The organism is Pseudoalteromonas peptidolytica (genome assembly GCF_012641745.1).
Taxonomy (GTDB): Bacteria; Pseudomonadota; Gammaproteobacteria; order Enterobacterales; family Alteromonadaceae; genus Pseudoalteromonas; species Pseudoalteromonas peptidolytica.
In genome coordinates this window covers 1-192540 of sequence record NZ_WEHZ01000006.1, presented here as the reverse complement: position 1 = coordinate 192540, position 192540 = coordinate 1, and the positions used below count along the sequence as shown (strand labels likewise).

Annotated in this window: 148 protein-coding genes, 4 tRNA genes and 3 pseudogenes; 49 read left to right on the top strand and 106 right to left on the bottom strand. The window is 41.9% G+C overall.

What is annotated here, in order from left to right:
* Positions 1-131: 131 nt before the first annotated feature.
* The 4 genes and pseudogenes from F9Y84_RS06080 to F9Y84_RS06065 all read right to left on the bottom strand — a co-directional run.
* Positions 132-278: pseudogene (locus F9Y84_RS06080) on the bottom strand (patatin-like phospholipase family protein); the annotation flags it as partial.
* A 155-nt stretch (positions 279-433) separates the two neighbouring features.
* Positions 434-3550, bottom strand: a complete 3117-nt coding sequence (locus tag F9Y84_RS06075) for an efflux RND transporter permease subunit (RefSeq protein ID WP_147391287.1) — start codon at positions 3548-3550, stop codon at positions 434-436.
* Between the two features lie 8 nt (positions 3551-3558).
* Entirely contained in the window at positions 3559-4596 is a 1038-nt protein-coding gene (locus tag F9Y84_RS06070) for an efflux RND transporter periplasmic adaptor subunit (protein ID WP_147391288.1), read from the bottom strand.
* Between the two features lie 417 nt (positions 4597-5013).
* Positions 5014-7050, bottom strand: a complete 2037-nt coding sequence (locus F9Y84_RS06065; protein WP_147391289.1) for a bifunctional 2',3'-cyclic-nucleotide 2'-phosphodiesterase/3'-nucleotidase — start codon at positions 7048-7050, stop codon at positions 5014-5016.
* A gap of 805 nt (positions 7051-7855) precedes the next feature.
* On the opposite strand from F9Y84_RS06065, the gene F9Y84_RS06060 reads away from it, so the two are divergent.
* A complete protein-coding gene (locus F9Y84_RS06060) occupies positions 7856-9655 on the top strand; it encodes a motility associated factor glycosyltransferase family protein (protein WP_147391459.1) in 1800 nt (599 codons plus the stop codon).
* The gene (locus F9Y84_RS22385; RefSeq protein WP_168756746.1) at positions 9655-10512 is read left to right on the top strand and encodes a hypothetical protein; all 858 of its coding nucleotides are present in this window, start codon (positions 9655-9657) and stop codon (positions 10510-10512) included. The genes F9Y84_RS06060 and F9Y84_RS22385 overlap by 1 nt, the downstream gene beginning before the upstream one ends.
* Before the next feature lie 56 nt (positions 10513-10568).
* Here the strand turns inward: F9Y84_RS22385 and pyrF are convergent, their stop codons facing one another.
* The 9 genes from pyrF to gyrA all read right to left on the bottom strand — a co-directional run bounded on the left by pyrF (position 10569) and on the right by gyrA (position 21064).
* Positions 10569-11279, bottom strand: a complete 711-nt coding sequence (gene pyrF, locus F9Y84_RS06050) for an orotidine-5'-phosphate decarboxylase (protein WP_147390632.1) — start codon at positions 11277-11279, stop codon at positions 10569-10571.
* A gap of 28 nt (positions 11280-11307) precedes the next feature.
* Positions 11308-12444 carry a lipopolysaccharide assembly protein LapB gene (locus tag F9Y84_RS06045; RefSeq protein WP_147390633.1) on the bottom strand — a complete coding sequence of 379 codons (1137 nt, stop codon included), beginning with the start codon at positions 12442-12444 and terminating at the stop codon, positions 11308-11310.
* 2 nt (positions 12445-12446) lie between these two features.
* A complete protein-coding gene (locus F9Y84_RS06040; protein ID WP_125253921.1) occupies positions 12447-12710 on the bottom strand; it encodes a lipopolysaccharide assembly protein LapA domain-containing protein in 264 nt (87 codons plus the stop codon).
* 17 nt (positions 12711-12727) lie between these two features.
* Positions 12728-13018, bottom strand: coding sequence for an integration host factor subunit beta (gene ihfB / locus F9Y84_RS06035; protein WP_010377033.1), 291 nt, complete (start codon positions 13016-13018; stop codon positions 12728-12730).
* Between the two features lie 62 nt (positions 13019-13080).
* Entirely contained in the window at positions 13081-14748 is a 1668-nt protein-coding gene (gene rpsA / locus F9Y84_RS06030; RefSeq protein ID WP_125253920.1) for a 30S ribosomal protein S1, read from the bottom strand.
* A 97-nt stretch (positions 14749-14845) separates the two neighbouring features.
* Entirely contained in the window at positions 14846-15562 is a 717-nt protein-coding gene (gene cmk / locus F9Y84_RS06025; protein WP_128730591.1) for a (d)CMP kinase, read from the bottom strand.
* Between the two features lie 249 nt (positions 15563-15811).
* The gene (gene aroA / locus F9Y84_RS06020; protein WP_147390634.1) at positions 15812-17092 is read right to left on the bottom strand and encodes a 3-phosphoshikimate 1-carboxyvinyltransferase; all 1281 of its coding nucleotides are present in this window, start codon (positions 17090-17092) and stop codon (positions 15812-15814) included.
* Positions 17092-18174: a 3-phosphoserine/phosphohydroxythreonine transaminase gene (gene serC, locus F9Y84_RS06015; RefSeq protein WP_147390635.1), complete on the bottom strand. Its 1083-nt coding sequence runs from the start codon at positions 18172-18174 to the stop codon at positions 17092-17094. The genes aroA and serC overlap by 1 nt, the downstream gene beginning before the upstream one ends.
* A 217-nt stretch (positions 18175-18391) precedes the next feature.
* On the bottom strand, positions 18392-21064 hold the full coding sequence (gyrA, locus tag F9Y84_RS06010; protein WP_147390636.1) for a DNA gyrase subunit A: 2673 nt from the start codon (positions 21062-21064) through the stop codon (positions 18392-18394).
* Between the two features lie 262 nt (positions 21065-21326).
* Here gyrA and ubiG point away from each other — a divergent pair, with 262 nt between their 5' ends.
* The 5 genes from ubiG to yfaE all read left to right on the top strand — a co-directional run bounded on the left by ubiG (position 21327) and on the right by yfaE (position 26781).
* The gene (ubiG, locus tag F9Y84_RS06005) at positions 21327-22037 is read left to right on the top strand and encodes a bifunctional 2-polyprenyl-6-hydroxyphenol methylase/3-demethylubiquinol 3-O-methyltransferase UbiG (RefSeq protein WP_125253915.1); all 711 of its coding nucleotides are present in this window, start codon (positions 21327-21329) and stop codon (positions 22035-22037) included.
* The gene (locus tag F9Y84_RS06000; RefSeq protein ID WP_147390637.1) at positions 22034-22681 is read left to right on the top strand and encodes an HAD family hydrolase; all 648 of its coding nucleotides are present in this window, start codon (positions 22034-22036) and stop codon (positions 22679-22681) included. The genes ubiG and F9Y84_RS06000 overlap by 4 nt, the downstream gene beginning before the upstream one ends.
* Before the next feature lie 355 nt (positions 22682-23036).
* Positions 23037-25322, top strand: a complete 2286-nt coding sequence (gene nrdA, locus F9Y84_RS05995; protein WP_125253947.1) for a class 1a ribonucleoside-diphosphate reductase subunit alpha — start codon at positions 23037-23039, stop codon at positions 25320-25322.
* Between the two features lie 53 nt (positions 25323-25375).
* Positions 25376-26506, top strand: coding sequence for a class Ia ribonucleoside-diphosphate reductase subunit beta (gene nrdB / locus F9Y84_RS05990; protein WP_128730586.1), 1131 nt, complete (start codon positions 25376-25378; stop codon positions 26504-26506).
* A complete protein-coding gene (gene yfaE / locus F9Y84_RS05985; RefSeq protein ID WP_147390638.1) occupies positions 26506-26781 on the top strand; it encodes a class I ribonucleotide reductase maintenance protein YfaE in 276 nt (91 codons plus the stop codon). Before nrdB ends, yfaE begins: the two co-directional genes overlap by 1 nt.
* Before the next feature lie 15 nt (positions 26782-26796).
* On the opposite strand, the gene F9Y84_RS05980 is transcribed toward yfaE, so the two are convergent.
* Complete coding sequence (locus F9Y84_RS05980; RefSeq protein ID WP_225740698.1) at positions 26797-27324, bottom strand: YaeQ family protein; 528 nt, start codon at positions 27322-27324, stop codon at positions 26797-26799.
* 171 nt (positions 27325-27495) lie between these two features.
* On the opposite strand from F9Y84_RS05980, the gene F9Y84_RS05975 reads away from it, so the two are divergent.
* The gene (locus F9Y84_RS05975; RefSeq protein ID WP_147390639.1) at positions 27496-30015 is read left to right on the top strand and encodes a TonB-dependent receptor; all 2520 of its coding nucleotides are present in this window, start codon (positions 27496-27498) and stop codon (positions 30013-30015) included.
* 303 nt (positions 30016-30318) lie between these two features.
* Here the strand turns inward: F9Y84_RS05975 and upp are convergent, their stop codons facing one another.
* The 4 genes from upp to F9Y84_RS05955 form a co-directional block, all read right to left on the bottom strand.
* Positions 30319-30951: a uracil phosphoribosyltransferase gene (gene upp / locus F9Y84_RS05970; RefSeq protein ID WP_147390041.1), complete on the bottom strand. Its 633-nt coding sequence runs from the start codon at positions 30949-30951 to the stop codon at positions 30319-30321.
* Between the two features lie 11 nt (positions 30952-30962).
* Positions 30963-31511 carry an NAD(P)H nitroreductase gene (locus tag F9Y84_RS05965; RefSeq protein WP_125253952.1) on the bottom strand — a complete coding sequence of 183 codons (549 nt, stop codon included), beginning with the start codon at positions 31509-31511 and terminating at the stop codon, positions 30963-30965.
* Between the two features lie 118 nt (positions 31512-31629).
* Positions 31630-32337 (bottom strand): HvfX family Cu-binding RiPP maturation protein, encoded by a 708-nt coding sequence (locus F9Y84_RS05960; RefSeq protein ID WP_147390042.1) that lies wholly within the window; start codon positions 32335-32337, stop codon positions 31630-31632.
* 68 nt (positions 32338-32405) lie between these two features.
* Positions 32406-34367 carry an FAD-dependent oxidoreductase gene (locus F9Y84_RS05955; RefSeq protein ID WP_147390043.1) on the bottom strand — a complete coding sequence of 654 codons (1962 nt, stop codon included), beginning with the start codon at positions 34365-34367 and terminating at the stop codon, positions 32406-32408.
* A gap of 212 nt (positions 34368-34579) precedes the next feature.
* Between F9Y84_RS05955 and sppA the strand changes: the two genes are divergently transcribed.
* Together sppA and ansA are read left to right on the top strand one after the other, a co-directional pair.
* Positions 34580-36460, top strand: a complete 1881-nt coding sequence (gene sppA / locus F9Y84_RS05950) for a signal peptide peptidase SppA (protein WP_147390044.1) — start codon at positions 34580-34582, stop codon at positions 36458-36460.
* Between the two features lie 70 nt (positions 36461-36530).
* Positions 36531-37541, top strand: coding sequence for an asparaginase (gene ansA / locus F9Y84_RS05945; protein ID WP_147390045.1), 1011 nt, complete (start codon positions 36531-36533; stop codon positions 37539-37541).
* A gap of 75 nt (positions 37542-37616) precedes the next feature.
* Here ansA and gndA read toward each other — a convergent pair whose 3' ends face one another.
* Positions 37617-38990, bottom strand: coding sequence for an NADP-dependent phosphogluconate dehydrogenase (gndA, locus tag F9Y84_RS05940; protein ID WP_128732818.1), 1374 nt, complete (start codon positions 38988-38990; stop codon positions 37617-37619).
* Between the two features lie 445 nt (positions 38991-39435).
* Between gndA and pyk the strand changes: the two genes are divergently transcribed.
* Positions 39436-40869 (top strand): pyruvate kinase, encoded by a 1434-nt coding sequence (gene pyk / locus F9Y84_RS05935; protein ID WP_128732817.1) that lies wholly within the window; start codon positions 39436-39438, stop codon positions 40867-40869.
* A 298-nt stretch (positions 40870-41167) separates the two neighbouring features.
* On the opposite strand, the gene F9Y84_RS05930 is transcribed toward pyk, so the two are convergent.
* The 6 genes from F9Y84_RS05930 to F9Y84_RS05905 all read right to left on the bottom strand — a co-directional run bounded on the left by F9Y84_RS05930 (position 41168) and on the right by F9Y84_RS05905 (position 48151).
* The gene (locus F9Y84_RS05930) at positions 41168-41992 is read right to left on the bottom strand and encodes a LytR/AlgR family response regulator transcription factor (RefSeq protein WP_125253959.1); all 825 of its coding nucleotides are present in this window, start codon (positions 41990-41992) and stop codon (positions 41168-41170) included.
* Complete coding sequence (locus F9Y84_RS05925) at positions 41992-43062, bottom strand: sensor histidine kinase (RefSeq protein WP_128732816.1); 1071 nt, start codon at positions 43060-43062, stop codon at positions 41992-41994. The genes F9Y84_RS05930 and F9Y84_RS05925 overlap by 1 nt, the downstream gene beginning before the upstream one ends.
* A gap of 298 nt (positions 43063-43360) precedes the next feature.
* Positions 43361-44917, bottom strand: coding sequence for a SulP family inorganic anion transporter (locus F9Y84_RS05920; RefSeq protein ID WP_147390046.1), 1557 nt, complete (start codon positions 44915-44917; stop codon positions 43361-43363).
* Between the two features lie 231 nt (positions 44918-45148).
* The gene (locus tag F9Y84_RS05915) at positions 45149-45580 is read right to left on the bottom strand and encodes an Lrp/AsnC family transcriptional regulator (RefSeq protein ID WP_208723412.1); all 432 of its coding nucleotides are present in this window, start codon (positions 45578-45580) and stop codon (positions 45149-45151) included.
* A gap of 139 nt (positions 45581-45719) precedes the next feature.
* Positions 45720-46361, bottom strand: coding sequence for an MBL fold metallo-hydrolase (locus F9Y84_RS05910; protein ID WP_147390047.1), 642 nt, complete (start codon positions 46359-46361; stop codon positions 45720-45722).
* A 2-nt stretch (positions 46362-46363) separates the two neighbouring features.
* The gene (locus tag F9Y84_RS05905) at positions 46364-48151 is read right to left on the bottom strand and encodes a M14 family metallopeptidase (protein WP_192503259.1); all 1788 of its coding nucleotides are present in this window, start codon (positions 48149-48151) and stop codon (positions 46364-46366) included.
* 126 nt (positions 48152-48277) lie between these two features.
* On the opposite strand from F9Y84_RS05905, the gene F9Y84_RS05900 reads away from it, so the two are divergent.
* Complete coding sequence (locus F9Y84_RS05900) at positions 48278-49111, top strand: SDR family oxidoreductase (protein WP_147390049.1); 834 nt, start codon at positions 48278-48280, stop codon at positions 49109-49111.
* Positions 49112-49206: 95 nt separating this feature from the next.
* Here the strand turns inward: F9Y84_RS05900 and rplT are convergent, their stop codons facing one another.
* The 4 genes from rplT to thrS form a co-directional block, all read right to left on the bottom strand.
* The gene (gene rplT, locus F9Y84_RS05895; protein ID WP_010376973.1) at positions 49207-49566 is read right to left on the bottom strand and encodes a 50S ribosomal protein L20; all 360 of its coding nucleotides are present in this window, start codon (positions 49564-49566) and stop codon (positions 49207-49209) included.
* A 15-nt stretch (positions 49567-49581) separates the two neighbouring features.
* Positions 49582-49782 carry a 50S ribosomal protein L35 gene (gene rpmI, locus F9Y84_RS05890; RefSeq protein WP_010604868.1) on the bottom strand — a complete coding sequence of 67 codons (201 nt, stop codon included), beginning with the start codon at positions 49780-49782 and terminating at the stop codon, positions 49582-49584.
* A gap of 180 nt (positions 49783-49962) precedes the next feature.
* Positions 49963-50526 (bottom strand): translation initiation factor IF-3, encoded by a 564-nt coding sequence (infC, locus tag F9Y84_RS05885; protein ID WP_125253974.1) that lies wholly within the window; start codon positions 50524-50526, stop codon positions 49963-49965.
* Between the two features lie 56 nt (positions 50527-50582).
* Positions 50583-52493, bottom strand: a complete 1911-nt coding sequence (thrS, locus tag F9Y84_RS05880) for a threonine--tRNA ligase (RefSeq protein WP_128731720.1) — start codon at positions 52491-52493, stop codon at positions 50583-50585.
* A gap of 235 nt (positions 52494-52728) precedes the next feature.
* Between thrS and F9Y84_RS05875 the strand changes: the two genes are divergently transcribed.
* The 3 genes from F9Y84_RS05875 to F9Y84_RS05865 all read left to right on the top strand — a co-directional run bounded on the left by F9Y84_RS05875 (position 52729) and on the right by F9Y84_RS05865 (position 56414).
* Complete coding sequence (locus F9Y84_RS05875) at positions 52729-53718, top strand: endonuclease/exonuclease/phosphatase family protein (protein WP_128731719.1); 990 nt, start codon at positions 52729-52731, stop codon at positions 53716-53718.
* A gap of 34 nt (positions 53719-53752) precedes the next feature.
* Complete coding sequence (locus F9Y84_RS05870) at positions 53753-54199, top strand: DUF3010 family protein (protein ID WP_147390050.1); 447 nt, start codon at positions 53753-53755, stop codon at positions 54197-54199.
* Positions 54200-54569: 370 nt separating this feature from the next.
* Positions 54570-56414: an ABC transporter ATP-binding protein gene (locus tag F9Y84_RS05865; protein WP_147390051.1), complete on the top strand. Its 1845-nt coding sequence runs from the start codon at positions 54570-54572 to the stop codon at positions 56412-56414.
* On the opposite strand, the gene F9Y84_RS05860 is transcribed toward F9Y84_RS05865, so the two are convergent.
* Positions 56398-57000: a TetR/AcrR family transcriptional regulator gene (locus F9Y84_RS05860; protein WP_128731716.1), complete on the bottom strand. Its 603-nt coding sequence runs from the start codon at positions 56998-57000 to the stop codon at positions 56398-56400. The two genes, F9Y84_RS05865 and F9Y84_RS05860, sit on opposite strands and share 17 nt — an antisense overlap.
* Before the next feature lie 604 nt (positions 57001-57604).
* On the opposite strand from F9Y84_RS05860, the gene F9Y84_RS05855 reads away from it, so the two are divergent.
* From F9Y84_RS05855 to F9Y84_RS05835, 5 genes and pseudogenes are all read left to right on the top strand, one after another.
* Entirely contained in the window at positions 57605-58780 is a 1176-nt protein-coding gene (locus F9Y84_RS05855; RefSeq protein ID WP_147390052.1) for an efflux RND transporter periplasmic adaptor subunit, read from the top strand.
* 4 nt (positions 58781-58784) lie between these two features.
* The gene (locus F9Y84_RS05850) at positions 58785-61958 is read left to right on the top strand and encodes an efflux RND transporter permease subunit (protein ID WP_147390053.1); all 3174 of its coding nucleotides are present in this window, start codon (positions 58785-58787) and stop codon (positions 61956-61958) included.
* 406 nt (positions 61959-62364) lie between these two features.
* Positions 62365-64074, top strand: a complete 1710-nt coding sequence (locus tag F9Y84_RS05845) for an AMP-binding protein (protein ID WP_147391411.1) — start codon at positions 62365-62367, stop codon at positions 64072-64074.
* Between the two features lie 517 nt (positions 64075-64591).
* On the top strand, positions 64592-66523 hold the full coding sequence (locus F9Y84_RS05840; RefSeq protein WP_147391412.1) for a S41 family peptidase: 1932 nt from the start codon (positions 64592-64594) through the stop codon (positions 66521-66523).
* Between the two features lie 417 nt (positions 66524-66940).
* A pseudogene (locus F9Y84_RS05835) lies at positions 66941-68387 on the top strand (catalase).
* Positions 68388-68444: 57 nt separating this feature from the next.
* Here the strand turns inward: F9Y84_RS05835 and F9Y84_RS05830 are convergent.
* The 12 genes from F9Y84_RS05830 to F9Y84_RS05775 all read right to left on the bottom strand — a co-directional run bounded on the left by F9Y84_RS05830 (position 68445) and on the right by F9Y84_RS05775 (position 84246).
* Positions 68445-68885 (bottom strand): hypothetical protein, encoded by a 441-nt coding sequence (locus F9Y84_RS05830; RefSeq protein WP_176031776.1) that lies wholly within the window; start codon positions 68883-68885, stop codon positions 68445-68447.
* 350 nt (positions 68886-69235) lie between these two features.
* The gene (locus F9Y84_RS05825; protein ID WP_147391152.1) at positions 69236-70573 is read right to left on the bottom strand and encodes a sensor histidine kinase; all 1338 of its coding nucleotides are present in this window, start codon (positions 70571-70573) and stop codon (positions 69236-69238) included.
* Complete coding sequence (locus F9Y84_RS05820) at positions 70570-71889, bottom strand: sigma-54-dependent transcriptional regulator (RefSeq protein WP_147391153.1); 1320 nt, start codon at positions 71887-71889, stop codon at positions 70570-70572. The genes F9Y84_RS05825 and F9Y84_RS05820 overlap by 4 nt, the downstream gene beginning before the upstream one ends.
* A gap of 61 nt (positions 71890-71950) precedes the next feature.
* A complete protein-coding gene (locus F9Y84_RS05815; RefSeq protein ID WP_128731363.1) occupies positions 71951-73171 on the bottom strand; it encodes an ABC transporter permease in 1221 nt (406 codons plus the stop codon).
* A 2-nt stretch (positions 73172-73173) separates the two neighbouring features.
* Entirely contained in the window at positions 73174-74535 is a 1362-nt protein-coding gene (locus F9Y84_RS05810) for an ABC transporter permease (protein WP_147391154.1), read from the bottom strand.
* Positions 74536-74544: 9 nt separating this feature from the next.
* On the bottom strand, positions 74545-75240 hold the full coding sequence (locus tag F9Y84_RS05805; protein ID WP_128731361.1) for an ABC transporter ATP-binding protein: 696 nt from the start codon (positions 75238-75240) through the stop codon (positions 74545-74547).
* A 39-nt stretch (positions 75241-75279) separates the two neighbouring features.
* Positions 75280-76548 (bottom strand): efflux RND transporter periplasmic adaptor subunit, encoded by a 1269-nt coding sequence (locus tag F9Y84_RS05800; RefSeq protein WP_128731360.1) that lies wholly within the window; start codon positions 76546-76548, stop codon positions 75280-75282.
* Between the two features lie 835 nt (positions 76549-77383).
* Positions 77384-79279, bottom strand: coding sequence for a propionyl-CoA synthetase (locus tag F9Y84_RS05795; protein ID WP_147389632.1), 1896 nt, complete (start codon positions 79277-79279; stop codon positions 77384-77386).
* 222 nt (positions 79280-79501) lie between these two features.
* On the bottom strand, positions 79502-80167 hold the full coding sequence (locus F9Y84_RS05790; RefSeq protein WP_128731358.1) for a GntR family transcriptional regulator: 666 nt from the start codon (positions 80165-80167) through the stop codon (positions 79502-79504).
* A 629-nt stretch (positions 80168-80796) separates the two neighbouring features.
* The gene (locus F9Y84_RS05785; protein WP_147389634.1) at positions 80797-82293 is read right to left on the bottom strand and encodes an aldehyde dehydrogenase (NADP(+)); all 1497 of its coding nucleotides are present in this window, start codon (positions 82291-82293) and stop codon (positions 80797-80799) included.
* Between the two features lie 32 nt (positions 82294-82325).
* On the bottom strand, positions 82326-83327 hold the full coding sequence (locus tag F9Y84_RS05780) for a 4-hydroxyproline epimerase (protein ID WP_125252754.1): 1002 nt from the start codon (positions 83325-83327) through the stop codon (positions 82326-82328).
* 4 nt (positions 83328-83331) lie between these two features.
* A complete protein-coding gene (locus F9Y84_RS05775) occupies positions 83332-84246 on the bottom strand; it encodes a dihydrodipicolinate synthase family protein (RefSeq protein WP_147389635.1) in 915 nt (304 codons plus the stop codon).
* Between the two features lie 226 nt (positions 84247-84472).
* Here F9Y84_RS05775 and F9Y84_RS05770 point away from each other — a divergent pair, with 226 nt between their 5' ends.
* From F9Y84_RS05770 to F9Y84_RS05760, 3 genes are all read left to right on the top strand, one after another.
* Complete coding sequence (locus F9Y84_RS05770) at positions 84473-85708, top strand: NAD(P)/FAD-dependent oxidoreductase (protein ID WP_147389636.1); 1236 nt, start codon at positions 84473-84475, stop codon at positions 85706-85708.
* A 16-nt stretch (positions 85709-85724) separates the two neighbouring features.
* Positions 85725-86936: a M24 family metallopeptidase gene (locus F9Y84_RS05765; protein ID WP_147389637.1), complete on the top strand. Its 1212-nt coding sequence runs from the start codon at positions 85725-85727 to the stop codon at positions 86934-86936.
* Between the two features lie 115 nt (positions 86937-87051).
* Positions 87052-87363: an antibiotic biosynthesis monooxygenase family protein gene (locus tag F9Y84_RS05760; RefSeq protein ID WP_125252750.1), complete on the top strand. Its 312-nt coding sequence runs from the start codon at positions 87052-87054 to the stop codon at positions 87361-87363.
* 224 nt (positions 87364-87587) lie between these two features.
* On the opposite strand, the gene sucD is transcribed toward F9Y84_RS05760, so the two are convergent.
* The 8 genes from sucD to sdhC all read right to left on the bottom strand — a co-directional run bounded on the left by sucD (position 87588) and on the right by sdhC (position 97420).
* Positions 87588-88460: a succinate--CoA ligase subunit alpha gene (sucD, locus tag F9Y84_RS05755; protein ID WP_099641555.1), complete on the bottom strand. Its 873-nt coding sequence runs from the start codon at positions 88458-88460 to the stop codon at positions 87588-87590.
* Positions 88460-89626, bottom strand: coding sequence for an ADP-forming succinate--CoA ligase subunit beta (sucC, locus tag F9Y84_RS05750; RefSeq protein ID WP_010371452.1), 1167 nt, complete (start codon positions 89624-89626; stop codon positions 88460-88462). The genes sucD and sucC overlap by 1 nt, the downstream gene beginning before the upstream one ends.
* 173 nt (positions 89627-89799) lie before the next feature.
* Positions 89800-91293, bottom strand: coding sequence for a 2-oxoglutarate dehydrogenase complex dihydrolipoyllysine-residue succinyltransferase (gene odhB / locus F9Y84_RS05745; protein ID WP_128731350.1), 1494 nt, complete (start codon positions 91291-91293; stop codon positions 89800-89802).
* Between the two features lie 10 nt (positions 91294-91303).
* Complete coding sequence (gene sucA, locus F9Y84_RS05740) at positions 91304-94117, bottom strand: 2-oxoglutarate dehydrogenase E1 component (RefSeq protein ID WP_147389638.1); 2814 nt, start codon at positions 94115-94117, stop codon at positions 91304-91306.
* Positions 94118-94201: 84 nt separating this feature from the next.
* Positions 94202-94921: a succinate dehydrogenase iron-sulfur subunit gene (locus F9Y84_RS05735; protein WP_125252747.1), complete on the bottom strand. Its 720-nt coding sequence runs from the start codon at positions 94919-94921 to the stop codon at positions 94202-94204.
* Positions 94922-94931: 10 nt separating this feature from the next.
* Complete coding sequence (gene sdhA / locus F9Y84_RS05730; RefSeq protein WP_125252746.1) at positions 94932-96704, bottom strand: succinate dehydrogenase flavoprotein subunit; 1773 nt, start codon at positions 96702-96704, stop codon at positions 94932-94934.
* On the bottom strand, positions 96705-97052 hold the full coding sequence (gene sdhD / locus F9Y84_RS05725; RefSeq protein WP_128731348.1) for a succinate dehydrogenase, hydrophobic membrane anchor protein: 348 nt from the start codon (positions 97050-97052) through the stop codon (positions 96705-96707). It abuts the gene before it with no gap.
* A complete protein-coding gene (gene sdhC, locus F9Y84_RS05720) occupies positions 97043-97420 on the bottom strand; it encodes a succinate dehydrogenase, cytochrome b556 subunit (protein WP_125252744.1) in 378 nt (125 codons plus the stop codon). The genes sdhD and sdhC overlap by 10 nt, the downstream gene beginning before the upstream one ends.
* A 417-nt stretch (positions 97421-97837) precedes the next feature.
* Between sdhC and F9Y84_RS05715 the strand changes: the two genes are divergently transcribed.
* From F9Y84_RS05715 to F9Y84_RS05705, 3 genes are all read left to right on the top strand, one after another.
* On the top strand, positions 97838-99124 hold the full coding sequence (locus F9Y84_RS05715) for a citrate synthase (RefSeq protein ID WP_147389639.1): 1287 nt from the start codon (positions 97838-97840) through the stop codon (positions 99122-99124).
* 102 nt (positions 99125-99226) lie between these two features.
* Entirely contained in the window at positions 99227-100441 is a 1215-nt protein-coding gene (locus F9Y84_RS05710; protein WP_147389640.1) for an aminotransferase class V-fold PLP-dependent enzyme, read from the top strand.
* Positions 100442-100444: 3 nt separating this feature from the next.
* Positions 100445-100852: a SufE family protein gene (locus F9Y84_RS05705; protein WP_125252741.1), complete on the top strand. Its 408-nt coding sequence runs from the start codon at positions 100445-100447 to the stop codon at positions 100850-100852.
* A 61-nt stretch (positions 100853-100913) separates the two neighbouring features.
* Here F9Y84_RS05705 and tcdA read toward each other — a convergent pair whose 3' ends face one another.
* The 7 genes from tcdA to F9Y84_RS05670 form a co-directional block, all read right to left on the bottom strand.
* Positions 100914-101711, bottom strand: coding sequence for a tRNA cyclic N6-threonylcarbamoyladenosine(37) synthase TcdA (gene tcdA / locus F9Y84_RS05700; protein WP_125252740.1), 798 nt, complete (start codon positions 101709-101711; stop codon positions 100914-100916).
* A 1-nt stretch (position 101712) separates the two neighbouring features.
* Positions 101713-102378: a pseudouridine synthase gene (locus F9Y84_RS05695; RefSeq protein ID WP_147389641.1), complete on the bottom strand. Its 666-nt coding sequence runs from the start codon at positions 102376-102378 to the stop codon at positions 101713-101715.
* Positions 102371-103126, bottom strand: coding sequence for a 3-deoxy-manno-octulosonate cytidylyltransferase (gene kdsB / locus F9Y84_RS05690; RefSeq protein WP_125252738.1), 756 nt, complete (start codon positions 103124-103126; stop codon positions 102371-102373). The genes F9Y84_RS05695 and kdsB overlap by 8 nt, the downstream gene beginning before the upstream one ends.
* Positions 103114-103311, bottom strand: a complete 198-nt coding sequence (locus F9Y84_RS05685) for a Trm112 family protein (protein WP_125252737.1) — start codon at positions 103309-103311, stop codon at positions 103114-103116. The genes kdsB and F9Y84_RS05685 overlap by 13 nt, the downstream gene beginning before the upstream one ends.
* Positions 103301-104284: a tetraacyldisaccharide 4'-kinase gene (gene lpxK, locus F9Y84_RS05680; protein WP_147389642.1), complete on the bottom strand. Its 984-nt coding sequence runs from the start codon at positions 104282-104284 to the stop codon at positions 103301-103303. Before lpxK ends, F9Y84_RS05685 begins: the two co-directional genes overlap by 11 nt.
* Positions 104285-106024 (bottom strand): lipid A export permease/ATP-binding protein MsbA, encoded by a 1740-nt coding sequence (msbA, locus tag F9Y84_RS05675; RefSeq protein WP_147389643.1) that lies wholly within the window; start codon positions 106022-106024, stop codon positions 104285-104287.
* 62 nt (positions 106025-106086) lie between these two features.
* Positions 106087-108312 carry a DNA internalization-related competence protein ComEC/Rec2 gene (locus tag F9Y84_RS05670; RefSeq protein WP_225740717.1) on the bottom strand — a complete coding sequence of 742 codons (2226 nt, stop codon included), beginning with the start codon at positions 108310-108312 and terminating at the stop codon, positions 106087-106089.
* On the opposite strand from F9Y84_RS05670, the gene F9Y84_RS05665 reads away from it, so the two are divergent.
* Positions 108313-108822 (top strand): DUF2062 domain-containing protein, encoded by a 510-nt coding sequence (locus tag F9Y84_RS05665; RefSeq protein WP_125252734.1) that lies wholly within the window; start codon positions 108313-108315, stop codon positions 108820-108822. It abuts the gene before it with no gap.
* A gap of 152 nt (positions 108823-108974) precedes the next feature.
* Here F9Y84_RS05665 and F9Y84_RS05660 read toward each other — a convergent pair whose 3' ends face one another.
* The 22 genes from F9Y84_RS05660 to F9Y84_RS05555 all read right to left on the bottom strand — a co-directional run bounded on the left by F9Y84_RS05660 (position 108975) and on the right by F9Y84_RS05555 (position 139065).
* Positions 108975-110696, bottom strand: a complete 1722-nt coding sequence (locus F9Y84_RS05660; protein WP_147389644.1) for a DUF3466 family protein — start codon at positions 110694-110696, stop codon at positions 108975-108977.
* An 8-nt stretch (positions 110697-110704) separates the two neighbouring features.
* Positions 110705-112621, bottom strand: a complete 1917-nt coding sequence (gene uup, locus F9Y84_RS05655) for an ATP-binding cassette ATPase Uup (protein WP_125252732.1) — start codon at positions 112619-112621, stop codon at positions 110705-110707.
* Between the two features lies 1 nt (position 112622).
* A complete protein-coding gene (locus tag F9Y84_RS05650) occupies positions 112623-112853 on the bottom strand; it encodes a glutaredoxin family protein (protein ID WP_128731339.1) in 231 nt (76 codons plus the stop codon).
* Positions 112846-114957 carry a bifunctional 23S rRNA (guanine(2069)-N(7))-methyltransferase RlmK/23S rRNA (guanine(2445)-N(2))-methyltransferase RlmL gene (gene rlmKL, locus F9Y84_RS05645; protein WP_147389645.1) on the bottom strand — a complete coding sequence of 704 codons (2112 nt, stop codon included), beginning with the start codon at positions 114955-114957 and terminating at the stop codon, positions 112846-112848. The genes F9Y84_RS05650 and rlmKL overlap by 8 nt, the downstream gene beginning before the upstream one ends.
* Positions 114958-115123: 166 nt before the next feature.
* Positions 115124-115513, bottom strand: coding sequence for a TFIIB-type zinc ribbon-containing protein (locus F9Y84_RS05640; protein WP_128731337.1), 390 nt, complete (start codon positions 115511-115513; stop codon positions 115124-115126).
* Positions 115514-115902: 389 nt separating this feature from the next.
* Positions 115903-116430: a cell division protein ZapC domain-containing protein gene (locus F9Y84_RS05635; protein WP_147390422.1), complete on the bottom strand. Its 528-nt coding sequence runs from the start codon at positions 116428-116430 to the stop codon at positions 115903-115905.
* Positions 116431-116552: 122 nt separating this feature from the next.
* Positions 116553-117563: a quinone-dependent dihydroorotate dehydrogenase gene (gene pyrD / locus F9Y84_RS05630; RefSeq protein WP_147390423.1), complete on the bottom strand. Its 1011-nt coding sequence runs from the start codon at positions 117561-117563 to the stop codon at positions 116553-116555.
* A 136-nt stretch (positions 117564-117699) separates the two neighbouring features.
* Entirely contained in the window at positions 117700-122538 is a 4839-nt protein-coding gene (locus F9Y84_RS05625) for an NAD-glutamate dehydrogenase (protein ID WP_147390424.1), read from the bottom strand.
* A 211-nt stretch (positions 122539-122749) separates the two neighbouring features.
* A complete protein-coding gene (locus F9Y84_RS05620; RefSeq protein ID WP_147390425.1) occupies positions 122750-125071 on the bottom strand; it encodes an efflux RND transporter permease subunit in 2322 nt (773 codons plus the stop codon).
* Complete coding sequence (locus F9Y84_RS05615; protein ID WP_244297335.1) at positions 125071-126075, bottom strand: WD40/YVTN/BNR-like repeat-containing protein; 1005 nt, start codon at positions 126073-126075, stop codon at positions 125071-125073. The genes F9Y84_RS05620 and F9Y84_RS05615 overlap by 1 nt, the downstream gene beginning before the upstream one ends.
* A 76-nt stretch (positions 126076-126151) precedes the next feature.
* On the bottom strand, positions 126152-127519 hold the full coding sequence (locus F9Y84_RS05610) for a DUF1329 domain-containing protein (protein WP_125252724.1): 1368 nt from the start codon (positions 127517-127519) through the stop codon (positions 126152-126154).
* Positions 127520-127530: 11 nt separating this feature from the next.
* Positions 127531-129630, bottom strand: coding sequence for a DUF1302 domain-containing protein (locus tag F9Y84_RS05605; protein ID WP_128731331.1), 2100 nt, complete (start codon positions 129628-129630; stop codon positions 127531-127533).
* Positions 129631-129879: 249 nt separating this feature from the next.
* Positions 129880-130101, bottom strand: coding sequence for a DUF2835 domain-containing protein (locus F9Y84_RS05600; protein WP_125252722.1), 222 nt, complete (start codon positions 130099-130101; stop codon positions 129880-129882).
* Positions 130102-132687: an aminopeptidase N gene (gene pepN / locus F9Y84_RS05595; RefSeq protein WP_147390426.1), complete on the bottom strand. Its 2586-nt coding sequence runs from the start codon at positions 132685-132687 to the stop codon at positions 130102-130104. It abuts the gene before it with no gap.
* 155 nt (positions 132688-132842) lie between these two features.
* Positions 132843-134306 carry a Na+/H+ antiporter NhaC gene (gene nhaC, locus F9Y84_RS05590; protein ID WP_128731329.1) on the bottom strand — a complete coding sequence of 488 codons (1464 nt, stop codon included), beginning with the start codon at positions 134304-134306 and terminating at the stop codon, positions 132843-132845.
* Positions 134307-134717: 411 nt separating this feature from the next.
* Positions 134718-136748, bottom strand: coding sequence for a carboxy terminal-processing peptidase (gene prc, locus F9Y84_RS05585; RefSeq protein WP_128731328.1), 2031 nt, complete (start codon positions 136746-136748; stop codon positions 134718-134720).
* Between the two features lie 10 nt (positions 136749-136758).
* Positions 136759-137409 (bottom strand): RNA chaperone ProQ, encoded by a 651-nt coding sequence (proQ, locus tag F9Y84_RS05580; RefSeq protein ID WP_128731327.1) that lies wholly within the window; start codon positions 137407-137409, stop codon positions 136759-136761.
* Between the two features lie 15 nt (positions 137410-137424).
* Positions 137425-137703 carry a hypothetical protein gene (locus F9Y84_RS05575; RefSeq protein WP_125252717.1) on the bottom strand — a complete coding sequence of 93 codons (279 nt, stop codon included), beginning with the start codon at positions 137701-137703 and terminating at the stop codon, positions 137425-137427.
* Positions 137703-138161 carry a GAF domain-containing protein gene (locus F9Y84_RS05570; protein ID WP_125252716.1) on the bottom strand — a complete coding sequence of 153 codons (459 nt, stop codon included), beginning with the start codon at positions 138159-138161 and terminating at the stop codon, positions 137703-137705. The genes F9Y84_RS05575 and F9Y84_RS05570 overlap by 1 nt, the downstream gene beginning before the upstream one ends.
* Positions 138162-138282: 121 nt before the next feature.
* Positions 138283-138660 (bottom strand): hypothetical protein, encoded by a 378-nt coding sequence (locus F9Y84_RS05565; protein ID WP_128731326.1) that lies wholly within the window; start codon positions 138658-138660, stop codon positions 138283-138285.
* 181 nt (positions 138661-138841) lie between these two features.
* A tRNA-Ser gene (locus tag F9Y84_RS05560) sits at positions 138842-138932 on the bottom strand.
* Between the two features lie 42 nt (positions 138933-138974).
* A tRNA-Ser gene (locus F9Y84_RS05555) sits at positions 138975-139065 on the bottom strand.
* 295 nt (positions 139066-139360) lie between these two features.
* Here F9Y84_RS05555 and F9Y84_RS05550 point away from each other — a divergent pair.
* The 5 genes from F9Y84_RS05550 to F9Y84_RS05530 are packed head-to-tail and all read left to right on the top strand — an operon-like array spanning position 139361 to position 141376.
* Entirely contained in the window at positions 139361-140026 is a 666-nt protein-coding gene (locus F9Y84_RS05550; protein WP_128731325.1) for a Bax inhibitor-1/YccA family protein, read from the top strand.
* Between the two features lie 54 nt (positions 140027-140080).
* Positions 140081-140434 (top strand): sulfurtransferase complex subunit TusD, encoded by a 354-nt coding sequence (gene tusD, locus F9Y84_RS05545; RefSeq protein ID WP_128731324.1) that lies wholly within the window; start codon positions 140081-140083, stop codon positions 140432-140434.
* Positions 140431-140790, top strand: coding sequence for a DsrE family protein (locus F9Y84_RS05540; protein ID WP_147389887.1), 360 nt, complete (start codon positions 140431-140433; stop codon positions 140788-140790). The genes tusD and F9Y84_RS05540 overlap by 4 nt, the downstream gene beginning before the upstream one ends.
* Positions 140787-141041, top strand: a complete 255-nt coding sequence (locus tag F9Y84_RS05535; protein ID WP_128731322.1) for a DsrH/TusB family sulfur metabolism protein — start codon at positions 140787-140789, stop codon at positions 141039-141041. Before F9Y84_RS05540 ends, F9Y84_RS05535 begins: the two co-directional genes overlap by 4 nt.
* A 5-nt stretch (positions 141042-141046) precedes the next feature.
* On the top strand, positions 141047-141376 hold the full coding sequence (locus tag F9Y84_RS05530) for a TusE/DsrC/DsvC family sulfur relay protein (RefSeq protein WP_045989037.1): 330 nt from the start codon (positions 141047-141049) through the stop codon (positions 141374-141376).
* A gap of 68 nt (positions 141377-141444) precedes the next feature.
* Here the strand turns inward: F9Y84_RS05530 and F9Y84_RS05525 are convergent, their stop codons facing one another.
* The 3 genes from F9Y84_RS05525 to F9Y84_RS05515 all read right to left on the bottom strand — a co-directional run bounded on the left by F9Y84_RS05525 (position 141445) and on the right by F9Y84_RS05515 (position 143479).
* Entirely contained in the window at positions 141445-141798 is a 354-nt protein-coding gene (locus F9Y84_RS05525; RefSeq protein WP_128731320.1) for a hypothetical protein, read from the bottom strand.
* 35 nt (positions 141799-141833) lie between these two features.
* Positions 141834-142535, bottom strand: coding sequence for a hypothetical protein (locus tag F9Y84_RS05520; protein ID WP_147389888.1), 702 nt, complete (start codon positions 142533-142535; stop codon positions 141834-141836).
* Positions 142536-143185: 650 nt separating this feature from the next.
* Positions 143186-143479 carry a hypothetical protein gene (locus F9Y84_RS05515; protein ID WP_147389889.1) on the bottom strand — a complete coding sequence of 98 codons (294 nt, stop codon included), beginning with the start codon at positions 143477-143479 and terminating at the stop codon, positions 143186-143188.
* 268 nt (positions 143480-143747) lie between these two features.
* On the opposite strand from F9Y84_RS05515, the pseudogene F9Y84_RS22610 reads away from it, so the two are divergent.
* A pseudogene (locus F9Y84_RS22610) lies at positions 143748-143853 on the top strand (IS30 family transposase); the annotation flags it as partial.
* Between the two features lie 142 nt (positions 143854-143995).
* On the opposite strand, the gene F9Y84_RS05510 reads toward F9Y84_RS22610, so the two are convergent.
* Together F9Y84_RS05510 and F9Y84_RS05505 are read right to left on the bottom strand one after the other, a co-directional pair.
* Positions 143996-145225, bottom strand: a complete 1230-nt coding sequence (locus tag F9Y84_RS05510; protein WP_128731317.1) for an amidohydrolase family protein — start codon at positions 145223-145225, stop codon at positions 143996-143998.
* A 12-nt stretch (positions 145226-145237) separates the two neighbouring features.
* On the bottom strand, positions 145238-146620 hold the full coding sequence (locus F9Y84_RS05505) for an amidohydrolase (RefSeq protein ID WP_147389906.1): 1383 nt from the start codon (positions 146618-146620) through the stop codon (positions 145238-145240).
* Between the two features lie 446 nt (positions 146621-147066).
* Between F9Y84_RS05505 and F9Y84_RS05500 the strand changes: the two genes are divergently transcribed.
* Complete coding sequence (locus tag F9Y84_RS05500) at positions 147067-147411, top strand: DUF3718 domain-containing protein (RefSeq protein WP_128731315.1); 345 nt, start codon at positions 147067-147069, stop codon at positions 147409-147411.
* 118 nt (positions 147412-147529) lie between these two features.
* Here the strand turns inward: F9Y84_RS05500 and F9Y84_RS05495 are convergent, their stop codons facing one another.
* Positions 147530-148222 (bottom strand): DUF445 domain-containing protein, encoded by a 693-nt coding sequence (locus F9Y84_RS05495; RefSeq protein ID WP_147389890.1) that lies wholly within the window; start codon positions 148220-148222, stop codon positions 147530-147532.
* A 125-nt stretch (positions 148223-148347) separates the two neighbouring features.
* On the opposite strand from F9Y84_RS05495, the gene F9Y84_RS05490 reads away from it, so the two are divergent.
* Together F9Y84_RS05490 and F9Y84_RS05485 are read left to right on the top strand one after the other, a co-directional pair.
* Positions 148348-149202, top strand: coding sequence for a fructosamine kinase family protein (locus F9Y84_RS05490; RefSeq protein WP_147389891.1), 855 nt, complete (start codon positions 148348-148350; stop codon positions 149200-149202).
* A 70-nt stretch (positions 149203-149272) separates the two neighbouring features.
* Positions 149273-149476 carry a CPXCG motif-containing cysteine-rich protein gene (locus F9Y84_RS05485; RefSeq protein ID WP_125252704.1) on the top strand — a complete coding sequence of 68 codons (204 nt, stop codon included), beginning with the start codon at positions 149273-149275 and terminating at the stop codon, positions 149474-149476.
* Between the two features lie 296 nt (positions 149477-149772).
* Here F9Y84_RS05485 and F9Y84_RS05480 read toward each other — a convergent pair whose 3' ends face one another.
* Positions 149773-150420 carry a riboflavin synthase subunit alpha gene (locus F9Y84_RS05480; RefSeq protein WP_147389892.1) on the bottom strand — a complete coding sequence of 216 codons (648 nt, stop codon included), beginning with the start codon at positions 150418-150420 and terminating at the stop codon, positions 149773-149775.
* A gap of 226 nt (positions 150421-150646) precedes the next feature.
* Here F9Y84_RS05480 and F9Y84_RS05475 point away from each other — a divergent pair, with 226 nt between their 5' ends.
* The 5 genes from F9Y84_RS05475 (at position 150647) to opgC (ending at position 154538) form a co-directional block, all read left to right on the top strand.
* A complete protein-coding gene (locus F9Y84_RS05475; protein ID WP_147389893.1) occupies positions 150647-152005 on the top strand; it encodes an MATE family efflux transporter in 1359 nt (452 codons plus the stop codon).
* Positions 151980-152975, top strand: coding sequence for a DUF3080 family protein (locus tag F9Y84_RS05470; RefSeq protein WP_147389894.1), 996 nt, complete (start codon positions 151980-151982; stop codon positions 152973-152975). Before F9Y84_RS05475 ends, F9Y84_RS05470 begins: the two co-directional genes overlap by 26 nt.
* Before the next feature lie 107 nt (positions 152976-153082).
* A tRNA-Val gene (locus tag F9Y84_RS05465) sits at positions 153083-153159 on the top strand.
* 20 nt (positions 153160-153179) lie between these two features.
* A tRNA-Val gene (locus F9Y84_RS05460) sits at positions 153180-153256 on the top strand.
* 178 nt (positions 153257-153434) lie between these two features.
* Positions 153435-154538 carry an OpgC domain-containing protein gene (opgC, locus tag F9Y84_RS05455; RefSeq protein ID WP_147389895.1) on the top strand — a complete coding sequence of 368 codons (1104 nt, stop codon included), beginning with the start codon at positions 153435-153437 and terminating at the stop codon, positions 154536-154538.
* Between the two features lie 40 nt (positions 154539-154578).
* On the opposite strand, the gene F9Y84_RS05450 is transcribed toward opgC, so the two are convergent.
* Positions 154579-155571 (bottom strand): NAD(P)H-quinone oxidoreductase, encoded by a 993-nt coding sequence (locus F9Y84_RS05450; protein WP_147389896.1) that lies wholly within the window; start codon positions 155569-155571, stop codon positions 154579-154581.
* The gene (locus tag F9Y84_RS05445) at positions 155553-155933 is read right to left on the bottom strand and encodes a hypothetical protein (protein WP_128731565.1); all 381 of its coding nucleotides are present in this window, start codon (positions 155931-155933) and stop codon (positions 155553-155555) included. The genes F9Y84_RS05450 and F9Y84_RS05445 overlap by 19 nt, the downstream gene beginning before the upstream one ends.
* 123 nt (positions 155934-156056) lie before the next feature.
* Here F9Y84_RS05445 and F9Y84_RS05440 point away from each other — a divergent pair, with 123 nt between their 5' ends.
* On the top strand, positions 156057-156893 hold the full coding sequence (locus F9Y84_RS05440; protein ID WP_147389897.1) for a hypothetical protein: 837 nt from the start codon (positions 156057-156059) through the stop codon (positions 156891-156893).
* A 5-nt stretch (positions 156894-156898) separates the two neighbouring features.
* Here the strand turns inward: F9Y84_RS05440 and F9Y84_RS05435 are convergent, their stop codons facing one another.
* The 5 genes from F9Y84_RS05435 to F9Y84_RS05415 form a co-directional block, all read right to left on the bottom strand.
* Positions 156899-159592 carry an ATP-binding protein gene (locus tag F9Y84_RS05435; protein ID WP_373865582.1) on the bottom strand — a complete coding sequence of 898 codons (2694 nt, stop codon included), beginning with the start codon at positions 159590-159592 and terminating at the stop codon, positions 156899-156901.
* 88 nt (positions 159593-159680) lie between these two features.
* Entirely contained in the window at positions 159681-161918 is a 2238-nt protein-coding gene (locus tag F9Y84_RS05430) for a TonB-dependent receptor (RefSeq protein WP_147389898.1), read from the bottom strand.
* A 291-nt stretch (positions 161919-162209) separates the two neighbouring features.
* Positions 162210-164450 carry an NAD(P)-binding protein gene (locus F9Y84_RS05425; RefSeq protein ID WP_147389899.1) on the bottom strand — a complete coding sequence of 747 codons (2241 nt, stop codon included), beginning with the start codon at positions 164448-164450 and terminating at the stop codon, positions 162210-162212.
* A 100-nt stretch (positions 164451-164550) separates the two neighbouring features.
* On the bottom strand, positions 164551-165528 hold the full coding sequence (locus F9Y84_RS05420) for an acetoacetate decarboxylase family protein (protein ID WP_147389900.1): 978 nt from the start codon (positions 165526-165528) through the stop codon (positions 164551-164553).
* A gap of 134 nt (positions 165529-165662) precedes the next feature.
* Positions 165663-166250, bottom strand: coding sequence for a dienelactone hydrolase family protein (locus tag F9Y84_RS05415; protein WP_147389901.1), 588 nt, complete (start codon positions 166248-166250; stop codon positions 165663-165665).
* Between the two features lie 510 nt (positions 166251-166760).
* On the opposite strand from F9Y84_RS05415, the gene F9Y84_RS05410 reads away from it, so the two are divergent.
* Complete coding sequence (locus tag F9Y84_RS05410) at positions 166761-167546, top strand: transporter substrate-binding domain-containing protein (RefSeq protein ID WP_147389902.1); 786 nt, start codon at positions 166761-166763, stop codon at positions 167544-167546.
* 78 nt (positions 167547-167624) lie between these two features.
* Here the strand turns inward: F9Y84_RS05410 and F9Y84_RS05405 are convergent, their stop codons facing one another.
* The 4 genes from F9Y84_RS05405 to F9Y84_RS05390 all read right to left on the bottom strand — a co-directional run bounded on the left by F9Y84_RS05405 (position 167625) and on the right by F9Y84_RS05390 (position 172130).
* Complete coding sequence (locus F9Y84_RS05405; protein ID WP_125252691.1) at positions 167625-168197, bottom strand: YceI family protein; 573 nt, start codon at positions 168195-168197, stop codon at positions 167625-167627.
* A 3-nt stretch (positions 168198-168200) separates the two neighbouring features.
* Entirely contained in the window at positions 168201-168776 is a 576-nt protein-coding gene (locus tag F9Y84_RS05400; RefSeq protein ID WP_147389903.1) for a cytochrome b, read from the bottom strand.
* Positions 168777-169178: 402 nt separating this feature from the next.
* Positions 169179-170561, bottom strand: coding sequence for a cytochrome c oxidase accessory protein CcoG (ccoG, locus tag F9Y84_RS05395; protein WP_128731559.1), 1383 nt, complete (start codon positions 170559-170561; stop codon positions 169179-169181).
* A 141-nt stretch (positions 170562-170702) separates the two neighbouring features.
* Positions 170703-172130 carry a sigma-54 interaction domain-containing protein gene (locus F9Y84_RS05390; RefSeq protein WP_147389904.1) on the bottom strand — a complete coding sequence of 476 codons (1428 nt, stop codon included), beginning with the start codon at positions 172128-172130 and terminating at the stop codon, positions 170703-170705.
* Positions 172131-172280: 150 nt separating this feature from the next.
* Between F9Y84_RS05390 and rsmF the strand changes: the two genes are divergently transcribed.
* Positions 172281-173720, top strand: coding sequence for a 16S rRNA (cytosine(1407)-C(5))-methyltransferase RsmF (rsmF, locus tag F9Y84_RS05385; protein WP_147389905.1), 1440 nt, complete (start codon positions 172281-172283; stop codon positions 173718-173720).
* A 478-nt stretch (positions 173721-174198) separates the two neighbouring features.
* Here rsmF and F9Y84_RS05380 read toward each other — a convergent pair whose 3' ends face one another.
* Positions 174199-174447: a YkgJ family cysteine cluster protein gene (locus F9Y84_RS05380; protein WP_128732645.1), complete on the bottom strand. Its 249-nt coding sequence runs from the start codon at positions 174445-174447 to the stop codon at positions 174199-174201.
* A gap of 236 nt (positions 174448-174683) precedes the next feature.
* On the opposite strand from F9Y84_RS05380, the gene F9Y84_RS05375 reads away from it, so the two are divergent.
* Both F9Y84_RS05375 and F9Y84_RS05370 read left to right on the top strand, forming a co-directional pair.
* On the top strand, positions 174684-175859 hold the full coding sequence (locus F9Y84_RS05375; protein WP_147390686.1) for an efflux RND transporter periplasmic adaptor subunit: 1176 nt from the start codon (positions 174684-174686) through the stop codon (positions 175857-175859).
* Positions 175860-175865: 6 nt separating this feature from the next.
* Positions 175866-179027: an efflux RND transporter permease subunit gene (locus F9Y84_RS05370; RefSeq protein WP_167508291.1), complete on the top strand. Its 3162-nt coding sequence runs from the start codon at positions 175866-175868 to the stop codon at positions 179025-179027.
* 320 nt (positions 179028-179347) lie between these two features.
* Here the strand turns inward: F9Y84_RS05370 and F9Y84_RS05365 are convergent, their stop codons facing one another.
* Together F9Y84_RS05365 and F9Y84_RS05360 are read right to left on the bottom strand one after the other, a co-directional pair.
* Positions 179348-180562 (bottom strand): pyridoxal phosphate-dependent aminotransferase, encoded by a 1215-nt coding sequence (locus F9Y84_RS05365; RefSeq protein ID WP_125252679.1) that lies wholly within the window; start codon positions 180560-180562, stop codon positions 179348-179350.
* A 351-nt stretch (positions 180563-180913) separates the two neighbouring features.
* On the bottom strand, positions 180914-181258 hold the full coding sequence (locus F9Y84_RS05360; RefSeq protein ID WP_125252678.1) for an Hpt domain-containing protein: 345 nt from the start codon (positions 181256-181258) through the stop codon (positions 180914-180916).
* Positions 181259-181346: 88 nt separating this feature from the next.
* On the opposite strand from F9Y84_RS05360, the gene F9Y84_RS05355 reads away from it, so the two are divergent.
* Both F9Y84_RS05355 and F9Y84_RS05350 read left to right on the top strand, forming a co-directional pair.
* Entirely contained in the window at positions 181347-181967 is a 621-nt protein-coding gene (locus F9Y84_RS05355; protein ID WP_247652029.1) for a tRNA-uridine aminocarboxypropyltransferase, read from the top strand.
* A gap of 7 nt (positions 181968-181974) precedes the next feature.
* A complete protein-coding gene (locus tag F9Y84_RS05350; RefSeq protein WP_147390688.1) occupies positions 181975-182775 on the top strand; it encodes a CLCA_X family protein in 801 nt (266 codons plus the stop codon).
* Here the strand turns inward: F9Y84_RS05350 and F9Y84_RS05345 are convergent.
* The 3 genes from F9Y84_RS05345 to apbC all read right to left on the bottom strand — a co-directional run bounded on the left by F9Y84_RS05345 (position 182735) and on the right by apbC (position 187584).
* Positions 182735-185200 carry an EAL domain-containing protein gene (locus tag F9Y84_RS05345; RefSeq protein WP_147390689.1) on the bottom strand — a complete coding sequence of 822 codons (2466 nt, stop codon included), beginning with the start codon at positions 185198-185200 and terminating at the stop codon, positions 182735-182737. The two genes, F9Y84_RS05350 and F9Y84_RS05345, sit on opposite strands and share 41 nt — an antisense overlap.
* Before the next feature lie 693 nt (positions 185201-185893).
* Complete coding sequence (dcd, locus tag F9Y84_RS05340; protein WP_147390691.1) at positions 185894-186478, bottom strand: dCTP deaminase; 585 nt, start codon at positions 186476-186478, stop codon at positions 185894-185896.
* 2 nt (positions 186479-186480) lie between these two features.
* Positions 186481-187584 carry an iron-sulfur cluster carrier protein ApbC gene (gene apbC, locus F9Y84_RS05335; protein ID WP_147390692.1) on the bottom strand — a complete coding sequence of 368 codons (1104 nt, stop codon included), beginning with the start codon at positions 187582-187584 and terminating at the stop codon, positions 186481-186483.
* A 202-nt stretch (positions 187585-187786) separates the two neighbouring features.
* Between apbC and metG the strand changes: the two genes are divergently transcribed.
* On the top strand, positions 187787-189823 hold the full coding sequence (gene metG / locus F9Y84_RS05330; RefSeq protein ID WP_147390693.1) for a methionine--tRNA ligase: 2037 nt from the start codon (positions 187787-187789) through the stop codon (positions 189821-189823).
* A gap of 68 nt (positions 189824-189891) precedes the next feature.
* On the opposite strand, the gene F9Y84_RS05325 is transcribed toward metG, so the two are convergent.
* The 3 genes from F9Y84_RS05325 to F9Y84_RS05315 form a co-directional block, all read right to left on the bottom strand.
* The gene (locus F9Y84_RS05325; RefSeq protein ID WP_147390694.1) at positions 189892-190503 is read right to left on the bottom strand and encodes a LysE family translocator; all 612 of its coding nucleotides are present in this window, start codon (positions 190501-190503) and stop codon (positions 189892-189894) included.
* A 93-nt stretch (positions 190504-190596) separates the two neighbouring features.
* Positions 190597-191397, bottom strand: a complete 801-nt coding sequence (locus F9Y84_RS22520) for a helix-turn-helix transcriptional regulator (protein WP_128732195.1) — start codon at positions 191395-191397, stop codon at positions 190597-190599.
* A 43-nt stretch (positions 191398-191440) separates the two neighbouring features.
* On the bottom strand, positions 191441-192067 hold the full coding sequence (locus F9Y84_RS05315) for a LysE family translocator (protein ID WP_128732196.1): 627 nt from the start codon (positions 192065-192067) through the stop codon (positions 191441-191443).
* Between the last annotated feature and the right edge of the window lie 473 nt (positions 192068-192540).

Sequence of the window (192540 nt, the reverse complement as noted above, 5' to 3'; positions counted from 1 at the left end):
CATCGGTTTCTTTGAGCACAGCTATGATCTGAGATTCTGTAAAACGTGACTTTTTCATCGTTGTCTCCTGTTTGTGGTATTACAGAAAACTCTAATTAAACATGTCTCATGTTAAGGGAAGTGGACACAGCAAGATTCTGTGCCCCTGCAGATACTCCCACTTTTAAATCAAACGGCGTAAACTTTTTTTCAAGAAAAGCATCAAGCACTCCCGCAGTAAAAATACCTTTTTGACCTCCACCCTCAGCAATAATTGCAGAGCGTATATTATTTGCCATAGTGTGCTCTTTTGTTATGTAAAACTATGCTTCACTCTATTTACTGAGGACAAAACCCTATAAATTCAAGTTTTCATTCGGTAATAAAAATGCCCTGCTGAGCATCAAAGTTCAAGCAAGGCATTTATGGTACTCTCCGAGTGACTAGGATGAGATTAGAGTTTGGTTACTGAACTCTCTAATGGCCTTTTCAAAAAGGTGACCAATAACGCTGGTAAAATGGTGAGTGTTACGATAGTTGCCATAGCAATACCGCAAAGCACTATCATGCCCACTCCCCGATAAAGTTCAGAGCCTTCTCCTGGAATAAAGACCAAGGGTGCAAGACCACATAGCGTCGTCATTGTCGACATGACAATCGGTTTTAATCGTGTTTGCAGTGCCGAGATCACAGCTTCATAAACACTCATTGAGGTGTTTTCCAGATTTCTACGACTTTGATCAACGATTAGTATTGGGTTATTTACCACAGTTCCAAGCAAGATTAAAAAGCCAAGCATAGTGATCATGTCAAAAGGCTGATGAAAAGCTCCTGTAACACTTCCAATACCATTGATAGCAATCAAACCCAGTAAACCGCCAGCCATACCGAGGGGGACTGTTGCCATAATAAATAATGGATAACCCCAGTGTTTAAAAATAGCGACCAACAATAAATAACAAAGTGCCAATGCAACGATAAAATTACTACCTAACGCTTCTTTTGTTTTGTCCAGTTGGTCGGCTGCCCCACCAATACTCACATTGACACCGGGCAACAGATCGCCTTGTCTCTGAAGCTGTGGTAACAACTCGGTTCTAACCAACTCCTGTGCTTGCTCAAGCGCCACATTTCTTGGTGGAATGATATAAACAGTCACCGTTCTGCGACCATCAACTCGGCGCAAACTATCGCTGTCAGCTTTTTCTTGCAGATCCGCTAAGGAGCTTAATGGGATTAGGCCAGCTTTAGTGACAACGGGCGACTGCGCAAGTTGTGACAGGCTTTGCTGATTTCCTGCCTCTGAAAACAAGAAAACATCCACTTTATCGTCGCCTAAAATAAGCTCATCGACATAAGCACCATCACTCAAGGCCGCTACCGTGTAGCCCAATTCATCTGCACTCATACCGACCTCAGCGAGCCGCTGCCACCTAGGTTGAATTTCAATGAGAGGTTGGTCAAGAGTCAGTGAAGAAGGTGCCGAATCTATCTGAGGGTTATCAAACACCTCTCCTGCCAATCGGTAAACCGCATCTGCAGCGCGATAAAGTGCTGTTTGATCTGTGCCGCTAATGTCCAAGGCAACAGCTCTAGAACCACCATCATTACTTGAAATGATAGATCCTCTAGAAGAAAATGCACGCATGCCTGGATAGCTTCTAAATTTACTCGTGATCGCATCCATCATCTCGTCAATGTATTCGCCATTATACGGCTCGCTTAATAGCCAAATACTGCCAACACCGACGGACATTGAATAATATTTAAGAGGTGGTAACTGTGTTTTCCCCGCAACAAAATCACTATCGTCATTTTCCAGATGCTTGTTCAAGTACGGGAGTATTTCGTCACCAATCTTCTGCATATGGCTAAGGTTATACCCTGGCGGCGCTATCATCATCGAAAACGCTTTGGGCTCTTCACCTTCTGGTAGATACTCAGCTTTTGGCATAAATAGCCATGCACCACCTAGCAGTAACACACTCCCCAAAACAATACACCCAACACGAGCAGAACTGCTTGATAGCAGAACTGGAACAACTTTTGGCAACGTCAGTGTTGATAGCATGCCGCTGGTAATATTCTTGCACGCGAAATTCGCATTTGCAGCAGGCACGACGAATAACGCAACTAGCATAGAAGCGATGATCGCAGCGGAAATTGCAATAGCGACATCTGAATATAACTGCCCTGCTTCTTGCTGAATAAATAAAATCGGCGCGAACACAAGCACGGTAGTCAGTGTTGACGCCAGTACGGCTGGCCACACTTCTTGTACGCCAGAGATAGCCGCTTGCAACTTATCTAGCCCACGACGTCTGGCTTGCTCTATATTTTCAAGCACAACGATAGTGTTATCAACCGTCATCCCAATAGCAAACGCGACTCCAGCTAAAGAAATAACATTAATCGTCCTATCAAAAAGTAGTAATCCCAAAAACGCTGCAATAGTACAAATAGGTACGCCCATTACACCAATGAGTGTAGAGCGTGGGCTTTTTAAAAACCAAAACATCACCAAAGTGGCGAGGAGCGCGCCTAAAATAAGGTTGGTCCATACGTTTTCAACAGATCCTTTGACATAACGAACGTCGTCACTGAGCAACGTTAGCTGTAAACCATTGTGTGAGAGCATGTCACGATTGATACGCGCCACTACCTGCATCATTTCTTCTTTTATCGCCATCACGTTAGAGCCACTTTCTCGTCTAACCGAGAGCATTAATGCTCGTTCGCCGTTGTTATATGCAACATCTCTGACCTCGTAGTGGTCAAGCTTGACTTCAGCAATATCTTTTAGTTTGATAGTCGTATTCTGGCGTTGACTAACTACCAATTCCTCCAGTGCTTGTGCAGATTGAAAACGACCGACCATCCGCAGTAAATAGCGACGTTTGCCACTGTCTATATCCCCAGCTGACGCATCTTGGTTGCGACTTCTTATCGCATTTCTAACATCAACCAAACTAATTCCGCGACTTGCTAGTTTTTGTTGGTCGACCAAGATTTGCACCTGATAAAGTGCACCACCACGGACGTTAACTTGAGAAACACCGGAAACTCTTTCCATCTCTGGACGAATAAAGTCTTCGGCATAATCACGCAGCATATCAATATCGATGTTGAGCGGATTACCTGATTGTGGCTTTAAGTTAAAGAACATAAACGCATTGCTCGAAAATGAGCTGCTATACAACACTGGTTGATCAACATTTTCAGGATAATTTGGCACTTGAGACAATGCGTTACTGACATTTATCAGTGCTTCATTTACATCAACACCAAAAGGAAACTCTAATTCAATCTCGGCTTCACCAGTACTTGCATAACTCGACATCCGCTTGAGATTGGCAAGGGAGCGTAGGTATCGCTCTTGCTCTATTAATATTTCCTTCTCTACGTCTTGAGGTGTTGCCCCGGGCCAATTTGTAACAACAGAGATTGTTCTTACTTCCAGATCAGGGATCATTTGTACGGGGATCTTAAATGCAGCAACAATACCTAATATTGAACAGATTAATACCGTCACGGCAACGAGAATGGCATGCTTTACACTCGCTTTTAACATGACTACTCCTATAGCCTCGGCACGATATTTAACAGCTGATCGGCTTGTAACAACTCATTGCCTTCCACTACCACTTGCTCACCAACCTGCAAGCCTGAAGTCACTTCAATATATCCGTTTAATCTACTACCTACTTTTATGTGTTGGCGCTTTGCTTTACCGTTATCTACAACGAATACGCTGAAGCCACCATCAGGGTGACGCAGTACTGCATCATTTGGAATAACGACACTTTGTAGTGCATCGACCAGAGGCAGTTGCGCTGTCGCTGAAGCGCCGACTCGCAGCCCGCTATCTGTTGCTACAACCAGTCGAAGTAGAAAAGTCCGGCTAGCTTGGTCGACTACAGGAAGCTTAGCTAATACTTTTGCTTGATGTACCAAAGAAGTATCACCAGCGACATTGAAATTAACTGCGCTGCCAACTTTAACCAGTTGGAAATACTCCTGAGGTACTTGTAAATCAAGCCAAAGTGTTGCTTCGCTTACCAATTCAAAGACGGTTTGGCCTCGGGTTACCCACTCACCTAAGTCAACCGTACGTTTTGCAATAACACCGGAAAAAGGTGCGCGTAATTGGTGTCTATTTAACAATTCTTGTTGATATGTAATATTTGCTCGCGCTTCTAATAACGAGGCCTCTGCTAATTTCAGTCTAGTGTTTCGCTCTGCAAGCTCTGTTTGTGCAAACAATTTTTGTTTTGATAAGGATTTGGCTTCGTTTACGAGCCTTAATGCGTTATTTCGTTCAACTTGAGCTCGCTCTAGAGCCGCTTCTAAACTTTTAAGCTCCGCGTTTATCAATGCGGCATCTAAACCTAGCAGGACAGTTTGTGCAGTAACTATATCACCGGTTTCAGCTAAAATAGTTGTCACCACGCCATCCGTTAAGCTTGATACCTCAGCATGCTGGGCGGCGCTGATCGATCCTGTTAAAGATAATGTTCGTTGAAGTTTCTGTTGTTTCACTTCTGCCACTACCACATTGGCAGCATCAGCAAATAAATAGAAAGGCAACAGGAATAAAATTAAGCAAACGCTTTTCATATTACATTGTTCCAAAATTATTTGACCATAACCCTTTGAGTTCACACTCGAAGAATACAAGCAGATTGACAAACTGTTCCGTCCAATACGTAAAGTTGCCAAAACGAGGACACATTAACACAAATAGCAATCATTACCATCCAAACATGTTAAATGGAATAAAAAGGTAGTTGATATGATGTTAAAGGTAGCAATCAAAAAGCGACTAGCAATAATCTCTTAAATATAAAGTTGTGCATAGACAAAGTTTGATTGCATATATCTTGGTTGAAACTGACCTGAAGAGCGTTAAAAATCGATTGTGAACGATAGTCCCTGACTAGTGAGCTAGGAAACGCGTTTAAACAGCAGGCAATCTACTCATTTCATAGTGAACGAAGCCGCCGAAGAATAAATAATCGGCGGCTTTTATAAAAGTTACAGTGGTTGTGTTAAATCTAACTGATACAGCGCAAATCCATTTTCGTTGGTTTTTCCGGTAGGGAGAATATGAATAAACTGCTGGCTATATAACTCTGCATCAGTGCTCGCTGAGCTAAAAAACTCAATATGTGCGCCAACCACAGGAGAAAATGACCAGTTCATATCAGCGGATGGATCTAAACCCTTTGCACCATTTTTTTCACTGACATACGTAATATAATCTGCAACGACCTGACGGTTCTCATTTGGTGAATCCACCACTATTTTATCAGCTGATACGTTTGGAAAGTTACCGCCGCCCGAAGTGCGATAGTTATTTGTTGCCACTAAGAAAATTTGCTCATCTGTTACTAGCTCGCCTTGATATTTAAGTGCTTTGATCCGATTACCGTTAGAGACCTTGTCACCATTTGCTGCGTAACGCGCAGGCTCGGTAACATCAATCTGATAAGTTACGCCATCTAACACGTCGTAATTATAAGAAGGAAAATCGGGGTTGATCAACGCCTGAACCCCCTCAGTGTTTGCTGTGATCTGGTTAAATTGTCCAGCAGACATTTCAAGCCATTCACGAACTTCAGCACCCGACAGCTTCAGTACTTTGAGCACATTTGGATAAATATACATATCAGCTACGTTACGATAAGCAATGTCTCCGGCAGGAATAGCGGTGAAATCATCGGGCCCACCTCGACCTGCGCGAAATGGCGCACCAGCGGAGAGAATAGGCAGACCTTCCAACTCCGTACCTTGAACGATTTTTGCGGTATACCATGCTTGTGAATCAGTAACGATCTGGATAGATGGATCGTCATTAACCAAGGCGAAATAGCTATTAACGGTATTGGTAATTTTTGCGAATGGTTCATTGACCCAAGTCCGCGTTTCATTATGCTCATGACGAATCGCGGCTTCAATAGTTGCATCGCTCTCTACCAAAGAAACAGTATTACGATTATCATCAGTCTCGTAAATTGGCCTGAGCATTGACTGAGAATCAACCACAACCCATTCTCCTGAATTAAACCGAACATCTAAGTCGATAATACCTAAATGATTTCCCCAAAACCCCGGCATCACCGCTGCAACACCATTAATCGTACCCTTTTCGTTATCAATACCATAAGCTTGTAAATCGCCGTAGCCAGCCCCGGGAAAATTGGCGTGTGCATGGCCGAACATAATGGCATCAATACCTTCAACTTTCGACAGCGCATAAGAGGCATTCTCAGCCATTGGTTTATCAGCGCTTACATCTAACCCTGAATGTGGAATAGCAACAATGATATCCGCACCCTCAGCTTTCATTTTGGGTATATAATATTCCGCCATTTTTATAATATCTTTGGCTATCACCTTACCTTCAAGGTTGGCCTTATCCCACTGCATAATTTGCGGTGGCACAAACCCAATAAACCCAACGTTAATCACTTGCTCCTTACCAAGTTCATCAAGAAACCGTTTTTCTTTAACAATGTAAGGGGTAAAAAAAGGGACGTCATTTGATTCGTCTTCGTCGCCATCAACTTTAAACACATTGGCACTAATATAAGGAAAATTGGCATCATTAATTGCCTCTTCCAAAAACTCTAGGCCGAAATTAAATTCGTGGTTACCAATATTTGCAACGTCATACGTTAATGTATTCATCGCTTTGTAAACAGGATGAACGTCTCCTTCCTTTAAGTCTTTTATCTTAGCTATATAATCACCAAGTGGGCTGCCTTGGATTAAATCGCCATTATCAACAAGCATGGCGTTTTTCACTTCGCTTCTAGCATGGTGGATCAAAGCTGCAGTTTTAACTAGTCCAACTTTGTCATCTTGCTTGTCAGAAAAGTAATTGTAGTTCAGCATGTTTGCATGTAGATCCGTAGTCTCTAATAAGCGTAGAGAAACCAAAGTGCCCTCTTTGGGAAGATCAGCTACCTTAGGTATATTTATTTCAACGTCATTATCAGAGTCTGAGCAACCAGTTATTATACTTGCCACACCTAAAAGCAGTGCTATTGGGAGTCGTGTTGTATTCATAAGTCCTTTCTTAGCGTTATCTGCATACTCACGTATGCTTAAGTGAATTTTATACCAACTTTCTTAATTAAGTGGTCTACTTTGAGGCCAGAAAATCTTGTCGATAACACCGCTTCCGCGTCCTGCTCACGCCGAGGTACCTACGTCCTGTAGGCAAGGCAAAAATTTTGCTATTTAGTTGTTCTAAATAAGAAATTTTTAACGTGGTTAGCGTCAGATTTACTCCTTCAAATTGAGCAAGTATTAAGTCAAATTGGTATTAGTATTGCCTATCAATATCAAGCCATTGCATTTTGCATGGCGGATGTCACTATACGAGGTAAAAAAGTCAGAGAAGCTAAAAATTTGTGGCAGTTAAATGCAACAAATATGACGTTATTAAATCTATTAGTTGATGATGAAAAGAGCCTATGTATGACAGAGATTTATAAGCTGTTGGACAATTTATCCAACTGACTACATTTGCACACTAAACTGAGTTAATGTTAATTTGGGACTGGTGAAAGAATAATCGTTTTACTCTATTTCAACCTTGTGTAGTAGCAAAAGCAAGCTAGAGTTATTCGCAAACTTTGAGTGTATATAATTTATTTAATTAGCTTGATGTCATAATATTTCGATAAATATTTCGTAAATTTCAGGATAAGTGTCGATAAGTTACCCTTCTCAACTTTTTCAGGAATTGATGAATTTCACTGTAGCTTAGAAGGTAACCGTTATTGATAGTAATATGAATACTTTAAATAAAAGCAATAAAATTATAAAATCGCGGCAGAGTTGAAAGTTCAAATGGAATAGAAAGTATATGGAATTCACTGAAGGCAGTAATCTTAAATTCAAAGTATCTTCCTGTCTTGATGAAAATGCATTACAGCAAATCGAGACAACGTTTTATGGCGGCGATGCAAAAACCGCATGTAAGCAGCAGGTCGAATTATTTTTTAAACAACCCACACACCTTTCCTTAAGCTTTTCCAGAAATAGTAACCAGTTTTCGCATCAGCGGTTTATAAAAAAATCTTATGATGTGGCAAAAAAGCTTGGCTTTAGGGCAAATTCAATCCCCAACAGAAGTACCTTAATAGTGCTGGGGTTGGGTGCTGGTTACCATATACCACTGTTACTTGAGAAGTTAAATTACGTAGATGTAATTGTTATCGAAAATAACAAAGAGTTAGCAACTATTGCGAACAACAATATAGATCTCAGTTTTATACGCGAAACATGTATAAAAAGAGGTGGGAACTTAAAAGTTCTACAGTGTCAAAACTACTCATCATTTCTATTTCAGGTAAAACAGTACTTAACCGAGCGGCATTGTGGAATACTTGCTGACATTAGCTTGTATCGGCACTATAACAACGGTCTTTTTGACGAAATATATGAACACTTCACAGAGTGGAGAAATTCTCTTGTAAGCATGTGGGGATATGCCGAAGATGAAATCATAGGTATAAGACACACGTTAGCAAATAATGATAGCTTAAGAGTGTTTAAAAAATCGGACTTCTCTTGCTTTTCTGACACAACAGCATTAATTGTTGGAAACGGCCCATCATTAGACTTAGTCATCCAAGATATAAAAAGCTTTAAAGGCCTAATCGTTTCCTGTGGTACCTCTTTAGCTAGCTTACTAAAAAATAATATCACTCCGCATATACATGTAGAAATGGAAAGAACTGAAAGTAATCACACGTTGAAAGAGCGTTATCTAAGTGATCCGGCATTAAAAAATACAGTTTTGCTGACATTAAACACTGTTTCACCAAAAACATTATCTTTATTTAAAAATAAACTTGTTTTTTTCAAAGCTAACGATTCAGCATCAGAAATAATAAAGCTAAGCAATAATGTTGATCTTTTGTATCACTGTAATCCAACGGTAACAAATGCAGCTGCCGCAGCGCTAATCTACATGGGAGTTGAGAAAATTATATTGTCTGGATGTGACTACGGGTTTATTGATGAAAAAGAACATCATAGTATACATTCTCAATACTACAATGAGAGTGACCGCCTAAGTAAATCCAAATTTAAAGGTAGCTTTTATGTAAAAGGAAATAATACCGATAAAGTACTTACGACAAGGATATTTAATGAATCAAAAAAAGCATTGGAGTCTTTATTCAAAGCAAATAAAAAAGTTAAAGTTTACAACATAGGTATTGGCGCAAAAATAGATGGTGCGTTGCCTACTCAGAAACTCCCATGCGATGCCGCTAAATATAATAATGAATATTTTTTAAATACACTTTCTACATTTAAAGCTATCAACTCTACTCGTGAAGTTATAAACATAAACCTCATATCTATGATTGAAATAATAGATAAACTAAATATAAAGATAGAATCTTCTTTTACCTATGAGGACGTTGTTAACGGACTTTCAAAAACTATCAGAGAGTTAGAGGAAAATACCTATGATAGAGCTGCAATGATCCTTCTATCAGGAAGTCTTAAATATATTTTGTTTTCAATACAAAACCACACAAATCACATATCAAAAAATAGTGAGGATATATATATAAAAGAAGTAAAGGAAGATCTTATAAGAGCTATCAAAGAAATAAAGCAAGAAATTATAAATTTAAGTAAGGATAGATAATGAAATTCAACATCTTAGCAGTGTTACCCCTATCAGTTGTTTTGGTAAACACTACTCAATCAGTAGCTTCTGCTGCGGACAATATCAGAGAAACCACGCAACATAGTGCTGCATATCAACTAGGCTCTGAATATAGCGCCGATATATTTAGCACAGGTGACTCATTTGGTGCAGGTGACTCATTTGGTACCGGTGACTCATTTGGTACCGGTGACTCATTTGGTACTGGTGACTCATTTGGTACCGGTGATTCATTTGGTACTGGCGATTCATTTGGTACCGGTGATTCATTTGGTACTGGCGATTCATTTGGTACTGGCGATTCATTTGGTACTGGCGATTCATTTGGTACTGGCGATTCATTTGGTACTGGCGATTCATTTGGTACTGGCGATTCATTTGGTACTGGCGATTCATTTGGTACTGGTGACTCGTTTGGTACTGGTGATTCAGCTGGTAGTTCAACGTTTCCATATTCTAGTGCTGAAATAACCAAAGGCGTATTAGTTATTGAATATGAGCAATATGGATTTAAATCCCCTCTTTATGACATCTGTGTAAGAACAAATAAAAACTTAGTTATAGCTAGAGCGACTGAACAAACAGAGATTTATAGAGGTGCAGACTTTATTGTTAGAGGCAATTACAAAGTTAAGAAAAATATTTTAACTTTGAAGCTCGGTGCTACTGATACTCATAAATTAGAGAAGTTCGTTTTTAAAGCAAGCGATGATCCAAATTATACCTTTATGGGTGATTGGTACATCAATAAAAATAATAAGACAAGAGTATACGCGCAATATCTCTCTGAAGATTATTACTATGCTTATGGCTGTGACTTAAAGCTAGGACAATAAAAAAAGCCAACGCTCATGGAGCGTTGGCTTTTTCTTCGTTGTATAACAGTATTTTGTTATGAAGCTACAATACTATCGTTAACCGCTTTTAGTGCTGCTGCTGGATCTTTAGCTTGTGTGATAGGACGACCGATAACGAGATAGTCACTCCCTGCTTGCACAGCTTTTTGTGGTGTCATAATGCGTTTTTGGTCACCAGCATCAGTTCCTGCTGGTCGGATCCCTGGAGTGATAAGTTTAAACTCTTCACCAAGCTCACGTTTTAACAATTCGGCTTCTTGTGCAGAACAAACGACTCCATCAAGACCTGACTCCTTTGCAAGTTTTGCTAAATATAGCACTTGCTCTTGCGGAGTCTTTTCAATTCCAAGTTTAAGCAATTGGCCCTGATCCATACTGGTTAAGACTGTAACGGCAATAAGTAGCGGTGCTTTATCACCGTAGACTGTTAAGGCTTCTTTCGCCTTTGACATCATTTCATGACCACCACTTGCATGAACATTCACCATCCATACCCCTAGCTCAGCAGCAGCTGCTACTGCTTTTGCGACTGTATTGGGAATATCGTGAAACTTTAGGTCCAAGAATACATCAAAGTCCATGTCTACAAGTTTTTTTACAAACTGTGGGCCAAAATAGGTAAACATTTCTTTACCCACTTTCAATCGGCATTCGTCAGGTGAAAGTTGAGAAACAAATGATAATGCAGTGTCTTCATTATTATAATCAAGCGCAATCAAAACCTTTTTAAAATCTTGTGTCGACATAGTTACCCTATTTGGCCAAATCAAAAATTTAATAACCGTCTAATCCACGGCTTGGAGCAAGAGACTCCCAGTGTTTACATGAGGGACATAACCAATACATCGTATGGCTTGTAAACCCACAATGACCACATTGATAATTTGGTTTAGTCGCAATATAAGACTTAACCAGTTTATCAATTTCTTGCAATACGTGATCAATTTTAGCATCTTTACCACTTAAAAGTTGTAGCAAATAACTAAAGCCTCTAATTGATGGTTCACGCTTTAAACTATCAGTTAGAAACTCTACGGCCTCTGAGATTTTCCCTTGTCTTACCATACCTTGGCAAAACTTTATTCTAATCAATACCCCACCTTTCTCTAATAACTCAGATATCAACTCAAAGAACTGTTCGTGAATGTTTAATTTAACATAACAAGATTCAAGCTCTTCTAACACTAGAGGAGCCATAAATACAAACTGACTTACAAGTTTACGCCAATAATATATACACTTAACATAGTCATCGTGTTTATACGCATCTTTTCCCATTTCATAAAGAGGTCTAACCGTTTCATGGGCAAGAGAGGTCGCCTTTTCAAATAAGCTTGGATTATTTTCGAGAACGGCAGCTTCACAGTAAAAATTTGCAATCGTTGCACAATGGGAATTTTTTTTGAATAACTCAGAATGCGCCTCATACATATGCATTCCTTTACGCCAGTCTCTAGTTTGAGAGTAGAGGTTTAAAATCGGATCAAGCGCCTCTTTAAAACCCAATTTTACTAGAATAACTAAGTGCTCCTCGGCACTATCTAATAAACCTGCCAATATGTAATCTTGAGCAAGTTCTAAACGGCATGATTTAACAACTTCTTCATCAAGATTTGGCTGTTTAAGTAACAGTTCATGAATTTTGATTGCTCTATCTAGCTCTCCTCGCTTCCTAAATAAAGATGCAAGGGTAAGATAATGATCTACTGAATCTGCAGAGACTTCTAAAAGTTTGGTAAGATGTTCAAGACCTTGATCTTCCTCTCTATCTAATAGGAACTTCAGGCCTTTACTATATTCTGAGGTGATCTGCCTGCTTTGTTCTAGAGCTTGATTTTTAGCACTATTTTTACCCATAACATAACCGTATGCAGCGGCCACAGGTAGTAATAAAAACAGCAGCTCGATCATGACTAGCGTTCGGTTGCTTGGCTAAGCTTACTATTACTTTTTTTTAGGCGATGGTTCTGCCATTTAAGCTTAGATAAAACCGGTGCGGTTACCAATAAGCCAATCATTATTCCAAACGCTAAACAAATGCTCATTAAGGTTGCGAGTGGTAACTCTGCACTTGCAATTACAAAATTGACACCAACTACTTGTGGATTTTGTGTTCCAACTAAAAATGCAATCAGTATGGCAACAACAGCTAATCCCTTTTTCAATACTGCAACCAAGTTTTGCTCCGTTAGACTTAATTATTTAAGCTTTCGTTTACTCTATCGCGCAGTTCTTTGCCTGGCTTAAAGTGCGGGACATATTTACCGTCTAATTCAACTGTTTCGCCAGTCTTAGGATTACGACCAGTACGAGGTGAACGGAAATGAAGCGAGAAACTACCAAAACCGCGGATCTCTATGCGTTCCGAGTCTGATAATGAGCCAGCCATTTGTTCAAGGATTTCTTTTACCGCATTTTCTACATCTTTAACAGGAACATGAGCGTGCTGCAGTGCAAGTTGTTCTATCAATTCAGACTTTGTCATAATGTTTCCTTTAAGGGTATAAGGAAGGGCTAAGCGCCCTTCCTAGTGTAAAGACTTATTAATTAGTCTTTTTGAGCATTTTTGAAAGCTGCAGCCATTGCGTTTTCGAACGCAGGCTCTTCTTTCTTAAGCTTCTCTAGAGCTTCTTTTTCTTCAGCTTCGAAGATAGCTTTAACTGATAGGCTGATAGTACGATTCTTACGATCAACACCTACAAATTTAGCTTCGATTTCGTCACCTTCAGAAACAGCAGCAGTTGCGTCTTCAACACGCTCCTGTGCGATGTCAGCTACACGGATGTAACCTTCAACGCCTTCACCTAGCTCTACAGTTGCGCCTTTAGCGTCAACTTCAGTCACTTTACCTTTAACAATAGCACCTTTTTTGTTGGCGTCTAGGTAGTTAGTGAATGGATCAGCATCGATTTGCTTAACGCCTAGAGAGATACGCTCACGCTCTGGGTCAACTTGTAAAACGATAGCTGTGATTTCGTCACCTTTCTTGTACTCACGTACAGCTTCTTCGCCTGGAGTATTCCAAGAGATGTCAGATAGGTGTACAAGACCGTCAATACCACCGTCAAGACCGATGAAGATACCAAAGTCAGTGATTGACTTGATCTTACCAGAAACTTGGTCGCCTTTATTGTTAAGACGAGCAAATTCTTGCCAAGGGTTAGCTTTACACTGCTTAAGACCAAGAGAAATACGACGACGCTCTTCGTCAATTTCAAGAACCATAACTTCAACAGTATCACCTAGTGAAACTACTTTTGAAGGGTGGATGTTCTTGTTAGTCCAGTCCATTTCTGAAACGTGTACTAGACCTTCAACGCCTTCTTCGATTTCAACGAAACAGCCGTAGTCAGTTAGGTTAGTTACGCGACCAGTAAGCTTTGCACCTTCTGGGTAACGACCAGCGATAGCAGCCCATGGATCTTCGCCAAGTTGCTTAAGACCTAGAGAAACACGAGTCTTCTCTTTGTCGAACTTAAGTACTTTAACGTTGATTTCGTCACCTACGTTCACGATCTCTGAAGGGTGCTTAACACGCTTCCAAGCCATGTCAGTGATGTGTAGAAGACCGTCAACACCGCCTAAGTCTACGAATGCACCGTAGTCAGTAAGGTTCTTAACGATACCTTTAACTTCTTGACCTTCAACAAGGTTTTGAAGTAGTTCTTCACGCTCTTGAGAGTTTTCAGACTCGATAACAGCACGACGTGAAACAACAACGTTGTTGCGTTTTTGGTCTAGCTTGATTACTTTGAACTCTAGCTCTTTACCTTCAAGGTGAGCGGTGTCGCGAACTGGACGTACATCAACAAGTGAACCAGGTAGGAATGCACGGATTGAATCAACTTCAACTGTGAAACCGCCTTTAACTTTACCGTTGATAACACCAGTAACAGTCTCTTGCTCTTCACAAGCTTTCTCAAGACGGATCCAAGCTTCGTGACGCTTAGCTTTTTCACGAGAAAGGATAGTCTCACCGAAACCGTCTTCGATTGCATCTAGTGCTACGTCTACTTCGTCGCCTACTGCAACTTCTAGTTCACCAGCAGCATTTTTGAATTGCTCTGCAGGGATTGCACTTTCAGACTTAAGGCCAGCGTCAACAAGAACAACGTTGTTCTCGATAGCGATTACTGTACCTTTAACGATTGAGCCTTGCTCAACTTCAAAACCCTGTAGGCTTTCTTCAAATAACTGCGCAAAATTTTCTGACATACTAAATACGTCTCTATAAAGTTAAATTACCAATTAGCAACCATGCTGCATGGGGTTGTTAAATAAACACTAGCTTCCTGCCTGTGTCATTAAAAAATTACTTCGGCAAGCAACTTTTAGGAAGCTTACCTGCCACAATGGCGTCTTGGATAAAAGACATAACCTGTTCGAACACTTGCTCAGCGTTATGCTCTGTTGTGTCAACAACAATAGCATCACTGGCAGGCACTAATGGGGCAACCTTGCGATTCATATCGCGATCATCGCGAGCTTTAATGTCTTCCAACAGACCACTTAGTGTAACATCATGGCCTTTTTCATTCAACTCAACAAATCGTCTACGAGCACGTTCTTCTGCGCTTGCCGTTAAATAAATTTTGAGCTCTGCGTCAGGGAACACAACCGTTCCCATATCACGTCCATCTGCTATCAAACCTACTTCGCTTCTAAAAGCACGTTGACGACGCAGTAAAGCTTCTCTCACGCGAGGAAGTGCCGCAATTTTTGATGCTGCCGCACCAACTTCTTCATTGCGAATGGTGTTTGTGACGTCTTCACCTTCAAGTACAATTTTGCTTTTTTTAGTTTCTTTATCTATTGAAAATTGTACATCCAAATTGGCAGCGAGTGGGACTAACCCCTCTTCGTTGTCTGTAGCAATTTGGTGGTGTAGTGCAGCCAAAGAAAGTACGCGATAAATCGCACCACTGTCCAACACTTCCCAATTTAATGTTTCAGCTAACAAGCGACAAACAGTTCCTTTGCCTGAACCACTTGGGCCGTCTACGGTGATAACTGGCATAGCTGCCTGCATTTAGACCTCCTAAAAATGCTCACCTGAATTTGACGGCGCACAGTATACGTCAATTTGCTGAATATATCCTTATTTACCTGTCATTTTTTGTTATATGTCAAATTATTAGTGCCATTAAATACCGTAAGACATAAGCTTTTGGCATAAAACCAACCATCAAATTTATACAAATAATTGTTAGAACGGGTTACTTTTTAGCTGAGGTAAACTGAAAGTTGATGCCGAAGAGACTCGGCATCAAGGTAGATCTCAGTACTGGCTAATACTTTCTAGTACTGAAAAATAAGTGGGAAAAGTCTTGGCTGTACACTTAGGGTCGTTAATAGTGATAGATTGCCCTCCTACCGCAACCATAGAGAAACACATCGCGATACGATGATCGTTATATGTGTCCACATCTGTAAAATTAAAATTAACAGGAGGAGTCACTTCGATATAATCATGCCCTTCAACTACGTGCGCACCAACCTTTTTTAGTTCAGTCGCCATTGCAGCCAACCTATCCGTTTCTTTAACACGCCAGTTGTAAATATTTCGAATCGCCGTTTTGCCACTGGCAAATAACGCTACCGTTGCAAGTGTCATTGCCGCATCAGGGATTGCATTGGCATCAATGTCTACACCATTTAACTGACCCTTACGAACCACAATGCGTTCATCATACCACTCGATATGCGCACCAGCCTGTTCCATCACTTTGGCAAAACCAATGTCCCCTTGCACACTTTGTTTACCCACTCCATTGATCTCAATTTCACCACCTGCAATGGCAGCGGCAGCAATAAAATAGGACGCCGAGGACGCATCTCCTTCAACCATGAGTGTACCTGGAGACCGATACTGTTGACCGGCCTTCACAACAAAGTACTGATAATCGTGGTTTTCTACATGAACCCCAAAGTGAGCCATCACGCCAATGGTAATATCAATATAAGGCTTAGATACAAGTTCACCTTTAATCCTGATCTTAGTATCGCCACTGAAAAGTGGCGCTGCCATCAGCAGTGCTGTTAGAAATTGACTTGAAATACTGCCGTCAATTTCAACTTCACCACCGGTAAGTTGCTTACCGACAATCTTTAGCGGTGGATAATCTTTGTTTTTGAGATATTGAATATCTGCACCAAGCGTTTGCATGGCATCAACAAGATGGCCAATTGGGCGCTCTTCCATTCGCGGCTCACCAATCAGTTCATAATCACCGGGTATAGCAGCAAGCACAGCAGTTAATGGCCGATACGCCGTACCAGCATTGCCTAAAAATAACGGCTCAACGGGGGAAATAAAGTTACCACCATTTCCTTTGACAAGTGCCACCGTGTTGTCGTCTTCTAGTGTCACTTCAACGCCTAATTGAGACAGTGCACCTAACATATGGCGGATGTCATCGCTATCCAATAAGTTCGTCACTTTTGTCGTGCCTTCGCACAATGCCGCAAGCAACAAAATACGATTTGATAAGCTTTTAGAGCCAGGTAACGTGACACTGCCACTAACTTTGGTTATAGGCTTAAGCGTTAACTGTTCCATCAACCATTCTCCTTGGCAAACTTGTCCATAAATGCAACTAAGGCTTTTATCCCTTCAATTGGCATTGCATTATAAATACTTGCACGCATGCCACCTACAAAACGATGGCCCTCTAGGGCTATTAAGCCGTTTTGCTCAGCTTCAGCTAAAAATTTGTCGTTGAGACTTTCATCATTTAGCCAAAATGGTACATTCATTAGCGAACGGCAATGTTTAGCCACTTTGTTTGAGTAGAAATCTGAGCTATCAATGTAATCGTAAAGTACAGCAGCTTTCGCAGTATTATGCGCTTCCATTGCTTTCACGCCACCGATACTTTCTAAGTGCTTGAATACTTCAAAAGCAAGATACCAAGCAAATGTAGGTGGTGTGTTGTACATACTTTGCTGATCAGCTTCAGTAGCGTAGTCTAGAATTGCAGGCCTAGGCAAGCCCTCTCGTTTTAGTAATGTTTTACGAACAATTGCAATACTTAACCCTGAAGGGCCAATGTTTTTCTGCGCACCTGCGTAAATCAGATCAAAATCATCCACATTGATTTCGCGTGAAAGGATGTTGGAGGACATATCAGCAACAATTGGTGCTGTAGGATGCTTAGGTACTTCAAATATTTCGATGCCGTCTATAGTTTCATTTGGGCAATAATGAATAAATGACGCTTCCTCCGGTAATTTCCACTTAGATACAGGCAAAATGTCAAACTGACCATTTTCGTCGGCTCGGATATTAACTGCGTGTGTTTGAGTAAACTTCGCGCCCTCTTTTGTCGCGCCGGTTGACCAAATACCATTTTCAACATACACGCCAGGCAAACCATCCACATGCAAATTCAATGGTACTGCTGAAAAGTGACCACGGCCGCCACCGTGCATAAATAACACTTCAAACTCATCAGAGATGTTCATTAAACGACGTAGGCTGGCCTCGCACTGCTTCGCCATCTCCAAATAAGGCGCAGAGCGATGGCTGACTTCCATCACCGATACGCCTAAATTTTGCCAATCTAAAAACTCTTTTTGCGCTTTTTTCATCACTTCAACAGGTAACATCGCAGGACCCGCGCAAAAATTATAAACCGTCATATTTTTCCTCATTCCTAATAAACTAGCCCATCCAAATTATCGATGAATTGTTATCATATTTTTTGAATGAACAGTGAGTTGCCCAAGCAAAAGCCGGATAGTTCGTAGCCTTAATTTATCAGGGTTCGAGCTATTGTCATAGAGGGGGAGATTGAAAAAACTGACATAAAGAAAAAAAGCGACCGAAGTCGCTTTTTATATTAAAGATAAGGTTGTGTTATTCCTCGGTGTCCGAATCAACCGCTGGGGTTGCTTCACCTTCAGCTTCAACAATTTCACCTTCTGGCAAGTCTTCTACTTCAATTTCTTCAATCCGTTGAAGACCGACCACTTTTTCTTCTTCCATCGTACGAATTAGGATAACACCTTGAGTGTTTCTTCCTACCGTCGATACTTCGTTTACACGTGTTCTTACTAGTGTGCCACGATTTGAAATCAACATGATTTCATCGTTATCATCAACTTGAACAGCGCCAACCACCGAACCATTTCTTTCAGTCACTTTGATAGACACAACACCTTGTGTCGCGCGACTCTTCGCTGGATACTCTTCAAGTGGAGTACGCTTACCGTAACCGTTTTCAGTCACGGTCAAGATTGCACCCTCTCCTTGCGGTACAATTAGCGATACAACTTTCACATCGTCTGGCATCTTGATACCACGAACACCTGTAGCTGTACGACCCATAGGACGTAAGGCTAGCAACTCTTCACCTGTTTCAGGGTCACGCTTCACTTCACCCGTTTCCGAGTCACGTTGTTTCTCATTGAAGCGGACAACTTTACCATGCTCTGTAAACAGCATGATGTCGTTTTCACCAGTAGTGATATTTGCACCGATCAAGCTATCACCTTCATTTAGATTGATGGCGATGATACCACTTGCACGTTGACGGCTGTATGCTGTTAACGGAGTCTTTTTAACGACACCGCTGGCTGTCGCCATCACGATGAATTTATCTTCTTCATATTCACGCACAGGTAAAATTGTCGTGATGCGTTCATCGGCTTCTAATGGTAATAAGTTGACGATTGGTTTGCCGCGCGCAGCGCGAGACGCAAGTGGCAATTGGTAAACTTTCAACCAATATAAACGGCCAGCGGTTGAGAAACACAAGATTGTATCATGCGTATTTGCCACCAGTAGACGCTCGATGAAGTCTTCATCCTTCATCTTAGTTGCAGAGCGCCCTTTACCACCACGGCGCTGCGCCTCGTAATCACTAAGAGGCTGGTACTTCACGTAGCCTTCGTGAGAAAGTGTAACCACGACGTCTTCTTCGTTGATCAAATCTTCAAGGCTGATGTCATGTGCAGCCGCGGTGATCTCTGTGCGACGCTCATCACCATACGTATCTTTGATTTCAACTAGTTCATCGCGGATAACTTCCATCAAGCGTTCTGGAGAAGATAGGATGTACAGAAGTTCAGCAATGATGTCGAGTAGCTCTTTATACTCAGCTAAAATTTTCTCATGTTCAAGACCGGTTAGCTTGTGTAGCCTTAAGTCAAGAATGGCTTGCGCCTGTTGTTCAGACAAGTAATATTGACCATCGCGGATCCCTAGCTCTTCAGCTAACCAATCTGGACGTGCAACATTCTCTTCTCCAGTGCGCTCAAGCATTGCTTTCACGTTACCGAGGTCCCACCCACGCGCCGTTAATGCTGCTTTCGCCTCAGCTGGTGTTGGTGAGCGACGGATCAGCTCAATAATTGGGTCAATGTTTGCAAGTGCAATTGCTAAACCTTCAAGCGTGTGTGCTCTGTCTCTGGCCTTACGAAGATCAAATACAGTACGACGAGTTACTACTTCACGACGGTGAATAATAAACGCATCGAGCATTTCTTTGAGGTTAAAACATTTAGGCTGGTTGTTGTCTAGCGCAACCATATTGATACCAAACACAGTTTGTAACTGCGTTTGTGCATATAAGTTGTTTAGTACAACCTCACCGACTTCACCGCGCTTAATTTCAATAACAATACGCATACCGTCTTTATCTGACTCGTCGCGCAGCGCACTGATCCCTTCTACTTTTTTGTCTTTTACAAGCTCAGCGATCTTCTCTATTAATCTCGCTTTGTTTACTTGATACGGAATTTCGTGAACGATGATAGTTTCTTTGTTTGTTTTTTCATCGACTTCGATTTCCGCTTTGGCGCGGATATAAATCTTACCACGACCTGTTTTATAAGCTTGTTCGATGCCTTTTTTACCACTGATAATAGCAGCAGTTGGGAAATCTGGACCTGGTATATAGTCAATCAATTCTTCAATGGTAATGTCTGGGTTTTGGATAACAGCCAAACAGCCATTGATCACCTCAGTTAAATTATGAGGTGGAATATTGGTTGCCATACCAACTGCGATACCAGAAGAACCGTTAACCAATAGGTTGGGTATTTTTGTTGGTAAAACATCAGGTATTTGTTCTGTACCATCATAGTTTGGCACATAATCCACGGTTTCTTTTTCAAGATCTGCAAGTAACTCATGTGCAACTTTCGCCATACGCACTTCCGTATAACGCATTGCAGCAGCAGAGTCACCATCAACAGAACCAAAGTTACCTTGTCCATCTACTAGCATATAGCGCAGAGAGAAAGGTTGAGCCATACGTACAATTGTATCGTACACAGCACTATCACCGTGCGGGTGATATTTACCGATAACATCACCAACTACACGAGCTGATTTCTTATAAGGTTTATTCCAGTCATTTTTCAATTCATTCATCGCGAATAATACACGGCGGTGAACTGGTTTTAGGCCATCACGTACATCAGGTAATGCACGGCCTACAATAACGCTCATCGCATAATCTAGATATGAATTTTTTAATTCATCTTCGATATTGACTGGCAGGATTTCATTGGCGAGATCAGACATTTGACTCCACTTTCCTTCAGTGTCCACCCCTTTTATGTCACACTATTACGTGTGTAGCGCTGTTTGCTGAATATCAAATGGCTTGTTAATTGAAATGCAAAATCAAAGCACTTATTAAAAACCGAATTGCTTCAGCGTATCAGCAAGGGTGTTGTTTATTATAAAATTCGTTAGCCATGCTATCACACTTTTTAGCGTTTTACAGGTGCTATTTTTATCAAATCCCTTTTATAATGCGCTCAATTCGACGAGGAAGTTTTTTATGACCGAACATCAAAATGTAGACCCTAATGAAATAGCAAAATTTGAAGAAATCGCCGAACGCTGGTGGGACAAAGAAGGAGAATTTAAGCCGCTTCATAATGTTAACCCCTTGCGATTAGACTTTATTAACGATAAATGTGGCGGTTTATTTGCTAAAGATGTACTAGATGTTGGCTGCGGTGGCGGAATACTAACGGAAAGTATGGCGAAGATGGGGGCACATGCAACTGGTATTGATATGGGTCAAGAGCCACTAAATGTTGCCAAACTACACGCACTAGAAGCCAATATTCAGGTGAACTACCAAAAAGTGCCAGTTGAAGATTTTGCCCAGCAGCGTGCTGGTACATTTGATGTAGTTACCTGTATGGAGATGCTTGAACACGTACCCGATCCAGAGTCTATCATCCGCGCAGTTGCAAAATTAGTGAAACCTGGTGGACATGCGTTCTTTTCTACCTTAAACAAAACCACTAAAGCTTATTTGCTAGCTATTGTTGCCGCTGAAAAGTTACTGAAGATTGTGCCAGAAGGCACTCACGAACATGACAAATTTATTCGTCCTTCTACTTTAATAAATTGGGCCGAGAGTTATGGCTTAAAAGTAAGAGCAGCAAGCGGTATTCACTACAATCCGATTGGACAGACATTCACTTTAACTAAAGACGTTTCCGTCAACTACGTACTTCATTTTGAGAAGCTAGTATGATTAACGCTGTTTTATTTGACCTAGATGGCACACTGCTCGACACGAGTGAAGACTTGGGTGCTGCGCTAAATCACGTTTTAGCAATGAATAATATGGCTGTGGTTGAAAAAGCCATTTACAGCAGTGCCATATCTGACGGGGTCGCGGCAATGCTAAAAGTGGGGTTTGGCGACACCTTGCATCAATTTGATGTTAATCAACTACGCCAATCTGTACTCGACTATTATGCGGATAACCTTGCCAAACACTCTCATTGTTTTGCAAATATTGGGGCGTTATTGGATAGCCTTCGAAAGCAAAACATAAAGGTAGGGATCATGACCAATAAACCTGAGTTTTTGACGCTACCGTTATTAAAGCAAATACCAGAACTGGCAATGATAGATATTGTGGTTTGTGGCGATACGCTTTCAGTCGCAAAACCACACCCAGAGCCGCTCTTATTGGTTGCCTCAAAATTGGGGGTTGATCCCAGTCAATGTATGTATGTAGGTGATGCAGAGCGTGACATTATTGCTGCAAAATCTGCAAAAATGAAAAGTGCTGTTGCGATGTGGGGATTCATCCCTTCTGAACAAGTTGCTAAGTCTTGGAATGCGGATCTATATCTTACTAACCCGTTGGATGCAATATCGCATATCTAGTGCTATAATTTTTTCAAAGCACAAGATATTGTGCTTTAACGATTATAGAAACGAATTTGTGTAGAAAAAAATCACTTAAACTTTTTTTTTATTTTTACTAAAAAGCACCATCTTTAAGTTGATTTTTCTTTGTGAGCAGATAAGCGGATTGTCGAAGGTGAGTGGGCACTAACATAAATAAATTATCCCAAACTTATCCACAATTCTCCTAAAGTTGTTCTCTTGCAAATTCGCACTAACCCCACTATCTTGTGATCCCTAGCCGCTATAGCACCATATATAGTGGTGGTTTGCTAAACAATTTTTAATTCGTGCGATATCTAAAGCGCGTTCCTAAGGAATACAGGCACATAACATGAACCAACAGCTATCTGTATGCAAAAGAAACGGTCGCAAAGAGCCGTTAGATCTAGACAAGATCCATCGTGTCATTACATGGGCCGCAGAAGGCCTAGATAACGTCTCAGTTTCTCAGGTTGAGTTAAAGTCACACATTCAGTTTTATGACGGTATTCGCACTGGTGATATCCACGAAACGATTATAAAGGCTGCAGCGGATCTTATTTCAAAAGAATCTCCGGACTACCAATACCTTGCAGCTCGACTTGCTATTTTTCACCTACGCAAAAAAGCATATGGATGCTTTGAGCCGCCTCACCTATATCAGCATGTGGTAAAGCTTGTTGAAGACAAACGATATGATCAACACTTGTTGACTGATTACACTGAGGCTGAGTTCAACGAACTAAACGATTATATTGACCATAATCGCGACATGAATTTCAGCTATGCGGCCGTTAAGCAGCTGGAAGGTAAGTACCTCGTACAAAACCGTGTTACAGGTGAAATCTACGAAAGCGCACAGTTTTTGTATGTGTTAGTTGCTGCAAGCTTATTCGCAAATTATCCAAAAGAAACACGCTTAGATTACATCAAGCGCTTTTATGATGCCGTCTCTACGTTCAAAATTTCACTACCAACGCCTATTATGGCTGGTGTTCGTACGCCTACACGCCAGTTTAGTTCATGCGTATTAATTGAATGTGCTGACAGCTTAGATTCAATTAACGCTACTTCATCTGCAATAGTAAAGTACGTAAGCCAACGAGCAGGTATTGGTATCAATGCAGGACGTATCCGAGCGCTAGGTAGCCCAATTAGAAATGGTGAAGCATACCACACAGGATGTATTCCATTTTATAAGCATTTTCAGACTGCAGTTAAAAGCTGTTCTCAAGGCGGTGTACGTGGTGGTGCGGCTACCCTATTCTACCCACTTTGGCATTTAGAGATTGAAAACCTACTTGTACTTAAGAACAACCGCGGTGTTGAAGAAAACCGTGTCCGTCATTTAGATTACGGTGTGCAGTTCAATAAAACCATGTACAGCCGACTGATTAAAGATGACTATATTACCCTGTTTAGTCCATCAGACGTACCTGGGCTCTACGATGCTTTCTTTGAAGATCAGCAAGAATTCGAAGCGCTTTATACAAAATACGAGCAGGATGAATCTATTCGTAAAAAGCGCATCAAAGCAATTGAGCTTTTCTCAATGTTTGCACAAGAGCGCGCAAGTACAGGTCGTATTTACCTACAGAATGTTGACCACTGTAATACTCACAGCCCGTTTGACTCTAAAGTAGCACCAATTCGTCAGTCAAACCTGTGTCTTGAAATTGCATTGCCAACAAAACCGTTGAGTCATGTTAATGACCCTGAAGGCGAAATTGCACTGTGCACGCTTTCTGCATTTAACCTAGGTGCGATCAAATCTTTAGATGAATTAGAGGAGCTTGCTGAGCTGGCAGTTCGTGCGCTTGATAACCTGTTGGATTATCAAGATTACCCAGTACCTGCTGCTTACAACGCAACTATGGGTCGTCGTACTCTAGGCATCGGCGTTATCAACTTTGCTTATTACTTAGCAAAAAATGGTGTGAAGTACTCTGATGGTAGCGCGAATGGTTTAACCCATAAAACATTTGAAGCAATTCAATATTATCTGATGAAAGCCTCGAATGAACTTGCCAAAGAGCGTGGTGCTTGTCCTAAGTTCAACGAGACAACTTACTCACAAGGTATTATGCCTACTGATACGTACAAACGAGATCTAGACAAAGTTTGTGCTGAGCCATTGCACCTTGACTGGGACGCGCTCAGAGAAAGCATCAAAAAGCATGGTATGCGTAACTCTACATTGTCTGCTTTAATGCCTTCTGAAACTTCGTCTCAGATTTCAAACGCTACCAATGGTATCGAGCCACCACGCGGTCACATCAGCGTGAAAGCAAGTAAAGATGGTATCTTGAAGCAAGTAGTACCTGAATATGAAAGACTGAAAGACAGTTACGAGTTACTGTGGGATATTCCTTCAAACGATGGCTACTTGACATTAGTAGGCATCATGCAGAAATTCATCGATCAGACCATTTCTGCAAACACGAATTATGATCCAAGTAAGTTTGAAGCGGGTAAAGTACCTATGAAGCTACTTTTAAAAGACTTACTAACTGCATACAAACTTGGTGTTAAAACCCTTTACTACCATAACACCCGTGATGGTGCGTCAGATGCTCAGGACGAACTAAAACCTGAAGTAGAAGATGATGGCTGTGAAGGCGGCGCTTGTAAGATATAACGTTCTATGCGGGTGTGCTTCACCCGCTTTTTTAGGTATTGAGTAACACATTTATGGCATATTCAACGTTTAGCAGAAATCATAACGATCAACTAAAAGAGCCGATGTTTTTCGGACAGACAGTTAACGTATCTCGCTACGACCAGCAAAAGTACCCGATTTTCGAAAAGCTCATTGAAAAGCAACTTTCTTTCTTTTGGCGTCCTGAAGAGGTTGATGTAAGTAAAGACAGACTTGATTTTCAGGCTCTTCCTGAGCATGAAAGACACATTTTCCTTAGCAATCTTAAATATCAGACGTTGTTAGACAGTGTTCAAGGTCGCTCGCCAAATGTTGCGCTGTTACCCATCGTTTCTATCCCTGAGCTAGAAACGTGGATAGAGACATGGGCTTTCAGTGAAACGATACATAGCCGCTCTTACACGCACATTATTCGTAACGTTACACAAAACCCTGAGATTATATTCGACGATATTGTTGGCAATGACAAAATCGTTGAACGTGCAGATGCGGTTACCAAGTATTATGATGAACTCATTGAAAAAGTTAGCCTGTATAACCAGTATGGTGAAGGCAAGCATGAGATAAATGGTAAAACGGTTGTCATCAATCTGTTCGAGCTTAAAAAGCTACTATACCTTTGCATCATGTCCGTTAACATCCTAGAAGCAATACGTTTTTATGTCAGCTTTGCATGTTCATTTGCCTTTGCAGAGCGTGAGTTAATGGAAGGTAATGCCAAAATCATCAAATTAATTGCGCGCGACGAAGCCCTTCACCTTTCAGGTACTCAGCATATTTTAAATATTATGCAAGAAGGTAAAGACGATCCTGAGATGTCCATTGTTGCGGCCCAATGTCGCGAAGAAGCAATCAAGATGTTTGTAGAGGCCGCTGAACAGGAAAAAGAATGGGCCGAGTACTTATTTAAAGACGGCTCTATGATCGGTCTGAATAAAGATATCTTGTGTCAATATGTCGAGTACATAACCAATATTCGTATGACCGCTGTTGGTTTACCTTCAAAGTTTGAGACCAAGTCAAACCCGATCCCTTGGATCAACGCTTGGTTAGTATCAGATAACGTACAGGTTGCACCACAAGAAGCAGAAATAAGCTCTTATCTAGTTGGTCAGATTGATTCAGAAGTAGACGCTGCTGACTTTGGCGATTTCGATTTGTAATGGTTGAAAAGCCAATATACCTCATTCAGGTTAATAATATTGAGGAGCCACTGAAATATGTGGCTTCTTCATGTTCAATATTAGAGACTTTAGAAAACGCCAATATCCAAGTTTCTTACCAATGTCGAGAAGGGTTTTGTGGCGCTTGCCGTGCAAAATTGCTAAATGGAAGCACGCAATATTCCAATGAACCATTAGCGTTTGTCCGCGAAGGCGATATCCTGTTATGTTGCAGTAAACCGCTCAGTGACATCACAATTGAATTGCCAGAGTAATATAATTTACTGCGATTACATTAATTTTGTCACCGGTGTTCGAATGTAGTGTTCGCCATCTGTGACGCTTACCGCATTGGTCTCAAATATTACATCCCAATGCAAGCTTCGAGTCAACATATCGCTAAGCTCATCAATAAATCGCTCAGGAATATTAAATACAGAGAGTGAGTCAATAAATTCAAGCTGTGATTTGCGTGCATCAAACCACTGCTGACCTTCTAGGCAGAAAATAACAACCTTAGGAAATAGTTTTTCATACTTAGTAATTTCAGCTACTTCAAAATTGCCAATAAAAAGTGCAACTTCAACGTCATTATTATCGTTAACTATCCAGACATCGGGCCAGTTTTTTCTTTCCTGTTTACTCCATTTCACCGGTTTGTTAAACGACAACGCACAGATCCCAATAAGTTTAATAGCAAAGTGTTTACAGCTCTCTTTTGACAACATGGCTGCTGTAAATGCTTCTTCATGATGACTGTGATGAAATAAATCAGCAACTTTAATTCTTGCTTTGAATACAAATGGTTTGTTCATCATGGCATGCCTAGTTATGCGCATCTACTAACTATAGTACCTATATTAATTTCAACAATAACTAAGTTATAGTATAACGTTATTGATCCACCTAAACTGTAGTGTTATATTATAACTCTATTGCCTAAAGGGCTCACTCGTTCAGTAAATAATCTAACTCGTGGTAAAATAAATATGTTTAAGCAGTCTCTTATCGCCAGCGCGTTATTCTCGTTACTAGGCACTTCTCAGGCCTACGCAGGACAATTAACCGGAAAAGTCGTTGATGCCAACAATCAGCCTCTAAGTAATGCGACCGTTCACCTCCATGGTAAAAGTAAAACCGTCAAATCTGACAAAAATGGGCAATTTACAATTGAAGTAGACTCTGATGCTCAATTACACATTACAAAACCAAACTATTTAGACAACCGCGTTAATATCACTGAACAACAAGGGTTTGTACGTGTACAACTTGAGCCAACATCAGTTGAGAGTATCGTTGTTTATTCATCGGCATTACACAAAAATAGTATGGAGATGACCTCTCCTGTTAGTGTATTAAGTGGTGATGAATTAAAAAACCGTGCTAAGCCCACACTAGGGGAAACATTAAAAGGTCAACCGGGTATTAACGCCAGTTACTTTGGCCCAGTTAGCTCAAGCCCAATTATTAGAGGCTTAGATGGACCTCGTGTCAAAATCACGCAAAATGGCCTAGACAGCAGCGATGCTTCAAGAGTCGGCCCTGATCACGCAAATACCAATGACTCACTGGCAGCGCAACAAATAGAAGTACTCAGAGGACCTGCAACATTGCTTTACGGTTCTGGTGCTATTGGTGGCGTAGTTAACGTTGTAGATAATCGTATTCCTACAGATGTCATAGATAGCTTGCAAGGTGCTGCGGATTACAGCCATGACACCAATTCGAATACCAACACATTTGCCGTATTACTTGAGTCAGGGTTTGATGGTTTTAATTTCCACTTTGATGGTGTTAAGCGCAAAGGCGGCGATTATGAAACGCCTAATTTTGCACAACCGCACGACGATCATGAGTCACATGATGAACACGAACACGAACACGAACACGAACACGAACACGAACACGAAAGTGAATCACATGAAGTCGAATATGCGAATAAAGTAGATAACACTTTCATCGATTCAGAGCAATTTAACTTTGGTACAAGTTACGTTGGCGATCACCTCACTCTTGGTTTGTCTTACGGCCGTATTGATACTGACTATGGGATCCCTGCACACTCGCATGTTGGCCATGACCACGCTCATGATGACCACGATCACGAAGCGCATGATGATCATGACCACGAAGCACATGATGATCATGAGAGTGAAGAGAGCCATGCAGAAGAATCTGTCTTTGCCCGAGTTAAGCAAGATCGTTGGCAAGGTCTTATCAATTATGCGGTACACAGCGATTGGCTAGAATCAATAGGGTTACGTGTAGGCTACACTGATTATGAACATGCTGAGATCGAACATGGTAATATCGGCACAGTATTTGAAAATGATACTACAGAGTTGCGTTTAACTGCTGAGCACCGCTTGGGTGAGTGGCATGGCACCGTAGGCTATCATTTTTCTGACAGTGATTATTCAGCAAATGGTGATGAAGCATTTACGCCTTCAACTCAAACTAAAACTCACGCTTTCTATATTCTTGAAGAACGCCGTTTCGGTGATTTTACATTAGAACTTGGTGCAAGAGTCGAAGATTATCAGCTTTCTAGCAAAGGTGATTCATTAGAAGATGACCATGACCATGACCATGACCATGACCATGACCATGACCATGACCATGACCATGACCATCATGATAGTGAGATAGAAACTGGATTCATAGCTTATGATCTTGATATGACAAACTTGAGTGTTTCTGTCGGCGGTGTATATGACTATACAGCAGGTAGCAATGTTGCTGTTTCATTATCACGCTCAGAGCGTGCACCTTTAACAGCCGAGCTACTTTCAAATGGTATTCATATCGCTACAAGCACTTATGAGCTTGGCTTAGGCTATGAACTTGAGGGCGATCATTTACATTTTGAACCACAAGATATTGAACAGGAAACATCAACTAATCTAGATGTTAGTTTCAGAAAGTTTTCTGGTGATTTTGGCTATACGGTTAATTTCTTCTACAACGATATAGAAAACTTCTATTATCAAGCACTGACTGATTACATTTTTACTGCTGAACATGGGCTAGAAATCGCAGATCACGCTCATGATGACGCAATCCCAGTATTTAAATTTGAAAGTAGCAATGCAAAGTTATATGGCCTTGAGTTTGATGCTCACTATAAGCTTAATCGCTTCGCCCGAGTCAAAGTTTTTGGTGATTCAATCACAGCTAAATTAGATAATGACGAATACTTACCTCGTATTCCTAGTAATAAACTAGGTGTGGATTACGAGCACCGTTATGAAAATTTAACGGCAAACTTTACCGTTACTCATTATTTTGACCAAGACAATGTTGCCCGTTATGAGAGCGAAACTAAAGGCTATACTATGGTTGATGTCTCGTTAAATTATGACTTTGAGTTGATGGGCAATGATATGGTTGGTTATCTGAACCTAGACAACCTAACAGATGAATTGGGTTATGTGCATAGCTCATTTATCAAAGAGCAGGCACCATTGCCTGGTCGTAATATTAAGTTTGGGATCAGAGGCTACTTTTAACAGTTCCTTTCTTTTATAGAAACCAAAAAGCTACCTTCTCGGGTAGCTTTTTTATTAGCTAATCACGTGCCTTACTGCTCAATCATTCAAGAATTTGAAACTACTCCCTCACGTTGAGCAAGTATTAACGTATGTTGATGTTATACCAATTTGCTTAATTAAGTGGTCTATTTTGAGGCGAGAAAATCTTGTCGATAACTAGGCAAAAATTTTGCTATTTAGTTGTTCTAAATGAGAAATTTTTAACGTTGTTAGCGTCAGATTTCCACCTTCAAATTGAGCAAGTATTAAGTCAAATTGGTATTATGCTCTAGTACCAAAAATTTTATCACCAGCATCACCAAGCCCAGGAACAATATACCCCTTTTCATCAAGGTGGCTGTCTAGCGATGCGGTATATATTTCAACATCTGGATGTGCTGCCTCAACTAATTTTACGCCCTCAGGTGCAGCAACAAGCACAATCGCTCGGATTTCCTTGCACCCTGCTTTCTTAAGCATATCTATTGTGGCGACTAAAGATCCACCTGTTGCTAACATTGGGTCTATCACTAGTGAGAGTCTAGCATCTATATTACCCACCAATTTTTCAAAATATGGTACTGGCTCTAATGTCTCTTCATTTCTTTGCAAGCCGACAACACTTACCTTAGCAGCTGGAATAAGTTGTAATATGCCATCAAGCATACCAAGACCAGCTCGCAAAATAGGTACTAGTGTAATCTTTTTGCCAGCAAGACGCTTCACAGTCAACTGTTTGCCGTCCCAAGCAGAGACTATCTCATCACCGAGTGTTAAATCTTTAGTTGCTTCATAAGTCAGTAAGTTTCCAACTTCTGATACAATCTCACGAAAATTCTTGGTAGATACTCCCTGCTCTCGAAGTAACCCAAGTTTATGTTGAACCAACGGGTGGTCAATTACATGTAATGCCATTGGGGGATCCCTTATAAACTACTGAAAAAGTCTTCTGGCTTGTGTCTAACTGGCTTTGTACATAACACTGTTGGCGTACCTAAGTATAAATAGCCAACAATCTCATCTTTTTCATCCAGTCCTAGTTGCTTTTTAACTTCCACACTCTGCGCAAAATAACCGGTTCTCCATACACCCGATAAACCTTGTGCAAAAGCAGCTTGCTGCATCGCTAACACACTACAACCTGCGCTTTGGATCTGTTCAATACGAGGAACTTTAGGGTGTTCTTGATAAGGTGAAACAGCAATAATAAGCATAGGAGCACGCTGAGGTAGCGCCTTCGCCCTATCTATGACTCTTTGTTCTTGCTGCTCCTTTATAGCTGCTTGATAATAAATATCACCCAGCTTTTCACGACCTTGCTCTTCGACCACAATAAACCTAAACGGCGTAAGGCCACCATGATCTGGTACCTTCAAAGCAGCTTTTTTAATTATCTCTAGTTGCTCAGGGTTTGGTCCTGGATAAGAAAGATTGCTATCTGATTGACGTGTCAAAAGTAATTCTATTGCGTCCATTAGTTCGTTCCGTATTGTACCTTCAAAATCGGTATCATTAATATGCGCTTAGTCTACCATTTCAAAGCGCCTGCGACTATGCAGCACGCTTAAGTTTACAGTGCTTTGTTTTATATGATCATCGATACTGTATACTTTTTGATTGGCTGCTCATTAGCAGTTTCAACCAACAGTCGATACTGACGTAACGTCCTCCCCCCATAAAAAATAGCGACAGTAACAACACAAAATAGGTAGCGGCAAATTCGATGCCATTGTTCAATATGACTATGTTTCCTTTTTCGTATAGGTAATCCGGCCGCCCATGATCTGCAACCAACCCTTTGATTATGTCTAACCTCTGTTTTACCTCTAGGCTATTATCTAAACTATTTTTTGCCTGCTCAACACCCAACCAGTGTACAACCTTAGCAGCACTGGTATCAGGGTTTGATGGCGCAACTGAAAACCAGCCATTATCAAGGTGCACAGTTACTGCTGCAACCACCATAGTTATCATTAGCGGGATCGTGACTAAACGGGTTAATAAACCAACCAAAATCAGCCAACCACCTAAAAATTCAGTCCAAGCAGCCATAAATGCTAATAAGTCAGGAACAGGCAGCCCCAACCCCCATTCACTATTACCAAACCACTCTACTACACCAGGGTCTGGAAGCAGTTTTTGGTAAAGTTCGATGTCTTGGTGCTTAAAGTTTAGTTTATTGTACCCAGCGATAATCATCACTGGTGCGAGGAGTAATCGGATGAGTAAAGGGGCAAGCCCTGAGAAGTGTTCCAACGTTAGTTTAGTGTTGTTATAAAACTTTAGCAGGTTTACAAGCATAAGATAGGCAGTCCATAGTTGATAGTTACAATATCAGTATAGACCGCCTAATTCTTAGGGTTATTACATTAAATTTTTCTCGCGACCTGAAGAGCTTCAGCTATCGCTCGTTTTGCATCGATTGCAGCAGCAAGTTTCGCTCCACCAATAACATGATGGTTTTCTGGCAATGTTTCTTTATCAAACAATGTATCGTTGGATACTTGGCCGATACATGCAATAACAGTATCAACGTCAAGTATCTGCTCATCGTCTGCGACTTTGATAGTCAGCCCTTGACCATCAAAACGAATGTACTCACTTTGTGCAATTTGTTTAACGTTATGGTGCTTTGCAACCGCTCTGTGGATCCAACCTGTGGTTTTGCCTAAATCTTTACCAAAGCGACCAGCTGAACGCTTTAACATATAAATTGTTTTTTGCTCTTGGGATGGTTTAGGATCGCATTCGATACCCCACTGTGCCTTAAAGTCTGAAATAGATTGCTCTCGCGGTTCTGTCAGATAGGCAACCATATCAAAACCAATACCACCCGCACCTAAAATCGCGATTTTATCACCGAGTTCTACTTCTCCTTTAATCACTTCATCATAGGCAAACACGCGACGCCCATCAGCACATTCGATTTTGGACATTCGTGGACTTACACCAGTTGCAAAAACGACATCATCAAAAGCATCTGCCATAGACAATTCATAAGATGTGTTTAGACAAAGCTCTACTCCAAGGCGGTTAATTTCGCTCACATAGTATTTTAGCGTGTGTTGAAAGTCTTCTTTTCCAGGTATACGCATCGCTAGGTTAAATTGTCCACCTAGTTCGCTTCCCCTATCAATGAGCTTAACTTGGTGTCCCTTTTTAGCCAAATAATAACTCACTGATAATCCAGCGGGGCCAGCTCCCACCACTAATACCTTTTTCTTTGTAGTTGCTTCTTCTAACGGGTAATCCAGCTCAAACCCTGCTTGAGGATTAACTAAACAAGTAGCCCGTTGCCCTTTAAATACATGATCTAAGCAGCCTTGGTTACAACCGATACAAATATTAATTTGCTCTTCACGTTGTGCTTGGTACTTATTGAAAAACTCAGGATCAGCAAGCAATGGACGCGCCATAGAAATAAGATCAGCGTCGCCTTTAGCTAAAATATCATTTGCTAGTGTCGGGGTATTTATTCGATTGACGGCCACAACGGGTATATCAACAACCTGTTTTAACCTATTTGACGCTTCTCGATACGCGCCTGGTGGTACCATTGAAGCAATTGTAGGAACTCTAGCTTCATGCCAACCAATTCCAGTATTAAGAATATCAACACCGGCGGACACTAGCGCTTTTGCCTGAAGCGTAACTTCTTCTGCTGTCGAACCATTTGGGATTAGATCCATCACTGACAAACGAAATACGATAATAAACTTATCGCTCACCTTCGCCCTCACCGCTTTTACGATGTCAGTCGCCAAACGCATTCTATTTTCTAGACTACCACCGTATTCGTCAGTACGTTTATTGGTGTGATTCGCCATGAATTCGTTAATTAAATACCCTTCAGAGCCCATGATTTCGACACCATCATATCCGGCCTTCTCAGCTAGCTTTGCTGACTGTGCAAAATCTTCAATGGTACTTTTAATAGCGCCCAAGCTCATCGCTTTTGGCGTATAAGGATTTATTGGTGCTTTGATTGCACTTGGTGCTGTATTAAAAGGGTGGTAAGCGTATCTTCCTGCATGCAGTAGTTGTAAGCAAATTTTTCCACCATGTTGGTGAACCACGTTGGTGTATGCTTTATGCTTTATCACATCATACCGCGAGTTAAAAGAAGACGAAATGGGCGTCAATTTACCGCGTAAATTTGGACTATAGCCACCAGTGATAATTAACCCCACCCCTCCTTTTGCACGTGCTTCATAGAACGCAGCTAAGCGCTTTCGATTGTGCCAACCTTCTTCAAGCCCGGTGTGCATCGATCCCATCACCAAGCGATTTCGCAAACTTGTATGTTTAAGTTTTAGTTCTTTTTCTAACATTTGCCGCCCCACAAAACTGGTCTTACCTGTGAACATTAACGTTTTTTTATTATTTGGCAAGTCTTAAACAGAAAGAAATTAACGAACCTAGACTCATTGCTGATATTTCACGCATGAAAATACTTAGTTACGTTTTTCTATTATCTATGAAACCGACTCTGATATATGATAAATAAATAGTGTTTTATTGATGTTAAGCATAAGGGATCGATTTGAAACTGATAGCGAATATTTTTAAAGGCATATGGGCCACCTTGAACTTTTCTAGACGATTGATTTTAAATCTGTTGTTCTTATTCATTCTGATTGCCATTGTGATTAATATTATATCCGGTGAAGACCAAGTCCAAGTGGAAGATAAAAGTGTCTTACGCTTAGATCTAAATGGCATCATTGTAGAGCAACTAACCTATGTCGACCCGTTTGAAGCGGCAATGAGCGGCAAGTTTGGTGACTCAGAGCAACCTGGTGAGATTTTACTTGATGATATAATTGACGTAGTCAACAAGGCAACGCAAGACCAACAAATATATGCAATGTACCTAGACTTACAACGCATGCACAGCGCACATTTAGATAAACTCCGCGACATTAGAGATGCGCTGGTAAAATTTAAAGCTGCAGGCAAAAAGATCTATGCTCACGGTGCATATTACACTCAAGCACAATATTATTTAGCCTCTATTGCTGATCAAGTAACCTTACACCCATACGGTGGCGTCAACATCACCGGTTTTGGCATGTACCCTCTTTATTTCAAAGAAGCCCTAGATAAGCTAAAAGTGACTCAGCATATTTTCCGTGTTGGTACCTATAAATCTGCCGTTGAGCCTTTCATCCGCAGTGATATGTCACCAGAAGCAAAACAATCTAACCTTGGTTGGATAACACCACTTTGGAGTCAATACAAATCAGAAGTGGCTGAGAACCGAGGTTTCGATGTCACAAATTTTGATGAAACATTCGCTGCATTGACGGATAAAATGGAAGCTGCACAAGGCGACTCTGCTAAATATGCAATTGATAACCAATGGGTGGATGAACTGGTTACAGATCAACAGTTCGTACAAAAGTTGATTGATGAAGTGGGGTTAGAAGCTAAAGGCAAATCGTTCAAGCAAGTGTCCTTTGAACAGTATCTGTCAACACTGCCACCAAAAGAATTTGCTGAAAATCCATTTACAGAAAAAGTTGCAGTGATCGTTGCTAAAGGTCAAATATCCGATGGTAAACGTAAGGCTGGTGCCATAGGCGGAGATTCAACAGCTGCACTGCTCAAAAGAGCGCGTCTAAACGATAAAGTAAAAGCGGTTGTTTTAAGGATAGATTCTGGCGGCGGCAGTATGTTTGCTTCAGAAACGATTCGTAATGAAGTGTTAGCATTAAAAGCGGCAGGTAAACCCGTTGTCGCATCTATGGGCTCAGTCGCGGCTTCAGGTGGCTATTGGATTGCGGCCTCAGCGAATGAAATTTGGGCCTCGCCGAGCACAATTACTGGGTCAATTGGCGTTTTTGGCATGATAATGACTTTCGAAAACGCGGCTAATTCACTTGGTATTTATTCAGATGGTGTAGCAACGACAGAGCTAAAAGGTCAATCACCATTTAGAGGAATTGAAAGTAATTATAAACATCTTATTCAAATGGGCGTTGAAGATGCCTATGACAAGTTTATCTCTATGGTTGCAACTGAACGAAACCTTGAGAAATCAGCGGTTGATGAAGTAGCGCAAGGCCGTGTATGGCTGGCAACTCAAGCGCTAAATTTTGGTCTCATTGACAAGTTAGGCAATAAGAATGATGCCATTAACGCAGCAGCCAGTCTTGCAAACTTGGAGATGTATGATGTTATCACCATAGAACAAGCGCTAACTGAGCAGGAAAAGCTAGTGCAACAGTTATTTGGTGCTGCGATAGTACAAAATGCAGTTGAGGCCATTATGCCTGAGCAATCGATATTTGCAAAAACAGCGTTAAACACACTAGATGATATAAGTCATACACTAGAAGCTCAGAGCAAAGTACTCGGTCAATTAAATGACCCAAATCATGTCTATACCCTGTGTTTATTATGTAATGTATCGGCTGAATAACCCTGAATAAGACTGCAATTGCGGATACACAATTGCTATAATAAGCCCAGATTTTATTCTGGGCTTATTTATGAAAAGAAAAAAAATATACATTGCTTATACCGGCGGTACTATTGGTATGAAGCAATCGAGTCGTGGTTATGTTCCTGTTGCCGGCTACCTTACCGATACGGTGAAGAATAACGCTGAGTTTACACGCGATGAGATGCCACTTTTTGATATTCACGAATACAGTCCTTTAATTGACTCATCTGATATGTCTCCCCATCATTGGCAACTAATTGCTGATGATATCCAATCAAAATATCAGGATTACGATGGCTTTGTCGTACTACATGGCACAGACACAATGGCGTATACCGCTTCAGCGCTGTCTTTCATGTTTGAGAATCTGACCAAGCCTGTGATTGTAACCGGCTCACAAATACCACTATCTCAACTTCGTTCAGATGGTCAAGTGAACCTGCTAAATGCCATGTACTTAGCGGCTAATTATCCCATTGCGGAAGTTAGCTTATTTTTCAATAATAAGTTGTATCGTGGTAACCGAGCAATAAAAGCTCATGCTGACGGGTTTGATGCCTTTGCGTCTCCAAACTTATCACCTTTAGCGCAAGCGGGGATCAACATACAGCTACTAGAAGGAAAGCTCAGCCCTTATGTTGAGCAAAGTTTGCAAGTAACCCAGATTTCCCCACAACCTATCGCTGTGATGCACCTTTATCCCGGAATTTCAACTGAGATCCTTAAGAACCTCATGAAAGGTCAAATGAAGGCATTGATATTATTGAGCTTTGGTGTTGGAAATGCGCCACAAGACGAGCACTTTTTAAGTGAGCTTAAGGCAATAAGTGACAGCGGAGGGGTGATCATTAATCTAACTCAGTGTATCCAAGGTAAAGTAAATATGGGCGGCTACGCTACTGGAAACGCTTTACTCAATTGTGGAGTGATCAGTGGTTATGATATGACTTTGGAAGCGTGCTTAACAAAACTACATTATCTATTCAGCCAAAAGCTTGAAATAGAAACTATCCGCCACTTTATGCAAGATAGCCTTCGTGGTGAACTCACTAGGTAAAGAAAGATAGAAGAAAAGAAAAGTAAAAAGCCGCAAGTGGATACTGCGGCTTTGTCATTTCTAGTGTCGACGTGACTATCTTACTTTTGCATCAATCTCGACAAGATCAGTGAGGTGACACGTTTCACCACTGTGCGTCTTAATGCCATGTTCACCAAAGTAATCACGTTGTGCTTGTACTAAGTGACCATTGCTTGGAGTGCTCAACGTCGCAATGTATGTTTGCGTCGCAGCAAGCACAGGGAAAGATAAACCTGTTGCAATCGCTTTACCGGTAGTGCGACGAAGTGCCAGTGCTGGCTCCTCTAATGAATCGATAAACTCAACACCCTGAGCAACATCATCTAGGTAGTCGGCACGAATGATACAACCGGCGCGCCAGGTTTGAAGTGTCTTATTTAAGTCGACTTTCCATTGGTGAGCTCGTGACGCACCTTTAATTAATGCAAGGCCTTGACGATAGCATAGCAAGCTCGCGAAATAGAATGCTTGTTTCAATTCGTCTAAATCAACTTCAACCGACTCGGTAGATTTGGCAGCATACGTCATTTCTTTGGCCGCTGGCGTATCTATCGTATTAGTTAAATGGCGAGCTTGCACCGCAGCGACCAAAGATGGGACGGCAATCCCTAATTCTAACGCATTCTGTGCTGTCCAAAGGCCAGTACCTTTAGCACCTACTTTGTTATCTATAAGGTCAACTAGTGACTCACCCTGTTCTGTTTCGAGGCTGAGAATATGACTCGAAATAGCGAGTAGGTAGCTATTTAGGTTACCCTCTGACCATGACTCAAAAATTTCAGCGACTTCTTTCGGTGAGCGGCCAGTACCATGACGAAGTAGTTGATACACTTCAGCAATCAGCTGCATTAACGCATATTCAATGCCGTTATGTACCATTTTTACAAAATGGCCACTTGCAGATTGACCCACGCGAGCAAAACATGACTCGTTATTGTAGCTTGCCGCAACTTTCTCAAACCAAGGTTCGATACGTTCCCATCCGCCTTCAGAGCCACTCGCCATCATCGCAGGACCGTGACGCGCCCCTTCAGCTCCGCCAGAGATCCCCATGGTGGCAAACTCAAATTTATTTTGATATTTCAACTTACGAGCAATACCATCTTTGTAGTTACTATTACCACAATCCACAATGATATCTTCTTTCTCAACCCCGGCTTCAACCAAGTCGCTACAAACTTTATCTACTAATTCACCTGCTGGAACCAGTAATAAAATCGAGCGAGGAGTCTCAAGCCTTCTGATCATATCACCGAGATCAGACACTATGTGTAAGCGCTCCGCCATACCTAACGACTGTGCGCAACTTAATAATTCCGCACCTACTTCGGGGTTCTTGTCATATGCGACTAAGGTCATCCCCTTCTCTATTAGATTTAGCGCGAGGTTTTTACCCATCACACCCAAACCAACTAATGCAACCTGCATTTAGTTTCCTCCTCGGTAACATCAAAACTTTATGCGTTCGTGTATGTGCATTATACCTTAGCAACCATGATTGACCAGCGAGACACACTATTCGCTGGCTACTTATCAGTTACAAAAATATGACAGCTAACACAATTCACTGTATAGCAATATAGTGACAGCGGCGCGTATTCACCACTATTTGTGATTAATCGCAAATATTCTCTTATCATTAAAAGGTAAAATATTCGAGATTGACGCCTACTGACACCGGTGTCATAATGATGACATATAGATCATATAACTTAATGAGAGTGTTAAAAAGGGTATTTGCATAATTCTTTATGCTCAAGTTAGTTAAATAATGGTTTCACAATGTGTGATGTGTAAAAAGACAGCAAGTTTAATTTATTTTTAACACATTCATAAGTTTTTGCTTACCTTGATAAGCTTACAGGAGAATCTGATGCTTAGACGCACTAAAATCGTTGCAACTCTGGGGCCCGCAACTGATAGAGATAATAATTTAGAAAAAATAATTCGTGCCGGCACCAACGTAGTCAGACTAAACTTTTCACACGGCGTTGCTCAGGATCACAAAAACAGAGCTGAAGCGGTACGCGAAATATCTCAACGCTTAGGTGTGAATGTCGCTATCCTAGCTGATTTGCAAGGACCTAAAATCCGTGTTTCAACCTTCAAAGAAGGTAAAGTATTTTTAGAAGTGGGTGCAAAGTTTACTCTAGACGCAAAAATGGAACCTGGACAGGGTCATGTTGAAGCTGTTGGTATAGATTACAAAGAGCTACCAAATGATGTAAAGCAAGGTGATTTGTTATTGTTAAACGATGGTCTGATCCAACTGGTTGTTGAGCAAGTGCAAGGTCACTTAGTCCATACCAGCGTCAAAGTAGGTGGTGTGCTATCTAATAATAAGGGTATTAACCGTTTAGGTGGTGGGTTAACGGCACCGGCATTCACGGATAAAGACAAAGAAGATTTAATCACGGCAACGGAAATCGGTGTTGACTACATTGCAGTATCTTTCCCTCGAAGCGGTGATGACATGCGTTATGTCAGAAGCTTAGCTGAAAAAGCAGGCTCTAATGCGCAATTGTTAGCAAAAATAGAGCGTGCAGAAGCTGTTGAAACTGTTGAAGCAATTGATGACATTGTGCTTGCTTCTGATGCGGTGATGGTCGCACGTGGCGACTTAGGGGTCGAAATTGGCGACGCTGCGCTTGTGGGTAAACAGAAACAAATTATCAGCCGTGCTCGTTCATTAAACCGTACTGTCATTACAGCAACACAAATGATGGAATCGATGATTGACAACCCAATGCCAACCCGTGCTGAGGTGATGGACGTAGCAAATGCTGTATTGGACGGCACAGACGCGGTTATGCTCTCTGCAGAAACAGCTGCGGGAGATTACCCAGAGCAAACAGTTGCAGCGATGGCTCGCGTTTGTTTAGGCGCTGAGTCGCAACCACAAATTCACATTTCTAAACACCGTCTAGATAGTCGCTTTGCAGACACTTGCGAAACCATTGCGCTTTCGGCCATGTATGCAGCTAACCACTTAGACTCAGTAAAAGCCATTGTTGCATTAACGGAATCCGGCAATACTGCGAAATTAATGTCACGTATTAGTTCCGGTTTACCAATTTATGCCCTGTCTCGCCATCAATCCACACTCGGTCAAGCCTCGTTGTATCGTGGCGTTTATCCGGTAAGGTTTGACTCTACCCAATGTTCTGATGATAGTGCGGTTAGAGAAGCACTAGACACTCTTGTTGCAGCAGGATCTTTAGAAAAAGGCGACACAGTTATCATTACCCATGGCGATAAAATGGAAACTATCGGTGCAAGTAATACACTAAAAATTATTACAGTATAAAAACCACAACGAACTGGGTAGCCACGCTACCTAGTTCTGTTATTTCGCCCGTGTGAGTGCGCGTAAAAGCTGTATCGATAATAAAATGAGGAAACAGCGCTAATCACTTGGCGTTATTTTATACCATTCTCTTGTTGTAACACTTTAATAAAACCAAACTGCCTAATGTGAGGCAGAACGTTTAGCTTAAAACCGAGCAAAGCTTTGTTATCAACAAGTTGCTCTAAATAAGACATTTTATCGCTTGTAGCGCCACAATAGCTTCTTCTAACTGAGCAAGTATTAAGATTAATTGGTATTAGCTTGCTAATGCTGCCTTCACTTTATCTCTGTAGCTTCTGCTTACTTTTAGCTCTTGACCATTTTCAAGCACCAACAAGTATTCACCACTGCTCTGGGTTACTAGCTTACTAATTTGTTTAGTGTTTACGATAGCAGAGCGATGCACGCGTACGAATAATGTTGGGTCCAATTCTTGCTCTAAATCCTTCATTGTTTTTCGTAAGATGTGTGTTTGACCATCACTACAATGTAGGCACATGTAATCTCCAGCAGCATCCACCCACTGAATTGAGCCGGTAGAAACACGAATGATCTCTCCTTGCTCTTTTACCGCAAGTGACTCAGGGAACTTTTTATCTTCGATTGTATCCCCTGTCGCTAACTTCTTTAGGATTTCTTCACAATTGTTACCTGTGATCCCTGCAACAAAGCTGGCTAGCTTTTTCTTATGCGCATTGTCTTGTTGTGTTTTTAAATAGCTTTGCACTTTTTCCACCGCCTGTTTTAATCTGTTGTCATCAACGGGTTTTAAAATGTAATCTAACGCATGGATCTCAAATGCTTTGACAGCATATTGATCAAACGCAGTTACAAAAACGATAGCAGGCAATGGTTTGACACTTTCACTCAAGGCTCTCGCTACTTCAAAGCCATTCATGTTTGGCATTTGAATATCAAGAAAGACTAGATCTATGTCCTCAGACTTACATAAATCAATAGCCTGTTGGCCACTGCCACATAATTCTACAATTTCAATTTCAGGAAAATCTCTTAACCTTACCGCCAAGCCTTTTCTGGCTAGCGGTTCATCATCTACGATTAATGTTCTAATTTTGTTCATTACTTCTTCGCCCTTTCGTATGGCACGCGAATGTTTACCTTTAAACCCGAAGGCTCATTGTTTGACAGCACAAACGAGTAATTGTTTTCATATAATGTTTTTAGGCGATCTTTGGTATTCGCTAAACCCACTCCTTGTGCACTTTTCAACTGCCCATCTTCCAACTCTGCGCCTGGACCGTTATCACCTACTTCCAAGAGTAGCTCATTGGCAAAAACCTGTGCTTTAATCTCAATTTTGCCGCCATGTTCAATATGTGCAATAGCATACTTGATGCTGTTCTCAATCAATGGCTGTAAAATTAAACTTGGCACTAGCGCTTGTTCTGCCTCTTCTGTTACATCTAACTCAATTGACAACCTTTCATCAAAGCGTACTTTCTCAATTTCAAGGTATAACGTTAACGCATGTAACTCTTGCTCTAGTGGTACTTTTTTGATCGGATCTGTATTTAAGGTGTGTCTCAAAAAGTCACTAAGCCTTGATACCATTTGATTTGCATCTTTATTCTCTTCAACGAGAATAAGTGTTGAGATTGCGTTGAGTGTATTGAAGAGGAAGTGAGGATTAAGCTGATACCGAAGCATTTTTAGTTGTGCTTCATGAGCCATCGTATTGGCTTTTAGTGCCTTTTGTCTCTCACTTTGTAATAATTGATAGTACTTTATACCGAAGTATAGTCCGCTCCAGCATAAAACGATATAGACGGAGTCTAGACCTTGCTGCAAATAATAAAACCATTCATCGGGTCGATAACCATGACGGTATATTTCCCAATGATTGAATTTTTGCACCACAGCCCAGAGCGTTCCGGTTAAATATGATGCAGTAAATACGACCAAGATTAAGACAACTGGAGAGGCGTTCCATATCTTACGATATAAATAACGCAGTGGTACTGTCATCAAACAACCGGCATAAGCATTTAATGCAATAACAAATACATAGATGTCGCGCATTTCAAATACTTTCGAGCCAATGTAATTCACCAGCGCATAACCCAACCAGCCGGCTATTTGTAATACCCAGAAAAACCTCTGCCTGTTATCAACCAGTGATTGCCACTTCAAAATGATTATACCTCTTCTATCTTAACTGGATTATATCTCAGCTCGTTGCATTTATTCACTGCTGATGGTCTCAGTTTTTACACGACCTACCGCAAATAAAAAAAGACACCGCAGTGTCTTTTTTAAGATAAATTATAATGACTTATTTAATTTAACCGCTCTGTTTTGGAACACCAAAAAAGTGCTATTAGGTTGTTATGAATAAGAAATATAACAACCCCTTAGCTTCAATCTATGTTCCCTCAGGTTAAGCAGTTCTACACAAATTGCTATAAATGCCTTGTCTTGTAGACTGTATTTACGCCAGCTTATCTGAAGCGACTTTATATGTTGGATCGGCTTGACCATCTAATTCGACTAAGTCTTTAGCCTTTTCGAGTAACACTTTGCAGTCTTGGCTCAAGTGGCGCAGATGAAGTGTTTTTCCAGCTTTTTTGTAGCGTTCTGCTAACGCATCTATCGCTTCAATCGCGCTGTGATCAGCAACTCGGCTATATTTAAATTCTACAATAATGTCGTCGGGGTCATTATTTATATCAAATAATTCAGCAAAGTTTTTTACAGAGCCAAAGAATAGTGGTCCGTGTAATTCATAAACCTTTGAGCCATTTTCATCAATATAATTATTGGTGTAGATATGTTTTGCATGTTCCCAAGCAAACACCAATGCCGATACAATTACACCGACACAAACTGCAATCGCGAGATCTGTGATCACAGTCACACCAGATACCAATACAATCACAAAAGCATCTGATTTGGGGATCTTTCTGATCAGTCTAAAGCTAGACCATTCAAACGTACCTAGAACAACCATAAACATCACACCAACTAGTGCGGCTAATGGGATCATTTCTATTAAGCTAGCAGCAAATAGAATAAAGACCAATAGTAGAAGCGCAGCTGTTATTCCCGACAAACGACTACGGCCACCAGAATTAATGTTGATCATTGACTGGCCTATCATCGCACAGCCGCCCATCGCACCAAATACGCCACAGGTAACATTTGCTGCACCTTGACCGATACACTCACGATTACTATGGCCACGTGTTTCTGTGATCTCATCAATCAAAGTGAGCGTCAACAGCGACTCTATCAAGCCAATTGCTGCCAATACTAACGCATAAGGGAATATGATTTTAAGTGTTTCAAGTGTCCATGGTACATCAGGAATATGAAAAGCAGGGAAACCACCTGCGATAGTCGCATCAGAGTTGCCAGACATGTCTTTAAGATAGTCAAGTACATTCCTCGCATCTAGGTCCAGGCCTATTACGATTCCAGTTACTACAAGGATAGCGGCAAGGCTTGAAGGTACTGCTGTCGTCAACTTAGGGAGAAAATGAATGATAGCCATTGTAAGCGCAACTAGGCCACACATAATATAGAGCGCTTCGCCCTGCATCCACGTCAAGTTACCTTGCTCATCAAGCACCTTGAACTGCCCAAGTTGTGCTAAGAAAATCACAATTGCCAGGCCATTTACAAAGCCGAGCATAACTGGGTGAGGCACCATGCGAATAAACTTGCCGAGTTTAAATATACCGGCCAATATTTGCAAAAAGCCCATCAATAAGACTGTCGCAAACAGATATTCAACACCATGCTCTATCACCAAGCTAACCATAACGACTGCAAGTGCACCAGTTGCACCAGAGATCATACCCGGTCTACCACCGAAGATTGAGGTAATAAGACCTACAATGAATGCCGCATATAAGCCAACCAAAGGGTCTACTTGCGCAACAAAAGCGAAGGCTACAGCTTCTGGCACCAACGCCAGTGCAACTGTAAGTCCTGATAGTACATCGTTTTTAGCAGAGCTAGGCGCTTTGCTGATCAGATTAAACATCTATTTCCTCTGGTCTGAATTGACAATGAACACAAAGGCTGCGGATTCTAGCAAAAAGCAGCAATTTAAACAAATAGCAGACATCTAGCATTTAAAGCAGATTGGTTTGTATGCAATAAATTCTAGTATAGAACAGTGACAGCAGGATGTTAGAAATGCACTATTTCAGCTAAAAGGCAGGCCAGTAATCGTCTGCTCACTATCATTTAACAAGCAGACGATGATGCTGTACTAAAGTGGTAAAGAGGTACTGCGTTTTACGCAAGTCATGGTTACATTTGAATGTACCTCTTGAACAAACTCAAGGTTAAGTAAATTGTCTCGAACAAACTGCTCATAACCTTCAATTCCCTTAGATATAATACGCAGCATGAAGTCCATCGTGCCTGCCATTGAATAACACTCTGTCACTTCGTCGTAGCTCAATATAAGTTTTTCAAACTCAGCGAGGTTATTTCTGCCATGGTTCGACAAGCGAACGTGTGCATAAACCAGCATATCAAATCCGAGCTTTTTCTCGTCTAACAGTGCGACTTTACCTTTGATGTAACCATCTTGCTCCAATTTGGCGATACGTCGCCAGCAAGGAGATTGAGAAAGCCCTACTTTATCTGCAATTTCGGCGGTCGAAAGACTCGCATCTTGTTGTAACAATGCCAAGATTTGGCGATCTACTTAGTTTAATGACATATCTATTCTAGTTTAATTAGCACATTAGCTTACAAAGCCAATGTTGATTATTATTCCCTGACGTATAGTAGACTAACTTATTGTATATGAATACTACTTAGCGCCTACTATTCTACCCAAATCGGCCACTCATAAAGGGGTTTGTAGCCTTTTCATACCCTATCGTGGTATTTTCACCGTGCCCTGAATGCACAACGACTTCGTTAGGTAACGAAAATAACTTACTCTCAATGGAGTGCTTCAGCTTTGCTGCGTCCCCTTTAGGAAAGTCAGTTCGCCCTACTGAACCTTTGAACAAAACATCACCTACCAACACCTGCTGTGAGACAGGTTCATAAAAAACAACATGTCCAGGCGTGTGACCAGGGCAATGCCTAACTTCTAACTTTAGCTTCCCTACCTCAACTGTATCACCATCATTTAGCCATGATGAGGGTAAAAATGCAGCGTGGTTTTCAAAACCAAACATTTGTGATTGCATTGGTAATGCTTCAAGCCAAAATAGGTCATCTTTATGAGGGCCTATGATTTCAATATCATAATACTCCCCCAGTTTCGTACTTGCCCCCACATGATCTAGATGCGCGTGGGTGAGCAAAATCATCTTCGGTTTAAGCCCCTCTTCAGTCAAGCGCGCGATGATCTTTTCCGGCTCGCCACCTGGGTCGACAATTGCGGCGATTCTGCTTGTCGGGCAAACTAATACACGGCAATTTTGCATAAACGGCGTAACAGGTATTGTTAATACTTGCATTGTTAATTTGCTCCAAATGCCATCAAAACAGGATACTTCAAATAAGCGCTGTCATAAAATGGTGTCCGAGCGTACAGCCACTCCATTCTCGCTTTAGAGTCGTTGGCAAACTTTTTGTCTTCACGAATTTTTTTATCAAATGCTAATGCCATTGCTGGATTTTGTTTTAGCATCTTTCTGGCAAACGGTTCAAGCGCATAATTTTCAACATATTCTGTACGTTGAAAAATCGTATTAAACTCACCCCAAGCAAAGAAAGAGTCCGGGGCTTTAGGGTGCAGTAAGTGAGTTGCCAACTCTCCCGAAGGTCGCGCTGTTTCAACTTTATACCAGCCACTTACATCCACTTTTTCTGGCAATACGTTAAAGTTAAATGATGCCTCTACTCTAAAGCGACCTTCAAAAGGCACACTGTCGAACTGATAGTCACTTACCGCTGCCTGACTGACATTTTCAACTACTGACGATGCTGGCAATTTAATGACTTCAACACCATGAAGCTCTAGCTTTTCAACGACTTCGGGATACGCTGGTGGTATATAAAACTGCTCTGGAACATTAACTATCGTTTTTACTTCTTTTTGCCAATAAATCGGTAATTTCTCATAGTCGACTGGCGTACCAAGGTATTTTGCTTCTACATGCCCAGAAAGTGCACTTTCGAATTGCTTGTATTCGATACCTTTAAATTGAATGAAATCAGGAGTTTTAGCGTAGCTACGCTCAACCACTAATTTTTTGGGCAAAAACTCAGCTTCTTTTTTCACAGCTTCTCGTAATATATCTATATTGTTGGCCAGTCCATCAATGACGCCATCCATAAATACATACGTCCCTAAAACACGCTGTTTATACGGTTTTAAAGAGTGATTTTCCACAAGTATTGTTGGTAGCCCTTTTAAGTCGCCCCAACCATTTGAGAATCTTGGTGTTGCTACCCAACCTGCTAAACCCTGCTTAAAATCACGCTTGTCCATGACAAACACCAAAGGTCCGGGAATATGCCCCTGTTTGCGAAGTGCTTTATCTATTTCAGGAGAGAGTTGATTTTCCAATACTTGGGCAATTGCTGGAGATTCACTGGCAAAGCTTGGATTAAAACCATAGGTCACATCATACTGGTAATCCGCACCGTCAGTAACATGAACATCAATGTATAGGTCTGGCTTATACTCATTGATCACAGACATGATCGCTCTAATACCAGGAGTATCTAGCTTTGTATAATCACGGTTGAGATTAAGATTTTTACCATTCGTCCTAAATCCCATCACCGCTGGGCCGCGCTGATTAATACGGTTATATTCGCTGCGACGCTCATGACCATCGACATTTAAAATCGGCACAACTAGTAAGTTGACTTTCGCTAAAATGTCGCGACGTTTCCCTGTGGCAATATCACGCAGCAACATAAACATGGCATCTTTACCATCAATTTCACCGGCATGAATACCCGCTTGAACTAAAATAGTCGGTTTATCGCTATTAATGACTTTAGATTTGCCACCACCTTGCTCAGTGGCAACAATCATCTTGATAGCGCGATGACTATCACTAGTACCTATAGTTTCAAGCTTAAACTGTGTTGGATTGGCCGCGACTAGACGGTCAACAAACGCCATTGTATCTTCATAATTTGGGGAATCGGTACCATCACTAAGTTCGAAATCAGTCGTCAATGGGCCTTGTTGTTGTAATAGTTGTTCACTGTTACCCTGCCACTCCATTAGCGGTGGCAAATGACTATTCATACCTAGCATTGCAGTAAGCATAATAATGCTGGAACTCATCATAATTCTCTATTCCTCTGCTTTTATCCGTCAATTATATCAATATTTTATCTATCGGCTTACAATGTGCGGTGATTCAACAAAAATTTGCAGTTAATCGCAGATAACTATCACTTTAGGGAACAAATGAGCGTACAAAAATCAATTTTAATCACTGGTTGTTCTACCGGGATTGGTTATTACTGTGCATTGCAGTTGTCAAAAGCCGGATATCAGGTCATCGCATCAGTCAGAAATGCAAAAGACCTGAATAAGTTTGAAGGTACAGGTGTTCATTGCATCGTATTAGATCTAGCTTGTGAGCAAAGTATCAAAGATGGATTTCATCAGGCACTTACAATCGTCAATGGGCAATTGGACGCATTATTTAATAATGGCGCCTACGGTCAACCTGGTGCGGTCGAAGATTTGCCTACAGATATATTAAGAAGGCAGTTTGAAGTTAACTTTTTTGGTTGGCACACACTAACATGCTTGGCTGTCGCGCAGATGCGAAAGCAAGGTTCAGGCCGAATAGTTCACAATTCTTCAGTGCTTGGCCTTGTTGCATTACCCTATCGCGGAGCCTATAACGCTAGTAAATTTGCACTGGAAGGGTTAACCGACACATTGCGCATGGAACTCGCCAACACCAATATCCAAGTCAGTTTAATCGAGCCAGGTCCAATCGTATCAAAGTTTAGAGAAAACGCGAAACGCGCATTTTTAACTAACATCAATCATCAACATAGCGCACATCACAACGAGTATCAGGCGCAGCTTAATCGCTTAGGCGCTGAAGACGCACCACAGAAATTTACCTTAGGGCCTGAAGCGGTTTATAAAGCCCTGCATCACGCATTGAGTGCTAAAACTGCGAAGCCAAGGTATTACGTAACGTTCCCTACATACTTGATGGGGTATCTAAAACGAATATTGAGCAGTCGCATGCTAGATAAAATATTGATGAAAAACCGTTAAGGGCTGAGTAATTTATGAGTATAAAACTAAAAAAGGAGCCAACGGCTCCTTTTTAATACAAGATCTAGTCCTAAGACTAAGTCATGCTCTGCTTATTAAGCAGCTAGACCGTCTTTTGCTTTAGCAACTAGTGCTGCGAAAGCTACTTGGTCGTATACTGCGATATCAGCTAGGATCTTACGATCGATTTCAATCGATGACTTTTTAAGGCCATTGATGAAACGGCTGTAAGAAAGACCATTTTGACGTGCAGCTGCGTTGATACGTGCAATCCATAGTTGACGGAAAGTACGTTTCTTAGCACGACGGTCACGGTAAGCATATTGACCAGCTTTTGTTACCGCTTGGAAAGCTACGCGGTAAACGCGTGAACGCGCTCCGTAGTAACCTTTAGCTTGCTTTAATACTTTTTTGTGACGTGCACGTGCAACTACGCCGCGTTTAACTCTTGCCATTTCTGATATCCTCTATTAAGCGAATGGTAACATACGATCGATTAGGCCTAGGTCATTCTTATGAACCATAGACTTAGCACGAAGGTGTAGTTTACGCTTTGAAGACTTCTTAGTCAGAATGTGACGAAGATGCGACTGTTTACGCTTGTAACCGCCTGAAGCAGTCTTTTTGAAGCGCTTTGCAGCACCTCTGTGTGATTTTAGCTTATAAGCCATTTGCAATAACTCCGAATGATATTGCTTAACACTATGTAAGTAGGCGGAGATAAACTCACTTGTAGGCCTAGCTTACTACCTAAAACCGGTGAAGGATCAAGTCCTTACTTTAAAACCGGATAACGCAGGTGGCCGAAGCACTTGAAACCTGCGTTAAATTCGATGCGTATTATGCCGAGATTAAGACTTTTTAGCAATAGGTGCCATCATCATTATCATTTGACGGCCTTCTACTTTCTTCGGGAAAGACTCTACTGAAGCAATCTCTTCCAACTCTGTCTTGATACGATTTAACAGGTCGATACCAATTTCTTGGTGCGCCATCTCACGACCACGGAAGCGAATTGTGACTTTAGCTTTGTCGCCACCTTCCAAAAACTTGCGAAGGCTACGTAGCTTAACTTGGTAATCACCAACATCAGTACCAGGACGGAATTTAACTTCCTTAACCTGAATTTGCTTTTGCTTTTTCTTTTGTTCTTTTTGGATTTTTGCTTTTTCAAAAAGGAACTTACCGTAGTCCATCACTTTACAAACTGGTGGCTCTGCATTTGGGCTGATCTCTACTAGATCTAAGCCTGCTTCATCCGCCATGTTTTGTGCGTCTCTAGTTGAGACAATGCCAGCCTGCTCGCCTTCAGCGTCAATTAAGCGAACCTCTTTCGCTGTAATCTCTTCGTTAATACGATTTTTCTGAGCGTTATTTTGCCCTTTTTTGCCGCCTCTAATGGTACGTTCCTCCAAAAAATTCAAAAGTAGTTGCGTGTACCAGAAAAAGTGAAGTACACGCAAGTTTATATTTATAGTCGATTTTTAATCTCTTCGCTAACTTTCGCGATGAAATCGTCAATCGAGAATTTACCTAAGTCTTCACCAGTGCGAGTTCGAACAGCAACTTCTTGTTGCTCAACTTCTTTGTCACCCACAACTAACAAATAAGGTATACGTTTTAAAGTATGCTCGCGGATTTTAAAACCAATTTTCTCATTTCTCAAGTCAGCGCAAGCTCTTATTCCAAGTTTATTTAACTTTTGTACAACTTCGTGAACATAATCGGCTTGTTTATCCGTAATATTCATGATCACAACTTGCTTAGGCGCAAGCCAAGTTGGGAATTGACCCGCATATTCTTCTGTTAAAATGCCGATAAAGCGCTCTAACGAACCAAGAATTGCACGGTGGATCATAACTGGCGTTTTACGCTCGTTATTTTCCGCAACATAAGTAGCCCCTAAACGCCCTGGTAATGCAAAGTCTAGTTGTACTGTACCACATTGCCATGCACGTTCTAAACAGTCATACAAAGTAAACTCAATCTTTGGACCGTAGAATGCACCTTCACCTGGTAAATATTCAAACTCGATGTCGTTTGCTTTCAACGCATCTGCCAATGCAGCCTCTGCTTTATCCCACATCTCATCTTCGCCGATGCGTTTCTCAGGGCGTGTAGATAATTTAACAACGATCTTTTCAAAGCCAAAGGTTGAGTAAGTATCATACACCATTTTGATACAAGCTGATACTTCGTCCATGATCTGTTCTTCTGTACAGAATACGTGCGCATCGTCTTGTGTAAATCCACGAACACGCATCAAACCATGTAGTGCACCCGACGGCTCATTACGGTGACAACAACCAAACTCAGCCATACGCAGTGGTAGATCACGGTAAGATTTTAAGCCTTGGTTGAAGATTTGAACGTGGCCTGGGCAGTTCATCGGCTTAATAGCATATTCACGCTTTTCAGACTCCGTAGTGAACATCGCATCTGAATACTTGTCCCAGTGACCTGACTTTTCCCACAAACCACGATCCATCATCAGTGGACCTTTTACTTCTTCGTACTGGTACTCGCGTAACTTTTCGCGTACAAAGTCTTCAAGCTCACGGTAAATGCTCCAGCCATCATTATGCCAAAACACCATGCCTGGTGCTTCTTCTTGCCAGTGCCATAAATCTAGTGCTTTACCAATTTTACGGTGGTCGCGCTTTTCAGCTTCTTCTAAACGCTTAAGGTAAGCTTTTAATTGCTTTTTATCTGCCCATGCAGTGCCGTAAATACGTTGCAACATTTTGTTTTCTGAGTTGCCACGCCAGTATGCGCCTGCCACCTTCATAATCTTGAAGTGATGACAGAATTTCATATTTGGTACGTGAGGACCACGACACATATCAACATATTCTTCGTGGTGGTATAAACCTGGCCTATCATCTTTAGCGATATTCTCGTCTAAGATTTCCATCTTGTAGGTTTCACCACGTGCTTCGAATGCGTCGCGGGCTTCTTGCCAGCTTACCTTTTTCTTCACTACATCGTAGTTGGTCTTAGCAAGTTCCAACATACGCTTTTCAATCGCTTCAAGGTCTTCTTGCGTCAATGAGTGGTCAAGATCAACATCGTAGTAAAAGCCATTGTCGATAGTCGGACCGATCGCCATTTTTGCTTCAGGGAACAATTGTTTAACCGCGTGACCAATTAAGTGCGCGCAAGAGTGGCGAATAATCTCAAGGCCATCGTCGTCTTTAGCGGTGATAATCTCAAGCGCAGCATCATTTTCAATGATGTCACACGCATCAACACGCACACCATTGACGCGACCAGCGATAGTTGCTTTTGCAAGTCCTGGACCGATGTCTTGAGCGACGTCTAGAGTAGTTACTGGGTTTTCAAAAATACGCTGACTGCCGTCAGGGAGAGTAATAACTGGCATGATAAATCCTATTTACAGTGGTGACACCTACAATGCGCCACATGTATTTAATTAATTTTAAATGTAAAGTGTGCCTATCAACGCTTTTACGAATAAGCATTGTCTTGCGCGACTTATCGCGGCTCATTCAAGGTCTTTCGTATGAGAGACACTATTCTCGCGTGTAACTTGGCTAAGTGCAAGCCTAGGGCTAAAATTAATCTATTAATTTACAAAAACTATTTCGGGATACTCTGTGGCCAAAAAGCGATATCGATTTGCAACCTTTAATCTATTGAATTTTACAGCACCACCTTTTTCGTTTTATCAACTTCATGAGCATTATAACGACACGCAATGGCAAACTAAGACCCAGTTCATCACCGGTCTTATTCAACATATCAATCCTGATGTGATTGTATTTCAAGAAGTGTTCACACCCGACGCATTACAGATAATTTGTGAAGATTTAGGGTTAGTTCACTTCGCCACGGTAGACTCACCCAGTCCAGACCACGTTTACCCAAATGTTCTATTTAAACCTGTCGTCGCTATCGCCTCTAAGTTACCTATAAAGTCTTTCGCTCCGCTTGAGCCTTGCCCTGAATTACTTGAATACCTAAATAACCAACATCAGTTCAAGTTCAACCGTACGCCAATAAAATGTAAATTTGATATTCCCGGATTTGGGTTACTCGCATGTTATGCCATACATCTAAAGTCACAACGTGTTCACTCCATGGCGCACATGTTGGGAGAATCACATCAAGATGACCCTCTATTGACGCTATTACATGAAACTGTAGGCACAATGCAATCACAAATATCTCGGTCACTAGAAGCCTCTATTATTTATTACGATGCCTTGAAAACACAACGCGAAAAACAGGCAGCCACATTAGTAATGGGAGATTTTAATGATGCGTTAGAAAACCCTGCCCTGTCTTTTATGACTCAAGCTTTTCCGCCGTTGGCAAATAGCAGTTTTGATAGCGTTGGATTATTTGACAGTTTTTTTTACGCTGATAACAGCAACGGCAAAAAACCGCCTAGCCACTACTATCGCGGGGAAGGCAATGTGCTGGACTACATTTTATGCTCCAAAGAGTTTAATCCCAATCGCGCGGAACAAAAAGTAACCTCGCTGAACTACTATAGTTATGATGCTCATCTAGATCCGAGGCGTATAGATGAAGATATTTGTTATTCTGACCATGCAGCAATAGCAATAGAAATAACACTGTGAGATAATTCAATTTTTGCATAATCTGGACACGAAAATGAGAACACTTGGGGTTGAAATTTCTGGCAGCGAAGCGCTTCTTTGTTTGCTAACTAAAGAAGATGATGTTTTTGATATCAGAGATATTCGTCAGCGACGCTTTACTTTGGGCAACCAAGGAGCTGACCTTGAGGAAATGCGCAAATTTCAATTCGACTTTGCAAAACTAATACAAGATTATGGCGTAGACTCTGTTGCCATTCGCCAGCGTCCGCACAAAGGTAAATTCGCAGGTAGCGCCACAGGGTTTAAGATGGAAGCCGCTATCCAACTTATCTCTGATGTAGATGTGCAACTCCTCGCTGGAAACGAAGTAAAAGAGCAACTAAAAAGAAACCCTGTTCCTGTGGACTTTGAAGATACTGGATTAAAAAAGTTCCAAGAGCAGGCTTTTACTAATGCATACGTTTATATCCTTCGTAAAACATACGCAAAAGATGAATAGCTAAAACGATAAAGGTCAGTACGCTGACCTTTATACCCTATTGCGTTACCAACATTTCTCGACAGACCAGACACCTTCATTGCAACTCTCTTCCTAATTAATTCAAGATAGCTAAACTCTGTGCTCGACTGCTAAATAGTATTTTTAGGACACTTGTAATAATGAATGCTTGCAACACAACGGAGTCACAGCAATTTGCTTCACACACTAACCGGTTTTGAGTTTGTAACACGATAAGTCAACTAGCTCCTTGTCCCAATATCAAATGAATAAATCACAAGCTATTTGTGCAAATTTAGCACCAATCTGTGACTCGCGCATGGCGCACTATCAAGGTAGACTAGCTACTGAACAAATTTAGGGATTATTCATGTATCGAGTTTTTGAACGCTTTACCAACCCATTTCCAGAACAAGAGGTCGGTCAGCCGCCACAAGGTTTACTGGCATTTTGTCGCTTTTATACCCAAGGTATGGGATGGCCGCTTTTCTTTATGTCACTTAGTGCTGCGATATTAGCAGTGTTGGAGGTTACACTCTTTGGTTTTATGGGTGACTTAGTTGATTGGTTATCCAGTTATACGCCAGAAACGTTATTCGCTGAAAAACAAACCGAATTGATCAGAATGTCTTTGGTCACCTTAGTTGCTTTACCGTTGATCGTTTTCTTCCATAGCGCAATTTTGCACCAAAGTTTACTGGGTAATTACCCGATGGCGATCCGCTGGCAAGCACACCGCTATTTGCTAAAGCAGTCCATGACATTTTACCAAGACGAGTTTGCTGGGCGTATTGCGACTAAAGTAATGCAAACAGCACTAGCTGTGCGAGAGTCCGTCATGAAGCTACTTGATGTACTGGTATACATATTGGTTTATTTCACTGCTATGCTTGCGCTCGTTGCCAGTAGTGATATGCGTTTGATGATCCCACTTATAGTATGGCTTGGATGCTATATAGGCTTTCAGTTCTATTTTGTACCTAAGCTAAAACAAGTCTCTAGCGAACAAGCTGATGCGCGCTCAGAAATGACAGGCCGAATTGTTGACAGCTACACCAACATCTCGACAGTCAAGCTATTTTCTTACACTAAACGTGAGGAAGAGTATGCTAAAGATAGTATGGATGTATTCATCCAGCCTGTTTATAAACAAATGCGTTTAGCAACTAGCCTTAATGTAAGTATTCAGACGTTAAACTACCTTCTCGTTTTTTCGGTTGCTGCGTTGTCTATTTATCTTTGGTCTTTTAATGCCATTAGCGCTGGTGCAATTGCCATAACTGTTGGCCTAGCGCTGCGGTTAAACGGTATGGCACAGTGGATAATGTGGGAAATTAGCGGCCTATTTGAAAATATAGGTACCGTTGCAGATGGCATGAATACTCTCTCTAGACCACTTGAAATTGTCGATCAAAAGACCGCTGCACCATTGGCTTTTAAAGCAGGAAAAATAGATTTTTGTAACACAACTTTTGCTTATAAACGAAAAGATGCTGCACGTCAGCATAATGTTATTGAAAATCTTAACCTCAATATTAAACCTGGGGAGAAAATAGGTGTTGTTGGACGCTCAGGTGCTGGTAAGTCTACACTCGTCAACCTATTACTAAGATTTTATGATACTGATAATGGTAGCATTAACATTGACGAGCAGAATATCGCAGAGGTTAAGCAAGAGAGTTTGAGGCGTTATATCGCCATGGTGACACAAGACACGTCACTGTTGCACCGCAGCGTGCGAGACAATATTCTTTACGGTCGCCCAGATGCCTCAGAAGCAGAATTAATCGCAGCAACAAAAGAAGCTCAAGCGTACGACTTTATTCAAGATTTAGAAGATAGTCATGGAAATACAGGTTTTGATGCTCAAGTCGGTGAACGTGGCGTCAAATTATCAGGAGGCCAGCGACAGCGTATCGCTATTGCCAGAGTGTTATTAAAAAATGCGCCTATTTTGATATTAGATGAAGCAACATCGGCGTTAGACTCAGAGGTTGAACAGGCAATTCAAGAAAGCTTAGATGCACTGATGGAAGGCAAAACCGTAATCGCCATAGCTCATCGTCTTTCCACCATAGCGCAAATGGATAGACTAATAGTAATGGACGAAGGCAAGATTGTTGAAGAAGGCAGCCATCAATCCTTGCTAGCCTTGGGTGGCATTTATGCCAAACTTTGGTCCCACCAAACAGGCGGCTTTATTGGCGTTGAGTAACACCGTTACAAAATAATGCCACCGCCTTTTCAACTAATATGTCAAGCTCTGCTTCAGGAAGTGGAGCTTGCCATTTAATCGCCCGCTCCCAGTACCCAAGCTTTTTGAGCGCTCCCCAGAAGTACGCGGCCGCAAGATCTGCATCAAAATCCCCTAAACAGCCTGCATTTGCTGCATCCTCAAACCACTGGATCATTTCAGCTTCACAATGGCTAAATTTGCCATTCAAATTCTGAGCTTGTTCAAAGCTGCGCATAGATTCAATCATCACTATTCGAGATAAGCGCATGTAATCTTCATCATTTAACAACGTCATCGCGCTTTTTGCGAGGTGCTGTAGTTGCACAGAAAAATCATAATTCGGAATAAACTGTATTGCCGTTATAGGTTTTATCCGTTCAATCAACAATTCGACAACAGCATCAAACAATTCATCTTTTGTTGAATAATGTTTATACAGTGTTCGTTTGGATACTTCAGCTGATTGGCTGATCGACTCCATCGTGGTTGCTTGTAAACCTTTTTGCGCAAATTCTTCAATCGCTGCGCATAAAATTGACTGCTGTTTTGGTGAAAGTTGCGTCATCTACTTATTCTGTCTTTAATTAATAGTGGGAAAAGCGAGCCATCTACATAACCTAACGTTTGGATAAGCAAAAGGTCATCACTTAGGATGCCAGTATCTCATGGTTTATTTTGTTAGCCTGTGCATTTTTGACTACTGAATTTTACGAATTATCAATACCAGATAAAACGTAAATGGTAACAGTTGACCTAAAAACTCGCTCAAGCACCGCCCACACCAATGGGCAAAGGTTATTTAGCTGCTAAATCACATGGTAAGTTGTATACCAAGTAAGGCTGATATAGAGATAAGCCCTCTTTGTAATAAATCAACATTCCCTTTATTTTAATCAAAAAAGTCGTTAATAAAAAGTACACATGATCGTATACCTAAACAAAAGAAAAGTACACGGAGTCGTTTACCTTTTATTTCTTTAAGTATACACTAGCGTTTACTTGCTTAATTGTCGTTCAAAGTGCCTTAACTTTGGTGTGGTTGAGACATGGAATTGCGTCAGTTGCCTATGTGATTATAGACAACTGTTTGTTATTAAAGGCAAATTGCAAGATATTCCCAGTAAACCCGCTGGGCAGCATAAAATGATAATATAGGAATTGGAGTGTTCATGTATCCAACATCAATACGTAGTCGTGCAAAACACCTATCTTTTTTAATGCTCACGCTTGGCGCTTTGTCCGCGTGTTCAGAAGCACCAAAACAAGGAGGTGGCCATGCAATGCCTCCTGCAAAAGTGAGCGTGCAGCAAGTTACCACCCAATCGGTTCCATTTGATATCGAGTTACCTGCAACGCTTGCCGGTGATAAGGAAGTAGAGATCCGTTCTCGTGTTTCAGGGATCATCGAGTCGAGAAATTTTGAAGAAGGCCAGTTTGTAAAATCTGGGCAATCGCTATTTACCATAGAGCTTAAGCCTTTTGAGTTAGCCGTAGAAAAATCAAAAGCAGCACTGCAAGCAGCAAAAGCAAACGTAGAGCAAACTAAACGCGAACGTGACAGACTTGAGCGACTAAAAAACGAGCGTTCAGTATCCAAACGCGACTTTGATAACTCTGTTTCAGCATATGATGTTGCGATTGCAAACCTTGAGTCTGCCAAAGTGGCATTAAGAGAAGCTGAGCTGGACTTAGAATACGCAAAAGTTGAGGCTCCGGTTTCGGGTATTGTTGGACGAGAGCTGATGTCTGAGGGCAGTTATGTTTCAGGACCTAGCGTATTGTTAACAGAGCTAACTGATACTAGCACTATCCGCGCTCGTTTTGGCTTTTCAGAGCGCGAGCAATTAGCGATGCGAAAAGACGTGGAAAGTGGCTTATTGTCTTTACCAGAACACAATGAGTTTGATACCACAATTATTCTTCAAGATGGGTCGTTATACGCTCAAGTGGGTAAAGTAAACTTTAGCGATGTTCGCGTAAATCGTTTTACTGGCACCAGTGAACTGCAAGCTCGCATCCCAAACGAAAACGGTGAACTAAGACCGGGGCAATTTGTACGAGTCAAGTTATCTGGAGCCGTACGAAACAATGCGATTGTGTTGCCACAACGTGCTGTATTGGATAACGGCACAGGTAAGTTTGTATACATTGCAACTAAGAACAAACAAGGTACGACCGTTGCCCTACCCGCACCAGTTAAAGTTGGTGAATGGGTTAAACTTAACAACGAAAATATGTGGGTGATCCGTGAGGGTCTGCAAACAGGTCAACCTGTGATTGTCGAGGGGATGGCTAGAATTTTCTTCCCCGGTATGCCGGTATCTGTGAGCGAGCAAGGAGAATAACCTGATGTTCTCCAAATATTTCATAAATAGGCCTATTTTTGCCTTTGTTATTTCAATTGTGATAGTACTAGCAGGTCTGGCAGCAATGCGCAGCTTACCAGTCGCTCAGTACCCTGAAATTGCCCCACCTCAAGTCGAGGTTCGAGCAGTGTACCCTGGAGCCTCCGCTGATGTGTTAGAGCAAACTGTCGCGACCCCTATCGAAAATGCCATAACGGGTGTCGAGGGCATGATGTATATGACATCGACAAGCACCAACTCTGGCGTCACAACAATTGCGGTGACATTCGAGATTGGCACAGATGTCGACCAGGCTGCGGTAGACGTAAACAATCGTGTAAAGCAGGTTGAAGCTCGACTACCTGAAGAAACGAGACGTCAAGGCGTGGTTGTTCAGAAAACCTCTTCTAACTTCTTACAAGTTCATGCGTTTTATTCGCCAGATGGAACTCGAGATAGTCTTTGGACGTCAAACTACGTCACGATGAATATCCTCGACCGTGTTAAGCGAATTCCTGGAACGACCAACGTACAGATCTTTGGTGCTAAAGATTATGCCATGCGTATTTGGTTGCGCCCAGATATTATGAGTCAGCTTGAAGTTACAGCGGATGAAGTTGCCAGTGCAATTAGAGAGCAAAACTCTCAGTACGCGGCAGGTAGTATTGGTGCAACTCCAACCTCTCAAGACGCGCAGTCTTTGGTATACAGTGTTACCGCAAAAGGTCGATTATCTACCGCAGAAGAGTTCGAGAATATCATTGTTCGTGCAAATCCTGACGGCTCAACACTTCGCCTTAAAGATGTTGCACGCGTGGAACTAGGCTCAAAAGACTATAACTTCCAAGGTACTATCAACGCTAAAGAGGCTGTATTACTCGGTGTGTTCTTACAACCAGGTGCAAACGCACTAGATGTAGCAAAGGCTGTAGAAGCGGAAATTGAACAGATCAAACCTCAATTCCCTACCGGTCTTGCTCACGTTAACTCTTATGACACCACAAGATTTGTAGAAGTTTCAATTCGAGAGGTGTTAAAAACACTAGGTGAAGCAATGATCTTGGTATTCTTAGTGGTCTACCTATTCTTGCAAAACTGGCGTGCAACGCTAATTCCAACACTTGCGGTACCAGTATCTTTACTTGGTACATTTGCAGGTCTCTATATGCTTGGTTATTCAATTAACACATTAACCCTGTTTGGCATGGTACTGTCTATTGGTATTGTGGTAGACGATGCCATCGTAGTACTTGAAAACGTTGAGCGTATTATGCACGAGCAAGGCTTACAGGCTAGAGAGGCCGCGGTTAAAGCCATGCAGGAAGTAAGTGGCCCTGTCGTTGCGATTGTGCTGGTGCTATGTTCAGTGTTTGTACCTATCGCCTTTTTAGGTGGCTTAACAGGTGAACTATTCCGCCAATTTGCGATCACGATTTCGATCTCAGTTAGCTTGTCTGGTGTGGTTGCACTGACGATGACGCCTGCGCTTTGTGTGTTGCTGCTTAAGCACGAGCACAAACAAGATGCCAAGTTCTTCCTGTGGTTCAATGACTGGTTCCATCGTGTAACCGGACGCTATGTTGGTGCGGTTAGCTTTATGGTTCGCCGTGGTTTTGTTGGCCTAACATTGATGGCAGCCATGATTGGTGCAACGGTATTTTTGTGGCAAAAAACACCAAGCTCTTTAGTACCTGACGAAGATCAAGGTTACTACATGATTGCTGTATTTTTACCTGATGGCTCTTCACTAGAGCGCACCGCTAAAGTAGCCAATGAAGTCATCGCAGCTGCGAAATCAAACCCAGCTAACGAAAACGTTGTGGCGTTTACGGGAATGGACTTCATCGGCGGAGGTTTCAAAAATAGCGCCGCGACGATGTTTGTGACACAAACACATTGGGATGAGCGAGACGTGTCAGCGAAAGAACTTGTTGGTGAGCTATTTATGAAGACCGCACACATCAACGAAGCATTGGTACTTGCTTTTAATCCACCTCCTATCTTTGGATTGGGTACTACAGGTGGGTTTGAAGTCTTCTTGCAAAATAAAGGCGGCTCTGATCCTGCTAAATTAAAGCAAGGCATGCAGATGATCATGGCTGAAGCCCAGAAGAGTCCAATCCTTACAGGTATTCAAACGCTATGGCGTCCTGATGCGCCGCAGTTGAAAGTGCATATGGATCGTGAACAAGCCCGTGCCATGGGAGTTAATATCAATTCAGCGTTTAACGCTCTGGCAGCTAATTTGGGTAATTACTACGTTAACGATTTCAATAAATTTGGTCGTGCATGGCAAGTTATTATGTCTGCAGAAGCCGAGTTTAGAATGACACCGGAAGATGTTGGACGCATATATGTGAAAAACAATCGTGGCGAAATGGTTCCTATCTCTGCCTTTACAGATATTGAATACAGCCGAGGTCCTGAAACCATGAACCGTTATAATAATTTATCAGCGGTGAAGTTAATGGGTGAAGCCGCGCCAGGTTACAGTTCAGGACAAGCTATTGCTGAATTTGAGCGTATCGCTAATGCAGTACTCCCCCCAGATATGACTTACGAATGGACAGGCTCTGCGTTCCAAGAGAAGCAAAACTCTGGTACCACTGGTATTGCCCTAGGTATGGCTGTGATCATGGTATTTTTGATCCTCGCAGCACTTTATGAGCGTTGGTCATTACCGGTCTCTGTGATACTAGCACTACCATTTGGCACCTTTGGCGCACTAGTATCGATTTGGATTGCAGGACTCACCAACGATGTCTACTTCCAAATTGGTTTGGTGACGCTACTTGGCCTTGCCAGTAAAAATGCTATCTTAATCGTTGAATACGCATTGATGAAATATCAAGAAGGATGGAGTCCTGCCACTGCAGCACTAGAAGCCGCTAGACTACGTTTTAGACCCATCATTATGACTTCACTTGCGTTTATCCTTGGTGTTGTTCCTTTGGTGATGAGCTCAGGCGCAGGTGCAGGAGCAAGACACAGTGTTGGCACAGGGGTTATGGGTGGGATGCTCTCTGCGACTTTCCTCGCGGTATTTTTCTTACCATTATTCTTCTATTGGTTAATGGCAAGGCGACTATCAGAAAAACGCTCCAAACAAGCGCTTTCAGATGAGATTGCCAAACACCACAAAGAAGAGCATGTAGAAACAGATGAAGGGCTGGTGTAACCCGCCTTAATCGCAAGCCAAAGTAAAACGCCTGAATCTCTCAGGCGTTTTTTATACTAAATAATCTGAGCTTCGGATAATTATACCAATTTGCTTAATTAAGTGATCTATTTTGAGGCGAGAAAATCTTGTCGATAACTCCGCTACCTCGCCCTACTATCCCCAAACCTCTCAGACTAGACAAGGAAAAACTAAGTTGCGCTTTAGCAACAATGAGTTGGAATATTCCTTATCCAAACCTCTGGTTAAATAACAAGCTTATTATTATTTTACTCCCATGCTTTATTACTATCCATTAGTCGTAAATCCATGCTTTTCATCCAATTAAACTTGATTTTGTCGACAATTACGTTATCACTGAATGTACATAACGATAATAATTACCGATCAACAGCAAGGACAAGTCATGACTACAGAGAGTAAAGAATTAGATAACTACAAGCTTACAAAAAGTTACTTTACAGGATCTCAAACAACACCATTAACCAATCTGACGACAGGACAGTACTTCGACAGCATTGTCGACAATCATTCACAAAGAGAAGCGATTGTTGTTTCTCATCAATCAATTCGTCTGACTTACCGCCAGTATCTCGATAAAATCAATCAATTGGCCGCAAGCCTATTGGCAGTTGGCATACAACCTGGAGATAGAGTTGGTATTTGGTCTCCCAATAACCTTGAATGGAGCTTGGTACAATTTGCAACAGCCAAAATTGGCGCCATTATGGTTTGCATAAACCCCGCCTACCGACCAAGCGAGCTTGAGTATGTACTCAATAATGTAGAGTGCAAGATGCTGGTGATGGCAAAATCGTTTAAGCATAGCCATTATGTCGATATGATAAGAGAGCTAGCTCCAGAATCTTATGACTGCATGTTTGGTGAGCTAATCTCCAAACGTCTACCATCTTTGAAACAAATTGTACTGATTGATGAGGGTAGTGAACCTGGGCTCATCAACTTTTCGACTCTGCTAGAGATGGCAAGTGACGTCCACTATTTAGAAGCAAGCGCTATCGCAGCCAACTTAAATGCAGATCAGGCAATCAATATTCAGTTTACTTCTGGCACCACAGGAAACCCAAAAGGCGCCACACTGACACATCGAAACATTCTTAATAATGGACTACTGGTTGCTAATGCCATGAAACTCACAGAGCAAGATAAGCTTTGCATTCCTGTCCCACTTTATCATTGCTTTGGCATGGTACTTGGCAACTTAGTATGTTTAAGTAAAGGCGCTTGCGCAGTATTTCCAAACGATAGCTTCGACCCGTTAAAAACACTTCAGGTTGTCGAGCAGGAGCAGTGTACTGCGCTTCATGGTGTACCAACGATGTTTATTGCCCAATTAGAGCATCCTAATTTTAGCGAATTTAATTTGTCTTCCCTGCGCACAGGCGTGATGGCAGGCTCAACTTGCCCCGAAAAAGTAATGCGCCAAGTACAAACACAAATGCACATGACTGACGTGCTAATTGGCTATGGCCAAACTGAGTGCAGCCCCATTAATAACATTACCGAAATTGACTCTCCCATCGACAAGCGCGTCCAAACTGTCGGTCGGGCCATGCCGCACACCGAAGTTAAAATTATTGATGAACTTGGACATATCGCCCCCATTGGGACGCCCGGAGAGGTATGTGCGAGAGGCTACTGTGTAATGCAAGAATATTGGCAAGACCCTGAAAAAACTGCTGCGACTATTGACGCTGATGGCTGGCTACATTCCGGCGATTTAGCGGTTATGGATGACCAAGGGTTTGTGAGTATTGTCGGCCGCATCAAAGATATGATTATTCGCGGCGGCGAAAATATCTACCCTCGCGAAATTGAAGAGGTAATGTATCACCATCCAGACATTCAGGACGCTGCTGTATTTGGTATTCAAGATGATAGATATGGTGAAGAGGTATGTGCCTGGGTGCAACTCAAGCCCGGCCACTACATTTCTGAAGATAATATTCGTGAATTTTTAAAAGAAAAGCTCGCTTACTTTAAAATACCAAAGCATATTAGATTGGTAGATGCTTATCCCATGACAGTAACAGGGAAGCTACAGAAATTTAAAATGCGAGATCAGATGGAGCAAGAACTACACCAAACCGCATAGTCAAAGCGTGGAATATTCAACACCTCCTCATGCTAACTGCGCAGTGCTTTTAAATAACCACCTTTAGCGCAGCTAGCCTCCAAATAGCGGTTATACCAATTCGCTTACTTAATTTAGCTTTCTATGCTGAGGCAAGGCAGCTTGGCGATAGCTCCCCTTTGCTATCGCCAAGATACCGATATTCGTATAGGCAGCAAAGCGGAAAATTTAGCTTATCCTCACCTAGCACTTTTAGGCTGAGTAAGGAAATCATTTAGCCTAATATTTAAAACCATGAGTTAGCTAATTTCTTTTCTGTACAGCAAGTAAGTTACTTGATACGTAGCGAGCCAATCCCCCTGCCAAGGAACCATTACGTTATTCCATCAACTTTCAGACAAAAAGCGAATAATCAGAAATAACACCTAATACCAAACAGTAAAAACCATAAATTATTATCATTTTATTTAAACTATATCGACATTTGTACCCAAAAGATATAAAACAGTCTTGCTAATACATACAGGAAAATAACAATATGTTTAAATTATCAACAGTAGCCAGCGTTTTGGCATTGAGCTTTACATCGGGTGCAATAGCACAAATTTCTTACCTTGAAGACACGCGTAACCAGATCAGCGTTCAAGATTATAGTTATGAGCAAAAAGCATTAGTCGCTGAGCAAGCAAAACTGCTACTTGACGGTTTATACGTAAATAAATATGCCAAGAACCTGTACTATGGTCTCTCTCCAGCAGGCCACTTAGATCCAGTGGTCGCAATTGATGAGTTAATTAACAACATGGGGAACTTGAGCTCTACTCAATTCCACCAGCAGCTGCAACAAATCTTCTTGTCGCAGCGAGATTTTCATTTGGACTATAACTACCCAGCGCCAATGAAAAACTTTATTTCGTTTGTACCGGTTCACTTTGCCCAAACAGTCAGCGCAGACGGTAGTAAAGAAGTACGCGTAAACCGCATTTGGCAAAATTACACCGTACTTGCGCCAGAAATTGCCTCTGTATCTTTAGGTGATAAGGTTGTCGCTTACAATGGCCAGCCTATTAATGAAGCGGTAAACAATAATTTATTTAAAGGTGGCGGTGCCAACCCTGACGGCGGATTTGTTGGGGCTGTCAATACGTTAACTATCAAATCACATAACAAACACTTCCCACCACAACAAGATGCGTTAACGATTACACTTGAGTCCTATGAAACAGGTGAAACATACTCCATTAACGTGCCTTGGTTAGTATTTAATTCAAAACCCAGCGCGCCTGCCACAGCTGAGGATGAAGCGGCACAATTTACTCAAAGTATTAACTATGAATTTGCGACATTTAAAGAATTGGAAGCAGCAGCACAAGATGATACCTTTACGTTAGCTGCAAATGGTACCGCAGAGCCGACCGTGACGTGGAATAAAGTACAGGTTGACGGAGAGTCAGTAGGCTACATAAAACTCGCATCATTCTCACCTACAAACGGTGTTAACACTGCGCTCGTCGCTATTATTGATCTTTTAGATAATAAACTTAACGATACCAAAGCGCTTATCATTGATGTTCGAGGTAACCCAGGTGGTAACATTGTATACAACGACTACTTGTTGCAGTTGTTTACACCAAAACGCGTAACGCCTTCACACGTACGTTTTATTAATACAGATGAGAATCACCATATTCTGAATAACTCGCTATTTGGCACCTTTCTTAGCGACAATTGGCGCCAAGTGTTAGCTGATGTTAAAGGTACGACTGAGCAGTATTCAGCTGCCACTTCATTTATCACCAAAGACGCTGCCAACCAAATTGGCCAAGCATACTATGGTAATGTTGGCATTTGGGCCAATGCCAACACTTATTCAGCAGGTGATATGTTTACATGTGGTATGCAGGATAACGGCATCGCGACGGTATTTGGCCAACATGAACGCACAGGTGCTGGTGGCGCGAACGTGCTTGAACACAATGTATTTGTACAATACGTTGGTGCGCCATACCAAGCACTTCCTTATGAGCAAAGTATGCGAGTCTCATGGCGTCAATCTGTACGTCAAGGTCATCATATTAATGCACTCATTGAAGACTATGGCTGTGTCGCAGATGAACTCGTTAGCTATAACGTTGAAGACATCTTTGACGGCGACACGCAAGACTTCAACACTATCGCCCGCAAGTTGCTTGCAAAACCAACCGCTCAGGCAACAGTCGTATTTGAGTCTGATAGATTCGCACCAATTGCGCAGACGAATGGCCTGTATAGTTTTGACGTAACAAATACTGAATATGTAGATGTGTATATTGACGGCACAAAAGTAAAACGTATTCCTGCATTTGCTTATGGCGCACAAGCTAAAACACTGAGTTACACATTACCAGCTGATGTAACCAGCGGCACTGTGCAGTTTGTTGGATTAGATAGTGGTAAAACACGTCTATGGAATTCAACAAGGTTTTTCTAAGCTTTTATACCAATTTGCTTAACTAAGTGGTCTATTTTGAGGCGAGAAAATCTTGTCGATAACGAGGCAAAAATTTTGCTATTTAGTTGTTCTAAATGAGAAATTTTTAACGCTGTTAGCGTCAGATTTACTCCTTCAAATTGAGCAAGTATTAAGTCAAATTGGTATTAGTTAACATTCATTCCTAAACTCGCAGCGGGTAACCCGCTGCATTTCAGACAACTATACAGTATCTTACCCGTATGCAAATCCCACTTCCCTTAACTGGGAAAATAACTTTCACTATGAAAATTTTTCTCTGTAAATTCCTCCATAACGATTAAATTAGAAATATAAGCCAATGATAAGTATAAATTTTTAACCTGGCTTAGTTTTTGCTCCCTTCAGCGCTATATTTTACATACAAGGAAACGAGCAATGACGAAATGTTCATTAACGACCACCGCAGGTAATCCAATCGCCGATAATCAAAATAGTTTGACCGCAGGCCCTCAAGGTCCACTGCTGGTTGAGGATTACCAGTTGATCGAAAAACTGGCGTATCAAAATAGAGAGCGGATTCCAGAGCGTACCGTTCACGCTAAGGGATGGGGTGCATTTGGAACATTTACAGTAACAAACAACATAAGCCAGTATACCAAGGCAAAACTGTTTGCTGAGGTTGGCAAGCAAACCGATATTCTGATGCGCTTTTCAACGGTAGCTGGCGAAAAAGGGGTTGCGGATGCTGAGCGTGACGTAAGAGGTTTCTCGATAAAGTTTTACACTGAAGAAGGTAATTGGGGTTTAGTTGGCAATAATACCCCCGTCTTTTTTGTCCGTGATCCGTATAAATTCCCAGATTTTATTCACACCCAAAAACGTCACCCAAAAACTCACCTGCGCTCTAACACCGCGCAATGGGACTTTTGGTCTCTGTCACCGGAAAGCCTGCATCAAGTATTAATTTTAATGTCTGATCGTGGCTTGCCAACGGATGTGAGACACATGAATGGCTATGGCTCTCACACCTTTAGTTTGATCAATGAAGAGAACCAAAGAGTTTGGGTAAAGTTCCATATGAAAACCCAGCAAGGCCACCAGTATCATACTGATGAAGAGTCTAAAACGGTAATTGGCGAAAGCAGGGAGAGTTTTCAAGAGGACTTGCTAGCGGCGATAGAACGCGGAAATTATCCGAAATGGGATATGAAAATTCAGGTGATGACTGAAGCGCAAGCAAAACAGTTCCAACACAATCCGTTTGATCTAACCAAAGTATGGCCACATGGCGACTTTCCCCTCATCGATGTTGGTACACTCGAATTAAATCGCATACCAGACAATTATTTTGCTGATATAGAACAAGCCGCATTTAGTCCGTCTAATGTAGTATCTGGAATTGGATTTTCTCCGGATAAAATGTTTGTTGCAAGCACGCATTTTCTCTTATGCTGATGCGCACCGCTACCGACTCGGTACCCATTATGAGGCATTGCCTGTTAATCGCCCAAAATGCCCGGTGCATCATTACCACAAAGACGGTGCAATGCGGTTCTTTAACAATGAACCCGGTGGCAACGAAGATGCTTACTACGAGCCTAACTCAATGGGAGGCCCAAAAGAGAGTCCAGAGTATAAACGCCCAGCTCTTGAACTTGAGGGAATGGCAGATAGATACGACCACCGCGAAGATAATGATGACTTTTCACAGCCTCGTGCTTTATATTGCCTATTTGATGATGCCCAAAAGCAGCGCTTGTACGGCAACATAGTGCGCGCGATGGCGGGTGTACCTGAACATATCATAGAACGCCAACTTGGGTTATTTAAATCTGTTCACGAAGAACTTGAAGCCGGTGTTAGAACAGCACTGGATCAATAAGGTTAGCTCCCCAATCTGAATAAAAGCTAGCACCTGAAGTGCTGGCTTTTAAAACGGCTAAATTTTTGACCAAGCTTTTTTGGTTCCAAGCGCAAAAGCGCCGCCTATGACCAAGCAAATGGAGGAGCTCACCCACCAAAATGTCATGCTGTTATCAGGGATAGTTGGCATGATAAAAACAAAGCCAACTCCTCTTATTAAGAAAATTAAACTTATTACACATAAAGCGGTTTTCATCAAAGGTAATTGCCGGACCAATTTTGCCCCTGAAAACGCATAGCATGACCAGAGCAGTAAAATTGTAGCGATAACGGCAGTGATAAGGTGAGGATAAATAAGCCCTTCCTCGGCCATAGTAGCCATTTCTTCGCCGGCACCAAAAAATCGATACCAAGATGCACCGAAGATAATGCAGCCAATGTGCGCCACTGCGGCAATCGCTGTACACACGCCGGCAAAGAGTAAAAAGTAGTTATTGGTTTGAGTTTGCGCGTTCAAGTTTATATCCCTATATGGTCAATTTGCTTGAGTATCGCTGCTCTGCCTTTGCCTGTCGATAGATATGCGCTCAACAGGAGTTATTTGTAGGTCGTGATTTACCACGACAAAGATTTCCGCCGCTTAGGGTGCGGCATTACAACCTAAAAGATCGCGGGGTGAACCCGCTCCTACCAGATATGAGCTTAACAGAAAGTGAGGCCAACAGGCTAAACCTGTGAAGCTTGTTATTTGTAGGTCTTGATTTATCCGAGCAAAAAGATTTTCGTGGCATAGGGTGCGGTATTACAACCTAAAAGATCGCGGGGTGAACCCGCTCCTACCAGATATGGGTAAGTGTCATTACAAAGCTATGCTTTTGGTGCGACGAGTGGTAAATCAAACTGCACCATTAAGCCACCTTTTTTGCGATTAAATAGCTTAAGTTGTCCACCGTGGGCAATGGCGACTTCATTACAAATACTCAGCCCTATACCTGTACCACTTGGTTTTGTGGAGAAAAATGGCAGTACTGCATTTGCAAGCTTTTCTTCTTCCATTCCCGCCCCTCTATCCACGACTACAACAATGAGTCGTTGATAATCAACCAGCAGCTTCACGCCTATTTCATCTATCTTAGACCCTGATTCATGCGCATTTTTAACTAAATTAATCAACACCTGCTCTACCTGTATAGGATCGAAAAAGGCACTTTCTACAGGGAGTGGAGCCAGCAAAGTAAAGTCATAAAGTTTGCTAACGGTATCAAGTAAAGGCTGCAAGGGTTGCTCTGTAATATTTGGCGCAGGTAATCTTGCAAATTCGCTATATTTAGCCACAAATTCACTGAGGTTTTCCGTGCGGCGGTTAATCGTCGAGAGCATGTCGGGCAATAGTTGAATAAGGGCGTGGTTTTGCTCTTTGGCGCTGCGCTCTACAATTGTATTTGCCGAGTTGGTCAACGAAGAAATGGGCGCTAATGAATTATTAAGCTCATGACTTATCAGCCGAATGGCGTTTTTCCATAGCCCCACTTCTTGACGGCTCATTTCGCTGGATAAGTTTTGACACATTAACAATACATGTGGCTGGTGGTTGAGCGTTATGCTCTGCCTTGAAAAGTAATAGCTTTGCTTTTCATCATTGGCTTGAAAAGTCACAAATCCGGATTCTTTTTGTAGCAAAATAGTTTGCAGCTTTGGGTCTGCATTTGCAATGGCATGATGAAGCACTAGGCCGCTTAACGACTTATTGTTATTAAGTAATTTTCCGGCTTTGTCGTTAGCGTATATGACTTGGTCAAATTGGTTGAGCAACAAAATAGATACCGGGGACACTTGTAAAATCGTATCGAGTAACAACTCTCGTTGGCTTGTGGCGTGGCGCTGCTTTTTTAGTGTTGTCGATAAACGATTATATTCTAGAATTAAGTCAGCCATTTCTATGCTGTCAAAATGGGTAATTTGAATTGAGAAATCTTGATCTTTAAAGCTACGAAGCCCACTTGTCAAACAATCGATTATTCGCTGCTGGCGTCCAATACAATATTGAACGCTTAATAGTCCCACAAGCGCTGCACTAAGGAGCCCAGCTGACAGCGATAATGTGATAGGCCACAATAAAGCCGAAGCAAAGCCAACAACACTTGCAAATACTAACAATGAGATAAAAACGCATGCAGACACTGCTGCTTGAAGAGATACCGTCATTTTAAACCAAACTTCTCCATTCTGCGGTATAGTGCCTGTCTGCTTAGCCCAAGCTTTCTTGCAGCTTTACTAACAACGCCATCCGCACTGTCTAACGCTGCTTGAATATCTGCTTGTGTGTACTCAAGTACAGTTCCATGCTGCGGCGTTTGAATCGCCAAATGCGCGCATTCAATTTCTTGTCCTGAGCTCAGCAGCACTGCGCGACCTATGGTGTTTTCTAGCTCTCGGACGTTACCCGGCCAAGAATGATGCTTTAACTGCTTCATTGCCGCGTTGCTTATTGTTTTATTGCTAGGTAAAAAGTGTTCTACCAACTCGGCTATATCTTCTTTACGTTCAGACAATGGCGGCAGCTTCAGCTCTATCATGTTAATTCGGTAATACAAGTCTTCTCTAAAAGCACCTGCACGGATAGCTTCTGGTAAATTACTATTGGTAGCACTTATTACCCTTACATTGACCTTTTTTGTCACCGTACTGCCAACACGTTCAAACTCACCGCTTTGCAATACTCGCAGTAATTTTTGTTGACCAGCCAAAGACAAGTTACCTATCTCATCCAAAAATAGGGTTCCGCCATCAGCCGCTTCAAAGCGCCCAGCTCTGGCTTTTTGTGCGCCTGTATACGCACCACTTTCAACCCCAAATAATTCGGCCTCAATCAGGTCAGCTGGAATAGCTCCAGCATTTACCTTAATAAAGGGCTTATGTTTATAGCTGCTATTGGCTTGCACGATTTCTGCAATTTTTTCTTTACCTGCCCCGTTTGGTCCTGTGATCAATATTGGTGCATCAGAATGGGCAACCTGAGTTGCCATTTCGAGCAAGCTCAACATGGCAGGATCGGCAACCACCACACCACACAAATCATATTGTGCCTTTAATTTTTGCACTCGCGCATTACGCTGATTTGCCGCGCTACTCACCTGCTCTTGCAATTCACGCATTTCGAGCAAATTTTTCACTGAGGTGATCAACTTATGGTCTTTCCAAGGTTTAGCTAGGTAGTCTGCCGCACCATCTTTAATAAGCTCTACCGCCATTTCTAGGTTTGTCCACGCGGTAAGTAAGATGATAGGCAAGTCAGGCTCTATATCTCGAATCGCTTTATACAGCGCTTTGCCTTCGTCGCCACTTGTGGTATCCCGCGTAAAGTTCATGTCTTGAATGACCAAGTCGAATTGCTTACTGCGCACCATCTCTAACCCTTGCTGCGGAGAAGTGACACCTTCACACTGAATATCGTTGAGCAACAGAAGGACTTTAATGGCTTGAATTACATCTGGATTATCGTCAATTACCAATACACTCATGAACGCTTTTTGATCCTAATTTATAGATTTAGCCCCATACGGGGCTTTGTTGTTTTTATTATTAACTCGATTTGGTTACTTGAGCCGGTGACACTTTAGCCGCCTCTTTGGCTGGCACGTACACCGCAAGGGTGCTTACAAGCCAAGTGAAAATAGCAACCCCGACTAATAACGGGATCTCCACCACACTTTGCACGCGAACGTTGTGCATCAAAAAATAGTAAAGCAAAATCGAGAGGCCAAAGCCTAGCACTAAACCGATAAAGACTAAAATTGTATTTTCTTTTATTAAAGACCACATTACTTGACCTTTAGAAGCTCCCAGAGCACGCAGTATGCCGTGATCTTTTTTACGTAAGCTAACAGAAAAGCTAACGAGTGCAACGATGCCAAGTGCTGTTACCACACAAGCAATCAGGCTGATCCCTGCCATGGTGAGCGCAAAGGTGCTCCGGCCATCCCATAAACGTTTTTTAGCTCTGCCTACAAACTCGACTCGGTCAACCATTCGCCCATCTGTATGATAGAGTGCGGTTTCGACGTCTTCGAGCACCCGCTCAGACACTCCAGCTTCGACTCTGACTAAGTAATTTACCCGCTGACGATTGCCCCAAATAACTTCAGGAACAATTCCGGAATGATATGGCTGTTGGCTATACGTTGCACCTTCTCCCAGCATTTTGCCTTTATATACACCAATAACTTGATGCGCGATGCGCTGCCTTGAAATGTACACGGATTGACCGAGCGCAGAGCTATCACCAAATAACGACTTAGCTAGCTCTTCACTTATCATCATAACCCCTGCATTTTTGGTTGTTTCATCTCCTTTAATATATTCACTGGCATAAAATTTACGCCCCTCAACAAGCTCAAGTCCAAGTACATCTGCGCCTTTTTCATCAAGACCAAAATAACCAAATACACGGTAGTCAGTTTCTGGTTGGGTGTCTTTAAAAATAGTCCATCCTGGGCCTAAGCTATTCAATACCAACTCTCGACCAGCATAAGACGCTGCAATAACACCAGGCACTTTTTCAATCGCTTGAATGTCCTTTTCTATTAGGGCTGGGACATCGGTTGAGGTATCAAATACCCGCGTCGTGACATTGAGTATTTGACGCTCTTCAAGCTTTGATGGGATCAACCAATTTTGTAATGTTGCGTAGCTAATAAATGCGGTATTGCTGACAATCATCACTGTGATAGCTATTTGTAAAATAATTAATAACGCAATACTTTTTTGCTTTAGAATTAAGCTTAGAATGTGTTTAATCGCCATGTTTATCCCCTTAATTCCGATGCTGGTGATACGCGGCTACTGCGGTACACCGGATATAGTCCAGACAGTCCGACTGCCAAGAAAATACCTAGCGTTGTCACAAGCGCCAATTCACTATCGAACTGATAGATTTGCCTTACTTGCTCTGCTATGGCCATATAGTCAGTTTGGTACATGCGTAAATGGAACATCAATTCAAGACCTGCGAACGCCAATATAAACCCAAGGACAATGGCAGCTAGGGTTAACATTAAAATCTCTAAAAAGTGAATGATCATGATCACGCTTTGGTTGGCACCAAGTGCCCTATATAGGGAAATAAGTTTGCGATTAGCTTGAAATTTAGCCAGCAGAATACCAACGGTATTGACTAGACAAATACCAAATAATAAGTAAGAAAAAGTCAGGTAAATAGCTTCCCATGCCATAAAGCGCTGGATCAAAATATACAACTCGCCCATGCTATAAAAGTCGGTAAGGTTTTTATGTTGAAAACGACCAAGCGCTTGCTGCTGCTTAATATAATTATTCAACCATGTTTTTAATTCGGCCAACTGCACCAATTCTACGTCATTGTGGTATTGAAACCACACCGTCAAATAACCACATTCTGCACTTTTCAGCATATCGATACTGCCACTACGAGGGCTGATTGTTGTGTATAAGTCGTCGGTTCTACACGTTACCTGTCCCGTTCTCGGAAAGTTTTGCGCATAAGCATAATTTAGAGGGATAAATACGTCGTGATTATAATTATTACTAAAACTTAAATCTTGAAAGCGACGTTTATAGCGCGTTAGGTCGACTACACCAGCAACTCGTATTTGCTCTCCCTGAACCTGAATAAACTGCCCTACAGAGTCTACTCCACCAAATAAGTGATCGTTGGCATGTTTGCTGATAACAGCGATTGCTTCGCCACTTTTCTCGCTTTGCGCATTCCACGCGGTACCATAGATAAACGGCACATCAAGCACATTAAACATCCCACTATCTGTACCTGACGCCTCAACACTTATTGGCCTAACTGAATTATCTGCAAGCCCCACGATAAATTCAGTGGTATAGTTAAACGATACATATTCATACGGTAAATTCGCTTGTTGAAGGGCCTGAGCATCTTGATACGTCCAACGAGGAAACTGCCTAAAGTCGTTTACGTCTTCATCGACGTCAAAATAGTTGAGGCCAGCTGTGTATAAGCTATCCCCCTTGTAGCCAATTACCTCACTACTGCTTTGTTTCACAATAGCAGACATCGTTAACATTAATGTGATCCCAACTGCTAGGTTGATCACCATCAGTGCACTGAGCTTGGGCTTTTGTTTTAACCCTTGCCAAGCTAACATTACTAATTCTTTCATTGCCTGCTCCTACACTGCCAGATCAGTTAGTTGAGATTTAGTGATGTCAGTGAGTTCGCCATCAAGAATTTGAATGTTACGACCTGCTCGTCTTGCCAGCTCATTGTCATGCGTTACCATAATCAATGTAGTACCCGCTTGGTTTACTTCTTGTAATAAGTCCATCACTTGCCTTGCCATTAAGCTGTCTAAATTACCCGTTGGCTCATCTGCTAACAAGAACCGAGGTTTTCCAGCTAATGCTCTGGCAATGGCAACACGCTGCTGCTGCCCACCACTTAGCTGTGCCGGGTAGTGTTTCATGCGGCTTGCAAGTCCAACAAGCTCAAGTGCTTCTTCAATGCGCTTTTTGCGCTCACTGGCTTTTATTCCTCTGAAAATAAGAGGAACTTCAACGTTATCATATAAAGATAAGTCGCTGATAAGATTAAAGCCTTGAAAGATAAAACCAATTTTTTCATTTCTTAGCTGTGACAGCTTTTTATCGTTAAGATTGGCAACGTTTTCACCATCTAAATAGTAGTCTCCACGTTCAAAGCGCTCTAACAAACCGGCAATATTCAAAAAAGTCGTTTTGCCTGAACCTGACGGACCGGTAACGGCAATAAATTCCCCCTCATCTATGCTCAAATTCACATTGCTCAGCGCATGGGTCTCAATCAGATCAGTGCGGTAAATTTTGCTTACTTCATTCATTTTTAACATTACTTATTCCTTCTCATTCTTATTTTATGCGCGGCTGACTTACTTACCGAGTAACACTCGCGCTTTGTTATTGAACGGCTCTAAACTTGAGATCACGATTTCTTGCCCCTCACTCAAGCCATCGATAACCTCAACTTCAGAAATACTTTTGACACCAAGCTGAATGGATGTTTGATCTGCCTGCTCACCGACAACTGTGTATGTAAAACGCCCAGCGCCTGTTTCAACAAATGCACCTCTTTTTACTTTGAGTACGTCTTGCTTTTGCGACAGAATAATTCTGGTTGATACCTTTTGATTTTGACGAAGACCACTTGGCTGCTCGTCAAATCGCACCCGTGCACTCACGCGGCCAGCTTCAATTTCAGGGGAAATTGCAACTAGCTTAGCGCTGTATTGATATTGATTAATGAATACCTCAGCGGCCATGCCTGCACCTAGGTTTTCTGCATAAATTTCAGGAATTTGTGCTTCCACTTCAAGCTCTGAAAGGTCAACCAATGATATGAGCGCCGCATCTTGCTGCACGAACTGTTTTTGCTGCACATGTACCGTACCAACAATCCCCGACAGCGGCGAAACAATATTAAGTGCAGCAACCTGACGCTGCACTTCTTCTAGAATATGTTGTTGTCGAGTTAGACTGAGTTCGCTACTTTTGAGCTCAAACGCGAGCCGCTCTTGCTCCAGTTTTAAAGACTCAATGGCATGCTGCTCTTGCAATTGTGCGCGCTTTAGCTCGACCATGGACTGCTCAAGCTCTAGCTTTGAGATGATTTGCTTTTCGATACTTTGTTTTGATCGCGCCATTTCCCGCTCAGCGGCTTCCAGTTCTACTTTCGCCATTTCCATGCGTTGTTTGGTATCGAGTAGCTGCTGCTTGATTGAGATCCGCTGGCGCTCAACTTCTGTTTGAAGCCGTTCAAACGTCGCTTCCTCTTGAAGTAGACGATTATCCAACTCAGGACTGTCAATGCTGAGTAAAATTTGTCCTGCAACTATGGTATCACCTGGTTTAACGTTGAGTGTTACCGTGCCTGATGCAATAGCGTATAAATCAGGGTTATTCGCAGCGAGCGTACGCCCCTCAACACGAATATCTTCGCTGATATCACCTCTTACGACTGTGGCAAGACGTATTTGCTCCCGCGACACCGCCTGCTCGGCAGATAAAATCGTGTTAATGCTTGGCCAAGCACTGGTTAATCCACCTAAGGTGATCCCAAGGGTAAGTAAAGCGATAACTGGCTTTTTTATGGTTCTTTTTTTGGCGACTTGTTTGTCTTGCGCACTTGTATCTTTAATCATGCTACCTCCATGCGGACAAGTTGGTGTCCGCTAATATGATGAGTAATTAATAACAAGTAACGTGCCAGAATTTATATTATTGTTTTATATAGATTTTATTAATTTTAACGATGTAAATTAGAGAAGTTGGACGGACACCGGACAGTTTGCGGACAGCGGTTGGTTATGTTGGGTTGTTGTGATGATGGATTTTTGAGAGAGCTGTATTAAAGATCTCGGGATAAACCCGCTCCTACTCAACGTCGGTAACCCTTTAGCACAAAGTTCACTCTGTTAGCTCAGCAGCATAGGCGACCATGACTTAACGTGATATTAGGTTAAAACGATAACCGTACTCAAAAGATCGCGGGGTGAACCCGATCCTACTTAACGTCGGTAACCCTTTAAACAAAGTTCACTCTGTTAACTCAGCAGCATAGGCGACCATGACTTAACGTGATATTAGGTTAAAACGATAACCGTACTCAAAAGATCGCGGGGTGAACCCGCTCCTACTTAACGTCGGTAACCCTTTAGCACAAAGTTCACTCTGTTAGCTCAGCAGCATAGGCGACCATGACTTAACGTGATATTAGGTTAAAACGATAACCGTACTCAAAAGATCGCGGGGTGAACCCGATCCTACTTAACGTCGGTAACCCTTTAAACAAAGTTCACTCTGTTAACTCAGCAGCATAGGCGACCATGACTTAACGTGATATTAGATTTGAATGATAACTGTATTAAAGATCGCGGGGTGACCCCGCTCCTTCCTGAGGTATATTTTATCGCGGGATAAACCAGCCACATTAAATATTAAATGTTTGGCATTGGAGTAACCCGCTGACATACAAAGCTATTGGTACTGACTCTCGCCCCACAGCTGTTTTAATTCTTCAATAATGACTGGGTCATCAATGGTAGACGGTACGATAATATCTTCTCCATCCACCAGCTGGCGTAAGTTCTTTCTAAGTATTTTACCCGAACGGGTTTTGGGTAAACGCTCAACGACTCTAATAGTTTTAAGACAGGCAATCGCGCCGATTTTTTCTCGGATCAAGACTCTTATTTCCTCTGTAATGGCCGCTTCAGTGGTGTTTACACCATCTTTTAATACCACCATAGCAATAGGCACTTGGCCTTTTAACTCATCTTTACCGGCAAATACGGCGCATTCTGCAATAGCATTATGGCCTGCAACAATTTCTTCCATTTCACCAGTTGACAGTCTATGTCCGGCTACGTTTATTACGTCATCGGTACGGCCCATAATAAACAGATAGCCGCCTTCATCAAAATAGCCGCCGTCACCAGAGAGATAATAACCGGGGTATTGAGACAAATAACTGCCTTTAAAGCGCGTCGTATTATTCCAAATAGTGGTTAAACAACCTGGGGGAAGGGGCAATTTAACTGCAACAACGCCTTGTTGATTGGGCTCACATGTACTGCCGTCGACATCGAGGATCTCAACTTGATAGCCAGGTATGGGAACCGTGGCACTGCCCGCTTTTGTGGGCATCAGCTCAATTCCAACGGGATTAGATGCGATAGCCCAACCCGTTTCTGTTTGCCACCAGTGGTCAATTACCGGCAGCTTTGTGCTGGACTGTAACCAGTCGTAGGTGGCAGGGTCGAGTCGCTCACCTGCCAAAAATAAGGTTTTTAAACTGCTGGTGTTGTAGTTAGCCAATAGCGCCGCGCTCGGATCTTCTTTTTTAATGGCACGAAATGCCGTGGGCGCACTAAAGAGCGCTGCCACTTGATATTCTTCAACCACTCGCCAAAACGCCCCAGCATCCGGGGTTTTAATCGGTTTACCTTCGTATAACACGCTGGTGCAACCATAAATCAGTGGCCCATAGACAATATAAGAATGCCCCACAACCCAGCCAATGTCGGATGCTGCCCAAAATACTTCACCGGGCTCCATGCCGTAAACGGTTTTCATGCTATAGTTTAATGCCACAGCGTGACCCCCCTGCTCTCGCACTACTCCTTTGGGTGTACCTGTGGTGCCAGAGGTATATAAAATATAGAGCGGATGTATACTTGGTAAAGGCACAGCTTCAAAGGATTCTGGCGTATTTGCCACCATAGTCCAATCTAGGTCTCTTGGCGAAGACATCTGTGCTTGGTATGCTTCACGCTGTAGCACAATGCAATGTTCCACTTGATGCTTTGCCAACGACAAAGCTTCATCCAGCATAGGTTTGTATTCAATAGTGCGACCTATTTCAATTCCACAAGAAGCACTGATCACTAGCTTTGGTTTAGCATCATCTATTCTCACCGCAAGCTCATGAGGTGCAAAACCGCCAAACACCACGGAATGAATAGCACCCACGCGCGCACAAGCAAGCATGGCAACGACAGCCTCTGGCACCATGGGCATATAAATTACCACCCTATCCCCTACACTTACACCAAGTTGATTTAAGCCAGCTGCAAAATGGCTCACTTGAGAGAGCAACTCGCCATAGCTAATTTTGCGTTTGGTATTCGTCACTGGCGAGTCATAAATTAATGCGGTTTGCTCGCCTCGGCCTTGATGTACATGATGGTCAAGTGCCAAATAACTGGTATTCATCAAACCATCACTAAACCAATGACTTAGCCCCTCTTGGTCTTGGTTATGTCCGATTTTTGGTGGCGTATGCCAATCAAGCCGTGCCGCTTCGTTGAGCCAAAATGCCTCTGGGTCTTGGGAAAATGTGTGGTATGCCTGCTGATAGGTTGTTGTTGTCATAATAGGTTACTCAGTTTTGCTAGAACAGAGTAAAGATAGATAAAAAGCCGCCAAGTTTTGATGAGACTTTAGTCTTGCGAGGATGATGTGGATCAATGTTGGGGGCGTTAAATATGATTATGTCCGTGCAATACATGTAATCACAGCATCCTGAACAACAGTCATGGTAGTAAATATGACTACGGTTCAGAAATCCACTGAGATTTATACAACCAAATTTACCTATTGCTCGCTTTCAAGCTTTAGCAGCAGCGCTTTAATATCATCTTTTGCGCCAGTGATATGCTTTTTCAAAAAGTCACAGGCCCCTTTGGTATTTTTATCGCGGCACAGCTCTAATAGCTGGCGATGTTCCTCGGGCGCAGTTTTAATGCCACCGGCAAGAAGGATGTGCATGCGCACGTAGCGCTCAGAGTTTTTGCTGTACACATCCACCAACTCGCGAGTTTGTGGGCGCTGTGCTTTGCTGTAGAGTTTACTGTGAAATTCGGCGTTGAGTTTGCCCGTTGCCAGCTGTGTATCACCAGCGGCAGTGGCTTCTTCAAGTTCAGCTAAGATGGCTTCGGCTTCTAATAGGTCGCGCGCGGTTAACTTTTCGATTGAGTGACGTAATAGCTCGGCTTCTAACAATGCGCGTAAGTCAAATATTTCATCAATTTGTTCGGCACTTAAACGCGTGACTGTCGCACCTTTGTGCGCTTCAAAGTTAACTAAGCCTTCAGCTTCTAGTTGCAGAAGGGCTTCTCTAACTGGGATACGACTGACATTTAACTCATCCGCCAGTGCGGCTTGCCTTAGCGGCTCGCCCGCTTTGATTTCGCCAGTGAGGATTTTTTCACGAATTGCTTCAGCAACTAATTGAGTTCGAGTTTTATGTACAATCGCCATAATCTTTAGTAATTATTGTTTTATGAACCCATTATAAACGTATCTGAATGCAAATTGCATGTTTGTCTTAATTAATTACAGGGTCATGTATTGAGTTATCAGTGTCTGCGCAAAATTAGGTTTATGTTTATTGTACCGAGTTTCGCTTTATGGGTTACCTGTAAACGAACAAATATATTTGCTCTTCGTCATTAAGTCGAACCCAGCAATATCGCATTAGGAACGACCCGTATAACGATGACTTTATTAGTGAACACAAGTCTCTAGTGCGTAGTCGAAGCTTCCCCCAGCGTCTAAGCAGTTGTCAACCGCAATAAAATTACTGGTCAGGACAAAAAATACAACAGTACCGACTAGCGCTATGACCCCTAAAACCAGCGCTAGCTTGAACTTGTGCTTATTTGAGTTGATTGGTGAATTAGGCTTTTTATCTGTGTCTTTACAAACCATGGATACTATGACTGTTCCGATTATTGTTATGAAAAGCGCTAACTTATCACTCTATACATATCCACTCAAGCAAAAAACTCTTAAGTACCAACCTACAGCTCAACCTCGCTATAAGCATGAACACCGCCTTAAGTACAATACAGTAAAAAGCCCATAGCGGTACTATGGGCTTGGTTTGCTTAACTTTGTATACAAATTGGTCTTACGAATCGTTTGAGCGCTTCTAACCCTACCGATGTTGAGCGTACATCGGTTGATGACGGAAACGGCCCACCATGGTTCATGGTGGCACACACTTCAACGCCTGTTGGCATTTGCCCATAAATCAGTCGACCTACACGGTATTGTAGCGCTTCCATGATGTCTTTAGCTTGATGTAGGTCAGACTCAGTGCCGTGAATGCTGGCGGTGAGCTGTCCATCTAAGTCTGCGATTAAGTCTTCAAGCTGCGCTAAGTTGTCATAGCTCACCACTAAAGCACTTGGCCCAAAGACTTCTTCTTTAAGCCTTGCATCGGTTGCAAAGCTTTCGCTATCCGTCAGGAACAAGTGAGCGCTGGCGTGAAACGGCTGTGCTTGCTCACCAGCGCTCAACAACGTTACTTGAGGGTGTGCTTTTAGCGCCGCGATGCTGTTTTGATAAGCTTTTAAAATGCCCGGAGTCAATAAGGTATCAGAAGGCGCTCCACTAACACTTTGCTTAGCCGTCTCGATAAATGCTTGCGAACTACTACTTGGCACCAACCAAATACCGGGGCTAGTACAAAATTGACCATTACCCATAAGTAAAGACTGGACAAATTGTGCACCAAGCTCTGCGCCTTGTGCCTGAACTTTTTCAGGTAAAACAATTTGCGGGTTCACGCTGCCAAGCTCAGCGTAAAGCGGAATAGGTTCATGGCGCTTCGCGATGGTGTCTTGCAATGCTTTTGCAACACCAAAGGAGCCTGTAAACCCAACCGCTTTGATAGGCTTAGCTTCCACCAACCAATGCGCGACATCATACACTTTGGCTTGCAGCATTGAAAACACCCTGCTTGGCATATCACACTTACTTATTGCTGTGGCGATGGCCTTAGTCATTAGCTCACACGTTGCCGGATGTGCTGGGTGACCTTTATATACCACAGGGCAGCCAGCGGCTAACGCAGCTGCGGTATCGCCTCCGAGCGTAGAAAAGGCATACGGGAAGTTTGACGCACCAAACACCGCAACAGTGCCAATTGGAATATGCTTAAGCTGTGTTTTTGGCTTAGGCAGCGGAGTGCGATTTGGGTCCGCTTGCTCTTCTTTATCTAAACTGAGCTCTGCTAGGTTATCTCTCAGCGCTGCGGCAAATGCGTTTAATTGGTTGACCGTGCGGCCACGCTCGCCCTCAAGCCTTGCTCGTGGCAGGTTAGTTTCAGCCATCGTGGTAGTTATTAGTTCATCACCTAAGGCGAGAATTTCTTGTGCTATGGTCTCTAGAAACTCTGCACGAGCAGTCATCGACGTTTTACGATAAGCCTTAAAAGCCTGCTCTGCTGCATTAACGGCTTCCTCTACTTGTGCTTCACTGGCGTTAAAAAATGCTTGCGTTAACGATTCATTGGTTGCAGGACAAAACGCATAAAATGTTGTTGCATTTTGCGCAGCTTGCCACGCACCGTTAATGTAGCTCTTTCCTGATAAATTCATTGTTAGCTCCTGTTTTCTTTCAGTCTTAATGGCTAGAGCACCTGAAAACCAAATGCGTAAGGATCTTCGTCATCTACTGTAATGCAGTTACTCCCCGTTTGACGTGCCCAACCTTGAATACTTGGTTGAATAGCCACTTTTCCCGCGACCTCAGTTGTGCCTTCGACCTTACCGATAAATTGACTGCCTATGATGCTCTCGTGAACAAAGGTATCACCCTCTTTTAGCAGCCCCTTTGCATATAGCTGCGCCATTCTTGCACTTGTGCCTGTGCCACAAGGTGACCTATCAAGTGCTTTATCGCCATAAAATACCGCGTTTGCTGCATGACTATCTGAATGCTGTGGCTTGCCTGTCCATAACACATGGGAGGCACCGCACACGGTAGAGTCTTCAGGGTGGATAGGGTTTATTTGCGCATTAACTGCCGCGCGCACTTTAGGGCTCCATGCCAGTAATTCAGCGGCGCAACTTTGATCCACGCCAGCAAATAGACTTTGAGGCTCAACAATTATGTAAAAGTTACCGCCGTAAGCGATATCAACAGTAAGCTCTCCTAGCCCATCAACGTGGACAGGCACCGCTTGATACGCCAAAAATGCCGGTACATTATAGAGCCTTACCCAAGTCACTTTACCTGCATTCATTTCATAATAGGCATTCACGCGCCCCGCTGGAGTATCAAGTTTGAGTACACCCTGTTCTTTTGGAGTAATAAGGCCGCTTTCAAGGCCAAAAGTGACTGTCCCGATAGTGCCATGTCCGCACATCGGCAGACACCCAGAGGTTTCGATAAATAGGATTGCCACATCCCCATCAGCAGTGGTCGGTGGATATAAAAAGGCACCCGACATCATGTCATGGCCTCTGGGCTCAAACATCAGTGCGCGCCTTATCCAATCGTAGTCACGTAAAAAATGTTGGCGCTTTTCACTCATGCTCTCACCCAAAAGCGTTGGATGACCGCTTGTGACCAAGCGCACAGGGTTGCCACAGGTATGGCCATCAATACAATAATAGGTGCCCAAAATCATACGCTTAGTCCAAGTTAAATTGGCTTAAGTCAATTCGATTTGCCATTGCTTCATCGAACAAGCGACTTACATAGGCTTTTTCTTCTTGAGTAAGAGGTAATCTTGGCGAGCGAGTTACTTCACTACCTCGTCCAGCTAGCTGCTCGGCATATTTAATGCACTGCACCAGTGTTGGGATTGTATCTAAGCGTAACAAAGGTAAAAACCAACGCCACAGAGCGCGCGCTTCCTCAAAACGACCTTGCTCAGCAAGCCTATAAATAGCCACTGACTCGCGTGGGAATACATTAGTCAATCCCGAGATCCAACCCGTTGCACCAAGCATCAGGCTTTCCAGTGCGATGTCATCAACACCACCAAATACCACGTAGCGATCGCCAAATGCGCTAAACAGCTCGCTAATACGACGGGTATCTTCCGTTGCTTCTTTTACAGAAACAATATTGGACTCTTCAGCTAAGGTTTTCATGCCTTCGATTGACACGTCGACACCATAGGTCACTGGATTGTTGTAAATCATAATAGGTAACGCGGTGCTGCGCGCCACCTGTTGGTAATGATGAATAGCTTCACGCTCGGTTGAACGGTAGACCATTCCCGGCAATACCATCAGCCCATCTATGCCAAGCGCTTCTGCATCCTTGGCAAACTCAATAGCCAGTGCTGTTGTGGTCTCAGCCACACCACTAAGTAGTGGCACTCTATCACCTACCACTTCTGTTGCAGCTTTTAAGACTTGGCGTTTCTCGTCAGCCGTGAGTGAGCAATTTTCACCTACGGTGCCTAATACTATGATGCCATGAACCCCTTCGTTAATCAGGTTATCTATCATCGCTTTTGTGGTATCAAAGTTGATGCTTTCATCATCATGGAATTGAGTGGTTACCGCTGGATATACACCCTGCCAATTTACCTTCATGGTTCTCGCCTTTCATTAAGTTGTTTAGTTATTGTGCTTGCCATCATAGGTATATTGTATACAATAATCAATATTCAACTTGAGATTTTTTAGCCATCCACTCAAATGATTGGCTTAACTCTCTGTAGTCTTATGATTTATATGTAATAAATTTTTCTTCTTGGTATTTAAACGAGGCCTGATTGATGGCTATGTAGAAATACAATTTAAGATGGTGAGGTAAATCGTGGAAAATAATAATAACATTGCAGTAATAGGTGCTGGGATTATTGGGATCACCACAGCGCTGCAATTAACTCGACGAGGCCACGCTGTTACCTTGATCGATAAAAACCAACCCGCAGAGGGTTGCTCTATGGGCAACGCGGGGCATTTTGCCACAGAGCAAATATTTCCCATGGCAGATGCAGATATACTCACAAAGGTGCCTAGCATGTTAGTCAATCCGCTTGGGCCTTTGCGAATTGAGACTACTTCTTTGCTCAAAAATATTCCTTGGTTTGTACGATTCTTAAAGCAAATGAAAAGTAGCTGCTTCCATAAAGGTACAATCGCACTTAGAAGTTTAAATGAACGCGCACTCCCCGCATATCAACGTTTGCTTGGTGATAAGTATCATACACTTATATCTAGCAACGGCAGTTTACTGGTATTTGAAGGTGACGAAAGCGTAGCGCGTCAAAGCTATCACAAATACGCCGAGCAGGACATTTCAGTGAGCTTACTTACCGGTGATCAAGCCCGAGAAATGGAGCCGAGCCTATCAAATACTATTACCTCAGCACTGTATTTTGATAAAGTCGCGCATAGCACAGATCCCTACGCCCTCTGTTTGACGTTATATGAGCAGTTTATGCAGCTAGGCGGTACGTTCAAGCAAGGCTCAATCGATAATATTACCCACACAGGGCATGGCTATACACTTCACTCCAAAAGCCACAAGATAACCTTTAACAAAGTAGTCGTGGCAACAGGTGCTGCAAGTAAAACGCTCTGTGCGTCTTTAGGTTACTCACTGCCCATGATTGCCGAGCGTGGTTATCACAATATGTTGGCAGTGAATAACACGCTTACCAGACCCGTCGCATCAAGTGAACGAGGGTTCATTATGACGCCAATGACAACAGGGTTAAGACTTGCCGGTACAGTAGAATTTGCCACACTGGAGAGTAAACCCAACTACAGCCGTGCTCACGCGTTATTACATCATGCACGCATACTGTTAAACTCATCGCTGCCACAGGAAAATGATAACTTGTGGGTTGGTTTCCGCCCTTCACTCCCAGATTATTTACCCGTCATCGGACAAGCGCCTAATCATCACAACCTTTATTTTGCACTAGGTCATCAACACCTAGGACTGACCCAAGCCGCAATTTCAAGTGAATGTATCGCAGATCTTATTGACAACAAGCCCAACGACATCGATCTTACTCCTTTTAGTATTGCTCGATTTAATTAAACAAGGAGCACAAAAAATGAAAGGTATTGCATACCAAAGTGCGCAGCAAGCGCTAGATAACTTAGAAGATATGACCAAAAGCGTAGCACCGATTGGCGAAAGCGAGTATTTAGCAAGAATAGAAAAAGCTCAACACTATATGCAGCAAAACAACATTGATGCACTCTATTTAAATGCAGGTACAAATTTAAAGTACTTTACCGGTTTACAATGGTACGCCAGTGAACGTTTGGTCGGTGCTATTTTACCCGCCACCGGACAAGTCCAGTTTATCGTCCCATTTTTTGAAATTGGTTCTATTAAAGATTATTGGCTGATTGAAGGCCCTATCCATGCTTGGCAAGAAGAAGAATCTCCTTACGAGCTTGTCGCAAACGTACTTAACACACTCAATATTGATAGCACAGGTACACTCGCCATTGACGAAAGCACTGCGTTTTTTGTTGCTGATGGGATCAGACTCGCGGCTCCAGAGCTTTCGCTTATTAATGCAAAGGCAGTAACCGCACATTGCAGAATGCATAAATCGGCAAATGAAATTGCCCTTATTCAACGCGCAATGGACATGACACTTGCCGTACATAAAGCGACGGCATCTATGCTGTATGAAGGGATCACCACAACCGAAGTGGAAGCCTTTGTTAATGAAGCGCACAAAAAAGTGGGCGCACCGGGCAATTATTTTTGTATTGTGTTATTCGGTGTCGCGTCCTCATTCCCACATGGCGTGAAAAATCCGCAAACGTTGAAAAAAGGCGATGTGGTTCTCGTCGACACTGGCTGTAAGTTACACGGCTATCTTAGTGATATCACCCGTACTTATGTTTTTGGCGACCCCAGTGAAAAACAAAAATCCGTTTGGCAAATCGAGAAGCAAGCACAACTTGCAGCATTTAGCGCAGCCAAAATTGGTGCGAGCTGCGGCGCTGTTGATAAGGCCGCAAGAGAATATATTGCCAGCAATGGGTTGGGTCCTGACTATCAACTACCTGGTTGCCCACATCGCACTGGACATGGTATCGGCTTAGATATCCATGAATGGCCTTATTTAGTCAAAGACAACCCAGAGCCGCTTGCCGCTGGAATGTGCTTTTCAAATGAGCCTATGCTGGTTATTCCTGACGAATTTGGCATTCGCTTGGAAGACCATTTCTATATGACCGACGATGGCCCACGTTGGTTTACTGAACCTGCCCACAGCATAGACAACCCTTTTGGGGTCGAATAGCATTAGCAATAAATGATGAGTTGTTCTGATGAGTAACTCATTATTTATCATGATTGATTTGAGCACAGCTTAATTGGTATAAACTTCACACCTACAATTTACTGCGCCACAACTTATGATAGCAACGACTCCACCGCCACCCTATTACGCCGTAATTTTTACCAATATAAAAAATGAAGACGACGAGGGCTACGCCCAAACCGCGTCGAGAATGGTCGAGCTTGCTATGCTTCAACGCGGATTTTTAGGATTAGAATCAGCGCGTGAAGAAATTGGGATCACGGTTTCTTATTGGCGAGACCTGGAGTCAATCAAAGCATGGAAAGCGAATGCTGAGCACATTGAAGCGCAAAAAAGCGGTAATAATAAATGGTATCAAAGCTATACCACCCGTATCGCTAAAGTGGAAAGAGAATACAGCTTGTAACGGCACAGTAACGATGAGCTTGATACATGCTCAATTTTAAGGCGTGAACCTGACGCAAACAGCGTTAAAAATTGCTTATTTACAGCAACCAAATAACCTCAGCTCCGGGTAATTAATACCTTGCCTACATGGAGTTCACTTAATTGAGCGAATTAGTAATATAAGCCATCATCGAGATCAAAAAAAGGCTCCATAAGGAGCCTTTTTAAAACGATGGTATTAACTTACCAACCCGCTTTCTCTTTTAGTGCAGAACCGATTTCTGCAAGAGAGCGAACGGTCTTAACACCCGCAGCTTCAAGTGCTGCGAATTTCTCGTCAGCTGTGCCTTTACCACCTGCGATAATTGCACCAGCGTGACCCATACGCTTACCTGGAGGCGCTGTAACACCAGCAATGTAAGAAACTACTGGCTTAGTTACGTTGTGCTTGATGTACTCAGCCGCTTCTTCTTCAGCTGTACCGCCGATCTCACCGATCATCACGATAGCTTCAGTTTGCGGATCGTTTTGGAACATCTCAAGTACGTCGATGAAGTTAGTACCTGGAATTGGATCGCCACCGATACCAACACAAGTAGATTGACCGAAGCCAGCGTCAGTAGTTTGCTTAACTGCTTCATAAGTCAAAGTACCAGAACGTGACACGATACCTACTTTACCAGGCATGTGGATGTGGCCAGGCATGATACCAATCTTAGTTTCACCCGGAGTGATAACACCTGGGCAGTTAGGACCAATCATGCGAACGCCAGTTTCTTCTAGCTTCACTTTAACATCAACCATATCTAGCGTAGGGATGCCTTCAGTGATACATACGATTAGCTCGATACCTGCGTCGATCGCTTCAAGGATAGCGTCTTTACAGAAAGCAGCTGGTACGTAGATAACAGATGCAGTTGCACCAGTTGACTCTACCGCCTCACGTACTGTGTTAAATACAGGTAGACCTAGGTGAGTTGTACCGCCTTTACCAGGAGAAACACCACCAACCATTTGCGTACCGTACTGGATAGCTTGCTCAGAGTGGAAAGTACCCTGACCACCAGTGAAACCTTGACAGATTACTTTAGTATCTTTGTTAATTAGTACAGACATTATTTGCCCTCCGCAGCAGCAACTACTTTCTCAGCAGCGTCAGTTAGTGACTCAGCTGCAATGATGTCAAGGCCTGAGTTAGCTAGTACTTCACGACCAGCTTCAGCGTTAGTACCTTCTAGACGTACAACTACTGGTACGTTTACGCCAACTTCTTTAACCGCACCAATGATACCTTCAGCGATCATGTCACAACGTACGATACCACCGAAGATGTTTACTAGTACTGCTTTAACATTGTCATCAGAAAGGATGATCTTAAACGCTTCAGATACACGCTCTTTAGTCGCGCCACCACCAACATCTAGGAAGTTAGCTGGCTTACCGCCGTGTAGGTTTACGATGTCCATAGTACCCATCGCAAGGCCTGCACCGTTAACCATACAACCAACGTTACCGTCTAGTGCAACGTAGTTAAGCTCAAAGCTTGCCGCGTGTGCTTCACGTGCGTCTTCTTGTGAAGGATCGTGGAACTCACGGATTTTAGGCTGGCGGAATAACGCGTTACCGTCAACACCAATTTTGCCGTCTAGGCAGTGTAGGTTACCAGCGTCTGTGATTACTAGAGGGTTGATCTCTAGAAGTGCAAAGTCGTGGTTGATAAACATTTGCGCTAGACCCATAAAGATCTTAGTGAACTGCTTAACTTGAGTTGGGTTCAAACCTAGTTTGAACGCTAGCTCACGACCTTGATAAGCTTGAGGACCTACAAGTGGGTCAATCTCAGCTTTATGAATTAGTTCAGGCGTTTCTTCTGCAACTTGTTCAATTTCTACACCACCTTCGGTTGATGCCATGAACACGATCTTACGTGAGCCACGGTCAACAACAGCACCTAGGTATAGTTCATTTGCAATATCAGTGCAGCTTTCTACTAAGATTTTAGCAACTGGCTGACCTTTCTCGTCTGTTTGGTAAGTAACTAGGTTTTTACCTAACCAGTTTTCAGCGAATGCGCGGATTTCGTCTTTGCTGTCTGCAAGTTTAACACCGCCAGCTTTACCACGGCCGCCTGCGTGTACTTGACACTTAACAACCCACTTGTCTCCACCGATTTTACCAGCAGCTTCTACTGCTTCTTGAGGTGTATCACAAGCAAAGCCTTCTGATACAGGTAAACCATATTCGGCAAAAAGTTGTTTTGCCTGATACTCATGCAAATTCATGATGCTTTATCCAATTTTTTATACTAAAAAAGCTGAATATTTATGCAAATAGTCAGCTATCCCAAATTGCGCACATAGTATAGATCCCAAGGCTTCTGATGAAAACCCCACTTAGACCAAAGGCGCAAAAAAAAAGCTGTATGCGAGCATACAGCTTATTCTTTAAACAAATATTATACGTCTAGCAGTAGACGTGTTGGATCTTCAAGCAACTCTTTAATTGTCACTAGGAAGCCAACTGACTCTTTACCATCGATTTGACGGTGGTCATAAGAAAGCGCTAGGTACATCATAGGTAAGATTTCAACCTTACCATTTACTGCCATAGGACGCTCTTGGATTTTGTGCATACCCAAGATTGAAGACTGTGGTAAGTTGATGATAGGTGTAGAAAGTAGTGAACCAAACACACCACCGTTGGTGATTGTGAAGTTACCGCCAGTCATATCATCAACTGTTAGTTTTCCGTCACGACCTTTGATAGCCAGTTCGCGAATGTTCTTTTCGATTTCAGCAACTGATAGCTTATCGCAGTCACGTAGTACTGGTGTAACTAGACCACGAGGCGTAGATACCGCGATACTGATATCGAAGTAGTTGTGGTAAACGATATCATCACCGTCGATAGATGCGTTCACTTCAGGGAAACGTTTCAGTGCTTCAGTTACCGCTTTCACGTAGAAAGACATGAAACCTAAACGGATACCGTGACGCTTCTCAAACACTTCTTGGTATTGTTTACGAAGATCCATGATTGGTTTCATGTTTACTTCGTTAAACGTTGTCAACATTGCTGTTGAGTTTTTCGCTTCTAGTAGACGGTTAGCAATTGTCTTACGAAGACGTGTCATCGGTACACGTTTTTGTGTACGCTCGCCAACAGGGGCAGCAGGTGCTGATGCAGCTGGCTTAGACTCTGCTTTTGCTGGCGCTTTAAGGAAGGCGTCAACGTCTTCTTTTGTGATACGACCGCCTTTGCCAGAACCTTTGATCTTAGAAGCGTCAAGGCCTTTTTCTGCGATAAGGCGACGAACAGATGGTGTTAGTACATCTGAGTTTTCGTCAGAAGATGCTGCTGGTGCTTCTTCTTTTTTCTCGCTAGATGCTGCCGCTGGTGCGCCACCGGCTACAATTTTACCGATCACTTGTTCAGCAAGTACGGTATCGCCTTCAGCGTGAATATGTTCACCCATCACACCGTCTTCAGGTGCAACAACTTCAAGAACCACTTTATCTGTTTCAATATCAACTAAGTTTTGGTCGCGGCTAACCGCTTCACCTGGTTGAACGTGCCAAGTTGCGATAGTAGCATCTGCTACTGACTCAGGAAGTACAGGTACTTTAATGTCCACTTCTTTACCTTCTGATGCTGGCGCCGACTGAGGCGCTGCTGTTTTTTCATTTGATTGTGCAGGCGCTGCTGCTTCATCAGCAGCACCTAATTGTGCAATAACCTGTTCGCCAAGAACGGTTGCGCCTTCTTCTTCTGAAATTGCAACGATAACACCATCTTCAGGTGCTACGACTTCTAAAACGACTTTATCTGTTTCGATGTCAACTAAGTTTTGATCACGAGTCACTTTATCGCCAACGCTTACATGCCATGTAGCAACCGTTGCATCAGCAACAGACTCAGGAAGAACAGGAACCTTAATTTCGGTTGTCATCTCTTATTCCTTATTTCTTGATTGTTAAAGCGTCAGCAATTAACGCGTTTTGTTCTTTAGTATGTGTAGACATGTATCCACATGCTGGAGCAGCTGAGGCCTTGCGACCTGCGTAAGTTAAATTAGCGCCAGATGGAATAGCTTCCCAGAAATGATGCTGTGAACAATACCACGCACCTTGGTTTTGTGGCTCTTCTTGACACCAAACAAAATCTTTCACGTGCTGGTAGCGAGCCATGATCTCGTCCATTTCTTTGTGGGGGAACGGATATAGCTGTTCAACACGAACAATAGCAACGTTGTTCAACTCTTGCTTACGACGTTCTTGTAAAAGTTCGTAGTACACTTTACCGCTACAGAATACGACACGCTCAACATTTTCTGGATTGATATCATCAATCTCGTCGATCATGTTGTTGAACACGCCTTCTGAAAGCTCTTCTAACGTAGACACAGCTAACGGATGGCGTAGTAGTGATTTAGGTGTCATCACAATCAAAGGACGACGCAATGGACGTACCGATTGGCGGCGCAACATTGCATAAACTTGTGCTGGTGTTGACGGCACACATACTTGCATATTGTGGTCAGCACATAGCTGTAAATAACGCTCTAGACGTGATGAACTGTGCTCTGGGCCTTGACCTTCATAACCATGAGGTAGAAGTAGTGTTAGACCGCATAAACGTCCCCACTTTTGCTCACCTGAGCTTAAGAACTGGTCGAATACAACTTGAGCGCCATTTGCAAAGTCACCGAACTGTGCTTCCCACAGTACCAATGACGTTGGTTCTGCTGTGGCATAACCATATTCAAATGCAAGTACCGCTTCTTCAGAAAGCACCGAGTCATAAACCTCAAATACGCCCTGACCTTCACGTACGTTTTGTAGCGGAAGATAAGTAGCGGCATCTTGTTGGTTATGCACGACAGCATGACGGTGGAAAAATGTACCACGACCAGAGTCTTGACCCGTTAAACGAACATCAGTACCTTCGTCAACTAACGTTGCATAGGCTAACGTCTCTGCCATACCCCAATCTAATAGCTTTTCGCCCTTCGCCATTAATTTACGATCGTCGTATATCTTTTTCACACGCGATTGTGCTTTATGCGTTTCTGGGTAATTGGCAATCTTTTCGCCGAGTGCTTTGAGTTTTTCTAATTCAACTTTTGGCTCATATGGCGCGTCCCAGTCATGACCGACATATTTAGACCAATCCGAAGAATGCTTAGTTTCTTTTTGAATTTCTTCTACTACACACACGCCTTTATCTAAGCCGTTACGGTAGTCTTCAGAAATTTGTTTTGCATCTTCTTCAGAGAACACACCTTCACGTACAAGCTGCTCAGCATATAGCTGGCGAGGTACTGGGTGCTTTTTGATCTTTTGATACATCAGCGGCTGTGTTGCATTTGGCTCGTCCGCTTCATTGTGACCGTGACGACGGTAACATACTAAGTCAATCACTACGTCGCGCTTGAACTTGTTACGGAAATCAAGTGCCACTTGTGTAACGAATGCAACCGCTTCTGGGTCGTCAGCGTTAACATGGAAGATAGGTGCTTGAACCATCTTCGCAATGTCAGTACAGTATTCTGTTGAACGTGTATCTTCACGCTTTGACGTCGTGAAGCCAACTTGGTTGTTCACAACAATACGAATTGAACCACCGACACCGTATGCACGCGTTTGCGACAAGTTGAAAGTTTCTTGAACAACACCTTGTCCAGCGATCGCTGAATCACCATGGATCGTAATAGGTAAAGCCTTTGATCCGCTTTGGCAATTTAATCGGTCAAGACGAGCTCGTACAGACCCCATAACAACAGGGTTCACAATCTCAAGGTGAGATGGGTTAAACGCCAATGCCATGTGGACATTGCCGCCTTTTGTACCAAAGTCTGACGAGAAGCCCATGTGGTATTTAACATCACCAGAACCTGCATGTTCACCGTATTTACCAGCAAACTCATCAAATAGTTCTTGTGGGTTTTTACCCAATACGTTAACCAATACGTTAAGACGACCACGGTGTGCCATACCAATAACAGCTTCTTGCTGACCGCTCTCACCTGCACGGTGAATTAATTCTTTCAGCATAGGTACTAAAGAATCACCACCTTCTAAAGAGAAACGTTTTGCACCTGGAAATTTTGCACCCAAGTATTTCTCTAAACCATCAGCGGCAGTAAGGCCTTTGTAGATTCTTAATTTGGTTTCTTTGTCGAATTGTGGCTTAGCGAAGGTCGATTCTAAACGCTGCTGTAACCAACGTTTTTCTTCGGTAGACGTGATGTGCATGTACTCTGCACCGACAGAGCCACAGTATGTCGCTTTTAGTGCAGCGTACAAGTCTTTTAGCTTCATCGTCTCTTTGCCACATGCAAAAGAGCCGACGTTAAATTCTTTTTCTAGATCTGCGTCAGTTAAATCATGAAAAGCGGGGTCTAAATCGCGAACGCGTTCTCGCTCCCAAATCCCAAGTGGATCTAGGTTCGCGTTTTGGTGACCCCTAAAACGAAATGCATTTATTAACTGCAGAACTTTAACTTGCTTGGCGTCAGCAGAACCCTCTGTTGATACCACGACTTCTCTGTGTTTGTTTTTTGCAAGTTCCGCAAATTGCGCTCTTACTTCGGAATGTTTTGTATCAACATCCACACCATCAACTTTAGGTAGTTGATCAAACACCTCTCGCCATTCTTCTGGCACTGAAGCTGCATCATCTAGATACGCCTCATATAGATCTTCTACGTACGCAACGTTGCCGCCGTACAAATGCGAAGATTCTAGCCATGCCTTCATCACACCTTCGTGCATCTATTAGCCCTTTTATCTAGCGCAGAAACTCAAACGAAAACAAGATGGCAAGCGATCGCTTGCCATCTTAGCTAGTAGTATGTGTTATACCGAGCGGTTTAACAACATTGATTTAATTTGTCCAATTGCCTTAGTTGGATTAAGACCTTTAGGACATACGCTAACACAGTTCATAATACTGTGACAGCGGAATACGCTGAACGCGTCATCAAGATCTGCAAGGCGCTCTTCTGTTGCTGTATCACGACTATCAGCCAAGAAACGATAAGCATGTAAAAGACCCGCAGGACCGATGAACTTGTCTGGGTTCCACCAGAAAGAAGGACAAGACGTTGAACAACATGCACAAAGAATACATTCATACAAGCCATCTAGTTTTTCGCGGTCTTCAATAGACTGAAGACGTTCTTCACCACCAGTTGGCTTGTCGTTGATCAAGAAAGGCTTAACCTTCTCGTATTGCGTATAGAACTGACTCATATCAATTACTAGGTCACGAATTACTGGTAACCCCGGTAATGGACGAATAACGATCTTACCCTTACCGCCTTTCTGCACTGCAGAAATTGGGGTAATACAGGCGAGGCCGTTCTTACCGTTCATGTTTACACCGTCAGAGCCACAAACGCCCTCACGACATGAACGACGGAAAGATAAAGTTGGATCTTGCTCTTTTAACTGCATCAGAGCATCCAACACCATCATGTCACGACCTTCCTCTACTTCTAGAGTGTAGTCTTGCATACGTGGTGCTGAATCTTCATCAGGGTTATAACGATAAACTGATAATTCTAAAGTAGCCATCGCTGAACTCCTAGTATGTACGTGCTTTTGGTGGGAACGCTTCACGAGTCGTAGGCGCAAAGTTAACCTTACGCTTAGTCATCGAATCAGATTCCGGATGATGAACTGAGTGGCACAACCAATTTTCATCATCACGCTCTGGGAAGTCAAAGCGAGAGTGAGCACCACGACTTTCAGTACGGAAATTAGCAGCTACTGCTGTTGAGTATGCTGTTTCCATCAAGTTATCAAGCTCTAAGCATTCGATACGCTGCGTGTTGAACTCTGATGACTTATCATCAAGGCGTGCAAACTTAAGACGCTCGCGGATTTCTTTAAGCTCTTTAAGTCCTTCTGCCATTGCGTCGCCTTCTCTGAATACTGAGAAGTTAAGCTGCATACACTCTTGCAAGTCTTTCTTAATTTGTACTGGGTCTTCACCTTTACCGACCTCAGACGACTCCCAGCGATTGAAACGTGCAAACGCATTATCAACGTCATCTTTAGACGCATCACCTGTAGACTCAAAGTCATTCAAGTAAGTACCTAAGAAGTTACCAGCTGCACGACCAAATACAACGAGGTCAAGTAGTGAGTTACCACCTAGGCGGTTTGCACCATGTACAGATACACATGCAATTTCACCTACTGCGAATAAACCTTCTACAATACGCTCATCGCCATTTTCACTTACGCTAAGCACCTGACCATTAACGTTTGTCGGTACACCACCCATCATATAGTGACAAGTTGGAATAACCGGAATAGGTTCTTTCGCTGGATCAACGTGTGCAAATGTCTTAGATAAGTCACAAACACCAGGAAGACGAAGGTTAAGCATTTCCTCACCTAGGTGATCAAGCTTAAGCTTAATGTGCGTACCCCATGGGCCTTCACAACCACGACCTTCACGAATTTCAGTCATCATTGCACGTGCAACTACGTCACGACCAGCAAGGTCTTTGGCGTTAGGCGCGTAACGCTCCATGAAGCGTTCACCGTCTTTATTCAGAAGGTAACCACCTTCACCACGACAACCTTCAGTCACTAGTGTACCAGCGCCAGCAATACCGGTCGGGTGGAACTGCCACATTTCCATGTCTTGCATTGAAATGCCAGCACGAACAGCCATACCTACGCCGTCGCCCGTGTTGATGTGTGCGTTAGTAGTCGATGCGTAGATACGACCTGCACCGCCCGTTGCCAACACAACCGCTTTAGACTTGAAATAAACGACTTCGCCGCTCTCAATGTCAATTGCGGTAACACCGACTACGTCGCCTTTATCATTTTTAACTAAATCAAGCGCGTACCACTCTGAGAACACGTTGGTTTTGTTTTTAACGTTTTGCTGATATAAGCAATGTAGCAGTGCGTGACCAGTACGGTCGGCCGCAGCCGCTGTACGTGCAGCCTGTTCACCACCGAAATTCTTAGACTGACCACCGAAAGGACGCTGATATACGCGACCATTTTCAAACCGAGAGAAAGGTAAACCCATATTTTCTAACTCAGTGATAGCTTCAGGACCCGTTTTAGTCATGTATTCGATGGCATCTTGGTCACCAATGTAGTCTGACCCTTTCACCGTATCGTACATGTGCCATTCCCAGTTGTCCTCATGCGAGTTACCTAGCGCAACAGTGATACCACCTTGTGCAGACACTGTGTGAGAACGAGTTGGGAAAACTTTTGAAATAAGAGCACAAGTTTTACCTGATTCTGAAATAGCAAGTGCCGCGCGCATACCCGCACCACCAGCACCAACTACAACTGCGTCAAATTCGCGTACGTTATATTTCACTTAAACACCCCACAGAACAAACAGGCCAATAGCTACGTAAGCTAGTGCCATAAGGTTTAATACAAAGCTAAGGATAGAGCGGGTTGTTGAGTTCTTAACATAGTCAGTTAAAACCTGCCATAAACCAATACGTGTATGTACCATCATACATACTAGCGTGATCATGGTTGCTGCTTTCACAGCCAAGTTTGAGAACAACCCTGACCATGCTTCATAAGTAAGTTCAGGTGTGATTAACAGATAGCCTACGATGAATACCGCATAAGCTAGGATAATTAACGCAGTCGCGCGCAATGATACGTAGTCTTGTACGCCATCACGCTTCAATGTCGCTTGATTTAAGACCATATCCATACTCCAGCTAAAATTGCTACGATAACCCAAAGTGCTAATGCAATCTTCGCGCTATTGTTGCCTGATTCTAATTCTTCCCAATGTCCCATATCCTGAATCATGTGACGGATACCACCGATAATGTGGTAAGACAATACAGTTAGGGTGCCCCATGCGATGAATTTCGCAATAAAGCCAGACATCAGTTCTTTTACAAACTCGAAGCCTTCAGGAGAAGAAAGAGATTCAGACCAAGCCCAAATCACAAAGGTTAAAGCGAAGAAAAACGCAACACCGGTTACACGATGAAGGATCGACGCTTTAGCCGTTGGTGGCATAGATATAGTCGTAAGATCTAGATTTACAGGTCTTTGCTTTTTCACAGTTACTTGCCCATCTTTGCCCACAAAGGAGCTCATCTACTTGTTTTTATGAAACCCACCTACATATTGCAAATGTAGATGGCACACTCTAGATAAACCAATTAGGACACCAAAAAGTTCACTGGAGTGTAAAAAATTGATGTAAAAATAGGTTTACCCACAGACGATACGGTATAAAACCGTTGACAGTATATAAGGCTACGCGGCCTTTTACAATTCTTGTTTAGATAGAGACGCTTGCGAATTAGCGAATGGTCTAATATTTAATCGCAATAGAATATTTATTATACATTTATGCATAAATCACATAAAAATTGACTTTTAGCCTAGGTTATAAGTTAGAATGATCTGAATTTGCTTAACATTAGTATCACAACATAACAATCAGAATATTGTTATTAAATAGGAGACAAATAGATGGCAGATAAAAAAGCCACAGTCCATATTGATGGTCACGATCCGATTGAGTTACCAATTTACGAAGGTACAGCTGGTCAAGACGTAGTTGACGTTCGTTCATTAGGCGCTCACGGGCTATTTACGTATGACCCAGGATTTATGTCGACTGCCTCTTGTGACTCGTCTATCACTTACATTGACGGTGCCAAAGGAGTACTGCTTCACCGCGGTTACCCTATTGAGCAACTTGCTGAAAATTCTAACTATATTGAACTTTGCTACTTACTACTTAACGGTGAGTTACCAAGCGAAGCACAACTAGCAGAGTTCTCAGATGAGATCACTCGCAACACCATGATGCACGAGAAAATTGCTGCGTTTTTCCAAGGCTTCCGTGTAGACGCTCACCCAATGGCTATGCTGTGTGGTGTTGTTGGTGCATTATCATCGTTTTATCATTCAGACCTTGATATTTCTGATGAAGATCAACGCATGCGTTGTGCGGTTAAGTTGGTTGCAAAACTGCCAACTATCGCTGCCATGGCATACAAATACAACGTTGGTCAGCCGTTCGTGTATCCGCGCAACGACTTAAGCTACGCTGAAAACTTCCTGCACATGATGTTCTCTGTGCCAGCGGAAGATTACAACGTAAGTCCGGTACTTGCTAAAGCAATGGACCGTATTTTCATGCTTCACGCGGATCATGAACAAAACGCGTCAACGTCGACAGTACGTTTAGCAGGTTCTTCAGGTGCAAACCCATACGCATGTATTGCAGCTGGTATTGCATCACTTTGGGGCCCTGCACACGGCGGCGCAAACGAAGCTTGCTTAACGATGCTTGAAGAAATCGGCTCTGTTGACCGTATTGACGAGTATGTTGCTAAAGCAAAAGACAAGAACGATCCGTTCCGTCTAATGGGCTTTGGTCACCGCGTTTATAAAAACTTTGACCCACGTGCAACAGTAATGCGTCAAACGTGTCATGAAGTGCTTAAAGAGCTTAACATTCAAGATCCATTGCTTGACGTGGCAATGAAACTTGAACAAATTGCATTGGAAGACCCGTACTTCATCGAGAAGAAACTATACCCTAACGTAGACTTCTACTCAGGTATCATTCTTAAGGCAATTGGTATTCCAACAAGTATGTTCACTGTTATCTTCGCGATGTCTCGTACTGTCGGTTGGATTTCACATTGGAACGAAATGCTTTCTCAGCCAGGTCATAAGATTGGTCGTCCACGTCAGCTTTACAAAGGCTACACAGCACGCGACTATAAATCAAAAAGCGACAGATAATACTGACGTTTTATTGCAAAAGGCCGCTTAATGCGGCCTTTTTTGTTTAACTATGAACAGTTATTAGCTAAAATCTCGCTGCCAAATTAACTCAGGTACGTTATGACTGATATACATTCTCTGCGCGACGACTTCCCTATTTTAGACAAATCACTAAATGGGCAGCCGCTTTGCTACCTCGACTCAGCTGCAACTGCACAAAAACCGAACAAAGTTATTGATGTCATCAAAACTTTTTATCAAGCTGAGAATTCAAATGTACACAGAGGTTTACATACACTGAGTAAAAACGCGACAAATCGATATGAAGCCGCACGTGAAACTATCGCCAAATTTTTAAATGTTTCTGCAAAAGAAATTGTCTGGACCAGTGGTGCCACAGAATCACTAAACTTTTTGGCTCATGGCCTCAGCCAAGCATTAAATGAAAACAGTAAAATAGCGATCAGCCCATTTGAGCATCATGCTAACATCGTGCCTTGGCAAGAAGCATGTAAGCGTACCGGCGCACAGTTGTTAGTGTTGCCTATGCTTGAAAATGGTGTGCTTGATGAAGCGGGTGCTATCTCGCTATTGCAAACACATAAACCAGATATCTTATCGATAGGACATGTTTCTAATGCGCTTGGTAATATACACCCCATCGAATCTCTTATAAAAGCTTGTAAAACGCTTGGTACGAAGACAGTCATAGATGGCGCACAGTCTTTTATGCACTTGCGGCCTGATTTGGTAGCATTGGATTGCGACTTTTATGTTTTTTCTGCTCACAAGGCGTTGGGGCCTACAGGTGTTGGAGGATTATATGGTCGATATAATTTGCTCAATACCCTGCCCGTATATAAAACGGGAGGAGAAATGATCCAAGAGGTAACGTTTGCACACTCCACTTATCGTGATGCTCCTGGTAAATTTGAACCTGGCACGCCTAATATCTCTGGCGTCATAGGATTGGCCGCTGCGGTTGATTACTTGAACAACATTAGCCCGTCGGCACTTCAGCGCTACGAACGAGCCCTCTATCAGTCCCTTTTACAACAGTTAAACCAAATTAAAGGCGTAACCGTGTATGGTGACACGCAGAACAACGTGGGGATTGTCAGTTTTAATTACAAAAATGAGCATCACTATGACCTTGCTACACTACTCAACACCTATGGTGTCGCCGTCAGAAGCGGACATCATTGTGCTCAACCGTTGATGAACATGCTTAATGTCAATGGAACAGTGCGAGCAAGTTTAGCATTTTACAATAACGAAGCTGATGTCGAGCATTTTATTAATGCCTTAAAAGCCACAATTGAATTACTAGATTAAACGATGAATATTGAAAATATCACAAAAAAGTTATCAGAAAGTCATGGCTGGCAAGCCAAGTACCGAGAAATAATGCTTTTTGGTAAACAACTTCCTGAACTTCCAGAGGCACTAAAAGTTGGATCTGCATTAGTATCGGGCTGTGACAGTAAAGTGTGGTTATACGTCGACTTAGACGAAAGTGCACAACAGCTTGTGCTTATTGCAGATTCAGATACACGTATCGTGAAAGGATTACTTGCAATTATCATCGCAGCATATGCAGGGAAAACACCGGAACAGGCAAGCCAATTTAGTGCTTATACGCTTTTTGAGTCCTTAGGATTAATCAGCCATTTAAGCCCTTCAAGAGGCAATGGTATACGGGCGATTGTCGACCAGATCCAGATGCAAGCAAATAGGTTAGCGTAATACTAACCTGAGCTGCGGACAGTTAACAACATAAGCGTTCAAGGTGCTCATATGAGCACACTTACTTGCTACTTCTGCTTTGCTTATCTAGATACTTTCGTATCGCTTTAGAGGCCGCAAAGAAACCGAAACTCCCCGTTACCATCGTGGCTGAGCCAAACCCTGTGGCACAGTCCATATTTTTTCCACCTTCAGCTTGCTGCTTGGCTTTACATACGGTGCCATCGCTACTTGGATAAACCAGCTGCTCGGTTGAATAGACACAATCTACGCCAAACTTGCGTTTTGGATTATCGCTAAAGTTATATTGCTTTCTGAGAATATAACGAACTTTTGCTAGTAATGGGTCATGCGTAGTCTTTGCAACGTCTGAGTATTGGATCTGACTTGGATCGGTCTGTCCACCTGCACCACCTGTGGTGATCACGGGTATTTTATTGCGTTTACAATGGGCGATTAACGCCGCCTTTTCTTTAACAGCATCAATACAGTCAATAACATAATCAAAATCTTGGATGTAGCTTCTAATATTATCTAACATCAGGAAGTCATCAATAAGGATGACCTCGCAAGCTGGATTAATCGCAATACAACGATCCCGCATCGCCTCAATTTTCTGCATCCCGATACTTTCACTATGAGCATGCAGCTGGCGATTAACATTAGTGATACAAATATCATCCATATCAATAAGCGTTATCTTGCCTACCCCAGTTCGAACTAGCGCTTCAACAGCCCAACTGCCAACACCACCAATACCAATAACACAAAAGTGTGCCTTGCTTAATGCTTCTAACTCTGCGTTACCGTATAGACGAGCAATACCGCCAAACCTAAGTTCTGTATTTGAATCAGTCATGTTACCACTCTAATTGACTTGGCTTTTGCCAAATTGCAAATATTTCATGTGTTAAAAGGTGAGTAAATGCGCCTTCTTCTGGAGGACAAGCTTGGTAGCTAACCGACTTACCATGCCACTCAAACTCCAAACAAAAGGCGTGTAAATATGTTCTGTCCGCAGGTTCCCCACCATACGCAAGATCGCCCAAGATAGGTGCACCAATACTTTTCAGTGCAACGCGGATCTGATGCGTTTTACCTGAAAATGGTTTAATAATACATCCACGCAAATTAACGCCAACGGAGTGAGAATAAAAGCGAGTTATAGCTGGGTTTAGCTTGGTTTTCATTAGCTTAAATGTACCACGCCGAGACTTGGCCATATCACCCTTTATCCAACCTTGCTTTTTTTTGGGTTTGGCTTTAATCATTGCAAGATAATATTTATCTATTTTCCGCGACGTGAACATCTCTGTAAATTGCTTTGCCGCTTGGCTCGATTTAGCCAGTAAAATAAGGCCTGATGTTACCTTATCTAAGCGGTGGACTGGAAATAGTTGATAGCCTAGTTGCGTATTTAGTAGCGATACAAAGCCAGGTCCTTCTTCACTGTGGAAGTTAACCCCACACGGCTTATAGGCTACGATATAATCCGCCTCATCAGCAATCAGCTTAAGCTTATCCATTTAGTATCTCTTGGACACGCTGCAAATCTTCAGGTGTATCAACACCACCGTGCACAGGCTTTATCGCCTTAGCAACTTTGATTTTATAGCCATGATATAACACACGTAGCTGTTCTAGCGACTCTTGTAACTCTAGTGGTGAAACACTGAGCGACAAATAGGTTTTAATAAAGCCCGCGCGGTAGGCATATATCCCTACATGGCGATTAAAATGATTTACAGGAACATTATTTTTGTCGAGCTTTAACATGCTATCACGCTGAAATGGAATGGACGCGCGTGAGAAATATAGCGCGTTTTCATGAATATCCGACACCACTTTTACTGCGTTTGGATTCAGCACTTCTTCTACATCATCAATATCAACACACAATGTCGCCATTGGTGCATCGGAATGATGTAATAAAGTAGCTACTTGCGCGATATTTTCAGGCTCTAACAGCGGTTCGTCACCTTGTACATTCACCACTAAAGTTTGCTCATCAAGTTCAAGCAGCTCTACAACTTCAGCTAATCGCTCAGTCCCAGATTGATGATCATCTTTAGTCATAAGTACGTTATCAGTAAATCCTTTTGCTGCATCAAACACTGCGCTGTGATCGGTTGCGATATAAACCGCTGTAGCACCGGATTGACACGCTTGCTCATACACATGCTGGATCATGGGTTTGCCTGCTATATCAGCTAGGGGCTTACCTGGTAATCGACTAGACGCATATCGAGCAGGAATAATGACTACGAATTCCACTGCTCAACCTCATCACTGCTTAGCTCTCGCGCTTCATTTTCTAGCAACACCGGAATATCTTCTTTTATTGGATAAGCAAGTTTGGCCGCGGTGCTAATGAGTTCTTGGTTTTCTTTGTCATATCTTAATTTACCTTTACACACAGGACAGGCAATTATTTCTAGTAATTTGGTATCAAAGGCCATGATGGATCCCTTTATCTTTAAGTAATTCGAGTATTGCTTTTTCAAGCGCTTGTGTTGGTTTGGCATCCACTCTCAAGTAATACCAATTATCTTTTGCAAAAGTGCGACACTTTACCGCATCTTTCTCTGTCATAAAAATAGCATCACCACTAAACGGTGAAAAGTCCGACGGTTGATAAGGGTGATGATCAGCAAAATGTAGACAATGAGTGAGATCAATGCCCTTCTCTCGTAGTGTATGCTCAAACCTTTTTGGATTGCCGATAGCGCACACAGATACACCTTCAGTGTATGTTTCATTTACCAGCGTATTGTCTGTGACATGGAAAAACCCGGTACCCTCTAAAGCATATGAAAATGCTTCTGAGCCACCGTTATAAACTGTTAAGTCGACGGTTTTCGTTCTACTAGGTAGCTCCCTAAGTGGACCTGCTGGGATCCAATAACCGTTACCAAATTTACGTTCGGCATCTACAATACAAAACTCTATATCTCGCGCCAGTTTGTAGTGTTGTAATCCGTCATCACTGACAATAATATCAATATTATGGTGTTGTAGTAATGATTCAATACTCTTTTGTCGGTCAGCGCCTATCATCACTGGACAAGCTAATCGTTGCGCAAGCAAACAAGGCTCATCACCGCCTTGCTCTGTTGGCGTGTCTTTGGTCACCAAAAATGGCGTAGTAGGAGGATTTGCACCATACCCTCTGCTGATTATCCCCACTTTTAAACCAAGCCGCTCAAGAAAAGGAACCAACCAAAGTACAAACGGTGTTTTACCATTTCCTCCGACACTAATATTGCCCACAATAATAACTGGCACTGACGCTTTATATTGTTTAGTTAAACCAAGTGTATAAAGCTTTTTTCGCACAGCACTTATTAGGCCAAACAATAATGCCAGCGGCAGTAGTAATAAAGTCAGTAACCCAGGCTTTTTATACCAGTTTTGTTCGATTCTTGACGCCATTTATTGTTCACCAAATTGCATCTTACAAAGTGCGTGATACACCCCCTGCTGGGCAACGAGCTGTTGGTGTTCACCTTGCTCAATAACTTTACCTTTATCTAATACGTATATTTGGTCGCAATGCTCGATTGTCGACAGGCGATGGGCAATAACAATACTGGTCTTGTCGTGCATTAACTCTTCTAGGGCTTGTTGAATTAAGCGCTCTGATTCGGTGTCTAATGCTGATGTAGCTTCATCCAATATTAAAATCGGCGCGTCTTTTACAATTGCGCGAGCAATTGCAATACGTTGGCGCTGACCACCTGAAAGCATCACTCCGTTTTCTCCAACTAGAGTGTTCAAGCCTTCTGGTAAATCCTTAACAAACTCCCAAACATGGGCTTGCTTTGCCACACGCTCTAGCGCTTCATCCGATAACGGACGTTCGAGTGAATACATAATATTGTTAGCGATAGTATCGTTAAATAGCACCACTTGCTGAGATACAATTGAGAATTGTGCACGTAAATCCGCCAGATTGTAGTCACTGATATCAACCCCATCAAGTTCAATACTCCCGGAGTCAATATCATAATAACGTGGCAATAAATTTGAAATTGTAGATTTGCCAGAACCACTTCGGCCAACAAAAGCAATGCTTTGCCCTGCCTTTATATCTAAGTTTAATGCGGTAATGACTGGATCATTTTTAGACGGATAGGTGAAAGTCAGATTCTGTATTTTAATATCACCGTTTGCACGCACCAAAGGCTGCGTGCCAGTGTCCTTTTCTTGCTCTAAATCAATCACGGCAAAAACACTTTTTGCTGCCGATATACCTCGTTGTAAATCGCTGTTGACATTAGCGAGCTGCTTGAGTGGGCGAAGCATCATCATCATTGAGGTAATGAGCGTTACAAAGGTGCCTGATGAAATCTTATCCACCATAGAAGGCATGGCGATAATAGCAAGGATAACGGCCATAGCACTTGCTGCAATGATTTGGATAACCGACACACTCAATGCCTTGGTAGCATCCATTTTTACTCGTTGTTGGCGGTTATGATTATTCACTTTGGCAAAGTGCGAAATGGTTTTATCTTGGCCACCAAAACCATGGATCACCTTGTGACCAGACATCATTTGCTCTGAGCTTTTTGTCACTTCGCCCATAGCATCTTGAATACTCTTCGATATTTTTTTAAAACGTTTTGAAACAATGGTGACAATAACAGCAACGATTGGCACAACAACTAGAAAAATAAGCGACAACTGCCAGCTAGCATAAAACATAGTGATCAGCAGAAAGAAGACAAATGCCCCCTCTCTTATCAAGACTTGCAACGCCTTAGTCACGGCCTGCTGCACCTGCTCCGTATCAAAAGTGATCTTAGAAATCAGCTCACCATTAGAATGTTGATCATGAAAAGATACCGGTAAGTACAACATATGTTCAAACAATTGCTGTCGCAAGCTGCGTACGACTTGTGAACCAACATAAGACAAGCAATAAGAAGCCATATAATTAAATATGCCACGGCCTACCACCAGAGCAATCACAACAAACGGGGCGAGTTTAAGCACTTCTCGGTTTCCAGCAGTCAACCCCTCGTCTATAAATGGATCCATCAGTGCAACGAATGAGGCATCCATTGCTGCATACCCTATCATTCCAATGACAGAAAATATGGCTGCAAGTTTAAAGTCTTTTACGTAACTAAATAATCTAGCGTAGATTTGCTTATCGGTTGGTTGCATTGCCAGCCTCAATTTTTCTATATGGCATTATTGTAACTTTCAAATCACTAAAACTGAATGGATTATCTGAGAAACCAGTAATTTTCAACCAGTCGGCCTCGTTGAATTGCTATTTTTTGGTCAAAAATCAAAATTCTAATATGTCCATCCAACGCGGTATCTAAAAGTGTTGCGCCTATTTTCTTGTATCTATTAACCACTTGCTCATTTGGGATCTTCCATGGCGAATGAAACGCTCTTGAAAATACAGCAAACTTGGGCATAACAGCCTCAACAAATGCTTCGCTTGAGGAACTGGCACTACCGTGGTGTGGCACCAATAAAATATCCGCCTTTAATGACTCGCGCGCTTCATTAATTAATTTTGCTTCTATTCGTTTTTCAATATCTCCCGGTAACAGTACTGAGAACTGCCCGTCACTCACCCGAACCACACAAGAGTTGTTATTATCATTGCCAGACAATTCGCTTGGCCAAATTATTTGTACGTCAAGTCCTGCAAACTGATGCTTACCAAGGTTACAACCAAGCAGTTGCTCATTGTTATGAAATTGCAGTAACGACCGTCCACCGTCATAAGCATACAGATCATCAAGTCCGCCATTGTGGTCGCCATCATCGTGACTGACAATCGTGGCATCCAACTGAATACGGTTGTTGCTAAGGTAAGGCTTAATTACAAATTCAAATATTGAGAAATAACCAAAATATTTTGCACCTAAATCATATAGCAAACCTTTTCGGTTTTTAGATATTAACACGGCCGTTCCATGCCCAACATCAAACACATCAAGCTGCCAGTTTGGTTGTACTTTAGTAAAACTGCTCAGTAGATAAAAGAATAACGGTAGTACACTCAAGTAATGTCTGAAAATAACAAAGAGCAAGACGCTCAGATAAGTACAAATTAGTAACTCTGCGGATACACTTGAAAGTGCTAACCAGTCAACAGGAAGGTATTTGAAGCCTAAAAGTGCCATTGTCAACACAGTATCCACCAAATCCAAAGGTAGTTGCCAGTCAACATAATCAAATACACAGAAATGAAGTATGAGTACAGGAACGACGATTATTGAAATAAAGGGAATGATAATAAGGTTCGCGAAGGTTGAGACCACACTAACCCCTGCAAAAAAATACAGGTTAAGTGGCAGTAGGAAGACAAATAATGCTACTTGTAGTTTAACTAAGACAAGCAGTTTCCCAACCACCCCACTCCCTGACTTGGGCAGTAAAGTAAGGATAATGGCAACGGCAAAGAAAGAGTAATATAAACCGGGGTTAAGTAATGCAAATGGGTCGATTATCAGTACCACGAACAATGCCGTCGTAAGGATCTGCACGGCACTCCCCCTAAGCGTAAACAGATAGCAAGCTGTCCATGCTGAAGCCATGACCAAAGCTCTTGTCGCTGAGACACTATAACCGCATACAAACACATATCCGACGCATAATAACACCGCAAAAATTAAGCATATTTGATGCAGATTGGTGTGTTGTGAAATGCTGATGGGACTACAATAGAACAGTATTTTTAATGATAAAAAAGCTAAGCCAAAGACAATACCAATGTGTAAACCTGAAATTGCCAGTAAATGACTCAGCCCGAGTTGTCTGAACTGCCGTTTGTTATCAAATGTCGCTTTACTAGTGTCACCAGTCAGTAGAATATAATAAAACCAACCATATTCTGTACTTTGTAACTCACTGGCGATATGTTGGCGATACAATGTTCGCCAATCTGGACGACTCTCTATTTGCTGTATACGTAAGATATTGCCTTTAAAATAATGATGCTTTCTGAAAGCATTGAGTTCAGCATTAAAAAGTCCGATATTAATTCGACTACGAAATCGTTTAAGCTTTCCTAATACCTCAACTTTATCACCGATACTAAATACAATGTTGGAGTCATTCTGATAAAGCTTAGCGCGAACACTTCGCCAGCTGTCAATGTCTTCAGAGGCAATTTTCTGCATATCAATTACAACAGCGCCACCACTGGGCGTATTTGAGACCTCAATCACCTCTCCAACAATCATAATGGGGCCGCTGAGCCATTGTTGTGGTATATGTAATTTATAAAAAACGACATAATGACAAAGAACTACAGAAATCCCTAAAATAAATCCTGCCAATATCAGAGAAAAAGGCTTAGAATAACGCCCTATGAAGTAGAGGAATAAGCTTGTTGCGGCCACACGCCAGTTATCAAGGAAAAATACTGCGCAGAAGCTCCCTAGGATTATTCCAAAACATATCAGAATCCAAGTAGACGGCAGCTGCAAATGGCGAAAAAAACGATCCAACGCTTTTTACCTGATCATAATAAAATCAAACAACAGAAATCATTAAAAATCTTCGGTAAATTATTACATGATGCTAACTTGTGGCACCTCAACCGGCGCTCGGCAAGAGGGGCTTTTTCAGTGGGGTTATTCTTCGCTTTCATCCCTGTTCCTTTTCAAATGGTGCTTGCTGCAGCCCTCGCGATCCCTTTTCGCGTTAACTTACCCTTATCTATTGCGTTAGTATGGATCACCAATCCATTAACCATGCCACCCATATTCTACTGTTCATATCTGGTTGGTGTATTCGCACTCGGGCAAGAGCAACAACCGTTTCATTTCGAAGCAAGTTGGGAGTGGCTTGCACAAAGCCTAACGACCATTGGTCCTGCTTTTATCGTCGGCTCGTTAATCTGTGCGAGCATCGCAGCAGTTATTGGCTTTTTTGGCATTGATTATTTATGGCGACGCTCAGTCAATAAAGCTTGGCAAAACCGTGGACAAGATTGATTAATTTCATACCACTTGGTCTTCATGCTAGCTGCGTTAAAAGTTTCTTATTTAGAATAACTACATAGAGTATAGACAAGATCTTCGCTACATTAGTGTTAAATATAAAAAAAGCCCTTCAGGGCTTTTTTTATTGGCTAGTACCACCAGCTTTATTTACGTCTTCTTCTCAGCGCAACCAAAGGTAGAGCTAGCAAACTAAGCCAAGACCAACTTGCTGACTGACGCTCATACGTTTCAGCTTCAGGTGGAGTACAAGTTTCAGGCTCACCAGAGATAGGAGTTAATACAACCGGTAAGGTGACTGACTCATATTCTATTTCACCCTTACTGTCTTTTTCTATCTCGCCTAATGTGTTACGTCTTTCAACGGTTTTCGTTGCAACAGCGTAGATTTTATTATCATCGGTGATTTTAACCGCTTCCCCTATAGTGTAAGGAAAATCATCGCTCTTACATGGAAGAAGTGAATTGATATTCACCAACTTATCTGCACCAATTTCATATAAGAATGCTTCACGACGTCGGCTAGAGCCTGACTTTTCAACAACCCCCTGACCAACAACAAAACCATTGTTATTAATATCATTAACTACGGTTACTGAGTTTTCAAAATATGCCGGCATTTCTTTAAATTCGGAGGTATTAGTATCGAAATAAAAACCCGTTGAGTCATTCTCTTTGGAGCCATTCGCTGTCCGACCAAAAGCACCAATAATGATGCCATTGTCATTTACATCAATCGCTTGGCTATATTCATAAAAGCTTTCAACTTCTTTAATACGCTTAATTTCGCCCTCTTTAAAATAAACCGCTTGATCATTCGGAAGCAAATCATCATTGCTTTGTCTTCGTGCACGTGAATCACCTACAGTCAGTCCATTTGCATTGGTCGCAATTGCAATACTTGAATAAGCAATCTCACTGTCTTCATCCGGTGTAAAAGCCAGTCCTAAATCAGTTGCACTAGTTAAATTGAAGTCATTATCGAACGTCCACTTGTATGCTCGAGTATGGTATGGATTAGAAAGCCTTTGAATACAGACCTCAACAGGTTCGTCCACGCCATCACAATTATCTTCAATGCTTTCTATCGTACGTTTTGATAACGATGTTGAACTTTGTCCAACTACCACATACCCACCATCATTGGTTTGCTTTATGTCGGTAGCTAAAGATAAGCCGCCATGCTCAGCAAAAGCAGGTTCTAAAGCAATTTTTTCACCGGCTGGCGTAATTAGAACACCCTTATTACGCCAATCCCGGACAAAGTAGGTATCTACTTCTGTTTCACCATCTTTGGTGAAGGTGATCTTTTTGTAAGGCGCAGAGCCCCACCCAACAATAGTGCCGTCATCTGCAATACCGGTTAAATAATTGCTTACAGAGCGAGTTAACCCTTGATAATCCGGTGATTGCTCATCAAATACAACAAACTCTTCTGCTGTATTATTGTTAAACATAAGCGAAATAGAGCGGTTAACCTGCTGATACTCCAATGATGCTGAACGACTCGCCGACGTGATGTAAGACAACATAAACGCATGCGCTTGTGCATTAGTGTTTGCGGCATTGTTATTTTGAATATCATCTAGTGTAAACGTGATGGGTTCATCAATTTTCTCGTACTGCAGCTTCGCGTTGTCGTAATAGTTTTTTAAATTTGAATCGTCAAAATCAATATAAGATACATCAATTTTTACACCAAATAAGTTTGATGCTTGACCAATAACTTCACCCGCCTCATTCGCGTCCGATACATTGGTATATTTACTGTTTGCGTGTCTTGGTAGTTCTGTTAACTGATATGTTGCAGCGACCGCTTGTTGTGAAATGGCAACAGCGATACTCGCGGCTAAAAGTTTAAATTTCATCTTAATCCTTACTGCTGATTCTGTAATGCTTCTAATTCTTCCCAGCGCTCAAACGCGGCTTCCAGCTTCGACTCTAGTTCAGTCAATTGGTTCAATGCCTCGTGGGTGGTTTGCTGATCTTGTTTAAAGAAGTCAGGATCACTGACCAGCGCTTGTTGTTTATTCACTGCCTCTTCAAGTTCCTCTACTTTACTGGGCAATGACTCTAATTCAAGTTTTAATTTGTAACTCAGCTTGTTTGCTCGAGTCGTAGCTGGCGCCTTTTTGAGCGGCGCGGTCTGTTGCTTTTCTTGGTCAACTTTTTGGGCATCTTTTCTTTGTTGGTCGCGCTTTTGCTGATACAGCTCAAAATCGCTGTAACCACCAACTATTTCAGTCACTTGACCTTCGCCTTCAAAAGCCCACACACTGCCACAAGTATTGTCAATAAACTCTCGGTCGTGACTTACCACCAAAACAGTACCTTGATATTGATTTAAAATTTCTTCGAGAAGTTCCAGTGTTTCAATATCCAAATCGTTGGTTGGTTCATCCAGCACTATGATGTTAGAAGGCTTTAAGAAAAGCTTCGCAAGCAATAAGCGGTTCTTTTCTCCGCCTGATAAAGCCTTTACTGGCGTTCTTGCTCGAGCTGGAGGAAACAAGAAGTCTTGAAGATAACCAAGTACATGGCGTGAGCGTCCTCCCATCATGACTTCTTGTTTGCCTTCGGCAACATTATCTTGAACAGTCGCTTCCTCGTCTAGCTTTTCGCGGTATTGATCAAAGTATGCAACTTCTAGGTTAACCCCTTGTTTTACTGAACCAGAATCTGATGAAATATCACCAAATAACATTTTCAATAACGTGGTTTTACCAGCACCATTAGGCCCAACCAATCCAATACGATCGCCACGCATAACCAAAGTAGAAAAGTCCTTTACAATGACTTTTTGTTGGAACGCTTTGTTCAGATGCTTAGCTTCAAACACCAACTTACCTGAGCGCTCAGCAGTCTCGATGTTAAAGTCTGTTTTACCTTGTTGCTCGATACGTTGCTTACGCTCCACACGTAATGCTTTGAGGGCTCGCACACGTCCTTCATTACGTGTACGTCGAGCTTTGATCCCTTGACGGATCCAAGCTTCTTCTTCCGCTAGCTTTTTATCAAATAGCGCATTTTGCTGTTCTTCAACTTTCAAATCATGGGCTTTTTGCTCTAGATACTGTGCGTAGTTTCCAGGGTATGAAACCAGCTGACCACGATCTAAATCTAGGATGCGAGTTGCCATAGAGCGAATGAAGGCACGGTCGTGTGAAATAAACACGATTCCGCCTTTAAATTCTTTTAAAAATTGCTCTAGCCAAATAACACTCTGCATATCGAGATGGTTCGTTGGCTCATCTAAGAGTAATAAATCAGGATCACTAACAAGTGCTTTTGCCAGTGCGACCTTGCGTAACCAGCCTCCTGACAACTCTTCAAGCCGCATATTAGCATCCAGCTGTAACTGACTCAGTACTTGCTTGATCCTTGACTCAAACCGCCAAGCATCCTCGCTTTCTAATCTTTGCGTTAGGCGCTCAAGCGTTGTCATTAATTTATCAGACTGGTTAGTTTGCAGCTTCTCACTAATTTCGTGAAATTCAATCAGCAATTCAGCGACATCGGGTAATCCATTAGCAACGTAGTCAAACACCGAGCCATTTGCCCCTTTTGGAGGGTCTTGCTCCAGCCTTGATACTTTCAGACCACCTACTCGGTTTATCTCACCATCATCAAGTTGAACTTGATCATCGAGTACTTTGAGTAAGGTAGACTTACCTGCACCGTTTCGTCCTACAATACAAACACGCTCCCCTGACTCAATCACTGCATCAGCCTGATCGAGTATAGGGTGCGAGCCAAAAGCCAGTTGTGCTTTAGCGATTCGAATAAGATCCATACTATGCTATAAATTCTTGTAATTGTTGTTGAGAAAAGGGCCAGCCAAGTTCGTGCCCTGTTTCGATTTTTTTGATAACGGGAATACGATATTGATATGTCGTCATCGTTTCTTCGTCATCAACGATATCTATTAATTCAATTTCTGCTTCAGGTAATAGCTGAATGAGCATTGCTAACGCTTCTTCACACAAATGACAACCTTCGGTGTGAAATAATGTGCACTTAATCATGGCGGATCAACCAACTGTTATGAATTTGTTTGTTGCGCTTAAAGTCTGGGGATAGAGTTTGCGTAGAATACTCTTCAGCACTTAACCCCAAGGCTGCGAGTCCAACCTCATCGATTTTAAAGCCACGCTTGTTATTAGAAAACAAGAGTACGCCATTAGGTGCCAAGATTTTTTTAACCCAGCCAAATAATTTTAGGTGATCTCTTTGTACATCAAAGGCATCTGACATTCGTTTTGAATTTGAAAATGTTGGAGGGTCTAAGAAAATAAGATCATATTGACCAACTGCTCGCTCGAGCCATTTTAAACAATCAGCTTGCTCAAATCTGAAACGAGGATTCTTCAAGCTATTAAGCTCAAAGTTCTCTTCCGCCCATTTCAAATAGGTTTTCGACATATCAACCGTAGTGACCGATTTAGCACCACCAACAGCTGCATGTACCGAGGCGCTTCCTGTGTATGCAAACAGGTTCAATACCCGCTTATCTTTTGCATGTTGTTGAATAAATTTACGTGCTAAGCGGTGATCTAGAAATAACCCCGTATCAAGGTAATCAAATAGATTGACTTTAAACTTTGCGCCATATTCTTCTACTATTTCAGTACGATTTTGCTTGTCTAATGCCTTGTATTGCTCTTGACCTTTTTGACGCTTTCTTACTTTTACCGCAATGTTAAGCGGATCAATATTAAGCTGTTCGGCAGTCAGTGTGATCACGTCCTGTAGACGTTTTTGCGCTACCGTATCGTCAATTTCTTTCGGCGCCTTATATTCAAAAATCACCGCACTATCGTTATAAACATCTACCGCAACGTTGTATTCTGGAATATCCGCATCGTAAACTCGATAAGCCTTTACGTTTTCTTTTTTTAACCACGACTTAAGGTTCTGCACATTTTTCTTGAGGCGGTTACCAAATGCGCTAGACCCTTCAAAGTTTAAACCACTACTTTGTTTATTTTGTTGTACCTGCGCATCGTTCATTTCATACAGGTTTAGCAGCACATCTAATGGGCCATTTTTAAACTTATATGATTTTTTGCGTGCTAGCTTTAGTACTTTCAGCAAGCTCTCTTCACTGGCTAATAAAGCCAAATCCCAGCCTCTATAATGCTTTTTGAAAGCAATACCCATATTGCGGTAAAGCGTGATTATCTCAGCCATTCCACCTAAGCGCTCACCGTAAGGTAAGTTACTGAGTACTGTACCTGGACGCTTGGCGGCAAGGCTCAACTGGTTGGCATCTTCAAACTTAAATTTGATATGTGACTCCAGTCCAGCTCGCTTGGCATTGCGCTCTGCTATGGCAAGGACACGTTCATCTATATCGCTACCTATTAGCCAGAGGTTTTTCTGCTCTGGGGCTACGTTAAGCTGCGCTTTTAGCTCACTAAACTTGCTTTCACGAAAGCTTGGTAAACGTTTAAAAGCAAAATCCTTGTTTGGATTGGCTGGTAATCCAAGCGCCATGGATGCCGCTTCAATCAACAACGTACCCGAGCCGCAACAGGGGTCAAATAGTGGTTTATTGGTATCTTGCAACCAACCACTGCGCTTCACAAGCGCTGCGGCTAAGTGCTCACGGATAGGTGCTTTACCTTGTTTATCACGATAGCCTCTGTCAGACAAACGCGGGCCAGAAAAGTCAATATAAAGCGCACAACCTTGTTTGGTCAGTTTCGCAATTATGCGAATATCTGGTGTTTGCTTATCCACATCGGGGCGTTGTTCGAACAAGTCATTAAAGTAATCAACAATACCGTCTTTTATGACTAAACCAGAGAATTGAGTATTTTTTAGCGCATTGTTGGTGCCATTAAACTCAACAGCAAACGTTTGCTTAGGACTAAACCAGTCTTGCCAAGCTTGAAAACGCACAAATTTATACAGCGAGTCTTTATCGTTTACTTCTGGCTTGTCATCAATCAGCAACATTACGCGTGTTGCAAATCGAGTCATCATACAAAACTTTTGTACGTCTAAATTAGTGCCAGTGAACTTTACAGACCCAACCGTTTGCTTGTTAATTTCAAAACCGAACTCGGTTAATTCTTCTACCAGTAGCTGCTCTACACCAATAGATGTCAATGCGATAAATTGCAATTTGAATACCCTTAAATTTCAACTGAGCGCAGTATAACACACAAGTTATGGTTAGTTATTAGTTGACTTTGATTGAAGACGATAAATAGCAGGAGCACTGTTATTATATGCAAATTAGCTTTAGACAAAGCCAATCCGTCTGTTTTTATTGCCAATTTCAAACTCGTTAAGACAATATGTTAAACAAATTAAAAATATCTAGCTTGTCTAAGATACTCGTGTTGCTATTAACGCGTTGGTAATTTTGCAACAGTGCCTGTAACTCCCCTGCTTCAAACCAAATACTGGCACAACACGGACATTCACTAAACGACGCATTATTGAGCTGATACGCAACAAGCTTATGGCCATCATCCGGACATGATTGTACAGCGTTCTGTTTGAGTGGTGTTCGGGTCGCAAGAAAGTCTGCGTATGTAAAATGGTAGGTATGTTTAATCGCTTCTACAAATTTACGAGGAAGCCAAACTGCATCACAAGATGGGCATTGATAACCGCAATAGCCTTCAATGTCGGTGTAGATCAGCTTTAAAGTTTTGTCGCAAAGACAGTTCATAGTTATTCCCTTAATTCATTGCTACAATGATTTAACACCAATTATCTTAATTAAGTGGTCTATGTTGAGGCGAGAAAATCTTGTCGATAACTCAGCCACCGTCTCCTGCTATCGCTAAGGTACCTACGTCCTGTAGGCAAGGCAAAAATTTTGCTATTTAGCTGTTCTAAATAAGAAATTTTTAACGGGTTAGCGTCAGATTTACTCCTTCAAATTGAGCAAGTATTAAGTCTAATTGGTATAAGGTACAAGTTAATACAACCTAACGGCTCGGGTCAATTAGACTTTATAAAAGCTAATAGCTACCTTGTGGAGAAGTGCTCTGATTGGGAGCTAGAGTATGGTTATGGGCGAGACATTACGTTGTGTTATTCCTTAACTCAATATCGCTACGCGCTTCGGTGTACTAGGTTCGATAAAACTAGGGGAGATAATCTATCATTCAGTACCTTAATTGCTTGAAATTGCTCAAGTTCAATTCCTTCATCTAAGATAAATTGTTGACTTAGATTTAGACATAGGCTTGCTTGGCCGTCATGCTCTATTATCAAAAACTCGCCTTGGCTTTGTTTTGAACGCAAACAAACCACAGCTTCACTAACGGGCTCGCACCCATTGTACGGTTTGAAAAACCAGCTTTTAGCTTGCATTGGCTGAAGATGGAATTTAGCAGCGGTTGCATTCAAAGCAATTTGACAGCATTGTGGTTCACTCCAGACAGAAAAACCACGAAGGTAATCGAATACGTTTTGATAAAATTCGGCCTCGTTTAGGCTAAAGGTCGGGCTTGATGCAGAGTCGTCGGTCAGGTGTCGAATTCGAAAAGGCGTACAAAGCTGAAGCTCTTCACCTAAGTCAATTAACAGCCTATTTCTTTTCTCGCAGCGTATCCATTGCCACTCTTTTGAAGCTTGCAAAACGACTCTCCCACAAACTAATTAACCATAACCAGTAAGTGGGAGTATAACGCGAAAAGCGCAATGATGAAATTTTTTATAATAACGTTTTGTTTTCGATCATTTTGTTATATGAGCGATCCTTATAAGGACGTAACGATCCTTTTGACCAATTCTGGTCCCTCGTAAATAAAGCCAGTATACACTTGAACAAGATCAGCTCCCGCTGCAAACTTCTCTTTAGCAGACTCAGCACTGTCGATCCCACCAACACCGATAATGGGTAGCTTACCTTCAGTAATACGCTTTAGTTCGCTAACAACGTGCGTTGATTTCTCACGAACCGGTCGACCAGACAGGCCTCCAGCTTCATTTCCATGCTCTAAGTTTTCTACGGCATCACGAGCTAATGTTGTATTTGTTGCAATAACACCATCGATACGATTGTTCACAAGAGACTCAGCAATTTGAGCTAGCTGAATACCATCAACATCAGGGGCGATCTTAACCAGCATAGGCACCGACTTGTTGTGCTTAGCTACCAGATCCATTTGTTCATTTTTCAAGCTTTGTAACAGATCATCTAGTGCTTCACCATATTGCAAATCTCTAAGGCCCGGTGTATTTGGTGAAGAGATATTGACAGTAATATAAGACGCATGCTCAAACACTTTTCTCATACAGTGAATGTAGTCATCTTTACCTTGCTCGTTCGGTGTATCTTTATTTTTACCGATGTTGATCCCAAGGATCCCATCGTATTTTGCCGCTTTAACATTGTTAACTAAGTAATCAACACCCTTGTTATTAAATCCCATGCGATTGATAATCGCATTTGCTTCAGGTAGACGAAAGATCCTAGGTTTATCGTTGCCAGCTTGCGGTCTTGGCGTAACAGTGCCTACCTCGATAAAACCAAAGCCCATTTGTGCGAATGCTTCGATACACTCAGCATTTTTGTCAAGACCAGCAGCGAGCCCTACTGGGTTTTTAAATTCTAATCCCAAAAAGTTAACTGGTTTGTCTTGAACTGATTGAGACCATGCAAGGCTCATTGGCGTATTTGCAAAGCGACGAAGGTTGCCTAGGGCAAAATCGTGTGCCCACTCCGCATCTTTGTTGAACATAAAACGACGCGCAAGATCGTAAAACATGGTAGCTCCTCAGTATTGGTACGTAATCGACTTAGCTAAAATCACCTTTTTGTGATTTTAGCTAAATGGATTATGGCAATGACATTAGACAAAAAAATACCCCAGTCAAAGCTGGGGTATTGTAGCGATTTCTAGATTATTTGGAAGTATCACAGTTGTGGCTTAATAACATTAGCTCACGCAGTGCAACCGAGAACTTAGCAAAGTCATGGCTTTGCGACGTCTTAAACTCAGTTAGCATTTGCTGCCAACGGTGTAATAAACCAGCTTGTTTATCCATCCACTGCTCAATCTGTTCATTGATGTCACTATCATCACCGGCAAAGCTATTTAGCACTACCTCAGATAGTGAGCGTTGCTGCCAATCAAGTTCTTCACGATAAGATGCACGAGCAAGTGCTTGCCAGTGGTTTGCCACAGGCTGCGCTGTAATTTGGTCAAGGAACCAATGTAGACCCATGTTTGCACCCAGTGTGAAGTAAGTGTTTGACACAACGCCAATCTTACGACCCGCACTATGAGCTACTTCTGCTAAGTCCATTACCGAGAACAAGCTTGAAAGCGATACGATGCGCAGTGCAATCTCAGCTGGTACACCTTGAGATTCAAGGTCGCGCGCTTTATCTACAATTTGCTCGCTTTCGTTTGCAACCATGTAGTTGTGTAAGTTTGCACTTAAATCTTTGAATGTAGGAGCAAAGAACGCGATAGTTTGCTCGATTGTTTGAGACTTATCACGATGACGTAAGAACCAACGCGTTGCACGACGAACCGTACGACGTAATTGATACAACATTTCCGTTTGGACTGCTGCCGGGATCTTATTATCCAGTGAAGAAATAGCTGACCACGTTTCTTTCATTTCAAAGATAGCGCTTGCAATAGAGTAACAAATCGCAATCTCTGCATCTGTTGCTCCTGTTTCTTCGTGCATACGAACCATAAAGTTAAGACCCATGTCATTAACGATATTGTTCGCAAGTTTAGTTGCAATGATCTCTTTACGTAGCGGGTGGTTATCCATTGCAGCATTAAAACGCTCACGTAGTGGTAACGGGAACGAGTTAACTAAAAGCTGACGGTAATATGGGTTTTCTGAGATCTCATCAACCACTAACGTTTCTTTTAGTACCATCTTGGAGTAAGAGACTAACACTGAAAGCTCTGGACGAGTTAGGTCTTTACCTGCCGCTGCGCGCTCTGCTAGCTCTTCATCTGTTGGTAAGAATTCGATTGCACGATTTAGCTTGCCATCTTTTTCAAGTGCATGGATAAAGCGTACTTTCTCTTTTAGCGTAGCTGGACCTTTAGACTTCGTGATCGAAAGTGTATGCGTCTGACGGTAACAGTCTTTTAATACCAACTCTGATACTTCATCAGTCATCGAGTAAAGTAATTCATCTCGCTGTTTCTTCGTCAAATCGCCTTCAGCGACTAAGCCATTCAGTAGGATCTTAATATTAACTTCATTATCCGAGCACGCTACGCCACCAACATTGTCGATAAAGTCAGTGTTGATACGCCCACCGTTTGAAGCAAACTCTATACGTCCTAACTGAGTAGCACCTAAGTTACCGCCTTCACCAAATATCTTCGCACCAAGTTCACCGCCGTTGATACGCAGTGCATCGTTTGCACGATCCCCAACTTCAGCGTCAGTTTCAGATTTAGACTTGATGTAAGTACCGATACCACCATTCCACAGTAAATCAACTGGCATCTTCAACAATGCTTTGATCAACTCGTTTGGTGTCATGCTAGATTTTTTGGTGCCTATCATCTTCTTCATTTCAGCGCTTAGCGTAATTGCTTTGGCTGCACGAGAGAAGATACCACCGCCTTCAGAAATCAGATCCTTATTATAATCTTCCCAGCTTGAGCGTGGCAGATTAAATAGACGTTCACGCTCTACATATGAGCTTGCTGCATCTGGGTTTGGATCGATAAAGATGTGCATGTGGTTAAACGCAGCTTGCAAACGAATGTGCTTAGAAAGCAGCATCCCATTACCAAATACGTCACCACCCATGTCACCAATACCAACCGCTGTAAAGTCAGTTGTTTGACAATCAATGTCCATCTCACGGAAATGACGCTTAACCGATTCCCACGCACCTTTTGCAGTAATGCCCATCTTCTTATGGTCATAACCGATCGAACCACCAGAAGCAAACGCATCTCCCAACCAGAAGTTGTAAGACTCTGCGATACCGTTTGCGATATCAGAGAAGGTAGCTGTCCCCTTATCTGCTGCAACAACTAGGTATGGATCGTCTTCATCATGACGAACAACATCGATTGGCGGAACGATGTCACCATGTACGATGTTATCTGTGATGTCGAGTAGACCACGGATAAAGATCTTGTAACACTCTTGGCCTTCTTTGAAGAAAGCTTCACGCTCTGTTGGCAGTTGTTTGCAAACAAAACCACCTTTAGATCCCACAGGCACGATAACCGTATTTTTAACCTGCTGCGCTTTAACTAAACCAAGTACCTCTGTGCGGAAATCTTCGCGACGGTCTGACCAACGTAGGCCACCACGAGCTACTTTTCCGCCACGCAGGTGTACACCCTCTACACGTGGTGAATAAACGAAGATTTCAAACGCTGGTAGTGGCAATGGCATATCTGGCACTGCACTTGGCTGGATCTTAAATGACGTGTATGACTTATTCGTACCATCAGCTTCTTTTTGATAGAAGTTAGTACGTAGCGTTGCATTAATCATGTCGACATATAGACGAATAATACGGTCATCATCAAGATTAGCAACGTTCTCTAGTTCCTGGTAAATAGCATCAATGACTTTAGTCAGTGTTTTTTCTGATGCCGTTTTCTTCGGAGAGAACTTCTTGACGAACAGATCAACGATCATCGCCGCAATGTGCGGGTAGCGGTCGAACGTGTTTTCAATGTAGGATTGCGAGAAAGTCACGCCAATTTGACGCATGTATTTCGCGTACGCTCGTAAAATAGACGCTTCGCGTCCAGTTAAGCCACCTAACAAAACTAAGCGGTTGAAGCCATCGTTCTCAAGACGATTATTCCAAACATTCGTCAATGCAGCACGGAAACGTGCTGATACTTTGTCAAAGTCGGTGATCCCCTTGCTGTCGATAAGCATAGAGAAGTCCATGATCCAGTTTACTTGACCATCAGTGGTCTTCACTGCATAAGGTGTTTCACCAATAACGCGCAGACCAAAGTTTTCAAGCATTGGCATTACGTCTGACAAGTGAATTGGCTCAGCTTTATGGAATAAACTTAAACGTACTAATTGAGAAGTCGCTTCTTCTTGAGGTCTATAGAACAGCATCTCCAGTTTATTGTCTTCGTTGAGCTGTTCAAGTTTCTCGATATCTACTACCGCAGCACTTGGTAATACTTGGTCTTTATAAGCAGACTGGAACGCATTGGTGTATTTACGGTTTAACTCATTACCACGAGACTCACCCGCTCTTTCAAGCAATGCACCTTGTAGCTTGTCTTCCCAAGTACGAGCGGCTTCAACCAAGTTATTTTCAATTTCTTTCACGTTATAATCTATATTGTTGTCATCAACACGTACAATGTAATGTGTACGCGCTAACGTTGATTCTGAGAAGAAAGTAGTGAATTCTACTTTTTCACTCGACTTAAATGCACGCGCCAGTAGTTGCTGTGTTTCACGTCTTAATGCAGTGTTGTAACGCTCTCTTGGTACATAGACCATACAAGAGAAGAAACGACCGTATACATCTTTACGCACAAACAATCGGCACATGTCGCGTTCTTGTGTTTGTAGCACGCCCATGGCCACTTCTAGTAGCTCACTTTCGCGCGCTTGCACCAACTCATCACGCGGATAGGTTTCTAGAATATTTAACACCGCTTTGTAAGCATGTGTGCCTTTAGCAAAGTCACACTGCTCCATGATACGGTTAATCTTACTCTTAAGTACCGGAACGTCGGCTGCACTATTGTTGTAGAAGCTCGAAGAGAATAACCCGATAAAGCGGTCTTCACCAATCACGTTGCCTTTGGTATCAAATCGCTTGATACCAACATAATCTATGTACGCAGGACGGTGTACACGCGACAGCGAGTTAGTTTTTGTTAAGATTAACAAGTTACTACTGCGAGCTTCTTTTCTAGCTACCTCAGGTAACTCTGAAAGTAAGCGGCTATGATCATCTCCCGAGTTTTTCATCAAACCAAGACTTGTGCCTTCGACTGGTTTTAACTCGTAGTCACCTTGAACTGGTGTAAGGTCATACTGACGATAGCCCATGAAGGTAAAATTATCGCTCACCAGCCAGTCCAAAAACTCAACAGCTTCTGCAACTTCTTCTTTTGAACAACTATAATGACGAGTTGGCAGCTCTTGGCTGACACTCACCAGTTTGTCACGAATGGGCTTCCAATCAGCAACCGCAACAGACACATCATTTAAAACAGATTCAAGCTCAGCTTTAAATTCAGCGATAGCTGAATTATCTGTCTGTCTATCAATTTCAATGAAAAATACGGTTTTAGTAGAGGTTGATTCTTGCTCTGCTTTTAAGTTAGAAAGCGCAGTGATTGCACCATCGTCGTTTCTTTGTATCTTAAGTGGAGCGTGAAGTAATAGGTGAGAGACAATATTTTTGCGATTCATTGCCATACGCACTGAATCAACTAAAAACGGCATATCTTTAGCAATTATCTCAACAATAGTATGCGAAGATTGCCATCCATCTTTTGCCACCTCAGGATTAAAAACGCGAATGACGGCTTCGTCAGACTTATTTTTATCTAGGGCGTTCCAAAGGCTCAATGCTGCGCCGTATAAGTCACTGTCGTTACGATGTGCCAAATCCTCTTTAGACATATTGCTGTACAAGGTTTTGGCAAACGTTTCGACAAGTGACACTTTGTCAGCATGGACTTTTTTGTGGATTAGCTTGCATACGTTATCTAGGATAACAGAAGCCGTGCCTTCATTTTGTGTCATTATGTGTTCCTTAATCTATACCACCTTTGAACGGTAGATTATTTGTACAGCCATTTATTAGCGTGGAGTCAGGTAAATTCTAACCTTTCTTACGCTAATAAACAGCCTTTTTGACGAAAACATTTCAAGCTTTTCAGCTGTTTGCTCAACTATTCACAAAAAATAGATATAAATCGCCAATACCAAATAAAAAGGAGCACAATTATTCACATTATTTTTTCTGGTCAGACCAGAGAAGCGTTCCAATTGCCGGTAAAAGCAACACAGCACCCAGCATATTAACCAAGAACATAAAGGTTAATAAGATACCCATATCAACCTGGAACTTAAGCGCAGAGAAGATCCATGTACTTACTCCGATAGCAAGTGTTATACCCGTAAACAGTACAGCACTACCGCGCTCGGCTAACGCATTACGATAAGCCGCTGACAACGGCATACCTTGCTTAAGCTGTCCCATCATAGAGGATAGGATATAAATGCCGTAATCGACACCTATTCCAACACCAAGAGCAATCACAGGTAGCGTTGACACCGTTAGTCCTATCTCTAATTGCACCATCAGCGCTTGCGCAAGTGTCGATACAATGTACAGTGGCAGCACAACCGCGATGGTCGCTCGCACGCTTCTAAAGCTTACCAAACACAGTAAGATCACAGCACCATAAACATAGATCATCATAGGTACCTGTGCTTGTGACACCGACTCGTTCGTCGCGGCCATCACCCCGATGGGGCCTGATGCTAATCTAAACGCAACATCATCCGTGCCCTCTTCTTGAGCAAAAGCTTTGATCTGAGTAATAACGTGATCTATCGACTCGGCCTTGTGGTCTTCCATAAAAATAATTATAGGCATCACTGAGCAATCGCCGTTTAAAAGCCCTGAGCTAGTCTCAACTCGAGAAGTGGCCTGTACTAAGGAAGCACTATTTCTTGGTAGTGCCTGCCACTTCAAATTACCCTCGTTGTACCCTGCATTCACAGCTTGAGCTACAGAGCTCAAAGAGACCGCTGATTGCACACTAGGGAGGTTTTCGATGCGCCATTGAAAACGGCTAATACGTGCCATCGTATCGTGATCAGTACATGCTGCGGGAAATGCTTCGACTATCACTTTAAGGATGTCTGACGAAATTGCATAGCGGTCTGATATTAAGAAGGTATCTTGATTATATCTGGCATCTTCGTGTAAGGCTGGTGCGCCAGCATGCAAATCTCCAATACGCATTTTATCGGATTGCCAATATCCAAACGCAAACAGTAATGCACTGATGAGTAAAATCACACGTGCTACTTTTTTGTCTGTTGTCTTAACAAGAGTCTCTCGTATTGACTCGAACACATCGTGACTCGTACTCTTACCGTCTCCAATTCGTTTGATATTCGCTGATTCGAAAAAAGACGCCATAACTGGCAGTAATACTAAGTTAGTAAAGATAATAACTGCTACACCTAAGCTTGCTGTAATGGCTAGCTCACGAATAATACCTATATCTATCGCAAGTAAGGTTAAAAAGCCCACCGTATCTGATAACAGCGCAATACCACCTGGGATCAACAACGCTTTAAAGCTTGCTTCTGCCGCAACTTTGCTTGATACGCCTTCAGCCACCTTTTTGCCGATTGCATTGATCATTTGCACGCCATGGCTCACACCGATTGCAAATACCAAAAACGGTACCAAAATAGACATGGGGTCAACACCAAAGCCTAGTGTGCTTAATAAACCCATCTGCCAAATAACCGCGATAAATGAACACGCTATCGGCAATAAAGTTAGCTTAAAGCTTTTACAAAACATCCAAACCATGATGAACGTAAATGCGATGGCAAGTGCAAAAAATAACACTACACCTTTTGCGCCATCGGCAATATCACCGGCCATTTTCGCAAAGCCAATAATGTGAATGCTAACTTTATCAGTTCTCAGTGGTGCTCTGATTTCTGACTCTAGTTTTTGTGCAAATGCCAACGTATCTAGCTTTTCTTGTGTTTGTGGATCAATTTCCATTAACTGTGCTGTGACCATGGCACATGAATAGTCGCTGGCTACCATGCGGCCAACCACCTTAGCTTTTTCAATATTTTGCTTTACAACGCTAAGCCCTTTTTCAGTTGGTTGAAAATTGGCAGGAATGATAGGTCCGCCTGCAAAGCCATCTTCAACAACTTCAACAAAGCGCGCGCTGGGTGCAAAGATAGAATTTACTAACGGGCGGTTTACCCCAGGAATAAAGTAGAGTTGGTCATGAACCGCTTTTAGCTGGGTAAAAAACGGTTCATTAAAAATATCGCCGTCTCTATCACACACCGAAATCAGAATACTATTTGCACCACCAAATTGCTTCTCGTGCTCTAGGTAGACTTTCATATAGTCATGATTCAATGGAATATTTTTATTAAATGACGCATCTAACTGAATTTGGGTTGCCTTATACCCCAAAAATAACGTGGTCAAAATAAAAAATGTGACAACGGTAATGCGATGCCTAAAGATGACATAAACTAACTGATTTAAAAATGCTTGCATTAGTTACCCACCTCTATTTCAGCAATCCCCTGTTCAGTCGCAAGGACTAAGCTCTTGTTTTTAAGCACGCCAGATAAAATTGAGTGGCCATTTTTTAATTGCTTTGAAGTAACTTCACCATTTTTAATACTAAAAATGACACCGCTGTTGGCGAGCATGTAAGTCGTTGAATCATCGACAATAATATTGTTAACTGTGGCAGTTTTATCTGTTTTTAATTGTTGAACTTGCTGCCCACTACCGATAAACGCGTTGCCACGAAGCCCCGCTACGACGAAGTGATTATCTTTGGTTTCGTTGATAGAAAAAAAAGAACCTCGATAAAATGAGTCAAACTTTTGCCATGTTTTGCCCAGATCTTCACTTTGAGCAACCAAGCCCATTTCTCCTGCAAGGTACATGTTATCGTCCGTGATAAGTAAGCGATTAAAGTGCGGTAGAATAAATGCAGTTTCTTGTTCATAACCAGCCGGATCTTGTTCTTTTAAGTCATTTAGGTATTCAACATCATCGGGATGAACAAACTCGCTAATAAACCGCTTATTCCAAGACTCTCCACCATCAAACGTTTCAAAAAACATCCCATAAGCACCTACTGCAAAACCGTGCTGCTGGTTAACAAATTCAATGTCTAGACAAGGCTTTTCGAGCTGTGGCAAATACTGCTTCACTGTCCACGTTTTGCCGCCGTCTGTGGTTTTTAAAATACTGGCATCATGGCCACAGGCCCAACCTATATCATTACCTTTAAATGTCACTGCAGTTAGTAAGGATTGAACTGGCACTGATGCCTGTGTCCATTTTTGCTCTGCCTTTTTATATATAATTGTGCCATGTTTACCCACTGCGACTAATGCTTTACCTGTGTCGGTAATATCTGTAAATAGTGTCTGTTCTGGGTGTGCGACCATTAAGGCTGACTGCGGAGCAATCTGATCGCTGCTTTCGGCCACAGCTAAATGCGCCATAGTTAATATCGAGGCTGCTACTACTTTCTTAATCATGAGAAAACACTCGAGTTGTGAGAGGAAAGGAGGAAGAAGGCTGAAGCGAGATAGCTCCAGCCTGATGTTTCACTAATTAACGACGACCCTCACGGCGCAAAGCACCCTGAGTAAATTCGTTATCATTGAAAGATTGACTGAAGTCATACATGTCTTCTTCATTATCTAAACCAATCGCAAGATAACGACGAGAGTTCAGATCGTAATAAACATCTAACGTACTCCAGTGTGTAGGCACTTCATAATAGTTCAGACCATGTGCCATCGCTACTCGATACATCTGATCACGATTATCGTATATATCAGCTACGTGGATTTGCCAGCTATCCTCATCAATATAAAACACGCGTTTTTTGTAAATATGACGAGTGCCTTCTTTTAGGTTAGCTTCAACTACCCACACGCGATGCTTTTCATAACGAACATGTTCTGGGTTAATATGACCTGCCATCAGAATGTCTTCGTACTTCAATTTATCGCTATGTAGCTTGTAACTGTTATACGGAATATACATTTCTTTTTTGCCTACTAGCTTCCAATCATAGCGATTTGGTGAGCCGTTAAACATGTCAAAATCATCTGTTGTACGTAAGCTGTCTGACGCTGTTCCAGGTGCGTCATAGGCAACGTTTGGCGCGCGTCTAACACGACGCTGGCCGGTGTTGTATGTCCAGGCCTGACGAGGAGTCAAAATTTGGTCCATGGTTTCATGCACCAATAAAGCCGTACCAGCTAGACGCGCAGGTTCGGTTACACGCTGCTTGAACTTAAATAGAATATTTGACTCTTGCAACGCTTCAGGTGTTGCATCCGTCGCTGAATACTTCACCAATAACTGTTCATCGAAACCAATAATATTGTAATCGCCAGACTCTGTTGGCATTGCCTGACCACCATAACGGGCAATAGACAAACCACGGAAGCGCAATAGGTGGTTCCAAATTGCTTCTAAGCCGTTTTTAGGAACAGGAAATGGGATACCAACAGCGGTATTCTTTATCCCGTTACCCCCTTCAATTAGTTCAGCTGTTGTCGCATACTTTTTCGTTGCATCGTAAACAAACTGAGGATAAGACGCGCTTCGTCTCGTCGGGTAGATATTCATTTTGAACGTATCTGGGTACGTTTCAAATAGAGCAATCTGACCTGGACTCAATAACGATTTGTATTTATCGAGGTTCGATTTGTCGATTGTAAATAGCACCTTGTCATCGGCAAATGGATCTGGGTGGTGCATTCCCACCTCATAACCTGCTGGTGGCGCAGTAATACCACCATTCCACGCTGGAATGCTACCATCAGCATTACCTGCCTTCTCAGCACCGATTGGTGTTAAATCTTTTCCTAAACGTGCAACTTCATCTGGGCTCATTTTAGCCATTGCACTACTTGCAGACATCATTGTAATTATTGTTGCTGCGATAAATGTAGGTTTTCTAAACATAACGAAAGCCCTTAAATTGAATACTTAATATTGAATGAGACAAAGTCACGATCTGCGAAGGTATTTGTTTTACCACCACCCCAGAAGGTGTTGTAGCCAAAATCAAATGACCAAGTGTTCAGGTAGTTAAAGTTTAGGTTAATCCCAAGTGATTTACGATCTTCAACAAATAAGAACATTGGATCTGGTGTTATACCGTTCACATCATGCGAAAACACAACCTTTGGTGAGAAGTTAACGCCACTAAATAAGTTGTTGTATTCCCCTTTAGCAATCAGTCGATAGCCCCATGCTGATGCAGATGGGAATGGATTTGTTTCAGGTCCATTAGAAACCGCCTGATGTATTAATCCATACTCTCGACCCGATACACCTTCAATTACTCCGCTTCGACCAGTACCGGCCACGTTCAAACGAAGTTCATCATACTCTGGCATATCTTTGATTGTTACGGCACCGACTTCACCGACAACAGCCCAGCTGTCAGCCCCCAAAGATGGGCCAAATAGATGTGTTGCTGTCAACTGTGCTTGGATGGTGTCTCGTAATATATAACCTTGCGCAATTTCTCCAGGGTTTACGAAGGCAATATCATCACCTTGGCTTAACTGTGAGAAACCTTCAAAGTCTTCTCTTATCCCTGCAGCTGCAAGTTGTTCAACCATACCTGCATACAATAACTCAACATCATCAATTTGGAGAGGCTCATCTTCTCGGTACGCAATTTCACCAGATAGCGCAGTTTCACCAAGCGCCGTATTAAAGCTCAAACCATAAAGTTTGATGTCTTCAGGGTATGTGATCTTTGCTTGCGTGAACGCATTTAGATTTGTGATGTTGTCTTCTGTAATAGGATTATTTCTAATGTAATCCAGATCAGCAGCTAGCGCGGCACCAGTAAAGTTAGATGCCTTACCTGAAATAAGCGGTCTACGGCTATGGTAGTTAATGTAATATAGCGCAAATTCAGTATCATTAAGCTCAGGCGAGAATATGCCTAAACGTAGTCCATATTGACCACCATCATCAGGCTCGCTGATACCACTTGCACCCTTTCCTTTAAGCGCTACTCTCGTTGGATATGCCATGTACATCGCAGCGGCTGTCTGACCTATTGTTTCGGCAGTTGGCACAACCCCTTGTGCAACAAGTGAAGCTGTTGCGTCGGCGTATAAGCTATTAAGTGCATCGGTCAAGTGATACAAATCAATATCAGGGTTTGAGGTAAAACCAAGCTGAACGTTTTGCATGTAGCCGTTTTCAGAAGCAAAGTCATTAGTTGAGAAGTAGCTGCCGGTAGCTGGTAGTCTTGTTTCGTGCCATTGATACTGATAGAAGCCTTCAAGGTTTACGTTTTCAGATAAGCCAATTGACGCCCAAAGCATACCAACAGGGATAAAAGCTTCTTTGACTTCTGAACCTGGTGCTTTGAGTCTATCGATATCAACCGGGTTAACATTGATACCATGTGATATCAGCGTACTCTCACCCCAGTTTACTACCTGCTGGCCTAAACGTATCGATAGTGGGTTTTTACCGTCATTCAGATCAAAATCAGCCCAGATAAAGGCATCAAGTAAACGAAAGTCTGAACAAACTTGTTCTCTTGTATTATCATCTTCACACGGGTCTACTTTCTTACCAGACACCGGGTTGGCATATGCAAAGTCTCCGTCTTCCATCGCAAAATCATAGAAGTACATAAAGCGTGTAAATAAACCAAAGTTGTCTTTGGTTATTGCGAGATCGTGCGTCCCTTTCAATAATTGTGAGAAGGTATCGCCTGAATCAAAATTCAGATTACCAGCATCACCATTATTTGAATAGGCGCCCTGTTGCGACCATATTTGAGACGAAGAGTAGATCGTATTGCCAGTCGTTGCTTTATAACCATCCCAATTAAACTGAGGATGATTACTCTTACCGATGAAGTCAAAATTACGGTCTTCTACACGAATACTTTGACCATAAGAGAACGTTGAGTCGAAAGTGATATCGAACTCACCAACTTCAAAACTAGCAGCTTGTACTGATGTCGCGGCAGCTCCCATGATTGCCGCACTAAGACCGAGCATGATTTTGTTTTTCACAAAGAGCGATCTTTTTATCATTATTTCTCCCCCTTTTGGCGGGTCTTGTCTAGAGCTTAAGCTCTTAGAGTTATTGTTTTTTGTTGTCTAAACGATAGAAGCGAAAGCAAGAAAATACAAATACTACGCCATTAAATCAACGCTTTTTCGCCTCTAGGGGCGCATTTTACTCTTGGTAAGACGTCCTACCAGATAATTTATAACACGTATTTCAAGCTTATAACAAACTCATTTAACAAAAATAAAATATGTTTTTCAGTTTGGCTGATACTAAGTAACTTTTTCTAACGACAGAAACTTGTTGCTATCATCCAAAATTAAGCGGAATCTGCCTCTGATCCCAATCGATGAAATAAATGGACGAATACGCTCAGCGGGAAAGCGTATCGTCTTCCCGCCATCTTCGATCACTTGTACTGAAGTATAATGTCCATGGTAATAACCAAGGCACTTGTCATAACTCAATTCCATGTAAAAGAAGTACTCTTTCATTTACTGCGCCAACGCCTTTTCTACTTTTTCATATAAATCATCACTTAGCCCTTCTAGGCTCGCCAAACGCTCCAGCTGTGTTCTCATCAGCTTCTGACGCGTCTCATCATAGCGTCGCCAAGACATAAACGGCGTGATCATGCGGGAAGCATTTTGTGGGTTGATGCCATTTAGCTCGATTAGAAGGTCGCCAAGTAGCTCGTAACCTTTGCCGTCAATTCGATGAAATTGAGCCGGGTTACTGCGGGTGAAGCTACCAATGAGTGCTCGTACTCGATTTGGATTGCCTTTTTCAAAACATGGGTGGTCATAAAGTGTATTTATTTTCGTTATCACTTCATCATTTGGCAAGCTTGCGTGTAGTGCCAGCCATTTATCCATTACCAACGCGTCGTGACGCCACTGACTGTCAAACTCGCTGAATAAGGCTTCCATCTTCTCGTGCTCAGCTGATACCACAGCTTTGAGAGATGCAAGTTTAGTGGTCATATTATCTGACGCAAATTGTGTCCTCAGCGCATCTTCAACGAGTGTCGAATCAGTTCTAACTAAGTAGTATAAGGCTTTATTTTTAAATGCCCGAACGGCCACATCCTGCGCATCTAAAGAACCTGACTCGGTTGATGAAGTATAAGCGAGTTCCAAGTCTTGCTGTAGTGCCTGAGCAATCTGTGACTCAAATGCCTTAGATACATTCACTAACGCGTCTACTGGAATTGTCTTAAACTGACTCGCAAGCGTATCAAAAGTAGGTAAACTTAATAATTCTGCAAGCAGTGCAAGATCTCCTTTTAGGTGCTTAACCAATGAAGATAAGGCACCGAGTACCTTACTGTCTAAGCTATAATCACCAGAATCAATCGCAGCTTTGACGGCGATCATAAATATCTGCTGCATCGCTTCCCAGCGAGCATAGTCGCTTCGTGCAAAACGCAAAATATGTAGCAATTCATCAGTGGAATAATTGTATTCCATAATTACCGGTGCAGAGAAATCTTCTAGTAGTACAGGTACAGGTTTTGTTGCCACTTGCTCAAATTCAAAGCGTTGTTCAAACTCAGTAATATCGAGTGCTCTTTGAATTTCACCCTTTTGCGTCAATAACGGGATGCTCAGCCCTTGCTCATCAAGCAATTCCAATTTGAATGGAATATGTAACGGCGCTTTTATCGGATCGCTATCTGCATGCTGCTGTGTAACTGTCATTGTATAGCGCTGTGCAGCACTATCGTATTCTGTCACTACATTTAGTCTAGGCGTTCCATGTTGTTCATACCACAGCTTGAACTGCGTTAAATTAACGCCAGAGGCATCCATCATAGCATTGACAAAATCATCACAGGTCACGGCTTGACCATCATGTCGGGTAATGTAAAGCTGCATCCCTTTTTGGAAGTTCTCTTCACCGAGCAAAGTATGCATCATGCGGATCACCTCGGCCCCTTTATTGTATACAGTCACTGTATAGAAATTATTCATTTCTATTACTTTTTCAGGCCTGATTGGATGGGCCATTGGGCCAGAGTCTTCAGCAAATTGATGAGTTCTCATCGCCATTACCGCGTCTATCCGATTTAACCCTCGAGACCCCAGATCGCTACTAAATTCTTGATCTCTAAATACAGTAAGCCCCTCTTTTAAGCTCAACTGAAACCAGTCTCGGCAGGTAATGCGATTACCAGTCCAGTTATGGAAGTACTCATGGCCAACAATTGATTCAATAGTGTGAAAATCTTGGTCTGTTGCAGTTTCTTGGCTTGCAAGTACACAAGCACTATTGAAAACATTGAGGCCTTTGTTTTCCATTGCCCCCATGTTGAAGAAATCTACTGCCACTATCATATAAATATCTAGGTCATATTCTAACCCAAAACGCAGCTCATCCCATGCCATTGCTTTTTTCAATGAAGTCATAGCATGTGGTGCTTTGTGTAAATTACCCTTATCTACAAATAGCGCTAATTTAACTTCCCGCCCAGACTTGGTTTGATAAGTATCTTCTAAAACATCAAAGCTGCCTGCAACCAAAGCAAATAGATAGCTGGGTTTTTTATATGGGTCATGCCACTTGGCAAAATGTCTGCCATCTTCAAGCGTGCCCTCTTCCACTTTATTGCCATTCGACAACAAAAATGGATACTTAGTTTCTGCGATAATAGTCACAGTGTAAGTGGTAAGTACGTCGGGTCTGTCCATAAAGTAGGTGATCTTACGAAAGCCCTCAGCTTCACATTGTGTGCAGTAAGCACCATCAGATAAATATAACCCTTCAAGAGAAGTATTAGTCTGCGGAGATATGTGAGTCACAATGGTGAGTTCAAATTCAGCTGGCAGCTCATTCAATATAAGCTTAGCCTCTGTTTGCTCACGAGTGTGCCACTCTTTACCGTTTACTTGACAGGATTGCAGTTCTAAATCAACCCCATCCAATACTAGCTGTGATGCGCCAGCAGCTGCACGAAATTTACTAACAGCAGTCACTATGGTATTTCGTGGACTTAACTCAAAGGTCAAAGACAACTCATCGACTTGATGGCTAGGTGCAATATAGTCCTTACGATATTTAGCTTGTGGTTTTTGAGTCATAGATATTCCTTACAAAAACGCCCCAAATTGGGGCGTGTGATTAAATAAATTCATTTACGCCCATCTTCAATCATTGTAGGCGATTTTCGCTTTTGGATCTGAGCTACCGTCGATTGTCATCAGTAACCTTGTAGCTTCTTTTCAAATCTCAGCACTTACTTTGATCCTTCAACCTTCATCTCTGGTGGCGTAATTTTCAAAATTTTAATACCAAGATACGCATAGATAACCGCTAATAATGGGTTAATCAAATTAAAAAACGCATACATGGCATAATCAAATGGATTGATCAGAAGTACGCTCTGCATGTAGGCACCACAGGTATTCCATGGAATAAGTGGACTGGTAATGGTACCGCCATCCTCTAACGTACGAGAAAGATTGACACTTTTTAAGCCTCGCTTTTTATATTCTTCTTTGAACATTCGTCCTGGAACAACTATCGCTATGTATTGATCGGCAGCAACCAAGTTTGTGCCAACACAGGTAGCTATTGTTGACGCAATAAGTGAGCCCGTACTCTTCGCTATTTTTAAAATACTGCGTACAAATACATCTAAAAGACCCGTTTTTTCCATTATCGCGCCAAACATCAGTGCAGTCATCACTAACCAAGTTGTGGTAAGCATTGAGGACATTCCACCACCGCTGAGCAAATCATCCATTTTTGCATCGCCAGTTTGTAGGGCAAAACCATCAAAAAAGGTTGCCCATACGAGTTTAATATAGCCAACTAATTCACCTTGGCTGCGATCAATTTGACTCGCAATTAACTCTCCTTGAAACAAAACAGCCCAAACAGCACCGATCACAGCGCCAATCGAAATAGCGGGAAAGGCGGGCATTTTTCTAATCGCAAGTCCCAGAAGCACTAATAGTGGAACTAGCATGAAAATATTTATATTAAAGTTGCTTTGTAATATAGAAACGATCTCATCTATGCGTCCGGCCTCGCTATTTACCTCAGCGTTGAAGCCCATAAAGATAAAAATAATAAGTGCGATGACAAAGCTTGGGACTGTCGTCCACAGCATATGTTGAATATGATCAAACAAATCGCTTCCAGCTACTGCTGGAGCGAGATTAGTCGTCTCAGATAACGGGCTAAGTTTGTCACCAAAGTATGCTCCGGATATAACAGCGCCCGCCGTGACCACCTGGTCTAGCCCTAAACCTGTCGCAACACCAAGCAGTGCAACACCAATAGTGGCAGCCGTTGTCCATGAGCTACCGATACTCATCGCGACCACACCACAGATCAAGCAGCTCGCGGCATAGAACCAGCTTGGATTAATAACCTGCAAACCGTAATAGATTAACGTCGGAACAGTTCCGGATAGTAACCACGTGCCGATTAAGGCACCAACCATCAACAGAATGATAATTGCACCAAGGGAAATCGTGATCCCCTTGATCATCGCTTCTTCCAAAGTTTTCCAAGTGTAGCCATTTTTCAAGCCAATTAATGCAGCTGTGAAAGTAGCAAATAACAATGCTATTTGGTTAGGACCCGACGAAGAACTATCACCATACAGATATACGGCGGCCCCCAGTAAAGTGACAAGCAGCGTAATCGGGATAAGCGCGTCGACAAATGACGGCTGTTTTTGTTGTTTCAAAAGGAATACTCCTATGCACGACGACTCATGCTTATAATTATTTTATTTGTAGTATACCGTTTTGAGCCGTTTTGAATATCCTTGTACGATGTGGACAAACCACATTTAACATTCAAAAAGCCTCAAAAAAGTATTAGCCCAAAAAATTTCGCAGATCATAGCAAAGATTGTAAAATAAAAGTAATACCAATTTCACTAATTAACCTGAGGTTTAGATAAGGAATGTTCTAACTCATTGTTGCTAGGACACAACTTAGTTTTCTCCTTGTCTAGACAGAAAGTTTTAGGGGACTCCCTTCCACGTCCTGCTCTCGCTAAGGTAACTGCGCACCAATATAGCATCAATTATCAGCAGCTAAGGTTAGATAGGATGATACAAAGATAAAAGGCGCTTGAAGCGCCTTTTATCAGTTACGAACCTTGTTTGGCTATTCGACCATACGATATGAGATCTTGTGTGATCAGTGCTGCCTCTTCTAGATAGGGATCTAGCTCAGATATGACTTCAGGTGCATCGTCTAAATCTTCGACGGGTTCCAAACCAAGTCGTTTCAAGCGCTCATTTGTACGTTTCAGTACGAGTGCATCTCGCTCTTCACGCTCTTTAATTCGCTCGGCTTCAACCAAAGATATAGATTTATCGTCTTTACGTGCCTTGTATTGTTCAATATCTTGATAGACATAAGTGAACTCAGGCTCTTTTTGAACTCGCTCGTCATGGCGCTTACTTAAATATTGGATCATAGAAGATAAATTATCCAAACTTGAGTATTTGGCCCTAACGATGCTATCCCAAGGTAATGCGTTATCTTCCTGACTTTCCCCCCAATCTTCAGGGTTGACAGCTGAAGGCAATAAAATGTCTGGAATCACGCCTTTGTGCTGCGTACTACCACCATCAATACGATAAAACTTAGCAATGGTATAAGTTACGCTTCCCAAAGGATTTTCAAATAAATCGTAATTCTTACCCAGCCCACGATGTTGCTGAACCGTACCCTTACCAAAGGTTTGCTCACCAATCACAACGGCACGGCCATAATCTTGCATCGCAGCGGCGAAAATTTCAGATGCTGATGCGCTATAACGATCAACAAGTACAGTTAAGGGACCATCGTAAAATGTAATGCCATCTCTATCTTGTTGGCTTTCAACTCGATTATATGCTGTGTGGATCTGAACAACAGGACCTTGGTCGATAAAGAGACCTGATAGCTGTGTCGCCTCATACAAAGAACCACCACCATTTTGTCGTAAATCGACGATCACACCGTCAACTTCTGCTTCTTTTAATTTGGCAAGTTCAGTTTTTACATCTTGAGAAAGGTTGTTGTAAAAACTTGGAATTTCAATAACTCCAATTTTGCTCTGCAGATCAGAGTACTTAGCTTCAAATACCTCTGACTTTACAGCGCGGTCTTCAAGTTTTACTTTGTCTCGGACAATCTCAACCACTTTTGGTGTACCGTGGCTATCAGCTCCTTTCAAGTACTGTAAACGTACTGTAGTGCCTTTTGGTCCTTTAATGAGATCGACAACGTCATCTAACCGCCAGCCAATCACATCTACAAATTCTTTTTCACCTTGCGCGACACCGATAATTTTATCTTCTGGCTTCAGCTTTTCAGTTTTATCTGCAGGCCCACCAGGCACTAAGCTACGGATAACTGTATAGTCTTCATCATAACTCAACACCGCCCCGATGCCTTCAAGCTCAAGATCCATGTCCATCTTAAATTGCTCGGCTCTTCGAGGGGACAGGTAAGAGGTATGTGCTTCGATGCTACGTGCAAAAGCGTTCATAATGACTTGAAACGCATCTTCACTGTTAGTTTGGGCCAAGCGCTTTTGTGCATTTTTGTATCGCTTGGTGAGTATTTCTTTAATTTCTTCCCAGTTTTTACCAGTCAGTTTCAATCTCAGCGCATCTGATTTAACACGCTGGCGCCAATACTCATCAAGCTCAACCATTGAATTTGCGTAGTTATCGTCTTCTCTATCAAAGATGAACTCGTCTTTTTTCTCAAAGTCCATTTCTTTTTCGAGGAGACCTATTGCAAAATCATAACGTTCAAAACGTCGCTTCATACTCAAATTGAACATGTCATAGGCAAACTCGAGTTTGCCTGAAATCAATGCGTCGTCAAAGCGCTTTCTGTATTGCTGAAAGCTTTCGATATCCGACTGCAACAGCAAGGATTTATTAAAGTCGATTGCTTCTACATAGCGGTCGAATATCTTATCAGACAACGCATCATTAAAGCTGAAGCGTTTATAGTGTTGTCGAGTAAATAAGTTGGTCACTCGCTTACTAGCCGTTGTATGCTGCGCTTCAGGTTTAAGAACCGGCAAGTCTTTAATGGTGACTGTGCTTGTCGAGGCTAAAGAAACACTCGATACGAACGCTGCGACTAGGGAAATGAGTGGTAACTTTTTACTCATATACAACTCCTTATTGGATAAATAGGCTGTCTGCTTTGGTCTTAACTTGCATTCCTGTTACAAGCTCTACGTGCACTTCGTCATTTTTAACTTCAGTGATAGTAGCATTAACAAGCGCTTGACCAAGCTTGACTTTTACTTTGTTATTAACCTTGACCTGTTCTGCTGGTAAAGGTTCAACTTTACCACTGCGCTTAGGTTTAACTTCAGCAGGTTTATTATTCATTTTAGGGCGTTTTTGGTCTTGACGATCCCTTCCATGTGGTTTCTTTTTGTAAGATTTTGTTTCGCCATCACGATTGTTTGGACGCTGTGGCTTTTTGCGTTTAGCCATTTTAGCGCGGCTCTCAGCAAGTGCCTTTTCCGCATGCTCCACATGTTCCTGCTCAACCTTTTCAGCTTGATTACCATCAAGGTCAATACGGAACTCATTTTTAGTGACAGCTTCTAAATAGCGCCAATTAGATGTGTATTTACGAAGCGCTTGACGTACCTGAGTTTTACTGACTTTGTCAGACCCTTCAATACGCTCTGCGATATCTTTAAAAATACCTACTTTAAGTGGTTTGATCCCTTCCTTTTGCTTAAAGCACTTAGGAAATTCGGAAAATAAGAAGTCTAATACTTCATTTATGTCTTTTAGCTTGTTTGTGGTTTCCATTTTTAAACCTATTAATTACATCTGCTCATCGAGCGACGAGTTTATATAGTGTGTTACCCAGTCAGTTAGCTCTTCTATATCTGCTTCAAGAAGTGCCAAATCACCGCGAAGATGTTCCCAAATGCCTTCGATGAGATTATCAATTGTATCGCAATCTAAATCTTCAGGGAGTAAATCCCAGGCGTGATGAATAAGCTCATTTAAGCGCTCTGCAACCACCTCTTCTTCGCCTTCCCAATCACCAACATCGGCATAGGAAAACAAATAATCTTGTACCTGAAGCATATCCTTCATTAAAGTGTTTCCTCAAAAACTTTAACAAATGCTTCTAAGCCTTTTTTGTCTTGCTCATCAAATCTTGCCAGACTAGGACTGTCGATGTCTAGCACAGCTATCACTTTATTATCTTTGAAGACAGGGATGACGATTTCTGAATTTGATGCCGCGTCGCATGCAATGTGACCCGAAAATGCGTGAACATCTTCAACCAGCTGCGTTTCGCAGCTTGCCGCAGCAGTTCCGCACACCCCTTTTCCTACGGGTATACGGATACAAGCTGGATTACCTTGAAATGGTCCAAGTACAAGTTCATCTGCACTGTCCATAAGATAAAACCCAGCCCAGTTGATATCCTCAAGGGTTGTAAATAAAAGCGCACTCAAGTTAGCCATATTGGCAACCATGTTATGCTCACCACTGATCAAGCCCTGAGCTTGTTTCACTAAAGTTTGATAAAAATCTTGCTTTTGCATTACCATCAAATTCACGAATTGAACGACAAAAGCTAAAGGTACTCTTTCGGAGAAATAATTAAAACCTTTTCGACTGAAAAAGTATTAATTATCTGTAAAAGCTACGCTACTCGGTCAATTATCACTCAGTTTTATGATTGCGTGCCCGCAAACCAAACAAGAAAAGCCCTGCTGCTAGCATTGACATTAAGGCGTTAACAATAAAACCCACTCCCGATTGTGTGGAAAAAAGATAGCTGAATAGCGCACCACCAAGTAAACCCAATGTTAGCAAACCGCTATATTGCACCTTGTTGTACTTAAACATGAGGATATATCCAGGGACAACGAATAGGCACATGGCAAGACCAACGATATAAGCATTCGAAATTGCACTAAGTAGTAAGTTAAAGAACATCTCACTGCGACCGAGTGTAAAGCTGTAGTAGATACCAAGTACACTGCCCACGATCAATGGGGACAATAAAGAAAACCCTACCCCTTTGCCAACTTGTTTCATATTCAACACTCTCTACACATATTATTTATTCAACATGATAGAGTATTGTACAAGCCAAGACCCTGCACTAGCAGACTTTGGTCTAATAGGGATTTTAATCGAGTATATACGGCTGAAAATATAGCGCGGAAAAACTTGATACTAGAAACAAAAAAGCCCTCGAATTCGAGGGCTTGAAATGTGGCGGAGAGATAGGGATTTGAACCCTAGATACGCTATTAACGTATGCCGGTTTTCAAGACCGGTGCTTTCAACCACTCAGCCATCTCTCCAAAACCTAAAATTTACACACTGTGGCATAAATCAAAAATAAGTGGCGGAGAGATAGGGATTTGAACCCTAGATACGCTATTAACGTATGCCGGTTTTCAAGACCGGTGCTTTCAACCACTCAGCCATCTCTCCGCAGCGGTGCGAATAATAGAGAATCCCCCTGCGCTTGTGAAGCTTTTTTTTAAATTTTTTGACTGTTTGCGTAAATTTCGCCCCTTTCGGATAATTAGCAATCAAAATTAAGCTGTTTACTGTGTTTCTGCGAACTTATCACAATATTCAATGTCTTAAGCTAAAAGGAAACTATGATATATACAATCACATTAACAGCGATATTGATCTAGAAACCATTGCCCCAACATATAACTATTGATACTCTTGTCCGAGTTATTTTTGGGACAGCATGTTTTACTAAGGAGCTTGAATCATGGCATTCAATCATTCATACAACACTGCAAAACCGTTAATGTCGACAATGGAAACCAATAAAGTGTTGAAAAACACTTACTTCCTATTGGCTATGACATTGGCATTTAGCGCCGTAACCGCTGCAATTTCTATGACAATGGCACTTCCGCCAATTACGGGGATTGTATGTTCACTTGTGGCTTTTGGCTTGTTATTCGTAATAGGTAAAAAGGCAAATTCTTCATCCGCGATAGGTTTGGTCTTCTTGTTCACCGGTATTCTGGGTTTTGGTTTAGGTCCGATGCTCAACCATTACGCAGCATTACCAAACGGTGGTATGCTAATCGCACAAGCGCTTGGTACGACCGCGCTCATTTTCTTTGGTTTATCCGCTTATGCACTAACAACCAAAAAAGACTTCTCGTTTATGGGTGGCTTTTTAACGGTTGGTTTAATCGTGGTTATTATCTCAAGCCTAGTAAACTTGTTCATTGGATCGAGCATCGCGTTTATGGCAATTAACGCGGCAGTTGTTTTATTAATGTCTGGCTTTATCCTTTATGATACAAGCCGAATTATCAACGGCGGCGAGACGAACTACGTGCTTGCAACTGTGAGCTTGTATTTAAGTATTTATAACTTATTTACCAGTATCCTTGCCCTTTTAGGTGCGTCGGATGACTAACTCAGAATTTCTGATAAAATAAGCCCCATTACGGGGCTTTTTTATGAGTAAAATTTGAGTCAAATAGCCATATCAGTGCACTTTGGCGTAGCTGCACAATCAAAGTTAACTTTACTAGAACGGTATGTCGATGCCGCTATTAAAAGTGACCATCAAATCGCGTGTATCTTTCTATACCAAGATGGTGTTTATCACGCCAGTCAAAATATCATACACGCTTCCGATGAATTGCAACTAAACGCACTTTGGCAACGCATCAAAGATAAAGGGATCCCCCTGTTGCTGTGTGTCACCGCTGCGGAAAAGCGCGGCGTTAACATCGAAGACGTTAGCCCTTTCACCGTTGCTGGCCTTGCGGAGTTTGCCATGATCTCGAGTAAGTCTGATAAGTGGATGCAGTTTAAATGAGTAAAAACGTGTTAATTATTTCTCAAACCAGTCCATTTGACCAAAATAGTCTGAAAGAAGCGCTCGATGTCGCACTAATCTATGCAGCGATTGATCAACAAGTAAGTTGGCTTTTTACCGGTTCTGCTGTGCTATCGCTCCAGAAAGCCCTTAATGCTCCACTACTGAGTTTAAAAGACATGTTTAAGCAATTAAAAACTCTGGAAATTTATGATGTCGAGCGGGTTTATGCCTGTCAGTCAGCGATGGAGGAGTTTAACGTATCGGCACACTCCCTTGCTGTTGCTACTGAAATCAAAAATCAACATGAAATCCTTGCGTTAATCAAACAACATGACTTTGTGGTGACACTATGAGTACGCTACATATTATTTCTAGTATCGAAGCATGCAATCAGCTGCAGTTTGTATCCCATCACGACACAATTTTATTATGTAATGATGGCTGCTTTGGGCAAACGCGTATCTCAGCTGGGGATGCAAATGTGGTGATGCTGCAAACTTGCGCCAGTGCCAGAGGTATTGTCCCAGAAGCCGGAGTAAAGCTTATTTCTGACAAAGATTGGGTTGAGCTGACCATTACGATGAACAATTCAATTACTTGGTAATCATCATGCTAGAATTTAACAACCAAACTATCGAGACAGATAAACAAGGCTATTTGCTAGATCATACTCAATGGACTAAAGATTTAGCACCCCTTCTAGCCGCAGAAGAAAATATTGAGCTTTCAGATGCTCATTGGGAAGTCATTGAATTTGTAAGAAATTTTTATCTCGAATACAATACCAGCCCCGCGATCCGCATGCTGGTAAAGGCAATGGCTAAGGCACTAGGCGAAGATAAAGGTAATAGCATCTATTTATATAAGCTATTTCCAAAAGGCCCAGCCAAACAAGCAACAAAAATAGCCGGATTGCCAAAACCCGCCAAATGTATTTGATAATACTTGATAAAAAATATGAAGCTTATTACTCCATAAGCTTCATATTTAATCATAATAAGTTAAAATTAGTTTGAAGCAATTACCCCATCAAAAACTTTATCAATCATTACTTGAGCCAACCGTTCATCTATAGACAATGGTTCAGGCACTGCATAATCAATATCCACAACGCCATTGTCCGTCAATACCAACTTAGATGCTATTTGATATTTTGACAAGCTTCGTGAGCTATAGTCATAGACATAAACCTTTTCTCCTAATTGCCCCGTATGCGCTCTAATTGCTTCACTTTGTTTTTTTAAATCGGAGCACATATGACAGCTGGTTAAGACATTATATTTAGCTTGAAAACCACAGTATGCTATAAAGCTCACTAATGAGAGAAATATTAATAATAGCCCTAAAAGATATTTTTTCATATTGGCTCCTAATTAAGCATTTGGAATCAGTTCTCTTAGTACGTTTCCAACACGTTATGCTGGCTATCGTAAGCATTAAGTACTTTAAAATCCTCGCCGTCACTTTGCTCACTTTCAACCGCAAGCACATAACTTCCATCGGTAAACACTAATTTATGAAGGAGCTTTAAATCTACAAGTTCATTGGTATCCATATCCAAAATATCTCTAATTGAAATTAGCAAAGGCTTGATACGACTTTTTAGATTAACAATAATTTCCTTATTTAAGCTACTTCTCATCGCCGATGTTAAGATAAAGTCATTTGCATTATCCTTGCTCCAATCCCCTTCAACCTGATGAGCTGCTATCAAGTAGGGTGATTCGCTCAAATAGCTACCATAATTCAAGCTTTCCAGAAATAATGATTCTAGTGGTTCAAGCGCCATTGACTCTTTTTCAGTTAATGAAAGTACTCTGTATTGCGGTATGTAAACTTGCTCACCCTCAACACTCGCTTTATCATGATAAATTTCGACCTTGCTCAAGTTTCTATTTACAAAATCATAAATAAAAACAATGCCATTATTGCCTATGCCTAATATTTCTATTGCAACACTTCTAGCCTCAATATCTTGGCATCCATGGCAACCACCTAATAATCTAAATTGATTACTACTCATTTTCTCTGTGCTTGAATGGCAAATAAAACTGAAAAACAAGATAAATACAAATGAGATCTTAAAGTTAATATTCATAATTATTCCTTTTTATATAATATTAATGAGTTACAAAGTCACTGACTAACTACAAGACGCTAAGCAGGTCATCCGACTATTGTCAGAGGAAATAGTGCAACTCGTCTTTATTCTCGGGCAAGAACGAGACAATTCAGCTTGTCGCATTCTTAGGCCTAGCTCTGACATATACTCTTTGAAATTTTCATAACGAGCCCATTGCCTATGCTGATAATACTGTGGTGTATTGGGGGGCGTGACAGGGATGGTGTTGCCGTCTCCATCTTTAACTTCAACTATGTTATAGGTTTGTCTATGTAGGTTAGGTTCAACTTTTACGTATGAGCCATCTGGAAAAATTATATTAAAATCAAATTTCTCTGAAAAGATCGCAAATCTTTTTATGTTAAGAGCAGAAGTAATCCTATTTACTAAGGTTGAAACTCTATTATATCCAAGCCGAAAGTGCGTATCAAATAATTCATCTCGCATTTGTGAACTCCGAACAAAGTCATAAGCGTTGTTACCATAGGGACTTGAGCTAACAACTATATCAGTATGGAGAGAGCCTCGGTTAACTTCATAGGTTAATGAGCGCTCTTTAAAATCATTAAAGACTTGAACAATATTTTGCCCATACTCTCTTTCTCTAGATGATAATACTTCAGCTCTCACTCTTTTTTTGGGACTCGCAGGGTAGGGTCAACTTGGATCCACTCATAATATACATAATACTTTTTAAGTGTTCTTGCTGGGTAATTAAATACGAAAATAGTGCCACTTTCCCCAGGTTCCCATGCGTTTTTAGCGGCAGATTGACTATAGCTTTCGCTACATCCATGGCAGGCTGTCATATTATGTTTAAGATCAGTGTTTAGTTCAGAATTAGCCTGAGCATTACAGCTGAAGACTAAGGCAAAAGCAAAGTAGATTATAAAATCATTTATTCCAAATGTTCTTTTCATATATTTATCCTTAAATATTTACTTTAAAACCAAATCAAGGATAGTTTAAAAAACAACCAAAATCAACATTAATAAAAAGAGAATTTTAAATATTTTAGATTATTATATTTTAAACAACAATATAATTAAGATAGAGATTTCAACTCAGTGTGACGGTGCCTGATTAATCTCAACCTAAACTTCGCTATATACTAGTGAAAAAAAGAAACAGGCGCCTATATAGTTGCTTTTCGGGCTAATGAAAAAGTGCGCAAACTGGGGGAAGTTTAAGCAAATTGCGCACATAGAACAGGCGCTAAATGCGAGGCCGAGAAAATTCCTAGGGCTTAGGCAATCAGCCGTGATATTTCGATGAATTACGCAAAGCAGCCTAATTTAACGAGAAGTACGCTTCGGGCTTGAATTCACGAGTACATAACCTGTTTGAAAAATAGCAACGCTATACAAAGCTATTTATAATTTAAAAAGCCTAAAACCTTAGACGATTTTAGGCTTTTTAAGCTATTCTTAACTATATTACTTCGTATACGCTCTTGGCATATCAGAATCTGTCGTATATCTGTCTCTTAGTTTATCGTGGCGTGACTCGGTAGACACTTCCTCGCCATTGATCCAGATCTTATCAATTGTAGTGCTAAATTCAAAAGGATCTGCGCTCCACATCACAATATCTGCGCGCTTGCCAACTTCTATTACACCACCATCAATACCAAGCGCAGCCGCTGGATTTGCAGTAATTGCCTTTAATGCGCCAGCATGGCTCATACCATTTGCTACAGCAATACCTGCATCAAAACGCAGCTGGTAAACATTGTGACTTCCATCACCACCAATGGACAAAATAACTTTCACCCCGGCTTTTTCTAGCTTTCCAGCATTATCAAGGCTTGCGTGCATAGAATCAAAACTAGAGGGTAAATTTGACACCGCACTGAGGATAACTGGCACGTTAGCTTTAGCTAACTCGTCAGCGACTAATACAGCATCATTAGCACCTTTAATGATTAGATCAAGGCCAAACTGCTCCTTAACTTTAATCACTTCTAATATATCTGAAGCTCGTGATACCGAAGCAATAACTGGCATTTCGCCCGCTAACACTTGAGTTAACACCTGCTCTTCAGCGGTTGGTTTAGCTTTGTCTTTATCATCCTTTTTATTTTGCTTTTCTTGGTGCGACGCAAGTTTTTTGACGACATTATCTAATGACTTTGCACGAGACCCTTCGCTTTTGGCACCCAAGTGAATAACTAAAGCGCTTTGCCTATCAGTTACGCTATCAAACGTACCCGATAAATCAACCACAAAGCCAAGCCCTGCGAATTCACTTTTGCCACCCCAAGGCGTAACTAAGTTTTGTGTAACACCACCCTTTCTTGCGTACGCGATCAAGCTACTACGAGGGTTAAATGCAGTACTTGCATCAAAGTCTATACCAGCTGCGTCATCACCGGCGTCCCGAGAGGCTGCGACTGCCCCCACCTCAACCAAACCTAGTTGGTTCATGGAGCCGATAAACCCTGGCGTGATAATTTTACCACTGGCGTCAATCGTCACATCAGCATTTATGTTATTTGGATTAATCGCTTTTATTTTACCGTTTTCAATTAGTAGCGTGGCCCCCTCAATCACCCCTTCAGCCGTCGCGGTGTGTAGAGTAGCATTTGTAATTGCAGTGACTTCTGCAAATGCAGCCGAATGAGCAAGTAAAGCGCTAGTGATCATGGCTAATTTCATGGTTTTCATCTCATCAACTCCTTACTTTTGACCTAACATAAAGTCACTAACTGCTTGGTATTTTTCATCGTTGCGGTCATAAACTTTGCCACCATCTATAAATACCTGCTCTGCTTGAGAATAAACACTAAAAGGATTCGTGTTCCAGATCACCACATCGGCCTGCTTACCCAGCTCAAGCGATCCAGTTTTGTCTTGGATCCCAAGAGATTTTGCTGCATTGGCAGTGATCCATTTGATAGCATGTTGCTCACTAATATTGAAGCCTGACTGATTAGCTGTATTCATCACTTTTGATGCTTCATGATTTAGGCGCTGGATAGTTGTACCTGAATCTGAGTGAACCACTGCACAAGAGTTCTTCACTGCATCAACAATAGCAACATTCTCCTGAACCATATCGTACGCTTCCATTTTGAAGCCCCACCAATCTGGCCAAAGTGCCGCACAGTTACCATTTTCAGCCAAAAGATCAGCAACTTTATATGCTTCAATACCGTGATGGAATGTCCCTGCGTGATAACCAAACTCTTTTGACAAGTCGATCATCATGGCCATTTCTTCAGCTTTATAACAATGGTTATGAATTAAAATCTCGCCGTCTAACACTCCACGTAAGGTATCAAGTTTGATATCACGTTTCGGTGCATCTGGATTCAAGCCAGCAGCATATTCTGCTTCATATTGTTCCCAAGCGCGCTTGTATTCACCGGCTTCAATCCACGCTTCTCGATAGCCAGCCATATTACCCATACGAGTATACGGTGCGACGCCCTTTGATCCATATACACGCTTAGGGTTTTCACCACATGCCATTTTGAGGCCGTAAGGTGCATCTGGAAACTTCATCGCTTGCATTGTTGGTGCTGGCACATTTTTCAATGTAACCCCTCTACCCCCAAATAAATTGGCTGAGCCTGGTAAGATCTGTAATGTAGTAATCCCCCCTTCCCGAGCTCGGTTAAACCCGGGATCCTGAGGCCAAACAGAATGTTCGACCCAAACTTGTGAGGTATTTGGGTTAACTATCTCGTTACCATCACTGTGTGACTCTACACTGGGGCTAGGGTAAGCACCAAGATGTGAATGCACGTCAATAATGCCGGGCGTGACCCACTTACCTTGTGCATCTATTGTGGTATCAGCTGTGACGGACAAATCTTTGCCAACTTGTTGGATTTTCCCGTCAACAATAAACACATCACCTTGCTCAATCTTATCACCAGTCCCCGTTAACACAGTTGCATTAGTAATTAAAGTGGATCGTGAAGGTACTGCTTTATACGTGCTCGGATAGGGATTTTTTTCTATTGTTACTTTTTCTTTCTGAGGGCCGTTGTCCTGACAACCCATCAGCGCAGCGGCAATACCAGCTACAACTATGGAGGGAGTATATTTAACCATTTTTGTCATCTCTATTGTTTTTTTGTGACTTTAACTTGTACACCACTAATTTACGCAATTATGCGCTTTAGTGACAAGTAATTACGACGAACGCCCCTTATTATAACGTATGTTTTGACATTCGGGAGAGACAAAATCTAACCATTGATCTGGAATGTAAATTAACGTCAGTATTGACACGTTTTGACATATTTCCGTCCATTGGTTAAAAAATCGCATGCTTTTGTGAGATGCCGCATTAATTAAATGTAAATATTTTTATTTTGATAAAAAAACTTTTCCAAATATGACGGAGTGGATAAAAAAATACCTTTTAAAACAGGGAAGTAAAAAACAAATACACACTTGTAATACTCTATTACATTCCGAATTACTTGATTTACAGCATTCACGAGGATCTTTGGCAATACTAACTAGGTGTCCAAGAGATAGCCAAGGAGCTAATCATGAAACTGTTCAATTTAGTATGTCTTACTTCACTTTTTGCTGCCGCAAGCGCATCAGCTGCTAATTTCAGTCCCGCAGACGACTCGGTCGCCACCAAAGTATGTATGTCTGTCGTTAAAGACAACAAGCTACATCTACATAACACACTAAAAAGTAGCCGTTTAGATAAGCGTATCATTGAAGACAAGCTACACTGTAACGATCTTCCTGTCGGCGAATTTGCAGCCACCTATGGCTTCAATACTGTAGCAAAGTATTTAGGTGCTGATGAAAATGTAAAAACGAGCATCAAAGACATTGCAAAAATCTCTGACAAAACCATACATGTCTCCGGCTCAAGGTAATCACTAAGCCGGCGACCCTAAGTTAGCAATTAGTATCCAAGGCGTAGATACCCTGACTACGCCTTTATCATTATCCCCAGAAAACTGCGATGACTTGAGCATTAACCCATTGAATAGGTCAAACTAACGCTGTTAGTAAACCAAACGATCCACCGAAAACACCACCCCAAACTACGAGCCAGCCTAAGTGTGTTTTAATCATATTTTGTATAATCTCCTTCACCATCTTAGGAGTCAGTTCGTTCAGTCGTTCATCTACTGCCGTTTCAATCGTCTTGTGAATGTCATCTCCCATTAGTCCAGCACTCAAGGCTTCGCTAACAGCAGCGTCAAACTCGGGTTGTTCACCAAGCTCAATAATAGCGACGCGCATTTTCTCAATAAATGGTTCCCTCAGTGGCTGGACGGCTTCTGTACCACCGAACATCTGTAACATTGCACCAAATTGAGAGGCCTCTATCACGTTGAGTAATCTGTCGAATGCAGGGTTTAGGTCAACTTTGTTCGCTATTGGAGTTAAATCGAATTTGGGATGTTCATTACTTAAAAATTTTTCTAACTTTTCTTTGCTGAAAAACTCACTCAAAATAAGTTCTCGAATAGATGCTTTAAACGACTCAAACTTTATCGTGATAATCCCCGATCCGTATAGGAATGGTACCTTTTCGAATAACATATGTATCGCCAACCAATTTGTCATCGCTCCTGATAACGCAAATAGCCCTATTGAAAACACCACATCCTGCTGCCACACTAGGCCGCATACTGTGATGACCGCCGCAGTCAAATTGGTAATGATATTTTTATTCAATGTACTTCCTTTGGATAAAATCGCTTGACCGATATTCTATTTTTTTTATAAAAAAGCCTCAAGTATTTGTGATCTTGAGAATTTCAACCATATTTTAAAGTAAGTGGCTCTGTTGGATCTTACTTATGTGGAACAAGGTCAACCAACAAATCTCTGAATCTCTTCATGAAACATTTGAACTGTCTTCAAAACAGACACTTAAAAGCTATGGCTCTAAAAAGCTATACAAAATTTCTAACCAGCATCATCAATTTCTGGTGAAGGTGGCTCCCATACAAGCGCTTGAGCGTTTTGAGTGTGAAGTAAACAACAGAGAGAAGCTCATTCGCGATTCGGACTTTTTAATCGCAGACACCATTACCCTCGGTACCAGTGTAGAATTTTGCTTTTTGGTATTAGAGTGGCTAGAACTTGATCATCGTAACGAAAATTGGCTTGAATGCGGTGAAAACCTAGCAAAGCTGCATCAACGTCACGAGCAAGAGATGTATGGACTGGAAGAAGATAACTATATCCATGAGCTACCTCAACCAAATCAGTGGCACAAAAAATGGGAAGTATTTTTCGCCGAGGAAAGAATCGGCTGGCAGCTTCAATTACTCGCTGAAAAAGGCGTTGTATTGACCGATATAGATACGTTTGTAGAGCACCTCAAACCGTTATTGCCACATCATGTCGCGCCCTCATTGGTTCATGGTAACTTTTGGCATGGCAATATTGGTTTCAGTGAGCGCAAGCCAGTGTTGTTTTCACCGGCTTGCTATTATGGGGATAGGGAGATCGATATCGCTACGGCTTCTTTATTTGCCCCACTCCCAGAGGCATTTTATCAAGGTTATAGTTCAATCTACCCACTTGCTGACAATGCGTCGCAAAGGTTAGCAATTTATAGGCTATACCCACTGTTAGTTCAAGCTAACCTATTTGCTGGCAAATACCTACGGGATGCCGCAGAGCAGGTAAATGCAATACTCAAGTAATTGCCATATTTTCGTCATAATGAACTATAATTAGTTGGAGTACATCTTGGCCAATATTTGTGGGGGGCCAATGAAAAATCTATACCAGCAACGTATCGAATGCCCGCACTGCGGGCACCATATTTTCGTTAGCCTAGATACCAGTGAAGGTGATCAAGACTACTATGAGGACTGCGCAGCATGCTGTAGCCCAATACATCTAAATATGCATCTCGATCATTTGCATAACAAACTTGAGTTAAGAGTTGATAGCGACGATGAGCAAATATTCTGAGTAACTTAAAGTGTAGGCTCAAAGATACGGACTCGCTTGCTTAAGATTTCTGTTTTGAAGCGAGAAAGTCTTGTCGACAATAAAGCTTTCCCTAAAACTCTCGGGCTAGATAAGAAGGTAAAGCAAGTTGTGCCCTGACAGTAAAGAGGTAGAGCACTCCTTCTCCAAACTTCTGGTTAAATAAATGTTTATCGCAATCCGCGTCAGATTCATTCCTTGATATTGAGCAAGTATAAAGCCTAGTTGGTTTCGTATCGTCAGCAAAAGTCAAAAAAGCGAAACACCCACGACACCATTTAATCGCTAACATGCTCCAGCAAGGACTGCTTTTTCATGTAATTTTCTACGGTATTTATTATCGTGTAGGTTTGCTGGTCGACCTCAATATTAACAGTATCATTCTCACTACAAGTACCTAAATTGGTTAGCGCCAATGTTTCTGGTATTAGGTGAAGCCAAAAGCCATGTTTGTCCACTTCCCCTACTGTAAGGCTCGCCCCATTTACTGCAATAAAGCCTTTATACATAACATATTTTAGCCATGCTTGCGGTAGAGCAATGTGCATTTTTACATTGCCAGCACTGCGTTTAATCACGCTAATATGACCAGAAGTTTGAATGTGCCCTGAGATAATATGTCCGCCAAGCTCTGTGCCAAATGTCATTGAGCGCTCGAAATTAACCTGCTCTCCTCGCGTAATATTGCCTAGGTTTGTTAACGTTAACGTTTCATCAATCACATCGAAGCTAACCTGACCGACCACATCATTGTCTAATCGTTCAAAGTGCACTACGGTGAGGCAACATCCATTAATCGCAATACTTGCACCTAATGTGAGTTTATCTAAATACTTGCTGCCAACAGACACCACTAGCCTGACTAGGTTTGCTTCTCGTTTGGCTGATACAACTGTCGCTTTGGTTTGAACAATTCCAGTAAACATATCTACCCTCATGATTTCAGAAACTGGATTGTAACTAAATCAACTGAAAAGGTGTACTCAATATCCACATGATATTTTACCTCCAGTTAGTTTAACTTGGATCGCAGCCCAGACTAGAAAGCAATTAAGCCTTCTGATATCAACCGCATGTATTAAACCGCAAAGTTTTGCTATATGTCTTTTGCTAAAATAAAATAACGTTTTATTCCTCAAGCAGTACCGCATCATGAATTTCTCAACTTGGGAAGCTAGACGTTTGTTACAGTTGGCTATCCCCGTTTTTCTTGCACAAGTAACTTTAGTACTCATGACCGTTGTAGATACTATGATGGCAGGCCAGGTAAGCGCTGAAGACCTCGCCGCTCTTTCCATAGCGACGGGTGTTTGGAACCCTTTAATATTCAGTTTGCAAGGTATTTTGCTGGCATTAACGAGCATAGTGGCACACTGTCATGGTGCTAATGACCAAGCTGGCATAAAACAGTTTTTTCAGCAAAGTATGTATTTATCTTTAGGGCTGTTTTCTATCGGGATCTTAATTGCTAATTATACGCCAGTTGTTTTTAGCAACATCGGTGCTAGTGACAACGTGCAAGGTCTCGCACAAGGTTACATCGATTTTGTTAAATGGGGACTCTTAGGCTTTTTAGTATTCACAGTTTATCGCAACGTAACAGAAGGTGTAGGACAGACCAAACCCGCATTCTATATCAGTGTCGTGGGGCTTGGTATCAACATCATTGCGAACTACATCTTTATTTACGGAAAATTTGGCGCGCCAGCCCTCGGTAGCGCTGGGTGTGGTTTAGCCACCACAATTGTGCTGTGGTCTATGGCAATCGTACAGTGGCTTTACAGCCTAAAAAGTAAACATATTCCAGGTAAGGCTCTGATTACTGGGTTTTCCAAGCCAAGTCTATCGGTCATGAAGTATATTGCCGCACTTGGCTTTCCCATTGCCCTAGCAACGTTTTTTGAGGTCACGCTGTTCGCTTGTATTCCTTTATTTATTGCGGATTTAGGCTCAATAGCTGTCTCCGGTCATCAGATTGCAGCAAGTGTAACCACCATGTTGTTCATGATGCCTCTTAGTTTATCTATGGCTATCGCTATACGTATTGGAAATTTAACTGGACAAGGGGCAACAGCCAACCTTCGAGTTGCAATAAAAACAGCCTTTACTTTGGCAATCTTAATTGCACTATTTGTCGCGGTGGTGACGTATATAAGTAGAGATAGTATTGTGTGGCTATATACGAAAAATGAGGAAGTTGCTGCACTTGCGACCAGTATTATGGTTTTAGCCTGTTTGTATCAATTACCAGACGCGTTACAAGTCTCTGCAAACGGCGTGTTAAGGGGATTAAAATACACCAAGCCAATATCGTGGGTAACATTTATATCTTATTGGTTAATTGGATTTTCTCTGGGGTACATATTGGCAAAGACAGACTGGATAACAACAGCGATGGGGCCACAAGGGTTTTGGATTGGTATCATAATCGGGTTGAGTACCGCAGCGGTGTTGCTGGTGACATGCGTGAATAAGAGGGTGAGTTTTGAAATTAGCAAAGCAAATACTTAGTCTAATTATCATATTACTTGTGACTGCTTGCTCAAAGCAGCCGTCGGATACGTTTGCAGATTATCAAAGTAGACTTGCTTCAGCCAGTGATATTGAAGTGGTTAAGCCTCAACCACTTCATAACATTGACATACAAACAGTATCTCAGCCGCAAAGCGAGCTGAGCATTTCTGTTTTAGATATTGCCCAAACTGGGCATTGTAAAATAACGAACTTAATTGCAGCTCAGAACAACCAATTAGGGAAAGTAAGTTATCCGAGTGAGCGATTAAAGTATACCATTGAGTTCCTTCAGCATGCTCCCGACTGCATTACTCATCCCAAAACCAAAAAAGAACTCAGCCAAATCTTGATCCAAGCTCTGGCAGAAAAGCGAACGCAACTGCCTTTGTTTTTTCTACATATGATGACTAATGAAAAAGAGCTCGCAAGCCTTGGGTTATTAACTACCTTAGAGATCCCACCAGAACCAACTGCACTAATGGGCGACACATTAGCGGCTGTTAATATACTCGCTGATGTGGCTGTCAATATAAATGATCCCGATCAGATTGCAGCAACCACCATAACTCCTGCATTAAAAATATTATCTCACCGATTTATATCGTCACTTTTGACCAGTTTACGTAAACAAACACAGTTCAATACCGCTGCCACTTTACAAATGAAAAATCTCAAGCTAGAAGAAGGCGTGTGTCGCAAAGGGAGTAACAGAAAACAGGCACAGATTATTAGTAATGTTTTCTCTAAGTACTACCTGAACGATATACAGCCATATCAAGCAATGTTAACATCAATAACACAGCAGCTCATCCGAGACTGGCAACCTATTCAGGTAGTGTTTGAAAAACATGGCATTTCTGATCCACTCATGCTGCAATCGCATTTAGACGAACTCAAAGCTTCTGCTAAAGCGCACGTCATTTGGTGGCAAAACTTTTATAAACTGTGTGAAATAACACCATCATGAACAAAAAAAAGGCAAACAATCAAAAAATTAGGAAAGGCGCTTGATCCAACCGCTCAGTCACTATATATTACAACGCGTTGACAGGGATTCCCCTGATAAACGTCAGTACGACCGTAGCTCAGTTGGTTAGAGCACCACCTTGACATGGTGGGGGTCGGTGGTTCGAATCCACTCGGTCGTACCAAAAACACCTCAAAAAATTGTACAACCGTAGCTCAGTTGGTTAGAGCACTACCTTGACATGGTAGGGGTCGGTGGTTCGAATCCACTCGGTTGTACCAAAACTCAAAAAGTCTCAATATATCAAATCCTTCCTTATCTCCATACAAATTTTTGTAAAATATATGTCTATTAGAATATTTCATTAGCAATATTTTTAAAAAAGGAACAAAGTAATACCAATTTTTTAATTAAGAAGTCGATATAACATCGCTAGGCACTTCAAGGAAAGAAAAATAAATGGATAGGTATACAGTGTATGATGGGTTAAGGGGTTGGCTTCTTATCATTATTACCTGTAATCATTTATATGGTAATTTCATTCCACAGATCACCCGAGCACCATTAGGACTTGTGTCTGCAGCCGAAGGATTTGTTTTCTTGTCAGGCTTTATTGCTTACTTGGTTTACTCACGATACAGCGAAGACAGCGCTAAACTCAAGACTAAAATTTGGCGGCGTTGTTGGACTATCTATAGCTTTCATATATTAGCTATCACGTTAACCTTTACGTTAGTCGGAATATTTCCGATATACGTATCACAATGGTCAGGATTTTTTAACGCAGCGAACTGGTTTGTCAGCCCCACGCAGAGCTATTTTTTAGCCTTGCTATTGTTAGAGCAACCGGGCTACCACGATATTCTAGTATTGTATTTAGTCCCTATGATCTTACTTCCTTTTGCTATTAGAGCCATCAAACGAGGGAATGCGACTAGGGTTGCAGCCATCACCGTCTTTATTTGGTTGATGTCTCAATTTGTAACTATGCAGTGGTTTACACCGTTGCTTGAGCTATTAGGTTTAGATGTATCAACGAATGTTAGCTACTTTAACCCCTTTTCATGGCAAATTTATTTTTATATGGGTGTCCTCCTTAGCTACTTAAAATATGATAAGAATATAAAGTTTAGCTTTCCCTTGGGCATTAAAGTTTTTCTACTTTCGTTGCTCGGAACTATAGTCGTCATTAAACACACGGCTCCTGAGTTAATGCAGCCGTACGTCTATGGTAGCGGTAGCGCTTCGCTCGTATACCAATTCAACTTATTGCTTGTCATCTATCTCTTTATGTTGTTAATGCGTAGTGTCCCTTTTGTCTTTACGTTGAAATATCCAGTTTTTTTAGGGCAACATGCCCTACCCGTCTTTAGTTTTCATACCATTGTTATTTACTTTTTACAGCCTTTCAGCCAGCCATATACATTAGCATATTGGTATTGGGATCTGCTCACTTGCTTATTTTTTCTGGCGCTACTTGCTCTACCCGCCAAGATGGACCAAATATGGCAGGCAAGCAACCTAAGAAACCAATTTATTCAGTGGTATCGGTTACCAAGTTAACTAACCCACACTTTGGCTATACGATAAAAGCTGATTGGTATTAGCATACTCTTACAACGACTTTACCTCGATTCAGATTTTGCTCTAAAAGCTCATGTGCTTGTTCAATATCATCCCAGTGTAGAGTTTTGTATATCGGGATCTGCATCTCAGGCTCTGCAAGTCGACTGCTAAACATGGAGGTAAAACTGGCAACTAATTCTGTTTTGTATGCGATTGAACGGTTTCGAAGTGTGCTACCGTGTAGGTTAAATCTCTTTGCTAACACTTTTGCGAAGTCTAGCTCTGCGTATCTTCCACCCAGCATTGCCAATAAGACACAACGGCAGTCCATTGCAGCAACTTTTAGGTTGGCTTTAAGATAATCACCAGCTACGGGGTCTAGTATTACGTTTGCCTTTAAATTACGTTTTTTCATTTCTTCAGCAAAGTCAGACTCAGAATAGTTAATCGTATGATCTGCACCTAAGGAGATAGCATACTGGGCTTTCTCTTCACTGCTTTGGGTAGTTACCACTGTAGCACCAATATGTTTGGCGATCCGAATGGCTGCACTGCCAACTCCAGATGCTCCACCATGGCAAAGCAGCACATCATCTGCTTTTAATTGACCTACTCTTATTAGCGCATCAAATGCCGTCAGGTATATCTCAGCGAGTCCTGCACTATAGCTATGACACATACCTGAGGGGACAGGGATAAGTAAAGCGGCCTCCGCAACCACATATTCTGCATAAGCACCACCTGAGGTTAAACAAAAGACATCTTTCCCCAACAAGTGTTCAAATGCCCGATCAGCAACTTTAACTACAACACCTGACGCCTCCAAGCCTAATATTTCGCTATCCCCTTGAGGTGGCGGATATTTACCTTGACGTTCAAGAATATCGGCACGATTAACACCAAAAGCATGTACTTTGATTAAAACTTGAGTGCCCATGGGAACTGGTGTATCTGTGTACTTATTTTGAAATTTGGAAGATGCGTGACAAATGTAACGCATCTTAGCTGGGATTAATCGACTTTTTTCCATACTTCCCTTTCAACAAACTTACCATCTTCATAAAGCTCATGATGCCACAGTTTCCCATCAACTTTATAGTTGAATGACATAGTTCTTCCTAGTAAAGAAGGAATATTCCCATACTCGTACGTTTCAATAAATTGATCGCCTTCTAGCTTATAGCTACCACCCCCCGCATACTTAAACTCGCCTCGACTTTGAGTGATATAACTATGATGAGTTTCTGTGATAAGTTTGGTCGATGTTAATTCGGGAGCTTTTGCGGTGATACGGCCATTTGGCGTTGCATATTCCCCTTCGACAAATTCCCACGTCCCAAGTAATGGGTTTGATAAGGCAGCAGTACTAACCATGAGTATAACTAATTTCATTAAATTTCCTTGGTTGATGTTTTGTATAGTTTTACACAATAGACTGTTCAGTTCAGTTGAGATAATCTCAACTGAACTATTCAAGTGAACCTTTGCGTTAGTGCTAACCAAAAAGCGATAAACATGAGATTTTATATTTTATTTGCGCTGGCCTGCATTACAAATAATGTAGGTGCAACACACATTGAATTAATGTATTCAAGCTGGCTAAGTAATACAGATCAGAAGCACATCAACACTTGGGTTTCGCACAGTATAGAGGCCACTGAAAAGACATTGGGCGCTTTGCAGCAAACCAAACTCAACATTACGGTTGAGCCTGTTTTCTTAGCTTCCGAGCCAGTACCTTGGGGGGCAATAAAGCGAGGGAAATATGACTCAGTGGAGTTACATGTTAAACGTTTCACTTCTAGTGAGGTATTAATTAAAGATTGGACTATTTATCATGAAGTTGCCCACCTCTATCATCCATTACTAGATTATCCTGACTTTTGGCTAGCCGAAGGGTTAGCCACTTACCTACAAAATATCATCATGCTTGACAATGCTGTGTTTGACATCGATGAATTTAACTTACGACTACGCTCGGGATTAAAGCGTGGCAGAGACAATACCAAGGCGGTACCGGGCACTTTATCATCTGTCAGCGAAAACATGTGGTCTTTGAACGCGCAGCAGCGAGTGTACTGGAGTGGAGTCGCCTTTTTTATAGAGGCAGATTTGGCACTATCTACAAAGGGGAAATCAGAGTCTGTCAGAACGTTGATTGCACAATTTCAACGCTGCTGCAAAATGACACACCCTTCAGGACAAAGGCACAGTGCTCAACTATTTATTGCACACCTTGATCGGCTATCTAAAACGACTATTTTTTCTAACCTTTATGCCAGTTACAAACTTAGACGCGATTTTCCAATCATAAGTTCATCTCAGCTAAATGCGCTCCAGCCACTGCGCTAGCATGTTCACGCTTGTTCACTTTTTTGTTTCCCAGATTCAATTGCGCGAGTCATCGCACCTAGCAAATCATGCAACTGAGTATCTATATTTTGTAACTGTTTATTTTTCAACTTTTCATCAAGTTGATGGGCAATTTTATGTATATCAATACAGTCAAACATGGCAGCCGTGCCTTTGATTGCATGTACCGTCTTCGCTAAGGCCTCGTAATCTTGATACTTAGCTTGGTTCTTAATTTGTATGATTTGTTCATGTAATCCCGATACATATTGTTGTTTAAGCTGATTAAACTCAGCTTCTGGCAGGTCAAGCTCTTCTTCTACTTTAATATCCAGATAGTGCGCTATTTTTTGACTAAAGATAAGTCTATCAATTGGCTTTGCAAGGTGATCGCTAAAACCTAACTTCAAATAACGATCGATTTCATGCTGCATGGTGTTGGCGGTAAGTGCAATCACTGGTGTACTGCCCCCTGTCGCTTGAATAAAGCTAAACGCTTGTTCACCATCCATAACCGGCATCTGAATATCAAGCAGAATAAGATCAAATTCGTTGTCCAGCACCGCTTGTACTGCAAGTTGACCATTTTCCACAGCAGTAACTGATAATCCCATTCTTTCTAAGATCCGTTTGATCAACTTACTGTTATCGGTATTATCCTCCGCGAGTAACACCTCTCCTTTTAATGCCTGAGTAATTTCTTCTGGCACCTTGATATGCTCTCGTACATCCCCAATTTGTGCTAAGCTTTCTACCCACCTAGTTCTCTCCGTCGTATATAGCCCTAACGACAATGTAAATGCTGTGCCCGAGCCGACCTCACTTTCAACAAAAATATCTCCATCTAACTTATTCGCGAGACTCTTTGAAATGTTTAATCCAAGCCCAGTTCCTCCATACTTTCTTGAAGTAGAAGAATCAGCTTGGTAAAACGCACTAAATAACTCCTTTTGTTCATCTGCGGTCATTCCTATCCCAGTGTCACGCACCGTGATCAGTAACCTTTCATTTTGGCACGCAACATCGATTGAGATTTTCCCAACCGTGGTAAACTTCATGGCGTTAGAGGTTAAATTAAGCAAAATTTGGCGCAACCGCGTGGGGTCTATTACAACAAAATCAGGTAATGGGAAATGATAATTTAGTGCAAATTCCAACCCTTTATCTCTTATCTGCTTACCCAGTAGAGAGTCCACATGTGCAATCGCCTGAAAGAGATTAGATTCAACCAATTCAACTTCAAGTTTATTCGCTTCAATTTTAGACATGTCTAAAATATCATTTATCAAGCCTAAAACATGTCTCGAGTTTTGCAAAATAACTGATATTGCATGATTCCGCTCATGAGGTTTTATATCTCCAAGCATAATGCCATCGGCATAACCTATAATGGAAGTCATAGGAGTTCTAATTTCATGGCTCATATTTGCCAGAAAACGGCTTTTTGCCTCACTCGCATCTCTAAGTTCTGCAGCGACCTGTTCTAACTCATAAGTGCGCTTCAGGACTTTTGCTTCTAGGTTTTTGTTTAGCTCAATATTCTCCTCACTGGTGATCCTAAATTTATCAGCAACGGCAAAAGCCAATAAAAGTGCATCTAGTGCCGAGCCTATCAGCCCATACAAATACAAATTGCTTGATGACTCAGGAAGTAAACTGAGATTAGTAAAATTACCAATCATATTTGGCACAGCCATAGCAACATAAGCAAAAACAAAATAGCGTGCGGGTTGAAACCCTTCAGACCACCGCTTTACCCCAACAAATAAACCAAAACACATTGCAAGACCAGTCACTAAGGTTGCCCAAATAAAGCCAAACCCTGGAAAAAGAATGCAAAATGGTAAACCCAATGCAGCTATCACCCCCAACCAAATTGAAATTGAAACATAGTTTGGATGGGCATCTTTAAGCTTTAATAGGTGTATGTAAAACAGTGCGTTAGTAAGCGGTGCAAGTGCAAAGCCCAACCAATGAAGATTAGCTGAGTAAAACCCAAACAATTGGTCTGGTACGTGAAAAAAATGACTCCATGCAAACACCCAAACACAAGTAAATAGCGCGTAATAAAGGTGGGTAATATCTTTCGATCCGATATAAATAAGTAGATTATATAACCCCAGCACAATGCCAACCCCAAAGCAGAGTGTCATTATTAAGTTTTCATATACGATTTTGCGTTCAAAGTCCCTGAGCGGCTCAATAGTCAGCTTGACGGGTGTATAGAAAAAATCGCTCTCAAATAGAGTAATAATATAATATTCTTGGTTAGGCTCTAGATGAATTTGGTTTCCATAGTGAAATGCAAACTCGTTTTCGACCACACCGCCGGAAAATACACTGATAACAGATTGGGGCGTGTATATCCGAGACTCAATTTTGCTCAGCACGGTGTTGTAGGGATATAACACAAACTCACTAAGTGGACTTTGATTCTTCACTTTAGTCACTAAAAAATACCGACCTGAAAATAAAGCTCTTTTCTCAAAAGGTTGTTGAGTGGATTCCCAAGTCTGTATCTCATCCCAATTCTGAGGAAATCGGGTGCTAGATGCTGCCTCATAGATGCGCCCAATATTGTGAAGGTTTTGGTAATGCCAAGGTTGTGAAAGTGTCAACGATGTTTGATCAGCAAAACAGGCTCCCGAAAACCAAAAAATACAGAGCAAAATAGATAAAAAGCGCATGCTAACGGGCATCCCTTTTCTATGAGCTGCTTTCTTTTCACCTAATTTGCGCAATTTTATACCTCAAAAATCTAATTACTATTTTTCCACGAATTAAAACTTAAAAGTGGTAGGTAACATCGAGTCCAATTCTTCTTCCTTCCCCTTTAAAATCTTCAAGCATGCCTATAAAGCTACTTAAGTCGAAGATTAAATGACTATATTCTTTATCAAGAAGGTTTTTACCCCACACTCCAACTTGCCACTTATCATATTTGAACTGTAAATTAGCATTCCACAGAATATAACTCGGCTGAGAGGCGTATAGCGACTCATTTTGATCGAAATAGTATTCACTTTGATAATCAAAGCCAACTCTCGCTTTTACTCCGACAGAGTTCCAACTAAATTTATGCTCAGCATGGCCTGCAATATTCCATTTGGATGTGAAAGGGAGCCGATTGTCTGTTAAGGCGACTCCGAGTGGATCCACAAACTCTTCAAAGTTAGCCTCTGGAATATAACCAACATCTAGTGAAACCTGAGTTTGTTTCGACACGCCCCAAGTGTTTTCTAGCTCAACTCCATAAATAGTCGACTTGCCCACGTTTTTTAATAGTTGATAAGGGGGCGCTCCAGGGATCTCTGAGGCTTGATTCATAAAAACCTGTTGATCTTTATAATCATAATAGAAAGCCGCAAAGTTAGTGCGTAGGTCAATCGGTTCGAACATTAACTTTGCGCCCAGCTCATGCGCAATCAGCTTTTCTGGTCCGTAGCTAGCTCGTAAAGCAGCCGAGCGAGACACCAAGAAACCACCATTGTATCCACCACTTTTCACCCCATTTGCAAGGCTATAATACAAGCTTTTAGTTGATTCGAGCTTATGGATCACGGAGAATTTACCTGATAGGTTGGTATCCGATGTTTCACCTTGTATGTCGTATGAAGGAATTAAGATCCCAGCAGTGTTGTCGCCAAATGGGATGTTCATGTAGGAAAAAGTATCGTAGTCGACTTTTTCATCACTATACCTCAAGCCCAATAATAGCGCGGTTTCCTCACTCAGCCTGTACTCATACTGACCAAAAATTGCATGCGAGGAGATCTCTATATCGTTATCATAGTAGAAAGTTGCTGCACTCGAGCCGTTTTCGGTTCCTCGTAAGTCGCGTAAAAGATCATTGTAGTTATCTTGGTAAATACGCTCTTCAAGTTGAAATAAACCCAGCGTTAAAAACCCACGTGAACTGCCTTGCTCATATCGCAGTTCATTAGTTAACTTTTCAGTTTTTAGCCCTAACTCTCCCTCGCATAGTGAAAAAATACTACCATCGCAATTAAACCCATGTATGCGATCCAACCGATTAAAAGCGCTCAAATATACAAGTTGCGACTGTTCAGCCAGTTGATAAGTTAACTCTCCGGTGAGCCCTTTGCTCACGCTGTGATGTTGCTGATAGTTATTCACTCTTACAGCCCAAAAATCGTCGCTGCCGCTATTAAAGCCAAATAGATCGACACAATTACTGCTGCCAAGCTGTGAATAGGCGCATCTCGTTCCATCAGCAGGGTTTGCGTAAATACCAATGTTACCAACTGGCTGTACCAAACCATTCCAATGACCATAATCAGCCTTTATGAAAAGGCTAAAATCGTCAAATTCACCAAAATAACTTAACCGAGCATCATTTTGTTCCATACCAGCTTCAGGAAAGCGATCATCAAGATTGTATGTGGTGTAATCGTACTTTTTGTGGCTTCCGGCAAACCTCATCGCACTATCGTTAGTAAGACTCAGATTGATTACTGTCGAGGCACTTGAAAGGGAGTCAGAGCCAATCCCGGCGGTAAGATAAGCATAATCGCCATCCTCAGGACGCTTAGTCCTTAGCAAAATAGCACCACCTGTCGTGTTGCGCCCAAACAGCGTCCCTTGTGGCCCTTTCAATACCTCTATTTGCTCCATATCAAATAGATTAATGATTTGATTATTTGCAGAGCCAACAGAAATTCCATCAAGATATAAACCAATGGGAGAAGTATTCGCGGTGTTATAATCAACCAGTCCCACCCCTCTTATGTTTATCGCAGGTGGTGTACCCTCTGCCGCGTTTTGGCTAATTTTTACATTAGATACGAGGCTTCCAAGCTCAGTTGTATCTTTCACCGCGGCATCTTTGATTAGACTGCCAAAAATAGGTTTGACGGCAATCGCAACATCATTAATGGATTGCTTTCTTTTCTGTGCATAGACTTCGATTATTTCGATATTTTCTGCTTTGGCACTTGCCTCTGAAGAGATAGCAAAAAGTAACGCAAGAGTAACCGTGTTCATCAGCACATTTGAATGTGGCATAGTTTTAATCCCTAGCTATATCATGCAATTGCACTTTCAGTATAGCTGAATTAAAACGACCCCCAAGTAATTACACTTAATTAACCAGAAGTCTCGGTGTGAAACAAGCTAAGTTATTGTTTTTTTTAAATAGCTCCTTCCAGCGCTGTCTCATCTAAAAGTTTTACAGCGACCCCAACATCTTGGTATCAAGTACGGTAGTTTCCGTACCCGATAACCAAAGTTAAAACCTCACACTAATACCGTTATTTGAAATATCGAGTGGTCATGGGTCTCATTTTCCACCGCATATCAGTCAAATGGTGCAAACCCTTGCTCACCACTGATTTGCTCTGGATAACCTGTAATTGCTCTACTCGTTTGCATACCCGCCATTACAGCGGCCTCTACACACCCAGCATTCACTCCTGTTTTTATCCAATCCCCCGTCAGATAAAGATTACTAAATACAGTCTCATTCGTTGCTAGGCGGAACTTACTACTGCCAACCACGCTTAATACATATCGCTCACTAGGATCTACATTAACCCGCCAATATTGTGCGTCAAACCTTGTCGCGCCAGAAGTATTACCTCTATCAAACAACACGTTCCAGTCGAAGTCATCTCCATGGTAAGCTTCTGGCCAAAGTGGCTGCATCTGACTGGTTAACTTCTTTAAACCGTTTTCTTTTACTTCAGCTTTCATACGCTCGGGAAAATGATGATCTGATGGTGGCGGATAATTGGCACAGGTAAATGCACTACAAAAGTAAGCTATATTACTCGGCTTTTGGTCTTTCCAATCCTCAACTTCAAGTAAATTAGACATCGCAGCCCATGTGTCAAAAGGCTTCGAGAAAGCACTCAAAATTGGCCTTTCATCGCTTTGTGAAGGGTCATGAAAACCCAATTCACTGTCTGTTTTAGTCAACCATAGCTGCATCGCTTGCGTGGCTACTGTTTTAACATTTGTTGCTTGTTGCTTTAACTTTTCATCTTGATCCAATAAATTTTCACAAAGTGGCGAAAGTCCAGCCACAGATATTCCAAAAATAACTAAATCAAAATCTACAGCACGCTTTAGCGTTTTCCGCGGAAGTGGCTGTCCAAATGTGTGTTGGTATATCGACTCCCAATTGGACCAATAAGATTCCAAGTTCACCTCATGCTGTTGGATCAATTCAACTTGCTGTTGGTCAATTTGCCCCCAAATCGGTTCGCTTGGCCAACATGGCAAGTCTTTCACAGGCATTAATGGAGAATATGACTGCGCAGAATTTAATTTTACCTGTTCAATAATAGTGATTTCATCAACATAATTGCTTTCACCGCAAGTCACGCCTTTGAGCGCTTCAACTTGGTTGAAAAATTCGAATTTTACTCCTCTTGCTTTTAATAATTCGTATATGGGTGCAAAGATAATATCTCCCATACCAGCCTGCATTTTCCACATCACACCGCCGCGGTAACACAGCATAATTCTCAGCATAGCAAGAGAAGCGACTCCAGCTTCAACATTGGGCTTTTCAAAGTCACCATCCTCGTAGCCAAACACGAGGTCATAGAATCCCCTTACCGGAGCGGACTCTACAGACAGTGTTTCATTAGCACCATTACGCCTGAGCCATTGTTTAAAATCATATTTATCAATGTATCCAAAGCCTCTGGAATACACTTTATCGCGCAATAATCCGATAATCATAGCAATACCTAGGTCAAGACATATATATAAACGTCTTATGATCGGATTATCATCAATTAAGTCATTTACCTCTGATTTCAGCCAACGCCTAATTTTACGCACCATGTACCATACTACTAGGTGATCTTTCTTGTTTCCTAAACGATGGTCTGATCCTCTTACTGTTAAAAAAGCATCTAGTTGAGCAATCAATAATTTAGGAGTCGACAGCACTTCCTGAATTTGTTGCTCCGCCTCATCAAACAAACGCTTCGCTTTGTCCTCAATATCATCAAAGAAATTACTGACTTCCTGCCCTAAATGTGCCAATAAACTTTTATCTCTATTTTTTCTTGTTATGAGTTGTGTTGTTTTATGTGTCTTCACGACTTCATCTTCTATATCGTCAACCCATTTATGTAGCCACGCAGCAAGAAGTTTTAAAATCTGCCAAAAATGTAAATCCAATGTACCGTTTGCTGGATTGCCTGGGATAGTTGGAAAGTCAACAGACCAAGTCTGCCACTGCCTATCTATGTATTCTTGAAGTACAACCAAACTATGTGGTTTTAAGGCTTGCTCCCACGTGTGGATGGGCTTGTCACTTGGGCGAGCTAGTTTGTCATACACAGTCTCAATCATTCGAAACGAATTTACATAGGCACCAAACCACACATGTAGACCATGCTCTTCGATGCGCTCACCATGTTTTGGATTGCGTCCACTCGCACCTTTACCTCCTAACCGCCAGCCTTGCTGATATATTGTAATGTCATAGCGTTCTTGCCAGTTTTCTTGCTCTGTCATATATACAGCAGCTGTCATAGCAGAAACGCCGCCCCCAAGGATAGCCACTTTCTGTTTGTTCATAGTTATTCCATTCACGTAACATTAGTTTAATGCACTCAATAATGAGGCTTAGCAATACCGAGAGACCACTTAACAGACGTATATCGCTTTTGAGCTTCGATTATCTGCGTTGAGTTGTTATGCCTGAAGTCGTCGATACAATCTCCTCTACACCCGCTTGATCAAAATCCATTTTTACATAGTACGGAAGTTTTAATTCACTTTTACCGAGTGGGATGCCAAACATCTTGTTTAACGGAAATGAATCTAGGTGTTGAAGATCAAGATGCAGGTCATCCTTTATGAAGCCAATTTTATGAATTTTCTTTACTTCAGACGGTGAGTGTACCACAGCTGAATACACGGCTTTTTCACCATAACCATCAGGAATTTGTTTGAACAGGATTTGATCCATTTGTGGATGTGTAAACCCGGACAGAAACTGCTTCAAAAATTGGCTATCCACATCTAAATCACATACAGAAGCTTTAAAAAGGGTTGCTATTTCGTCACCAACTTCCAACACCTCTTTTAACCAAGATTCATCATCATCTTCTGGATAAATTGATAATAAGTCATGCCAATCCATCTTGGTGCTTGGGTTAAATGTTTTGAAGGTATCTAGAGAAAGAGAAAAGTGCAGTGGCTTGCCAAATTGCTCAGGCATTCGATAACGGCACAAGTATTTGTTGTAACCCCAAATCTCTCTGCCATTGATAAGTGCATTTATGTTATTCACCGCAATAAATGCTGGATACCAATAAAGGTGTTCAGCCTTTCGGATCTCAAGACTGACCTTAAGTATCGGTAACCAAATAATAATATCCGTTTCCTGCATATATCCATAATCAGAAAACGGTGCCACTTTTGACGCAATATTTTCAATGTCAGTAAACGTTAGCAAACACCAATTAGTTAGTGCCTTGAATGTGAAATCACTACTTGGCACTGTATTTAATGTGCTATCGATATAAGCCTGAATTTTTGCTTTTTCACCTTCAACAAAAAAGCCATACATTTGCGCATTAAGCATTCGACAAGGAGGCTTTGCAATAGGATTACTATAAAAATGTCGATAGTCTGGTAACTCTGGATACATCTTACACTCCTTTAATATAATCAAGAAAAACATATAACTAGTGTCAGGTTTAGTTCCAAATCACCTATGCTTCAAGTCCAGGTAGCATAAAGTTGGCTACTGTGAGGGTGTTAACTCCCCAGTCTTCCAGCTGACTACAAAGTAACAGGTTCAGCCAACACTGGGGTTGAGCTAACCCGTCCTTCCCTTTGGCAAAAATATTGATAATGAGAATATGCGTAAGAATCAAAGTTAGTAGATAGCTTATTCATAAAACCATGTAAATATCTTGTCCTCACGCAACTTACTCCCTTTTTACACCGAAGCGTATCAATAACAGGCTCAACATCAAAATGTGGTTCAACTTGGGCAAAGAATATAGAAACATCACAATTAGGCTTATGCTGTAAGTGATTTCTCAGTTGACTTGGGTAAAAAGCAATCAGATGCTCGACCGAATTGACACTACTGAATTCAGATAAGGCAACCCAAGCAGCTGCGCCGCCTGCACTAAAGCCGATAATTAATTTTGGATTGAGAGCATCAATAGCTGCGACGACTTTTTCGGCAAAACGTTGATGGCCACATTGAGCTAAAAAAAATTGATAGCATTCAGCCTCTGTGACATTCGTTGGCTCCTCAACATAAGGTGAAAGTACCTTTACATCTCTACCAAGGCTATTAGCAAACCGATTAACATGCTCTGTGTGGCCAAATATGTCGGTTACAATCAGAATAGTCATAGATTTTCCTTATAATAATTTATCGTTATTGGTTTGACTGGCTTCCTTACCTTTTTGGTCTCATGATCGTCAAATTAGCTTGCAGTATGCAGAAATGGTTTACTTAAATAGCCCGTGTTGCGCCATAGTAGGCTCGCTACAAAAGCACACTCCCATTAGCTAACTAAAAAACGATTATAAAAACGAGATACTATCTTAGCTTGGTATAATATGCTTTATAAATCAGAACAGTAAAATAGGTCATGTACACAATAGGACATGTTAGCGCTAAACATTTTCAAAAGAGTTCGGCTACTTGCCACAACCATTCTAAAACGTCTATTTTCCCAAAACTAAGACTTTATTTAAAACTAGCACACCCCTCCCTACTGTAAACATTAAATACAAATTAAATATACATTAATTTAATCATCAATAACGCAGGTGATGCTAAGCTTAGTATATGCGCGTTAAGGGCTTTAAAGTTTGATTAAAATCATATTGTTTTTTCTCACAATAACATATGCCAGTATGAGTCATGCTAAGCAAATTACATGGATAGTCATCGACTTTGCGCCTTATTATATCCTTGCCGATCGATTAGAAGGCCAAGGAAGAGATGAATTACTAATTCAACTCATTCAACAATATATGCCTGACTATACCTTCAACTATAAGTTATATCCCGCTTCAAGAGCGATACACGAATTATCAAATGTTAATAACCAGTATTGTGTCATCTCTTTGTATAAAACCGCAGATCGTCAGCAGCACATCGCATTCAGTGACGAGTATTCGACCATCGGATTGTCAACATCAGTTGCGCTGCGCAAAGATGTCGCTCACGCTCTAGGTGTTAAAGATAAGGCCATCAACCTCGCTTCACTGGTGACAAAGCATAAGCTAAATGTAGGCATTGCGGCTAACCGCTCATTTGGTGATGAGCTCGACACATTGCTTACTAATTTACCCAATAAACAAGTGTCAATAAGACCAGGGCGTGATGCTCTGGCGAGCTTAACGGTCATGTTAATTAAAAAGCGCGTTGATGTGATATTGGGTTATCCAAGTGAGCATTACTATCATAAATTACATGTAGACAAACTTGATGAGTTAACTCAGGTTAGGCTTGACCTTACGTCTCAAATAACAACAGGATTTGCTGGGTGCAGTAAAAATGCGAAAGGTCAAGAAGATGCCGCGGCAATTAGTTTGGCTTTAGGGAATGTCCATAAAGACGAGCGCTACAGATTGACAATGTCTCGGTGGCTACCCGAGCAATTTAGACCTCAATTGGCAAGTGTTTTTAATAAGTGAAAACCGCTTAGCGTAGATAGCAAAGCGGTTTATGACATCATTACAAATGAATTAAATAAGACTAGCTCTTAGTTCGTATTATTTGCGGATCCCCTCCAAATGCAGACCAATAGTCACGTGTGTGGAAGCCGGCCCCAAATCATAGTCAATGCCGTAATCTGCAAGTTTTAGCTGTGTTTCGCCTTCAAAACCAACTCGATAGCCTCCCCATGGATCTTGACCCTCTCCTACTTTTTTAACGTCAAAAGCTATCTCTTTGGTCACACCATTTAATGTAAAAGTGCCAACAACGTTTGCGTGTGTTTGGTCACTAAACGTGATGGACTCACTTTTAAATATGGCCTTTGGATGTGCTTTCACGTTTAAAAAATCACTGCCTCGTAGGTGTTTATCACGCTCTGCATGATTTGAGTCAATAGACGCTGTATCAATGACTACATTTATCTTTGAGGTATTTGGGTTTTTGGCATCATAACTAAACTCCCCCTCAAAGTTGTTAAAACGACCATGTAACCAACTATATCCCAAATGCTTAATCTTGAAATTAACAAACGCATGTGCGCCCTTGGTATCAATAGTATAATCAGCAGCACTGGCACTCACGGCCATTGTCAAAGCTGCAATACCAGCAGCTAAATATGGTGTTTTCATGTGTTATTCCTCATGTTTTTTTGGAGTCATAACCTTAATCATGCGCGCTAAGGTCTGATCTTTGTTTATAAAATGATGCTTTAAGGCGCCTAAGATGTGGATTACAACGACAGCTAATAGCCCCCACGCAACGTATAGGTGAATAGTGCCCGCTATATCGCTTTGACGATCAAATAGCTCACCTGCACTTGCGACGGAAAACCAACCAAACACCTCTATACTTCTGCCATCAGAGGTCGAGATCAGGTATCCAGATAAAAATAAAGTAACTAAACCTAAGTACAAAACTAGATGAACACATCCCGCCAGAATGTTTTGTAGCCTTTGTAGAGGTGTTGCTGCGCTTAAAGGTTTAACCGCGGGATTTAACCACTTCCAGACCAAGCGCAGTAGTATCAATATGGACAGTAATATGCCAACGCTTTTATGAATGTACAGCGCATCCCGATAAAATGGATCATAATAGCTTAGCTCTACCATATATATGCCAAGGCAAAACATGCCGAATACTACAAAAGCACTGAGCCAATGAAATATGATGGCTATTACACCATATCTTTGACGTGTATTTTTAAACATAATTTAGCTAATAAAACTCATTCTCAATAACATACATAGTAAACGCTAATAGTACGAAGAGAAATAGCGATATTTAGCGATTGGATGTGCATTTATGCACATGTAAAAAAGCGCCCTACTAGAGGGCGCATTACGTCGGGGGAGTGTAATACCAGTTCGGCGTAATACAGCATCAGTATAAGAGAGCAAACCTGACTTAACTGGCACTAAAGGCACTCGCTAAAGAAGGACATAGCAAGACTTTTATGTGGCGGTTATAGGATTACTCACCTCAACTAGATTTCTGATTAGTCAAATTGGTATAGGGAAAATCAACACCTTGAGTGATTGTATCAGCCACACTTCGCAAATCTATCTAGCTTGTGTAGCTTATACAATCAGTACTCAATTCATTAAATCGTGCTAGTTTTTATAAAAATAGCTATCTTTTGTAATACTAATCGTTGCATCCTGTTGCGACTCAATCGTAAATTGAATTGGGATCCGCTTACCTTTTAAGTCATAACCATCAGCTGTAACTGTTACTGGGATCAATGCCATATCTCCACCAGCAATGTGGGTTGTCACCGGAGCGGTCAATTTGGCATTTGGCAAACCTTTTAAACTTACCGTATACGTCAAGTCATGCTGTGTTTTATTTATCACACTCAAGGTATAAGGGTTCTCTACTAACCCTTCATAATTAACACGGTACAGTGCATTACGGTCACGGATCACGGATGCTTCTATCGGTGTACGGTTGAATGCCCAAATTACCATAGTAACCATGATCAATACCGTGATCGCACCATAACCAACAATTTTTAGCCTAAATGGATTAGATTTTTTACCTGCTTGCTGGTGTTCGCTTTGATATTTGATCAGATCTGGTTGATAACCAAATTTATTCATCGTTTCATTACACGCATCAATACACAACCCACAGTTTATACATTCATATTGCAAGCCATTACGAATATCTATACCAGCGGGGCAAACTTCAACACACAGGTTACAATCAACACAGTCACCTAACCCCTTTTGCTTTGGATCATCCTTACGTTTACGACGACCTCTGTTTTCACCACGCCCGCTATCATAAGTTACAACGAGTGTATCTTTATCAAACATAACGGATTGAAAGCGCGAGTATGGACATGCGACGGTACACATTTTTTCACGCAGAAAGCCCGCATTACCATAAGTACAAAATGCAAATAAAAATACCCAAAAGGAGGTAAGGCCACTCCACTGTAATGTAAACATGTCCAGATATAGCTCTTTTGCAGGAATAAAGTAAGCCATAAAGGAGGTGGCAGTGAATACTGAAATGAACAGCCATATAGCATGCTTAGCCGTTTTTTTAGCGATTTTTTTGCTATCCCAATCTGATTTATCAAGTTTTATTCTTTGGTTGCGAGTCCCCTCAACTCGATGCTCAACCCAAGTAAACATGAGCATCCAAATTGTTTGTGGGCATGTATAGCCGCACCAAACGCGTCCAAGCCATGTTGTGACAAAAAATAGTGCAAACGCACCCACCATGAAAATCCATGCCAAAATCATAAAGTCTTGTGGTAGGAAAGTGGCTCCGAAGATCTTAAACTGCTGAGTACCAAAATCGAGCAATATGGCCTGTTGCCCGTTATATGGGATCCAAGGAATAAGAACGAAAGTTAACATTAAGAACCAACCTAGGTTTCTCCTTATTTTTTGAAAAAACCCTTTTTGCTCTCTGACGTAAATTGGCCCCTCTTGCTTGTAGGGCTTAATGATCATGTCTTCTTCTTTGATATCAAACTTCATGTTATTTGCTACATTGGTAATACACAAAGTTTATATTGCAACTTTCAGACCAAACTGAAAGTTTATAAACAATTGATTATAAACAACTTTTAAAATGGAAAAAATATTAAATCGCGAAATATCACGAACAACCGCGAAATATCACGGATCTTTGCTAATTTTCAGCTTTTTCATTTTAGACCTTAGCGTACTTTCCGGTAAACCCAGCTTCTCTGCTGCGCCATTTGTGCCTGATATTTTCCAATTGCACATATCAAGTACCCTTGTAATATGTTCGGCTTCGGCTTGCGCGAGTGTTAATACACCATGCTCTGCTCTTGTTTGCTCAGATAGGTTGAGTGATTGAGATAAATCAAGCAACCGCCCCTTAGATAAAATAGCCTCTCTCTCTAGTATATTTTGTAACTCGCGAATATTTCCCGGCCAATCATAGCCTTGTAACGCATAGAGTGCTTTTTTAGAAATACCTTTTAGTTGCTTACCGAGCTTTTTATTGAGTTGCATAATGAGATTGTTTGCCAATACAGGGATGTCTTCAATACGCTCACGTAGTGCAGGTACTCGAATAGGAAAAACATTTAAGCGATAATAGAGATCCATTCTAAAACTCCCCTCTTCAACCATCTGCCGCAGATCGCGGTTAGTCGCAGCAACAATACGGATATCAACTCGAATAGACTTACTCCCACCAACTCTTTCAAACTCGCGCTCTTGCAAAACTCTCAATAACTTACTTTGTGCTTCTAATGGTAATTCACCTATTTCATCTAAAAAGATGGTGCCCTTATCTGCCAGTTCAAACCGCCCTTTTCGTTTTTCATTGGCTCCAGTAAATGCCCCTTTTTCATGACCAAACAGCTCTGATTCTATTAATGTGGGAGAAAATGCAGCGCAATTCACTTTGACAAACGGCTGTGATGATCGCTCACTAAGGCGGTGTAAGTTTCTTGCAACTAGCTCCTTACCTGTACCATTTTCACCCAAAATCAATACTGTACTGTCGGTCTTACTCACTAACTCTAGCTGCGCTAACATAGCTTGAAATATATCGCTGTTACCGACTAATCCAGAGTCTTGCCAATTTTCATTTAAGGTTTCTAACAAGTAAGCATTTTCATCTTTGAGCTGCTCGGTAAGTACTTGAACTTTATTTAATGCCTCGCGTAATGCGTTTTCCGTATTGTGTTGCTGTGAAACATCGCGAAATATCGCGACTGCTCCTATAATTTGTTTATCTTTATATATAGGCGTAGACGTATACTCCACAGGAAAACAACTACCATCCTTTCGCCAAAACACCTCATGCTGTACTTGGCGTGTTTTACCATCAAACATCGTTTTATATATTTTACATTCATCTGCGGGATACTCACTGCCATCAGCGTGACTATGATGATGGTATTGATGGATCTTTTTGCCCAGCAATTCGGCACTTTGCCAGCCCGTCATCCGCTCCGCTGCGGGATTAACAAACACTGCGTTTCCAGATAAATCAAAACCATAGATCCCTTCCCCCACTGCATTCAACAGTAGTTTGGGATCAGCCAAAAAATGTTTAATAATAGACATACAAAACCTCGCGATATTTCGCGAACATTCTATCTCTATTTGCAAGTGATGTCAGCCAGTTGTTCAAAAACGCCTACATAGGTAACAAATCTGCATTTTTCCAAGCTAATTGGTATAAAATAGTGAAAAACTTACAACCTGAGTTTACTCGTGGACAAAACAACCTATATTCCTAACGACTTCATAGATGATGTAAAAACTTATCTTCCTGCACACCTGAGTATTGATGATTTTATTGCTACCTGTCAGTCACCGCTGCGTCGAGCAATCAGAGTGAACACATTGAAAATGTCTATCACTGAATTTTTGCAATATTGTCGCGAGAACGACTGGCATGCTCAGCCTATCCCGTGGTGTGAAGAAGGCTTTTGGATAACAAGAAGTGATATAGAAGAAGCGAAATTGGCGATTGGTAATACAGATATTCATTTGAGTGGTTGTATCTATGTTCAAGAAGCCAGCTCGATGTTACCGCCAACAGCGCTCAAAACCACGATTACTGACAATGATATCAATCTCGATATGGCCTCAGCACCAGGTTCAAAAACGTCACAACTTGCAGCATATATGGGCGGACATGGGGTGTTAGTCGCCAATGAACTATCTTCATCACGTTTAAAAGCGCTTGCGGCCAATATGAAACGCATGGGAATACACAATGTTGCCTTATCTCATTTTGATGGCTGTATTTTCGGTGACTATATGTACGAATGTTTCGACAATATTTTACTGGATGCACCATGCTCAGGTGAAGGGACTGTACGAAAAGACCCTAATGCACTAAAAAATTGGTCTATTGAGTCTAATGTTGAAATTGCGGCCGTACAAAAACAACTGATTGATAGTGCGTTTCAGGCATTAAAGCCAGGTGGTAGTCTTGTCTACTCGACATGCACATTAACGCCAATAGAAAATCAACAGGTTTGTCAATATCTAGTAGACAGTTACCCCGACGCTGTATCAATAGAGAGTCTAGCGACGTTATTCGAAGGCGCTGAAGATGCTGTGACACCCGAGGGGTATCTGCACATCTGGCCTCAAGTTTATGATAGCGAAGGTTTCTTTATTGCCAAATTTACGAAGATCATGAGTGTTCCTGCAAAGGATCCGAAACAAAAAAAAGGCGTATTTCCTTTTAACCCCGTTGATAAAAAAACCGCTCAAACCTTTTCCAGTGTTTTAAAGAAGCAATTTGGTATCAGCGAGCTTCAAGGTACATTAATGGCAAGAGACAAAGAAGTATGGCTCTTTCCCAATGGTTTTGATGCAATTCAAGCTCGGATAAAATATGCTCGTATCGGTATTTTAGTGGGTACGACTCACAAAAATGGGATAAGGCTAGAACACGAATTTGCCACCGCATTTGGCCATCTTGCAACGCAAAACATACTTGAACTAACAAAAACTCAAGCCAGAGATTATTTCAACGGCAAAGACATCCGTTTAGATACAACAACAACCCTGACCGGAGAAGTCGTACTAATGCTATGTGGCAGTGCCATTGGACTGGGTAAATGGCAAAAAAACAAAGTGAAAAATAGTTTACCGCGTGATTTGATTAAAGACGACCTGTTAATAACTTGGGTATAACCTGAATATACCCTTTTGATATTTTTAATATCGATTAAGAATATCACAGGTAACACTATGTTTTTTATAAACTTAATAAATAGTTCATTTATTTGTAAAAACGCTGAAAGGTTAACTAAACTTAACGTTACTTTCTACTTCTCCCTAAAGTCTTAGAAGGTGTTTTTAGTTAGCGCACGGCTCAACCTTGAGCCTTTCCCTAAGCCCAGAGCTTGCAGGTAAGTCTCTGGGCGTTTTTTTACTTATACTAATTTGGCTTAATACTTGCTCAATTTGAAGGAGTAAATCTGATGCTAACAGCGTTAAAAATTTCTTATTTAGAACAACTAAATAGCAAAATTTATGCCTTGCCTACACAGATGTAGGTACCTTGGCGATAGCAGGACGCGGTAGCGGGGTTATCAACAAGATTTTCTCGCCTCAACATAAACCACTTAATTAAGAAAATTGGTATAAAAGCCGACAAACTCCAGCCAAACTAGGTCAGTAACTCAAGTTCAGTAATAATTTTCATCGCGGCCTCATTTGAATCACCACATACATCCCTCATGGGTTTAAATTGAAGACAAACAGGGGGGCGTTCGGGCTTATTAAACAATTTACAAAGGTTGTTTTCATCAAGCTGAATACACCGCTGCCCAGCTACTTTACCGTTAGGCATACCCGGGATAGGCGTTGAAATGCTCGGTGCAATGCAACAAGCCCCACAGCCAAGTCTACAGTCCATCTAGCTTCTCACTAAAATTCTCATCATTTGTGCATTTTATCGAAAAATTGCCATTTCGTAAAAACTTCCATATTACTACTGAATGTAACGATTAATTTAGGTACGCAAAGCTTTGTTACATATTCCCGTAGGATTTAAACACCTCGACATAACTATTCGCGTATTCTTAAGTTTATCGATGATCCAGAGCCGTTAATCTGGATTATTAAAAATCATTCAACAGGAAGGATTTTAACGTGGCTAGTAAAAAACAAATCATTCTACCGGTTGCCGTTCTCGCGGTGGGTATTGCAGCGGCTGTTGCTATGTCTGCAATGAAACAGCCTCCAGAAGAAAAACCAGAGGAAATCACTCATCCACTGGTGCAGGTTCAACCAATTGAAGTTGCACCAGTTCGACTTAACGTCTCCTCGTACGGTGTCGTCGCACCTAAGTATAGTACCGAATTAGTTGCTCAAGTGAGCGGTCAAGTTATTGATCTTGATGAGAAGTTTGTAAAAGGCGGTTTTGTTAAAGAAGGAGATATACTGGCGCGTATCGACCCTAATGACTACGAAGCTGCGCTTATTGAGGCCGAGGCTGCACTGGCACAGGCAAGTTCTGCGCTAGAAATAGAACAAGCTCAAGTGCAAGTTGCCAAAGCTGAGTGGCAACGAATAACCGCCAACGCGAACGAAAAAATCCCATCAGAGCTTTATTTGAGAAAGCCACAGCTTGCAGAGAAGCTAGCACGCTTTAAAGCAGCACAAGCTGCGGTAAAACGTGCCAAGCGCAACTTAGAACGTACTTATATCCGCGCCCCTTACGATGCAATTATTGAGTCTCGTACTGTCAGTCTTGGTAGTGTAGTAAACCCAGGTAATGGCTTTGGTAAACTGAATGCAACTTCTGTCGCAGAAGTTAGACTCCCTGTAGCAGACAAAGAGCTACAATACCTACCTCAACAAGGCGTAGGCGCTGAAGTAATGTTAACCGCCGACGTGGCTGGTCAGTCTATGAGCTGGAAAGGACAAATTGTCCGCAGTGAAGGAGTAATAGATAACAAAAGCCGGATGACATACCTTGTGGCTCAAGTTGAGCAACCCTACAGTCATTTGCTAAAACCACTTAGGTTTGGTGCTTACATTAATGCTGAAATTCAAGGTCTATTAATTGAAAATGCAACACTTATCCCTCACCACTTAGTTAAATCTGGGCGCGTAGCGACGCTCGATGACCAAGATAAACTCAGCTATAAAAAACTTAACATCATCCGTGAATATAACGGTATGGTCGTTGTAGATAATGGCGTTAGCGCCGGTCAACAGCTTATCACCTCAGCCCTAGACTACCCTTCAGAGGGAATGCAGCTACGCATAGATGATGCTGTCATGCAAAGTGCCAACACACAGCTGGCACTTAAAGAGGAGTAAGTGATTATGCAAAGCACAGAAAAAGGCCTAATCGCTTGGTTTGCAAGAAACCCTGTCGCTGCCAACCTACTGATGATTTTTATTATCGTAGGAGGACTGCTCACCGCATTCTCAATTCGCAAGCAGATGTTTCCGCAATACGACAGTAATTGGATTAGTGTCCAAGCTGTATACCCTGGTGCAGCACCTCAAGAAGTCGAAGAAGGTATCACCATAAAAATCGAGGAATCCATGGAAGGACTCGAAGGAATAAAACGACTAATTACTTACTCAAACCGAGGTTACTCTCAAACATGGATAGAAGTGGATGAACAGTACGACACCAAAGAGGTGCTTGATGAAGTAAAAATGCAAGTTGATGCTGTATCAACATTCCCTTCGGGTATGGAGCGCCCTATTGTTCGCCATGACAAAGCAACACAAGAGGTGATGTGGCTATCATTAAATGGCGATCTCACTCCTCATGATCTCAAAGAACTGGGTAATCGTATTCACGAGGAGATGCTATCACTCCCTGGTGTCAACCTAGTGCGCTTTGATGGCGGGCTGGATTACGAAATATCAATAGAGATAAGCCCCGATAAAATGCGTGAATATGGGCTGAGCTTTAGAGCCGTTGCTGACGCCGTTAAAAACTTTTCAGCAAACATGTCCGCAGGACAAATCCGTTCTGAAAATGGTTACATTTCAATGCGCGTCGAAAATCAAGCATACCGTGGTGATGAATTTAGAAAACTCCCCCTGTTGACTCTACCGGATGGCGCGCAAGTCTATTTAGGTGATGTAGCCATCATTAATGATGGTTTTGAAGAAGGTTTACAGTACTCGAAATACAATGGTAAAAATTCTCTTGTGTTTGAGGTGAGTGCCTCTAAAGATCAGGACATTACCAAAGTCGCCTCTGTGATAAAAAATTATTTGGAGGCTAAAAAAGGCGCTTTACCACAAGGTGTTGAACTAGAACCATTTATTGATTTGACCTACTACCTAAATGGCCGCCTAAACATGATGTTAGAGAATATGGCGCTTGGTGGCGTATTGGTTATGTTAATGCTTGCGCTATTCTTACGTGTTCGTCTAGCATTTTGGGTTATGATGGGGCTGCCAGTGAGTTTTTTGGGGGCATTTTTAATGATGCCTATTGGCTTTTTAGACGTCACAATTAACTTAGCCTCACTGTTTGCATTTATCCTCGTGTTAGGAATAGTAGTCGATGACGCCATTGTTGTTGGTGAATCCGCTCACGCAGAAATCGAAAAGCATGGCCATAGCTTAGATAATGTTGTTCGAGGAGTGAAGCGAGTCGCAATTCCTGCAACGTTTGGAGTACTGACAACAGTTGCTGCATTTTTACCACAAACCCTAGCAACAGGACCAACAGCTGCATTTTCTAAAGCCATTGGTGGCGTTATTATTCTTTGTTTGTTGTTTTCTTTGGTTGAATCTAAGCTAGTTTTACCTGCCCACTTAGCAGCAATGAAGGACAAACCTAGCAACCCAAAAAACCCGTTTCATCGGTTAAGAGAAAAGATGGATCGTGGCTTACAAAGTCTTATCGAAAACAGCTATCGACCTTTTATTAACCGCTGTATCCATTACCGTTATACCGTCATTGTTGGATTTTTGGCTGTACTTATTGTCAGTGCAGGAATGTTTGCTGGTGGCTTAGTTAAGTTTGTTGCTAACCCTAAAATTCCACACGACTTTCCAAGAATTTCTATTGATATGAACTTATCGTCATCAGAAACAGCAACTTTGAACTCGATCCAAAAGATAGAACAGATGGTGCTTAGTGTTGATAAAGAAATCGAAGCTGAATATGGGAAAAAGATGATCCGTGATTATATGGTCAATATGAATGGCCGTACCAGTGCTAACATCATGGTTATCTTGGTTGAACCAGAGGCTCGTCCAATCGACACTTTTGCATTGAGCGCTAAGTGGCGTGATGCAATGCCCACGCTGCCTGGAGTGAAGTCGTTAAACATTCAAGACAGTATTATGAATGGTGGACGTGATGACGGCGATATTAGCTTTAGATTAGAAGGTAGAGAAAAGGCTGCACTACAAGAAGTCGCTGCTAAATTAAAAGATAAATTAGCCACCATCGAAGGGGTTGGTGACATTAACGACTCGATGCAATCTGCAACCGATGAAGTGCAGTTAGAGCTTAAGCCACTGGCCTACAGTCTTGGGCTCACTTTGGCGGACGTCGCCTCTCAGGTTAACTTCAGTTACTATGGTCTTGAAGCTCAACGTATCTTACGCGATGGTGAAGAGATTAAAGTGATGATCCGTTATCCAAAAGAACATCGTGATACAATCAGTGACATCCAAGATGTTCGCATCTTAACACCACAAGGCGCTGAAGTTCCGCTAGTGGAAGTCGCTGATGTAAAACTCGTCGATGGTGTTAATCGTATCCGTCGCGAGAATGCCAAACGCACTATCAACGTATGGGCTTCAGTAGATACAGAAGTAGCTCAGCCATTTGAAATTGCTAAACAAATTCGTGATGAATACTTACCTAGTTTACTCAAAAATTACCAAAGTGTACAAAGTGCTGTTGCTGGGCGAGTTCAAGAAGAGATGGATAGTGTTGCCGAGCAAATTCGCGATTTTGCGCTCTCGTTGATGATCATCTTTGCCTTACTCGCAATACCACTGCGCTCTTACTCACAACCACTTATTATCATGTCGGTTATCCCATTTGGAGTAGTTGGCGCAGTATTTGGTCATATGGTTTTAGGGATGACCATGAGTAGCCTATCTTTCTTTGGGATCATCGCAGTTGCTGGTGTCGTGGTGAATGACTCCCTCGTTATGGTCGATTTCGTCAATAAAGCACGCGATGCAGGAACTAGCTTGAAAGATGCAGCGGTTGAAGCCGGCTGCAAACGCTTTAGAGCGATTCTCTTAACGTCGCTTACCACGTTTATCGGTTTGGTACCTATCATTATGGAGACTAGTTTACAGGCTAAGATAGTGATCCCGATGGCTGTTTCGCTGGCCTTTGGTGTACTCTTCGCCACAGTGATCACATTGGTGCTTATTCCATGTCAGTATGTTGCGCTGGAGGATATTAAACGCCTTGGTCGCAAGTGGCTCAAAAAAGACGGGCATGAGCAATCAAAGGTAACAACTGAGTTGAAATCTAACACCAATTAAATTCTGAGCATTTCGTTTGGATTGGGGTGAACTACCCCTCTTCGAATTTTAGTTCTAAAAATACATTTACATTACTAGCCCACCAAAAAGCTCGGAAACTTTTCCGAGCTTTTTATCGTTTGTAAAATGCGTTCTGCAAAGTATGAGTTTGTTAGCTAATTATCCGAGTCTCAGGTTAAGTAAATAATCTATTTTGAGGCAAAAAAATTGCTTTTTAGTTGTTCTAAATAAGAAATTATTAACACACCTCATGCCAGATTTACTCCTTTAAAATTAAGGAGGTATTAAAAATTAATTGGTATTAACTCACTTCTATGCTTTTACTGACGATAGTGAGCAAAGAAGCGCTTTATTCGCTCCATTGAAGGCACTAAATCGTCTTTATGTGGTAAGAACACCAGTCTAAAATGATCCGCTGTTGGCCAATTAAAAGCTCGTCCATGAACCAGCAAGATTTTTTCTTCTTTTAGTAAATCCAGCACCATACGTTCATCATTTTTAATATTAAAGCGCTGCATGTCTACCTTAGGAAAAGCATACAGTGCGCCTTTGGGCTTCACGCAGCTTATCCCTTCAATGTCATTCAGGCCATTGAACGCAATATCACGCTGTTCATACAATCGCCCCCCGGGTTCTACAAGCTGATCGATAGACTGGATCCCACCTAGCGCCTGCTGAATTGCAAACTGCGCAGGCACATTTGCACAAAGCCGCATGGAGGCCAACATTTCAAGTCCGGTGGTGAGATCTTGCATAACCGAAAGTTTCCCACTTAATACCATCCACCCCATGCGGATCCCCGCAGCTCTATATGTTTTGGCAAGACCATTAAACGTGATCACTGGAATATCGTCACATAAACTAGCTATCGAAAAGTGCTCGGCATTGTCATAAAGAATTTTTTCGTATATTTCATCACTTAGCAGTAAAAGCTTGTGCTCTCTGGCGATATTAATGAGAGATTCAAGAAGCGCCTTATCGTAAACTGCACCTGTGGGATTGTTTGGATTAATAAGGACAAGTGCTTTTGTTTTACTTGTGATTTTACTTTTTATATCTTCAATATCCGGAAACCAATCTTGTTGCTCATCACAAAGGTAGTGAACCGGTTCACCTCCTGATAACTTCACTGCAGCTGTCCAAAGTGGATAGTCTGGTGCAGGAATTAACACTTCATCTGCATCATTAAGTAACGCTTGTGCCGTCATTTGAATTAGCTCACTAACACCGTTACCAATAAAAATATTATCGACGCTTATATTCGGGAAGCTTTTTTGTTGATAATACTGATAGACAGCCACTCTGGCAGAATATAACCCCTTCGAGTCGCAGTATCCTTGTGCCGAGTAAAGGTTCTTTATAATGTCTCGGTGCATATCCTCTGGCATATCAAAGCCAAACGCAGCAGGGTTACCAATATTTAGCTTGAGCACTTTCATGCCCTCATCTTCCATCTTTTTTGCCTGCTCTAAAACTGGGCCACGAATGTCGTAACTTACCCCATTTAATTTATTACTTTTTGTTATTTGTAGCATTTATTCCCCCCTCAATTTGCTCAAGCATATATCACAATGCTGTATTAATGCTACGCTGGTAATCACTTTTTGTGCGGTAAAAATTACTACAAGATACGGAGTATTAGACAAGTACTGACTGACGACAATGACCAAAGCTGAGCACTATGTTGTTTCAACCTCAGCAAGCAATATTTAGGATGTAATGGTAATAATCTGACTTTGCGTTGAACGATACCATACGTGGCATTAGTGCTCTGTCGATTTTTAAGCGAAAAATATAACTAGACACGTTGTTTAGAACGACGCGGGATGAACATTCTGACCCAAAAAGGAAAAAGAGGTCGTATTACCGACCTATACCCCGTTTAGCTATGTTTTGACACTCAACCATTGCTCTAGCTTAGATTTTGAACCTACAACTTGGGAAGATAACTCTTGGATCGCATTGTCAACAACGCCCTGATCGTTTTGTATTAGTGCATGTTCTAAGGTTTTTGCTAGGTCGCTCAAGCTAGACGCCCCAAATTGAGCTGCGTTAGATTTTAAGCTATGAGCATGACGAATAGCAGCCTCTTGGTCGTGATTCAAACTTAACATTAATTCCGATGCCAAACGCTCAAATTCCGAACAACAAAAATGAACGGTGTCTTCAAACTGCTCCCCTAGCAACATTTGCATGTTTTCTAAGGCGCTTTCATCTATTACGATGCTCATAATTTTCCTTAAATTTTATATGCTATTACTTATGCTAGCCAAATCTAGTTTCTTGTGCAAAGTAAATACGCAATAGATATGGTAAAATATGCCATCTTTTTTAAAACTTTTTGTCTTTATGAAGCGTAATACTTGTCCTGTTTGTGCCTTTCCCCTTCAAACCTGTGTTTGTTCATATATCAGCGAATTAATAGATAACTCAATTGAAGTGGTTGTTATGCAGCATCCGAGCGAGGCAAAAGTAGCAAAAAACACCGCAAAGTTACTCGCTTTGCAATTACGTAACATACAAATAGTGGTTGGAGAAAATGAACGAGACTTCGATAATCTAAAAGCATATTGCGAACAAAAACACGTCGCGCTGCTTTACCCTAATGACCAAGCTCAATCGCTGGTTCAACAACGCGATGAATACGCTAACTTACATGCTGTTATTGTCCTTGATGGAACCTGGAAAAAAGCGACCAAACTTTATCAATTAAATCCATGGCTACACCATTTGCCAAGTCTCAAATTTGATACGGTTGATGCCAGCGAATACACCATCAGAAAATCAAAGCATAAGTACAGTTTATCAACTTTGGAGGCTACAGCGCATTTTCTTAACCTCATTGACTCCTGTAATGTGGATGCACTTTATACATTACAAAAAGGCATGGTCGAAGAGCAGATGAAATTAATGCCTGTCGACGTAAAAGCGAGATATTGAATTACCGATGAACCAGATCACAAAACGCTCAAGATTGCACCAAGGATATGGTCGTAATGGTCCAGATTATCGCTTTGGCGATCAGGTCGACTTTAGCGAAATAAAGCTGACTTTCGGATTCAAAACCATGACTATTGGCAGCTGGGTAACGCCTGAGGAGTCACGCTTATCTGCAAACTTGATTTATGATTCCCTTGCCGATCTAGCACAAATTCTTGGGGTTCCACCTACAGTAATAGGGCTAAGAGGAACCTTGAACTTTGCCTTTGGAACAGGCGGAAGACCAGGAGTACAAGCACATTACGCCCCAACAGCCAGAACACTTGCACTCGCAAAAAACGCCGGTGGTGGTGCACTTGCCCATGAGTGGTGGCACGCTTTTGACCACTATATTTGTCAACATTTGATCAAACAGCCAACACAGGCTTTTGCATCTTCAGCATGGCTTTTATCCACAAATACAATCGCTCACCCTCTCAATAATATCTTATCTGATTTTTATGCTGCCGTGCTACTGACTGAGAACAAAGCGCAGCCAAATGAGTATTTTCATGTCGCTAAGCTTGCTGATAAAGCAAATAAACAAGTCTACTACGCGCTGCCAGAAGAACTCACTGCACGAATGTTTGAAGCGGTTATTGCCTATCATGACGACATTGAAAACTTATTTCTCGCAGGAGGCATAAAAGGCTCTGAGCAAGAGAAATTGGGGATCTACCCACTCCAAAGACACAGAACGCACTGTGCAAAGATAATTCATCGCTACTTTAGCGAATTAGGAACGATTTTATATCAGAAGCAGAGTTAACTTTTTCCAGCCAACTTAAAAACTCATTAAACGGTAACGGCCGAGAAATAAAATAACCTTGAGCGTAGTCACAGCCATAAGCCTGCAAGCGAATATAGCTATTGATATCTTCGACACCTTCAGCCACCACTTTTGACCCCAAACTATGTGCCATATCACACGTTGCTTTACAGATAGTTTGATTGCTTTTTGAGGTTTCTATATCCATTACAAAGCTTTTATCGATTTTTAATTCATCAAAACCCAATTTACTCAAGTAAGCAAGCGATGAGTATCCTGTGCCAAAATCATCTATCGCAACTTTGACTCCTATCGAACGATAATCATCAAGCATACCTTTAAGCTCAGTTTCATTACCAATCGTCACAGACTCTGTAATTTCAATCATTATTTGAGACGGTGCAAGTGATAACTCATTGATAAGCGTGATGAGCTGCACTGATAATTCTCGGCGGCTAAGATCTCGTCCCGAGACATTTATAGAAATTACATGCTCAGGAATTTGCTTCGTGATCTGAGCTTGGTATTTTAACGCCTGCTCCACCACCCATTCGGTGATCTCGTAGATTTGGCCGGATGACTCAGCAATCGGTATAAACTCATCGGGTGGTATATAGCCAAGATCAGGTTGCAACCACCTAATTAACACTTCAGAGCCAAACACTCTTCCTGTTTTAAGGTCAACTTGAGGCTGGAAAAATAAGCTAAACTGTTCTTGTTCTATTGCACTTTTTAAAAAAGAGGTCAATTTTAATTGACGCTCACTAGACATTGAACTTTCAACGTCAAACAAGTGCCATCGTTGGCCATTGTGCGTTTTGGTATTTAGCGCCTGCAAGGCGCGTTGTACCAGCTTTTCAGTTGTTTTGGCGTGCATTGGATAATTTGCTACACCCACATCCAAGCTATCGACAATTTTGGTATCTTTATACCACACCCCTTCCTCAAAAACGGATGATAAAATACAAACATACTGTTCAACTTGACTGACTTCAATTTTACCATCAAGCACTATCGCGAAGACTTGGTCTTCCAGTCGGTAAATATGTGTATCTCCTTTATTTGCAACAGCTGCACTACCATACGTATTAATTTGCTCATGCACTTCTTTAAAGAGTTTACTAATATGTTGATTCGCAAACGTCAGACCAAAATTCAGTCGAATAGATGGTAATATTAACGGTTTAAAAAGCAATAACGTATGGGGCTTATTCTGCTCTTCAAGTTTTGCAAGAGCACCGAAAAGAGCGAACTTATTAGGAAGTGCTGTTTCTTTATCAAATTGTGCATAATGGATATAAATGCGTCTTTTTTCAGCATCATGCCAAATTACAAACAAAAGCAGCAGTATCAAGTGTAAAGCAATTAGACTGTCATTCACTATCGACACATGCTCTGTGGTACTGTTGATACTCTGACTTGCCGCAAACCCTATTAATACAGCCACTATAGGAGACCAAATCGCCACACAAAAATACACTTCTTTTGCATTGCTTTTATCTTGACTAGCTAAAATAATGGCGCTCAAAACGATTGCCACAATAACCATTGTTGACTGCATCGCAAACGGTAAATCAACGTTGGCAACGGCAGCAGCAATCCCAATCAAAATATATACTCCAGCTATCAACTTGATTCCTGATTTGAACTTTCTAGCTAGCCGATTTTGCGTCAGAAAATAATGAAAAAACAGGAGACAAAATCCAAGTGAGAAGCACATGAAACTATCACTAAAGTGCATAAAATTAGCACTATTTTGATAGCTTACCACAACGTCAGTGAGTCCTTTATGAGCAACATATAATAGTGCCAAAGATAACAGATACCCACCGACAGCGAGCAAACTGGTGCGCTTTGAAATTATTCCTGTACTCAACATAAAAATACTGATCAGGCACATTACTCCAAAAAACACTCCCATGAAAAACAGCCGTACATTGGTCGTTTTCACGTAGTTGCTGTAAGGTATAATCTCGACCTCTGAGGTAGAAACATAAGGTGAACTTATTTTGGCGAATACAGCACGGCTGGACGTGTTCGGCTCAAAGATAAAATGAGGGGAAAGATTGGGTAGCGAGGCCGAATTATTAAGCTCACTTACAGGATATAAACTATCATCTGTCGCCATCAAGTAAAACTCTACACCACCAAGCGAAGGTCGCTCAATAGACACCACTACTTTGCTGTTTAGCATCGATTCGGGAACTTGAACACGAAGCCAAACGTCAACCCCCTTGGGTATTGACACAGTACCCTTTGATGCTGTGAACGTAGCGTCTGAGAAAGCGCCGTAACCCACTGATATTTCGGGATTTCCATCTATTGCTTTTAGCGTGTACTGGTTAAGCGTTACAGATGCAGCTGTAAACACACAATATATAGTAGCGAGCATCAGTGCGGCATATCTAGCTACGCTAAGCCACATACTTTTTCTCCTTGCTTCACTTTTATACCGAGTTACGTATTTAACCGGAGGTTTGGATAAGGAATGCGTCAGCTCGAATGAGTCAACTCATTGTTTTTGAGACCACATTAAACTACGCTCTTATCTAGCCAGACAGTTTTAGGGACAACAAGGCGAATTTACGAACCAATAGCTGGCTATTGGGAGTCAATTCAACGCAGTTAGCGCTAAAACCGGCAGCTAGAACGACATTAATTATCCGAAGCTCAGGTTGTTTTCTAATCGTTTTGCTGTTCACCATGACGGTGACTACTAACATAAGTATGGTGAGGTTCAGAGTAAATGCAAAAATATTATTGAATTTAAATCGTTATGGAGAGGTTTGAGAGACAGTCTAAGATTAATGTAACTACACAGCTTATCAGCCGGGTATAATTTTATCGCCCTTTCCTTGCACCTTATTTGAGGGCCGTGTTGAGCCTATCATAAGTGCGGGCTGTCGTGTAGCGTTCGCTTAAAATATCCTCGTTGTCTGAAATGTCAGTGTGGTGAAAAACATTTAATACCGACTGTGCAGATAGAGTGATGGCATTGACTGGCTATCAAAGAATAATTGCGTATAGTTAATGGCAGTCATTGATAGCCAGAAAATTTGATAATAACCGAGCTCACGTGAGCTGCGAGTAAGTATTAATTACCAGCAGCTCAAGTTAATTATTTATCATCACTGATGCGAGACGCAACGGCGCTATTTTGATCTTTATACTTTGCGTCTTTACGTTCATTGTATGGAAACTCAGCGGCGCAGGTCATAGTTTCAAAACTCATCGCACCGATTTTCATGTTTGGTCGAAGTGCCAAAGGCAACTTGCCTGAATTGTAGAACTCTAGAACAATATTGCCTGACCAACCGGGGTCAATACGATGCGCGGTAACGTGAACCATTAAACCTAGCCGTGCCAAAGACGAACGGCCATCAAGCCAGCCAACGAGATCAGCAGGTAGCGTTACTTTTTCAAACGTCATCGCCAGCGCAAGCTCCCCAGGATGCAAGAAAAAAGCTTGACCATCTTCTAACACAATTTCATCACTCATGATTGACTCCATCGCGGCATTGATCTGATCTTTTGGGCCACTGAGATCTACATAAGGTGCGGCATGATCTTGGAATACTCTAAACTTGTTACCAAGTCTCAAATCTACCGTTACCCCTGAAATCATATCTGGTTCAGGCGTAGGCTCTATAACTATACGCTTTTGTTCTATCGCTTCTCGAATGTGGGTATCCGATAATCTCATTCTTAATCTTCCGTCATCACAATCTCAACACCCGACGTTGAGTTTGATTGATAATATAACATACTGGCAACCAGTTGGGCACAATCAACATAATGATCGGCTATATCATGATTATCCGTTTCGTTTTGTTGGTTTGCCTGATGAGTCAAAGCAACAATATCTTTACCTTGTTCTGTCGCTACTCTGATTTGGTCATTAAGCGGCACTTCCGCGAGTAAAGGTACACCATATCGACTTGCCAATGCAGTACCACCTGAGTGACCAAAAATTTGGTTGCGGCTGCCACACTGCTCACAATTGAAGTAACTCATATTTTCAACCAGTCCTAAAATAGGCAACTGCACCTTTTCAAACATCGCGATACCCTTTTGCGCATCCGCCAGCGCCAGCGTCTGAGGGGTAGTGACGATCACAGCGCCACTGGCTGGCACTTTTTGCGTCATTGTAAGCTGAATATCCCCGGTGCCAGGCGGCATGTCTACAATCAGATAATCCAGCTCGCCCCACTCTGTTTCATTTAGCAATTGGGTAAGTGCTTGAGAAGCCATTGGACCTCGCCAAACTGTGGCATTTTCTGCTGGAACCAAAAAGCCGATAGACATGGCTTTAATTCCCGCCTTTTCAATTGGTAGTAAGGTTTTATCATCTTTTGCCTGAGGTTTTTCGTCCTCAAGAGCCAGCAAACTTGGTAATGAGGGCCCGTAAATATCGGCATCTAAAACACCCACTTTTGCGCCTTGAGCACGCAGTGCGTAGGCTAGATTAATCGCCGTCGTTGACTTACCCACCCCGCCCTTGCCTGAGGCAACAAGAATAATATGTTTAATGGCTTTAAATTTTGGTCGACCGACAACAATAACGTCAGATATCACCTCAACAGGCTTATTTAGATGTTGCTTCAAGTAGCTAGATATTTCTTGATCACATTGAATAGCAAACGGGAAGTTAATATGTACTTGAATTTGCTTGTTTGACTCTTGTACTTTAATCACCCAATTCGCATCAATTCCCACTGGTAATGCAGCACTGCGATAGCCACTTAAAAGCTCAATTACTGCTTGTTTGGTATTTTTTCCTCTGGCAAACCATTTTTCCAGTCCAAACATACAAATTAAACTCCTCTGGGTGATGAAAATAGCCTCGGAATTATGTAACATTCAACACATTAAAACCAGTCAATTCGCGGTTCATGGTCTGAACAAAGGTAAGTCACCTCACGCACTTGTGCATTCGAGCGCCAATAAGGTGAAAAGTAAGCCAATTCAGCACCATCACTTAAAAAGATCGCGCTAAATTCATGGAATCGTTATGACGAAGAGAAAAATTCTCATTACCAGTGCATTACCATATGCAAATGGCCCAACACACTTAGGCCATTTGCTTGAATATATTCAAACCGATATTTGGTCTCGCTTCCAAAAGCTACAAGGCCATGAAGCTTACTATGTCTGTGCAGATGATGCGCACGGCACGCCAATCATGCTAAATGCACAGAAGCAAGGTATTACGCCAGAAGAAATGGTTCAGCAGGTAAGCATTGAGCGTCAACGTGACTTTGCCGATTTTAATATCGAGTTTGATAACTACCACAGCACACACAGCGATGAAAACCGTGAACTAAGTGAACTTATTTACACTCGTTTAGACGAAAAAGGTTATATTAAAAAGCGTACAATTTCGCAGCTCTTCGACCCTGAAAAAAGTATATTTCTACCAGATCGCTTTGTTACTGGTACTTGCCCTACCTGTAAGTCTGAAGATCAAAATGGCGACAGCTGTGATGCCTGTGGTGCAACCTATAGCCCGACAGAATTAATTGAGCCAAAATCTGTGATGTCTGGTGCGACGCCAATTTTGAAAGATTCAGAGCATTATTTCTTTGACTTGCCAGCGTTTGAAGACATGTTAAAAACATGGCTGCGTTCAGGTAGTTTACAATCTGAAATGGCAAACAAGCTAGACGAATGGTTTGCAGATGGCCTACAGCAGTGGGACATCAGCCGTGATGCACCGTATTTTGGTTTTGAAATACCTGGTGCCCCTGGCAAGTATTTCTATGTGTGGTTGGATGCGCCAATCGGTTACATGGCAAGCTTTAAAAACCTATGTCAAAAACAGGGCTTGAACTTTGATGAGTTTTGGGGTGAAGGCTCTGATGCTGAGCTATATCACTTTATCGGTAAAGACATCATCTACTTCCACAGCCTATTTTGGCCAGCAATGCTAGATGGTGCTAATTTCCGCAAACCAAATAATGTTTTTGCTCACGGCTTTGTCACCGTAAATGGCGCTAAAATGTCTAAGTCTAAGGGGACTTTTGTAAAAGCTCGCACCTACCTTGAGCACTTAGAGCCTGAATATTTACGTTATTATTACGCTGCTAAACTAAACAGTGGTGTTACTGATTTAGACCTAAACCTAGAAGATTTCGCGGCACGCGTGAACTCAGACTTAGTGGGCAAAGTGGTAAACATAGCAAGTCGCTGTGCAGGCTTTATCACCAAAAAGTTTGGTGGCAAACTAAGCGATACTGTCATGGACGAAGCGCTACTAAATAGCTTTGTTGCTGCAAAGGATTCAATTGCGACACACTTTGAAAACCGCGAATACAGCCGCGCTGTACGTGAGATCATGACTCTTGCTGACAAAGCAAACCAGTTTATTGACGCCGAAGCGCCTTGGGTGCTTGCAAAGAATGAAGACACTCTTGAGCGTGCACACCATGTTTGCTCCATGGGTCTTAACCTATTCCGCGTACTGCTTACCTACTTAAAACCTATCCTTCCAGGTATGGCGAAAAATGTAGAAGCTTTCTTAAACACTGAGCTTACTTGGGAGAGCATTGACAGCGCCCTTGTTAATCACGAAATCAATAAGTTTAAAGCGCTAATGCAACGCGTTGAACTTGATAAAGTCAATGCCATGATTGAGTCTTCTAAAGAAAGCCTCGAAAAGAAAGTAGGTGGTCAGTCTGTTGAAGCCGATCCAAATAGTCCGCTTGCCAAAGAGCCAATCGCAGCAGAAATCGAATTTGATGATTTTGCTAAAGTTGACCTGCGTGTCGCGAAAATTGCAAACGCAGAACATGTTGAAGGTGCAGATAAGCTACTTAGGTTAACCCTTGATTTAGGTGGCGAAACACGTCAAGTGTTTGCGGGTATTAAATCAGCGTATTCACCTGAAGATCTTATCGGCAAGTTAACCGTAATGGTTGCCAACCTCAAGCCTCGTAAGATGCGTTTTGGTATGTCAGAAGGCATGGTGCTAGCGGCAGGTCCTGGTGGTAAAGAGATTTATATCTTGAATCCAGACGAAGGCTCACAGCCTGGTATGCGGGTGATGTAATCACCGTATTACTTATATACAAATAAAGGCTTCTATTTAGAAGCCTTTATTTTTGCTGATACCAGATCTCAGTACCAAATTTTATTATCGAAAATTAGCCAAACCGCGACAAGATACAAACACCCACCGTAAAATCGTTCCAAGTATTTATTATAAACAGGGTTGTTCGATACTCGCGCCAACAAGTCACCTGCTTTAATCCAGACCAAATGTACTGAAATATTGAGTACCGCGAGCCATAACACCAGAATTAAATTTCCCGCAGCGCCGAAGGCATCATTCGCTTGCTCGCTAAAAAGCGTAAACATAATCAAAACTAATACCCACCCTTTGCTGTTCAATACTTGCAGTAATACTCCATCCATAAAACCTAGTGTTTTGTTATCACTTGCTGAAATGTTCGTAGATGCGCCAAAAAATTTCGTCGCCATATAGATAAGGTAAATAGACCCCATCAGTTGCAGAAAATTCAAAGCCATCGGGTGAGACTCAATCACTTTACCAAGGCCATACCCTACCAAGAGCGACTTGAGGACGTACACTATGTCAACGCCAGCTAAGAGTCCTAATGAACGTCTCACTCCGACATTGGCACCTGATGCAGCAAATACAATATTTGCAGGACCTGGACTAAAAATTAACGGGAACATGGCACTAAACCAAATGATAAACAAACTCATTGTCAAAACTTCTCCTTTGTGAAAGCACACAAAGTACAAAAATCGAAATGTTTGGTCTTGTACAAAATTGAAAATACGCCTGAAGTGTAGATATCAGCACTTGTAATTAGATGGTGATACCCCGTATGCCCGCTTAAAATTGCGATTAAAATGGCTTTGATCATAAAATCCACAGAATAGCGCGGTATCAACACAAGTCATGCCTTTGGCAAGCAAACTCTTGGCTTTTTGTATTTTGATCTGTAAGAGGAATTGATGCGGGGTCAGGCCAAATGTTGAGTTAAAACTTTTGATTAACTGGAATCGAGTACTGTTCGTTAACCCCTCTAACTCATCGAGTGAAATATTTTCCTGCCAGTTGTCAAAAAGATAGTCTCTTGCACGAAACACATTATGCGTATCAATAAAAGTGGTGCGTTCAGGGTTGTTTACTTCACCGTACTGGGTAAACACCTGTTCTAAGGTTATCAATAACAATGATTCTTTCGTCAACGTGAAGCTCGTTTGCTCCATCGCTTGATGAAGCTGTAACAAGCCTAAAAACAGACGTTTATCATCAATAATGGTGCGATTAACGACAGGCTCCAAGTGCACGCTCATTTTGTCAAAAACTTGCTGTAAAAATGCGAGATCAAAATAAAACATCCGATAACGCCACCCACTTGGCACACCGGGGAACCCGGTATGCACCTCAGCGGGGTTGATTGCCACAATGTGATGTTTAGGCACTATCAACTTTTGCCCGCCATAGAGAATACCTTCAGCGCCGTCTTCTATCACACCGATGGCCAATTCATCATGCCAATGTTTGGCAAACTCAAACTTGGTATACTGCGCTGATAAGAGCTCAACCCCTACAACAGACTTGTCTTTCCAAATTTTAGACTTTTCCACGTCCCCCCACCTGGTTTATCTTGTTCAGTAACCCTGCACTAGTCTACTTCTCGCTAACGATAACTTTCCCAGCTAACCCTAGTAGCAACATGCCCGAAACGCCTTCAAGAGCACGAGAATAGCGTGTTGCATTAGGTCGATTAAACAACCAGCTGCCAGCAACTGCATACGCTAAGTTACAAACCGTAGCCAAAACACTAAATAGTATCCCTAGTATTAAAATTTGTAGCGACGTTGATGGTGCTGCAAGATCCACAAATTGCGGTAAAAAAGACAAAAAGAACAAGGCTACCTTAGGATTCAGTACACTGACTAAAATACCTTGTATAAAAACATTACCAGTTTGAGTTTCTGGTTTTTTCGGCTGTAGCAGGCTGTCGCCACGCCACATTGACCGTATTGATTGAACGCCTAAATAAACTAAATAGGCCGCGCCAAGCCATTTCACCACGCTAAATGCAAAAGCCGAACTCAGAATAATTGCCGACAATCCTAAACAAGCAGCGATGGTATGAACAAAATAGCCTGTACCTAAACCAAGTGCAGCCTGCATTCCTGCCGATATTTTGCCTTTCATGGTGTTAGATACAATATAAATAACATCAGGCCCGGGGATCAGGTTAATTGCTAAGCAAGCAATAGCGAATAACGCGAGAGAGTGTAGCTCCATAAAAATTTCCTTTTACATAGTGGTTTTTTTAAAATTTAAGTGCCCGAGTCATATTTTTATCAATTTTATGTTTCGGTTGCTAGTGCTAAGCTATCTGCGCCAGCGTTCGCAGTCTCCGATTTCGTTCTTACGTATGCTTTCTATTGAGTTTAAAGGAATATATTTTTGCACGCTCAACACCTCCGAGGCAATTCCTCTAGTCGGTATATTTTCAAATATTTGTCAGTAAAACTTGCGTATAGGTAAACCTCTTTATAATCACCTAAGTTGTAATTCTCTGTAATAGTCAATCGCAGAAAACTAGACTACATTCTCCTTAGCTCGCGCTATCACCCACTCTTATTAACAGGGGCGGAGCATACTTTGATTACTTATAAACCAAAGAATACCTGTGCCCTAAATTTGTCGTTCCAGCCAGCGGTTTTCAATTTGCTGCGTTGACTCGGTAAGCCGCATTCACACTGCTTGAGCAT

Bases quoted from the DNA above. Each gene is read 5' to 3' on its own strand.
- F9Y84_RS05790 (WP_128731358.1), bottom strand. From the start codon at position 80,167: ATGGCGATTGTACATAAAACTCGAACTCAATTAGTTGCTGAAGCAATT.
- F9Y84_RS05485 (WP_125252704.1), top strand. From the start codon at position 149,273: ATGAAAAATCTATACCAGCAACGTATCGAATGCCCGCACTGCGGGCAC.
- F9Y84_RS05625 (WP_147390424.1), bottom strand. From the start codon at position 122,538: ATGACACAAAATGAAGGCACGGCTTCTGTTATCCTAGATAACGTATGC.
- F9Y84_RS06065 (WP_147391289.1), bottom strand. From the start codon at position 7,050: ATGAATACAACACGACTCCCAATAGCACTGCTTTTAGGTGTGGCAAGT.
- metG (WP_147390693.1), top strand. From the start codon at position 187,787: ATGACGAAGAGAAAAATTCTCATTACCAGTGCATTACCATATGCAAAT.
- nrdB (WP_128730586.1), top strand. From the start codon at position 25,376: ATGGCATATTCAACGTTTAGCAGAAATCATAACGATCAACTAAAAGAG.
- F9Y84_RS05930 (WP_125253959.1), bottom strand. From the start codon at position 41,992: ATGAACAAAATTAGAACATTAATCGTAGATGATGAACCGCTAGCCAGA.
- F9Y84_RS05500 (WP_128731315.1), top strand. From the start codon at position 147,067: ATGAAACTGTTCAATTTAGTATGTCTTACTTCACTTTTTGCTGCCGCA.
- F9Y84_RS05570 (WP_125252716.1), bottom strand. From the start codon at position 138,161: ATGCAAAAGCAAGATTTTTATCAAACTTTAGTGAAACAAGCTCAGGGC.
- F9Y84_RS06060 (WP_147391459.1), top strand. From the start codon at position 7,856: ATGGAATTCACTGAAGGCAGTAATCTTAAATTCAAAGTATCTTCCTGT.
- nrdA (WP_125253947.1), top strand. From the start codon at position 23,037: ATGAACCAACAGCTATCTGTATGCAAAAGAAACGGTCGCAAAGAGCCG.
- F9Y84_RS05520 (WP_147389888.1), bottom strand. From the start codon at position 142,535: ATGAATATTAACTTTAAGATCTCATTTGTATTTATCTTGTTTTTCAGT.
- F9Y84_RS05525 (WP_128731320.1), bottom strand. From the start codon at position 141,798: ATGAAAAAATATCTTTTAGGGCTATTATTAATATTTCTCTCATTAGTG.
- odhB (WP_128731350.1), bottom strand. From the start codon at position 91,293: ATGACAACCGAAATTAAGGTTCCTGTTCTTCCTGAGTCTGTTGCTGAT.
- F9Y84_RS05565 (WP_128731326.1), bottom strand. From the start codon at position 138,660: ATGAAACAAGTTGGCAAAGGGGTAGGGTTTTCTTTATTGTCCCCATTG.
- F9Y84_RS05860 (WP_128731716.1), bottom strand. From the start codon at position 57,000: ATGACGCAACTTTCACCAAAACAGCAGTCAATTTTATGCGCAGCGATT.
- F9Y84_RS05640 (WP_128731337.1), bottom strand. From the start codon at position 115,513: ATGAACTGTCTTTGCGACAAAACTTTAAAGCTGATCTACACCGACATT.
- F9Y84_RS05855 (WP_147390052.1), top strand. From the start codon at position 57,605: ATGTATCCAACATCAATACGTAGTCGTGCAAAACACCTATCTTTTTTA.
- F9Y84_RS05785 (WP_147389634.1), bottom strand. From the start codon at position 82,293: ATGAATTTATCAGGAAAGAGCTACATTAACGGTGCGTGGCAAGCTGCG.
- F9Y84_RS05475 (WP_147389893.1), top strand. From the start codon at position 150,647: ATGAATTTCTCAACTTGGGAAGCTAGACGTTTGTTACAGTTGGCTATC.
- upp (WP_147390041.1), bottom strand. From the start codon at position 30,951: ATGGCATTACATGTAATTGACCACCCGTTGGTTCAACATAAACTTGGG.
- F9Y84_RS05715 (WP_147389639.1), top strand. From the start codon at position 97,838: ATGGCAGATAAAAAAGCCACAGTCCATATTGATGGTCACGATCCGATT.
- F9Y84_RS05705 (WP_125252741.1), top strand. From the start codon at position 100,445: ATGAATATTGAAAATATCACAAAAAAGTTATCAGAAAGTCATGGCTGG.
- F9Y84_RS05450 (WP_147389896.1), bottom strand. From the start codon at position 155,571: ATGGAAAAAAGTCGATTAATCCCAGCTAAGATGCGTTACATTTGTCAC.
- uup (WP_125252732.1), bottom strand. From the start codon at position 112,621: ATGGATCTTATTCGAATCGCTAAAGCACAACTGGCTTTTGGCTCGCAC.
- F9Y84_RS05600 (WP_125252722.1), bottom strand. From the start codon at position 130,101: ATGAAAGAGTACTTCTTTTACATGGAATTGAGTTATGACAAGTGCCTT.
- F9Y84_RS05805 (WP_128731361.1), bottom strand. From the start codon at position 75,240: ATGTTAAAAATGAATGAAGTAAGCAAAATTTACCGCACTGATCTGATT.
- sdhD (WP_128731348.1), bottom strand. From the start codon at position 97,052: ATGGTCTTAAATCAAGCGACATTGAAGCGTGATGGCGTACAAGACTAC.
- F9Y84_RS05440 (WP_147389897.1), top strand. From the start codon at position 156,057: ATGAGATTTTATATTTTATTTGCGCTGGCCTGCATTACAAATAATGTA.
- F9Y84_RS05780 (WP_125252754.1), bottom strand. From the start codon at position 83,327: ATGATTTTGGGCACCTATTATTGTATTGATGGCCATACCTGTGGCAAC.
- F9Y84_RS05665 (WP_125252734.1), top strand. From the start codon at position 108,313: ATGGCGAAAAAAACGATCCAACGCTTTTTACCTGATCATAATAAAATC.
- F9Y84_RS05840 (WP_147391412.1), top strand. From the start codon at position 64,592: ATGTTTAAATTATCAACAGTAGCCAGCGTTTTGGCATTGAGCTTTACA.
- F9Y84_RS05695 (WP_147389641.1), bottom strand. From the start codon at position 102,378: ATGGATAAGCTTAAGCTGATTGCTGATGAGGCGGATTATATCGTAGCC.
- ansA (WP_147390045.1), top strand. From the start codon at position 36,531: ATGAAAAGAAAAAAAATATACATTGCTTATACCGGCGGTACTATTGGT.
- pepN (WP_147390426.1), bottom strand. From the start codon at position 132,687: ATGACTCAAAAACCACAAGCTAAATATCGTAAGGACTATATTGCACCT.
- F9Y84_RS05825 (WP_147391152.1), bottom strand. From the start codon at position 70,573: ATGACGGTATCTCTTCAAGCAGCAGTGTCTGCATGCGTTTTTATCTCA.
- F9Y84_RS05325 (WP_147390694.1), bottom strand. From the start codon at position 190,503: ATGAGTTTGTTTATCATTTGGTTTAGTGCCATGTTCCCGTTAATTTTT.
- F9Y84_RS05735 (WP_125252747.1), bottom strand. From the start codon at position 94,921: ATGGCTACTTTAGAATTATCAGTTTATCGTTATAACCCTGATGAAGAT.
- rpsA (WP_125253920.1), bottom strand. From the start codon at position 14,748: ATGTCAGAAAATTTTGCGCAGTTATTTGAAGAAAGCCTACAGGGTTTT.
- F9Y84_RS05345 (WP_147390689.1), bottom strand. From the start codon at position 185,200: ATGTGGCTTAGCGTAGCTAGATATGCCGCACTGATGCTCGCTACTATA.
- F9Y84_RS05865 (WP_147390051.1), top strand. From the start codon at position 54,570: ATGTATCGAGTTTTTGAACGCTTTACCAACCCATTTCCAGAACAAGAG.
- F9Y84_RS05550 (WP_128731325.1), top strand. From the start codon at position 139,361: ATGGCATTCAATCATTCATACAACACTGCAAAACCGTTAATGTCGACA.
- apbC (WP_147390692.1), bottom strand. From the start codon at position 187,584: ATGTTTGGACTGGAAAAATGGTTTGCCAGAGGAAAAAATACCAAACAA.
- F9Y84_RS05910 (WP_147390047.1), bottom strand. From the start codon at position 46,361: ATGCAAGTATTAACAATACCTGTTACGCCGTTTATGCAAAATTGCCGT.
- F9Y84_RS05435 (WP_373865582.1), bottom strand. From the start codon at position 159,592: ATGCCCGTTAGCATGCGCTTTTTATCTATTTTGCTCTGTATTTTTTGG.
- ubiG (WP_125253915.1), top strand. From the start codon at position 21,327: ATGACCGAACATCAAAATGTAGACCCTAATGAAATAGCAAAATTTGAA.
- yfaE (WP_147390638.1), top strand. From the start codon at position 26,506: ATGGTTGAAAAGCCAATATACCTCATTCAGGTTAATAATATTGAGGAG.
- F9Y84_RS05425 (WP_147389899.1), bottom strand. From the start codon at position 164,450: ATGAACAAACAGAAAGTGGCTATCCTTGGGGGCGGCGTTTCTGCTATG.
- F9Y84_RS05615 (WP_244297335.1), bottom strand. From the start codon at position 126,075: ATGATTAAGAAAGTAGTAGCAGCCTCGATATTAACTATGGCGCATTTA.
- F9Y84_RS06045 (WP_147390633.1), bottom strand. From the start codon at position 12,444: ATGATCGAGCTGCTGTTTTTATTACTACCTGTGGCCGCTGCATACGGT.
- F9Y84_RS06000 (WP_147390637.1), top strand. From the start codon at position 22,034: ATGATTAACGCTGTTTTATTTGACCTAGATGGCACACTGCTCGACACG.
- F9Y84_RS05540 (WP_147389887.1), top strand. From the start codon at position 140,431: ATGAGTAAAAACGTGTTAATTATTTCTCAAACCAGTCCATTTGACCAA.
- F9Y84_RS05360 (WP_125252678.1), bottom strand. From the start codon at position 181,258: ATGAGCATCGTAATAGATGAAAGCGCCTTAGAAAACATGCAAATGTTG.
- F9Y84_RS05955 (WP_147390043.1), bottom strand. From the start codon at position 34,367: ATGTTAGAAAAAGAACTAAAACTTAAACATACAAGTTTGCGAAATCGC.
- serC (WP_147390635.1), bottom strand. From the start codon at position 18,174: ATGACGGTTTATAATTTTTGCGCGGGTCCTGCGATGTTACCTGTTGAA.
- F9Y84_RS05370 (WP_167508291.1), top strand. From the start codon at position 175,866: ATGCAAAGCACAGAAAAAGGCCTAATCGCTTGGTTTGCAAGAAACCCT.
- F9Y84_RS05400 (WP_147389903.1), bottom strand. From the start codon at position 168,776: ATGTTTAAAAATACACGTCAAAGATATGGTGTAATAGCCATCATATTT.
- F9Y84_RS05315 (WP_128732196.1), bottom strand. From the start codon at position 192,067: ATGGAGCTACACTCTCTCGCGTTATTCGCTATTGCTTGCTTAGCAATT.
- F9Y84_RS05870 (WP_147390050.1), top strand. From the start codon at position 53,753: ATGAGAACACTTGGGGTTGAAATTTCTGGCAGCGAAGCGCTTCTTTGT.
- F9Y84_RS06070 (WP_147391288.1), bottom strand. From the start codon at position 4,596: ATGAAAAGCGTTTGCTTAATTTTATTCCTGTTGCCTTTCTATTTATTT.
- F9Y84_RS05415 (WP_147389901.1), bottom strand. From the start codon at position 166,250: ATGACTATTCTGATTGTAACCGACATATTTGGCCACACAGAGCATGTT.
- F9Y84_RS05795 (WP_147389632.1), bottom strand. From the start codon at position 79,279: ATGACAACAACAACCTATCAGCAGGCATACCACACATTTTCCCAAGAC.
- F9Y84_RS05620 (WP_147390425.1), bottom strand. From the start codon at position 125,071: ATGCAAGCATTTTTAAATCAGTTAGTTTATGTCATCTTTAGGCATCGC.
- F9Y84_RS06075 (WP_147391287.1), bottom strand. From the start codon at position 3,550: ATGTTAAAAGCGAGTGTAAAGCATGCCATTCTCGTTGCCGTGACGGTA.
- thrS (WP_128731720.1), bottom strand. From the start codon at position 52,493: ATGCCAGTTATTACTCTCCCTGACGGCAGTCAGCGTATTTTTGAAAAC.
- cmk (WP_128730591.1), bottom strand. From the start codon at position 15,562: ATGCAGGCAGCTATGCCAGTTATCACCGTAGACGGCCCAAGTGGTTCA.
- F9Y84_RS05430 (WP_147389898.1), bottom strand. From the start codon at position 161,918: ATGCCACATTCAAATGTGCTGATGAACACGGTTACTCTTGCGTTACTT.
- ihfB (WP_010377033.1), bottom strand. From the start codon at position 13,018: ATGACAAAGTCTGAATTGATAGAACAACTTGCACTGCAGCACGCTCAT.
- F9Y84_RS05905 (WP_192503259.1), bottom strand. From the start codon at position 48,151: ATGAGTTCCAGCATTATTATGCTTACTGCAATGCTAGGTATGAATAGT.
- F9Y84_RS05510 (WP_128731317.1), bottom strand. From the start codon at position 145,225: ATGAAAACCATGAAATTAGCCATGATCACTAGCGCTTTACTTGCTCAT.
- F9Y84_RS05800 (WP_128731360.1), bottom strand. From the start codon at position 76,548: ATGATTAAAGATACAAGTGCGCAAGACAAACAAGTCGCCAAAAAAAGA.
- F9Y84_RS05355 (WP_247652029.1), top strand. From the start codon at position 181,347: ATGCCATCTTTTTTAAAACTTTTTGTCTTTATGAAGCGTAATACTTGT.
- F9Y84_RS05410 (WP_147389902.1), top strand. From the start codon at position 166,761: ATGAGTCATGCTAAGCAAATTACATGGATAGTCATCGACTTTGCGCCT.
- F9Y84_RS05535 (WP_128731322.1), top strand. From the start codon at position 140,787: ATGAGTACGCTACATATTATTTCTAGTATCGAAGCATGCAATCAGCTG.
- prc (WP_128731328.1), bottom strand. From the start codon at position 136,748: ATGAGTAAAAAGTTACCACTCATTTCCCTAGTCGCAGCGTTCGTATCG.
- F9Y84_RS05960 (WP_147390042.1), bottom strand. From the start codon at position 32,337: ATGCTTGTAAACCTGCTAAAGTTTTATAACAACACTAAACTAACGTTG.
- rplT (WP_010376973.1), bottom strand. From the start codon at position 49,566: ATGGCAAGAGTTAAACGCGGCGTAGTTGCACGTGCACGTCACAAAAAA.
- sucA (WP_147389638.1), bottom strand. From the start codon at position 94,117: ATGCACGAAGGTGTGATGAAGGCATGGCTAGAATCTTCGCATTTGTAC.
- tcdA (WP_125252740.1), bottom strand. From the start codon at position 101,711: ATGACTGATTCAAATACAGAACTTAGGTTTGGCGGTATTGCTCGTCTA.
- rpmI (WP_010604868.1), bottom strand. From the start codon at position 49,782: ATGGCTTATAAGCTAAAATCACACAGAGGTGCTGCAAAGCGCTTCAAA.
- F9Y84_RS05710 (WP_147389640.1), top strand. From the start codon at position 99,227: ATGACTGATATACATTCTCTGCGCGACGACTTCCCTATTTTAGACAAA.
- F9Y84_RS05420 (WP_147389900.1), bottom strand. From the start codon at position 165,528: ATGTATCCAGAGTTACCAGACTATCGACATTTTTATAGTAATCCTATT.
- F9Y84_RS05965 (WP_125253952.1), bottom strand. From the start codon at position 31,511: ATGGACGCAATAGAATTACTTTTGACACGTCAATCAGATAGCAATCTT.
- msbA (WP_147389643.1), bottom strand. From the start codon at position 106,024: ATGCAACCAACCGATAAGCAAATCTACGCTAGATTATTTAGTTACGTA.
- aroA (WP_147390634.1), bottom strand. From the start codon at position 17,092: ATGGAACAGTTAACGCTTAAGCCTATAACCAAAGTTAGTGGCAGTGTC.
- gyrA (WP_147390636.1), bottom strand. From the start codon at position 21,064: ATGTCTGATCTCGCCAATGAAATCCTGCCAGTCAATATCGAAGATGAA.
- F9Y84_RS05480 (WP_147389892.1), bottom strand. From the start codon at position 150,420: ATGTTTACTGGAATTGTTCAAACCAAAGCGACAGTTGTATCAGCCAAA.
- F9Y84_RS05845 (WP_147391411.1), top strand. From the start codon at position 62,365: ATGACTACAGAGAGTAAAGAATTAGATAACTACAAGCTTACAAAAAGT.
- F9Y84_RS05575 (WP_125252717.1), bottom strand. From the start codon at position 137,703: ATGAAGGATATGCTTCAGGTACAAGATTATTTGTTTTCCTATGCCGAT.
- F9Y84_RS05900 (WP_147390049.1), top strand. From the start codon at position 48,278: ATGAGCGTACAAAAATCAATTTTAATCACTGGTTGTTCTACCGGGATT.
- F9Y84_RS05810 (WP_147391154.1), bottom strand. From the start codon at position 74,535: ATGAAAGAATTAGTAATGTTAGCTTGGCAAGGGTTAAAACAAAAGCCC.
- F9Y84_RS05610 (WP_125252724.1), bottom strand. From the start codon at position 127,519: ATGTTTAGAAAACCTACATTTATCGCAGCAACAATAATTACAATGATG.
- F9Y84_RS05650 (WP_128731339.1), bottom strand. From the start codon at position 112,853: ATGATTAAGTGCACATTATTTCACACCGAAGGTTGTCATTTGTGTGAA.
- F9Y84_RS05380 (WP_128732645.1), bottom strand. From the start codon at position 174,447: ATGGACTGTAGACTTGGCTGTGGGGCTTGTTGCATTGCACCGAGCATT.
- F9Y84_RS05820 (WP_147391153.1), bottom strand. From the start codon at position 71,889: ATGAGTGTATTGGTAATTGACGATAATCCAGATGTAATTCAAGCCATT.
- lpxK (WP_147389642.1), bottom strand. From the start codon at position 104,284: ATGGCGTCAAGAATCGAACAAAACTGGTATAAAAAGCCTGGGTTACTG.
- F9Y84_RS05765 (WP_147389637.1), top strand. From the start codon at position 85,725: ATGAAAGGTATTGCATACCAAAGTGCGCAGCAAGCGCTAGATAACTTA.
- F9Y84_RS05815 (WP_128731363.1), bottom strand. From the start codon at position 73,171: ATGGCGATTAAACACATTCTAAGCTTAATTCTAAAGCAAAAAAGTATT.
- F9Y84_RS05350 (WP_147390688.1), top strand. From the start codon at position 181,975: ATGAACCAGATCACAAAACGCTCAAGATTGCACCAAGGATATGGTCGT.
- F9Y84_RS05405 (WP_125252691.1), bottom strand. From the start codon at position 168,197: ATGAAAACACCATATTTAGCTGCTGGTATTGCAGCTTTGACAATGGCC.
- F9Y84_RS05505 (WP_147389906.1), bottom strand. From the start codon at position 146,620: ATGGTTAAATATACTCCCTCCATAGTTGTAGCTGGTATTGCCGCTGCG.
- F9Y84_RS05685 (WP_125252737.1), bottom strand. From the start codon at position 103,311: ATGGCCTTTGATACCAAATTACTAGAAATAATTGCCTGTCCTGTGTGT.
- pyrD (WP_147390423.1), bottom strand. From the start codon at position 117,563: ATGTTTTACGATCTTGCGCGTCGTTTTATGTTCAACAAAGATGCGGAG.
- pyrF (WP_147390632.1), bottom strand. From the start codon at position 11,279: ATGTCGACACAAGATTTTAAAAAGGTTTTGATTGCGCTTGATTATAAT.
- F9Y84_RS05515 (WP_147389889.1), bottom strand. From the start codon at position 143,479: ATGAAAAGAACATTTGGAATAAATGATTTTATAATCTACTTTGCTTTT.
- F9Y84_RS05530 (WP_045989037.1), top strand. From the start codon at position 141,047: ATGCTAGAATTTAACAACCAAACTATCGAGACAGATAAACAAGGCTAT.
- F9Y84_RS05980 (WP_225740698.1), bottom strand. From the start codon at position 27,324: ATGATGAACAAACCATTTGTATTCAAAGCAAGAATTAAAGTTGCTGAT.
- pyk (WP_128732817.1), top strand. From the start codon at position 39,436: ATGCTTAGACGCACTAAAATCGTTGCAACTCTGGGGCCCGCAACTGAT.
- F9Y84_RS05445 (WP_128731565.1), bottom strand. From the start codon at position 155,933: ATGAAATTAGTTATACTCATGGTTAGTACTGCTGCCTTATCAAACCCA.
- gndA (WP_128732818.1), bottom strand. From the start codon at position 38,990: ATGCAGGTTGCATTAGTTGGTTTGGGTGTGATGGGTAAAAACCTCGCG.
- F9Y84_RS22385 (WP_168756746.1), top strand. From the start codon at position 9,655: ATGAAATTCAACATCTTAGCAGTGTTACCCCTATCAGTTGTTTTGGTA.
- F9Y84_RS05660 (WP_147389644.1), bottom strand. From the start codon at position 110,696: ATGAAATTTAAACTTTTAGCCGCGAGTATCGCTGTTGCCATTTCACAA.
- F9Y84_RS05975 (WP_147390639.1), top strand. From the start codon at position 27,496: ATGTTTAAGCAGTCTCTTATCGCCAGCGCGTTATTCTCGTTACTAGGC.
- F9Y84_RS05920 (WP_147390046.1), bottom strand. From the start codon at position 44,917: ATGTTTAATCTGATCAGCAAAGCGCCTAGCTCTGCTAAAAACGATGTA.
- opgC (WP_147389895.1), top strand. From the start codon at position 153,435: ATGGATAGGTATACAGTGTATGATGGGTTAAGGGGTTGGCTTCTTATC.
- F9Y84_RS05850 (WP_147390053.1), top strand. From the start codon at position 58,785: ATGTTCTCCAAATATTTCATAAATAGGCCTATTTTTGCCTTTGTTATT.
- F9Y84_RS05390 (WP_147389904.1), bottom strand. From the start codon at position 172,130: ATGTCTATTATTAAACATTTTTTGGCTGATCCCAAACTACTGTTGAAT.
- dcd (WP_147390691.1), bottom strand. From the start codon at position 186,478: ATGAGATTATCGGATACCCACATTCGAGAAGCGATAGAACAAAAGCGT.
- F9Y84_RS05775 (WP_147389635.1), bottom strand. From the start codon at position 84,246: ATGAAGGTAAATTGGCAGGGTGTATATCCAGCGGTAACCACTCAATTC.
- F9Y84_RS05365 (WP_125252679.1), bottom strand. From the start codon at position 180,562: ATGCTACAAATAACAAAAAGTAATAAATTAAATGGGGTAAGTTACGAC.
- F9Y84_RS05605 (WP_128731331.1), bottom strand. From the start codon at position 129,630: ATGATAAAAAGATCGCTCTTTGTGAAAAACAAAATCATGCTCGGTCTT.
- proQ (WP_128731327.1), bottom strand. From the start codon at position 137,409: ATGGAAACCACAAACAAGCTAAAAGACATAAATGAAGTATTAGACTTC.
- F9Y84_RS05490 (WP_147389891.1), top strand. From the start codon at position 148,348: ATGTGGAACAAGGTCAACCAACAAATCTCTGAATCTCTTCATGAAACA.
- ccoG (WP_128731559.1), bottom strand. From the start codon at position 170,561: ATGAAGTTTGATATCAAAGAAGAAGACATGATCATTAAGCCCTACAAG.
- F9Y84_RS05760 (WP_125252750.1), top strand. From the start codon at position 87,052: ATGATAGCAACGACTCCACCGCCACCCTATTACGCCGTAATTTTTACC.
- sucD (WP_099641555.1), bottom strand. From the start codon at position 88,460: ATGTCTGTACTAATTAACAAAGATACTAAAGTAATCTGTCAAGGTTTC.
- sucC (WP_010371452.1), bottom strand. From the start codon at position 89,626: ATGAATTTGCATGAGTATCAGGCAAAACAACTTTTTGCCGAATATGGT.